Source organism: Cylindrospermum stagnale PCC 7417, assembly GCF_000317535.1.
Taxonomy (GTDB): Bacteria; Cyanobacteriota; Cyanobacteriia; order Cyanobacteriales; family Nostocaceae; genus Cylindrospermum; species Cylindrospermum stagnale.
In genome coordinates this window covers 400343-631028 of the sequence record NC_019757.1, presented here as the reverse complement: position 1 = coordinate 631028, position 230686 = coordinate 400343, and the positions used below count along the sequence as shown (strand labels likewise).

172 protein-coding genes, 2 tRNA genes, 1 other RNA gene and 6 pseudogenes (1 of these 181 only partly in view) are annotated in these 230686 nt (G+C 42.8%); 92 read left to right on the top strand and 89 right to left on the bottom strand.

The window, feature by feature from the left end; all coding sequences use genetic code 11:
• Together nifH and CYLST_RS02660 are read right to left on the bottom strand one after the other, a co-directional pair.
• Positions 1-29 carry the 5' portion of a nitrogenase iron protein gene (gene nifH / locus CYLST_RS02665; protein ID WP_015206159.1) on the bottom strand. The gene continues 862 nt to the left of window position 1, outside the view, so 29 of the gene's 891 nt are visible here — the first part of the coding sequence; its start codon is at positions 27-29; its stop codon lies off the left edge, out of view.
• 2356 nt (positions 30-2385) lie between these two features.
• Positions 2386-4152 (bottom strand): iron uptake porin, encoded by a 1767-nt coding sequence (locus CYLST_RS02660; RefSeq protein ID WP_015206158.1) that lies wholly within the window; start codon positions 4150-4152, stop codon positions 2386-2388.
• A 202-nt stretch (positions 4153-4354) separates the two neighbouring features.
• Here CYLST_RS02660 and CYLST_RS02655 point away from each other — a divergent pair, with 202 nt between their 5' ends.
• Positions 4355-6715, top strand: a complete 2361-nt coding sequence (locus CYLST_RS02655; protein ID WP_015206157.1) for a hypothetical protein — start codon at positions 4355-4357, stop codon at positions 6713-6715.
• Positions 6716-6777: 62 nt separating this feature from the next.
• On the opposite strand, the gene CYLST_RS02650 is transcribed toward CYLST_RS02655, so the two are convergent.
• Complete coding sequence (locus tag CYLST_RS02650) at positions 6778-6975, bottom strand: hypothetical protein (RefSeq protein ID WP_015206156.1); 198 nt, start codon at positions 6973-6975, stop codon at positions 6778-6780.
• Between the two features lie 685 nt (positions 6976-7660).
• Here CYLST_RS02650 and thrC point away from each other — a divergent pair.
• On the top strand, positions 7661-8752 hold the full coding sequence (gene thrC, locus CYLST_RS02645; protein ID WP_015206155.1) for a threonine synthase: 1092 nt from the start codon (positions 7661-7663) through the stop codon (positions 8750-8752).
• Between the two features lie 25 nt (positions 8753-8777).
• On the opposite strand, the gene CYLST_RS02640 is transcribed toward thrC, so the two are convergent.
• Complete coding sequence (locus CYLST_RS02640) at positions 8778-9269, bottom strand: hypothetical protein (protein WP_015206154.1); 492 nt, start codon at positions 9267-9269, stop codon at positions 8778-8780.
• Between the two features lie 503 nt (positions 9270-9772).
• Between CYLST_RS02640 and CYLST_RS02635 the strand changes: the two genes are divergently transcribed.
• Positions 9773-10675 carry a YihY/virulence factor BrkB family protein gene (locus tag CYLST_RS02635; protein ID WP_015206153.1) on the top strand — a complete coding sequence of 301 codons (903 nt, stop codon included), beginning with the start codon at positions 9773-9775 and terminating at the stop codon, positions 10673-10675.
• 7 nt (positions 10676-10682) lie between these two features.
• Here CYLST_RS02635 and CYLST_RS02630 read toward each other — a convergent pair whose 3' ends face one another.
• Positions 10683-12467, bottom strand: coding sequence for a ShlB/FhaC/HecB family hemolysin secretion/activation protein (locus CYLST_RS02630; protein ID WP_015206152.1), 1785 nt, complete (start codon positions 12465-12467; stop codon positions 10683-10685).
• A 497-nt stretch (positions 12468-12964) separates the two neighbouring features.
• On the opposite strand from CYLST_RS02630, the gene CYLST_RS02625 reads away from it, so the two are divergent.
• The 3 genes and pseudogenes from CYLST_RS02625 to CYLST_RS02620 all read left to right on the top strand — a co-directional run bounded on the left by CYLST_RS02625 (position 12965) and on the right by CYLST_RS02620 (position 14909).
• Positions 12965-13594 (top strand): HAD-IB family phosphatase, encoded by a 630-nt coding sequence (locus CYLST_RS02625; RefSeq protein WP_041233390.1) that lies wholly within the window; start codon positions 12965-12967, stop codon positions 13592-13594.
• Positions 13591-13719 (top strand): annotated as a pseudogene (locus CYLST_RS33040) (class II aldolase/adducin family protein); the annotation flags it as partial. The gene CYLST_RS02625 and the pseudogene CYLST_RS33040, both read left to right, overlap by 4 nt.
• 416 nt (positions 13720-14135) lie before the next feature.
• Positions 14136-14909 carry a class II glutamine amidotransferase gene (locus CYLST_RS02620; protein ID WP_015206150.1) on the top strand — a complete coding sequence of 258 codons (774 nt, stop codon included), beginning with the start codon at positions 14136-14138 and terminating at the stop codon, positions 14907-14909.
• A gap of 81 nt (positions 14910-14990) precedes the next feature.
• On the opposite strand, the gene CYLST_RS02615 is transcribed toward CYLST_RS02620, so the two are convergent.
• On the bottom strand, positions 14991-16211 hold the full coding sequence (locus CYLST_RS02615; protein WP_015206149.1) for a response regulator: 1221 nt from the start codon (positions 16209-16211) through the stop codon (positions 14991-14993).
• Positions 16212-16455: 244 nt separating this feature from the next.
• On the bottom strand, positions 16456-16674 hold the full coding sequence (locus CYLST_RS02610) for a hypothetical protein (RefSeq protein WP_041232927.1): 219 nt from the start codon (positions 16672-16674) through the stop codon (positions 16456-16458).
• A gap of 533 nt (positions 16675-17207) precedes the next feature.
• Here CYLST_RS02610 and CYLST_RS02605 point away from each other — a divergent pair.
• The 4 genes from CYLST_RS02605 to CYLST_RS02590 all read left to right on the top strand — a co-directional run bounded on the left by CYLST_RS02605 (position 17208) and on the right by CYLST_RS02590 (position 20454).
• Positions 17208-18353, top strand: coding sequence for a sulfate ABC transporter substrate-binding protein (locus tag CYLST_RS02605; RefSeq protein ID WP_015206147.1), 1146 nt, complete (start codon positions 17208-17210; stop codon positions 18351-18353).
• Positions 18354-18469: 116 nt separating this feature from the next.
• Positions 18470-19339: a sulfate ABC transporter permease subunit CysT gene (gene cysT / locus CYLST_RS02600; RefSeq protein WP_041233389.1), complete on the top strand. Its 870-nt coding sequence runs from the start codon at positions 18470-18472 to the stop codon at positions 19337-19339.
• A complete protein-coding gene (cysW, locus tag CYLST_RS02595) occupies positions 19326-20159 on the top strand; it encodes a sulfate ABC transporter permease subunit CysW (protein WP_015206145.1) in 834 nt (277 codons plus the stop codon). Before cysT ends, cysW begins: the two co-directional genes overlap by 14 nt.
• Positions 20160-20184: 25 nt before the next feature.
• Positions 20185-20454, top strand: a complete 270-nt coding sequence (locus tag CYLST_RS02590; protein ID WP_041233388.1) for an NIL domain-containing protein — start codon at positions 20185-20187, stop codon at positions 20452-20454.
• A 223-nt stretch (positions 20455-20677) separates the two neighbouring features.
• On the opposite strand, the gene CYLST_RS02585 is transcribed toward CYLST_RS02590, so the two are convergent.
• Both CYLST_RS02585 and purE read right to left on the bottom strand, forming a co-directional pair.
• A complete protein-coding gene (locus tag CYLST_RS02585) occupies positions 20678-22150 on the bottom strand; it encodes an ammonium transporter (RefSeq protein WP_015206143.1) in 1473 nt (490 codons plus the stop codon).
• 560 nt (positions 22151-22710) lie between these two features.
• Positions 22711-23229, bottom strand: coding sequence for a 5-(carboxyamino)imidazole ribonucleotide mutase (gene purE / locus CYLST_RS02580; protein ID WP_015206142.1), 519 nt, complete (start codon positions 23227-23229; stop codon positions 22711-22713).
• Between the two features lie 79 nt (positions 23230-23308).
• Here purE and nagA point away from each other — a divergent pair, with 79 nt between their 5' ends.
• Both nagA and bchM read left to right on the top strand, forming a co-directional pair.
• Positions 23309-24463, top strand: coding sequence for an N-acetylglucosamine-6-phosphate deacetylase (gene nagA, locus CYLST_RS02575; RefSeq protein WP_015206141.1), 1155 nt, complete (start codon positions 23309-23311; stop codon positions 24461-24463).
• An 86-nt stretch (positions 24464-24549) separates the two neighbouring features.
• Positions 24550-25236, top strand: a complete 687-nt coding sequence (gene bchM, locus CYLST_RS02570; RefSeq protein WP_015206140.1) for a magnesium protoporphyrin IX methyltransferase — start codon at positions 24550-24552, stop codon at positions 25234-25236.
• A gap of 101 nt (positions 25237-25337) precedes the next feature.
• Here the strand turns inward: bchM and CYLST_RS02565 are convergent, their stop codons facing one another.
• Positions 25338-26609, bottom strand: coding sequence for an RNA-guided endonuclease InsQ/TnpB family protein (locus CYLST_RS02565; protein WP_015206139.1), 1272 nt, complete (start codon positions 26607-26609; stop codon positions 25338-25340).
• A gap of 268 nt (positions 26610-26877) precedes the next feature.
• On the opposite strand from CYLST_RS02565, the gene CYLST_RS02560 reads away from it, so the two are divergent.
• On the top strand, positions 26878-27357 hold the full coding sequence (locus tag CYLST_RS02560) for a hypothetical protein (protein WP_015206138.1): 480 nt from the start codon (positions 26878-26880) through the stop codon (positions 27355-27357).
• Positions 27358-27424: 67 nt separating this feature from the next.
• Complete coding sequence (locus CYLST_RS02555; protein WP_015206137.1) at positions 27425-27805, top strand: DUF423 domain-containing protein; 381 nt, start codon at positions 27425-27427, stop codon at positions 27803-27805.
• A 160-nt stretch (positions 27806-27965) separates the two neighbouring features.
• Here CYLST_RS02555 and CYLST_RS02550 read toward each other — a convergent pair whose 3' ends face one another.
• The 5 genes from CYLST_RS02550 to CYLST_RS02530 form a co-directional block, all read right to left on the bottom strand.
• Positions 27966-29168 (bottom strand): FtsW/RodA/SpoVE family cell cycle protein, encoded by a 1203-nt coding sequence (locus CYLST_RS02550; protein WP_015206136.1) that lies wholly within the window; start codon positions 29166-29168, stop codon positions 27966-27968.
• A gap of 195 nt (positions 29169-29363) precedes the next feature.
• Complete coding sequence (locus CYLST_RS02545) at positions 29364-29567, bottom strand: phycobilisome linker polypeptide (protein ID WP_015206135.1); 204 nt, start codon at positions 29565-29567, stop codon at positions 29364-29366.
• Positions 29568-29780: 213 nt separating this feature from the next.
• Positions 29781-30269: an allophycocyanin subunit beta gene (gene apcB / locus CYLST_RS02540; RefSeq protein WP_015206134.1), complete on the bottom strand. Its 489-nt coding sequence runs from the start codon at positions 30267-30269 to the stop codon at positions 29781-29783.
• Positions 30270-30312: 43 nt separating this feature from the next.
• Positions 30313-30798, bottom strand: a complete 486-nt coding sequence (gene apcA, locus CYLST_RS02535; RefSeq protein WP_015206133.1) for an allophycocyanin subunit alpha — start codon at positions 30796-30798, stop codon at positions 30313-30315.
• Between the two features lie 391 nt (positions 30799-31189).
• A complete protein-coding gene (locus CYLST_RS02530) occupies positions 31190-34588 on the bottom strand; it encodes a phycobilisome rod-core linker polypeptide (protein ID WP_015206132.1) in 3399 nt (1132 codons plus the stop codon).
• Between the two features lie 405 nt (positions 34589-34993).
• On the opposite strand from CYLST_RS02530, the gene CYLST_RS02525 reads away from it, so the two are divergent.
• The gene (locus CYLST_RS02525) at positions 34994-35524 is read left to right on the top strand and encodes a hypothetical protein (protein ID WP_015206131.1); all 531 of its coding nucleotides are present in this window, start codon (positions 34994-34996) and stop codon (positions 35522-35524) included.
• Here the strand turns inward: CYLST_RS02525 and CYLST_RS02520 are convergent.
• A complete protein-coding gene (locus CYLST_RS02520) occupies positions 35509-36231 on the bottom strand; it encodes a 2-phosphosulfolactate phosphatase (protein WP_015206130.1) in 723 nt (240 codons plus the stop codon). The genes CYLST_RS02525 and CYLST_RS02520 overlap by 16 nt on opposite strands.
• A 121-nt stretch (positions 36232-36352) precedes the next feature.
• On the opposite strand from CYLST_RS02520, the gene CYLST_RS02515 reads away from it, so the two are divergent.
• On the top strand, positions 36353-37534 hold the full coding sequence (locus CYLST_RS02515) for a class I SAM-dependent methyltransferase (protein WP_015206129.1): 1182 nt from the start codon (positions 36353-36355) through the stop codon (positions 37532-37534).
• A 95-nt stretch (positions 37535-37629) separates the two neighbouring features.
• On the opposite strand, the gene CYLST_RS34100 is transcribed toward CYLST_RS02515, so the two are convergent.
• Positions 37630-37776, bottom strand: a complete 147-nt coding sequence (locus CYLST_RS34100) for a hypothetical protein (protein WP_157162517.1) — start codon at positions 37774-37776, stop codon at positions 37630-37632.
• Positions 37777-38008: 232 nt separating this feature from the next.
• Between CYLST_RS34100 and CYLST_RS02510 the strand changes: the two genes are divergently transcribed.
• The 9 genes from CYLST_RS02510 (at position 38009) to ssrA (ending at position 44848) form a co-directional block, all read left to right on the top strand.
• Positions 38009-38470 (top strand): ATP synthase subunit I, encoded by a 462-nt coding sequence (locus tag CYLST_RS02510; RefSeq protein ID WP_015206128.1) that lies wholly within the window; start codon positions 38009-38011, stop codon positions 38468-38470.
• 96 nt (positions 38471-38566) lie between these two features.
• Positions 38567-39322 (top strand): F0F1 ATP synthase subunit A, encoded by a 756-nt coding sequence (gene atpB, locus CYLST_RS02505; RefSeq protein WP_015206127.1) that lies wholly within the window; start codon positions 38567-38569, stop codon positions 39320-39322.
• Positions 39323-39483: 161 nt separating this feature from the next.
• A complete protein-coding gene (gene atpE, locus CYLST_RS02500) occupies positions 39484-39729 on the top strand; it encodes an ATP synthase F0 subunit C (RefSeq protein ID WP_015206126.1) in 246 nt (81 codons plus the stop codon).
• A gap of 115 nt (positions 39730-39844) precedes the next feature.
• Entirely contained in the window at positions 39845-40336 is a 492-nt protein-coding gene (locus CYLST_RS02495; RefSeq protein WP_015206125.1) for a F0F1 ATP synthase subunit B', read from the top strand.
• 117 nt (positions 40337-40453) lie between these two features.
• On the top strand, positions 40454-41017 hold the full coding sequence (locus CYLST_RS02490; protein ID WP_015206124.1) for a F0F1 ATP synthase subunit B: 564 nt from the start codon (positions 40454-40456) through the stop codon (positions 41015-41017).
• The gene (gene atpH / locus CYLST_RS02485) at positions 41014-41568 is read left to right on the top strand and encodes an ATP synthase F1 subunit delta (RefSeq protein ID WP_015206123.1); all 555 of its coding nucleotides are present in this window, start codon (positions 41014-41016) and stop codon (positions 41566-41568) included. Before CYLST_RS02490 ends, atpH begins: the two co-directional genes overlap by 4 nt.
• 160 nt (positions 41569-41728) lie before the next feature.
• Positions 41729-43246 carry a F0F1 ATP synthase subunit alpha gene (gene atpA / locus CYLST_RS02480; protein ID WP_015206122.1) on the top strand — a complete coding sequence of 506 codons (1518 nt, stop codon included), beginning with the start codon at positions 41729-41731 and terminating at the stop codon, positions 43244-43246.
• Positions 43247-43347: 101 nt separating this feature from the next.
• Positions 43348-44295 (top strand): F0F1 ATP synthase subunit gamma, encoded by a 948-nt coding sequence (locus CYLST_RS02475; protein ID WP_015206121.1) that lies wholly within the window; start codon positions 43348-43350, stop codon positions 44293-44295.
• Positions 44296-44457: 162 nt separating this feature from the next.
• Positions 44458-44848, top strand: a transfer-messenger RNA (tmRNA) gene (gene ssrA, locus CYLST_RS32710).
• 79 nt (positions 44849-44927) lie between these two features.
• On the opposite strand, the gene CYLST_RS02470 is transcribed toward ssrA, so the two are convergent.
• Positions 44928-45368: a hypothetical protein gene (locus CYLST_RS02470; protein ID WP_051056090.1), complete on the bottom strand. Its 441-nt coding sequence runs from the start codon at positions 45366-45368 to the stop codon at positions 44928-44930.
• Positions 45369-45822: 454 nt separating this feature from the next.
• Between CYLST_RS02470 and CYLST_RS02465 the strand changes: the two genes are divergently transcribed.
• Complete coding sequence (locus CYLST_RS02465) at positions 45823-47049, top strand: RNA-guided endonuclease InsQ/TnpB family protein (protein WP_015206120.1); 1227 nt, start codon at positions 45823-45825, stop codon at positions 47047-47049.
• A 424-nt stretch (positions 47050-47473) separates the two neighbouring features.
• On the opposite strand, the gene CYLST_RS34095 is transcribed toward CYLST_RS02465, so the two are convergent.
• Complete coding sequence (locus tag CYLST_RS34095) at positions 47474-47917, bottom strand: helix-turn-helix domain-containing protein (protein WP_157162516.1); 444 nt, start codon at positions 47915-47917, stop codon at positions 47474-47476.
• Positions 47918-49072: 1155 nt separating this feature from the next.
• Here CYLST_RS34095 and CYLST_RS02455 point away from each other — a divergent pair.
• Both CYLST_RS02455 and CYLST_RS02450 read left to right on the top strand, forming a co-directional pair.
• Entirely contained in the window at positions 49073-50791 is a 1719-nt protein-coding gene (locus CYLST_RS02455) for a diflavin flavoprotein (protein WP_015206118.1), read from the top strand.
• Between the two features lie 173 nt (positions 50792-50964).
• Positions 50965-52677: a diflavin flavoprotein gene (locus CYLST_RS02450; protein ID WP_041233386.1), complete on the top strand. Its 1713-nt coding sequence runs from the start codon at positions 50965-50967 to the stop codon at positions 52675-52677.
• A gap of 796 nt (positions 52678-53473) precedes the next feature.
• Here CYLST_RS02450 and CYLST_RS02445 read toward each other — a convergent pair.
• Positions 53474-54766: a dicarboxylate/amino acid:cation symporter gene (locus CYLST_RS02445; protein WP_015206115.1), complete on the bottom strand. Its 1293-nt coding sequence runs from the start codon at positions 54764-54766 to the stop codon at positions 53474-53476.
• 189 nt (positions 54767-54955) lie between these two features.
• On the opposite strand from CYLST_RS02445, the gene CYLST_RS02440 reads away from it, so the two are divergent.
• Complete coding sequence (locus tag CYLST_RS02440; protein WP_015206114.1) at positions 54956-57586, top strand: trans-splicing intein-formed DNA polymerase III subunit alpha N-terminal partner DnaE-N; 2631 nt, start codon at positions 54956-54958, stop codon at positions 57584-57586.
• Between the two features lie 332 nt (positions 57587-57918).
• Here CYLST_RS02440 and CYLST_RS02435 read toward each other — a convergent pair whose 3' ends face one another.
• A complete protein-coding gene (locus tag CYLST_RS02435; protein WP_015206113.1) occupies positions 57919-60528 on the bottom strand; it encodes a HEAT repeat domain-containing protein in 2610 nt (869 codons plus the stop codon).
• 136 nt (positions 60529-60664) lie between these two features.
• Here CYLST_RS02435 and CYLST_RS02430 point away from each other — a divergent pair, with 136 nt between their 5' ends.
• From CYLST_RS02430 to CYLST_RS02410, 5 genes are all read left to right on the top strand, one after another.
• Positions 60665-61180, top strand: a complete 516-nt coding sequence (locus CYLST_RS02430; RefSeq protein ID WP_015206112.1) for a transposase — start codon at positions 60665-60667, stop codon at positions 61178-61180.
• A 138-nt stretch (positions 61181-61318) separates the two neighbouring features.
• Positions 61319-62173 (top strand): sulfurtransferase, encoded by an 855-nt coding sequence (locus CYLST_RS02425; RefSeq protein ID WP_041233384.1) that lies wholly within the window; start codon positions 61319-61321, stop codon positions 62171-62173.
• 128 nt (positions 62174-62301) lie between these two features.
• The gene (locus CYLST_RS02420; protein ID WP_015206110.1) at positions 62302-63045 is read left to right on the top strand and encodes a DsbA family protein; all 744 of its coding nucleotides are present in this window, start codon (positions 62302-62304) and stop codon (positions 63043-63045) included.
• Between the two features lie 660 nt (positions 63046-63705).
• Positions 63706-64410 carry a CAP domain-containing protein gene (locus tag CYLST_RS02415; protein ID WP_015206109.1) on the top strand — a complete coding sequence of 235 codons (705 nt, stop codon included), beginning with the start codon at positions 63706-63708 and terminating at the stop codon, positions 64408-64410.
• Between the two features lie 41 nt (positions 64411-64451).
• The gene (locus CYLST_RS02410) at positions 64452-65306 is read left to right on the top strand and encodes an alpha/beta fold hydrolase (RefSeq protein WP_015206108.1); all 855 of its coding nucleotides are present in this window, start codon (positions 64452-64454) and stop codon (positions 65304-65306) included.
• A gap of 81 nt (positions 65307-65387) precedes the next feature.
• Here the strand turns inward: CYLST_RS02410 and CYLST_RS02405 are convergent, their stop codons facing one another.
• The 5 genes from CYLST_RS02405 to carA all read right to left on the bottom strand — a co-directional run bounded on the left by CYLST_RS02405 (position 65388) and on the right by carA (position 69557).
• A complete protein-coding gene (locus CYLST_RS02405) occupies positions 65388-65690 on the bottom strand; it encodes a DUF1816 domain-containing protein (protein WP_015206107.1) in 303 nt (100 codons plus the stop codon).
• Positions 65691-65772: 82 nt separating this feature from the next.
• Positions 65773-66951, bottom strand: coding sequence for a 23S rRNA (guanosine(2251)-2'-O)-methyltransferase RlmB (gene rlmB, locus CYLST_RS02400; protein WP_015206106.1), 1179 nt, complete (start codon positions 66949-66951; stop codon positions 65773-65775).
• 102 nt (positions 66952-67053) lie between these two features.
• Entirely contained in the window at positions 67054-67545 is a 492-nt protein-coding gene (locus CYLST_RS02395) for a Mini-ribonuclease 3 (protein ID WP_015206105.1), read from the bottom strand.
• 320 nt (positions 67546-67865) lie between these two features.
• A complete protein-coding gene (locus CYLST_RS02390) occupies positions 67866-68237 on the bottom strand; it encodes an STAS domain-containing protein (protein ID WP_085960568.1) in 372 nt (123 codons plus the stop codon).
• Positions 68238-68390: 153 nt separating this feature from the next.
• Positions 68391-69557 (bottom strand): glutamine-hydrolyzing carbamoyl-phosphate synthase small subunit, encoded by a 1167-nt coding sequence (gene carA, locus CYLST_RS02385; RefSeq protein ID WP_015206103.1) that lies wholly within the window; start codon positions 69555-69557, stop codon positions 68391-68393.
• A 199-nt stretch (positions 69558-69756) separates the two neighbouring features.
• Between carA and CYLST_RS02380 the strand changes: the two genes are divergently transcribed.
• Positions 69757-70803, top strand: coding sequence for a retropepsin-like aspartic protease family protein (locus tag CYLST_RS02380; RefSeq protein WP_015206102.1), 1047 nt, complete (start codon positions 69757-69759; stop codon positions 70801-70803).
• Here CYLST_RS02380 and trpD read toward each other — a convergent pair.
• Both trpD and CYLST_RS02370 read right to left on the bottom strand, forming a co-directional pair.
• A complete protein-coding gene (gene trpD / locus CYLST_RS02375) occupies positions 70733-71788 on the bottom strand; it encodes an anthranilate phosphoribosyltransferase (RefSeq protein ID WP_015206101.1) in 1056 nt (351 codons plus the stop codon). The genes CYLST_RS02380 and trpD overlap by 71 nt on opposite strands.
• Before the next feature lie 210 nt (positions 71789-71998).
• Entirely contained in the window at positions 71999-72868 is an 870-nt protein-coding gene (locus tag CYLST_RS02370; RefSeq protein WP_015206100.1) for a DNA adenine methylase, read from the bottom strand.
• Between the two features lie 310 nt (positions 72869-73178).
• On the opposite strand from CYLST_RS02370, the gene CYLST_RS02365 reads away from it, so the two are divergent.
• Both CYLST_RS02365 and CYLST_RS02360 read left to right on the top strand, forming a co-directional pair.
• The gene (locus tag CYLST_RS02365; RefSeq protein ID WP_015206099.1) at positions 73179-73898 is read left to right on the top strand and encodes a cytochrome b/b6 domain-containing protein; all 720 of its coding nucleotides are present in this window, start codon (positions 73179-73181) and stop codon (positions 73896-73898) included.
• 576 nt (positions 73899-74474) lie between these two features.
• Positions 74475-75167 (top strand): PEP-CTERM sorting domain-containing protein, encoded by a 693-nt coding sequence (locus tag CYLST_RS02360; protein ID WP_015206098.1) that lies wholly within the window; start codon positions 74475-74477, stop codon positions 75165-75167.
• A gap of 87 nt (positions 75168-75254) precedes the next feature.
• Here CYLST_RS02360 and CYLST_RS02355 read toward each other — a convergent pair whose 3' ends face one another.
• From CYLST_RS02355 to CYLST_RS02345, 3 genes are all read right to left on the bottom strand, one after another.
• Entirely contained in the window at positions 75255-76349 is a 1095-nt protein-coding gene (locus tag CYLST_RS02355; RefSeq protein WP_015206097.1) for a hypothetical protein, read from the bottom strand.
• Positions 76350-76581: 232 nt separating this feature from the next.
• Positions 76582-80229 carry an acetate and sugar kinases/Hsc70/actin family protein gene (locus tag CYLST_RS02350; protein ID WP_015206095.1) on the bottom strand — a complete coding sequence of 1216 codons (3648 nt, stop codon included), beginning with the start codon at positions 80227-80229 and terminating at the stop codon, positions 76582-76584.
• A gap of 305 nt (positions 80230-80534) precedes the next feature.
• The gene (locus CYLST_RS02345; RefSeq protein ID WP_015206094.1) at positions 80535-83081 is read right to left on the bottom strand and encodes a P-loop NTPase family protein; all 2547 of its coding nucleotides are present in this window, start codon (positions 83079-83081) and stop codon (positions 80535-80537) included.
• Positions 83082-84034: 953 nt separating this feature from the next.
• On the opposite strand from CYLST_RS02345, the gene CYLST_RS02340 reads away from it, so the two are divergent.
• Positions 84035-86797: a PAS domain-containing protein gene (locus CYLST_RS02340; protein WP_015206093.1), complete on the top strand. Its 2763-nt coding sequence runs from the start codon at positions 84035-84037 to the stop codon at positions 86795-86797.
• A 43-nt stretch (positions 86798-86840) separates the two neighbouring features.
• On the opposite strand, the gene CYLST_RS02335 is transcribed toward CYLST_RS02340, so the two are convergent.
• A complete protein-coding gene (locus tag CYLST_RS02335; protein WP_015206092.1) occupies positions 86841-87938 on the bottom strand; it encodes a 3-oxoacyl-ACP synthase III family protein in 1098 nt (365 codons plus the stop codon).
• A 235-nt stretch (positions 87939-88173) separates the two neighbouring features.
• Between CYLST_RS02335 and CYLST_RS02330 the strand changes: the two genes are divergently transcribed.
• Positions 88174-89955: a thiamine pyrophosphate-dependent enzyme gene (locus CYLST_RS02330; protein ID WP_015206091.1), complete on the top strand. Its 1782-nt coding sequence runs from the start codon at positions 88174-88176 to the stop codon at positions 89953-89955.
• Here the strand turns inward: CYLST_RS02330 and CYLST_RS34080 are convergent.
• Positions 89946-90347, bottom strand: coding sequence for a hypothetical protein (locus CYLST_RS34080; protein ID WP_157162515.1), 402 nt, complete (start codon positions 90345-90347; stop codon positions 89946-89948). The genes CYLST_RS02330 and CYLST_RS34080 overlap by 10 nt on opposite strands.
• An 833-nt stretch (positions 90348-91180) precedes the next feature.
• Here CYLST_RS34080 and CYLST_RS02325 point away from each other — a divergent pair.
• A complete protein-coding gene (locus tag CYLST_RS02325; RefSeq protein WP_041233381.1) occupies positions 91181-96634 on the top strand; it encodes a trifunctional serine/threonine-protein kinase/ATP-binding protein/sensor histidine kinase in 5454 nt (1817 codons plus the stop codon).
• A gap of 118 nt (positions 96635-96752) precedes the next feature.
• On the opposite strand, the gene CYLST_RS02320 is transcribed toward CYLST_RS02325, so the two are convergent.
• Positions 96753-97355: an MBL fold metallo-hydrolase gene (locus CYLST_RS02320; protein ID WP_015206089.1), complete on the bottom strand. Its 603-nt coding sequence runs from the start codon at positions 97353-97355 to the stop codon at positions 96753-96755.
• A gap of 371 nt (positions 97356-97726) precedes the next feature.
• Here CYLST_RS02320 and CYLST_RS02310 point away from each other — a divergent pair, with 371 nt between their 5' ends.
• From CYLST_RS02310 to CYLST_RS02275, 7 genes are all read left to right on the top strand, one after another.
• Positions 97727-99100 (top strand): cystathionine beta-synthase, encoded by a 1374-nt coding sequence (locus CYLST_RS02310; RefSeq protein ID WP_015206088.1) that lies wholly within the window; start codon positions 97727-97729, stop codon positions 99098-99100.
• Entirely contained in the window at positions 99090-100226 is a 1137-nt protein-coding gene (locus CYLST_RS02305) for a cystathionine gamma-synthase (protein WP_015206087.1), read from the top strand. The genes CYLST_RS02310 and CYLST_RS02305 overlap by 11 nt, the downstream gene beginning before the upstream one ends.
• A gap of 1080 nt (positions 100227-101306) precedes the next feature.
• Entirely contained in the window at positions 101307-101669 is a 363-nt protein-coding gene (locus CYLST_RS02295; RefSeq protein ID WP_041233380.1) for a four-helix bundle copper-binding protein, read from the top strand.
• Positions 101670-101954: 285 nt separating this feature from the next.
• Positions 101955-102752 (top strand): hypothetical protein, encoded by a 798-nt coding sequence (locus CYLST_RS02290; RefSeq protein WP_015206084.1) that lies wholly within the window; start codon positions 101955-101957, stop codon positions 102750-102752.
• Between the two features lie 114 nt (positions 102753-102866).
• Positions 102867-103616 (top strand): prolipoprotein diacylglyceryl transferase, encoded by a 750-nt coding sequence (locus CYLST_RS02285; protein WP_015206083.1) that lies wholly within the window; start codon positions 102867-102869, stop codon positions 103614-103616.
• A gap of 5 nt (positions 103617-103621) precedes the next feature.
• A complete protein-coding gene (locus CYLST_RS02280) occupies positions 103622-105040 on the top strand; it encodes a radical SAM protein (RefSeq protein ID WP_015206082.1) in 1419 nt (472 codons plus the stop codon).
• A gap of 36 nt (positions 105041-105076) precedes the next feature.
• Positions 105077-105388 (top strand): hypothetical protein, encoded by a 312-nt coding sequence (locus tag CYLST_RS02275; protein WP_015206081.1) that lies wholly within the window; start codon positions 105077-105079, stop codon positions 105386-105388.
• 100 nt (positions 105389-105488) lie between these two features.
• On the opposite strand, the gene CYLST_RS02270 is transcribed toward CYLST_RS02275, so the two are convergent.
• Positions 105489-106043, bottom strand: a complete 555-nt coding sequence (locus tag CYLST_RS02270) for a 1,2-dihydroxy-3-keto-5-methylthiopentene dioxygenase (protein ID WP_015206080.1) — start codon at positions 106041-106043, stop codon at positions 105489-105491.
• A 114-nt stretch (positions 106044-106157) separates the two neighbouring features.
• Positions 106158-106388 carry a hypothetical protein gene (locus tag CYLST_RS34075; protein ID WP_157162514.1) on the bottom strand — a complete coding sequence of 77 codons (231 nt, stop codon included), beginning with the start codon at positions 106386-106388 and terminating at the stop codon, positions 106158-106160.
• 553 nt (positions 106389-106941) lie between these two features.
• Here CYLST_RS34075 and CYLST_RS33020 point away from each other — a divergent pair.
• From CYLST_RS33020 to CYLST_RS02255, 3 genes are all read left to right on the top strand, one after another.
• A complete protein-coding gene (locus CYLST_RS33020; RefSeq protein WP_245587458.1) occupies positions 106942-107091 on the top strand; it encodes a helix-turn-helix domain-containing protein in 150 nt (49 codons plus the stop codon).
• Between the two features lie 379 nt (positions 107092-107470).
• On the top strand, positions 107471-109570 hold the full coding sequence (locus tag CYLST_RS02260; protein ID WP_015206079.1) for a TIGR03032 family protein: 2100 nt from the start codon (positions 107471-107473) through the stop codon (positions 109568-109570).
• A gap of 1 nt (position 109571) precedes the next feature.
• Entirely contained in the window at positions 109572-114650 is a 5079-nt protein-coding gene (locus CYLST_RS02255; RefSeq protein ID WP_015206078.1) for a beta strand repeat-containing protein, read from the top strand.
• 13 nt (positions 114651-114663) lie between these two features.
• Here the strand turns inward: CYLST_RS02255 and CYLST_RS34070 are convergent, their stop codons facing one another.
• A complete protein-coding gene (locus tag CYLST_RS34070; protein WP_157162513.1) occupies positions 114664-114840 on the bottom strand; it encodes a hypothetical protein in 177 nt (58 codons plus the stop codon).
• 104 nt (positions 114841-114944) lie between these two features.
• Here CYLST_RS34070 and CYLST_RS02250 point away from each other — a divergent pair, with 104 nt between their 5' ends.
• Positions 114945-116387, top strand: coding sequence for an FAD-binding domain-containing protein (locus tag CYLST_RS02250; RefSeq protein WP_015206077.1), 1443 nt, complete (start codon positions 114945-114947; stop codon positions 116385-116387).
• A 314-nt stretch (positions 116388-116701) separates the two neighbouring features.
• Here CYLST_RS02250 and CYLST_RS34065 read toward each other — a convergent pair.
• Positions 116702-116878 (bottom strand): annotated as a pseudogene (locus CYLST_RS34065) (ISNCY family transposase); the annotation flags it as partial.
• A 36-nt stretch (positions 116879-116914) separates the two neighbouring features.
• On the opposite strand from CYLST_RS34065, the gene CYLST_RS35060 reads away from it, so the two are divergent.
• On the top strand, positions 116915-117079 hold the full coding sequence (locus CYLST_RS35060; protein WP_172642147.1) for a hypothetical protein: 165 nt from the start codon (positions 116915-116917) through the stop codon (positions 117077-117079).
• Positions 117080-117252: 173 nt separating this feature from the next.
• Complete coding sequence (locus CYLST_RS02245) at positions 117253-122490, top strand: thioester reductase domain-containing protein (RefSeq protein ID WP_015206076.1); 5238 nt, start codon at positions 117253-117255, stop codon at positions 122488-122490.
• A 554-nt stretch (positions 122491-123044) separates the two neighbouring features.
• Here the strand turns inward: CYLST_RS02245 and CYLST_RS02240 are convergent.
• The 6 genes from CYLST_RS02240 to CYLST_RS02215 form a co-directional block, all read right to left on the bottom strand.
• Entirely contained in the window at positions 123045-123773 is a 729-nt protein-coding gene (locus tag CYLST_RS02240; protein ID WP_157162512.1) for a PEP-CTERM sorting domain-containing protein, read from the bottom strand.
• 56 nt (positions 123774-123829) lie between these two features.
• On the bottom strand, positions 123830-125362 hold the full coding sequence (locus CYLST_RS02235; RefSeq protein ID WP_015206074.1) for a nickel/cobalt transporter: 1533 nt from the start codon (positions 125360-125362) through the stop codon (positions 123830-123832).
• On the bottom strand, positions 125359-126792 hold the full coding sequence (locus tag CYLST_RS02230; RefSeq protein ID WP_015206073.1) for a tetratricopeptide repeat protein: 1434 nt from the start codon (positions 126790-126792) through the stop codon (positions 125359-125361). Before CYLST_RS02230 ends, CYLST_RS02235 begins: the two co-directional genes overlap by 4 nt.
• A 5-nt stretch (positions 126793-126797) precedes the next feature.
• Positions 126798-127991, bottom strand: coding sequence for a DUF4331 domain-containing protein (locus CYLST_RS02225; RefSeq protein ID WP_015206072.1), 1194 nt, complete (start codon positions 127989-127991; stop codon positions 126798-126800).
• A 265-nt stretch (positions 127992-128256) separates the two neighbouring features.
• Positions 128257-128661, bottom strand: a complete 405-nt coding sequence (locus CYLST_RS02220) for a hypothetical protein (RefSeq protein WP_015206071.1) — start codon at positions 128659-128661, stop codon at positions 128257-128259.
• Positions 128662-128872: 211 nt separating this feature from the next.
• Entirely contained in the window at positions 128873-129529 is a 657-nt protein-coding gene (locus CYLST_RS02215) for a ferritin-like domain-containing protein (RefSeq protein ID WP_015206070.1), read from the bottom strand.
• A 226-nt stretch (positions 129530-129755) separates the two neighbouring features.
• On the opposite strand from CYLST_RS02215, the gene CYLST_RS02210 reads away from it, so the two are divergent.
• Both CYLST_RS02210 and CYLST_RS02205 read left to right on the top strand, forming a co-directional pair.
• Positions 129756-130343, top strand: coding sequence for a sigma-70 family RNA polymerase sigma factor (locus CYLST_RS02210; RefSeq protein WP_015206069.1), 588 nt, complete (start codon positions 129756-129758; stop codon positions 130341-130343).
• A 14-nt stretch (positions 130344-130357) separates the two neighbouring features.
• Positions 130358-131101 (top strand): anti-sigma factor, encoded by a 744-nt coding sequence (locus CYLST_RS02205; RefSeq protein ID WP_015206068.1) that lies wholly within the window; start codon positions 130358-130360, stop codon positions 131099-131101.
• A gap of 165 nt (positions 131102-131266) precedes the next feature.
• Here the strand turns inward: CYLST_RS02205 and CYLST_RS02200 are convergent, their stop codons facing one another.
• Entirely contained in the window at positions 131267-132547 is a 1281-nt protein-coding gene (locus tag CYLST_RS02200) for a phthiocerol/phthiodiolone dimycocerosyl transferase family protein (RefSeq protein WP_015206067.1), read from the bottom strand.
• Between the two features lie 255 nt (positions 132548-132802).
• On the opposite strand from CYLST_RS02200, the gene CYLST_RS02195 reads away from it, so the two are divergent.
• On the top strand, positions 132803-136747 hold the full coding sequence (locus CYLST_RS02195) for a hypothetical protein (protein WP_015206066.1): 3945 nt from the start codon (positions 132803-132805) through the stop codon (positions 136745-136747).
• Positions 136748-136845: 98 nt separating this feature from the next.
• On the opposite strand, the gene CYLST_RS02190 is transcribed toward CYLST_RS02195, so the two are convergent.
• The 4 genes from CYLST_RS02190 to CYLST_RS02175 form a co-directional block, all read right to left on the bottom strand.
• Positions 136846-138141, bottom strand: a complete 1296-nt coding sequence (locus CYLST_RS02190) for a sensor histidine kinase (protein ID WP_015206065.1) — start codon at positions 138139-138141, stop codon at positions 136846-136848.
• Positions 138142-138337: 196 nt separating this feature from the next.
• Positions 138338-140017, bottom strand: a complete 1680-nt coding sequence (locus CYLST_RS02185; protein WP_015206064.1) for an ATP-binding protein — start codon at positions 140015-140017, stop codon at positions 138338-138340.
• Positions 140018-140022: 5 nt separating this feature from the next.
• Complete coding sequence (locus CYLST_RS02180; protein ID WP_015206063.1) at positions 140023-141171, bottom strand: FIST signal transduction protein; 1149 nt, start codon at positions 141169-141171, stop codon at positions 140023-140025.
• A gap of 114 nt (positions 141172-141285) precedes the next feature.
• A complete protein-coding gene (locus tag CYLST_RS02175) occupies positions 141286-142230 on the bottom strand; it encodes an NAD-dependent epimerase/dehydratase family protein (protein ID WP_015206062.1) in 945 nt (314 codons plus the stop codon).
• Positions 142231-142740: 510 nt separating this feature from the next.
• On the opposite strand from CYLST_RS02175, the gene purD reads away from it, so the two are divergent.
• On the top strand, positions 142741-144027 hold the full coding sequence (gene purD / locus CYLST_RS02170; protein WP_015206061.1) for a phosphoribosylamine--glycine ligase: 1287 nt from the start codon (positions 142741-142743) through the stop codon (positions 144025-144027).
• Positions 144028-144204: 177 nt separating this feature from the next.
• Positions 144205-146178, top strand: coding sequence for a two-component system sensor histidine kinase NblS (gene nblS / locus CYLST_RS02165; protein WP_015206060.1), 1974 nt, complete (start codon positions 144205-144207; stop codon positions 146176-146178).
• 180 nt (positions 146179-146358) lie between these two features.
• Here the strand turns inward: nblS and CYLST_RS02160 are convergent, their stop codons facing one another.
• On the bottom strand, positions 146359-146730 hold the full coding sequence (locus tag CYLST_RS02160; RefSeq protein ID WP_015206059.1) for a zinc ribbon domain-containing protein: 372 nt from the start codon (positions 146728-146730) through the stop codon (positions 146359-146361).
• 537 nt (positions 146731-147267) lie between these two features.
• On the opposite strand from CYLST_RS02160, the gene CYLST_RS02155 reads away from it, so the two are divergent.
• A complete protein-coding gene (locus CYLST_RS02155) occupies positions 147268-148107 on the top strand; it encodes a hypothetical protein (protein ID WP_015206058.1) in 840 nt (279 codons plus the stop codon).
• Positions 148108-148898: 791 nt separating this feature from the next.
• Here the strand turns inward: CYLST_RS02155 and CYLST_RS02150 are convergent.
• Together CYLST_RS02150 and CYLST_RS02145 are read right to left on the bottom strand one after the other, a co-directional pair.
• Positions 148899-151898: pseudogene (locus CYLST_RS02150) on the bottom strand (NACHT domain-containing protein).
• A 232-nt stretch (positions 151899-152130) separates the two neighbouring features.
• On the bottom strand, positions 152131-152652 hold the full coding sequence (locus tag CYLST_RS02145; protein WP_157162511.1) for a dihydrofolate reductase: 522 nt from the start codon (positions 152650-152652) through the stop codon (positions 152131-152133).
• A gap of 289 nt (positions 152653-152941) precedes the next feature.
• Here CYLST_RS02145 and CYLST_RS02140 point away from each other — a divergent pair, with 289 nt between their 5' ends.
• Positions 152942-153265, top strand: coding sequence for a phasin family protein (locus tag CYLST_RS02140; protein WP_015206056.1), 324 nt, complete (start codon positions 152942-152944; stop codon positions 153263-153265).
• 79 nt (positions 153266-153344) lie between these two features.
• Positions 153345-153866, top strand: coding sequence for an FKBP-type peptidyl-prolyl cis-trans isomerase (locus CYLST_RS02135; RefSeq protein ID WP_015206055.1), 522 nt, complete (start codon positions 153345-153347; stop codon positions 153864-153866).
• Between the two features lie 129 nt (positions 153867-153995).
• Here CYLST_RS02135 and CYLST_RS02130 read toward each other — a convergent pair whose 3' ends face one another.
• The 3 genes from CYLST_RS02130 to gloB all read right to left on the bottom strand — a co-directional run bounded on the left by CYLST_RS02130 (position 153996) and on the right by gloB (position 158213).
• Positions 153996-156638, bottom strand: a complete 2643-nt coding sequence (locus tag CYLST_RS02130; protein WP_015206054.1) for a replicative DNA helicase — start codon at positions 156636-156638, stop codon at positions 153996-153998.
• A gap of 177 nt (positions 156639-156815) precedes the next feature.
• Positions 156816-157274 carry a 50S ribosomal protein L9 gene (gene rplI, locus CYLST_RS02125; RefSeq protein ID WP_015206053.1) on the bottom strand — a complete coding sequence of 153 codons (459 nt, stop codon included), beginning with the start codon at positions 157272-157274 and terminating at the stop codon, positions 156816-156818.
• A gap of 165 nt (positions 157275-157439) precedes the next feature.
• Positions 157440-158213 (bottom strand): hydroxyacylglutathione hydrolase, encoded by a 774-nt coding sequence (gene gloB, locus CYLST_RS02120; RefSeq protein ID WP_015206052.1) that lies wholly within the window; start codon positions 158211-158213, stop codon positions 157440-157442.
• Between the two features lie 447 nt (positions 158214-158660).
• On the opposite strand from gloB, the gene CYLST_RS02115 reads away from it, so the two are divergent.
• The 8 genes from CYLST_RS02115 to CYLST_RS02085 all read left to right on the top strand — a co-directional run bounded on the left by CYLST_RS02115 (position 158661) and on the right by CYLST_RS02085 (position 167492).
• Positions 158661-159704: a glycosyltransferase family 2 protein gene (locus tag CYLST_RS02115; protein WP_015206051.1), complete on the top strand. Its 1044-nt coding sequence runs from the start codon at positions 158661-158663 to the stop codon at positions 159702-159704.
• A 12-nt stretch (positions 159705-159716) separates the two neighbouring features.
• Positions 159717-160874 carry a glycosyltransferase family 4 protein gene (locus CYLST_RS02110; RefSeq protein WP_015206050.1) on the top strand — a complete coding sequence of 386 codons (1158 nt, stop codon included), beginning with the start codon at positions 159717-159719 and terminating at the stop codon, positions 160872-160874.
• Positions 160875-161084: 210 nt separating this feature from the next.
• Entirely contained in the window at positions 161085-163331 is a 2247-nt protein-coding gene (locus CYLST_RS02105; RefSeq protein ID WP_015206049.1) for an ATP-binding cassette domain-containing protein, read from the top strand.
• A 59-nt stretch (positions 163332-163390) separates the two neighbouring features.
• Positions 163391-163555: a hypothetical protein gene (locus tag CYLST_RS34060; RefSeq protein WP_157162510.1), complete on the top strand. Its 165-nt coding sequence runs from the start codon at positions 163391-163393 to the stop codon at positions 163553-163555.
• 57 nt (positions 163556-163612) lie between these two features.
• A complete protein-coding gene (locus CYLST_RS02100) occupies positions 163613-164572 on the top strand; it encodes a glycosyltransferase family 10 domain-containing protein (protein WP_015206048.1) in 960 nt (319 codons plus the stop codon).
• A 3-nt stretch (positions 164573-164575) separates the two neighbouring features.
• Positions 164576-165550, top strand: a complete 975-nt coding sequence (locus CYLST_RS02095) for an Npun_R2821/Npun_R2822 family protein (RefSeq protein WP_015206047.1) — start codon at positions 164576-164578, stop codon at positions 165548-165550.
• A gap of 9 nt (positions 165551-165559) precedes the next feature.
• Positions 165560-166450, top strand: coding sequence for an Npun_R2821/Npun_R2822 family protein (locus CYLST_RS02090; RefSeq protein WP_015206046.1), 891 nt, complete (start codon positions 165560-165562; stop codon positions 166448-166450).
• Between the two features lie 16 nt (positions 166451-166466).
• The gene (locus tag CYLST_RS02085) at positions 166467-167492 is read left to right on the top strand and encodes an Npun_R2821/Npun_R2822 family protein (RefSeq protein WP_015206045.1); all 1026 of its coding nucleotides are present in this window, start codon (positions 166467-166469) and stop codon (positions 167490-167492) included.
• A gap of 237 nt (positions 167493-167729) precedes the next feature.
• Here the strand turns inward: CYLST_RS02085 and CYLST_RS02080 are convergent, their stop codons facing one another.
• The 13 genes from CYLST_RS02080 to CYLST_RS02020 all read right to left on the bottom strand — a co-directional run bounded on the left by CYLST_RS02080 (position 167730) and on the right by CYLST_RS02020 (position 184685).
• Complete coding sequence (locus CYLST_RS02080) at positions 167730-168104, bottom strand: hypothetical protein (RefSeq protein WP_015206044.1); 375 nt, start codon at positions 168102-168104, stop codon at positions 167730-167732.
• A gap of 46 nt (positions 168105-168150) precedes the next feature.
• The gene (locus CYLST_RS02075; protein WP_041233376.1) at positions 168151-169899 is read right to left on the bottom strand and encodes an ABC1 kinase family protein; all 1749 of its coding nucleotides are present in this window, start codon (positions 169897-169899) and stop codon (positions 168151-168153) included.
• A gap of 386 nt (positions 169900-170285) precedes the next feature.
• Positions 170286-171851 (bottom strand): lipopolysaccharide biosynthesis protein, encoded by a 1566-nt coding sequence (locus CYLST_RS02070; protein WP_015206042.1) that lies wholly within the window; start codon positions 171849-171851, stop codon positions 170286-170288.
• Positions 171852-172014: 163 nt separating this feature from the next.
• Complete coding sequence (locus CYLST_RS02065) at positions 172015-173190, bottom strand: glycosyltransferase family 4 protein (RefSeq protein WP_015206041.1); 1176 nt, start codon at positions 173188-173190, stop codon at positions 172015-172017.
• A gap of 41 nt (positions 173191-173231) precedes the next feature.
• Positions 173232-174188: a glycosyltransferase family 2 protein gene (locus CYLST_RS02060; RefSeq protein WP_015206040.1), complete on the bottom strand. Its 957-nt coding sequence runs from the start codon at positions 174186-174188 to the stop codon at positions 173232-173234.
• 54 nt (positions 174189-174242) lie between these two features.
• Positions 174243-175172, bottom strand: coding sequence for a beta-1,6-N-acetylglucosaminyltransferase (locus tag CYLST_RS02055; protein WP_015206039.1), 930 nt, complete (start codon positions 175170-175172; stop codon positions 174243-174245).
• A 562-nt stretch (positions 175173-175734) separates the two neighbouring features.
• Entirely contained in the window at positions 175735-176709 is a 975-nt protein-coding gene (locus CYLST_RS02050) for a glycosyltransferase family 2 protein (protein ID WP_015206037.1), read from the bottom strand.
• Positions 176710-176773: 64 nt separating this feature from the next.
• Complete coding sequence (locus tag CYLST_RS02045) at positions 176774-177481, bottom strand: class I SAM-dependent methyltransferase (protein WP_015206036.1); 708 nt, start codon at positions 177479-177481, stop codon at positions 176774-176776.
• An 18-nt stretch (positions 177482-177499) separates the two neighbouring features.
• The gene (locus CYLST_RS02040) at positions 177500-178672 is read right to left on the bottom strand and encodes an acyltransferase (protein WP_015206035.1); all 1173 of its coding nucleotides are present in this window, start codon (positions 178670-178672) and stop codon (positions 177500-177502) included.
• 23 nt (positions 178673-178695) lie between these two features.
• The gene (locus CYLST_RS02035) at positions 178696-180090 is read right to left on the bottom strand and encodes an O-antigen ligase family protein (protein ID WP_015206034.1); all 1395 of its coding nucleotides are present in this window, start codon (positions 180088-180090) and stop codon (positions 178696-178698) included.
• Positions 180091-180092: 2 nt separating this feature from the next.
• On the bottom strand, positions 180093-182231 hold the full coding sequence (locus CYLST_RS02030) for a GumC family protein (RefSeq protein ID WP_015206033.1): 2139 nt from the start codon (positions 182229-182231) through the stop codon (positions 180093-180095).
• Between the two features lie 19 nt (positions 182232-182250).
• Complete coding sequence (locus tag CYLST_RS02025; RefSeq protein ID WP_015206032.1) at positions 182251-183402, bottom strand: glycosyltransferase family 4 protein; 1152 nt, start codon at positions 183400-183402, stop codon at positions 182251-182253.
• 80 nt (positions 183403-183482) lie between these two features.
• On the bottom strand, positions 183483-184685 hold the full coding sequence (locus tag CYLST_RS02020; RefSeq protein ID WP_015206031.1) for a glycosyltransferase family 4 protein: 1203 nt from the start codon (positions 184683-184685) through the stop codon (positions 183483-183485).
• A gap of 740 nt (positions 184686-185425) precedes the next feature.
• Between CYLST_RS02020 and CYLST_RS35435 the strand changes: the two genes are divergently transcribed.
• The gene (locus CYLST_RS35435) at positions 185426-190732 is read left to right on the top strand and encodes a DUF4347 domain-containing protein (protein ID WP_015206030.1); all 5307 of its coding nucleotides are present in this window, start codon (positions 185426-185428) and stop codon (positions 190730-190732) included.
• Between the two features lie 63 nt (positions 190733-190795).
• Complete coding sequence (locus CYLST_RS02005) at positions 190796-191404, top strand: PEP-CTERM sorting domain-containing protein (protein ID WP_015206029.1); 609 nt, start codon at positions 190796-190798, stop codon at positions 191402-191404.
• A 429-nt stretch (positions 191405-191833) separates the two neighbouring features.
• On the opposite strand, the gene CYLST_RS02000 is transcribed toward CYLST_RS02005, so the two are convergent.
• Positions 191834-194425 carry a M1 family metallopeptidase gene (locus CYLST_RS02000; RefSeq protein ID WP_015206028.1) on the bottom strand — a complete coding sequence of 864 codons (2592 nt, stop codon included), beginning with the start codon at positions 194423-194425 and terminating at the stop codon, positions 191834-191836.
• 511 nt (positions 194426-194936) lie between these two features.
• On the opposite strand from CYLST_RS02000, the gene CYLST_RS01990 reads away from it, so the two are divergent.
• From CYLST_RS01990 to CYLST_RS01980, 3 genes are all read left to right on the top strand, one after another.
• Positions 194937-196628: a DUF3352 domain-containing protein gene (locus CYLST_RS01990; RefSeq protein WP_015206027.1), complete on the top strand. Its 1692-nt coding sequence runs from the start codon at positions 194937-194939 to the stop codon at positions 196626-196628.
• A 146-nt stretch (positions 196629-196774) separates the two neighbouring features.
• Complete coding sequence (locus CYLST_RS01985) at positions 196775-197695, top strand: class I SAM-dependent methyltransferase (protein ID WP_015206026.1); 921 nt, start codon at positions 196775-196777, stop codon at positions 197693-197695.
• Positions 197688-198635, top strand: coding sequence for a PrsW family intramembrane metalloprotease (locus tag CYLST_RS01980; RefSeq protein ID WP_015206025.1), 948 nt, complete (start codon positions 197688-197690; stop codon positions 198633-198635). The genes CYLST_RS01985 and CYLST_RS01980 overlap by 8 nt, the downstream gene beginning before the upstream one ends.
• A gap of 99 nt (positions 198636-198734) precedes the next feature.
• Here the strand turns inward: CYLST_RS01980 and CYLST_RS01975 are convergent, their stop codons facing one another.
• Positions 198735-199607, bottom strand: coding sequence for a 6-carboxytetrahydropterin synthase (locus CYLST_RS01975; protein ID WP_015206024.1), 873 nt, complete (start codon positions 199605-199607; stop codon positions 198735-198737).
• 232 nt (positions 199608-199839) lie between these two features.
• Here CYLST_RS01975 and CYLST_RS01970 point away from each other — a divergent pair, with 232 nt between their 5' ends.
• From CYLST_RS01970 to CYLST_RS01960, 3 genes are all read left to right on the top strand, one after another.
• The gene (locus CYLST_RS01970) at positions 199840-200208 is read left to right on the top strand and encodes an SMEK domain-containing protein (RefSeq protein WP_041232919.1); all 369 of its coding nucleotides are present in this window, start codon (positions 199840-199842) and stop codon (positions 200206-200208) included.
• Between the two features lie 303 nt (positions 200209-200511).
• On the top strand, positions 200512-200835 hold the full coding sequence (locus CYLST_RS01965; protein ID WP_041232918.1) for a hypothetical protein: 324 nt from the start codon (positions 200512-200514) through the stop codon (positions 200833-200835).
• A gap of 241 nt (positions 200836-201076) precedes the next feature.
• Entirely contained in the window at positions 201077-201358 is a 282-nt protein-coding gene (locus CYLST_RS01960; protein WP_015206023.1) for a hypothetical protein, read from the top strand.
• On the opposite strand, the gene CYLST_RS01955 is transcribed toward CYLST_RS01960, so the two are convergent.
• The 6 genes from CYLST_RS01955 to psbD form a co-directional block, all read right to left on the bottom strand.
• Positions 201348-202040: a J domain-containing protein gene (locus CYLST_RS01955; protein ID WP_015206022.1), complete on the bottom strand. Its 693-nt coding sequence runs from the start codon at positions 202038-202040 to the stop codon at positions 201348-201350. The two genes, CYLST_RS01960 and CYLST_RS01955, sit on opposite strands and share 11 nt — an antisense overlap.
• A gap of 10 nt (positions 202041-202050) precedes the next feature.
• Entirely contained in the window at positions 202051-203019 is a 969-nt protein-coding gene (gene cysK / locus CYLST_RS01950) for a cysteine synthase A (protein ID WP_015206021.1), read from the bottom strand.
• Positions 203020-203068: 49 nt separating this feature from the next.
• A complete protein-coding gene (locus tag CYLST_RS01945; RefSeq protein WP_015206020.1) occupies positions 203069-203506 on the bottom strand; it encodes an RrF2 family transcriptional regulator in 438 nt (145 codons plus the stop codon).
• 437 nt (positions 203507-203943) lie between these two features.
• Positions 203944-205668 (bottom strand): iron uptake porin, encoded by a 1725-nt coding sequence (locus CYLST_RS01940; protein ID WP_015206019.1) that lies wholly within the window; start codon positions 205666-205668, stop codon positions 203944-203946.
• Positions 205669-206075: 407 nt separating this feature from the next.
• Positions 206076-206357: a 4a-hydroxytetrahydrobiopterin dehydratase gene (locus CYLST_RS01935; protein ID WP_015206018.1), complete on the bottom strand. Its 282-nt coding sequence runs from the start codon at positions 206355-206357 to the stop codon at positions 206076-206078.
• 539 nt (positions 206358-206896) lie between these two features.
• Positions 206897-207955 (bottom strand): photosystem II D2 protein (photosystem q(a) protein), encoded by a 1059-nt coding sequence (gene psbD, locus CYLST_RS01930; RefSeq protein ID WP_015206017.1) that lies wholly within the window; start codon positions 207953-207955, stop codon positions 206897-206899.
• Between the two features lie 403 nt (positions 207956-208358).
• Between psbD and CYLST_RS01925 the strand changes: the two genes are divergently transcribed.
• The 8 genes and pseudogenes from CYLST_RS01925 to CYLST_RS01890 all read left to right on the top strand — a co-directional run bounded on the left by CYLST_RS01925 (position 208359) and on the right by CYLST_RS01890 (position 214136).
• Entirely contained in the window at positions 208359-208631 is a 273-nt protein-coding gene (locus tag CYLST_RS01925) for a UPF0367 protein family (protein WP_015206016.1), read from the top strand.
• A 13-nt stretch (positions 208632-208644) separates the two neighbouring features.
• A complete protein-coding gene (locus CYLST_RS01920; protein ID WP_015206015.1) occupies positions 208645-209316 on the top strand; it encodes an ABC transporter ATP-binding protein in 672 nt (223 codons plus the stop codon).
• A 472-nt stretch (positions 209317-209788) separates the two neighbouring features.
• On the top strand, positions 209789-210340 hold the full coding sequence (locus tag CYLST_RS01915; RefSeq protein WP_015206014.1) for an NYN domain-containing protein: 552 nt from the start codon (positions 209789-209791) through the stop codon (positions 210338-210340).
• A 155-nt stretch (positions 210341-210495) separates the two neighbouring features.
• A tRNA-Asn gene (locus CYLST_RS01910) sits at positions 210496-210567 on the top strand.
• 100 nt (positions 210568-210667) lie between these two features.
• A pseudogene (locus CYLST_RS01905) lies at positions 210668-211476 on the top strand (aminotransferase class V-fold PLP-dependent enzyme).
• A gap of 218 nt (positions 211477-211694) precedes the next feature.
• Positions 211695-212033 carry a hypothetical protein gene (locus tag CYLST_RS01900; protein WP_015206013.1) on the top strand — a complete coding sequence of 113 codons (339 nt, stop codon included), beginning with the start codon at positions 211695-211697 and terminating at the stop codon, positions 212031-212033.
• A gap of 585 nt (positions 212034-212618) precedes the next feature.
• A complete protein-coding gene (locus CYLST_RS01895) occupies positions 212619-213689 on the top strand; it encodes an ATP-binding protein (RefSeq protein WP_015206011.1) in 1071 nt (356 codons plus the stop codon).
• A 210-nt stretch (positions 213690-213899) separates the two neighbouring features.
• Complete coding sequence (locus CYLST_RS01890; RefSeq protein WP_015206010.1) at positions 213900-214136, top strand: hypothetical protein; 237 nt, start codon at positions 213900-213902, stop codon at positions 214134-214136.
• Positions 214137-214254: 118 nt separating this feature from the next.
• Here CYLST_RS01890 and CYLST_RS01885 read toward each other — a convergent pair whose 3' ends face one another.
• A complete protein-coding gene (locus CYLST_RS01885; RefSeq protein WP_015206009.1) occupies positions 214255-215097 on the bottom strand; it encodes a M56 family metallopeptidase in 843 nt (280 codons plus the stop codon).
• Positions 215097-215516, bottom strand: coding sequence for a BlaI/MecI/CopY family transcriptional regulator (locus CYLST_RS01880; RefSeq protein ID WP_015206008.1), 420 nt, complete (start codon positions 215514-215516; stop codon positions 215097-215099). The genes CYLST_RS01885 and CYLST_RS01880 overlap by 1 nt, the downstream gene beginning before the upstream one ends.
• 291 nt (positions 215517-215807) lie before the next feature.
• Here CYLST_RS01880 and CYLST_RS01875 point away from each other — a divergent pair, with 291 nt between their 5' ends.
• A complete protein-coding gene (locus CYLST_RS01875; RefSeq protein ID WP_015206007.1) occupies positions 215808-216548 on the top strand; it encodes a 2-phosphosulfolactate phosphatase family protein in 741 nt (246 codons plus the stop codon).
• 90 nt (positions 216549-216638) lie between these two features.
• Here the strand turns inward: CYLST_RS01875 and CYLST_RS01870 are convergent, their stop codons facing one another.
• The 7 genes and pseudogenes from CYLST_RS01870 to CYLST_RS01835 form a co-directional block, all read right to left on the bottom strand.
• Positions 216639-218423 (bottom strand): M61 family metallopeptidase, encoded by a 1785-nt coding sequence (locus CYLST_RS01870; protein WP_015206006.1) that lies wholly within the window; start codon positions 218421-218423, stop codon positions 216639-216641.
• A 116-nt stretch (positions 218424-218539) separates the two neighbouring features.
• Positions 218540-219223 carry a Crp/Fnr family transcriptional regulator gene (locus CYLST_RS01865; protein WP_015206005.1) on the bottom strand — a complete coding sequence of 228 codons (684 nt, stop codon included), beginning with the start codon at positions 219221-219223 and terminating at the stop codon, positions 218540-218542.
• Positions 219224-219426: 203 nt separating this feature from the next.
• A pseudogene (locus CYLST_RS36645) lies at positions 219427-219972 on the bottom strand (pilus assembly protein PilB); the annotation flags it as partial.
• A 1000-nt stretch (positions 219973-220972) separates the two neighbouring features.
• The gene (locus CYLST_RS01855; RefSeq protein WP_041232917.1) at positions 220973-222148 is read right to left on the bottom strand and encodes a HetZ-related protein 2; all 1176 of its coding nucleotides are present in this window, start codon (positions 222146-222148) and stop codon (positions 220973-220975) included.
• 490 nt (positions 222149-222638) lie between these two features.
• Positions 222639-222989, bottom strand: a complete 351-nt coding sequence (locus tag CYLST_RS01845; RefSeq protein WP_015206002.1) for a carbon dioxide-concentrating mechanism protein CcmK — start codon at positions 222987-222989, stop codon at positions 222639-222641.
• A 92-nt stretch (positions 222990-223081) separates the two neighbouring features.
• Positions 223082-223393, bottom strand: coding sequence for a carbon dioxide-concentrating mechanism protein CcmK (locus CYLST_RS01840; RefSeq protein ID WP_015206001.1), 312 nt, complete (start codon positions 223391-223393; stop codon positions 223082-223084).
• 202 nt (positions 223394-223595) lie between these two features.
• Positions 223596-223799: a hypothetical protein gene (locus CYLST_RS01835; RefSeq protein ID WP_015206000.1), complete on the bottom strand. Its 204-nt coding sequence runs from the start codon at positions 223797-223799 to the stop codon at positions 223596-223598.
• A gap of 35 nt (positions 223800-223834) precedes the next feature.
• Between CYLST_RS01835 and CYLST_RS01830 the strand changes: the two genes are divergently transcribed.
• Positions 223835-224722 (top strand): alpha/beta fold hydrolase, encoded by an 888-nt coding sequence (locus CYLST_RS01830; RefSeq protein ID WP_015205999.1) that lies wholly within the window; start codon positions 223835-223837, stop codon positions 224720-224722.
• A gap of 3 nt (positions 224723-224725) precedes the next feature.
• Here the strand turns inward: CYLST_RS01830 and CYLST_RS01825 are convergent, their stop codons facing one another.
• Positions 224726-225280, bottom strand: a complete 555-nt coding sequence (locus tag CYLST_RS01825) for a hypothetical protein (protein WP_015205998.1) — start codon at positions 225278-225280, stop codon at positions 224726-224728.
• 350 nt (positions 225281-225630) lie between these two features.
• On the opposite strand from CYLST_RS01825, the gene CYLST_RS36640 reads away from it, so the two are divergent.
• Positions 225631-225930: a hypothetical protein gene (locus tag CYLST_RS36640; protein WP_425389065.1), complete on the top strand. Its 300-nt coding sequence runs from the start codon at positions 225631-225633 to the stop codon at positions 225928-225930.
• Positions 225909-226439, top strand: a pseudogene (locus CYLST_RS01820) (cytochrome P450); the annotation flags it as partial. The gene CYLST_RS36640 and the pseudogene CYLST_RS01820, both read left to right, overlap by 22 nt.
• A 45-nt stretch (positions 226440-226484) precedes the next feature.
• Here CYLST_RS01820 and CYLST_RS01815 read toward each other — a convergent pair.
• Positions 226485-227630, bottom strand: a complete 1146-nt coding sequence (locus CYLST_RS01815; RefSeq protein WP_015205997.1) for a SpoIID/LytB domain-containing protein — start codon at positions 227628-227630, stop codon at positions 226485-226487.
• A gap of 548 nt (positions 227631-228178) precedes the next feature.
• On the opposite strand from CYLST_RS01815, the gene CYLST_RS01810 reads away from it, so the two are divergent.
• From CYLST_RS01810 to CYLST_RS34050, 3 genes are all read left to right on the top strand, one after another.
• Positions 228179-229060: a hypothetical protein gene (locus CYLST_RS01810; protein ID WP_015205996.1), complete on the top strand. Its 882-nt coding sequence runs from the start codon at positions 228179-228181 to the stop codon at positions 229058-229060.
• 178 nt (positions 229061-229238) lie between these two features.
• Positions 229239-229679 carry an IS200/IS605 family transposase gene (gene tnpA, locus CYLST_RS01805; protein WP_015205995.1) on the top strand — a complete coding sequence of 147 codons (441 nt, stop codon included), beginning with the start codon at positions 229239-229241 and terminating at the stop codon, positions 229677-229679.
• 8 nt (positions 229680-229687) lie between these two features.
• On the top strand, positions 229688-229906 hold the full coding sequence (locus tag CYLST_RS34050) for a hypothetical protein (RefSeq protein WP_157162509.1): 219 nt from the start codon (positions 229688-229690) through the stop codon (positions 229904-229906).
• A gap of 307 nt (positions 229907-230213) precedes the next feature.
• On the opposite strand, the gene CYLST_RS01800 is transcribed toward CYLST_RS34050, so the two are convergent.
• Positions 230214-230285, bottom strand: a tRNA-Gln gene (locus tag CYLST_RS01800).
• 193 nt (positions 230286-230478) lie between these two features.
• The gene (locus CYLST_RS01795) at positions 230479-230685 is read right to left on the bottom strand and encodes a hypothetical protein (RefSeq protein WP_015205994.1); all 207 of its coding nucleotides are present in this window, start codon (positions 230683-230685) and stop codon (positions 230479-230481) included.
• Between the last annotated feature and the right edge of the window lies 1 nt (position 230686).

The following is a 230686-nucleotide window of genomic DNA, read 5'->3' as shown; positions in this document are numbered from 1 at the left end:
GCTATTTGTCTAATCTTGTCGTCAGTCATGGTTCGTGTTTTCCTAAAATTCTTGTGTTGGTGGGACTGAGTGTATATGTGAGGCGTTCACCCTTGGTGGAAGTGCCACCGGAGGTGCTCGCATCGCCCCAAAAATCGCTAAAATCCAGAACATATTCAAGTGTTAGTTAGGGTTCATTCATCATTGGTCATTAGTTATTAGCCAGTACAAATAACTGATAACTATTAACCAATAGCTCAATTAATTCGATTGCCAAGTTATAGCTATTGCCAGTTAAAACAATAAAAATCTAATCTTTTCTCAAATATTGAGAATGGTTGTCGCTAGAATTCTCATTTATGCAGAATTATTTATGCACAAGTTTTTGCCACACAACCATCCAACATGGCAATCCACTTTCACTCGTTCTACTTTCCAGTTTTGCTGGCATTATAGCCACTGAGAAAATATTACTGTAGGTGAAACTACCAATGTCTCAAATTATTGAGCAAATGTCGTACTAATAATTCTTCCAAGAATTTATGAGTATCACTAAGTCGGATATTGACTGATGTAGGGGAATAAATTCCAGCCCAAAGATAGCAGATACAGATGCCTTGCTAATACTGCATCAATAACACCTGATTCTATAGCTTGGGCAACATCTTAGTGACTTTTGACAATATGGTTAAATTCCAAGACATTGTGGAACAGCACCTGCTGTGCTTGAAGTTTTCGTTCCCAATGTAAGCGCTTGCCATAACCTAGTTCGCGGTTGAAGATGGTTGCTACCGCTCACACTAAGTTAGTAACTGTTCTAATTCCTATCGGGTTGCCAAATTTCACTAAGAGTCTTTCTTCCCAGACCCCAAGGATAATTACATCTGGCAGTTAATGCTAGTTAGTTTAGCCAATTATTACTGGCTCATACCCAGACAAGATCTAATTGACTTCAAGTTGTTAAGAAGCTGAATATCCTGCTTCCTGTGGCTTTGTATTTTCGCTGCAAAGAGTTATAGCGAACTGAAGTGGATTTACCAGAGCACAAGAAATATATTGAGCTTGCTTCAATTTATTCTTGAAGTTTTTTTGTTGTACTTTGTTTTTTTTGATTCCTATCAGAAGCATAACATAGATATTGCTAATTTATTTGCCCTTAGCTAATTATTTGCCAATCAGTAAAACTAGCTTAGAACTGGCTGATCAATAATTAATTAAATATGAATTAGTACTTTAGTAGCCTTGATTGCTAAATTGCTGTTTTCAGTAAAATTCTAGATGTATTGCTATCTAAAAACCTATACCATTGTTCAAAACTACCATCTATTATAATCAGGGGGTTGTATCTAGTTCATCCAAAAAGTCTAGCTCGCAACCCATCTCCACCTCACTCTTGAGCCTCATTCGCACACTGTATATATGTATAAGGATAAAAATCGGCGATGAGATTGTATCTTTATGTTTTAATTTGCTAACGAGGTTGTTATAGTATCAATTAATTTTATAAATTGTTATTTTATATACCTTTAGTTTATTAAGTTTTCGTCAAATAAAGATATTTATTTAATATGTGGTAGTTTGGCATTTTTGCAACTAGCTACCACAGTAGCTTGATTTATTGCAGAAATTACCAAGATGTTTTTACTTATTATACCGAAGACGGATATGAACCTGTCTTTTTTGCTCCTCAGCATTTGGCATTTTGGCAAAACATGACAAACTATCTATGATATATTGATTAAAATTGCAAGGATTGATGATAAGTAAAACATTTAGCACGGGTTAAAATACCGCTCTTGTTGTTGACTTGATTTGTCATTCCTACAACCTATTGAATTTTATTTGTGATATTTTTTCAGAGTCCAAGGTGTATTGCCACTTTCAAGCTATTAGGACGGGATCAACTCCCGTCCTTTCCTTTTAAGATTTGGGGATAGTGGGTACTATATCTATCTTAAAAATAGGCAACTATGCTGAAGGCAGTAAAGATTTTTTATCCGGCATGATGAACTAGAGTTTATAAACATCTCTTGCAAAAGTCCTATTGCCACTCTTGTTAGGTAGCAGGTAAAGGCGAAGGGAAAAAGGGAAATTTTATCCCTCTTCACTTCGCCTTTCCTTATTTTCTGTCAGCAGGTTAATTTCATATCAGATTTCAGGAGATTTGCACACATCCCATAGGAAGATGCTCTATTAAAAAAAGAATGAGTAAATTGGTTTGGGATGTTGTTATGCACTGGATTTATATCAAGGTTTGGCTCACTACCAAACCTTTTTCTATATCTATCTCGTCTAGCGGAGAATTGCTTGACTAAATAGAGCGAGGACTATTGATTGCTCTAGAGACAAACACAGTTTTGATGTGATGTCAACGCTTATATATTAAAGATATAGCTAAGAGCAAAGTTAAAACAGAAAAGTACTCCGCAGGATGCCGATAGTCACTGGGTCACTGTCCGGTGTATGACCAGGGTCTATGATATGAATTATCCCAGGTGTGATGTGGATGTTATCTGTGAGCCGGAAACGATAAAATGCTTCAATGTGAGTCGTTGTTCCTGGTTGTCCCCCAGCTAGTCCACCATTACCATTTATCAGTCCAGGGACATTGTTTCCGACAGGTAGGTCGCTACTAATGATCTTAGGAGGTTGTCCGACATAAATTCCGCCGAAGTTTCCCTTGGCAAATAAATCAGGGAAATTCAGATATACCATGTAATTTGTCGTCTCTACAGTTCCTGAAAGCCCCGGAATCTGAGAATTAGTATAACCACCCCAACCGCCCAAATTAATACCGCGTGTAATTTGCCAATTTACAGAAGCACCAACAGCATTTGTTTGTAGGGGTTGTCCAGTTTGTAAATTGCCTTCGGGGTCTTTGGAGCCAGTTAAGCAGTCATCGCCCACAAAAGTGAACATACAACCATTTGAGCCGTAATTGTTAACGTAATACAAAGAGAAATCAAGAGATTTAGTTGGTGCTACCTGCAATTGCACACCGGTGGTAGTGTTACCGTCAAATAAACCGCTTTCATTACCGGGATTGCCTGGGTTATTGCTAGAATAAACTGCCTGCAAACTGGCATTTTTGGCAAATTGCCAATCAAGAGCGACACCAGCGCGACCAAACCCCGTAAATAAAAGCGGGTTTCTTTGTCCAAATCGAGATAATGCACCGAGATCAGGGCCTAGTGTTCGGTTGAGACGGCGAAAATTAGTTACCAGATCCATGCCGGCTGCTCCTACTCTGAGGACTAAATTATCAGTAGCCTGCCAGTTAAAAAACAAGTCACTGATCAGCGGTTCAGGAGCAAGGTATTCATTGCCAAGTACAACATCACCATTAAAATTATTAAAAGCGTCAACACTAGTAAATCTAGGGGATGTCGCACCCTTAACATTGGTAATACTTGTCCATAAGAAAGTGCCGGGGGAGAATTGACTAACTAAATCCAGCCGTGTGTAGCTGATGACGTTAGCATTAGTGCCAATGTCATCAGTATCTTTTACTCCATCTCTAGGATTAACATCACCACGATTACTAGTCCGCCCTTGAACGTCAACTACAACTGTTCCATAAAGTTTTGTTGTGGGTGAGAATTGGTTGGCAGCAATTTCGGCGGTGCGGGCTTCTAACTTATCGACTCGACCCCGCAAAGTGGCTAATTCGGGGGCAAATTCAGTTTGTAATTTTTGTAAAGTTGCTAGATCTTCGCGGCTGCTTAAATCACTGCTGGCTGTAGCGATTAATTCATTGACTCTATCTAAGCAAGCATTGACACCTGCGGCAAATTCATATCGAGTTAAGGCGCGATTTCCGCGATAGGTGCTATCTGGATAACCCGCTATGCAGCCATAGCGTTCTACTAAAGACTGTAATGCTTGAAATGCCCAATCTGTAGCTTGTACGTCCTTGAGTTGAGACACCGATGTAACTTGTGCCATCGGATCGTCTGTGGGTTCTGAAGACTGATCCTCAGGGGAGATAGGGTTCAGGGGAAAATTTAAATTTATACTCTCGTCTGTCCCTGCACTCTCTTGTGCCTGAAGAAGTTCTGTATCTTTATACTCTTGGGCGATCGCTTTTTGTGTAACTCCGTTCACTGCCCCAACTATTAGCCATGCGAGTATCCAGGCTTTGCGATCGCTGCGGTCACTCAGTTTAACTTTCAATTTTTTACACCCTATTCATACTTGACTCAAGAGTGTATTCTTAATCCTCTGGCACTTACAAGAGGAAATGTGTGGATTTTGGATAAAATTAGACTTTTTTGTGCAAAGTTAGACTTAATAGTTATGGGCAAGTTTTAAAAGCGCAAGTATAAAAGAAAAACATCTTGCCTGAAAATATCCTCTGGAATGACTGAGAACTAATATGGCAAACCGCTGGCGTAAGCTGAAGCCAAGAGCTAATAAACTCAATCCGCCGCATAAAAGCGCAACTAAACGTGTTGCCGATAAACCTCAAAAAAAGTCGCCACGGGGAGGTTGGCTGTCGACAACTCTAGCGCTGGTGTTTTTGTTGGCCAGTGGCGGTTTAATTATGGCTTTTACCTGGATTAGTATTCTCTATATTTTCAATCCAGATCAGCTAGGCTGGCTGAATAAAATTTTACCAGCATGGGCACAAATCCCTCTTGGTAACCGCGAACGCCCCAAAACCCTCAAAGAAATTCAAGTCGGACTGAGTACACAAAAACAAATAGCTGGGGAAACTCTGTTTTTAGATGAAGCGGCACAAAACTCGTTTTTACTGCCTGTTTTTCAACAGCGTGCCAATTGTCAGTCTGATTGCCAAGAAATTGTGGAATTAAGGGTTTATCAGCGTTCAGACGACTTGGAATTCCAATCACAGCCAGAAACTTACTACTATCTAGCAACTCAACTACCGATAACTGAGGCTGAAGAATCCTTCGTAGACTCCCCCTGGCTCAAGGCTGCATCAGAAACCCAGGATGCTAAAGTTTCTTTACCTTTAACAGACGTGAAACGCTTTGAAGACCAGACACCATCATCAGGGGCTTGGTTTTCTTTGCGGGGGCAGCGTCAACAAGGAGCTAATGCGATCGCCTATGGTTATATTGTCTATTACAATCCTGAACGCACCAACCTATACCAAATGTTATCTTGGTCAAGTCTTAGTGGGCAACCGCCCAAATGGCAGCAGGTGACTGGTGGTGGTGTAAAAGAGTTAGTCTTAGATCAAACAGTAGGTTTAGAACCGCACTTGCAAGTTTACCAAGTCGAACCTGTCAAGTTATTCCTCAAACCGATTCAACTGGAGGAAATTACCCTCAAACCACCAGCCTTAGATGATTCTGCCTACAAAAATGCTCTATTACTTGCTCGTAGTGGTCTGTGGACACCAGCTTTTGAGTGGTTAAAATTTATTCAGAAACAGCGCCAAGGTGCTCTACCAGCGGCGGCACAAGCGCAAATGGATTTGATTCGCTTGCACTCCCAACTGACTAAAACCCAAGCTGATAAAAATTGGGCCAGTCCTAGTCAACAGGTTCTGGCAGACTTGATGGATGGTCGCTGGACAAAAGCTTTACAGGTGTTTGAGGCTTCGCCGAATAATGTCCAAGAAATTGGTAGCTTGCTCAAAACCCATAGAGAAAGGTTGTGGAATCGCGCAGCAGCGGCGTTGCAGGTAAACCCCAATAAACCAGAGGTGCAAGCTTGGGTGTCCCTAATGATCGCAATTCGCCAGGGAGAATCATCTGCTAATTCCTGGTTGCAGTCCCAGCCAAAAATCACCCCGAAAACTCTGGCCTACATCCAAGGTTTGTTAGCAAAGCTCAATGGTGAGGTGACAAAGTCGCAATTTCCCTCTCCGCATCCTAGCCAAATTGTCGGTTCGGTGCGAAAAATTATGCAAGTTAATCAAGGCGAGTGGCTAAAACCAGAACCCACAGCCGAATTGAAACTCACAGATAACCAAGTTTGGTATCAGGTGCAGGTGAGTGCATTTCATAACGGTCAAAGTTGGTTAAATGCACCTTTTGGGAATTTGCGTTTACCTAAAAATTCCCCAGGCAGATTTCTCTGGGAAAGTTTGGGGCTTAGTTCTGACTCAGCAATTAAAATAGTTGTCTGGCTACCAAATGGAGAACAGCAAATAACCACCGCCACTATTAAAGCGGTGCAATTGCGAGGTGGGGTTTTGCGCCTCTTAGCTGCTGGAGAATTAATTACCCAGATTCAAAACAATGCTCTCCAATCTAAGCCTCTAGCTTTGACGGATGCCGCACTGGAATGGGTGCAACCATCTCCCATCACTTTCCAAGAACTGTATCAACAGAATCCCCAAAGGGTAAAGGCAATGCTACCGACGGTGTGGCGTTCTTTACAGCAATCCGGTGATTTTCTGCCTGGTGCTATTCCTACCTTCCAGCAGATGCAGGAAAAATTGGGTGATTGGCCTGTGCAGGTAATTGATTTAACTAATAATGGCTCGCCTGAAGTAGTTCTGACTATTTCTCAGGCAGCCATAGCGTCTTTGAATCAGCAAGTATCTGGAAAATTGGCAGTAGTTAAAAATCAAGCCCATCCCCGTACCCTGATTGTGTCGGATAGTGGTAAGGTAATTTATACTGATTTTCGGATAAATTCCCCTCAAAAATTAATAGCGATCGCCAACCTTGGAGATGGGCAATCCCTTGCTTTGTTAGTAGAAAACCCTGATAGCTATAGTCTCAAGCGCTGGTCAGAGACTAATCAGCGCTTTGAATAATAGCTTTATTGACTAAAATTCAGACTAGAGCAGCATAGACAAATGTTGTCCAAAAAACTGAATTATTCCTCTTGGCTAGTAGCGTCTAGCCGTTGGCACTTCAGGTTTTGCAACTGCTCAAGCAGAGACTCTACCTCGGCTTGCAAATGCATAAATTTGGTTTGTTGATCGTCTTGATAATAAGCCTTGGTTAATTTGCTGGCACAGTTGCTCTGGGTGGAGTAATCGGCAACTCTAGATGAACAAGTAGACGTAGTCATAGCTAATTATTAAATTCACAACTCAACTCACACCATTAGAGATATTATAATAATGTAATTATAAACTTTATTACATTATTGTATAGTTTTGATCACATACTCTAATGGTTTTCTGGTTTAGTGATCAGTGACTGTGATCATGATACCTGTGTTACATAGAAAACATTTCCCCCGTGTGAAAAGTTTCCTTCCACTCGATGATACTTAGCTACACTTGGATGATAGGCGAATAATTGCGCTTGTATTACTTATCGCCCTATTATTAACGACTTATGCAAAAAACTACATAAAATACATTTATTTTTTGACCCCCCTTGGTTCTTCCTCACGGGTGTAAATTGGTTACAACAACACCATCCAGGGGACAAGAAGAACAAGGGAGATAAATCCTATCCCTGCTTTCTTTCTTAGATCCCTCACTCATCTTTTGATGAAAACCTACACCTGTAAGCTTTCATTTTTTGGCGAATTTGTTCAATCGGGGGTTCTTCTGACGGTTATGATAAATTGATATCCTATATAAAATAAAATTGGCAAGTGGGGCTTCTGCACCACAAAAAATCATATTTTTGGGGAATTAAGGTACTGGAATCTGGAAGCAAAGAAAAATTCTCTTTCTTTTGTTTCTTAATCCGCACTCCCCCATCTCAAATATCCAATCCCTAGTTAAAAAGTTTTAAATCCCGTGACTTTGAGCCTGTCTACTGCAAAATCTTATCGCCAACCCTGGCCCGGTCTGATAGAAGCCTATCGTGAATATTTGCCTGTCAGTGAACACACCCCTGTTGTCACTCTATTGGAGGGTAATACTCCCCTGATACCGGCGCCGGCGATCGCAGAACGCATTGGCCGACAAGTAAGGGTGTTTGTCAAATATGACGGTCTTAACCCCACTGGAAGCTTTAAAGACCGGGGAATGACAATGGCAATTTCTAAGGCTAAGGAAGCAGGCGCGAAGGCGGTAATTTGTGCCAGTACGGGCAATACCTCTGCCGCTGCCGCTGCTTATGCTAGGCGTGGAGGTATGAATGCCTTTGTGCTGATTCCCGATGGTTATGTGGCCCTGGGTAAATTAGCCCAGGCTCTACTTTATGGGGCAGAGGTGCTGGCTATTAAAGGAAATTTTGACCAAGCGCTGGAAATTGTCCGCGAAATGGCCGAAAGTTATCCGATCACTTTGGTCAATTCGGTGAATCCCTACCGCTTAGAAGGGCAGAAAACCGGAGCATTTGAAATTGTGGATGCTTTGGGTGACGCCCCAGATTGGCTGTGCATCCCCGTAGGTAATGCGGGTAATATCACAGCATATTGGATGGGTTTTTGTCAATATCATCAAGCAGGAAAGTGCGATCGCTTACCCCGGATGATGGGTTTCCAAGCAGCCGGTGCAGCCCCGTTAGTACATGGTCAGCCAGTGGCCCATCCAGAAACTTTAGCTACAGCGATTCGCATTGGCAATCCGGCTAGCTGGGAAAAAGCGATCGCCGCTCAATCAGCTAGTCAAGGAAGCTTCAAGGCTGTGACTGATGAAGAAATTCTCGATGCTTATCGACTTTTGGCATCATCAGAAGGGATTTTTTGTGAACCTGCCAGTGCTGCTTCTGTCGCAGGGCTATTGCAGGTTAAAGACCAAGTTCCGACTGGTGCAACAGTGGTTTGTATTCTCACCGGCAATGGTCTCAAAGACCCGGATACAGCGATTAAACATAGTCATAGTCAATTTAAACAGGGTATCCCCGCAGAACTCAAAGCAGTAGCTGAGGCAATGGGATTTTAACAATTCAAAATTCTTTCATTCAAAATTAAGGAGTTTCCTTTGTTTCTTTGAAAGCAGCACCCCGCTCTCGTGCCAAGCTGTCGATGGCATCACCCAAGGCGGTGGTGAGGCTTTTACGGGTTTGGGCGTGGTTGTCTTGTTCAAGTTTCAACGCTTGCAACAGGCGATCGCGTTCTTTCACAAGGGCGATGAATTTAGTTTTCAATTCCTCGACAGATTTTATTTGCGCTATTTCTTGTTGAATGGCGATCGCTGTTGCGGCGTCGGGGAGTGTTTTGGCGTCAATCCCCTGGAATTTATGTAGTTCTGCTTTCAGAGATGCGATCGCCTGTTGGGACATTTGGGCATCTGTGCGCCGTTGCTCTGCTTCTGTGTTAAAGAGTTTACGCCATTTTTGCGAACTTTCCCAAGCCTGATCACGCTCACCCTGAAGCTGCACCATCTGCTGTTTAAGAGCGTTAATTTCCGCTAGCCACTGTTGTGTTAAATGTGTAGATTTATCAATATTGTCCGTCATTATTTTGGTTAATTGTAGTAAATAGGTATTAAATAACACAGTCTAACCGAAAGTGGCGCTCCTCAATCAAAAAGCTTTTTCAGCTATCAAATCTTGGCTTAGGTAAAAATTTTAGCCCTTTCCTCTCGCTTGTAACCCAGTGTATGGGGTTAGCTCATATACTTAGTATAAGTTTACAAATAATCATTTGTGGAAAATGACGCCTTGGAAGTTCTTTTTCATTAAATTTATGATTCTCTCCTGGAAGTTCTATCTTGAGAATCATGTCTACTATTGGTTGAAAGGATTTTTCAAAAAAATTAACAAAAGTTTCCTGAAACTCCAGCGTTCTTACTCCCAAACTGCCATGATCTCAGATAAATTTACTTAATCTTGTACATTGTAAATATCTTCAGAAGATTGTTTATAATTTTTTTCTACACTTCCCATTTTTCTATTAATAGATGCAAATGCCACGTAATATCTGGCACAGTTAAGGTAACTAATCAGCTATAACTAAAATCATGGCTCACCGCCGCTTTATCAGCTTCTTTCGCCACCTCAATTGGCGCACCCTCAAAAAAACTTTTACCAAGACAATGGAAAGACGACTTTTGGGGCTGGCCTCAGAAATTGCCTTTAATGCCATATTGTCGCTGTTTCCAGCAATTCTTGCCCTGCTCACAGCTATTGGCTTATTGGCAGAATCCTTGCAAGACACCTTTAGAAAAATGGCAGTGCAACTGAGTCAAATCGCTCCAGAAGAAGTTCTGCGTCTGATTAGTGATTTTGCAACCACAGAAATTACTAATTCCAAAAATAGTGGTTTGTTTTCTCTCAGTTTTGTACTTGCCATTTGGACAGCTTCAGGGGCTATCAGTACGGCGATGACTGCATTTGATCAAATTCATCAAATTTCCCCCCAACATACGCGCCCATTTTGGAAAGCAAAACTCATCTCCCTCGGATTAACAATTGGTACCATCTTGCTGCTAATGCTGGCTTCTTTCTTAGTATTTATCAGCGACCTACTATTAGGAATGGTGGTGCAGAAAAATGCTTCTTTGGTCTTTTTATTGCATCTTTGGCAGCTGTTGCTTTGGCCTTTAGCTTTAGGTATGGTGGCTGCTGCCTTTGGCTTCATCTATCGCTATGGACCCAGCGTCTGGAACCCAGGTAGGCCGATGATGCCAGGAGCCGTTTTAGCAGCTATTTTCTGGGCGATTCTTTCGGCTCTATTTCGGCTGTACGTCTCAAATTTCGGCAACTATAACAAAGTCTATGGTGCCGTGGGGACTGTGATAGTTTTAATGCTGTGGCTGTGGATGAGTGCCTTTGTTCTCCTTGTAGGCGATCAATTAAATGTGACTGTCGGTGAAGATATCCACTCCCAGGCGTCAACTCGCGTTGGGGGAATTAAAAATTAAAAATAGTTTATAAAGGATTGTATTGTAAAGAAAAATGTAGCCCATTTTCTTGCCATGTGTTGTTCTGGGATTCCACAGGTAATAAAGGAATTCCCCAGTCAAGACGAGCTGTAAAGCGATCGCCTTGTGTCCAGCGCAAACCCAGACCAACAGCAGCTAGAGTACTAGGGTCAGGATCATCTCTACCAGTATTCCAGGCGATGCCAAAATCAGCAAAGGGGAGCACGTGTAATATACCTTCCTTTTTCGGTAAGCGGAAAATCGGCACTTGCACTTCAGCAGAAGCAAATGCGCCATTATCTGACAACAAATAATCTTGACGGTAGCCGCGAACATTCTCCTGACCACCTAAGCCAAACTGCTCTATAGGCACAAGTGTTCTGGATGTTAATTGTGTATTTGCACGTAGTAACAGCAAGGTTTCAGGAGCCAACAAGCGTGCCCACTGCCCTTGTCCCCGCCAAGCAAAAAAGCGTCCATCAGGAGCATCTTCATGATAGGTCGCATTAAACGCACCAGTGCCTAAGTTAAATTGCGATCGCAAGGCGAGCACTTCACGGCTGTTGCGAGCAGTCCATTCTTGAAAAAATCGCAACACAGATAACTTTGTGCGTCCTTCGTTATCCGCTCCCAGAGAAGGAAAAGGCAGTCGTTCTCCTTTGATATAAGTAGCTTCAGTTTCAGTTCTCGAAGCCGTCAAACCAAGGGCAAATTCTTGCTTGGGAGTTTGAAATAGAGGCTGGCGAAATGTCAGCTCGTAGTAATTAGAACTTGATTGAATATCTAAGTCGTCAAAAGGGCTTTCAATCACATTGCTGGATGCAGTGCCAAAGTTAAAAGTCAGCGTCCCGTTATGTGGATTAACTGGTATTGTGTAATTTGCTTCAAAGGCGTTGCTACCATCAGTATTGGTGTACCCTACACTCAAACCATCTCCCAATCCCAGTAAGTTGGCTTCAGACACATTTAATCGGCGTCGCAAACTACCAACGCTAGGCGATCGCCCATTATCCAAAACTACTTGGGTATTGAAAGTTTTTGCTTCCCTGATCTTGACTTGTAGCACACTCGCACCGGGACGCGACCCAGCTGAGAGTTCAGCAGACACATTTTGAATCAAAGGATTGAGTTGCAGTAATTGCAGCGCTTCTAGCAGCCGCTCCCGATTTAGAGGTGCCGTGGTGGCGATCGCTAGGCGACTGCGTACATAATTGGGGTTGAGTCGCCGAGTACTATCTTTCAGATAACCTACCTGGATATCTTCTAATTTACCTTCGACCACTTGAATTTTCACCACACCAGACTGGATGGTTTGAGGTGGAAGATAAGCACCAGAAGTAATGTAACCACGCTTAATATATAGCTCGGTGATTTTAGAACGAGCCTGAAATACTTCAGCCACAGAGATTGGTTTTTTGATCAAGTCTTTAGTTGCTTCAGCCAACTCTTCAGGACTAAAGACTGTACTGCCAACAACTTCAAAACGTTCAACAATGATAGTTGCGGTCGTATTAGCAGGAAAATTTTCATTAGGTGCGGCAGTTGGCTCAGAGGATGGAAGTAATTCTGCTGGTGGCGGAAGTAATTGGGGTGTAGGAAATGAAGGAGGTGAGGATGGTTGTACATCCTGCGATGGTGGGAGTTGTTGAGAAAGCACAGCATTGTCGTTTGCTAGTTGTCCAGTCTCTATAGTCTGCGCTTTCAGAGGTCTAGAAGTAATACTGCTAAACAATACAAATATACTCAGCTGCATCCAGGACAATGCCAGCTTCTTAGGGGATTTGTTAATCATTACACTTGGGGGAGTTTTGCTAGGAACTATGGAGTAATAAGGCTAATGCTTCAGAGATGAAGATGACTTAGTCATTGGCAGCGATTAACCACCCCTGAGCTTCTAGTGCATCATCTAGTGGTATATTTTATAGCCAATATAAATCTTATTTGACCTTAATTCCGATGCTATTACTCAAAAAAAGCCCAAATTATTAATTTACCTGCTAGATATACTCAGGACTACTGAAGCACCCCCACCATACCCTGATGAGGATGCGATCGCCACTGCCCAAAAAGCTTATGCCCGAATGGACTCAGAAGGACAACGCCGCGTGACTCAACTACACAAAGGCAATCGCCTCCAATTTAGTTACTGTAGGTGGTAAATCAATAAAATTACCTACTATTAGATGGGGCTCCCGTTGAAGTAAGAAGTAAATGTCTAGACTTGTCTAGGATTTATATAGCAGATTCGCACTCGTCAGGCTGTGACCTAATATGATATCTATATCGGATGTGAAGCGGATTGTTTTTTGCGACTTTGATGGCACAATCACAGTTGAAGAAAGCTTTGTGGCAGTTTTGAAAAAGTTTGCCCCGGAACTGTCTGCACAATTACTTCCCCAAATGTATACGCGACAGATGACACTACGAGAGGGTGTCAGAAAAATTCTGGAATCAATCCCCTCTTCACGCTATCCCGAAATTTTGGATTTTACTCAACCCCAACCAATCCGTCCTGGATTTGTAGAACTGCTAGATTTTCTAGATTCTCAAAAAGTACCCTTGGTGATTGTTTCTGGGGGTTTGCGGGGGATGGTGGAAGTGGTCTTGGGTCAGCTAATGCAGCGGGTTCATGCTATCCATGCAGCCGATGTAGATACCAGTGGAACGCATTTAAAAGTGCTGTCTGATTATGAGGGTGATACAGAACTAATTGCCAAGGTGCAGGTAATGGCAGAATATGCTGCTGAACAGACGATCGCGATTGGTGACTCGATCACCGACTTAAATATGGCAATTCATGCTTCTATTGTCTTTGCACGCGATCGCTTGGCCAAGCATCTAGATGAACATCAAAAACCCTACATTCTCTGGAATAATTTTGAGGAAGTACGCGATCATTTAGCGAAATCGTGGAGATGACTCACCAAAGTTTAAGCGATCGCCGTTTAGAATTAATCACTACTGCCCGTCACTTTTATCACCAAGGTTGGATGGTGGGAACTGCGGGAAATCTCTCAGTTCGTTTACCCGTAACGTCATTGTACTGAGATTTAGGAAAAACAAAACGTTAAATTTAAGAACATCGGAACGCAGAGTCAATAAGCTACGCTTATATTCTGTTCAACAAAAAGATGCCACGATGACTCGGATTATTGAAGATTTTATAAACTCCCTTAAAAAAAGAAAATGGTGATTCCTCATCGACCCCCTGCCTTCTCAATCCTGCGGATTGAATTGGTTAGAGGTCAATTCCTCATCACCCAAAAATTCATCTCATCACCTCCCTTCTCTGCGAGACGCTACGCGAACGGGTAGGTGAGAGGCTTCTTTTTGTTTCAGCTAAATTTTGAAGATTGCAGCGATGCCTGTGACGGGCTACACTTACGCACCAAAATAGATGTGGCATTCTGAAGTATCCTGATTTTCAGGCATTAATTTAAAATTCAGAGATGCAACATCGATGTGCCAACTGCTGGGAATGAATTGCAATGTACCCACGGATATTTGCTTTTCCTTTGAAGGGTTTTCTGCACGGGGAGGAAAAACCGATGATCATCGCGATGGTTGGGGTATTGCTTTCTTTGAAGGTAAAGGGTGTCGGATTTTTATAGATGCCAAACCCTCCATAGCTTCTCCCGTGGCCGAGTTAGTGCGGAGCTATCCCATCCACTCTACCCATGTGATTGCTCATATCCGCAAAGCTACCCAAGGAGAAATTACCCTACAAAACTGTCATCCTTTCCGTAGAGAACTGTGGGGACATTATTGGGTATTTGCTCACAACGGAAACTTGCCAAATTTTCATCCAGAAAACAAGGGCTTTTTTCGAGCCGTGGGTAACACCGATAGTGAGAAAGCATTTTGCTTGATGCTAGAAACCTTAAGACAACGCTTTCCTGAAGGTAAGCCTCCTCTAGAGGAACTATACCCGGTGCTACTTAAAGTCACAGAAAATCTGGCATCAATAGGCGTCTTTAACTACTTGCTGTCGGATGGGGAACACTTTTTTGCCCATTGCTCAACCAAACTCAGCTACATTGTGCGTCAAGCCCCCTTTGCTGCTGCTCACTTGATTGACCAAGATATGACTGTAGATTTTCGGGAATTGACTTCACAAAGCGATCGCGTCGCCGTGATCGCTACCACCCCCCTCACGGATAACGAAGTTTGGACGCCAATCCAACCAGGAGAACTACTAGTATTTCAAGATGGTTGGCCCCTGAAATTTGGGTAAAACAGGTTTGTAGGTACACAAGAAAAACTCTACTTTACCTGGGTGAGAACAAATGTATTTTTGTTGATGCTGACAAGTTTCTTAATAAGAAAGTGCCAGATTATATGTGTGATTGACTGTTGAGTCAGTCTGTAAATACTTATTCACTATCCCCATTACCTTATCGGTTTCTACTGGTTTGGTGATAAAGTCCGTAGCACCATATACCTTAGACCGAACTCGATCAAAAAGGCCATCACTGCCTGTTAAAATAACCAGCGGTGTATTGACAAAAACAGAACTCCGTCGTAACTGAGCGCAGAGTTCGTATCCGTTGACGACTGGCATCATTAAATCCAAAAAAATCAAGTCTGGCTTACTCTGAATGAGTATTGGTAGAGCTTGCACAGGATCTTGAATATTGATAAACCTTAGCCCCTTTGAGCCAATAATCCTCTCTAGCATTTTACAAACTTGGGGGCTATCATCCACACAAGCTATTAGTGGAGCATTCCTTGTCCTTAGTTGTGTATGTTGATAGTTGTTTTTGAGTTTAGTGACTGGTAAAGGCAAGTCGGATACTTCTACAAATTCCGTGATTCCTTTGTGGTTATAGGGCAGCAATGAACGAGTGACAGGCAATACACTCTGCTTCATTTTCACAGCTAAATCTCTGAGGCTATGTTTACCGTTAATGAACTTCTCAAAGTTTTTGTAGACAGCCGGGCTTACCTGCCGCTGGAGTTGCTCTGGTTTCCGCAGGACTACTGCTAAGTCAGGAGAAATACTTGCTAACCCAGATTCTGACCATTTATGCCAGGAGTCTTGCATTTGCTTGAGAGCCACACTTACACACACGGAACTGATTGGTGCTTCTAACCTTACTTCTTGTTGGTGTTCGCGAACAGCGGGGCATAGCCCATCGCAACTCAAAGAGGTAGAATTTGCCTGTTGAGCTAGATCAAATAAAAGTTCAGCTATTGTATTTTCCACAATAGCCTTAATCTGTTCCCGTTGAATTTGCTGTTTTTTATATAATTTTGCCAGGAGTTGATAATCCCAGTGATCTATTAATATATTTTCGGCGGTTAACTGTACCTGATCAATATCAATTTGAGGACAATTTTGAGCTAAATTTCTACGCCAACGCCGATTAGGATGAGTCCCTCCTGTTGCCCAAACTATCTGTCCCAGTTGATAGTAGAAAGTCCATTTATTTCCCTGGGAATTTTTGATATTTAATTCACCATTATATTGCTGTTGTGAACACTTTTTGAATTCACTAAATAGTTTATCCGATTCTATAAGTATTTGCTCAGTCATATTCTCGACCTTTTATCACTAAGTAAGCTATTGGGATATTTGGGCTTGCAGAATGAAAACACATCTAAGATACAATATCTTAAGTTTTATTAAAAAAAGTAAATACCGTATAAATACTGTTATTTATTTTACTGATATTTAGCTTGAGGAATATGTTCATTCCATCCTAAGAGGAAGAAGTAAGCCAAGATATGATGGTTACCCTGAGACTATGTGATCTTCATCACAGGCTAAAGTAAGGTTACTATCCAGCCTTGTCTGAATTAATAGAAGTGGGACTATCAGTACGAGTATCAAGCCATCTACTATGGGCTGTTTGTAAAGTAAAGCTTGAGGCGATGGGCAATCGGCCCACGTCCTGATGAGCGCAGACTTCTGAGAATTTGCTTGAGTCTGGCATTTCTACACCGTACAAAATCACCATAATTTGCGATCTGAGTTTTGATTTTTCAGAAACTTTCACACAGCCCTGACTTGCTGTCTGGGATGATCTAAGGCTAATTCAACATTAAGGAATATAAAGGATAGGTAAGACTACAAGTATCTACCTTCAGACTAATAAAACATCCCCTTTTATATCTCTTTAGATAGATGTTTTTTAAAGAACATATCAATTATGGGGTTTTACGTCTCCAGAACCCTTAAAGTTTTGATGATCCTGCCCATTGACAAAATTAACGAGAGAATCAAGGGTACAAATTTTCTCTGACGAAAGTTAAATCAGCTCTTCATAAATGCGATCGCATTCGTGAAGATCTTCTGGAGGTAGATGTTCTTGAAGGAGCAAAACCCACTGGCTGATTGTGATGATAAGTTGACAGTTAGAACTCAGATCAATTTAAATTCGCCATCAAACTGCTACAATCCCCATATTCCCTATCGAAAATGTGAGGTTTTTGCCGACATTGGCGATCGGATACTTGCAATCATCCATTACCATGAACTATATATACTGTATTCCCAGCGATGAACTGTAGATTTAGAGGAGAAGAGAGAATGAGTTTGTGGCAGCGCCAACTGAAACGATTGCAACTTATTGCCGAACAGAGAACCAATCGGTTCAGGCTAAATTCGCTCAATGGCTTTGTATCACTCTTTTTGGTAGGGACGGTCTTGAGTGTGGCACTTGCCGCCTGTTCTGGGGGAAACGTAAGTAATTCTACCAGCGAAACCCCTGCGGCTAATCCTGTTGCCAACAATAAACAGAATGTGGAATTAACCCTCGTGTCCTTTGCCGTCACCAAGGCAGCGCATGAAGCGATCATTCCTAAATTTGTGGCACAGTGGAAGAAAGACCATAACCAAACTGTCACCTTCAAGCAAAGCTATGGAGGGTCTGGTTCCCAAACTCGCGCCGTGATCGATGGTTTGGAAGCAGATGTTGTCCACTTGGCACTGGCGGGAGACACAGCAAAGATTGAAAAAGCTGGATTGATTCAGCCAGGATGGGAAAAGGAAGTTCCCAACAATGGCATTGTCTCCAGATCTGTGGCAGCACTAATCACTCGCCCAGGTAACCCCAAAGGTATCAAGGCCTGGGCCGATTTGGAGAAAGACGGAGTAAAACTAATTACCGCTGATCCCAAAACATCAGGTATTGCTAAGTGGAATTTCTTAGCGCTGTGGAATTCCGTGATTAAAACTGGGGGAGATGAGGCGAAAGCGACTGCATTTGTGACCAAGGTTTACAATAATGTACCAATTCTAACAAAAGATGCTCGCGAAGCCACGGATACATTTGCCAAGCAAGGTCAAGGGGATGCCCTAATCAACTACGAAAACGAAATTATCCTGGCACAACAAAAAGGCGAGAAGGTTGATTATGTAGTTCCTGATGTCAATATCTCCATCGATAATCCCATCGCCGTGGTGGATAAAAACGTCGATAAACACGGTAACCGTGAAGTAGCTGAAGGTTTTATCAAATTTCTCTATACTCCAGAGGCACAGCAGGAGTTTGTCAAATTGGGATTCAGACCTGCGGATCAGACTTTAGCCCAAACGAAGGAAGTTGCAGATAAATTTCCTAAAGTGAAAACTCTGGGTACGGTTCAGGACTTTGGCGGTTGGGAGGCTGTGGATAAGCAGTTCTTCGCAGACGGTGCTCTTTTTGACAAGATTCAAGCCCAAAAGAAACGGTAATTAGTTAATGCTCACTGGTCAGTTGTCAGTTGTCAGTGAAAAAAGAAGCAACTGATAACTTTATGGGCGGGGATACCCTGCCCCTAGCGGCAACTTACGTAAATTTTGAATTGTTTATGAGTCTATCTCCTTCTATACAAGTTAACGGTAAAACTCCAGTCTGGAAAACGTTCTTAGATCAATTGATTCGGCTTCCCTGGACTTGGAGGATTACCCTGGCATATCTGACAGTGATGTTATTTGTTCCCATCGCTGCCATGTTTCTGAAAGCGAGTACAGTACCTCCCACTAAATTTTGGGAAATCGCTACCAGTGAGATCGCACTAGCAACCTACAACGTCACTTTTGTTACCTCAATTTGTGCGGCTTTGCTCAATGGCGTTTTTGGGACTCTGATAGCTTGGGTTTTAGTCCGCTACAACTTTCCGTTCAAACGGATAATTGATGCCACAGTGGATTTACCCTTTGCCTTGCCAACGTCGGTCGCTGGATTAACACTGGCAACGGTTTACAGCGATAACGGCTGGATTGGTTCACTGCTGGCACCACTGGGAATTAAGGTATCCTTTACCCGTTTGGGTGTAGCAGTGGCGATGATATTTATCTCGCTGCCTTTTGTGGTGCGGACTGTACAACCTGTACTTCAGGAAATGGAACATGAGATTGAAGAAGCTGCCTGGTGTTTGGGTGCTTCTCAATGGCAAACTTTTTGGAAAGTGATTTTACCGCCTTTATTTCCGACAATTTTGACGGGAATGGCCTTGGGTTTTTCCCGTGCTGTTGGGGAGTATGGTTCGACGGTAATTATCTCTTCTAATACCCCTTTCCAAGATTTGATCGCACCTGTGCTGATTTTCCAACGCTTAGAGCAGTATGACTATTCTGGTGCAACTGTAATCGGTATAGTTCTATTAGCAATTTCCTTGGTGCTGCTACTGGCAATTAATTTCTTACAAGCGTGGGCAAGAAGATATGACCAGAGATAGAGCGAAACAGCAGCAGAGTTGGGTACCGACGGTTTTGATTGGAATTGCGATCGCCTATTTAGCCCTAGTTCAATATATCCCTGCTATCAACGTTTTTATCCAAGCTTTCCACAAGGGAGTAGGCCCATTTTTTGCCAACTTAACGCGACCTGAATTTATTCACGCAGCTTGGCTAACGCTGATACTGGCTGTGATTGCAGTGCCGATAAATACTGTGTTTGGATTATGTGCAGCTTGGGCCATCGCCCGCCATAAGTTCCCCGGACGCGCTATAGTTTTGAGCATTATTGACCTGCCTTTTTCCATCTCGCCAGTTGTTGCCGGATTAATGATTGTGCTACTTTATGGGCGGCAGGGGTGGTTTGGCCCTTGGCTCCAGGAGCATAATATCCAGATTGTCTTTGCCTTTCCTGGCATGATCTTGGCTACAGCATTCGTGAGTATGCCATTTGTTGCCAGGGAAGTAATTCCGGTGTTAGAAGAATTTGGCAGCGACCAAGAAGAAGCTGCTAAAACCTTAGGTGCAAACGATTGGCAAATATTTTGGCGCGTTACCCTGCCAAGTATCCGTTGGGGCTTACTCTACGGAATAATCTTGACCAATGCCAGAGCAATGGGTGAATTTGGGGCGGTTTCCGTGGTATCTGGCAACATTGCTAATACAACCCAGAGTTTACCACTATTTGTTGAGGACGCTTATAAACAGTATGAAACAGAAGCTGCCTTCTCTGCCGCTGTGTTGTTGGGATTGCTAGCAGTCGTAACTTTGGTGCTGAAGGAAATTCTCGAACGCAAAACCAGCATTAAAGATGTTGAATAGCACAACCAAGGGGTTAATTTTTGATATGGCCAGTGATCACAATACGCTGATCCGCAAACGGATTCAGGTCAGAGTTCCTAACGACTATCATCAGGAACCTGTCATTTCTCGCCTGGTGTCTAACTACGGACTGACTGTGAATATTACGGCGGCGCTTTTGGCTGCCAATGCTGTTGGTGATGGTTGGTTTAACCTGGAGTTACAAGGAACAGAAACCCAAATTCAAAATGGGTTGACTTATCTCCACGATTTGGAGTTGGAAGTTTGGGATGAGACTAAGGCGGGTGATTGGTAATACCAATTAAAAATTAAAAATTAAAACTTAAAAATCAAGAAATTCAGATTTCATCTGAGTCTCCAGGTTTGCATCTGTCTTATCCAATACCACAGATCCCCGACTTCTTAAAGAAGTCGGGGATCTTGTTTTTTTAGCCAAAAAATCCGGTAGAAGGTGGGAAACAAGCTATGCAACACACTTTAACTACCGTGGATTTTTTAATATTCAAAGCATTCCTGATTTATTCACTATCAAAGGTACCGACTCCAGGTTTCTGAGAGCGATGTTTTTCTTCTTCTTCGACAAATTGCTCAACTGCATAGACATCTGGCCAAACTGTCGCGCCGTGTTCATAAGCATCGATACCGACGCGATCAGCTTCGGGATCTACACGCAGGTGGCCGATTGCTTTGAGTCCACCGAACATCAAAAAGGCAAAGGCAATAGTGAAAAGGCAGATCGCCACTATACCTAAAAGTTGAATGCCTAGCAAATCAAAGCCACCGCCTAAAAATAGCCCAGCTTTTTTGTTCAGAGTTAGTTCTGACTGACCAAATAAGCCGATGGCGATCGTACCCATCATGCCATTAATGCCGTGAACGGCGAAGGCTCCCACTGGGTCATCAATGTGGAGTGATTCCACAAAATCAATTCCCCAGACTACCAAAATCCCACCAGTGAGTCCAATTACCACTGAAGCCCAAGGTGCGATAAAAGCGCAACCAGCAGTAATCCCTACTAATCCCGCTAGAGAACCGTTCAGACAATAAACTAAATCCCACTTACCTGAACGGAAGTATTGATAAAGTATCGCCGCAATAGCACCAGCACCAGCCCCAATGGTGGTATTAATGGTAACTAAACCAATTAAGCCTGGATTACCAGTACCAAGGGTAGAACCTGGGTTGAACCCGTACCAGCCAAACCAAAGAATCATCGTTCCCAAGGTCGCTAAACCCAAATTATGCGCTGGTGGGATTATTCCCCAAGCTGGACGACCAGGACGCGGGCCAAGTAAATAAGCACCAACTAGCGCTGTCCAACCACCGACGCTGTGAACGACAGAACTACCTGCAAAGTCATGGAAACTCATTTTGGCTAACCAGCCGTTAGCATTCCAAACCCAATGGACGATGATTGGGTAACTGATGCCACCCATAACGGCGCTGTAGATTAAATCACCAACAAAGTCCGTTCTTCCAGCCATAGAACCAGTTGTGATCGTACTGGCAGTTGCAGCGAAGGCAAACTGGAAGAAAAACAAGGTATAGGCGTTTAGCTGTGAGGGAATGCCTGGTACAGTCCCCATCGGAAATACACCGTCTACTGGTAGCTGGCTGAGGAAAAAGGTATCTGTACCAAAAAATCCGCCAGCACTTGTACCAAAAGCGATACCAAAGCCGACACCCCACCACACCAAAATGGTGACAGCAGCATCAATGAAGTTTTCCAATAAGGCATTAACTACACCTCTTTGGCGGAGCAAACCTGCTTCTAACATCGAAAAGCCGGTTTGCATGAAGAATACTAAAAATCCGGTTAGTAGTACCCAGGTAGTATCAATGGAAATTTGTAACTTTGTTGTTGTTTCTGCTAAAGAGTTGAGGGTTGGAGGATCTGCCGCCTGGACAACTGTCGGGGCACAAACTGCAAACACCATTGAACCTATCGCTAGCGCCAGTAGGCGGTGCCAGGGTCTAATACGCTTATTCATTGCTGATTTTTCCTGCTAGAAAAGCTGTAATTGATGTTCGTAAAATGCTTACCAAAACAAATTAATTTAATTAGGGTAATTAAACAAGGTTTAAACAAAACTTTTGGAAAATATTTGTCTCATGGTCTTTGTCAGTTGTTTAGTTTTTCTGAAATTTACAGGTTTTTTAAGGCTTATCAATAAGCCTGGTTGAGCGAAAAATAAATTAACCTTTTACGCTTATGCATAAACAGATTAATTTGACTGATTTTCTATTTACTAAAATAAAAAAATCTGTAGCCAAAAATACATTATTTTAAATGTAGTCACAATTAATACTCTGAGAGCATCAGAAAATCGACTTATATTCCTTACACCATCGGGATTTGCTGTGTTCAGAATATAAGAGCAAATTTTTATTAACTTTCTCTAAAAAATTAATTACTTTACTTTTGCTCACCATTAAAGGACAGCAAATACCGAAGTAATTGCTGAAAAATAGTCAACAAAGTTACTCTAAAAGAATGCTCATTTGCATCTCTGCGGAGGCTGTTATAATTAGAAAGTTCTATGTGTAATTCCTAGAACATCTGTTTTAAATATTGCTCATAACCGAGTTGTTCGAGTTTGGCTTGTTTTACTATTACCGATTCGGATAGGGTTTGGCGATATTCTTGGACTCTTTGCATTAATTCTGGTTGCTGGGTAGCCAAAATTTGCACTGCTAAAAGTCCGGCATTTTTAGCATTACCGATCGCCACTGTGGCTACGGGGATACCATCTGGCATTTGGACAATTGAATACAATGAATCAACGCCTTGCAAGTTACGGGTGGCTACGGGTACGCCAATTACGGGTAATGGCGTTAAAGATGCTACCATACCGGGGAGATGAGCTGCACCGCCCGCGCCAGCGATAATTACTTTAAGTCCGCGTTGGTGTGCAAGTTGTGCATATTCCACCATCCGTTGAGGGGTACGGTGGGCAGAAACGATCGCCACTTCGTACTCAACGGCAAATTCTGCACAAACTGCGATCGCTTCTTTCATCGTAGGCAAATCAGAATCGCTGCCCATAATAATACCGATTTGGGGACTCATAATAATTCAAAATTCAAAATTCAAAATTAAACTCTATCTTGATAAATATCACTGTTTAGACAGTATAAAGTCAGATTGTATGATCACAGCGACACAAAACCTCATCCCGACAAACCTAGATATTATCAACGCACGAGTACCAGGTTATCAAGATTTGCAGATGCTCTCGATTAACCAATTCGGGATAATTGAGCAGATTCTGCCAATGGGCACAGTTCCAGCCAAAGACTCGCAAGTGTTGGATGTCGCTGGTGACTGGATTTCCTTGGGTGGCGTTGATTTGCAAATTAACGGCGCTTTGGGTTTAGCATTTCCCGACTTATCAGCTGAAAATGCTCACATTATCCCAGAAATTTCCCAATTTTTGTGGGATGTCGGCGTAGATGGATATTTGCCAACCCTGGTGACAACTTCTGTAGAAAATATTCAGCGATCGCTAGCCGTCATTGCTAATCTTACAGCGGGTTCAGGTGCCCAGATTCTCGGAGTCCATCTAGAAGGTCCATTTTTAAACTACGGTAAGCGTGGCGCACATCCAGCAGAGTACCTGTTACCCCTCACCATGAATGAAGTGAAGCGGGTTTTAGGTGATTATGCCCATGTTGTCAAAGTCATTACCTTAGCACCAGAGTTAGACAGGACTGGCGAAGTAATTCCATATTTGCGTTCTTTAGGAATTACCGTCAGTTTAGGACATTCTCAAGCAACAGCAGAGCAAGCCCAACAAGCCTTTGCCCTAGGTGCCACAATGGTAACTCATGCTTTCAACGCCATGCCACCATTGCATCACCGTGAACCAGGGTTATTAGGCGCAGCAATTACCCATCCTGATGTCATGTGTAGCTTGATTGCTGATGGTCAGCACGTTTCGCCGATCATGTTGCAAATTCTCCTCGGTGCCAGTAAAGGGTTATTCCTCGTTAGCGACGCCCTCTCTCCTTTAGGATTACCCGATGGGGTGTATCCTTGGGATAGTCGGCAAATTGAAATTATCAACGGTACCGCCAGATTAGCCGATGGCACTTTATCGGGGACGACTTTACCCTTATTAGTAGGGGTGCAAAATTTAGTCAAGTGGGGGATAAGTGATGTTGAGAATGCTATATTCCTAGCTACAGATGCCCCCCGCTTGGCAATTAGTTTACCGGGAATTTCCCCAAATCAACCCGCTAATTTATTGCGCTGGCATGACGATGAAGCTACAAAAGAACTAACTTGGCAAAGATTAAGCTAAACTTTGCATCTTTGCACGATTGGGTGAGACATCATCCTGAAAAATCTATAATTTGAAAGATTGGGAACCATTCAAGATTAAGCTTCATGAACGCAGCCGACGATAAAACGATAGTTCGCGAGTATTTCAATTCCACAGGGTTTGACCGCTGGAAACGCATCTACGGTGATGGCGAAGTTAACAAAGTCCAGCTAGATATCCGCACTGGACACCAGCAAACTGTGGATACAGTCATCGGCTGGCTGAAAGCTGATAACAATTTAGCAGCGTTATCAATCTGTGATGCTGGCTGTGGTGTGGGTAGTCTCAGTATTCCCTTAGCAACAGATGGCGCCAAGATATATGCCAGTGATATATCCGAAAAAATGGTGACAGAAGCCAAAGAAAGAGGTTTAGCCACTTTGGGAACCGCCGAAAATCCCACTTTTGCTGTGCAGGATTTGGAATCTTTGAGTGGTAGTTATCACACCGTGATTTGTCTCGATGTTCTCATCCACTACCCCCAAGAAAAAGCAGATGAGATGATTTCTCACCTTTGTTCTTTGGCGCAATCGCGGATTATTCTCAGTTTTGCACCAAAAACCTGTGCCCTGACTATACTCAAGAAAATTGGCAGTTTCTTTCCAGGGCCGAGTAAAGCAACTCGTGCCTATTTGCACCGGGAGGCTGACGTTGTGAAAATACTGGAAAGTAACGGTTTTTCCATCCAACGACAGTCGATGACTAAAACTCGCTTCTACTTTTCTCGCTTGCTGGAAGCAACACGTAAGTAAGAGAAAAATCGCGGCAAAATAAATACTATATTTTTGCTGCGATTTGAGTAATACCACGGCATTTGGAATCTTACCGGAAGCTTGGAGGAAGTGAGGGTGAACTACTCAGACTTGCCTAGGGCTGAAGTCTGAGCTTCTGTGATCACAGGGGAGTGCCTAAGCTTAGACTTCCGCCCAAGCTTAGGACTTATCTGCCCTCCTACAGCAGAGACGGCTGAACCTTCCGCCTTGAGCATTCTGATGCCTTCTGCTCTAATATTTATCGCTGCGTTCCCGTCTCGGTCGTGATGAGTACCACAATGAGGACAAGTCCATTCACGGACAGCCAATGGCATCTCGCCAACTGAAGTGAAACAATGAGAACAGAGTCTAGAACTGGGAAACCATCTATCGATCTCAACCAACTTTCCGCCGTTACGTTCCAGTTTGTAAGCTAAAAAATTGGTGAATGTTGCCCAGCCTGCATCAGATATTGACTTGGCCAAATTATGATTGCGTACCATGCCTTTGACATGAAGGTTCTCTACTATGACAGCTTGGCTATCGCTGACCAACTTATAACTAAGTTTATGTAGAAAATCTTGTCGTGAGTTACTAACTCGCTCGTACACTTTGGCAACAACTTTTCTATATTTGGATCTTGAATTACTCCCTTGGAGCTTACGTGCTAACTTTTGTTGCTTGCGTTTAAGGTTTTTCTCATGCTTGGCAAGGTGTTTAGGGTTATCGTATTTAGACACTTTTTCGCCATCAGTGACAACTGCAAAGTGTTTCAACCCTAAGTCAATGCCATAGATTTTACACGCCACTTGCTTTATGCCGGGAACCCCTAGTCGAGCAGTGGCTGCTTCAGATGTTGTGGGGAAATCGCCCTCTATCTCCGTCAGGATAGATGCAAAATATTTACCTGATGGTGTTTTGCTTACGGTAACAGTCTTGATTTTTCCCTCAATCGGTCTATGTATTTTGGCTTTGACTATCCCAACGTTGCCGGGGAGTTTGACATTGCCATCTACAATTTTGACGTATTGAGGGTACTGAATTGACTGTTTACGATGTTTAGATTTGAAAAGAGGGAAACCTGCACGTTTCTCAAAAAAGTTTTTGTACGCAGTGGTCAGATTCAGTGTTGTAGCCTGCAAAACCTGGCTATAACAATCGGCTAACCATACTGTATCTTCAGCTTTCTTGAGTGAAGGAAGAAGTGCGTTGAGTGCCACGCGGCTAAGTCCTTTGCCCGTTTCTTTATAAGTCTCGATAGATTTATTTAGTGCATAATTCCACCACCAACGCGCACAACCAAAAGCCTGTGCTAATTGTTGTACTTGTTCTGTTGTTGGGTATAAACGGACTAAAACAGCCTTGTGTCGCACTTCCACATCACCTCCTGATTATCGGTATTTTAGCACAAATATATATTGTGTTAAACTAATTAAAGAAAATAATTGGTGAGCCAGCGCGTTGGGTATCCCGTCAGGGTGATTCGTCATCCATCCAGAATTTGTTTTTACTTTGTAAAAAATCAATTCCAGATGTAATCCTCATCACCCGCTCACAATCCCCATCTTAGGAGTACCTTGAAGATGGGGACTTCCGCGAACTGTTAAAATCGCAAGCAAGGTTTAATTCTGTTGTGGAAATATGAAGACTGCTGAAAAATTGGCCGCTGGTTGGTTACTCACACTCGGATTCATGTTTTTGACGCTATCAGTCTCAGCGGCACTTGAGGAAGCTAATACCCAGAAGGGAATTAAAATACCTATAGACGATTATGATTTTTATGCACCAAATTCCACTAATGAGAATGATAATAGGGCCGTTAGTGGTTTAATTTTTGGTGTCCCTAACTTTATTTTGGGGGGATGGTTAGCGTTGGGGTTGTACCGCGAAAGCCGAAGAAATAAAAAAGCGATTAATCAACAGGAGTGCGATCGCTTGCAATCGCAATTTTATCAAATGCTGCAACAAAATCATGGACGCGTCACTGTGTTAGGTTTTGCGATGCAGTCGCAACTACCAGCAGCAGCTGCTAGACAATATTTAGATGAGAAAGCTAAAGAATTCAATGCCAATTTTAAAGTGAATGAAGAAGGGGCGGTATCATATCATTTTGATGTCTAATTGAATTCCCCGGAAGGAATTCTTAGCTCTACCCCGTTAACTCTACACCAATTTACGGCTAAGTCTTATGACGCAGATTTTTGTCACCATAGCTGCCATTTTCGGCGGTTTGTCTGTTGCCGGTGGTGCTTTTGCTTCCCATGCCTTGCGGGAAAAACTCACTGAGCGATCGCTAGAAATTTTTGAAGTTGGCGCTCGCTACCAAATGTACCACGCTTTAGCACTGTTGTTAGTCGCCCTACTCATTAGCCGCACCCCAGCGCCACCAACTGCTTTAATAGCTAGTGGGTGGCTATTTATTATTGGTGTGACGATTTTCTCAGGTAGCTTGTACGCCTTGAGTTTAAGTGGTGTAAAATCCTTGGGAGCGATCGCACCACTGGGGGGAGTAGCATTGATGTCTGGGTGGGGTGCTTTAGCTTTGGCCGCTGGGAGTCTGAAGTTTTAAGATCTCTTAAGAGAAGCAGAAAGCAAATCCCGAAATTCCCAATGAACCAGATAAACATCGATAAACACGTCCTGAATTATCTGTGTTTATCTGTGGTTAAAAATAATCAACCAGGATTTTTGACTCGAAGTCTATTACTGCCTGGAATCTCTGCGAGATATTAGACTTTATTTTTAGGAAACATCCGCCGTCTACGCCCATTTTCAGACTCGTTACTCCGCAAAGGTACCACTTCTGCTTCACTACTTTCGCGTGCTACTCTAATCAGCAACCCAGCGGCTACCAAACTAGCAATCATGGAATTACCACCATAACTAAACATGGGCAAGGGTAAGCCAGTAGTTGGTAAGGAACCTGTAGCAACGCCAATATGCAGCAATGATTGTCCTACCATGACCGTTGTCACACCAATCGCCACTAGTCGATGTACTGGATTTTTTGCCTTCAGTGCCACAATTAATCCTAAAGTGGCAAATAATCCTAAGAGGATCAACAGCAGCGTACTACCAACAAAGCCAAACTCCTCGGCGAACACTGCAAAAATAAAATCGGTGTCCTGAATTGGTAAATAAAATAGCTTTTGTTGGGAAAGTCCAAATCCAGCACCCCAAGTTCTACCAGAACCTACGGCTAGCAAACTTTGTACCAACTGGTAACCATCCCCTGTAGCATCAGCCCAAGGATTGAGGAAGGACATCACCCGCTTCCGCTGATATTCTTTGATGCTAATACTGAGTAATGCTAAAAGGACTCCACCGACGGCTGTTCCGCCTAGGTACTTGTAAGGCAACCCAGCCGCTAGGGCAATGAGCCAAATTGTCATACCGCAGAGTGCTGTTGTACTCAGGTTAGGCTGGGCGAGAATTCCTAAAAGTACAAGACCGAAAACACCAAGCCAAGCCAAGCGAACTCCCCAACTCAGTCGTTCCCACTGACCAAAAAGCCGCGCACTTTGCAGGACTAAAAAGGGTTTAATCAATTCTGAAGGTTGAATGGGTATTGGCCCGATGGCTATCCACCGCGCTGCGTCAAAAGCTTTTTTTCCTAATCCTGGTATCAGGGTGACGAAAATTAAAATTAAAAATACCATCAAAAACCAATGAGATATCCCCAAAATTTTCCGTAAGGGGAGATTAACAATGATATTGAATAAGATGAAGGAAGCTAAGACCCAAAGAATTTGACGTTTAAAGTAGTACAACCCATCATGATGACGCGCATCAGCGATGGCATAGGATGCTGAAAATAGGACGATTAAGCCGGCAAACAGCCAAATCAATGTTAACCAACGCAATAACCGCGCCTCTAAAGCCCAGCTGGCTACGGAATCATCAAAAAATGGTATTAGGCGGCGTAGTTTCACAATTAGTTCAGGGGGATAAATTTTAGATTGAGAATTTCTGCTTGCTATCGGGTTTTTTCAATCTGATGCACCGCTTGGGTTGCGCCATTAATATAAGATGGCACAGATGGTAGTTTTAACAATGCTTCAAAAAAAAAGAGGTCGTAAAAGACCCCTTAAAAATTCACTAAAATAAACTTTGGTTTATAGCAATTACTACAGCCCAGCATTAGTACCTTGCTTACCGATTGCTAATTCTACCTTAACGATTTTGCCACCTGCTTTTTGAATGCGTTGTTGTTCGCGGAACCAGTTCTCATAGGGAACTAGCTTGGTGAAGTAGGTATTTTGCAGTTCCCGTTGGGTGCGAATTCTGGTTTGGCTAGGAATGCAAGCAGTGATTTTAAATAAACGGGACATGTTCTCTGAATCTCCTGAAGTGGCTATGGAAACTTTTTTTATCTCAAAATCTTGAGTGCAAATCTTTAATTAATCACTCCAAGGCTGGAAATCATGCGTAAATACTAGACCGCTAACACTCACAATCAATAAGCAATAGAACGTTCTAGCACTCACGATTGATTTCCAGACCTTAATAAAGCCGCACCTAAATTATTAAGTGCAAACTAGCTCTTAGCTCAAGCCAGAGGAGATATAGTCTAAGTAAACGCCCATTTCTTTACCAGCGTCAGAACCGACTAAGCTAGCGGTTACTTCTTTGATTGCTTGGATAGCTTGCACGGTAGCACCGATGGGTACACCCAAGGAGTTGTAGGTTTCCTTCAAGCCATTCAATACACGCTCTTCCAAAATGGAAGTGTCGCCAGCTAACATAGCGTAGGTAGCGTAGCGGAGGTAGTAATCCAAGTCGCGGATGCAAGCAGCATAGCGACGGGTGGTGTACATGTTACCACCGGGACGGGTGATGTCAGAGTACAGCAAAGATTTTGCTACAGCTTCTTTAACGATCGCAGCTGCGTTAGCGCTGATGGTGCCAGCAGCACGGACGCGCAGTTCGCCAGTTGAAAAGTAGCCTTTTAGCTTCTCCAGAGCAGCGGTGTCAAGGTATTTACCTTGAACGTCTGCGGAGTTAATTACAGAGGTAATTGCATCTTGAGCCATTTTGTTAATTCCTTATTTCCAAGAGTAGAGAAACAGTTTTACCCTACGCTAGGGCGCCAACTACGTAGTCAAAGTAGGAACCAGCTTCAGCAGCGTCTTCAACAGACAGCAGACCAGTAGCTACATTCTTAATTGCACGAACACCTTCAGCAACGGCTTCGATAGGAGTGCCTAGTGATCTGTACATTTCGCGAACACCAACGATACCAATTTCTTCGATGGGGGTGACATCACCAGCAACGATTCCGTAGGTAACGAGGCGGAGGTAGTAGTCCAAGTCACGCAGGCAGGTAGCAGTCAATTCTTGACCGTAAGCGTTACCACCAGGAGATACAACATCAGGGCGCTTTTGGAACAGTTGGTCGCCAGCTTGCTTAACTAAACGCTCGCGATTGTCTGTCAAAACTTGAGCAATGCGGAGGCGGCGTTCACCACTGCCAACAAAGCTCTTAATCCGATCTAACTCGCCAGGGCTGAGATAGCGGGCTTCTGCATCAGCATTCACGATAGCTTTCGTGACGATACTCATTAATGGATTCCTCCAAAACTAATAAAACCAGAATTTGATTAAACTGGTGCGACTATAAAATTGGTTTAGAGTAGCTTTGTTTGCTCGTTTTTTAGATACAGGAGTTGACAAACTGCCATAGCTAGTAAATTTCGCGATCGCTTGCGTAAATATCAACTACACAAGCGCTAAAACTCAACTACCTTCCGCCAAACATTTTCCGGCATTATGTTGAGCATTTATGACTGCTCTTAACACTTTGTAACATTGCTTTTCAGATTCACTGTGATTCGGGATATCTGAAAGCATTGTTACGAAAGGTTTCTCAGGGGTATTGGGTGGGTAATAGGTAATGAGTAAGAGATTTTTAAGAGTCCCCAGTCCCCAGTCCCCAATTCCCCTGAGTAGCGTTTTAGCGATCGCCTGCTCGTCCCGTTAAGACAGCGGGAGACAAACTAGACCAGGATTGTTTCACCAAGTCAGCTGCCGCCTGTACACTGCCGAGGTAGTTACCTGCTGGCAGCGATGGGAAGCGTGGGTAAGGCACCACATCTTCACCAAAGTAACGGGCGTACTCTGGGCTATCGATGATCGCCTCTACAGCCGCTCTCAAACCGCTATCAGCCAGCAACTTGTTATACTGGCGAATTTCGCCCTGAGTGGCGGGTGCGCGTCCCAATAGGTGACGGAATAGGAACTCAATCACTTTGGTGTTGGGATAAGGCGTATAGAAACGTTTGCGATAGATTTCTGAACTAGCTAGTTCACGGACAAACTCACGGACGGTAATTTCCCCGTTACGCAGTTTGCTGTCTAGTTCAGTCCGGCGGTAATAATCGGGAATCTGACCGCTAAATACATCCAACACTTGAACGTAAATGGCGTTGATTACCTGTTGCCTTTCTGGTTGATTTGTGCCATCGGTGAGGCGGTAAATCCTTACTGGTTTGCGGCGGCTCGTACCTACACCCACTTCTACCGACTGTCCACGACCATCGTTGTAAGAACGACCCAATTCAATGAACAAGGGCTTAGTCTTGTCCACTTGCTTCGCGGATGCTGCCAAGTCTGCGATCGCCTGCGCCAAAATCGGCGTATTTTCAGATTTGATACGAGACTTCACTGTCTTAAAGCTAGGTACAACCACATCATCATTCTGCTTAGTTAGCTGGTTGTAAAGCTTTTCAGTATTCGGGAAGTTAGCCGCAGGTAGGGTTGGGAAGCGACGGTAAGGCACTGTATCTTCACCAAACACCTCGCGATACTCCGCACTGTTCACCAGAGCACCAATAAAGGCACGAATACCTTGAGTAGCCAAAATCTGGTTGTATTTACGGATTTCCGCCTGGTCGATGGGTGCTCGTCCCAAGAAGTGCTTAGTTCCCAACTCAATTACCTTGGTGTTGGGGTAAGGTGTGTAGAATTCTTTCAGGTAGAGGTTCGAGTAACCCAAACCTTCGATAAATTCCTTAACGGAAATTTCACCGTTCCCCAGCTTGCTAACTAAGGCAGTGAATTCGTTCTGAGCAATGTAAGGTGCCACATCACGTTCAAAAATCTGGCGATAAGCAGCACTGATCAAAGTTTGTACGGCAACTTTGTCGCCAGTAGCCGCCACCAACTTAAAGACTTTCGTCTGTTCGCGCACCTTTGTCACACCTTGATTGATGCGGAACTCAATATCCGGTTCTGTCCGCGCTTCTGTGACTGTACCCAGTTCCACAAAGCGTGGCGTTTCTTGTTTCTCAAGTTTGCCGCCGACATCTTCGCGAATACTGCCAACCCGTAAGCGTCGTAGAGCCTCACCACTAGGAGTCAGATACCGTTCAAAAGGAACCGTATCTTCACCAAATGCCTCACTGTACTCTGGGGTATCTAGGATGGCGTCTACTACGGCGTAAAAGCCCTTCTTAGAGGCAATGTCAAAGTACTTATTGTTTTCTTGACGGCCGTAAGTCGGACGACCCAACAAGCGGCGGTGGATGTACTCGATTGCCTTACAAACATACAGCGGTGTCCAGTACAAGCTGCGGAATAAATCCGACTTAGCCAGAGCACGCACAAACTCCCGCAGCGAAATTTCGCCGTTTTCCAGCTTAATTTCTTGCACTTTCAGGCGCTGACCTTCATAGACATCGCGACCGAAAACTTGCAGGTAAGTAGCTTTAATTATCGCCTGCGTGGAGCTTTCAGAGAATTTGACACTCGCGCCCTTAGCAGCCTTTTTGCCAATAGTGCCAGGAAGTTGATCTAACTTGAACACCTTGGGACCAAAAGAACCAGGAGCCACACCCCGCGCTTGGGGATTGCTATTTTGGTTATTAATACCAGGCCCTTGGTGAATCAGGATGCGTTTGGTATCCTTACCAAAAGGAGCCGGGCTGGTGCTGGGGTTACGAGTTTCTTTCGGGAAAATCGCCCCAAATTGAATTTCCAAGGGGTCATTACCAGAACCGTAGGGATGTTGATCTGGTAATGGGCGATCGTAAGCAGCGAATGTGGTAATAAACTGAGGTACCTTGCGGAAAGGCGCACTGTAGTTAAACAGGTCTTGCTGTTGTCCCCAGTTGCGGCATTCTTGTGCTTCTTGTCCCAAACCCCGGATGTAGGGTACTGTCTCTTCGCCAAAGTAGTCTGAGTATTCTTCAGAATCCACCAAAGCATCTACTAAGGCTGCTAGACCACCTTGGGAAATAATCGCGAAATACTTTTGTACTTCTTCGCGGCTACTTGGCCCCCGTCCCAGAATATGACGGAAAGCCAATTCGATAACTCGGCTGTTAATAAAAGGCTGGTAAAACTGTTTTTGGTAAAGGGGAGATTTTGCGAGACGACGGACAAACTCTTTGAGCGAGATGTCGCCATTTTTCACCTTAGATTCGAGGTCGGATACCGACAAGCTGTAAGCACGGGTAATGTCGCGCTCAAAGATTTGCCGATAGGCTGCTTTGACCACCTCATTTTTTTCGCTAGATGACAACCCAGGCTTCATCACATACTTGGGACGCCGTTCTGCCGCACTAAAATAAATCTGCGGCAGTTGCAACCCTTGTTGGTCACCGGAGGGACGTTGGCGTAGTTTGGTTGAAGGTGTGGGTGCTTTGAATTCTGTCAGCAAAACATCCATGTACTGAGACACAATCTCTGTTGCCTCAGCATCTTTACGGAAAAAGGAAAGCGCCGCTGCTTTAATTTCCTGCAAAGCCACCAGGGTTGCTTCACCAGAGCAGGCATTTTCAATAATTTCCCGCAAACCTCGTGTATTCACCACGATGATATTGGGGTCGCCAGCAACGATCGCATAAGTAGCATAGCGCAAGAACCACGACAAGTCCCGTAAGCTCTTCGCCATATTGCTTGGACCATAACGGGCAATGTTAATTGGTCTAAAGCCTGGAGGTGTCGGTCCGCCAGATGAGGTGTTAAAGATGGAGCGCAAATTTTCCAGGAACCCACCACGACTTTCAACGTAGGTTACAGTTCCCAGCTTCATGCCCTCTTGAACATCACCACCGCCAGCAGTAGCCATTGCTAACTCTCGTTCTCTGGGCTTTTCTAAAAAAGCCATTGGCGAACCACCGACAAAAATCCGGTTGGCAGCCCGAGATACAATAATCTCCGAATTTTCCGTTAGCGTCTGGGCAATATCTAGACGCTTTGCACCTGATGCAAAATAACTTGCTAATTCATTCAGTTCGCCATTTCCCAAAAAGCGGTCTTGTTGTTCCGCTTGGGAAATTGTCGCCACAGCTAGGGTTTGATATAGTTGCGGACGCGCAACTGAGCTTCCACCACTTGCCTTAACACTCATTGGATTTGTAAAACTCCCATCATTATTATTTATGTGTTAAGTCTGGGTTGTTTTGAAGCTTGACACATCACCGTGGATATGCCTTATGTCTTTAGAGTACCGCCTTCAAAACTGCCAGTAAATTAACCCAGTTAGTTTTTAGATTAGAACGTTTTGCGTTTTACCTGGTGATTTATTAAGAAGTGTGTAGAACTTGTAGCCCGAATACGTCAGGTTGAGAATGTAGATACTTCAGCTTGGTCGAGATCAAACCTAAGTTTTGTATCTAAAACAGTTAAGTTTTCTCATCCCCAGTAGACATAAATTAATTTATACCTTGTATTTTGGTTCACTGATTTCTAACGCCACAAGTATTTTAGCGAGTTAATCTTGTAGCTATCAGGATGGAGATTCTCCGTAAAATAGATGTTTAAAAGTAATAAATTTAAATTAGTTTACCGTACTACTGTGTCTGCTCTGGCTGTGGCGTTAGCTATCACTCCCGCTTATGCACTACCAGGACAAAATATTAATACCGTCATCAAGTGGGCAAAAACCAAACCCCAACTACCAACCCTGAAATATAACAGCGACGCACATGGTTATGACGGCACGAAGGGAAATTTGTATTTTTATGCTGATGTCCCTGCTGAGAATGGGACGGTAGCTAAAGAGGGCATAACCGTCAGTGGTGACTCTAGCTTAAAATTCACCACGAAAAACGCTAAGGCAGTAAAACTGTTGCAAAATATCTATAATTCCAATATTGCCACTGATTTTCGCGAGTCTCGATACATCACAAAAGTTGGTCGAGACCAGTTTGCTCGTGGCAAAAAGTATGGTTACATTACTGCTGAGGTGCAGGGCGGAACTAATTTACAGATCATTCCCCTGAATAAATTGCAGGGAGAAATAGACAGCGCCAAATATTGCCAAACTCATCAATGTGACCTTTGAACATAGGCTTTATTAACAAATAAAGGCACGCAGTTACTAACATTGCAAGCGGCTGCCAGTTCAACGTCTGACTCAAACCCCTTTGCAATCAACTCTTTACCAGAACTAGATTTTTTCAAGTACCCCAGCAAATCATGCTGGAAAGTCTGAAATGTTGCCACAGCCATTGCTGCTTCTGGCGATAAACTGCCATGCAAGTAACTGAGAATTGCCCCAGCACCAATTAAGTCTTCAAATGCAGGTCGTAGGCTACCATCTTCTTTCCATCTCTCACCAGCAGGAATCACGGCAATTTTACTACCATACCTTTGGGCAAACTGTGCCACAGCTTCACAATTTCGCAAGCATCCAGCCAAGGTTGGTGTATTCCCAGTCAGCAAGGTGAGGGTAGAACCATTGAGTGAGGGCAAAACCAGTCGAGTTCCCGCAGGAACCTGCATCAGCGATGTGGGTGAGAGAGTATATCTACTTGTAGACAACCGATGACTTGCCAACTCTGCCTGCACTGACTGGGCATAATCTACGACTGTTTCATCTCTCATGCCATAGGGAAAAATTATCGCCCCATTGTTGGTGGCAATTTCCACACTGGTGGAAAAAGAAAGCACATCAACTATCACAACCACATCACTGATGGGAGCAAGTTGAGCAATTCCTTGTGCACCCCACTCGCAGCGCAAATCAAACTCTGATTGGTCGTAAATCATCGTATTTGCTGTTGTGTTGCTTTTTGTAGGATGAGCGTCTCACTCGTCCAAAGGTAATTCTTTGTGTATCTTAGTGTCCAGCATTCGATACACTCAGAATTGCTGCGATGTTTCTCCAAAAATGTCAGATTCCCAAACCGTTAGTGCTGCTGTTGCCAAACTCTACGATACCTATCCGTTTCCACCAGAACCGCTACTAGATGAACCACCACCTGGTTATAACTGGCGTTGGAATTGGTTAGCTGCTTACAGCTTTTGCACTGGACAGAAGCCGCAAAAACAAGATATTCGGATTTTAGATGCTGGATGTGGTTCTGGGGTAAGTACTGAATACTTAGTGCATCTCAACCCCCAAGCCCAGGTAGTCGGCATTGACTTAAGTGCAGGTACGTTAGAAGTGGCAAAGGAACGCTGTAAACGTTCTGGTGCTGACCGTGTGGAGTTTCATCACCTCAGCTTGTACGATGTGGAACAGTTACCGGGTGAGTTTGATTTAATTAACTGCGTTGGCGTTTTGCACCACTTACCTGACCCGATTCGCGGTATTCAAGCTTTGGCGAAGAAGTTAGCCCCTGGCGGTTTGATGCATATTTTTGTTTATGGGGAGTTGGGACGCTGGGAAATCCAACTGATGCAAAAAGCGATCGCACTTCTCCAAGGTAACAAACAGGGCGACTACCGCGATGGTGTCCAAGTCGGGCGACAAATATTTGCTTCATTACCAGAAAAAAACCGAATCGTCAAGCGAGAAAAAGAACGCTGGTCAATGGAAAACCAAAGGGATGAATGCTTCGCCGACATGTATGTTCATCCTCAAGAGATCGACTACAACATTGAAACCCTGTTTGAATTAATAGATGCTTCCGGACTGGAGTTTGTTGGCTTCTCAAATCCTGGTTTCTGGCAGTTGGAGAGGCTGTTGAGTAAAGCACCAGAGTTGATTGAACGGGCTACAGAATTAAGCGATCGCCAGCGTTACCGCCTGATAGAATTACTAGATCCAGAAGTCAGCCATTACGAGTTTTTCCTCTCTCGTCCTCCTCTGAGCAAAGCTGACTGGTCAGAGGATCATGCCCTATTGACGGCAATTCCCGAACTGAATCCTTGTATTGATGGCTTTCCTAGTCGATGTCTATTTAATTCCGATTACCAGATTGTTAACTTGTCAGAAGCAGAATTTGAATTTCTGCAAGGGTGTAATGCTTCCTTAACAGTGGCAGAGATTTTGGCAAGGGTGCAACTTGGTTTAGATGGGGTAAGAACACTGCTTAATCAACAGTTGATTTTATTGACGCCGATCTAAAAGTCCTGCTCTATTTTGGCAACTCTTTGTAATGGTTAAAAGTGGGCGAGTAGCACCCCAATAGCTGTAGAAATTGAGCAGTAGACGTTTTGATCTTAGCGAGAAGTGCGATCGCTCTCCATGCCTTTGGCGCGGCGTAGCTCATCGCTTCTCAGGCTGACTAAGTAGTAACTAATGTGATTGATAACAACTTCATCCCACCACCCAGGCGTCAATGATACCAAGATTAGAGAAACAGGCATCCACTAGAAATAAGGTAAAATGGCAATTTTGCAGTTTTAATTAGGTATTTACTCCTTTTATCTGCCTCATTCCCCCTCTTTCTCTTTCTCCACACCACTCTCTTGGCTTGTGACTGTTTGTTGGCAAGAAGTTAATTGTTTTTTTCTAAAGTATTGTTACTGGATCGTGATATGATTCAGCTGACTGAATGTGCAGTCACCATCATAGTTAACTGTACTGGTTTCAAGTCTCGTGAGCTTGTCAGACGAATCAATTACACCCACTCCGACAACAGAACAAGATGCTCAACCTGGTTTTGAGGGCACAGAACCAGTAGACTCTTCTATGCAGGAGTTCTATCAGCTCTATCAGGAGTTGTTAGTAACCACACTTGCCTTGACAGGGATTGTTTTTGTCTCTGTGTGGATTTTCTACTCCCTAAACATCGCCCTAAATTATCTCTTAGGGGCGTGTGCAGGTGTGCTTTACTTGAGGATGTTGGCAAAAGATGTTGAGGGTTTGGGCCGAGAGAAACAATCGCTGAGTAAAACTCGGTTAGCCTTATTAGTAGCTCTGCTTCTACTGGCATCGCGGTGGAACCAGCTGCAAATACTGCCCATATTCTTGGGATTTCTCACCTATAAAGCCACACTCATCATCTACGTAGTTAGGGTGGCGTTTGACTCTGACTCATCAAAGCTCCGGCAACCTTAAAAGGCTCACGCAATATTTGCGCGAGGGATATCCACACCGCAAAATTGCTCCTCTTCTCCAGGTAATATTGGAGAAACGCATTGAAATGGAAAGAAAATGTTGAATTTTCTGAACTTCTACTCAGTTCCACTTGCCGAATTGGAAGTGGGAAAACATCTGTACTGGCAAATAGGTAACTTGAAGCTACATGGCCAGGTGTTTCTCACCTCTTGGTTTGTTATTGGCTCTCTCGTGCTAGTTTCCGTCTTGGCAAGCAGTAACATCAAAAGAATTCCTAGTGGCCTACAGAATTTAATGGAATTCGCCCTAGAATTCATTCGGGATTTGGCTAAAAACCAAATTGGCGAGAAAGAATATCGCCCTTGGGTGCCGTTTGTTGGCACTTTGTTTTTGTTCATTTTTGTGTCAAATTGGTCAGGGGCACTAGTTCCGTTTAAGCTAATTAAGCTACCAGAAGGTGAACTAACAGCGCCCACAAGCGACATCAATACAACTGTTGCCTTGGCACTGTTGACATCATTAGCGTATTTTTACGCTGGATTCAGCAAAAAGGGTTTAGGGTACTTTGGCAACTACGTCCAACCAGTATCGTTCATGTTGCCTTTCAAGATTATTGAAGACTTCACTAAGCCCCTTTCCCTAAGCTTCCGTTTATTCGGTAACATCTTAGCTGATGAACTGGTAGTGGGAGTGCTGGTACTGCTAGTGCCCTTGTTCGTGCCTTTGCCAGTAATGGCTTTGGGACTATTTACCAGCGCCATTCAGGCACTAATTTTTGCCACCTTAGCTGCTGCTTACATCGGCGAAGCGATGGAAGATCATCATGGTGGCGAGGAGCATGAGGGGCATTAAAACACCCTCAGATGATAACTCACTTTTCAGTGACCTCAGTGCAACCGGAGTGGAAAATTCCCAATCCCTGAGTTCAGCACATTGGTAGGCGCTGAAAAAGGGGTGAATGTAAACTACAACTTCAAGACCCGTTCGATTCAGTAAAGTAAGGAAAGAATATCATGGATCCATTGGTTTCTGCTGCTTCCGTCATCGCTGCTGCTCTAGCTGTTGGTTTGGCTGCAATCGGCCCCGGTATTGGTCAAGGTAATGCAGCCGGACAAGCTGTAGAAGGTATTGCTCGTCAGCCAGAAGCTGAAGGCAAAATTCGCGGTACATTGCTGTTAAGCTTGGCATTCATGGAAGCGCTAACCATCTACGGTCTAGTAGTTGCTCTAGTGCTATTGTTTGCTAACCCCTTCGCATAATCAGTGCTGAGTTCTGGGTAATGAGTGCTGAGTAGAAAAGTTAGGGGTCTGACTCCTAACTCCTAACTCAGGAATCATTACTCAGGACTAAAATAGTAGATAGGAATAAGCAACCATGACACACTGGATCACCTTATTGGCTGTAGAAAAGGTTGCCAAAGAAGGGGGACTTTTTGATTTAGATGCTACCCTGCCTTTGATGGCAATCCAGTTTCTACTTCTAGCCCTTGTATTGAACGCAACTCTTTACAAACCACTGGGCAATGCTATTGATGGACGGAATGAATACATCCGCAAAAATCAATTAGACGCTCAGGAACGCTTGTCAAAAACGGAAAAATTGGCGCAGCAATATGAGCAAGACCTAGCAGGAGCTAGACGTCAAGCGCAAGCAATTATTGCCACAGCTCAAGCCGAAGCCCAAAAAATCGCTGCTCAGAAAATCGCAGCAGCGCAACAAGAAGCCCAAGCAAAAAGAGAACAAGCATCTGGTGAAATTGAACAGCAAAAACAACAAGCTCTGGCTTCGTTAGAGCAACAAGTAGATGCCCTCAGTCGCCAAATGTTAGTCAAGCTTTTAGGAGCCGATCTGGTAAACCAGCGCTAACTCACAAAAACTTAGATTGGAAACGTTAAGAGACATTGTCAAAAATGACTTGCCAAACATCAGTTGGCAGCGTCAGATAATGTTAGGCAATGGCAGCGCAGTTGTGGATGAAAAATCATGGGGACTTTTTTACTGTTGATGGCCGAAGCTAGCGCCGTCGGAGGTGAATTGGCAGGCAGGGAGGCAGAAGGTGGGTTTAGTCTAAACACAAATATTTTTGACGCCAACCTGATTAACCTAGCCATTATTATTACTGTGCTGTTTGTGTTCGGGCGCAAAGTTCTGGGTAACACCCTGAAAACTCGCCGCGAAACTATTGAAACAGCAATTAAGGGTGCAGAGCAGCGAGCAACGGATGCAGCAAAGCGACTGAAAGAGGCGCAGCAAAACCTGGAGCGAGCTACAGCAGAAGCTGAAAGAATCAGAAAAGCAGCCGATGAGAACGCTCAAGCTGCTAAAGAAGCAATTCTAGCACAAGCTGCTGTAGATATTGAACGCTTGCAGGAAGCAGGGGCAGCTGACTTAAGTGCAGAACTAGATAAAGCGATCGCTCAACTGCGGCAGAGGGTAGTTGCTTTGGCATTGCAAAAAGTCGAGACGCAACTCAAAGGCGGAATTGCTGACGATGCTCAACAAATTTTAATTGACCGCAGCATCGCACAACTGGGAGGCGAAGGATGATCAGTAACATAGCAATAGCCAAAGTAGCCCAGTCTTACGCACAAGCCCTGTTGTCGATAGCGCAATCGAAAAACTTGACAGAAGAGATCGGGGGAGATGCGCGTACTCTCCAGAGCCTGCTATCGGGCAACAAAGATCTACAGAATTTTTTCAGCAACCCGTTTATTCAGTCTGAGAACAAAAAGGCCCTGCTCAGACAAATACTCGGTGAAAGTACTAGCTCCTACTTACGCAATTTTTTACTGCTGTTGGTAGACAAACGCCGGATTGCCTTTCTGGATCAGATTTTACAGCAGTATTTGGTACTGTTGCGGCAGCTGAATCAAACCGTATTAGCTGAAGTCACTTCTGCTGTTTCCCTAACAGAGGCACAACAGCAGACAATCCAAGAAAAGGTGATTGCCCTAACCAAGGCTCGTCAGGTGGAACTAGTAACCAAGATAGACGGCGACTTAATTGGTGGTGTAATTATCAAAGTAGGCTCTCAGGTAATTGACGCCAGTTTACGGGGTCAGCTGCGCCGCCTTTCATTGCGCTTAAGCGGAAGCTAGAAAGTTAGGGGTGTAAAGTTAGGAAGTATAAAACTTAAAGTTACTTCTAACAGATTACTCTGATCTTAACTCCGCTTACTGATCAAGACGCGATCTGAATCGCGTCTGAAATTATCGCTGTTAACTTCTTCCGTCTCGAAAGAAAACAAAGCATAGACACATGAGCATTTCAATTAGACCTGACGAAATCAGCAGCATTATCCTGCAACAAATCGAGCAATACGACGAAGATGTCAAAGTTGCTAACGTCGGTACTGTCCTGCAAGTCGGTGACGGTATTGCCCGGATTTATGGTCTGGAAAAGGCTATGGCTGGGGAACTTCTAGAATTTGAAGATGGCACAATTGGCATCGCCCAGAACTTGGAAGAAGACAACGTGGGCGCGGTGCTCATGGGTGAAGGTCTGGAAATTCAAGAAGGTAGCTCTGTAACCGCCACCGGCAGAATTGCTCAGGTAGGCGTGGGAGAAGCCTTGATTGGAAGAGTTGTGGATGCTTTGGGTCGTCCAATTGATGGTAAGGGAGAGATCAAGGCTTCCGAAAACCGTTTGATTGAATCTCCAGCACCTGGGATTATTGCCCGTCGGTCTGTACACGAACCGATGCAAACGGGGATCACAGCTATTGACTCGATGATTCCCGTCGGTCGTGGTCAGCGGGAGTTGATTATTGGTGACCGCCAAACTGGTAAAACAGCGATCGCAATAGACACAATCATCAACCAAAAAAGCGAAGATGTAGTTTGTGTCTACGTTGCTATTGGTCAAAAGGCTTCCACCGTTGCTAACGTGGTACAAACATTGCAAGAAAAAGGCGCAATGGACTATACCGTCGTTGTTGCCGCTAACGCCAGTGACCCTGCCACATTACAATTCCTAGCTCCCTACACTGGGGCAACTATTGCTGAGTACTTCATGTACAAAGGCAAAGCTACCCTAGTAATTTATGATGACCTTTCCAAGCAAGCTCAAGCCTATCGGCAGATGTCCTTGCTGCTGCGTCGTCCACCAGGACGGGAAGCTTATCCTGGAGATGTATTCTACATACACTCTCGCTTGTTAGAACGTGCCGCGAAACTGAGTGACGAATTGGGCAAAGGCAGCATGACCGCCCTACCAATTATCGAAACCCAAGCAGGTGACGTTTCAGCATACATCCCCACCAACGTAATTTCTATTACCGACGGTCAGATCTTCCTCTCTTCTGACTTGTTTAACGCTGGTATCCGTCCCGCTGTGAACCCCGGTATTTCTGTATCCCGCGTGGGTTCTGCCGCTCAAACCAAGGCAATGAAAAAAGTTGCCGGTAAGATTAAGCTAGAACTAGCGCAGTTTGACGACCTGCAAGCCTTCGCGCAATTTGCTTCTGACTTAGATAAAGCCACTCAAGACCAGTTAGCACGCGGTGTACGCTTGCGGGAACTCCTGAAGCAGCCACAGAACTCCCCACTCGCGGTATACGAGCAAGTGGCGATTCTTTATGCTGGGATCAATGGATATTTGGATGACATTGCTGTAGACAAAGTGACAAGCTTCACCAAAGGTCTACGAGAGTACTTGAAGACTGGCAAACCTGCGTACAGTCAAGCAGTACAAACCAAGAAAGCAATGGGTGATGAAGAAGAAACTGCCTTGAAGGAAGCCCTAGCCGAATACAAGAAAATCTTCCAAGCAGCGTAGGTAATGGGTGATGGGTAATGGGTAATAGGTAATAGCAATCACTTTTACCCAATTACCGATTACCTTTTTCCCGATTACCAATTACCAATGACCTAAAGATTATGGCCAATCTCAAAGCAATACGCGATCGCATTCAGTCGGTCAAAAACACCAAAAAAATTACAGAAGCCATGCGTCTGGTAGCAGCGGCTAGGGTACGTCGTGCCCAAGAGCAGGTAATTGCTACCCGTCCCTTTGCTGACCGCTTGGCACAAGTACTGTACGGCTTACAAACCCGTCTCAAGTTTGAAGACGTAGACTTACCACTACTCAAAAAACGGGAAGTTAAGACAGTAGGACTGTTGGTCATTTCTGGTGACCGGGGTCTGTGTGGCGGCTACAACTCTAACGTCATCCGTCGTGCAGAAAATCGCGCCAAGGAAATCAAGGCTGAAGGTTTAGACTACAGATTTGTGTTGGTGGGACGCAAAGCCATCCAATACTTCCAACGCCGCGATCAGCCGATTGATGCTACCTACACCGGCTTAGAGCAAATTCCCACCGCGGCAGAAGCCACAAATGTCGCCGACGAATTGCTTTCCTTGTTCCTCTCAGAAAAAGTAGACCGGATTGAGTTAATCTATACCAGATTTGTCTCACTGGTTAGCTCTCGTCCCGTGGTGCAAACTCTGCTGCCCCTTGACCCACAAGGTTTAGAAGCAGCGGATGACGAAATTTTCCGCTTGACAACCCGTGGTGGTCAATTTCAAGTAGAACGGGAAAAAGTCACAACCCAAGTCCGCGCTTTACCCCGCGACATGATTTTTGAGCAAGACCCCGTGCAGATTCTCGATTCCTTGTTACCCCTGTATCTGAGTAACCAGCTATTACGGGCATTACAAGAATCAGCAGCTAGTGAACTAGCAGCGCGGATGACAGCGATGAACAACGCCAGCGATAACGCCGGTGAATTGATTAAAACCCTGTCATTGTCTTACAACAAAGCCCGCCAAGCTGCAATTACCCAAGAACTCCTAGAGGTTGTGGGTGGTGCTGAAGCATTAACGTAGGAAGTGCTCATAGTTAATCATAAATAGCTGATTGCTAATTGTTTGGAAATTAGCAGTTGGCTATTTTTGGTATTTGGCGTCGTTTCGCAGCTGCGTCAAAAGCTTTTGCTCGATACCCAACACAATTCAAAAACAGCGCACTATAATGTAGATATCAGGCATGGGTCCGTCACGGTTTCGACAGGTTGGCGAACGCTACTCTGTGATTCAGGTCGAGAGCGAGTCATCTCTCGGAAATCAAAGGCTCGAAAAAAAAGTAAATGCGAACAATATCGTAAAATTTGCTCGTCGGGAAGCTCTAGTAGCTGCCTAAACGCCTCTTATAGGTTCGAGCGTCTTCAGTTTGACTCCGTTAAGGACTAAAGACACAACCCCCAACGGATGCTCTAGTAAGCGTTCTCTGGTTGGCTTGCTAGCTAAGATTAAATCAGAGCATCCTACGTTCGGGATAATGAACGATTCCCGCCTTGAGGGTCAGAAAGGCTAAACCTGTGAATGAGCGGGGGGTCAATACCCAATTTGGACAGCAGTTCGACTCTGCTCGGATCCACTGAGAATGATTAACAAGTCCACTTGACACTTAATTGTGTAAGTGGACTTTGTTTTTTGGGGTAAATCAACAGTCGAAATCGCTACTGCACCACTAATTTTCTTTGTGTCCTAGCTGGCTTGATAATATTATCGTTACTCGTAAATATCTGAATATCTGGGACAACAGCATAGTCAATATCATCTGTGATGATTTTAATTTGTCCTACGCCTGCTCTGCTAATAGATTCTAGAAGCAGAAGGTCGTAGCCATCAACAGCTTGAGTTTGAAATCGGTTTAGTGCGGCATCAGTTGTTGCTTCATTTACTGTCAAATCCACAGAGAGAGCAAAATCCTTAATCAGAATCCAAGATAACTGAACTTCAGCAACATTTGCCCGTTCTGTGGGGTAATTATGGCGAAAATCCTTGAGACGAAAATCCTGGGGTAACTGATGTTGATCAGACTGAACATAAATTTTAAATTCAGTTTTCTCAATCACATGAGCAAGCTCTGCCAAAATTAGCCCAGAATAGGTTAACATAGCTCCATTTGAACGAGCTTGCTTGATATATTTGGGATAATGTTTGAGTTGGTAAGGTTTAGCTTAATCAAAAAGAAGCCCCACATCTGACCCGAAGGGCAGTGTGGGATGAATTTTTGGGCGATGACGAATTGACCCACAACCAAATCAATCCGTAGGATTGACAGGACAGTGGGTCGATGAGGAATCGCCATTTTTGACGTTAAGCGAATCGATAAAATCCTAAATTACATTGGTCAAGTCGCTTCGCTCCAATTAAAAATTCAAAATAGAGCCGTATGCTCTATGAGTGCATTTTGAATTCAAAAAAGGTCATAGTTTTATCATGTTGAGCCGAATATAAACGCAGTTTATTTAATCTACCCTCGGATATTCTCAGATTCAATGATTTGTTTTTCATAAATACTTGTACGTTTATGCTATCGTTTGTATAGGTCGAAAGCCAGGACAAAAAGTGAAAATCTCATACCAGTACAAAATTAAACCAACTAAAGAACAGGCGGAAAAAATTAATAAAACACTGGAAAAGTTGCGTTGTCAATATAACTACTTGTTGGCTCAAAGATTTGACTGGTATGAGATGAATCGTAGTCCTATTGATAGATGTCCATTAATTTGTCATCTGCCCGAATTAACAGAACAGCCTAACTATTACAATCAAAAAGCATCTCTAGTTCAACTCAAATTAGATAGACCTTGGTACAAAGATATTCACTCTCAGGTACTTCAAGAAGTTCCTAAGAAAGTTGAATTAGCTTTTGATAGATGGTTAAAAGGTGACGTTAATGGCAAGAAATCAGGTAGACCTAGATTCAAAGGGAAAGGACAATACAAAACTTTTACTTATACCCAATTTAAAAGACATCATTTTGTTAACAACAAAATCACGCTATCAAAAATTGGAGATGTCAAGGTAATTGTTCATCGCCCAATACCCGTTGGCGAAGCCTGCCCGAAGGGCTTAGGATTTGAGATCAAAACTGTATCTGTCACCAAAAAAGCGGATGGTTACTACATCACTCTCAGCCTTGATGACAAATCAGTTCCTATCGTTAAGCCTGACTTTAATCCTGACAATATTGTTGGCATTGATCTTGGCTTAATTGATTTCTATGTAGCTTCTGATGATTCTAGAATCAAAGCACCTAAATATCTACGCAAAGCTGAACGCTTGCTTAAATCATTGCAGCGTCTGGTATCAAGGCGGAAAAAAGGTTCCAACAGACGCAAAAAAGCTCTGAAAAAATTGGGTAAACAGCATAAAAAAGTGGCTGATACTCGTAAAGATTTCCACTTTAAAACAGCTAAATTACTACTTGATAAGTATGATGTTATAGCTGTGGAAAAATTGAATATCAAAGGACTCGTTAAAACTAAATTGGCTAAAAGTATTAATGATGCTGGTTGGAGTCGGTTTTTAACCATACTTTCAAACAAAGCCGCGAATGCTGGTTTAAAAGTAATCGCTGTAAATCCGAACGGTACTAGCCTTGAATGCTCTAATTGTGGTTCCAAGGTAATAAAGCCGCTATCCCAAAGAATGCACAATTGTCCAGTTTGTCATACAAGTTTGTGCAGGGATCTAAATGCGGCTATCAATATCAAGAACCGTGGGACGCACGGTCTTAAAGCTCAATCAATGTCCGGATTAGGAGTCGTTGAGAAGCCCACACTCACCTGAAAGGGAGTGTGTGGAGTACGTCACAGTTGGTGCGATTTAACAAACGTAAAGTTTGCTGTTGCTGAAGTAGGGGACGAGTTGGCCTCGTCCCCCAGATGAATCAAGCTTGCTCTCAAATACTACTTCTGTAAAGAAGTGTAAATTTGTTGGTGAACTTGCATAAATTCCTAAATTAACTCCGATCGTTCGATAGAAGACTTCTTACAGAAGTTGGGGGGGGGTGAGATTCCCTACAGTTTTGTAAAGAAGTGTAAATTTGTTGTCGAACTTGCATAAATTCCTAAATTAACTCCGATAGCTCGATAGAAGACTTATTGCAGAAGTTGGGGAGGTGAGATTCCCTGACGAAGCCGGATTCAGGGGAAAGCAATCGATGTTTCCCTTTCCCCTCAAACCTTTTCCAAAAAAAATTATTCCTTGGTAATTAGCTAATGTCATGCATATTGGGTTTTGTGCATGGGCTTCCCAGTCTGCCTCTTTTTTTGAGTACCCGTCGTAGTCGGTCGGGACTCAAGTAAACTTGCCGCTCAGAGGCCAGTTTTGTGGCTAGCTGTTTAGAGTTATAAGCCTGTGGCTCTTGAGATAGGCAATTTTCTAGATAAAGCAAGTCAGATTCTGCATAACGGGGCTTTCCTCCTCGACCAGGAGCATCCCACAGTCCTGCTAAACCCATTTTTTCCCAGCGATGAAGGGTTTGACGTACTGTTGAAACTGCCCAGTTCAAGCCTTGAGCAATTTGCTCGTTTTTTAAGCCACGAGCATTCAACAGTAAAACCTGAGCGCGATCTCTAGTACGTTGAGGAACATCTTTGGCTCTCCTCAACTCCTCCAGAGTCTGCTTTTCTTCTTCAGTTAAAACAATCCTCAATCGACATCCCATAGGTGATCGTCTTTTACAGAGTTGTTGGCACAGCTATGTCTATTCACGCCTATATACTTACACGTAAGCGTATAAAAAACACACTATATTTAACTTAATCACAAGAATTAAAGATGCCAAACCTAGCCGGAGGTCTGCTACGCAAAAAGTATTAGCTTGAAAAACATTTACATATCAAGGGGCAATTCATCAGTCGTCTAGCAAACGTCTACTAAAACAACTTTGCCGAAATGTTGTGATAGACGTGACTGCACCAGCAGCTGACGTAGCAGCAATTTTGGTGGAGATGTTTTTCATTCTCTGAACTCCAGTAGATGCAATTGTGTTCATTTTGACGGGTATCTTGTTCTCTGTGTTCCTTTAAACACTGAAATATCCTTCCAAGAGATGGAACCTAAAAGTAGGTTATTAGGTAACATTAAGCACAAAAAAATCGCAATTTCAGCGTATATAAGCTGGTGCATAGCGAATAAGCAAGCGCTTATGCTTTTGGCTCTTATGACTATAGGTTATCAGCTTTTCCCTGATTAATACCTAAAGGAGGCATGGAAAGGCTGTGGGATTTCATTGTAACTAATTAATTGTTTTTTAACTGGTATTTCTGAGGATTTAACCGGATCTTTAAAAATTATTTTTTATTAATTTATACTTCGGTTTTGACTTAATCACTGCTTTTACCTTCTTCAGCCATTACCTATAGCGTAAATAGCTGTCAACGCTTGTACGCGCTTTTATTTATCCTCATTTAAATTTACCCGGGGAGTTGTTAAACATTACCCATAAATATTCAACAGTTTCCGTTCACTATATGAATGTAACAAGGGAGCGCTCAAATCAACAATAGATACAACATTAGCAAAAACTATGCTTTTCGTTACGAAATAGTTGTCCAAAAAGAGATGATATGTATGATGTTTTTAGGGATTTTAAATTAGGCCAAGAAATATCAATATTTAAGTCGTATTACTTTTAACAAATTTTATGTTTAGTAGATTTTTTGAGTCAAAAAATATGCTGAAAAAGAGCAATATTTGATACATCTTGATTTTCGCAAAATATATTCTTCATTACAACTTTAAAAATAATTTATTGGGAGAATGGGAGCAGAAAAAAATACTGTTTATTTGCGTTCGGAGACGAATAATGGTAGCGGTCGTAGAGAACGTTCAGCATCGGTTAACTATACAAACTGTAGAAATTGCTCCTAACACAACAGCGATTCGTTCTCTTGATTGGGATCGCGATCGCTTCGATATCGAATTCGGGCTGCAAAATGGCACGACCTACAATTCATATTTAATTAGGGGCGAGCTGACAGTTTTGATTGATACTTCTCACCAGAAGTTTCGTCAGCTGTATTTAGACACTCTCAAGGGTCTTGTGAACCCCAAGACAATTGATTACATAATCGTCAGTCACACAGAGCCAGACCATAGCGGCTTAGTGGAAGATGTTCTCCAGTTAGCGCCGAGAGCTACTGTTTTAGCTTCAAAAATTGCCCTTCAGTTTTTGGAAGGTTTGGTACACGATCCTTTTTCCAAGCGGATTGTCAAAAGTGGCGATCGCATTGATATTGGTAAAGGACACGAACTCGAATTCGTAAGTGCGCCTAACCTGCACTGGCCGGACACGATTTTCAGCTTTGACCGCAAAACCCAAACTCTCTTCACCTGCGATGCCTTTGGGATGCACTTCTGTGACGATCGCACTTTCGACGAAGATTTAGAAGCGATTGAAGCTGACTTTAGATTTTACTACGATTGCTTAATGGGCCCCAACGCTCGCTCGCTATTGAATGCGATGAAGCGAATGGGTGAACTCGGCAAAATTAAAATTATTGCCAACGGACACGGGCCGCTACTGTATCACAATCTAGACGTTCTCACTGAGTGCTATCAAAGTTGGAGCCAAAGACAAGCCAAATCAGAAACCACAGCCGCCTTGTTTTATGTCTCAGAATATGGACATAGCGATCGCCTCGTCCATGCAATTGGTGAAGGCATCCAAAAAACTGGCGTTGCGATCGAAATGATGGATCTTGGTTCAGCGGGAATCCAAGAAATTCAAGAACTAGCAGGTAGAGCAGCGGGTATTATTATCGGCATGCCCCCAACTACAGCCGTTGCGGCTCAAGCTGGTATCAGTTCCCTGCTAGCTGTCACCAAAGACAAGCAAGTGGTGGGTTTATTTGAATCTTACGGTGGGGATGATGAACCCATTGACACCCTGCGGCGCAAATTTATCGACTTGGGTGTGAAAGAAGCTTTCCCAGCGATTCGGATTAAAGATGTTCCCAGTGCGTCTACCTTCCAGCTTTGTGAAGAAGCGGGTACAGACTTGGGACAACTGCTGGTGCGCGATCGCAACATTAAGCAGATCAAAGCCCTCGACGTCAACATGGAAAAAGCGTTGGGTCGGATTAGCAACGGACTGTATATTATCACCGCTAAAAAAGGTGATGTTAGCAGTGCAATGTTGGCTTCTTGGGTAACACAAGCGAGTTTACAACCCTTAGGATTCACAATTGCCGTTGCTAAAGACCGCGCTATTGATTCCTTAGTCAGAGTAGGCGATCAGTTTGTCCTCAACGTTCTGGGAGAAGGAAACTTCCAAGAACTCAAGAAACACTTCCTCAAGCGCTTGGCTCCCGGTGGTGACAGATTTGCTGGAGTGAAAACCCAAACCGCGAAAAACGGTTCGCCAATTCTCACCGACGCACTGGCATATATGGAATGTGAAGTCACCAGCAGCATGGAATGTAGCGACCACTGGATTTTATACTGCACCGTGCAAGATGGACGTGTTTCCAATCCCGATGGACTAACAGCAGTTCGCCATCGGAAAGTTGGCAATTATTACTAAAACTGGGTAACGGGTAATGGGTAACGGGTAATAGTTTTTTTTCTTCCCCCATGACCAATTACCAATTACCAATTACCTATTACCTATTACCTATTACCATGACACCCCCAGATTCCCTGTCCAGCTTCCTTGAACGCGCTAAAAACTGGTTTTCCTCACTCCAACCAAAATCTATGACCGAATCTTTGCCACGCGACGTCCAAGTTCTTCCCATTGCGACAAATACTAAGATTCTCAGAGCACGTAGTAAGTCACGTCTGCGGTTTGAAATTGAATACGCTCTAGAAAGAGGTACCACCGCCAATTGCTATTTAATTGAAGCTGATAAAACCGCACTAATTGACCCAGCGCCGGAAAACTTCACCGAAATTTATCTAGAGGCATTGCAAAAGACCTTAGATTTAAGACGATTGGATTATGTGATCCTTGGTCATTTTAATCCCACCCGCGTGGCAACTTTAAAGGCGATTCTAGAACTAGCGCCGCAAATAACTTTTGTCTGTTCTCTTCCTAGTGCGGCCAATGTACGTGCTGCTTTTGCAGATCAAGATATCAAAATTTTGACAATGCGGGGGAAAGAAACTCTAGATTTAGGCAAGGGTCATGTTTTGAAATTCTTGCCTATCCCTAGTCCCCGTTGGCCAGAAGGACTTTGTACCTATGACCAGCAAACCCAAGTTCTTTACACAGATAAGTTATTTGGAGCGCATATCTGTGGTGATGAAGTGTTTGATGAAAACTGGGAAGCGTTTAAGGAAGACCAGCGCTACTATTTTAATTGCTTGATGGCTCCCCATGCGCCTCACGTCGAAGCAGCTTTGGAGAAAATCTCCGATTTGCAAGTGAGGATGTATGCTGTTGGTCACGGGCCTTTGGTGCGCTCCAGCTTAATCGAACTGACCAAATGTTATGGTGAATGGAGTCGTTCCCAAAGCGATCGCGAAATATCCGTAGCGCTATTGTACGCCTCAGCTTATGGTAATACAGCAATTCTCGCCCAAGCGATCGCACTCGGACTGACCAAAGGTGGAGTTGCAGTCAACACCATCAACTGCGAATTTGCCACACCTGAAGAAATTCGTACTGGACTAGAACAATCCGATGGCTTTCTCATCGGTTCTCCCACCATCGGTGGTCATGCACCCACCCCAATTCATACCGCTTTGGGTATCGTTCTCACCATCGGTGACAACAGCAAACTCGCTGGAGTATTTGGTTCCTACGGCTGGAGTGGTGAAGCCGTTGAATTAATTGAAGGTAAACTTCGGGATGCTGGATTTAAATTTGGCTTTGATACCTTGAAGGTCAAATTTAAACCCGATGAAGTCACTCTCAAGTTGTGTGAAGAAATCGGGACAGATTTTGCCCAATCTTTGAGAAAAGCCAAGAAAGTGCGCGTACCTCAACAAGCCGCAACCGCTGTAGAACAAGCCGTTGGGCGGATTGTCGGTTCCGTTTGCGTAATTAGTGCCAAACAAGGGGAAGTGTCAACAGGGATGCTCGGTGCTTGGGTTTCTCAAGCCACCTTTAACCCTCCTGGATTGACAATTGCGATCGCTAAAGAACGAGCAATTGAATCCCTCATGTATCCAGGCGGTAAATTTGCCCTTAATATCTTGCCTGAAGGCACTCATATAGACTACATGAAGCATTTCCGTAAGCCTTTTGCCCCAGGAGAAGACAGATTTGCTAATTTCCCCACAGGATTTGCAGATAACGGTTGTACAGTCCTCACCGACGCCCTAGCCTATTTGGAATGCTCAGTGAGCCAACGCCTGGAATGTGGCGATCATTGGGTTGTGTATGCAACCGTTGACAACGGTAAATTAATCAAACCTGATGCTGTGACTGCCATCAACCATCGCAAAGCAGGCACACATTATTAAATATTTATAGCAGTTCTCATTCTGCTATAGCAATCCTATTTGATTTGTGAAAATCAAAGTGACTTTCAGGTTCCCGACTTCTTAAAGAAGTTGGGAATCTTTTTGTGATCAAGACATAACTTAAATTGAAATTGGGTATTCTCAACAGATGTACCAAATCTCTTGAATGCAGAACCCAGGAGAGAAAAAGCGCTGAATGTTCCCACCTATGACAACAGCGTCCTGTCTTGTAGTGAGAAAAAAACGGGTTATATTCTAATAGACAATTGGTAATAATTAGGATCAATTTTTCCGGCACATCAAAACTTTCTCCCAAGGATTCAATTTCCCCAGTATTCCTTGCAGAATTAGTTTCCGGATTTGTTCACACTTCTTTAAAACTTGCGAAATTAATCTTTACTTAAATTCCGTAATTTTAACCAAGACGAACACAAAAATATTGTGCAATATGTAACTATATATTCAATAGTTAGCAAGTTTCACTTAAATTGCCAACTAGTAACACAACACTTTTATAGTACTTTGTTGCTCCTATGACACCAAAATACACAAAAATTAAGTTTCCTCTTTGGCAGTATTTAAAACAGCCCGTATTTAGTCACGATTCTAAATTAGTATGGAATCCCCATCGCTTCGCATCTATTTGGCGAATTCGACTTTTAGAACGGTGCTGGACTAAAGAATGTGACGCTAAAGGCTCTCAACAGCATTAATTGCTATATAAACAGCCCAAAACAGTCAAAAGTTAACGAATTGAAATTAATTTGTCGGACAGGCTTCTTGCCTGTCCTAACAACTAAGCCTCTTCCACAGAATGAGGCTTTTTGCCATCAAGTAAGGCACTAACAGTCATATCTCCCATAACATTGATTGCCGTGCGGCAACGATCTAAAAACCAGTCTACAGTTACTAGCAAAGCTATATACTGAGTGGGTAAGCCAACAGAACTAAATACTAAAGTCATCGTCACTAATCCAGCATTAGGAATACCCGCAGCGCCCACTGATGCAAAAATAGATGTCAGAACAACAACTAACTGCTGTCCTAAACTCAGATTTTGCCCAATCACCTGGGAAATATATAACGCAGACATTGCCTCATAGAGAGCAGTACCATCATTGTTGAAATTCGCGCCGACTAACGCTCCCAAAGATGCAGAAGATTCTCTTAAACCGATTTTTGTTTGCAAAACTTCAAAGGTGATAGGCATGGCCACCGTTGAAGAAGAAGTTGAGAAAGCTGTCAAAAAGGCATCAGCACCGCCCGCAAGGAACTTAAGTGGATCTACCCAAGAACCAAATTTCACTCTGGTGAGGTAATAGCAAGCTTGCAAAAACAGCGCCAGCAGCACCGAGATGATGAAAGCTGCTAAAGATTGAAAGGGAGCAAAACCTCTTTCAGCAATGATTTTCGCCACAATCCCAAAGACAGCTAAGGGCACTAAAGCAATTACCCAGTTGAGGACGCGGATTACCGCCTCAAACAAAGTCCCGATCACATCCTCAATAGGCTGGTATCCTCTCTTACCTTGGGCGATTTGTTCCGATTTTAATCCCCGCAGAACGATACCAAAACTCAGAGCAATCACGATTAGCTGGATGACATTATTATCAACCAGCGGTTTGAGGACGGATTCTGGTACAGCGTCCTTGAACAATCCCCAAGGGTCAAAATTTTGAGTAGGGATTTCTGTAGTTCCTGGGGATACCAAATTCCCCCAAGTCCCCGGACGGAGGACGTTAGCTACTAAAAGTCCGACAACTATAGCTACTGTAGTGTTGGTTAAAAGTAGCCCTGCTAGCCGCCTTCCAGCCGTACCGGGGATATTGGTAGTCATGAAGGTATGCAGTACCGCCACCAAAATCAGCGGCGTTGCCAGAGCGCGGAGAGCCTTCAACACCAACTCAGAAGGAATTGCTAAATTAGTGATGAGGGTGGCGTTGCTAGGGCTAGGATTACCCGCTCCCAAAGCTAGACCGACACTGATGGCAAATACTAGGGCGATGATAATCTGTAAGGTGAGAGGGATACGCTGCCACCAAGGGCTAGCTTTGGTTTCAGGCGAATTATTGCTCTCGGTTTGGCTCATTATATATGCTGTAAGTTGTTGTATTTATTAAAACACCACTTGTGGCAGTAAAAATTCCGGAATCGGTACACCTTGAATTTTGAGTAAAAACTGTTAGTCTAAGATGCCGTTGCTTTGCATCCTACTGGCAAGGGTAAGCCATCAGGATGCCCTCTAGAGATGTTTTAGGCTTTTTTTTTGGAGAGGCTTATGTCGTTTGTCCCTTTGCATATTCACAGTGACTATAGCTTGCTGGATGGAGCAAGTCAGCTACCAGAATTGGTAGATCAGGCGATCGCACTGGGGATGAAAGCGATCGCACTTACAGATCATGGTGTCATGTATGGAGCCGTTGAACTAATCAAAATCTGCCGTAGTAAAAATATTAAGCCAATTATTGGCAACGAAATGTATATCATTAACGGCGATATCGAAAAACAAGAACGCCGCCCCAAATATCACCAAGTAGTCCTAGCTAAAAATACCAAAGGCTATAAAAACTTAGTCAAAATAACCACAATTTCTCACCTCCAGGGTGTTCAAGGAAAAGGAATTTTCTCTCGTCCTTGCATCAATAAAGATTTATTAAAACAATATCACGAAGGCTTGATTGTCACTAGCGCTTGTTTGGGTGGAGAAATTCCCCAAGCAATCCTCAGTAATAGACCAGATGCAGCTCGGAAAGTTGCCCAATGGTATAAAGATGTATTTGGTGAAGATTATTATTTAGAAATTCAAGACCACGGCTCCCAGGAAGATCGAATTGTCAATGTTGAAATCGTCAAAATTGCGCGGGAATTAGGGATTAAAATTATTGCCACCAACGATTCCCATTATATTTCTTGTTTTGACGTAGAAGCACACGACGCCTTGCTGTGTATTCAAACTGGCAAGCTAATTATTGAAGATAAAAGAATGCGTTATAGCGGCACAGAATATCTTAAATCTGCCGACGAAATGAAAGCGCTATTTCGTGACCATTTGCCTGATGATATCATTGCTGAAGCTATAGCAACTACAGAGGAAGTAGCCGATAAAGTCGAGCCTTACCATATTATGGGTGAGCCTCAGATTCCTACACCCCCTATTCCCTCTGGTCACACTGCTGACACTTACGCCGAAGAAGTTGCTTGGCTAGGACTTTTAGATAGGTTAAATCGCAAATCTCGCAACGAAGTCGATTCCACCTACAAAGAAAGGTTGGAATACGAACTAAAAATGATTCAGCAGATGGGTTTCTCTAAATACTTTTTAGTCGTGTGGGACTACATCAAATTTGCGAGAGATAATAATATTCCTGTGGGACCAGGTCGGGGTTCGGCGGCTGGTTCTTTGGTTGCCTATGCCATGAAAATTACCAACATTGACCCAGTGCATCATGGCTTACTATTTGAGCGCTTTTTGAATCCCGAACGGAAATCAATGCCTGATATCGATACAGATTTCTGCATTGAACAACGGGATAAAGTGATTGATTATGTAACTGATAAATATGGTGCAGATAGAGTTGCCCAAATTATAACTTTTAACCGCCTCACTTCTAAAGCAGTCTTAAAAGATGTCGCCAGAGTGTTAGATATTCCCTATGGGGAAGCTGACAAAATGGCGAAAATGATTCCTGTAGTGCGGGGTAAACCCACTAAACTCAAGGTGATGATTTCTGATGCAACACCAGAACAAGAGTTTAAAAACAAATATGATAATGACCCGAAAGTTCGCCATTGGCTTGATATGGCAATGCGAATTGAAGGGACTAACAAAACTTTTGGTGTTCATGCAGCCGGTGTGGTGATTTCTGCTGACCCACTTGATGAAATTGTCCCACTACAACGTAATAATGACGGTTCTGTAATTACCCAATATTTCATGGAAGATTTGGAATCGCTGGGTTTGTTAAAAATGGACTTTTTGGGTCTGCGGAACCTGACGCTGATTCAAAAGACCATTGATTTGATTCAAGAAACCAAAGGATTTCGGATTGACCCTGATGAAATCACAGGACAGGAAAGAAAAGCTCAGAAGATATTAGCTAAAGGTGAACATAGCACATTACCCAAAGATGTAGAAAAAGCTTATGCACTATTAGAAGCAGGTAAATTAGAAGGGATATTTCAATTAGAATCTTCGGGAATGCTTCAGGTAGTGCGAGATTTGAAGCCTTCTAACATTGAAGATATTTCTTCAATTTTGGCACTTTACCGACCGGGTCCATTAGATGCGGGATTAATTCCTAAATTTATTAACCGCAAACATGGACGAGAGAAGATTGAATATGAAGATAAAGTTCTAGAACCAATATTAAATGAAACCTATGGAATTATGGTCTATCAAGAGCAAATCATGAAAATTGCTCAAGATTTGGCTGGTTATTCTCTAGGACAAGCTGACTTGCTGCGTCGCGCAATGGGTAAAAAGAAAGTTTCCGAGATGCAAAAGCAGCGAGAAAAATTCGTTGACGGTGCGGCGAAGAATGGGGTGTTGAAAAAGGTAGCTGATGATTTATTTGAGCAAATGTTGAAGTTTGCCGAATATTGCTTAAGCTATGACACAGAAATTTTAACAGTTGAATATGGCTTTATTCCCATTGGGGAGATTGTGGAAAAGAGAATTGAGTGTAGTGTTTACAGTGTTGATAATCATGGGAATGTTTATACTCAACCGATAGCGCAGTGGCATAATAGAGGGTTACAGGAAGTTTTTGAATATTGTTTAGAAGATGGTTCAACTATTCGCGCAACAAAAGACCATAAGTTTATGACAACTGATAAGGAAATGTTGCCAATTGATGAAATATTTGAACGAGGGTTAGATTTGTTAAGGGTTGAGGGTTTGCCGATTTAAGAACCCCACCCCAACCCCTCCCCGCAAGCGAGGAGGGGCTTTTTTCTCTCATTATTTTCTCGTTCCTACGCTCTGCGTGGGAATGCATTCTGGAGGCTCTGCCTCCTTACAGATGTATTTTGGCGGGGGATAATTCTATTTTCTAGGTTATATCGGAAAATAGCCCTGGCGAATATAATTCGCGCGCCACATGCTTCAAGTCGGCGGAGCCGCCCAACGCAGTGGCTTGGCTACACAAACAAAGTCCGCCTGCGCGGACTAAATAGAATTGAAACCCACGGAGGTGGGTTTTGTCTGTGTAGGCGCGGTTTCTAACCGCCTGCTAATTAAATTTATTCAGCTTCGATAAATCCTTTAATTGTTTCTACGGAGATGCTGACAAGTGGGTTTTTAAATATTGCATCTAATGCCTGTTTTAATGCTTCTGTTCCGCCAGATTTTAGAGCATTTACTAATCTTGCTTTAATTGTAGGATTGCGCTTAATTTCTTGATGAATTGCTGTCACTACAATATCTTTATTTTGAGATTCGACTATTGTTGGATTTGTTTTAGCTAGTTGTTCTAAAAGTTGTTGAATTTCTTTTGCTGCTTCTGCCAGATTTTGTTTTTGTTCTGGGGTTTGAATGTGTTGAATAGCTTGCTGGCGTCCACCTGATTGGACAGTATCAGCAAAATTGCCGATGTTAGGATTATGAAAAACATATTTAGGAGTTTCTGACATTGTTTTTTCAAGTTTGTTTAGAGTATTGAGCAAAGGATTAGATTGATTCTCCTCTTCAGGTGGGGGAGAAGTTGCGATTATATGGTTAAAGTAACCGCGCTTTTCTTGAATCTTTGATATTTTAGTCAGTATACCATCAATTAAATCCTTTGTATCTTTCGAGATAGTGACTAAATACTTAGATACTAAATTTAGCAACTCAGGTTGAATAATTTTTATTAATGATTCATATGCAGATTTATATACTGTAGAACTTTTATCTTCTAGAGAATTACATAAATCAGGAATTACTGCCTTGTTACCTATAAATCCTAGAACTGAAGCAGCTTGACTACGCATATCACTACTTTCATCTTCTTTTAAAGCTCTTAGTAGCAAAGATAGTGCTATTTCAATACCGATCTGATTTATTATATTGCTATCTATATAATACCAAAAGCAACCTCTAACTGATACTGCTTCTTGTTGATGAAACAAATTAAAAGCAATAGATTTTTTTATGTTTTCCTCAGATTCAATAAATTTCATAAACCACCTAGAGTCTTGTTCCTCTATAGCTTCTAGCTGGTAATTATTGGAACTTTGATTTGAATGTATCGATTTTTTAAATAACTGTACAATATTTATATCTGGTGGAAGAATCTTGGCAGTAATCTTACTACCAATTTTATATAAATTTAGAAGTAAAATAATGTTCCCAGAGCTTTCTCCTTTTGCGTTTAAGTACATCTCACGTAAATACGTTTTGTTATCCATATCTTTCAATATTTGGCATAAGTGTTTATAAGTTATATTGGATCTGGTTATACACAATAGTCTAATTTTTAGTTCTTGATCAAGTTCTAATTTAGCAACTAAACCAACTGTTTTTTCTTGGAACTCTCGCTTCACCTCTCCTGCTAACCTTGCTCCTAACCTAAAATCCACATCTAGAGCTAACTTTACTACTCGCTCCGCCTGTTTGTCTTTTATTTCAGGCAGTGCCAACATTAGTGATAAAGGTTCTGTCCACTTCAAATAATTCAGATAATAATATTTCAGGTTGTCATCAATAATTTGGTCAAGCCGTTGCAGTAAAGATTCTGCGGCGTAGTATTCTTGAAGGAGTTGGTGACAAAATTCAATCTCGCCATTTTGAGGGTTGCGTTGAATCAAGTGGTGCTTTAGCAAATCTTTGAAACAAATATTCGCTAAACGTTCTGGATACTCCTCCCTACCTTGTAGAAATTCTGTAAAATTTTTCTCTGCGTCTCTTTCGGAAATACTCAACCGAAAATCTGTAGGTTTATCAGCTTGCATCATTTCAAAAGCTAGATGTTCCAATAAACCAGACCACCAGTCACGGGACTCCTTGGTAACTGGGACATCATCTTTAGAACTACGTTCATACAACTGAGTAAACTTACGCAATGCCTCCCCGCTACTTAAAGGCACATCTCGCGTTTTCTGAAATATGAAATAGAGCATCCACATTACTAGCGGCGTTTGTCCCAATTCTCGCAAGCGATCGCGTAATTGTTGTAAAATTTCCTTAGTCTGCCCTGGCATACAGTCATCGATAAACCGCTGTACCTCAACATCTGACAGGGGTTGCATTTCTAATTTCTTTTCAATCCCCAAATCATCACCACCATCTCTTGTGGTGAATATCATGGGTATATCAGCGTTATCCCGACGGAAAAGTTTGATTTTTGTTCGAGCATCGTTGTCAGGTAATTCGTTGATGCCATCCATTAACAGCAAAAATCGCCCCTCATTTAACAAGTCTTCTAATGTAGAAATATCCAAACGCAACTTGTGCCGTTTCAGAAAAGCTTTCACTAAATCCAGCACTGAAGTATCGTAATAATCTTTGTAATATCGCAACTCCACCAACACCGGAATCTGGTTTTGCTGATTTTGGAGTGCTTCTTTGGCTGCTTCCACCAACAGCCGCGCTAAAGTTGTGGATTTTCCTGCACCTGGACGCCCTATCAACAGCACCGACTCCGTAGGGGCATAATTACGCAATTCTTTCAAAACTGAGATACGTTCTGTTTTTTCAGCTTGCTGTTGTCTTCGCTCAATTATCTGCGCCATCAAGCCAAAATCAAACAGTGAGGATAATTTTTCCCCATCTGCTTGTTGCCAACCTACGGTATCTTTGAGCTTATCCAGGCTCCACCAATGTTGATATTTAGTGCAAATAGATTCTAGGTATCTTTGAAAATCAATGCCCATACATCGACGAGATAAAGGTAGGCGCTGTTTTCTATGCTACTTGATAAAATATATGTTGAGTAAGAGTAAGAGGGCGGGGAGACCCCGCCCCTACGGGGTTTCTGCAATTTAACAAATACCTAACCTACTAGCTACTGTGAAATATAATCCTGATATTCGCCATCGCCGATCAATTCGCTTGCGGGGATACGATTATTCACAACCAGGTGCATATTTTGTCACCATTTGCACGCAACACCACGAATGTTTTTTAGGCGAGTTGGTGAATGGGGATATGAAGTTTATAGTCAGGGGTGGAATCGCATATCAGTTTTGGTTACACATCCCCAATCATTTTCCTAATGTTGAATTAGATGAATTCGTCTTTATGCCTAATCACATTCATGGAATTATCGTGATTACTGATAAATTTACGCTGAAAAAACCGACATTGGGGCAAATTGTCGCGTATTACAAATACCAAACAACGAAAATAATTAATCAAATTGATGACACCCCTGGACTTCGGATATGGCAGCGTAATTATTACGATCGCATCATCCGCAATCAAAACACATTACACATCGCACAGCAATACATTCTGGCAAATCCCCTACGTTGGCCAAAAGATCCACACAACCCCCGTAGGGGCGGGGTCTCCCCGCCCTCTTAACCCATATCTCTTTAACCCCGTTCTCTATAAAAGTTCTTCCCAAACATTCAACAATTAATCCTCTGTAATTTTTACTTCAAAGTGCCAATCTCCAGGGCGGGATAATGCCCAATGGCACTATTACAGAAGAATTCCAACGTGGACACAAAACTCCTCATTTCCCCTAAAGAACTATCTTCTTTATTAGCAGAAAAATCTTCACAAACTGTCGTTATAGATACGCGAAGTCCTGAAGAATATGCTGTTTCTCACCTTCCTGAATCTATTAATATTCGGGCATTTTTCACTTATCTTTTGGATAAGTCTTCTCCAGAAGGATTAAAGAAATTGCAAGAGTATTTTGCTGAAATTATGAGTGAGGTAGGAATATCTGGTGCGGAACGGTTAATTGTCTATGAGGATACTTTAAATAAGGGCTACGGACAATCTTGTCGAGCGGCTTTTCTACTTAAATATTTGGGTTGTGCTGAGGTATCTGTGCTGCATGGGGGATATCAAGGATGGCTGGCTGCTGGTTTACCCACCACTGATGATGCACCTGAAAGTGAAAGCAGCATATTTAGATTACATCCCGATGCTTCGATTATGGTTTCTACCGCCGAGATGTTGCAGGCGCTTGATGATCCGGCGATTATTAAATTAGATGTGCGCGATCGCATAGAATGGCAAGGACTGAGTTCTTCTCCCTATGCTCCAGATTATTGTCCTCGCAAGGGTAGAATCCCTAAGGCCGTATGGCTAGAATGGCATCTGCTGATGAATTCTGACTCTCAAATCCCCATGTTTCGCTCAAAAGCCGAAATTTTGGCAATTTGTCGGTCTGTGGGTATTACCGCAGATTCCATTGTCTACGTTTACTGCTTTAAGGGTTCCAGGGCGGCTAATACATTGATTGCTCTGGAAGAAGCTGGAATTAAGGCTAAAAATTATTTTGGTTCTTGGAATGAATGGTCGCGCGATTCGTCTCTCCCCATTGATAGCCGCGTCATCTAAGTAAGTGTTGGGACGGTGGGAATCTCAGATTCTGTTTTCCATGCTACTAATAAAATATGCTGAGACTGATTCGCTCTTCTCCATCTCAAGGAATACTAGGATAGAGTTGATTTCTCTAGTATTTTGATATGCGTCAATTTTTTCTGCATCTACGTAATTGGGCGGTTTTCAGCTTACTCTGTCTACTTTTAACCTGGTCATTCCCCGCACAAGCGGCTAGTCCGATTGATTCCCAATTAGAACAGCAAGTATTACAAATCCTCCGGGAAAACCCAGAGGTAATTATTGAATCTGTTCAGGCATACCAGCAAGCACAGCAACAGAAAGTACAGCAAACACGGCAGGCTTTTTTACAGGATTTAAAAACCAATACCAAAGCGGTGATTGGTGACTCTCCCATTAAGGGAAGTGCATTAAAAACAGTGCTGATAGAATTCTCTGATTTTGAATGTCCTTACTGTGCTGAAGCCAATAAAACCCTGAAACAGTTATTAGCAAAGTATCCAAATGAGTTGACATTGGTTTACAAACATTTTCCTTTAAGTCAAATTCATGCTGAAGCAGTACCTGCTGCTAAAGCCGCTTGGGCAGCAAATCAACAGGGCAAATTCTGGGAATATAATGATGCTCTGTTTACTAATCAAAAGCAACTTGGTGAAGCACTGTATTTAGATATTGCCAAAAATCTAAATTTAGATTTAGCAAAGTTTAAAAGTGACCGCATTCTTGCCGATGCCGCAATTCAAAAAGACCTCCAACTAGCTCAAAAGTTGGGGCTTTCTGGCACGCCTTCCTTTGTAATTAATAGTAAAAACTTTTCTGGTGCAGTGCAGTTATCGGAAATCGAGAGTATATTGGAGCGTATCCGGTAATATTTGATAACTGCACAATATTTGTATAGGCAAACACCTTACTATTTAACGCTCATTGTGCATCTTTAGCTAGAGGTTTAATACCCAGTTAAACTGCTGTACTTGAAGCACGTGTAAGGAGTAGGTAACGAGGAGTGAAGAAGCACAAAGTTTATCACTCCTTTTATTTTTTAACAGATTGCGACTTAAATGTCTACTGGCTTCTTACTAACAAAATTATTCAGCTTACAGCGAAAAAGGATTTGAATAAACCACATTGTAGAGATAATCGATGAATCGTCTCCACAGAGGTTTGAATTGCCAGTACATAGTCCATTCAACTGAAAACTGCTGTAAGCCGACACCAAGTAGACTGTATCTGTTATGTTCGATTTAAATTGGCAACTCAGAATTTTGTCACTATTTATTATGTAAAAATTACATTACTCTTTACGTTTATTGTGGCTAAGGTTACAACGAATATTGAGTAACTATTTTGCTGTGTAAAAAGTTAAATCAGATATTTGCAGAGTTAACTAGAATGCCTCTGGGCTAATCTGGGCTAAAGTCTGGCAAATTCTGCTTTTTGTCTATTTATGGAGATAAAATGGCAACTTTACCAAGCTCAGATACATCTATATAACTAAAGTAAACCGGAAAGATAAAATTTTGAGGTAATAAATGCGTCACATTAGGTTTTGGATATTGTTCCCGATTACTTTGGTAGCTAGTTTTTCTCAACTACTGCTGCAATCCAGACAATCTGTAGCAGAATTTAAGCCAAATCTAGTTGAGAATGCTAACCCGATTTTGTTGGCAAAAGCCAGTTACCTCTCATTGTTGGAACAACAGGTGATTGATGAAACGAACAAAATTCGGACAAACCCCCAGGCATACATCCCTATCTTAGAAAACTATAAAAAGCGTTTCCAGGGCAATCGCATCAAAATCTCTAATAATACCTATTTGGTGACTCAGGAAGGGGTGAAACCAGTTAATGAGGCGATCGCATTTCTCAAGTCAGTTCGTCCTGTAGGTGCGTTGAGTGCTTCTAAGGGGATGTCTTTAGGCGCTAAGGATCATGTCAAAGACCAAGGCAAAAAAGGCGCGACAGGTCATAATGGTAGCGATCGCAGTGATCCCTTTATTCGCATCAACCGTTATGGTAAATGGCAAACCACCGCAGCCGAAAATATCAGTTATGGCCCCAGCACAGCCCAAGATATCGTGATGCAGTTGGTGATTGATGATGGTGTACCATCACGCGGTCATCGGACAAATATCTTTAACCCTGCTTTTAAAGTCACAGGCGTCGCTTTTGGCACTCACACTAAATACAGGCAGATGTGCGTGATTACCTACGCTGGCGGATATCGAGAAAAATAATGTCAAAATTAAAAGAACAATAGACAGGAGAACGGGAGTTAATGGGCGATCGCCATCATCATACCCCTGCTGGTGCTACAGATCTTAACGTCTACGTCCAAGGTAAAGGCTTCCCCATACTGGGCTTACACGGTCATCCTGGGACTGGTCATAATCTTTCTGTCTTTACCAATCATTTATCAAAACGTTACCAAACTTTTGCTCCCGATTTGCGCGGATATGGCAAAAGTCGCTTTAATGGCAATTTTGCCATGAGTGACCATTTGACCGATTTAGAAGCGCTGCTAGACCGCTTTGAGATTGAAAAGTGTCTAGTATTGGGCTGGTCACTTGGTGGGATTTTAGCGATGGAATTAGCACTGCGGCTACCACAGCGGGTTACTGGGCTGATTTTGGTGGCGACAGCAGCTAGACCCCGTGGGAATCATCCCCCTATCTCTTGGCAGGATAATGTCTATACTGGCGTTGCGGCGCTACTGAACGCGATTAAACCGAGTTGGCAGTGGAATATTGAGACTTTTGGCAAGCGATCGCTATTTCGCTACTTAATCCAACAACATACGCCCACAGCCTACGGCTATATCGCCAGAGAAGCCGTACAAGCATATTTACAAACTTCCACTGGTGCTACTCGTGCCCTCTATAGCGCGATTCAATCTGGCTACAATCGACTTCCCGACCTCCAGCAAATTGAATGCCCCAGTTTAGTACTTGCTGGTTCTCAAGACCGGCACATCACGGCTGATTCCAGCTTAGAAACAGCTCAACACCTGAAAAATTCTCAGTGGCATTGTTATCCCAATACCGCCCACCTTTTCCCTTGGGAAATTCCCCAGCAATTACTGAGGGATATTGAAGAGTGGCTGGAACAACACCCAGAGATCATCAAATTTTAGATTTTATGAGATTTGAGATTTTGCATTGTTGCCATCGTTCCCAGACTTAGCCTCGGAACGATGATTGCCTATGGAATTGTATTAAACTTGACCGCTAAAGGCAGGCTTTACTTTACGGTCAATCCTTTCCCCCAAGTCTTCAGCAATTGTTAAAGCGTTAGGTTTACATTGCTTAACATTCACAACGATTCCCTGCGCTCCTTCAATTTCTAAATCTTCTACGTAGCCTTTGCTGGCCCATGTTGCATCAAACGAACTCAGGAATGGCCCGAAGTAGTAAGTGCAACGGGGGTTCTGGGTCAAAATTTCTACCCACCAAGCCCGTCCGAAGTTGTTGAGTATATTAATCAACCCTTCCTTGAAGGTATGCCAAATGGTTTTCATGGTTTTCACCAATTTATAAACGTAGTACAGAGTGCCGAACGATATGTTGCTTTTATTCTGTTTTACATTTCTTTATACTCTTTTACTCTGCTTTTTTCAAAGAGATTTTTTGCAATTTATCAAGATACAGCGTATTTAAAGACCGTTGGCGATAAACTTCATAAAGCGCCATACCCGCTGCCACTGAGGCATTCAGGCTGGGAGTCTTGCCTTGTAGGGGAATCGACACCAACATATCACAGGAGCGTTGTGTCAACATACTGAGACCTTCGCCTTCCGCGCCAACTACCAAAACGATCGGCCCTCGGAAATTCACTGTATGCAGAGGTTCGCTGCCGGCGGCAGCGGTGCCGTAAATCCAAAAACCAGCTTCTTTCAATTCTTCTAAAGCGCGGCTGAGGTTGACTACTCTAGATACGGGGAAGTTTTCTAAAGCACCTGCTGCCACTTTAACTACGGTGGAAGTGATCCCAGATGCTCTTCTTTGGGGGATCACCAATCCCTGGGCGCCGATAGCTTCGGCAGTGCGAATAATTGCTCCCAAGTTATGGGGGTCAGTAATGCTGTCAGCAACTACAATTACGGGATCAATAACAGATTTTGTCTGTTCAATCAGGTCTGGTAATTCGATGTAGGCGTAGGGGGCGATTTGCGCTGCTATGCCTTGGTGATTAGCCCCTTCAGTGATGTGGTCTAAGCGCTTGGGTTCTACTTCATCAATGACCGCACCATTGTCTTTAGCTTGGAGAATTAGATGGTGAAAGCGCGAATCGTAGCGCAGGCGGGCGGTTATCCAAATGCGGTTTAGATTTCGCCCATTTTCTAAAGCACTCAATACTGGATGGCGACCGTAGATCAGGTCGTTATCTTCCGTTTCTTTGATCGCTGGGGCTGAGACGGTGATCTGGCGAATTTGGCGTGGTCTGCGGTCGACGATGGCGTTACCTTCCCCATTGCCGGCTGGGCGTGGTCTACTAGAGATGATGGGGCTAACTTCTTGCCCATTGCCGGCTGGGCGTGGTCTACTAGAGATGATGGGGCTAACTTCTTGCCCATTGCCGGCTGGGCGTGGTCTGCGGTCGATGATGGGGCTACTTTCCCCATTGCCGGCTGGGCGTGGTCTGGAGATGATGGGCTTACTTTCCCCATTGCCTTGATTACGGTTTGGGTTAGCCAGGATGCGCTTGCCCTTAATTTTGATGGGTTGCCCACGATTAGGTTCGCCAGAAGTCTTGATTTTTCTAGGTTTATTGCTGGTCATACGAGTATTTTGTTGTGGAATTGCGTATTTGTGGGCGTACCAGTTACCCGAATTTACTGAACTTAAGCGACAGATTTTCCTATCGGGAGATGGAATTTTCCGCTATTTCTCTAGATGGATTTTTTGTAACAGTTCGGTTAAGCGCTGGTAATCGGTGAGATAAAGGTAGCCAATTAAAGTTTCTAGACTAGTTGCCTGTTGATAAATTCCGGGATCAACTCGCTTAGGATGTCTTGCAGCAGCGTTACGACCGCGCCGGACAATTTCTAATTCGTTACTCCTCAGGTGCGGCGTCAGCGATCGCAAATGTAGCGCTTGTGTTTCCGCTCTTACCTGCGCCACTACCAGACGATGGTAAGTTTCTGACCGCTGCTGTGGCACCAGATAAAACATCCTAACATGTAATTCATAAATTGCATCTCCCAAGTATGCCAATGCCGAGGGAGAAATTTGTTGCACTTGTGCTGGGGATATTGGTAGGGGTAATTGTGCGGTGATTGCTAAGAGCGCTGGTGTCCAAGTTGAATTCTGCACGTCGTCGCCGTCGGCGGCTTCATCTTGTCCATCTAATAGCTCTTCCTCCTTTGAGTTCACAAGTGAAAAATTCCTCGGCAGACTAAATTTGGGTGAGTGGCTTCATCAAGATTTATTCCTTCCGAAGCACGCTATGCTGCTGTACTTAGCATATTCAATACTAGCAAAAAATTCTGGCTAATTTGATCTTTTTGATTGAGATGCCATCTTCAGGATAAAGTATGAAGTAGAAAATTTTTACTGGCTAGGCTTGTGACATAGAACTTAGATGGCTTTTTTGCCTCTCCCACAAGGAGAGAGGTCTTGTTGCCAGAAATTTTAAGAATTAAGCTATCCAGATTCTGCATCGGATAGCTAAATTTATCTTTCTGGTCAAGCAATCAAAGCGGCTTAATATTTTCTAGAGCCGCATCAACTGTCGTTTGCAGAGAGAGAAACTTCTCTAAGCGAACAAGCTTGACCGTTTGAGTTACGCGGGCATTTGTGACGATTTGCAAGGTGCCATCGGCGGTTTGAGCCTGCTTGGCTAGCTGCACCAGCGCACCCAAGCCGGAGCTGTCAACAAAGTCGATTTGTGAGAGATCCAGAATTATGTGCTTTGGACCCTCTTCAATCTTGTTGCCAAGTACCTTGCGGAATGTCGGCTCAGAAAAGGCGTCTAACAAACCTGTGAGGCGGAATAGCTGGCAGTTATCCCGGGCTTCACGAGTGCCCCTCAGGCTTACGGTTAGGTTCAATGGCTCAGCAATAATTCCCTCCTCATCCTCATAAGTTAAAGTGAACGCTCAAGTATAGATGTTTTTTGAGCAAATTGTCTACAATCTGCTGGGATAGGGGGGTATTGGAATTCAAAATTCAAAATTCAAAATTCAAAATTCAATTCCCCAGTTCCCCATCTACCATTTTTACTCAACTTTGGCGATCGCGGCTTGACGTGCTGTTCGCATTGACTGTACAAACTGCTCAAACAAGTAATCAGCATCATGGGGGCCAGGACTGGCTTCTGGGTGATACTGAACCGAAAAAATCGGCAGGGACTTGTGACGTACTCCAGCCACAGTGCGATCGTTTAAGTTCAGGTGACTGACTTCCACAACCGCCGTAGGCAGAGAATCTGGGTCAATGGCAAAACTGTGGTTTTGGCTGGTAATTTCTACCCGTTGCTGTAAACCCGCAGGCTGATTTAAACCACGATGACCAAATTTGAGTTTAAAGGTTTCCGCTCCCAAGGCATGACCTAAAATTTGGTGTCCCATACAAATCCCAAAGATCGGTTTGTCACTCAACAGCAGCGCTTTGGCTGTTTCAATACCTTCGGTGACAGCAGATGGATCTCCGGGGCCATTGGAAAGAAAGATCCCATCAGGATTGTGGTTGAGAATTGCTTCTGGTGGCGTATCAGCCGGAACGACGATCACCCGACAACCGTAACTTGCCAAACGACGCAAAATATTCCGCTTTACACCAAAGTCAAGGGCAACAACGGTGAAGGATTCCCCAATATTCACTCCAGCCTCTTGGTTGAATTCCCAAGCTGGGATTGTGGGATTTGACCATTCGTAAGCCGTTGATGTGGTAACTTCACGCACCAGATTTAATCCGGCCATGTTGGGAGCTGCCTGCACCTGTTCTAGTAACTCAGCTTCATCGAGAATGGCTGTGGAAATGCCACCGTTCATCGCTCCGGATGTGCGAATTTTGCGGGTGAGGTTTCGGGTATCGATGCCGTATATCCCTGGTATGTGTTGCTGTTTAAGGTAATCAGGCAAGGATTGTGTCGATCGCCAATTACTTGGGCGGTGACAAATATTCCGGGCGATCGCACCCCGCACTTGGGGATGAGATGATTCTTCATCTTCGGGATTGACGCCAGTGTTGCCCAATTCAGGATAGGTAAAAATCACAATTTGACCGCGATAACTAGGGTCGGTCAGCACTTCTTGATATCCGGTCATGCCAGTGTTAAACACCACTTCTCCAATCGCGGTTCCCAGAGCACCGAAAGACCAACCGCGATAAGTGGTGCCATCTGCCAAGACAAGTAGAGCAGGTATTGCGTCAGACAAGGGCATAGGTAATGGGTAATGGGTAATGGGTAATGGGTGATGGGTAATGGGTAATTATCCCCAATTTCCAGTCCTGCGATCGCTAATTATCTCATGAGTTCATAACTTGCGATTTTTCCGAGTAATTTATTCAAAATATTTAAAGGGGAATTTGCGGGTGGGATGTAGATTGGAAAGAGCCAGGGCAGTTAAAATTGAGTCAACTATGCTTCAGCCCTTTTTATCCCACACAGCCCTAATTTGTCTCTCCACCACTCTAGCGGTTTTGAGTGTTGGCTGTAGTCAAGACAAACAGACGACTGCTGGTAGTCAACAGCAAAAATTGCCCATTGGCAATCTGGCGGCGGTGCAGCCGAACGCCAAACCAACACCACTACCAGCACCAGCTAGCCCAAAACCAGAACCCAAATATCAGCCAAGTCCTTTGGAACTGGCGCTGGATAAAGCTACTGGGGCGCTGAATATCAGCAAATCTGCTCAATCTCCAGATGATTGGAATTTGGTGGCGAGTCAATTTGAAGATGCGATCGCGCTGATGAAACAAGTGCAGCGACAAAGTCCCAACTTTCCCTTTGCCCAAACACAAATCTCAGAATACCAGCGCCAAATTAAGTATGCCCAACAGAGAGCCAATCCTCCTCAAGCGCCTGAGCCAACTGCTGAACCCAAGAGCATCGTCGTCGTCGTTCCTCAACCAGCAAGAACACCTCCTTTAACCCGTCCCCTGTCCCCTGCTGTCAAAACCAAACCGCTACCACCAAAGCCTGTTTTTACCTCAACAGAAATCTTTACCCAAGATTTAGAGGTATTTACAGCCCCAATTAAACGGCGAGTTAGTGGAACGCCAATTGTCGAAGTTACCTTCAATGGCCAGCAACGATTCGAGATGATTGTGGATACAGGCGCTAGTGGTACTGTGATTACTCAACAAATGGCGATCGCATTGGGCGTGGTGCCAGTGGGGAAAGCTAAGGCCAATACCGCTAGTTCTAGAGCAGTGGAATTTCCCGTGGGCTATGTTAACTCTATGGAAGTTGGCGGGGTGATGGCGAATAAAGTACCAGTGGCAATCGCCGGCGCCGAACTAGAAACTGGACTGTTAGGACATGACTTTTTTGGCAACTATGATGTCACCATCAAACGCAATCTCGTGGAATTTCGCCCACAATCCCGCTCAGATGTCAATCCCGCAGAAATTCAACTAACTGTACCAATTTTGCCCAAGGACTCCCGCTTTGTAGGATCTCCTTAGCCAGACTCACACCTTTGGCGTGGTTCAGCCACGGAATTGCCCCCCCCACTTGCAGCGCCAACGACGCATTTAACGCCACTACATCCTGTTGCGCTTGAGTTCCCTTACCTTGCAGCACTGAAGAGAGAATCAACCCATTCTCTTGCACATCCCCACCCCGCAGTGCTGCTAAGGGAGCAGGCGTTAGATCCAACTCTAGGGGATTCACGGTAGTTTGCTGCACCACGCCATCAGATAACACCGCTAAATCTGTTAAATCGCCTAAACCCGCTTCATCTAGTCTTTCTCGTCCGTGTAATGCGATCGCTTTAGACTTGCCCAACTGGTGTAACGCTTGGGCAATTGTTGTCAACAAATTGGGATCAAAAACCCCCATTACCTGCCCAGTGGGGCGTAAGGGATTAACTAAGGGACCTAATAAATTAAACACCGTCCTCACTTTTAGCGATCGCCGCAACGGTGCCACCGCTTTGAGTGCTGGATGCCAACCAGCGGCAAATAAGAAAGTAATACCCACCTCTTGGAGTGCCGCTTGCACCTTCTCGCTGGAAGCGTTCAAGTTTACTCCCAAAGCTTCCAAAACATCTGCACTCCCCGTAAGACTTGAGGCTGAACGACTACCATGTTTAGCCACAGGTACACCATAAGCAGCCGCCACAAAGGCCACCGCTGTAGAAATATTAAAGGTTGATGCCCCATCACCGCCAGTACCACAGGTATCAATAGCAGATATTGAGGATTGGGAAGAAATTGATTGCGATCGCAAAACTTCAGCCATCCCCACCAACTCGTCAGCAGAAACACCTTTAAAATGTAACGCCGTTAAAATCGCCCCCGATAACTCTGGGGGAATCGTTTCACTTAACCATCCTTGCATCAAAGCCGTAGCTTGAGCGCGGGACAAAGATTGGCGATCTAATAATTGTTGCAGTAGGAGATGCCAGCTAGCAGAGGATTCTTGAGCAGGAATTGAGGAATTAGTCATAACCAGCTTTCTCAGTATCTTGTCTTGTATGTAGTTCAGTTTAAGGGACTTGCAAATAATAAAATATCCCAAATTTTCTTGTGGGGTGGGCTTCTAGCCCAGAATATGGGACGGGCTTTCCTGCCCATCCCACAAGATTGGGTAATTTATTTCTTGGAAATCCCTAAGTATCTGCTAGTTATCCTACCGAAAAATTAGCAGCCATCAAAGTTAGGTGGAAACATCAAGACTCGACTGCATCGGCTGGGTAAGATGCTTGTTTGTGATTTTAAATTCATAGTTGCTAATAAATAACTCTTTGCCCTTAGCAGCACCACTCTGCTTATAATTATTCATCCCATACTGTAATTCCCACTCGGAAATATTCGCCCATTTAAAATTTTCTCGAATTTGCGGACAGTCATCATAAGTAATTAACCAGCGATGATGACATTGTTTTAAAACTTCAGCAAATCTCCGATGCTCAAAGGACGTATGCAAGTCACCATCTTTACCATACAGCTTTGATTTAGTAGCGCTAAAATAGGGCGGATCTAAGAATAAAAATACATCTTTACCTTCTGCATTTATCAGGTGGCTATAATCTAAATTAGTAATTTTGATATTTTCCTCAAAGATATCTCCTAATTTACTTAAACGTTCTATTGAAGAATCAGTAAACCGTTTATGGAAAGCTTCCTGAGAAAAACCACCTGATTCTACAGTCCCCGAAAAAGTAATTCTATTGAGAACAAAAAAACGCACTGCTCTTTCAAGCTCAGATATTTTATTTACATCAACATTAGCTAACTCTGTAAATAGTAATTTACCATTTTTACAGTTATTTTTAATCTGGTAAATTTGTTTCACCAAATTACATATATCAGACTGAGCAAACTTCCAAAATAAATATAGTTCAGGGTTTAAATCATTAATCCAAATTTTTAAATCAGGAAAAGTTTGCTTTAAGTAAATAAATACAGAACCACCACCCACAAAAGGTTCTCTAAATTCAGAAAAGCTCTTTGGTAAGTATTTAACTATTTGATTGATTGCTTTTGATTTACCACCAGGATAACGGAGCGGGCTTTTGATAATCATGCCAAAAATCGTTAAATCATTTTAAATTGTATCTTGTACTATGTACCTCACGCGGCAGTAATTATATTGAGCCTACTGTCGCACTAATAGAGATTTCCAAGAAATAAATTACCCAATCTTGTGGGATGGGCTTCTAGCCCGTCCCATATTCTGGGCTAGAAGCCCACCCCACAAGAAAATTTAGGATATTTTATTATTTGGAAGTCCCTTATAATTGTTTCTGAGGATATCTAGCGCGATTTTGTTAGCTCATCAAAAGCTAGCATGACCTCAAAAATATTTATCAACTAAGCTATCGAGGATGATTAATATGTCCCGTTCTGCACCATATCAACCTTTGTTGTTGCGAATTCTTCATGGCGCAAGTGGAATTTTAGTTATTGGGGCAATCATTACTGGCTTTTTGGTTTACAATACCTTTGATGGACGATTTGGTGAGATCCCACTGCCGAAAATTGAGCCAATTCAAGATATTCACGGAACCTTGGGGCTATTTTTCTTGATTTTGCTGCCAGTTTTTGCCCTTTACAGCTTTCATGCTGGACAAAAGCGCCTTATTCAACCTGATTTTTTATCGCAACTTACCCAAGTTAATAGGTCGATTTGGTGGGTTAGCCTGCAACGATTTACTAACACATTCATGCTCATCGCTGCTGTTTTTGCAGTCATTTCTGGCAGGATGATGAAGGAAGAATGGCTTCCCACAGGAGAACTTTACCACATTTGGTACTCGCTTCACCTGACTGCATGGATGATGATGGTTTGCTGTCTGGCAATTCATCTTTTGTTCTCTACCAAGGTAGGTGGTGCAACTTTGTTACTCTCGATGTATTCGTGGAAATTCCGCCCAGAAGATCACCCTAATCGATGGTATAGTCGTTGCCGGACTTGGTTGATTAGTTTACGAGCCAATGTTGGTGTAAGTATAGATAATTGGATACAGAATAATCTCTCACTGAGAATTATTGAGGTGATTGTGCTGGGTGGAGTTATTGCCGCCTTTTTATTGCCTCTATTCTTCTCTAGCTAAGTTCCTGATATTTTTATTTTGCTTTTTTTCATGCTCACGCTTTAACTACAAGAATAAAAATATCCCTTTTCTAAGAAACAGAAATGTTTCTTTACATCCATTGGGAATGTGATCGCTTTCCTCAGACGCTTTTGTCAATTTGGGCTAATGCAATAGCTGAAAGGTTTACGTGGCTTTAATTTTCACATTTTGGCTATAAATTTGATTTTTTCAGAGAAAATCAAATTCCCAACTTTGATTAAATCAGAGTTGCAAAATCTGGCTTGGATTATTGTTTTCCGGGAGTGACAAAAAGGGATATGGGATTCCTGTTTGATTTTTGAAAAAACGCCTATCTCAGTGAATAGAATAGTGCGTCAGCTAAAAGAACACCTTTACTTGTCTGCTTGCCTGAGTGCCTATTGCCTACTACCCATCTTTGCTGCTTCAGTTCATGGATCAAATAAGACTGCTATATCTACTTTAAAACTTTGGTAAATATACCACTTTTTCCTTGTGAAAATTTTACATAGTCAACGGAAATCCTTATGTTATACTTAGTGAGTAAATTTCTTGTCAGTAAGCAGTTTGAATCCTATGAAACGTAGCTTGATTACACTACACATGTTGTTAATACCAGCACTTGTTGGTTCATTTAACCAACAAGCCCATGGTGTTGTGCTTAACACTGTTAATTGGAATGCTGATAACACAGTGAACGGTACCGGTACTGGAATATTAGACGGCGTTACTGTTAGTTACACTACAGCTATCACTTCAAACGCAGGAACCACCATAAATAATAACAATTGGAATACATCATTTGCTACAGATAGTGTAGGTGCAAGTATTCTTAGCGGCGGTGCTCTGGGTATCAATACAAGTACCAGCTCAACACAAACGCAGACGATCAACTTCAGTGGTAACATAGTAAACCCTGTACTGTTATTCAACTATCTAGATGGTTCAACTTCGTTTAGTTTCTCAGGTCTAACGGTAGCTTTATTAGATAGCTTCAACGCCTCATTGAGCGGTAGCACTGTTTCTCCCGTTGGTGCTAACAACGGTTTTAATGATGGGTTTGCGTTGAAAATTTTCGGGAATTTTGGATCTGCCAATCCGCTTGTGTTCCAGACTAATGCTCTCGCCAACGCAGGTCCTCAAACTGTAGCATTCACAGTTGGGACAGAAGTGCCTGAACCTGCTTCTATGATCGGTCTTCTGATGGGATTGAGTCCATTTGGAGTGGGTTTCTTCCACAAGCGCAAACAGGCGCAAAAATCCGCTTAAACTTCTTATTCGACAAGCGTCTGATATTCTTGGGTAATATGCATATTATTCAGGAAGACGGCAATGCAAAATTATCGTCTTCCTTTTTCACCGTAGAGATCGAAATATTACCCTTCCCGGACAGTCTTCCTGATTAATTCGGGCATAAACCCGGAGACAAGTTAATACTTCCCCTGGATTACCACCACAATCTAGTTGCAAGTCATCTTTAGACAAGGCACAAATATCGGCATAAAGTCCTGATAATTGGCGAATCCTCACTTCATTACCTGCATTAGTTGCCTTATCAGCAAGTTTTTTTAGAATGCGTCGTGATTCCTGTTGTAGCTTACCCCACCATGAATAGCGTTCGGCTGGGGGAACGAATAATAGGGAATGTATGGCTTCGTCTATGTCAATCCAAGCAAGTAGATTTAAAACTGGATCAGGATTTTCTGCGGTTTTTTGGATGCGCCCAAAGCGATCGCTTAAACTATCAATATATTGATGTCGCTGTTCTGGTTTGGTGTGCAAGGAAACGACATCAAAGCTAAAAACGCTCTTTAAGGCATGATGTAAATCTGGTTCTATCTCGATAAATTTGATATATAAATAAAGAAACCCTGCGAGTAAATGCAGATCCCCAGATGAGTAACTTTGAGGGAATTCGGTCTTTAACAGTGCTTTTTGCGATAAACACAACCCTTTAGCCTTGACACTGCCACTAAGACCAGGGTAGATCACTTCATCTCGGATGAAGGGAAGTTTGTAGAGATGTATATTATCTGCGATCGCACCAGCTTCTTCAGCTAATTCTAAAGCACGCTGTCGCCAAGATGTCGCCAAATCCTCTGGTACCCGCAGTAATCTGCGCTGAATTTCGTTCCACAAATCGGCGTCTTTTTGGCTTTGCAGTGGGGAATTACCCAGATATAAACTCAATTCAGGGTCAGAATTGAAAGCTTCTCGCAGACGAATCAGTTTTAACTCGGTTCCAGAGTCTAGCTGTGGAGATGGGATAATTTCTCTTTGTAGCAGGCTGTGGAGTTCTTGCAGCACCTCGTCGCATACTTTTGCACCGGGATCTAGCGGTAATTCTGCCTGAGCTTTTTTCAGAGAAGCCTCTAGTCCGTACAAGCTAAACCGCAGTAACTGGGCTAACTCTGAGTTTTCTATCTCTAATAGCTTTTTGAGGTGCTGCATGAATGTTGTCTCTTGTAATCTGGATGCGCCCTGTGTTGTCTAAGAATTTGGTGCGTTATGCGCGATCGCTTTTGCTGATAATTAGAACTTACTCATTGACAAAAAATGCTAAATATGGGTATTGGTTTTATTCATTGAAAATCTTAATTGGTGCGTTAGGGAACGCACCCTACAGGTAGGATGCGTAAAAAACGCATCGAAACATTTGAATTGAATATGGATTTATTATCTGTTAATGGATGCCACAAAAGGGGTCACGTTCTTTATCGACTTCGTTGGGTTGCAGTTCTAGTTCAGCGCGAAAAATGCATCCTTCTTGTTTGAGACATTCTTGATTTGTCGATGTCCAGTAAGGGACTTCGCCGGCGTGCATCCGCAGTATACCTTTATCGTCGAGAGATACACGATATTGGCAGGGGTAATCTGTGGTGACGTCTGGTTTACTGAGTGCGCCAATTCTGATCCATTTTTTGCTGTTGGTTTCAGTGTCTGTTTGATAAACATAAAAGGTGTGCTGGCCTGCTTGGGGAAATGGAGGTAAGGGATTACTAATTAACCCGCTTCCTGGTTGGGTGACGCCATCGAGCAAATAGTGAAAGATTTTTAGCGATTTACTCTCCTCTTTGCCGGCTTCAAATACTAGATGATAGGCATCTGGTTGATCTACTGTGGCTGACTCTAGAACATTGATGGCAATATCACCATCATTCAATACTTTATGAGAGCCTTCTACGGCGATATTCCACGGCAACTTACCATCAGCAAACAGGTCTGATTTATCTGCTGTGTCCGCAGATGAAGATATTACTGAATTTAGATCAATGCCAGAAACATCAATTAAATAATGGGGATTTCCCTGACACAGCAGGACGCTAAATTGTAGGGTTTGGTCAATTTCAAATTGAACTTTGATTTTTGTGAGAAACTCTTTTTCTTCCATCTGTAGTTTATCCATCAGGCTTTTGCCATCAAAGCTGCCCCACAGGCGTAAATCTCCATCTTCGTAGTCTTGCCGATAGATGATGTTAGTTAATTGTATGCCTTTCCATTGAGTACGTACTTTGGCGACATTTTCCCAAGCGGAGAGTTGATAGAGTTCTTGTCCAGCATTGAATATTGGCAGCAGGTCGTTGCTTTGGGTTTTGCGTTTGAAGTTACAGGGCAAATAATAAAATAGGTTTTTGACATCTATTTCTAGCTGGTTGGCTCCCTTACGCAGCAATTCTTTAGACTCTTCTGGGTCAAATCTCAGCCTCCGCAATTTCTCGGCGTAACAGGCACCGGCGGAGGTGGCGAGCTTGGTAAATTCCAGCACAAAGGTAATCCGCTCTGGATTCCAGACGAAATATGGAGACTTGCTAAATTCCTGGTAAATTTGCTGCTGTACAAGGTCGAGATTACAAGTTTTGCCTGAGAGGATTAACCAATCAACTTTATGAGTGTTGGCAGAATCTTTGGTGAGATCTTTTGGATGTAAGCGGCTCTCCATCAGTCCTTGGGCAATACCGATCGCTTCTTTGATTGGGGAAATGGCAGCTCGTTCAAACTGCTGGCACTCTAGGGTGAGGCCAATGCTATTTGGATCTCTGATTTGGAATTTCACGCCACTTTGGGTGAGTAGTTCGCCAATTTGCTGTTCAGAAAGGGTGAAAGTCAGCAGGGAGGCGTCGGTTGGTGGTTTTTGACCCAATTTGAGTTTGGCTGTTTCGCTATGTTCCCAGAGGGTGTAAAAGGTTTGCAGGCGTTGGGGGGCTTGTTGCCAGCGGGTGGGTAATACTTTCTCGGCTGTATCTAGGGCGTCTTTTGAGGCGACATCACCTTCAGGATTTTCTTTGTCTAGACATCTTAATAGACTGCCGCTTTTGAATTGCCCTTGTGCTAAAAAGCGCTCGTTTAACTCGGAGTTAATTAAATCTTCGAGTTTTTCGCTTTCTAAATCACCTTTGGTGACGGCTGTTAACAGAAAATCGGCGATCGCAACTTTCAACAATCTAAAAATTCGCAAGGTGATTAACTCACCGCCTAACTGTAGATGACCAGAGGAACCGAGCAATTTTGGCGTCAATTTATAGTAACGTCCCCCTAAACCCCGGTCTTCATGATCGGCAAAGGAGGGGGTTTTATCTTCTAAAGTGAGTTCAATTAAAGCTAAGTCTGTGGTACCACCGCCGATATCCAAGACGAGGACATTTTGTGACCACTTATTCCCTACTTGGCGACAACGGGTTTTGAATGACTCAATGCCGATGTTGAGATTACCGCCAAATTCGCGCCACAGAAAGAAGATCGCCACGGCTACAGCTTCATCGTAAGCCGTTTGCACATCGTCAAAACCCAACTGCTCTACCAGTTCTTTAACTTCTTTGCGAACTACTGGGGGGGCGACTGTGGGGTAGGTAACAACTGCTGTTAAGAAATCGCCTTCAGAAAATCTGCGTCTGGCTCGTTGGCGGTAATCTTCGGTTAATTCGATCAGATTTCCCCAAGCTGCTTGAATGAGTTGATTAACGTTGATTGTTGCTTCTTGTCCATCCAAGATGACTGGAAAAGACCGCTCTTGACCAAAGTAGCGTTTGGGTGAGTGGTGAAACCGGCTGATAATTTCCTTGAGAGAAGTACTTGTTCCTTGGGCGATCGCTTTTTTGCGGTTGTCGCTAGCTTCTCTACCCATCCGCAGTTGTAACGGCATCAATTGGGAAACTTCCAACTCACTCTTAATTTCGGTCTCGCGGCGGTCGATATCCAGCACTACCGGGATCAGGTTTTGCGACTCTAGGGTGGGGACGCGGAAGACTTCGTGATATATCTGGTAAAGCTTTTTGCTCACAGCCCGCCGAAAGCGATCGCTATTTCCCAAACACAACTCGATTTGGCGAATCGCTTCTAAAAATTGCTCTTTGCGATCGCTCTCAAAAACTTCGCTCAAGCGGTGCGGTTCAATCTCCAGGTTTTTGCTAATATCCGCAATAAATTTCTCCCATTCACTCGCACTCACATCTGGTAAAGCCACAGCAGCAGGGGAACTCAGCCATTGGGCCAAGCGATCGCGTAACCGTAGTTCTTGCTCTCTGGGTAAAATTTCGGCGATCGGCACTTCAATCGGATCAAAAAGTGTGACCGTAGAGTTAGACGTTCCGAAATCTAAAGCGAACCAGCCAGGAAATCTTTTTTGTTGTTTCTCGCTCGGTTGTTGTTCACTAGAATTATTGAGATTGAGTTGAAAAGGGTTCATTGCAGTATCCATTTCTGTTGTTTGCTCAATTGGCAACTGCTGAAAATCTGGCTGACTTTCCACGATATCTAGAAAACCTTTCTCCACCTCTCCAAACCTCTCCTGAAAGGAGAGAGGCTTTGAATTATCCCCATTCCAGCTAACAAAAGTTTTTCCGCTTCCCTCTTCTAGAAGGAAAGGTTTAGAGAGAGCTAGGGAATAGGGCTGGGGAGTTAGGTTTTGCGTTGGTTGTTCCACATAGCGTGAAATTTCAGGAAAATCTGGTAGACACCACAGATAACACTCAGCCCCGATATGTTTTTGCACAGACAGTAGGGGATTTCCCGCAGCGTCAGCATCAAAATACTCAACAATCACCTGTAAAGTGCAGTTGACTGGTTCTGTTATAGGTTGCTCTAGTTTACAAGGGTATTGTCCTAGTTGACCCAGGTTAGAAATTTTAGTTGGTGTGGCAGAGTTGAATTGTTTGTAGGCTTTTTGAATTTGGACTGCTATTTCTATTGGTGTTCCTCTAACAGTGCAGAGAATGCGAGAAATATGTGGGATATTGCTGCCAAAAGCGAAAATTTGAATGGCAGGAATGTCCAAATTATTATGTTCTTTAACCCGCAGTTGATAGCGAGGTGGAAGCCGTATTTCCACAGGCATTTTAGATTTTCCTTGAGCGCGAAATTCATATCAAACTTGTCATTTTTTCCAATCACCACTGACAACTAATACCATTTTAGATTTTAGATTTTGGATGGGAAACCGCTTGGTGTATCTGGTTTCCTCTGTCCATCTGTCGCCATCATTTTTCTTTCTTGGTATAACAATGAGACACCTTGCCAAAACCCTAGTTAATTATTTATGACCACAAATAAACACCCCTAAATTATCTATATTTATCTGTGTAAATCTCGTAGTTTATCTGTGGTTACATTTCCCTAAGATTAGCTTTTGCAAAAACGCTGTTAAATATCCAGATAAGAAATTGCCGAAATTTCCGAGACAATCTGTAACCAAGCAGGAATTGCTAACTCAGTTGGTGAGTCTCCAGCAGCAATATATCTGAGCAAAGCCTCTTTTTTCGAGAGGTTTTGCAGACCGGGAATAATTTGATCTAAAATACCTTCTAGTTCAGAATTAACTTGCCGATTAACTTCGCTAACATATTGCACAAGATGGAGACTGACGCTAGCAGTAATTTCATCTCGCAGTCGCAACACGAAAAGTTGGTGATTAGCGGATCTGGGTAAGTTTTGACTTCTTTCAGGTGCCCAATCAAAGATTTGACCAATGTTGTGTTTTTCGTCTTGACGCGCCAAAGGAAACATAATTCCCGGAGAAATGCCTTGATCTTGGCTACTAATTTCTGAGATAATTGCCCCGTGCCATTGCTGAGGATCACATCCTAACAGCAGTTTATAAAATAGGTCGGCTTCTTCCAGACCAAATTTTGATTCAATATCTTGTTCCAAATCTGGGTTGATAATAGCCTGCAAATGTGTACGTTCTAGGGATACTTGACTTGATAATTTACTCAAACAGTCAGCAACTGCCTGACGAATAAGATCGCGGGCAAAACTTTCTAGTTCCTGAACAGTTTTTTCAAATGCTGGATAAAAATCATCACTCTTTGTTGGTAGGGAATTATTAACTCGGTTTCCTCGGTCAAATAGCTTCCCTGCTGCACCTTTAGATTCTGCTAAAGCAATTGTGCCATTGTTGGCTTTATTGAAGAGCAAAGTCCATTGATTCCAGTTAAGTATTCTAAATGTTAGTTCGTCTTTTACCAGATCACTAACCACAACTCCCCGTCGGTCTTTAAGTGGTTCTTTGCCTAAATCTTTTTGGAAATTCCGGTAATTTTTGTCCAAGCTTTCAATTACCAAGCGCAATTCGCTTAAAGCTGGACTGTCTGCTGTTGGTATCCCTTGCTCGTGAATTTCCTCTAAGATATACTTCAGGCGATCTTGTTGTTGACGCACTGCATCAGCAGCCCTGCGAGTATCTTCATGCAATTGCTTCAGACCGTGATTAGCTACATGAGTTTGAATCAATTCCCGCAATTTGTTAATACCTCCATCTTGGGCAAAGTAACTTAGTTGTCTGCCAAGATAGTTACGAGGGTCGGATGCTTGCAACAGTTCGCTTAATCGTCCCCATTTCTGTTGCAGTCGTTTAGACTGTTCCAGGTAATTAGGATAATCTAGGTTAGCTAAAAACTCTGGTGAACCAGCTTTGACTGTACTCGAACGTTTTGCCAACTCAGCCAATCCTAACAGCGGCGATAGTAAAACAATCCGGTCTTTTTGGCTGGTAAAGGCTTCAGCGCCATCAATAATAGTTTGCAGCACTTTGAGTTTTTGGAAAACAGTTTTCCCATCCATTGCATTGGGGACAAGACTATCCTCAATCAGATAATCGAGTTCTCTTTCACCGCCTTCATTTTCTAGGGGTAGTTGATCAAACCGACCGACACCGACGAGAATTAGATCCTTGAGATCTTGTCCTGGTCGCTGCTGCTGCATCATGGTAAAAATTTTATTTGCGCGATCGCTTCCCGGAGATTTACCATTGAGCAATACGAGAATTGTCTGTACTTCTGCTAATTCCCGCAGTGACAAAAATGTATCCCGTGCGCCAGAGTTCGCCGCCCCCAATCCGGGAAAGTCTAGCAGCAAAAACTCGGAAACACCCGCCAAATCCCAAATTTCCCGTGAGATTTTTACCTCAATATCAACTCGGCGGATAAGTAAAAAACTATTCTGCAATAACTTAGTTGGTAACCGCTGGGGTGGACTCGGTAATCGGATATGCGCTGGTGGTAAATCTTCAAAATTGAGAGTTTGAATGGCTATGGGCATTTCGACTAGCTGTAGCCCTTCACGAGCAGTAGTAGCATCAATTTCATAGCTGTTACCACACATCGCTTCACCATAAGCCTGATAAGCTCGCAGGAACAATACCAACTCCCGCAGTAGATAACGTAGCTCTAAATTATTACTGGCAATCCATGCTTCTTCACACCAGTTAAGAATATCTTGCCCAGTCTTGATTAACGCCTGTGGTAGGGCTGGGAGTCTGGCTGCTATTGCTCGTCTGTTTGCTTCCTCTAACATGAAGTTGAGGCAATCCTTCACTTCTTCATGAGACAGATAATCTACCGTGTAATTATCTACTTGGGTTGTTGCAAAGCCGTCTTGCAGTCGGAGATGAATGGCGGTGACGTTACCTGTAGTCGGATTTTCACTCACTGGTAAAGCATCTGCATAACCAATCAAGCTCCCCAAAAGCAAAGTTTTACCGCTACTGAATTCCCCCATGACGCCGATTTTAACTGGTGAAGTGGCAAGTTCTACAGTTTTTTCGGCGGTTTCTCGGAGGCGAACCAGACAGTTATCAAGGCTAGCAGGAACCCAATCTTCTTGTTGAGAGGGGTGTTGGGGCACCGAGTCTATTTTCCGGAGAATGAATTCGCCGTACTCTTGAAAACGGCCCAGTTTTCCTGGTTCCATAGAGTAGTTTTTCACCTCAGATAATTTTCTGTGAGTTTTATAACATAAAAAACGCGAACGACAACTATTCATGCAACAGGCTGATAGCTCATTTCCCATTGCTATGGGTCTATTTGCAACTTTGGGCTGAGTGCTTTTTATTAGCTGACAACATCCTTAAAAAAATAATTTCAGTGGCAAAGGTCAAAAATCCGTCAATATTTATGGGTTAGCTGTTCCCGATTTGATTTGCACACAATCATCAGCAGCCAGGATTCTTGCCAGTCATGGTTTTTATCATTTTGAGGGCAGGAGTGCTTACCCACGGCTAATGCCTACATGTAGCGTGCCTGCGGCCCTTTCTGGAATTTTCAATTACTTAGGAATCTCTCTGGAATTTTGTATCGCCTTTACATACTTTGCCAGGAAGATAATTTATCCATAAAGCGCCGGGAAGATTCAGAACCAGCACAACCGCAGAATGAGGATGAACGTCTTAGAAATTTATTGTTTATATTTTGTTCAGCCAAATTTTATTTCATTTATATATTTTTTGCTTCATTAAAATTTTACATTTTTGCGGAAACTTTGTCATAAATTAACAATACTCGAACTTAATTATGTTGCGCTACTGATCTAAATTGTATATTAGTTAACTAAGCAAAGCCTATAACTTTTGGCTTAGAGATAGTTATAACCTTTCTCCCCTGTGATATCACTATCAGTCTAGATCTGCATCTATCTAAAGTAGGTTAAAAGATAACTCCGGTGTCTGGATATTTGAGGACTTATAAGTAATTATAACTTCAGTAATTTTACTATTACTCACGATAGGAAACCGACATAATCTAGTTGTAAATATGTAATATAATTCTTTACTTAATGATAATTCAGTCAAGAATTTAGCTCTATATATTTTTTTAGATAAGTATTTAAACTTCCATTAAAAACTTCTGCAAAACAGGCAGGTAAAAGTGTTTCCGGAAATAGTATCAGACTTGATCGACCAAATCATAGTTGTAGGGGCAGAAATACAACGGTCGGAGCAACTACTTTCCCAGCAGGCAGATACAGAACCTCTGATGATTTGGATGGCTGGAAGTGATGGAGTTTACCACTACTTCAATGCAGTTTGGGGGGAATTTACGGGACAATGTCTGGACACAGACCGCTTTGTATCGGCGCTAGCAGAAGATAACAGCAACATTTGGGCTTGTTGCGTACACCCAGAAGATAGGCAGCGGTGTGAAGATAGATATCACACAGCATTTGCGGTGCATGATTCGTTCCAGAGACAATATCGCCTGCGTCATCAGTCGGGCGAATACCGCTGGATTTTAGATACAGCAGTGCCACGGTTTGCAGCAGATGGTAGTTTTCTCGGTTATGTCGGTTATCTTGTGGATTTTACAGATGTAGAAATCAAAGAAATACCAACTCAAGAAAGTGAAGTTAGGTTACGGCTAGCGCTGAATAGGGCGCAGATGGGAGTGTGGGATTGGCAAATTACCACGGGGAAATTTAATTTGTCCCAGGGTACAGATGCTTTGTTTGGCATGAACCCCGGAGATTTTGCTGGTACTTATGAGGCGTTTCTCAACTGCATCCATCATGAGGATCGGCACTCGGTAACGGAGGCGATGCATAACTCTGTTGTCGATGGCTCTAACTGCGATATTGACTTTCGGATTGTCTTAGGCGATTGCACTGTGCATTGGTTGCAGATTCAAGGTAATGTTTTGCGGAACAAAAACGGGAAATCAGTATTGATGATGGGTGCAGTCATGTCGATTACTAAGCGTAAATTGACAGAAGCTGCACTAGAAGCGGCCAATCAAAACCTTAAAGCTACTGTCGAAAAACAGGCAATAGAGTTAGAAACAGCACTGAAGCAACTGCAAAGCGAAATCAAACAACGCTGCCAAGCTGAAGCACAGTTATGCCAAAAAAATTCTCAACTTGCAGCTATTTTACAATCGCTTCCCGATTTATACTTTCGTCTTGATGCTGATGGCAATGTCCTAGATTATCAGGTGGGAAAGACACAGAATTTATCTAGCGAATCAGGAGTTTTTCAAGTCCAGCAGATACTGGAGTTTTTCCCACCTGCTGTGAGAGTTCGCTTTCAAGAAGCAATAACTCAAGTACTGGCGACTAAATCTTCAGTCAGTTTTGACTATACTTTACCACCGCCATTCGCCAAGGGTCATATTCAAGCGAGTTTATCACCATTGCCAGAACAACAAATCATTGTTCTTGTGCGTGATCACAGCGAAAGTACACAAGCATCGGCAGCTAATTTTCAAGCGATCGCTCAACGGGAAGCCCTGATCAATCAGATAGCCAACCAAATCCGAGCTTCTTTGGAACTCAATTCGATTTTAGAAACTGCTGTCCAGGAAATCCACAAAATATTCCAAATTGATCGTTGCGCCTTTGTCTGGTATCGACAAAACACAGATCTACCCTACTGGGAGGTTGTCTCTGAGGCTAAATATCCCCACCTCAAGACTCTGCTAGGTTTCAAACCGACTAATGCAGAAATTGGGCCAATAGCCACAAAAGTCTTGAATAAAGAAATCATTCAAATTGATCATGTGGCAACTGAGCTTGATCCGATAGCACGGCAGTTTTTTAGTGATCTTGGCTTCACTGCCTTTATGTCATTGCCTATACATACTCAATGTGGTGAAATTGGTGCGTTTACCTGTAGTTACTGTAGTGGCTTCCGACCTTGGCAAGAAAGTGAAGTGGAATTATTACAAGCAGTTTCAGTCCAATTAGCGATCGCCATTGACCAAGCTAAACTCTATCAACAAAGTCGTACGGCTGCCATAACTGCCGAACAGAAAGCACAGCAACTAGAAGTAGCTTTAGTGGAACTCTCTTCTACCCAAGCTCAACTCATTCAAACTGAAAAAATGTCTAGTTTGGGACATTTGGTGGCGGGTGTTGCTCACGAAATCAATAATCCAGTCAATTTCATCTACGGTAATATCAGCCACGCCAGCGAATATATTAGCGATTTATTGCACTTAATAGAACTTTATCAACAGCACTATGTAGCAGTACCAGAAATTCAACAGGAAATCGAAGCGATTGATTTAGATTTTCTCAGCGAAGATTTACCTAAAATTCTGGATTCGATGAATATGGGAGCCGAACGCATTCGGCAGATTGTTCTATCTTTACGCAACTTCTCGCGCTTGGATGAAGCTGGGATGAAACCAGTTGATATCCATGAAGGCATCGATAATACTTTACTGCTGTTGCAAAATCGCCTCAAAGCTAAACTAGGATGTCCGGAAATTAAGGTGAGCAAAGAGTACGGCAATTTACCAGAGGTGAATTGTTACGCGGCACAGTTGAATCAGGTATTTATGAATCTGTTGGTAAATGCGATCGATGCCTTGGAAGAGTCATCAGTCAAGGGCGAAATGACTGAAAAACCCAAAATCCGCATTCGCACTTTGATTCAAAAAGGCGATTGCGCGGAGCGCAGCGCCGGAGGCGATCGCCTAATAATCAGCATCGCTGACAATGGCCCTGGCATGAGCGCCGAAGTAAAAAACCGCCTATTTGACCCCTTCTTCACTACAAAACCTGTGGGTAAAGGCACTGGTATTGGCTTATCAATTAGCTACCAAATTGTTGTAGAAAAACATCTTGGGAAATTGGAGTGTATTTCGGCGCCAGGAGAGGGTGCTCAGTTTGTAGTCACAATTCCCCTCAAGTAATGTTTGCCTTTGACACCATTGATTGAACCAGTCCAAATGTTTTTCAAAGTCGTTCTCCCTTCGGAGGGGCAGTACCTAGTGCCACATCACCCCAACGCATCACTGTTGCACAAGCACTGCTGGCTGCACCGAAGCCATAGATCAGAACCAAGTCATTTTCACGAATCTTACCCAACTGTATGGCGTGGTAGAGATTGGCTAAGGCCAGCACGGCCCCAATGTTAGCGTAAAGAGGAAAAATGTCAATTGTCCGCTCTGGATCAATACCCAATACACGGATACAGAAGCTTGCAAACCAAGCAGTGGGTGTATTAAAAATGAAAAAGTCAATTTGATCTAAGGTTACACCAGCAGCGGCGGCAGCACCTTGACAACACGTACGTAAAAATTCCGTAGCTGTTTCCCCCATAATCTTGTTTATGTTCTTTGATACTTGAAAACGCAGATGTGGCTTGCCCTGTTTATCTTGTGCAATTTTACCTCTTAATTGATCACACAAGGCACTGGTGTTAACTGTCTTTGTGCCCAGAATACCCTGGTTGACTTCCAGTGGACTGACTACAAAAGCTCCAGCACCATCACTAAAAAACCATGAGAGAGTATCATCTTCATCTAAGAAACGAGAGTATGTACAAGAAATAGCTACCAGTACATTGCGGTAAGTGCCTGTTTTTACCATGGCACAGGCGGTTTCCAGTGCAACTGGGGTACTACCACAGGTTGCATCAAGATTCCATGCACCACATTTCAATCCCAATTGACGGGCAATGAAGGCGGCATTGCCATATCCAATGTATTCAGGTGAGACAGAGGAGACGATCAGCAGATCAACCTGATCGGCAGAAAGTTGCGCCGCATCAAGAGCATCTTTTGCTGCCCGATATTCCAGTGTCAGCGAAGACTCACCCGGACTTAGTACTCGTCGCTCAATGGTGCCACGAAATGGATCTGACATATGTGGCATCATCTCTAATTCAAACTCATTGCTGGGAGTGGATTTAGCAGGCGAAAATAGCTTTGCCAAGCCTTGTTGTTCAGCCTGAGCAACCAACTTAGGATAATTTTCTTTGTAGTAATCGTTGGTACGAATTATGCTGGGAAAGCTGACAGAGAGTGAGCGAATACCTACTGGATTGTGCATCCTGAAAAATCTCCTTTAAGTTTTGCAAAGTCACATCATATACCAAATTTATAATTTTACTGGAATTGATCGCACACCAAGGGTTAACTGACCAAAATCTCAGTAAGCGCAATTTTTAGGAGTAACCATATCTTCATAAAAGAATACTCCACTTCACAGTAAATTTTCAAATTTATTATGTATTTACACTTATCGTTGAATTGATTAAGGTGTATCTCTTCTCAGGCAATCTACGATGTTACTTGAAACTAAATTTCTTCTTCAGGAAAGCTTAAGCAAGCTAGTTTCTGGAAATTTTGCGTTGCTCGAAATTCTTAAGCAATGGGGAATCAAGCATTATGCTGGTGTTAATGGCGGTGGCGTAATTAAGATAGCGCAACATTTATTGCCACTCACTCATCTTCACCAACTGCGTGATGGAATACCACGAATGCTGACGATGAATGAATATATTACTGGTTTTATTCCCCTCGGTTATTATTTAGCAACAGGTAAGTTTGCGGGAACAATTTTGACAACTGGGGCAGCAACAAAATTGGGTCTCTGTGGTTTAACTGAGGCAAAACTACATAATATACCAGCAGTATATCTTGTAGCCTTAAACTCAACCCAAGTGCATGACAAAGCTCCCTTACAGGACGTTTCCGAAAATGGAATGAACTTGATTCCTCAATTGCAAGCAGAATTGGGTGATGGCTGCGTGGTTATTGATGATCTGAGTGTGATTGAAGACAAACTATTAATGGTTCAAAAGATTTTGTCCCAGTCACGACCAGTAGTAATTGCATTTCATCCAGATATCCTTTCCCAAGATATTGATCTAAATCAGCTATCTTTCCCCCCTACACATAGCAACAGCGAAATCAACTATTCAGATATCGATGCATTAGCCAGCCAACTTGCCCAAATCCAACCAACCCAGCGGATTATTCTGTATGTTGGTGAGGAAGCGGCAAGATATGAGCAAATCAGCAGCCTCATCGACGATTTATCGTATCGACTCAAATCACCTATCATCTGGTCTGTCAATGGTGCTAATGCCGTTAGTGAAACCAATCCCTACGGATATGGACATATTATGTTTGGTGGTAACGACCGAGCAATGAAACTTTGGCAGAGTATAAATTCTGATGATGTGTTGATTATGATCGGGCTTGACCCTTATGAGTATGTTCTCAATAACGAACAAATCCGGGCAGGTAATGTATGGCACTTAACTCATTTTCTGTGCCCTTACGGTCATAAAGACGGAAATTTTCAACATCGCGCGGCTTTTGAGTACCAAAAAGTTTATGGTGACATTGTCCTCGTGCTTCAAGAATTACTGAACCGACTACCACAAAACAAGGATTTATCCGGCGTTAATCCGCCACTTGTAAGCCTAAATACCCGGATCATTTCTCGGACAGTGCGCCCAGATACTGTAGATTTATTATCCTTCTACGAACAAATTGGGCAGTTGTGGCAACCTAATACTATTGGTTTTGACGATGTTTGCATGGCCTACAAAGATCGCCCCTACCTCATGCAACGCCGTCACCCTAATATTAGGTTCCACTCTATGTATCATGGTTCGGCAATGGGTGGTGCTTTCGGACTTGGTTGTGGCGCAAAGCTTGGTAATCCATTACTACACACTTTCATCTTTTCTGGTGATGGCTGTTGGCGCTTATATGGAGGTGCGATCGCCGACGCTAGTCATCTGGGATTATGTTTGTTTATCATCAATAACCACAGCTACGGCATAATTGAACAGGGTGCACCGTCAATTCTCCCAGGAGTTGATAGCACACGCTATCATGCTCACCTCCAAAATATTGATTTTGTCGCAGCCGCAAAAGCCCACGCTTGGGATGGATATCGGTTAAAGCCTGACTTGAGCAATTTGCTCGAAATTATGGATGTCTGCTATAACTCCAATAGTCAGTCCATTTTAGTTGAAGTACCAGTAGACTCAACACAGGTCATCGGACTTAACCCACGTGTTTTGAATCTTCGAGGTGATTGTCATTTATAGTTAAATGAATCTGAAGATGCTGGGTGAAATGAGCCATTCGATCCGTGACCGTAGGTGTTACCAACACTTAACTGAATATCTCTAGATAAATCCGTCATAATATACCAAGTCGTATTTTCTGGAACAGTCACTTTATCTGTGGTAATTTGCCAGAATCTAACCCAATACGGTTCAGTTAAGGAGAATCGTCGGTTGGGTTGTAGCTTGCTTCTGCGGAGCAGTAAGAAATGAAACCCAACAAACCGCGAAAAACGTTGGGTTTCGTTCCTCAAACGCCACTTAGAGGAAACGGGGAGAAAATACGCACGTTTTGTGGCTCCCCAACTTAGGCAGATTAAGGTTTTTAGCTCTAACTGAACCGTATTGGAATCTAACCGTTCGACGCTTGCCAAAAACTATTTCTCTAACAAATCTTTCCTCAAACTTACCATTAGGTTGATTAATCCTTAGCAGCCTTCAAGGCGATAGCTAGGCTAAATTCTTGGGTTTTACCAAAATATATTTGATACGGCTGGGCACTTTATTTTTTGGATCTCCCCAAGGTCTGCTAACACCCTCAATACTATTTGAGTCTCAGGAGAGTGACAGAAAAGGGTGATTGTGAAACTTTTTTAAAATGGATTTAAAACTTGATTAATTATTAAAAATGTTAATGGTATTACCATGAAAATCTAGGTTATCTTGATAGATCATCTGATTTAGCGTGATCAAAACGCGGCAATAAATATCAAGAATAGAGCCGACGGACACGCGGTTATTAAAGCTCAACTCCTCCTCAGCAATAACCGGATTAGTTGAGAAGCCCACACTGTACTCAGTACTCCTCCTTCTGTGTGTGGAGTGTGTCACGTAAAGATCTGAGGATATTTTTGAAAATCTCGGAAAATGAATTTACGAGTATGTTGCAATTTATACATTTATATACTTATTTCAAAAAAGCCTACTATATTTTGGGCTAATTTTTAGCATATTTATTAAAATTCAATACTTCTGCCTTTAAACCAAATTCTGAGGTTGTGACTCGAAACTTGTTTTTTCAGACGTAAGTTGGGAATAATATGTCTACGAGCAATGAGGAATACAAATTTCTAATTCTGCCTGCGGATAATACTTAGAAATTTAAGTATCAAATCATGCTAGTATTATGCATATCCCTGATGAGGGACGCCCCTTTTTGCTAGTCAAATTCAGTAACTCTAACAAATCACCAAAGAATAGTGTAGAGATGATTAAACTATCTGGTTATAAATTTTTTGAGCAAATCTATTCCGGTAACAAAACTTTAGTATATCGAGGTATTAAAGAATCAAATGAGTCGCCGGTTGTCATTAAACTTCTGCGATACGAATATCCAACCTTCAGTGAACTTGTTCAGTTTCGTAACCAATATACTATTGCTAAAAATCTCGACCTTCCTGGTGTTATTGCAACCTATAGTTTGGAACCTTATCAAAATAGCTATGCGCTAGTGATGGAAGATTTTGGGGGGATTTCGTTGAAAAACTGGGAAGCGGATAACAAATCCAATTTCTTGAGTGAGTTTTTTCATATTGCTCTACAAATCGTTACTACCCTGGACGGACTGTACCGCAACCGGGTAATTCATAAAGATATTAAACCAGCCAACATTCTAATTAACCCAATTACAAAACAAGTAAAACTCATTGACTTTAGTATTGCCTCTCTACTTCCCAGAGAAACACAAACCCTAAAATCGCCTAATGAGTTAGAAGGCACCCTCCCTTACCTCTCTCCTGAACAAACTGGACGCATGAACCGAGGTATCGACTGGCGCAGTGACTTTTACTCGTTAGGTGTTACCTTCTTTGAACTCCTTACCGGAAAGCTACCCTTTACAAGTGATGATCCCATGGAATTTGTGTACTTTCATCTAGTAAAGCAGCCTCCTTTAGCCCACAGTATTAATTCTGACGTTCCTCCCATTATTTCTGAGATTACCGCCAAACTAATGGCGAAAAATGCTGAAGATCGCTATCAAAGCGCGTTGGGTCTCAAATATGACTTAGAAAGTTGCTTACACACCTTCCAAGAAACTGGGAAATTTGAAATTTTTGAGTTAGGAACTAGAGATATATCCAATCACTTTACCATTCCTGAAAAACTCTATGGTCGTGAGGACGAAGTTGAGACTCTTCTTGCTGCCTTTGACCGTGTTGCAGTGGGAAATCGGGAAATAATGTTAGTGAGTGGTTTCTCCGGAATTGGTAAAACTGCCGTTGTCAACGAAGTACAAAAACCAATTGTGCGACAACGAGGTTATTTTATCAAAGGTAAATATGACCAATTCCAACGTAATATACCCCTTTCGGGATTTGTACAAGCCTTCCGCGATTTGGTGGAACAATTACTAAGTGAAAGCGATGCCCAATTTCAGCAATGGAAAAGTCAAATTTTGGCAGCACTTGGCGAACAAAGTCAGGTAATCATCGAAGTTGTTCCTGAACTTGAAAAAATCATCGGTGAACAACCCCCTGTAACTGAACTTTTTGGCAATGCAGCGATGAATCGCTTCAACTTACTATTTCAGAAATTTATCCAAGTTTTCGCTGCAAAAGAACATCCTTTAGTTATATTCCTCGATGACTTGCAATGGGCAGATTCAGCATCTTTAAAATTGATACAGTTACTGTTATGTCAAAGTAACACCCAACATCTATTCCTAATTGGAGCTTATCGAGATAATGAAGTATCACTGGCTCATCCATTGATGCTGACATTGAGTGAAATCACCAAGAATCAAGAAATAATTAATACGATCTCGCTTGATTCTCTATTTATAAATGACCTAAATCATCTAGTTGCAGATACCTTGAATTGCCCTTCAGCTATCGCTTTGCCGCTTACAGAGTTGATTTACAAAAAAACCAAGGGGAATCCTTTTTTTAGTCATCAATTTATCAAATCACTATACGAAGATGGAGCAATTTCGTTCAACTCTAACCAGCAATATTGGCAGTGCGAAATTTCGCAAATTAAAGAATCAGTCCTCTCGGATAATGTGGTTGAGTTTATAGCGACTCAGTTACAAAAATTACCACTAGCTACGCAGGAAGTTTTGCAGTTAGCTGCCTGTATTGGTAATCAATTTGATTTAGCAACCCTTGCTATTGTTAGTGGTAAATCTCAAGCAGAGACTGCTGCTAATTTGTGGAAAGCATTAGAAGAAGGACTAATAATTCCCATAAATGAAGTTTATAAATTTTTTCAAGATCAATCGCCCAATTACTCTGCTAATTATCATAGGTTACTAGCAAATGGCGATCCAAAATTAGAAATCATTTATAAATTTCTTCATGACCGTGTACAGCAAGCAGCTTATTTCCTTATTCCTGATCAGCAGAAAAAGTCAAGACACTTAAACATTGGTCAACTGTTGCTGAAAAATACATCCAAAGAAAAACAGGAAGAGAGGATTTTTGATATTGTTAATCAATTGAATTACGGAGTGGCGTTAATTAACAATCAGGAAGAACTGGATGAACTAGCACAGTTAAATTTAATTGCTGGACAGAAAGCAAAAACCTCTACTGCTTATGAAGCGGCCATTAAATATTTTACTTTAGCACTTGAAATTCTGGCAGAAGATTGTTGGCAGAGTCAGTACTCTCTCACTTTAGCTTTACATGAAGAAGCTTGTGATGCTGCCTATCTCTGCGGTGAATTTGAGCAGATGGAAGAATTTGCGGAAAAAGTTATTAACTTAGGGATAGTCCTTCAAGATAAAGTCAGAGTCTATGAAATTAAAATCCAAGCTTATGTTATACAAAACAAACTCATAGAAGCCTTAAAAATGGCTTTCAATGTTCTAAAAATTATCGGTATCGAGTTTCCAGAAGCACCGACTCATTCTGATATTCAACAGGCATTTCAAGCAACAGCAGCAAAATTAATTGATCAAAAAATTCCAGATTTAATTAATTTGCCAGAAATTACCGAACCCAATATTTTGATTGCTATGCGTATTTTAGCAAGCATGTTTTCTGCTGCCTTTCTTGGATGTCCCGAGTTTGTGCCTTTGATTACTTTGAAGATGGTTGACTCATCAATTGAACATGGTAATACAGAACTGTCGGCGATTGGTTATTGTGGCTACGGTTTTCTTCTATGCAGTGTAGTAGGCAATATCGATATCGGTTATGAATTTGCACAACTTTCTCTAAACATATTGTCCAAAACCAATGCCACATCAGCGCAAGCGCAAACTTTACTTCTTTACAATAGCTTGGTCGGACATTGGAAAAATCATGCCCAAAACTTTTTAAGTCCATTACAAGAAGTTTATAAAATTGGATTACAAACTGGCGATTTAGAATTTGCATCTTATGCATTACATAATTACTCTTTTGGCTCATATTTAACAGGTCAAGAATTAACAGCGCTTGAGTGTGAAATGACAATATTTTGTGAGGCTCTCAAGCGTCTCAAACAAAAGACCTGTCTTGGGTATGTCCAAATTTGGCAACAGACTGTTTTAAATTTGATGAACCAAAACCAAGAAATATGTAGCCTGATTGGTAACACTTATGATGAACAGATTATGTTGCCTCTGCATCATCAAATGAATGATATAACAGCAATATGTATGGTTTATTTCAATAAATCTACACTTAATTATTTGTTTGGTCATTTCTCGTTAGCTTTTGAATATTCAGTAGAAGCCGAAAAATATCTAAGTGGATTGACGGGGTTACTAATTTTTCCCGCTTTTCATTTTTATGATTCCCTTGTGAGGTTGGCAGTATATGTTGATGTGACACCACTAGAACAAAATAAAATTTTAGAAAAGGTAAATGATAATCAACAAAAAATGCAGCATTGGGCAAATCATGCACCAATGAATTTTTTGCATAAATACTATCTTGTTGAGGCGGAACGGCATCGATTTCTAGGTGAAAAATTAGTAGCAATGAACTATTACGACCAAGCTATTGCTCTTGCTAAACAAAACGAATACCTTCAAGAAGAAGCACTCGCGAACGAACTTGCTACCAGATTTTACCTTGAATGGGATAAAAATACTATTGCCCAAACTTACTTAATTAATGCCTATTACTGCTATGCCAGATGGGGAGCATTAGCCAAAGTAGATGATTTAGAAAACCATTATCCTGAATTACTTAATTCCATCCGACAACGGGAAGAAGTTCACTTTAATTCTCTAGAAGTGACACTTATTAGGAATAGCACCAGCAAAGCTGGTGTGGGTAGCAGTCGAAAAACTTCTGAGCTACTAGATTTTGGAAGTTTTATTAAAGCTTCCCAAACCATTAGCAGCGAAATCCAAATTGATAAATTACTCACCTGTTTAATGCAAGTTTTAGTTGAGAATGCTGGGGCATCTAAAGCTGTTCTCATCTTGCCAAAATCCAATCAATTAGTGATTGAAGCTATTAATTTAGCCGCCGACACAGTAACAACAGTATTGCAATCAATTCCGATTGAAGAAAGTGAAGATGTGCCAATTAGTTTAATTAACTATGTCTGGCGCACACAAGAACATTTTATTTCCAATGACGCTGCTGAAGAAATCAAAAAACAGAAGTCAAAATTCCAATATCTCAATGATCCCTACATCATTCAACAAAAACCGAAGAGTTTGTTGTGTAGCCCAATTCTTAATCAAGGAAAGCTGATTGCTATCTTATATTTGGAAAATAATCTCACTATTGCAGCATTTACCAAGGACAGACTGCAAGTCCTCAACTTACTTTGCTCTCAAGCTGCTATTTCTCTAGAAAATGCCCGCCTCTACCAACAAGCTCAAGACTATACCCAACAGTTAGAAAACTCCATTGAATATCTTCAACAGGCACAATTGCAACTCATACAAAGTGAAAAAATGTCGACTTTAGGAAATCTAGTAGCAGGTGTAGCACATGAGATTAACAATCCTGTTGGTTTTATCAGTGGCAATCTCCGCCATGCCACTGAATACGTCCAAGACTTACTCAATCACTTAAAGCTCTACCAAGAGTGCTATCCTAACACCGTACCTGAAATTGTTGAGGATGCAGAGACTATTGATCTAGAGTTTTTGATTACAGACTTACCACAGGTAATTAACTCGATGAAACTGGGTGCAGAACGCATCCGCAATATCAGCACTTCTCTGCGAACTTTTTCTCGGGCAGACACTGAACAAAAAGTTGCCTTTAATATTCATGATGGATTAGACAGTACGGTGTTGCTTCTCAAGCACCGTTTGAAAGCTAACGAACAACATCCAGGAATTGAAATCATCAATGATTACGGAGAATTACCCCTAGTTCAGTGTTTTCCTGGTCAGCTGAACCAAGTGTTTATGAACCTGCTGGCTAATGCTATTGATGCTTTGGAGCAATCAAATGTTGGCCGCAGTTTTGATGAACTCAAGATTAACCCTAATCGCATAACAATAAGCACCTCTCTGGATGAGCACCAAAAACAAATTGTGATTAGTATTAAGGATAACGGAGTGGGGATGACTGAAGAAGTCAAATCCCGAATTTTTGACCACCTATTTACTACTAAAGCTGTCAATAAGGGAACAGGGTTGGGACTCGCAATTGCCCGTCAAATTGTGGTAGAAAAACACGGTGGAACAATCGAGGTAAAATCTGACTTAGGGCAAGGTGCTTCCTTTGTGATATCTATTCCTTTTGATACTAATTCGCCATAAAGTCGTTTTCTATTGAATAGAGAGCACTGAAATCCGGGCTAGAGGTATGACACAGCCCAAAATTCCTAATACTACAGTCACCTTTATGGATAATTATGGTTCATTGAAATCACTTAAATCATTCCAACGTGGCCACAAGTTCCTTTAAGCGATCGCATCCGTCACGAAAAACAGACCAACCATCACCCACCAGCACCGCCTCCACCTTCTCCAACTCCGCCAATCTGCGAACAGATGCGATCGCTTCTTCTCGATTCAACAGCTTTTCATCCGGCAAAATCGTCAAGTTACCCGCTTGATATGCCCGCACCAAATCTCCGACAATCAAAGTCGTCTCTTCCAGCAGCAGCGCCAGTTCACCCGGAGTTTTTGAGCCTTTGAGTTCAATAGTTTTCAGTCCTGGCACCAACTCATCACCATCAGCCAACCAGCGATCGCAAAATAAAGGGAAACATTCCTTTTCTTTTGCCGGTGCCGCGATCTTCGCATAAGTTTGATCAGCAATCTCCTTAGCCGCTCGCAGATGATCAGAGTTAGTCAACACAATCCAAACCACACCACCGAGAGATTTCAGATGATTCCAATCATGATTTGATAAAGCTACTGGGTCAATCAAGATATTGCCATCTGGACGAATCCAGGCAACCCCATTGAAATCAATATTTCTTGCAGGATTGAAAGTAGACCAGCCATATAGGTCAGGACGGTGCAGAGATTTCATAATGATTCTGGGTCAGTACCTTCAACTATTCTGTATCAATAGCAATAATTCTACATCGAATCAATTGTGGAAATTACAGTAGATTTATGCCTTTGAACATACTACGGTATATTGATAAACATTATGTACTTTATCAAGAGTTCCAAAATCCCTAGATAAAGGAAAAAAGATCAACACAGGCTCAACAGTAATTTCTTCTCTTCCCTCTTGCCTCTTCCCTTCGCGCTATGCAGCGTCCTTTGCGGTAGCCTGCGGCACACCGCTCCGCATCTACGTTACTCTTCTCTTCTCCTCTCCTCTCTTCTCTTCTCCTCAACATCCCAAATGAAAAACCCACAAAACCTAATTCCCATCCCTGACAAGGCGGAATCATGGCAACCTACGACAACATTTTGCAAACAATCGGCAGAACACCATTAGTCAGACTCAACCGCACAACCGAAAACATCCCCTCTAGCATCTATGTCAAAGTAGAATATCTCAACCCTGGCGGCAGCACCAAAGATAGAATCGCCCTCGCCATGATAAAAGCCGCAGAAAAAGCAGGACAACTGCAACCCGGTGGCACCATCATCGAAGCCACCGCAGGCAATACAGGAGTCGGACTAGCACTAATTGCCGCGGTCAAAAAATATCGGTGTATCTTCGTCATGCCCGATAAAATGAGCCAAGATAAAATCAACCTGCTCAAAGCTTATGGCGCAGAAGTAGTCGTTACCCCCACATCAGTCCCACCAGACTCACCAGAAAGTTATAACGGCGTAGCCGAAAGACTAGCCAAAGAAATTCCCGGCGCTTACAGACCAAATCAATTTGAAAACCCAAACAATCCCTTAGCTCATTACCTCACCACAGGCCCAGAAATTTGGTCAGATAGTAACGGAAAAATAGATGTATTTGTAGCAGGTATGGGCACAGGTGGCACCATCTCCGGAGTTGCCAAATATCTCAAAGAGCGAAATCAGAATATAATCATTGTCGGTGCAGACCCAGAGGGTTCAATTCTTTCCGGAGATAGTCCCAAATCTTACAAAGTTGAAGGCATTGGTGAAGACTTTATCCCCAAAACTTTTAATCGCCAATTAGTCGATGAAATGGTTCGCGTCAGTGATAAAGAATCTTTCAATATGGCTCGGCGTCTTGCACGAGAAGAAGGCTTATTAGTGGGAGGTTCCTGTGGTACAGCAGTAGCCGCAGCCCTCAAGTATGCAGCCAGATTATCCCAGCCTCAATATATTGTTGTACTGTTACCAGATACAGGCAGAAATTACATCAATAAAATCTACTCCGATGTCTGGATGCAAGAAAATGGTTTTTGGGAAGGGACAACAGTCAGACCAATAAAAATTGGTGAAATCCTGGTACAGAAAACAGATTTCCCCTCTCTAATTGCAGTGAGTCCTCGTGATACCTTAAGCAAAGCCACAAACTTACTACAAAAGTTAAATATCTCCCAGTTACCAGTAATTGATCATAACCATGTAGTCGGCAGCCTCAATGAAGCATCTTTGATGAAATACCTCCATGACGGAATCAACTTTTCTAATCAGGAAGTTTCGGCAGTCATGGGTAAACCGTTACCGAGTCTTGATGAAGAAGTCGATATATCCGAAGCTTATCGAGTGCTATTATCAGGCACAACAGGGATTATTATTACACAGCAAAAAGTCCCCATAGGCTTAATCACCAGAGCCGATTTAATCAGATATTGGATTAGTCAAAACCAGGAATCAAATGGAATTTGAAACTAGAGCAATTCATGAAGGCCAGCAACCAGACCCCCAAACAGGTGCTGTAATTGTGCCGATTTATTTAACATCCACATACCAGCAAGAAGCAATAGGGCAACATAAAGGTTATGAATATTCTCGCACAGGGAACCCTACCCGCAATGCCCTAGAAGAATCTTTAGCCTCTATTGAAAACGGTAAATTTGGTTTAGCATTTGCCTCTGGTTTAGCTGCCACAACTACTGTATTAAGTTTGCTCAAAACTGGCGACCATATCGTTGCTGGCGACGATTTATATGGTGGGACATATCGCTTACTAGAACGGGTGGTTAAAAACTGGGGTGTGACGACTACCTATGTAGATATAGACAATATCGCTGAATTTGAAACTGCAATTCAACCCAATACCAAGCTGATTTGGATTGAAACTCCTACAAATCCACTGTTGAAAATTATTGATATTGTCTCCCTAGCAAATTTTGCCCGGAAAAACAATATTGTTCTGGTGGTTGATAATACCTTTGCTAGCCCTTACTTTCAAAGGCCATTAGAATTAGGTGCTGATATTGTGGTTCACAGCACAACCAAATATCTAGGGGGACATAGCGATGTTATTGGCGGCGCAGTTGTCACCTCTAATGAACAACTATACACAGAACTGAAGTTTTATCAAAATGCCATTGGAGCGGTTCCCAGTCCTTTCGATAGTTGGTTAGTTCTCAGAGGCATTAAAACCTTAGCTGTGAGAATGCGCGAACATGAAAAAAATGCTTTGTTTTTGGCGGAATTTTTAGCCAAGCATCCCAAAGTCGAGCGAATTTATTATCCAGGTTTGCCTAGTCATGAACAACATCAACTAGCAAAAGAGCAAATGTCTGGCTTTGGGGGGATGATTAGTTTGGAATTAAAAGGTGGTTTCGCCGAAGTGGAACGTTTTGCATCCCGTCTCCAGTTATTTTTACTAGCAGAGAGTTTGGGAGGAGTAGAATCGCTGCTTTGCTATCCCGCAAAAATGACTCACGGTTCTCTACCAGAAACAGAAAGACTAAAACGGGGAATTAAGGATAATTTAGTCCGTCTTTCTGTAGGAATAGAGCACTCTCTAGATTTGCAAGCTGATTTAGAAAATGCTCTGTTTTAAAACTGCTAAGTCTTGTACGGTGCGTTACGCTGAGGCTAACGCACCGCAAGCACTACAGTTATTTACCTAAGTTGCCGTCATATCTGTTTGGATCTTTTTTATCCTTTTTATCCTTGGCGTCTTTTTTGGGTTTTTTAGTTTCTCTATTACCTTTTTGTTCCTTCGACATGATCATTCTCCAACTAGGTTATTCAGTCAAAGCTTCCACATTCTGCCGGCAGGAACTCAGGTCGTAGCTTACCCGATATTCTTTGTAAGGCAAAAAGCAAAGCATCAAACACTTTTGTTAACATGATGCTCTTTACCTTGCTGTTAGTGGTGTAGTTCAGCAAGTTAAGCTTGTGGCATCAATGTGCATAAACCTGAGCTATTCCATCAAAGACTGGATGGAACAAAGGTCAAGTTCTACTACTAACTACCATGATAGAAGGTTATTTGATTTTCTGAAGGGTTGACTAACTAAGACACAAAACGCAGGAAAGACTGTTTCTGCAACAAACCTGTTTGATATTTGTTTAGCAAACAGGCAAATTTGGGTGCTAGACGGATAACTTATCTCAAAACTTTAGTTTGGGGTTAACTAAACCGATAATCTCTCCAAAAGCCGGAATTATCCCCAAAAATCAGCATATAATCAAAAGCCATCAACGAGCCTATGGCGTCTACGCATCGTTAGAGATGACAGATCAATTTATTTTGTTGAGCAATTTGATATAACTTAACAAATGATGTCTTAATATAAATTCATAAATATTATTTATTAGACGTTTGTCAGCAAAGCATAACATTGTTTTTCACCAAATATCTGCCTGGGTTTTAGTCTTTAATTTCAAAACTTACGAGTGGGAGAAATCCCCACCTTCCTAGGGGAGATTCTAGCCCTTAATTGGCAATAATTTCTAGAAAAATAGCACTTAATTATGTGTAATTGTTCTCAATTCCCGGTAATTCTATCGGAATTGTTGGCTTATAATATCCGCAAAAAAAATGCCATTGACTCCTTAAAAAGATATGATTACTGTTATAAGTAGTCCTGCAAAGGGCACCATCTACACATCAGAAAATCAAGAGGTAATTCCTATGATGATGATGATGACTGAAACCATGACCACCGAAATGCAAACTTGCATGAATGCTTGCATGGAGTGTCAAAAGATGTGCATGGAAACCATGACTTACTGCATGAGCAAAGGCGGTAGGTATATGGACATGAGCATGATGAGCATGATGCGCGATTGCTCTGAAATGTGCATGATGTGCATGAGCATGATGATGGGCGGTTCTGAGTTCATGGGACGCACTTGTATGCTTTGTGCAGAAATGTGCGAACGTTGTGCAATGGCCTGCGAAATGATGAGTGATGACGCCAAAATGATGGAGTGCGCTGCCGCCTGCCGCAAATGTGCAGAATCTTGTAGATCTATGCAAATGATGCCTGCTTAATTTCATTAACCAGCAGAAGTTTCTCTGCAACCTAATATTCAAGCGCTCAGGCTCAAAAGGTCTGGGCGCTTGAAGTTTTGCAATCAATGGACATTTAGTGGGAAAGAATGTAGAGACTTGCCATACTTAGTCTCTACAAGGGTTCTGCATAATGTATATTTAATTTTCACTGCGATGTTTAATTGATCAAGTATTAATTTTCTTTTACAAGTACAAAGCTTGCACAGTTACAAAGCGGGCTTCTATGAAATACTAATTCTGCTGATATGTTATATCTATAGGCAGATGAAACAGCTAAAATCCCGTTCTCAAGACTTGCGGAGTTTATTTGAGAACAATATCACTATTGAATATGTGGCGGAACCCCTAAAAGCTGTGTCAGCTGACGCACAGGTGACAGATGTGCTGCATTGGATGCAGCTACAAGATTTTGATGTTGTTGGCGTAGAGACGGGAGATAGTATCAGCGGTTATGTGGAACGCGCTACTTTGATGCAAGGCAACTCTGGCAATTGTGGCGACTATCAACGGGTGTTCCATACTAAAGAACTCGTCGCCATTTCTACCCCACTAATTAAGTTGTTACCCATCTTGCAACAAACGCCACGATTGTTTGTGTTAGATTGTAATCAGGTGACAGGAATTATTACCTGTGGTGATTTGCAAAAAGCACCAGTGAGAATGCTGCTTTTTGGCTTGGTGACGTTGTTAGAAATGAATCTGTTGCGACTGGTACGAATTTATTATCCCCAAGATTCTTGGCAACAAGTCCTGAAACCGGAACGTTTAGAAGCTGCTCAAAAGTTATGGCGAGAGAGTCAAGAAAGAAATGAAGCCACTGATTTATTAGATTATTTACAATTTTGTGATAAGCGAGATTTAGTTTTAAATCAACCTGAACTTTTCCAGCAATTAGGACTGAAGTCAAAGCGGTTTGGTGAACGTTTCCTTAAGTCGGCGGAACATTTGCGAAACCGATTAGCGCACGCCCAAAGTTTAGTTAGTGGTTCTTCTTGGACAGAGTTGATTTCTTTGGCTGAGGCGATGGAAACTTTGTTAATCCACTGCGAGGAAGTGGAGTGATTTGATCTCGGCTGAATAGTTATGTTAAGGGTTTGAATTTTGCAGTTGAATTTTGAGTTAAACTCCTGATGTATTACTCACCAATTAACTCTCAAAACTGGAAATAAGTAAGTTGTGAATTTTCCCGTTTATTTTTGGTTGGGATCTTTACAGATTCATCCGCATATTTTATTTGAGTCTTTGGCTTATACCGTTGCCTTGCGTTTATTATTGCGTAATGTTGGTAAAAAAGATTTAATTGCACCCAGTCAACGCAGTTCTGTGATGGTTGGCGGTATGGTGGGCGCTTTAATTGGTGCTAAGGTATTGGTGGGGCTGCAACATCTCGATTTAATTTGGCAAAATCCCCAAGAATTTTTATTCATATTCCTGCAAGGGAAAACTGTAGTTGGGGCACTTTTGGGTGGTTTGATTGGTGTGGAAATCACCAAAAAAATCATTGGCGTTCGTCAGTCTACTGGTGATGCGTTTGTCTATCCGTTGATTGTGGGTACAGCGGTGGGCCGGATTGGTTGCTTTCTGACGGGGTTAAGCGATCGCACTTATGGAGTTGCCACTACATTGCCTTGGGGTGTCGATTTTGGCGATGGGATTAGTCGCCATCCTACACAATTATATGAAATTATGTTTCTCATATGTCTAATTGTGTTTTTACAATTTCGTCGTCGCTATCGCTATGAAAATGGTGATTTATTTAAATTTTATTTAGTTTTATATTTAAGCTTTCGATTCCTGATAGATTTTCTTAAGCCTGATTTTCACCCATTTTTAGGAATAAGCGCGATTCAATTTGCTGCTTTATTAGCTATTTTATATTATCATCGTAGTATTACCAAAATATTCCAAATAAAAAAAGTTTATTAGTTACCATGCCTACTCGCAACTACCTTTTTCATGCTTTGACGAATAGCGTTTGCTCTAAATGTCTCGTTAAGGTGGAAGCAAAAATAATTTTTAGAGATGATTGTGTTTACCTTGTTAAGCACTGTCCCACCCACGGGAGAGAAGAAATTTTGATTGCTGATGATATTGAGTATTATCAAAAATCTCTGGAATTTATCAAGCCAGGGGATATGCCTCTGAAGTTTAATACCCCAATTAAATATGGCTGTCCTTATGATTGCGGACTTTGCCCTGATCATGAACAGCATAGCTGTATAACTGTTGTTGAGGTGACAGATAAATGTAATCTTTCCTGTCCGATTTGCTATGCTGATTCTGGTGCTGAAGAAGTTTCTGATATATCGCAACAAACGCGTCGTCATCGCAGTTTAGAACACATCACCATGATGATTGATGCGGTGGTGGCGAATGAGGGAGAACCACAGATAGTGCAAATCAGTGGCGGTGAACCAACAATGCACCCAGAGTTTTTTCAAATTCTGGATATTGCTAAAAGCCGGCCAATTAAGCATTTAATGATTAATACCAATGGTTTGAGGATTGCTAAAGATAAATCATTTTGCGATCGCCTCAGCCAATATATGCCCGGAATTGAGGTATATCTGCAATTTGACAGCTTTGAAGCCGAAGCACTACAGGAATTACGCGGCGCAGATTTGCGGGGTGTGCGGGAAAAAGCTATTGCCCATCTCAACGAATATAACATTTCTACTACTTTAGTTGTCACCCTAAAAAAAGGTTTGAATGACCAAGAAATCGGCAAAATTATTGAATATGCTTTACAACAGAAATGTATTCGGGGTGTGACTTTTCAACCAATCCAAGCAGCGGGAAGGTTAGAGGGATTTGAAGAAAAGCGAGATAGGTACACTTTAACAGAAGTTCGCCGCTCAATTCTCCAACAAAGTCCCTATTTTAAACCTGAAGATATTCTCCCAGTTCCCTGCCATCCTGATTGTTTAGCAATGGCTTATGCGCTAAAAATTAATGGTCAAGTTATCCCTCTAACTGGCTTAATCAATCCCGATGTGTTTGTGAAGATGTTGCCAAACAGCGTACTTTATGAGCAAAATGAAGAACTGAAAAAACAAATTTTTGAATTATTTTCTACCAGTCATTCACCAAAATCCGCTGCAACTTCGTTAAAGCAGCTTTTGTGTTGTTTACCCTTGTTGGCTGTACCTGAAGGTATTACCTATGAGAATGTATTTCGGGTGATGATTGTCCAGTTTCTCGACCCTTATAACTTTGATGTTCGTTCGGTGAAGCGCTCCTGTATTCATATTGTCCACCCAGACGGGAGGATTATTCCCTTTGATACCTTCAATATGTTTTACCGCGAGGGTAGCGCTGGGTATCACTTAGTTAATAATCGTCCCGATTAAATGTGAGTTATCAACATTAAATATTGAGGTGAATTAATGTCGGAAAGAAATGAGACTCGCGAAATTTTCTTAGGCATATTGTTGTTATTGGGTATGCATCTTATAGCAATAGCAGCAATATTTGCTCTAGGCTTAATTGTCAATCAGATATACGGTAATTACTCTTTTTTTATGGTTTGGATTGTTGGGGGTTATGGTTTTTTATTCTGGCAACTTTTATATGTAATTCCAGTTTGCCTCAGGTTAAAAAGACAACAAAGACCAGGAATAATGAAAGGTGTGATTATTGGTGCAGTAATCACTGCTTTATTGAATGGTAGTTGTTTTTTACTGTTTTATCCTCGGTAAACAAGCAGCAAAAACTAATGCGAATCCATTCGCTTTAGAACACCGAAATAGAAAATTGGTAGATGCTTACAAAGTCGTTTTTAGCAGCAGGAATTAAGCTTTAGCGAGGTTTGTTGAGAGAATCACTCAACTGAGTTCCTGTGTAATGTGGCATCCAACCTTCTGCATTTGTGAAATAACGGATCGCTTTGAAATGCAAAGATGCCGAAGGACTACACCAATGCTCTACACCGGCTCTAATGTGGAGATAGTCTTGTGCCTGAAGCAAAAGCTGTACGTGACTACCATCTGGTCGCACGAAGCCATAGATCATCTCTCCTGCTAATACGTAGATTGGTTCGGCAGTGGTGTGAGTATGATACTGGCTATAAGTCGTGATCTGCGTTTGGAGATTTGGCGAACCTGGATGTACACTCTGCAAATCACACCAGAGATAACCGTTTTCTTGTTGCAGGAATTCAAAGACGCTGTTATGGAGTCCCAAAATATAACGCTTTTCAGACTCTGTGACAAGATCTTGATCTAGCAAGTTGGGGAACAGGAGAGATGTTCCGGGGTCGTAATGGCTTAGGTGGATGCCGAGGGGTTCAAGTTCACGAACTATCTCGCTTAACTCAGTCTCAATGGTGCCGTCGTCAAGTAATAAAGTCGCCATGACAAAAAGACTAATTATCTGTTAACAAGAGTATACTTAATTTTAAATCAAATAGCCACTATTTCCGATAGACAAACCGGAGTTTTATTACCTAGTTAAGTATGCGGCTTGAATTCACGTCTGAGACTGCCAGTTAATTGCGGATTTTAGCAAAAATGGCATCCTCCTGGAGTTTAGACTAGGCAACAAGAAAAGACTTTGAGTAGCTTCGCTCCATGTAGATGGTTCATTCAGAGCGCAGCGTAGTGAAGCATCTCTGGCTTTTTCTGGATCGAGCTTTGAAGTTTGGATGAACTCTGCTTCAGGGGTGGAGGCGATCGCCAGTGCTGAATTTAGCGTTGACACTGTTGGCGAATGTACTACAAATGCCTAAAAGCCTTGTGCTGTCGTTACTGTAAACCAACTTCAGAGGCTAAATATTCATTATTTTTGAATTCGCCAACGGTATCTTCGCTAGATCCACGCCTGTTTCCAAAGATTGATTGTGGGAATCTCTAATTTATTAATAGTACAAAATAACTACTGCAATCTTTTTTCAAGAGCTTGCATAAAGAGTTGGTTTAGCGCTGTAATTATACTGGTAACTCTAGCAATAGCAAGTTTTGTCCTCTGTTTCAGTGTTTAATGATTTTTCTTTTGAAAAAGATTAAACAGGTTGAGAGCAACGGTCAATTTTGTGCTGTCTATGGGTAATTTTTATTATTGAAAAGCAGTTATTTCTTTATCTAAAATTTATAATTATGCGGTATCTACTGAGGGTATTTACTGAATAAAAATCAAAATTCCTATAAAATTTAGTAACATATTTATTGCAATTGGTCGTTATTAGAACTATTGTTTTGTTGAGTGTGACATTACCGTTCACAAGAAATTCAAGATTATCTAGATTCATTAAATCGTGAATTGGAAAAAGAACATAAGTGTCACTTATCCCACAATTAACCGTTGGGAAAATGGGCATTTTCAGCCGTCACCCCTGGCTATGGAAAAGATTGAGCGTAAGCTTGATGAAATGGGAGAACAGCGGAAAAATTTAGCTAATAAATAAGTAGGCTTACAAAATAAAACAGAAATGTATTGCGTTTTGTAAAATGCCTGAAACTCAACCAGAATATTGCATTGAGGCATCTTTACATACTGTTACATGATTTGATTTTTTTCAGTCCACCTACTTATTTGTCTTTGAAAAAAGGCTGATAGGAAACTAAATTGAAACAACTTATTATTTAAAATCCTATTATTAACTCAGCTTTTTTAGAGCCTAAAAAACAATTTCCAGACAGTGCAGGAGACTATTTTACTGCGTTTTCTTAACCTAAATGCTAATTCTTTATTAAATAAAGTCGCATAATGTCGCGCATGTGGGAGCATTCAAGACTCCAGGGTAAAAAATCAAAGCTAATTAGTCTCTTTTAACCCAATAACCAATGCAAACCCCTGTTTCTGCCGCTAGTGGACTAGAAATCAACGCTTCTGAGCAATTCGGCGCTTGGCTATGCGAGCAAAATCTCAGCTTGGCATTCACAACCTACCAAACCAACCGCCTTTTTTTCGTTGGTAGCCAAGCGAACGGAAAGCTGAAGCTCAACGAAAGGCTATTCGACAAACCAATGGGGCTATATCTGAATGGCAAAAGCCTCTACATGACTACCCGCTACCAACTCTGGCATTTTGATAACTTCTTGGATAATGGCGAAAAGTACAAGGAATGCGATCGCCTTTATGTCCCCCGCACCGCTTACACCACAGGCGATGTCAACGCCCATGAAGTAGTCTTAGACGATTCTGAAAAAGTTATTTTTGTCAATACCGACTTTAGTTGTTTAGCCACCCTCAGCCCAGACTACAACTTTGTCCCCATTTGGCAACCGCCCTTCATCTCCAAACTCGTCGCTGAAGATCGTTGTCATCTGAATGGGCTAGCAATGGTAGAGGGCAAACCCGCTTATGTCACTGCCTGTAGTACCACAGATACAGCCGCCGGGTGGCGGAATCATCGCATTGATGGCGGAGTCGTCATCGACGTTGCCCAAAACGAAATCATCGCCACAGGCTTATCCATGCCCCATTCTCCCCGTTGGTATCAGGGGAAATTATGGTTACTCAATTCCGGCACAGGGGAATTAGGCTACATCCAAGATCATCAATTCCATCCCATCACCTTCTGCCCTGGATTTGTGCGTGGATTAGCCTTTTGGCAAAACTTCGCCTTTGTGGGACTATCTCAACTACGTTCCCAGAGTTTTACCGGATTAACCCTAGAAAACCGCTTAAATTCCCAAGGAAATCGCCCCCAGTGTGGCTTAATGGTAATTGACTTGCAGACAGGCACAGCCCTGCACTGGCTATATTTTCAGGGAGTAATTGAAGAACTATTTGATGTTGTAGTTCTACCTGGGGTGCTACAACCCCAAGCAATTGGTTTACAGTCAGACGAAATTCAGCGCCTAGTCACATTTCCCAACAGTGGCGGCATTGTCACCACCAAACCCACCGCCAAACGTCCCAGTTTAGGTGCAACCCCCCCCGTCGCTGGTTTACCCACACAACAAATTACCCCCTTAGAAAGGGGGGAAATCGGACAATCTAGTTCCCTCCCCTTGACAAGGGGAGAGTTAGGGAGGGGTAATCCCAAGACTAGTAGTGAGGCAGCCTTTTCAAGGGGGGATCAAATCCGTTACCAACGGGTGTATCACCTCAACAGCAGCAACGCCCTCGACTACAATCACCTCACCTATCCCAGCCTGCAAAAACGCTGGCAAACTCAACCGCCCCAAGGCGAATTAACTGGGCTTTCTGCTTCCCTAGACGGTGCAATAGTCGGCTTTGCCATCAGCGAACGTTTAAACCCCCAACAAGCCGAAATCATCTCCCTATTCGTATTACCCGAATACCGTTGTCAAGGAATTGGCACAAGGTTACTCGCCTATTTAGAACGAGAATTAGCCCAACAGGGATGTGTTGAAATCATCCTCAGCTATTCAACCAGTACACTTACCAATGTCGCTTTAGAACCGCTACTGCAAAAGCTACATTGGCAACCACCCCAAATTAACTTGGTGCTAGGCAAAACCGCTACAGAAAAAATTGCCCAAGCACCTTGGTTAAATAAGTATCCCCTACCTCCAGCCTTTGAGGTGTTTCCTTGGTTAGATGCCGGTTTATCCCTGCCGCCTAATGTCGAGGCACACCGCTTAGAACCCCTAAATAGCTTGGGATTGCGCTATCGGGGGGAGGTAATTGGTTGGGTGTTAACCCATCGGGTAGCACCTGACACAATTCGCTACACCACTATTTCAATTGCACAAGCATTTGAGAAGCGGGGGCGAGGGGTTTCGCTGTTAGCAGCAGCGATTCGTCGTCAAGTTAACAGTGGTGTTCCCTACCTCACGGGTTCGGTTTCTTACCGTTACCCGCGTTTGTTGCAGTTTGTCGAACGACACCTGACACCCTATTTAACTGGGGTAGGGGAAGTGCGACAAACGAGTAAGTTGATTAACCCTACACTTGAATCAAGAGAAAACTAACATGACTGAACCGAATTTTATTGCCCCAATTACCAACCCCTTCGGACTAGCGAATGTGGTTTTTTCTGCCGTGCCCACCTTTGCCGATATCGATGGCGATGGCGACTTGGATGCTTTTGTGGGTAATCAGCAGGGCAATACCCTGTTCTACCGCAACAGTGGAACTGCCACGGCTCCCGCCTTCACGCTGGAAGCCACCAATCCCTTTGGACTGACGAATGTGGGGTCGTATGCTACACCCACCTTTGCCGATATCGATGGCGATGGGGACTTGGATGCTTTTGTGGGTAATGTTGATGGCAATACCCTGTTCTACCGCAACAGTGGAACTGCCACGGCTCCCGCCTTCACGCTGGAAGCCACCAACCCCTTCGGACTGACAAATGTGGTGTATGTTGCTGTACCCACCTTAGCCGATATCGATGGCGATGGGGACTTGGATGCTTTTGTGGGGAATGGTTACGGCAATACCGTGTTCTACCGCAACACTGGAACTTCGGCTGCTCCCAGCTTCACCGTGGAAGCCACCAATCCCTTCGGACTGACGGATGTAGGGTTTTCTGCGAAACCCACCTTTGCCGATATCGATGCTGATGGAGACTTGGATGCTTTTGTGGGTAATTTTGACGGCAATACCCTGTTCTACCGCAACACCGGAAGTGCAACTGTTCCCACCTTCACCCTGGAAGCCACCAACCCCTTCGGACTGACTAATGTGGGTAATCTTGCTGCACCCACCTTTGCCGATATCGATGGCGATGGCGACTTAGATGCTTTTGTCGGTAATCTTGATGGCGATACCCTGTTCTTCGAGAATACATCCGCTAATACCCCAGTCAACAATCCTCCCATTGCCAATAACGACACTGCTACCATCGGCGAAGATACCTCTGTCACTGGTAACGTCTTAACCAATGACACCGACCCCGATGCGGGCGATATCTTGACAGTAGCGGCTGTAAATGGCGTTGCTGCTGATGTCGGCAATCAGATTACCTTAGCTTCCGGTGCTTTATTAACGCTCAACAGTGACGGCACATACAGTTACAACCCCAACGCTCAATTTGAATCCTTGGCTGCGGGTCAAACCGCTAGTGATAGCTTCACTTATACCGTCAGTGATGGTCAAGGCGGGACTAGCGATGCTACTGTCACCATTACAATTAACGGCGCTGACGAGATTTTAGGCACTGACCCGAATTTTATCACGCCAATTACCAACCCCTTCGGTCTGACTGATGTGGGGTTTTCTGCCACGCCCACCTTTGCCGATATCGATGCCGATGGCGACCTCGATGCTTTTGTGGGCAATGTTAACGGCAATACGTTGTTCTACCGCAACACGGGCAGTGCCAGCAATCCAGTCTTCGCCGCCCCCACTACCAACCCCTTCGGTCTGACTGATGTGGGGAATTATGCCGCGCCCACCTTTGCCGATATCGATGCCGATGGCGACCTCGATGCTTTTGTGGGGAATAATGCCGGCGATACGTTGTTCTACCGCAACACGGGCAGTGCCAGCAATCCAGCCTTCGCCGCCCCCACTACCAACGACTTCGGTCTGACTGATGTGGGGTTATATGCCAAGCCCACCTTAGCCGATATCGATGGCGATAGCGACCTCGATGCTTTTGTGGGCAATCTTAGCGGCAATACGTTGTTCTACCGCAACACGGGCAGCGCCAGCAATCCAGTCTTCGCCGCCCCCACTACCAACGACTTCGGTCTGACTGATGTGGGGAATGCCGCCAAGCCCACCTTAGCCGATATGGATGGCGATGGCGACCTCGATGCTTTTGTGGGCAATCGGGACGGCAATACGTTGTTCTACCGCAACACGGGCAGTGCCAGCAATCCAGCCTTCGCCGCCCCCACTACCAACCCCTTCGGTCTGACTGATGTGGGGTTCTATGCCGCGCCCACCTTTGCCGATATCGATGGCGATGGCGACCTCGATGCTTTTGTGGGGGAACGTTACGGCAATACCGTGTTCTTCGAGAATCAACCCGTTTCTACCCCTACTGTCAGCATCACCGCACAAACTGCCACAGCCAATGAAGGCGGCAGTAACGGTGTCTATCGCATCACTCGCACCGACACCACAGGGGATTTAACCATTAACCTCACCCTTGATGGCGGCAGCACAGCTGCAACTGCTGACTATAGCCTCAGTGGTGGTAGCGTCACGGTTTCTGGTAATACCTTAACCGTCACCATTGCTGCTGGACAAAGTTTTGTTGACGTTGACTTATCTGCTATTAATGATATCGCTGCTGAAGCAGACGAAACCCTCACCCTCAACTTAGATACTGGCACAGGTTACACGGTAGATGGTACCAACAATACCGCAACGGTTACTATCGCTGCCAACGATACCGTCGTCACCAACACCAACGATTCTGGTGAAGGTTCCTTGCGGCAAGCGATTCTCAACGCCAATGCCTTTGCAGGTGCAGATACAATTACCTTTGCGAGTAGTGTGTTCGCTGATGCCACCCCCGACACCATTACCTTAACTTCTGGGGAATTAGTTATTACTGATGCCTTGACCATCAATGGATTAGGGGCAAGTAACCTGATTATTAGTGGTAACAATGCCTCTACTGTCTTTAATGTCAATGATGGCAGTAGCAATCAAATTGCGGTAGCAATTAATGGACTAACGATTACGGCTGGAAGTAATAATACTGTCGGTGCTGGTATCTTTAACGTAGAAAACCTGACACTATCCGACGACATCATCTCTAACAATAGCAATAATGGAGGAGATGTGGGCGCTATTGAGAACAAAGGCTCCCTCAGCCTAATTAACAGCACTGTTTCTAACAATATTGGGTTTCTTGTAGGCGGCATCTACAATAATGGTACTTTTAGCCTAACTAACAGTACTGTCTCTAACAATGATGGGTTTGTGACAGGCGGTATTTTCAACGAAGGTCTTTTCAACGTCACGGGAAGCACCGTCTCTAACAATAGTGGGGCTGTTACAGGCGGCATCGAAAATAATGGTACTAGTACTCTTAGCCTAACTAACAGCATTGTCTCTGACAATACTGGAGGATCTAACGGTGGTATCAGTATATCGGGTACAGCAACCCTGCTCAACACTACTATCTCTGGCAATAGGTCATTTGGAGATGGCGGTGGTATCAGTATATCGGGTACAGCAACCCTGATCAACACTACTATTACCAATAACACTGCTGATTTCGATAACGATGGTTTTGGAGATGGTGGGGGTATCAGCTCTCAAGGCACCGTCACCGTCCAAAACACCATCATCGCCGGCAACTTTGATTCTGGTAACGAAGCCCCGGATATTGCGGGTGCAGTCACAGGCAATGGCAACAACCTCATCGGTAGCTTGACTGGCGCATCTGGCAGCATCGGCACTGGTAGCGATATCACCTTTGCCTCGGCTGGCATTACCAATATTAACCAAGTCATCGCCTCTCTCGCCGACAACGGCGGTGCCACTTTCACTCACGCTATAGTTTCCGGTTCGGCTGCCATCAACGCGGGAGACAATACCCTCATCCCCTCTGGTGTCACCACAGACCAACGGGGTATCACTCGCACCATTGGCGATACTGTGGATATTGGCGCTTATGAATCACCTTTCATCCCCCCTGTTGCCGCCAACGATACTGCCACCACTGATGAAAATACCCTCGTCAACATCAACGTCTTGGTAAATGACACCGATGCCAATGGCGACAGCCTGAGTGTGATTAAAGTTAATGGCAACAGCGTCACAGTAAGTACACCAATTACTCTAGCTTCTGGTGCGCTACTTACTCTCAACGCCAATGGCACTTTCGACTATAATCCCAACGGTCAATTTGAGTCTTTGGGTGTGGGTGCTACTGCCAGCGATAGTTTCACTTACACAGTCAGCGATAATGGTAATGGTGGCACTAGCACAGCAACGGTTAACCTGACTATCAACGGTGTTAACGATGCGCCAACAGGTTCACCCACTGCAACCTTAAGCAACACACCAGAAGATACAGCCATCAATATTACTGCGGCTGACTTATTAACAGGTTTCAGTGATGTGGATGCGGGTGATATCCTCTCAGTTACCAACTTAACTGCCACTAACGGTGCATTGGTGGACAACTTGAATGGGACTTATACCTTCACCCCAACTGCCGACTTTAATGGTGCAGTTAATCTGACTTACGATGTGACCGATGGCACAGCCACCCTAGCTGGACAAACCCGCAGTTTCTCTGTCACCCCCGTTAACGATGCGCCTGTTGCTGTTAATGACAGTGCTTCCACATTCTTTGGTACTTCTGTCAACATCGCAGTTAGTAGCCTACTAGCAAATGATACCGATATAGATAGCACCTCGTTGAGCATTACTGGTGTCAGCGGTGCTACTCACGGTACTGCCGTCCTGAATAATAACGGCACAGCCAACAACACCGCAGATGATTTCGTTTCCTTTACCCCAAATCTTCTGTTCTTTGGCAATGCCAGCTTTAATTACACCCTCAGTGATGGTAGCCTGACTGATACTGCTACGGTGACTGTGGCTGTTGGTCTGAACATTTTGGGCACTAATTTTGCTGATAACCTGTTTGGTACTAGCGGTAACGACATCATCGACGGCGGTAATGGCAACGATACCATCTACGGCGGCGCAGGTGACGACAGTCTCTACGGCGGTAATGGTAACGATGTCTTATATGGCGATGGACTGATGGATGGGGGCGCGGGTAACGATACCCTTAACGGTGGTAATGGCAACGATACCCTCTACGGGGGTGCTGGCAGCGATACCCTCTACGGGGGTGCTGGCAGCGATCTCCTCTATGGCGGTATTGGCAGCGATACCCTCACTGGTGGCAATGGTAACGATACATTTGCCTTTGCTGCTGGGGAAGGTACTGATACTATTACTGATTTCTCTGACGGTCAAGATTTAATCGGACTGTATAGTGGTTTGAGCTTTGGGCAACTGAGTTTCTCTGGTAGCAATATCCTGGTGACTTCCACGAATGAAATTTTGGCAACGCTGACTGGTATTAATACCACGACGTTCACCGCTGCTGATTTCGTAAACCTCTAGTCTTACAGCCCTTTTAGGTTCTTGGTGATGCGATGGTCGTTCGCGTAGCGTCTCGAAGAGAAGGCGGGTCTTCGACCATCGCACTTTGTCTTACTGTTTGCGATCGCATTTCTGCATCAGTGATTTGTGTCGTTGTGTAACCTGAGCCGTCATCGTCTATTTGGGTACTCCAAGGGTACTCCAATATCATATTGAGGCATTCAGCTAAAGTCAGATATAAATTTATCAGTGGAGTGATGCCCAAGGGTACCGTTAGACTTTAATCTAGTACAGGTGAACCATCATCAATAGAGAATGTCTGATTTAATTCTGTTTTGGCATCGCCGCGATTTACGCATTGCTGACAATACGGGACTAGCTGCGGCACAACGGCAGAGTCCAAAAGTGGTAGGTGTGTTTTGCCTTGATCCTGATATTCTGGAGCGGGATGATATCGCACCAGCGAGAGTAACTTATATGCTGGGGTGTTTGCAGGCGCTACAAGAGCGATATATTCAAGCTGGTAGTCAGTTGTTAATTCTGCATGGGCCGCCGGTGGTAGTGATTGCAGATTTAGCTGAGGCATTGAAAGCTAAGGCTGTGTTTTGGAATTGGGATGTGGAACCGTACTCGCAAAAACGCGATCGCACTATAATTAATTCTCTAACGGAAAAAGGCATTCAGTTTCTTAACCAAAATTGGGATCAGATCCTCCACTCTCCAGAAGAAATTTTTAGCGGTGCTAAAACTCCTTACACGGTTTATACTCCCTTCTGGAAAAATTGGAGCAGTAAACCGAAGGCAAAACCAGTAGAAACACTGGAAAATGCTGAGGGATTAACGGCAGATGAACAGGAAATTGCCAAGCTTGCAGGAGCAATTGAATTACCCTCCGCCAAAGATTTAGGATTTGTCTGGGAGGGAGAATTGGTGATTTCTCCTGGAGAGGCGGCGGCGCAAGCACGTTTAGAGGCTTTTACCAATAATGCCATTACTGAATACCAAGAACAGCGCAATTTTCCAGCAGTAGATGGCACATCACAACTGAGTGCAGCTTTAAAATTTGGCGTTATTGGCATTCGCACCGTTTGGCAAGCCACAATAGAGGCATTAGAAAACAGCCGCAGTGGAGAAACAGAAGCCAGTATCCGCACATGGCAACAGGAATTAGCTTGGCGGGAATTTTATCAACACGCAATGTATCACTTCCCGGAACTAGCTGAAGGTGCTTATCGGGAAACCTTTAAAAACTTCCCTTGGGAAAATAACCAAGAACATTTTCAAGCTTGGTGCGAAGGTAGAACCGGCTTTCCCATCGTTGATGCAGCCATGCGCCAGTTAAATGAAATCGGCTGGATGCATAATCGTTGTCGAATGATTGTCGCCAGTTTCCTCACCAAAGACTTGCAGATAAATCCCCAATGGGGAGAAAAATATTTTATGCAGAAGTTAATTGACGGTGATTTATCTGCTAATAATGGCGGCTGGCAATGGAGTGCTTCCAGTGGCATGGACCCCAAACCATTGCGAATTTTTAACCCAGCCAGTCAAGCGCAAAAGTTCGATCCAGATGGGGAATATATCCGCCAATGGGTCTCAGAACTGCGGTCTGTAGATACACAATATTTAGTAACTGGTAAAATTCCCCCTTTAGAACTTCATGCTGTTGGTTATCCTAAACCCATTGTGGATCATAAAACACAGCAAGCTTTGTTTAAGGAAATTTATCAACAGCAAAAGGGTGTAAATTTGCCCTGACGACTGGAAGTCGCAGCTATACAAACAAAGTCCGCCTGCGCGGACTAAGAACATAATTTAAATAATTTTCCTGAGAAATTTTCAAAAATTCGACTGCTGTTTTATATTCAAAGAAAGCAATTTATAACAATTATCAAACGACTGGAGTTTGGACTATTTAGCGGTGCGAACCTGCTGAACAAATCAGATATAAAACTTTGTTAATAATCAATAATTGTATGTGCCAAGTATATCATTATAGCCCAGATCATTTTAACTATTTTTCTCCCGCTATTTCTAATAGCATAATATCTTACATTCAAGTCTAATTAATATTAGAAATTTCCAATACAAGCGTGATAAATTATTCTCTCTTTGAGAGTCACTCGACTAATAATAGTTAAGCTATGAGCGATAATCCCCCAGCCAACCCAACGACAAAATCCTAACTCTCCCCTATATAAACAACGTTGTAAGCCAAAACATCGTTTCAAAAAACTGATACGTCCATACGTCCTTCTACTCCATCTAATGCGCGACCTCTGCGTATGGAAAAGATGAAGATGGCGGGGATAGTTGGGGAAAAACCTGCAAAAGAGTTTCTTGTGGAATGCTGGGAGGATGATCCTGCTTTGCGGATTGTAATTAAAAAACTGCTGGGGAGGTTTCCCAAGTGGGGTATTGCTTGTGTGGATGGGGAGTTGATTGATTAGAATGAGTCGCAACAAGTGAGTAATTGTATATTTAGCTACGATAGTACTTGTGTGGTTAAGTGGGAAAAGTGGGTTTAGTAGGATGTTTTGTACTAACCCTTGATTATCCTATTTATAAGCTTTAAATTGATGTTGAAAATACACAGTAGCTACATATTCAGTGTCCCCTTTTTATGCATGTGAATTCTCTTAGCTGGATTACCCTCAGTCATCTACTGCACTACAGGGCGCTACAGCAGCCAAATCGGCTGGCATATACTTATCTGGCTGATGGAAAAGAGGAAGAAGTTAGCCTTACGTATCAAGAATTAGACCAAAAGGCAAGAGCGATCGCAATTCTGCTACAGAACTTAAAAGCACCTGGAAAAAGGGTACTTTTACTTTATCCACCTGGGCTGGAATTTATTGCTGCTTTTTTTGGGTGTTTATATGCCGGAGTCATTGCTGTTCCTGTATATCCACCTCGCCGCAATCAGCGGATGACACGGTTACAAGCCATTGCAGTAGATGCACAGCCAGAGTTCGCACTCACCACTACATCCATCATTGGGTTTATCGAACAGAGCTTTGCAAAAGAACCAGAATTGGCCGTTTTGCGTTGCCTAGCTACTAATGATATTGCCTATAACCTGGCAGATGACTGGCAGTCTCTGAATGTCAAACGTGACACACTGGCTTTTTTGCAATACACTTCCGGCTCGACGGGAACGCCAAAGGGAGTGATGGTAAGCCACAAAAATTTACTACACAATTCTGAACTCATTAAGTCTGCCTTTGAAGTTACCCCAGACAGCATTAGCTTATCGTGGTTGCCCAGTTTTCATGATATGGGACTTCTAGGCGGAATTATCCAGCCTCTATACACAGGGTGTCGAGCTATCTTAATGTCGCCGACAGCCTTTGTTCAACGACCAATTCGATGGCTGCAAGCAATATCCCGATATCGAGCTACCCATAGCGGTGGTCCCAATTTCGGTTATGAGCTTTGCGTTCGTCAGACGACTCCATTAGAAAGAGAGGATCTCGATCTCAGTAGTTGGCGTAAGGCATATAGCGGGGCTGAACCAGTTCATAAAGATTCCTTAGAAAAGTTTGTTGCCACATTTAAACCCTATGGCTTCCAGGCTAGCTCCTTCTATCCCTGCTATGGTATGGCTGAAGCCACACTAATGATCTCCGGCGGTAAAGTAAAAGATGAACCAACTTACTGTACGGTTGACGCAGCAGCACTAGCACAAAATCGAATTATTGCAGCTACTGAGGATATGCCAAAAGTCAGGCATATGGTAGCAGTTGGGCATACATGCCTCGATACAAAGATAGTCATTGTCGATCCCCAATCGCTGATTGAGTGTGCCCCTGACCAAGTGGGGGAGATTTGGGTGTCGGGTACGAGTGTAGCTGACGGCTATTGGCAACAACCGGAGCAAACAGCAACAACTTTCCATGCAAGTCTTATAAATACTGGCGAAGGGCCTTTCTTACGCACTGGCGATTTAGGATTTTTGCGGGATGGTCAACTGTTCGTGACTGGGCGACTCAAAGATGTTGTCATTATTCGGGGTCGCAACTACTATCCCCAAGATATTGAATTGACAGTAGCAGATAGTCACCCAGCATTACACTTTGGAGGTGGAGCAGCATTTTCTATTGAAGTCGACAGGGAAGAGCGACTGGTAGTAGTGCAAGAAGTAGAGCGAACTTACTGGCGTCAATTGAATGTGGATGAAGTTGTCGGGGCTATCCGTCAAGCAGTGTCTGAGCAGCACGAACTTCAAGTCTATGAAATAGTATTGCTCAAGCCTGGTCGTATTCCCAAAACATCTAGTGGCAAAATTCAACGCCACGCCTGTAAAGCAGATTTTATCAATGGCAGCCTTCAGGAATCACAAGTTGAAGGCGGACAACAACAGCCTCCTCTGGCGATACCTTCGCTACACATAAGTATTGGTGAAGAAAAACAATCAGAAAAAGGTTTATCAGACATGACTAATACCACTTTGACATCCCAAGAAGTTAGCAAGAAGCGTGCAGATAATTTAATTGAGTGGGTACGGGAATATGCAAAAACGCGAATTAACTCTCGTTTAATTGATGAACGCTCCTGTCTTCCACCCCATATCACCCTAGATTTAGGCAATCACGGATTTATGGGTTTGCAGATTCCAGAGCAATACAAAGGTTTGGCTCTCACCAACGTTGACACTATGAGGGTAATGCAGCAAATCGCAGCCATTGACTCAACTATTGCCTCAATAGTGAGTTACAACAATACTCTTGGGGTTCGGCCAATCATGGGGTACGCAACGCAAACCATGAAGGACGAACTGCTACCTATTGTGGCTCAGGGTCGTGAGTTTCCTGCATTTTGTCTGACAGAGCCAAATTCAGGTACTGATATTGGTAATACTGTCTCTACAATAGCTGTGCCAAACGGTCATGGTGGTTGGCGAATTCGGGGGATGAAGCGGTGGAATACATCTGCCTACTCAGGAATAATTAATGTTTTCGTCAGGCTAGTGGATGACAACAATCAAACCAAGGGTCTGACCGGATTTGTCATGAAACAGGGGATGCCCGGTTTACGAGTTGGCCCAGAATCAGTGACGATGGGACTGCGTGCCATGGTTCAAAACTCTCTTTACTTCGATGATGTCTTAGTAGAACCAGTCAACTTGCTGGGTGAATTGGGGAATGGTATTAAGCCTGCTGATGAAGCATTATTTCACGCTCGGTTAGGAGTTGGCATAGGAAGTCTTGGCGGGATGAAACGATGTGCTCAGCTGATGCTCCGCTACGCCTCCCATCGTCATGTGACAACCGGGCGGTTATTGGATAGCCCTATTACTCTCACTATCTTGACTCACCTGACTGGAGCTATTACATCTCTAGAAACACTATTAAACCAGGTTGCAGTCATTTTAGATGCAGGACAAGCAGTGCCTAAAGAGGTAGCGGTAGTTGCTAAAATTGCTGGTTCCGAACTCTTATGGCAAGCAGCTGACAGCCTGGTTCAGGTGTTGGGCGGTCGAGGTTACATGGAAGCTAACATCGCTCCGCAAATTCTCCGCGATGCTAGAGCTATGCGTATTGCGGATGGAGCAAATGAAGGTATGCAGTTATTTCTAGGTAAAAGCGTAGCTCATGGCGAACAGCTGGATCGGTTCTTGCGTGAGTACCTGGGAGCAACAAAAATTGCGGACGAATTAAAGGAGGCTGCCGAACAAATTCAATCTCGCTGCCTGAAATTAAAGACTATTAATGCTGATGATTACTCCTCTGCCAGAGCCTGGGCTTATTTTCTGATTGGCGAAGTCACAATTTATGCCCTAATGTTAGCAGCTGTACGACGCACTCATACTGTTGCCCCCTCGCACCTCATGCAACAAGCAGTGGCATGGTCACAACTGAACTTTGAAAAAAGCCTCCAGAAGGCTGTCATCGGGATGCCAGAGGAATCAACCTTGACAGATGCCAAAACTGCGAGCGAGATAATATCGAGTTACACAGAAGTAATTGACGATATTGTGCAAACTCTTCCTGGAGAAGATGAGCAACTAGATAACCTATTGCTTGAGCAACCACAAAAAGCACATTATGAATTGTTTGACCTTGGAAAAGTAACCGATACACAAAATCAGTCTGACCGTCTAGTAGAGCAGGAGAAACAACATCAGCCAACAGCATCTTCTGCATCTAACTCTTCTTTAAGTGACAAAGCTACCGAAGAGTGGGTAATTAATTGGTTAGCCCAAAAATTCAACATTCAACAAGCAACTGATACGCAGAATCAGCTTAATGGCATTACTGCGCCGGAGAAACAATATCAGCCACATCCTGCAACAACAAACTCTACCCTAAGTCTCGAAGCCATCAATGAGCTTAATGGCATTACTGCGCCAAAAAAACAATCTCAGCCACATCCTGCAACAACAAATTCTACCCTGAGTCTCGAAGCCATCAATGAATGGATCATAAATTGGTTGGCTACAGAATTTAAGATAGCAGCTACCTCTATAACCCCAAGTCAATCCTTTACAAAATTTGGTTTAGATTCTTTCTCTGCTCTTCGCTTAGTTGCAGCACTAGAAAACTGGCTGCAAATTTCGTTAGAACCAACAATTATCTGGGACTTTCCAAGTATTACCGCTTTGGGAAGTAATTTAGCTGATAAACTTGCCGCTTCAAATTCAACTTCTCGTATTCTTTTGAATAAATCTCATTTAAATCTCAACGCTGACACTGTTCTTGATCCCACCATTTGTTTGCCAACTGCTAATGTCATTCCTGTTACCGAACCAGATTTTATCTTACTAACTGGTGCAACAGGATTTTTGGGAGCTTTCTTACTTGACGAACTACTGAAAAAAACTCAAGCGAAAATCTTCTGCTTGGTACGTGCTGATGATATCGAGTCAGGCTACAAGAAAATTCGGGAAAATCTGAAACGTTATTTGCTACAAGATGAAGAGTATAACGACAGAATCATCCCGTTCATCGGAAATTTATCTGAGCCATTACTAGGACTATCAGAGAATGAGTTTGAAATTTTAGCAAGCCAGATTGATGTTGTCTATCATTGTGGTGCCTTGGTTAATTTGGTTTATCCTTATGACAAATATAAGGCAACTAATGTTCTTGGTACTCAAGAAATCCTTCGTTTGGCTAGCCGAGTTAAGGTGAAACCGGTTCACCTTGTTTCTTCATACTCTATCTTCTTGTCTCAGTACTATTCCAATGATGAGATCATTGGTGAACAAGATCAATTGCGTGCGGGTGATGGCATTTATGTTGGCTATTCCCAAAGTAAGTGGGTTGCGGAAAAATTAGCTTTGAGCGCTCGCTCTCGGGGAATACCAGTTAGTATTTATAGATTAGGAGATTTAGGAGGACATAGTCAAACAGGTGCTTTTAGTCCCAGTAGCTTCACTGCTAGGTTCATGGCAACCTGTATCAAACTTGGCAGCGCACCCGAACAAAATCTCAAAAGAATTGATATTACCCCAGTTGACTACGTTAGCCAAGCTATTGTTCATCTGTCGATGCAGAAAGAATCTTTAGATAAAAACTTTCACTTAGTTAATCCTCAGCCGATCCAGTGGCGGCAGTTGTTTGATTTAATTCAGTTATTGGGCTACCCATTAGAGAGAATTCCTTATGGGCAATGGTATTCAAAATTACGCAAACATTTGAATGATTCTCCGTTACATATTATGTACCCTCTTTTACCTTTACTAGCAAATGAAACTACACAAAGACAGAAATCGATCTTCGAGTATATAGATGCACCAATGCTTGACTGTAAAAATGTTATGCATGGACTCACTGGTAGTTCTATTAGTTGTCCGCCAGTTGATGAAAAACTGCTTGCTACCTACTTTTCATATTTTATTCACAGTAATTTCTTGTAGGTGAGTTGCAACATTTTGGGGTGGGATCTGCGAACCTGTCGTTTACCTAGTAAATTTAACTTAGACAGGACTAGCCCTTCCAAGATGTTGTGTAATGGCTTGATTTGTAGTTTGCTCATGCATAGGTGAAAATCTGGAGTTTAGACTAACTACTAGTCTAAACTCCAGAAATTAATGAAGCACGAAAATCTGAACGAAGGAGTCAGAATTTAGAAGATATTATTGTTCTAAATCCTGGCTCCTGACTACCGAACGCAAGCGGATTACAGGCAATCCAGAACCGCTATAAATGCGGAACATCTGATCGATAAAATCTTCAACTTAAATTACAAGTGCTGAGTGCGAAATGATTTAGTCCAGGAAGATGTCAAAGGCTCAGATTGAGCCAAAAAAGTTTTTCAGCCTGTGACAAGCTAAATTCAAAATAGCCGATGATGGACAATGCAGTGACTAAAAAGATCAAGATAAATCGGTTCATGTTTTCCTCAAAATGTGATTTTTTTACCAACTCATCACAAACAGCGAGAAATGAATTAGATAGTCTGCAACTATGCTTAACTATCGCTAGACTTTAGCTTTTTCGGCTGATACTTTAGCTTTAGGCTGCCACCAAATATGGCAAGGGTTATTGTGCCTAGTATTGAAGCGGGTTCGGGGACATTTTCAGGACTGCTACCGAGTGTAATATTGCCAGGGCCTGAGATATCATTGGTAAAAGTACCAAAACTGTTAGCGCTATTGTCAAATCCAGTGGTGACTAAAAAGTATTGATTATTAGCAGTTAAGTTTAAGCCGTAAAAACTAGAGTTGCCCTCATCTGGAAAGGGATCATTCCCACTGAGTAAATTAACTAACGGAGTTGCTGGGTTAAAGCTTGTTTGGTATAAGAACTGGATGCCTAAAAAGTTTTGAGAACCAACAACGTCGTAGGAGCCAGTAGTATCAACAAAGAAAGGCTGGCTGTAATAAGGGACTGCTGTGCCATTGCTAGAAAGTGATGTGGGTGGGTTTGTACCACCTTCAAATCCTTCTGTTTCAGGACGGTTAAAAGTTGGTGCATTTGTTGTGTCACCTGAGTATGAAATTGTGACTGCTTGAGAAGGCAGTGCAAAACTTAGAGATAGAGCGATCGCACCAGATGCAATCGAGATTGAGCGCTTAAGCGATTTAATCGGCTGATAACACTGACTCAAACTCTTAATCTCGGCTTTTTGTGCAACCTTAGCAGAGCGAAGAGATAGATTGTTTTCTGAGACGATGGATTCTTTAATTGCTTGTGACATATCGTTGTTCAGGGTTGTTTTTACAAAACTGAGTGCTTTTATCTCAGTATTTTCATTTAGTTCCACGGTTGAACCAGTAAAGCTTGTGTAGTGATACCTAAGCCTATTAGGGTGATACATAAAGCGCTTGCTACTGGTAACATTCTGATCTTGGGGAGATTGAGTGGCAATTGCTCAAACCGATCCTTGGCGTAAACGAGCATTAATCCGATTCCAGTTAATACCGCTGCTAGACCTAAGCTAAAGGCAGTTACTAGCGCTAGTCCAAAGCCAATTCTTCCCAAGGCGATCGCACTCAACAACACCACCAAGGCTGAAGGACAAGGTAACAAGCCACCTGATATTCCCAACGCCAGTAGGCTAGACCATTTCATCGGAGATACATCAGCATGTGAATGCTCATGGTGTACATGGTGATGATGGTGATGGTGATGATGGTGGTGGCTGTGTTGATGACTATGTTCATGGTCATGTGAATGAAAGACCTCAGTACCTTGTAATCGACTGATAAATAAATTCAGCCCAATCACAGTTACCAGCACACCAGAGAGGACGCTTAACCAAGGGTATAATTGCTCTGTCAAGATAAACTGGGATGTGCCAAGTGTTACCAAACCCAGAGCAAATATGCCAGATGTATGGGTAATAGTCATAATCAGCCCCAGGAATAAGGCGTGTTGGGGCTGGCTGCGAGAACCCACTAAATAAGCACCGACTACGGTTTTTCCATGACCAGGGGAGAGGGCGTGTAAACCACCCCAGAAAAAGGCGATCGCTAAAGCTATGGGAATAGTCAGGAAATTCTGATTTTCCTGGGTAATCAAACCGGTGAAAACATCGTTGCTTCTTCCTGTCAAAGCATTATCTAAGCGGCTGGATGATTGAACAGACGGTGGAAGCGCTTGTTCATTCGATGTCAGAGAAGCATTGAGTTTAAAAGAGAGCCGACGCTGGTCAAGAGGACTGCTGAGTAAGTCAGTGGGATAATCTCTCAAGCGGTTGGTAATACTGTTCGAGGTGAAATTACCTTGAATGGGAACGTTATTTGCAGCCACTGTAATTTCACGCCAACCTAAGCGCTGCGGGTATAATTTATCTTCAAACTCAATTAACTGATTCGCGCCTACTAACTCTACTGACCCGTGAAAGTTACAACTCAGCCGCAGTGTAGATAATCCTCCGACACCTGGGGGAAATTCGACTGCTGACTTTACCAAAGAAAGCGATAAAGGCTGTTTATTGATCAGCAGTTCTAGGTGTGAGTTGACGAACTGGCATTTTTGGGATGGGTATTGAACTGTCTCTACAGGCTGAGTTTGGCGATGGGCTGCGCCCCGCTGTTCGCGATGGGCTGCGCCCCGCTGGAAGCGATCGCGATTTCTCTCTAACTGATTAATTTCTTGAAAAGCGGGAATCTCTGCCATGTCTAGAACATAATCAATCCCCACACCATCCGGCGTTACCTGCACTCCTGCATAGTGATTGATAGTGAAATTACCTAAGGGATGGGCATCCGCTCTCGGCATCCAAACCAAACATATGGCGATGATGGCAGTACTCCAAGCCAAGTGATGCAGCAGCTTTTTCATAAAGAACGCCCGATAGTGTTAAGACTATGAGAGGTTATTTTTAGAGAGACAGAAGGCGCTAGGTTAGCCAATACTTGACGAGCTTCATCGGCATAAGAGTGATGAAATTGAGGATTGAGACTAACAGCAGAAGTTAATCGCCTGATTGCTTCCTCACGGTTATCTAAGTGCAGCGCAATCATCCCAGCATGAAATTGCAGCAAGGCATCCTCTGTCCCAAAGCGAGTAGCCCGTTGTGCTGCCTGTTGCGCTTCTTGCCATTGCCCATTAGCCGCTGCTGCCCAAGCTAGCGTATCCTCTGCAAAGATATCGTCCCGCACGGCTACTTCACGACGGGCAATCTCTAGTGCCTCTGGTAAGTGGATTCCGTGTTCAGTGTAGTAGACCGCCAAAGCGCGATCATAGATTCCTTTAACCTTGCTCAGGTAAGCTACCACCCCAATTAAATCTTCAGTTTCAGCTGCACCTTCCTGGTCTCCCAGAGCTAGTTGAGCATCTGCCTTGTAAGAGAGGGTTTCTACCAAGGGCATCAGTTCTACACCTTGGTTTGCGGCATTCAGAGCATCTTGCCATCGATGCCCAGATGCATAGAGGCGAGCCAGTCCTGTAAATGCAGCTATATGCCGTGGAAATAGGTCAAGAGCTTCTTGGTATCGCTGCTCAGACAGGGCAAAATCCCCGACGGCAAAAGCAAGATCCCCAGCCCGCACATGAAACCAAGCACGGGTTTCTGCGCTTGTCGTGTAGAAAGAGTCCATTTCCTCCATAGCCTCATCTAGCAGTTGCCGCGCTGAGGCTAGATTGCCAGTTAACTCTAAGTAACGGGCTGCAACCGCGTTGTTACCAGAGTTTGATGCTTCGTCAGTCAGGGTCTGCAATAGTTGATAGGTTGCTTCATAGTTACCCAACTCCATCTGAATCGATGCTTTGAGCGAGACAATATTGGGATGGTCAAGAGATAAATTTTGAGCATCATTGATCACAGCCAAAGCTTCTCGAAACTGATGTTGAGATAGTAAAGCTGATGCTAGGAGCATAGAAGAAAGCTGATTATGGCGCGGTTGTAGTGCCAGGGATCTACGTGCCGCTTGTTCTGCTCGTAAGATATCTTCTACATCTCCCACTTCTCGAAAGCGCTTCAAATATTGATCAGCCAACAGACGCAAGAACATTGAGGAATTGGGAGATTGGGCAACTTTTTCCTCATAAACGCTGATAATATGCGATCGCTCTAAATAATCCGGGAAGACTAACTGTGACTGCTGAACTGGTAACATCTGCTTCGATTTAACAGTCAGCAGTTGCACAACAGAGGAGTATGTACCTACTAATCTATTGGTGTAGCCTAAACTTAGCGCTTGTGTATCAGAGGGTCTTAGTAAAACCAGTAGGCTAGTCAGAACTAACACCCATAGCGTTCGTAGATGCATATACCCTACAAAGGATTACCTAAATAAGGAAACACAGGAAGAAAGTTGGCATTATTCGGCCCGACATTATCGGTGGTTAGACCCGGATATGTATTTACAGCAATCCCTGTAACTGCATCACCAAAGACAACAGATGCTGTTACATCGATTACGTCATCTTGTAGTCTTCTACCGCCAAAGTTGCCGCCTAACTGAGTACCAAAATAACTACCTTTGGTTTGAAAAACATCAGCTTGGATAACATCAGGAATCGCCACCGAGATAACTGCATCGGCTATGCCTGAAGGTCTACCAATCGCAGTTACAAAAGCTTTAATGAATTGGGATTGGTTAGGAGCGTCTTTTATTGGTGTCTGAAGATTACTGTTATTATGAGCCTTGAAGTCCATAAAAAGTTCATTCAGAGCCGGAACCGCTAACCGCTCAATCTGAGCAAAGTTTCCGTTTGTGAGCCTAGGAGTTTTGACACTAGTTGTGATCCAAGCACCAATTTTGCCATTACCAAGCATGAACCTGGGTAGCTCGACAATAATTGAATGGACATTGAATGAAGCTAGGGTGTCTTGTGCTTCACCAGCAGGTCTAAAGGAAAGGACTTGGAAAGGAGCAGCGGGATTAGGCTGAAAGCTATAGTTGCGATCTGGTAGGATTTGGAAGAACCGTTCCAGATCGAAAAAGAACGGGTCTTTGCGTACGCCAACAAAGACATTCAAGCCATTAGTTGTGGTGAATGCTTGATTGAGTGCCCCTCCCCCAGTTACTGGAACCAAAGCAGATTCTGTTCCTACTTTGATAGGACTACTTGGGCCGCGCACTGTGACATTTTGCCCAGGGCCTGTGCCATTTACATTGAATTGAATTACTAAATCTTCAACATTGTCACCCGTGTTATCAATCTTGAACTGATAAAGAACATTTGGGTCGAACGGCCTAGTCTCACCAGAAACAATGAGCGGGTCAAAGTCCATCACTAAAACAATATTGTCGGATGTCGGACTCTCAAAAAAATACAAATCTGTCAGATCCGCAGCAGTGAGCTTAGTGGCCAGAAAAGTTGTGTCTTGGTGGTCTGAAGCCGTGGCTTGAGGGGTTGCAGAGATTAGTACTACGAGCAAAATAGCGACAAATGCCGCTATGGTACGAAAAAACCCATTTGCTCCAGTCCACTTAAGCGATGACTTGACGGGAAAAAATGCCATATTTGGAACCGATTTATTTATAGATATAGACAACTTGTTTTCAACTGATACAAAAGAGGTGATGCTTATCCTGACTTATCCTCATAGTTGCCTTTATTAAGGTGTTTTGTCCCTACTATTGAATGCGGAAATAGCCAGTTAATTTGTACCTCAGAAAATACTATAACTGCTACTAAAGCGCCTAAATTTCTAGTGCAACAAATTTTAATTCGCGATGTTCTAGGCAGTTAAGATAAGCTTAGTTGTCTTAACTAGATTTACTCCATCAAGCAGTAGAAATGCAGCCTAATAGCTGTTGCTCAAACTCGCCTGATTCACTCCAATATCCAGCTTTTGCCAAGCGTTCAAAAATATTCAAAGCTGTTTGCCTAAGTAGATCATTTAAATCATCAGAAATCAAATCAAAGCTGTTTTCACCGAATGCCAACAAATTGGCAGTGTCCGGGTCAATCCCGTGCTCCAAGAATTCACCGAATGCTACAGCATAAGGATGCTCGTCTATGGTGTCGTGTGTGGTTAAAAACTCCTCTCCCGTGAAGGGTGGATATTTTTTCTCCTCATCTTGATTCCATTGGGCAAGGTACTCTTCTATTGGAATATCGTTGACACTTCCAATCTCATTAAATTTGATATCCGCAAATAATTGGTCACAAAGATAAAGAGTTGACATGCTAGAAAACTTGTGAATTTTAGTTGTTTTAGTAACGGTAGTATCAGGCTTTGAAAATCTTGCAGGATGTTCGCCAACAGTCGTCGTGAACTAGGTAGGCTAACACGCTAGAAAATTTGTCTTACCTATGCCCTCTTTTCAATTCATGATCTTGACTACTTTTATTTCATTGATGTCAGATTTTTTTGATTGTTATTTTGTAGTTGATTAATCAACTACCAGCCTTTGGTAATGGTGGTGTAGGCTGCTTGTCAAGGAATGCATAGGGCACAAGCTTATCATCACCCGGTAGTCCCTTTTCTTTCAGCAGAACTAATAATACAGTGCGGAAAACCGCTGCATGTGAAGCCTCTACGGGCAGAATAGTTGCTGCCACATTGATGGCTTCATCAGTTGTTAACTTGCTTTGAATATTTTCTAGATAAGCTTTGGAAGCAATAACTTCCAAACTCAGAGCATACCTAAGCACTTCAGCTTCACCACCAGTGAGGACTTTCTTGGGAATCGGAAAAGTGCCTACATTTGAGGTATTTACAGGAGTCCCTCTGAGCACTGTCGCTACTATACTTTGTACTTTGGCATGATGTTGAGCGTGGTCGCCGGCAAACTGGAGAGCAACATCCAAAAATGCTTTTGTTGGGAGAAGATTGTTCTCAGCGGCTGCTTTGTAAGTGTTAATCGCTTTTTGTTCCAGTATGGCAATGCCGTTAAAAAGTTCGATATCAGTTTTGGTATTTCTCCGACCACGGGCATCAGCAGGACTGTTTGTAGCCAGGGCGAATACACCAGCCGCACTCGTCAGTACTCCTAGCTGGATCAATTTGCGTCTCTGCGGGGAAATGATTTTTGAATTTTCCGTATTGGACATAAATTTTTTCCTTGGCAAACACATAATTAGCTGTTCTCCTTACTTAAGTACGGATTAGGGGTTAATTTGGATTGCATAATGAGATAACATTGTCCCAAAACATCCAATTGACAATGTCAGCCGTATTCTTTAAGTGAAAATGAGTCAGACTTTGCCATTTGCCAAACGCCCAAAATGCTATGACACAAAAAATCAAGTTGCTTCTGCCCCTATCTGACTGAGCAAAATGCATCCTGACTCTCCTAACAACAAACCTGATTTAAAAGAATCAACTGATGCAGCGCTGTTTCAAGCTCTCACAGCCAGAGATGCCTCTGCTTTGGCAATGCTTTACGATCGCTATGCCAATTTGGTCTATGGGTTAGCTTTGAAGATATTGCGCGATCCTCAAGCGGCAGAAGACCTGACGCAAGAAGTCTTTCTGGCATTATGGCGGCATCCTAACTACAATCCTGCTCGTGGTTCTTTGAGTAGCTTTTTGGTAACTCTGACACGTTCGCGGGCGATCGATAAACTCCGTTCTCGTGGTGCTTCTCTAAAGTTTTTAGACCGCTGGTCTCAACAGATGTCTAATCAACCCCTTACCAATAACCCTTTTGAGCAAGTCTCGATAGAGGAACGTTCTCAGAAAGTCCGCAGCGCCTTGGCTCAACTACCAGAAAATCAGCGTCAAGTATTAGCTATGGCTTATTACGAAGGGCTAAGTCAAGTGGAGATTGCACAACGCTTAGAGGCACCTTTGGGAACTGTCAAAACGCGGGCTAGACTTGGCTTAATCAAGCTGAAAAGAATTTTGCAAGACTGGATTAATTAGCTGATGATGATGTCATGACTGATTCCTTTTCATCTGAACACCTAGAAGAATTAATTGCGGGTTATGCCCTTGGGGAACTCGAATCAGAAGAAGCTGAAGAGTTAGAAAGGCTGATTGCACAAAACCCGGAAATCGTTAAACAAATTGCTCAATTACAGGAAGTCATGGCACTCTTACCCTATGAAATTCCTGAAGTACAGCCTTCGCCTCAACTGCGCTCGAAAATTCTGGCAGCGGCTCAAGCCAATGAAATCCCTGTTGCCTCAAAAAAGCGCTTTTCTTTACCTTGGGGACAGATTATCGCCGCTCTAGTGGCTTTAGGTCTGGCGCTAGACGGCTATCGTTTGCGGCAAGAGTTGCAACTTACCCAAGCTCAACTTGCTCATCAAGCAGAAATTATTGCTCTATTACAGCAGCCTAATTCTCGACTGGTTGCTCTCAAAGGCGTGGATGCGAACACTGCTTCGGGAAGTATTATCCTCGCACCCAATAAACAGAAGTTCGTAATTGTGGCGGAAAATCTGTCTCGGCTACCTGAGAATGAAATTTATCGGCTTTGGGCAGTAGTGGATGACAAAAAAATTGCTTGTGGACAGTTTAATGCTAGTTTGACAAGAACAGTTTTTGACAGCTTTCCTATTCCTAGTAATGTTTGCAGCTTAGATAAAGCAACCCTAGTGGTGACAAAAGAACCAGTACCTTCTCCTCCTCAACCTGTTGGCACTCCTGTACTAATTGGTAAACCTCAGGATTCATGAATTACCTGGCGACTACAGGGGTTCTTTATTGAATCAAGTTAGCAAAAAAGACTTAACCTTGCTGAAACGCTGGGTAAAGGAGCGTGCAGTACTTGGTTGGTAACTATAGTGGGCGTTGAAAGCAGAGTACCAACCTTGTGCTGTTTTACCTTCAGTTGCTACTCCCTACCCAACCTCTACAAGGGCTGTAAGCAATTGTTCCATAACTGTATTCTTTATGTTGTAGGCGATCGCATCAGGTAGAAGAGATTGTTGATAACGATAAGTAAAACACATCTTGTCCTGAAGTGTTGCTACACCTATTAAAAGTGGTAGAGATTTTGGACCTGTAGGCATCAAATAAAGTTTCTGTAGCTGTAATTTTCCAAATTGCTGTTTAATATTTAATTTACCCAAATTAGTAATTGCAATATCCATTCCTCCTATATCTCTCGCATCTGGAGTTTCCCCACCTTTGTTAGATTTACTAGATAATAAAGCTCTTGCTTTCAGTACATCGTCAAATAATTTCCCATCTGCTATCACTTGATTGAGCTTATATTTAACTTCACGGGCTAAATCCCAAAAATCGGTTTTCTGACTTAATCGATGAGCGGTAACTGGTCGAGCAATGTATTCTCCAAGATTTTGTCCGACATGAATTGTCAAATAGTTGCGGATATTTACTGGTGTGTGGCATTTAAGAAGAATCTCGTTAGGAGATTTTATTTCAGTAGCAATCGCTAAAAGAAATGCAGCACATAAAGCACCGTGAACCGAAGCTCTCTCTTCTCGACAGCGAGCTACAAGTTTGGTGGTTTCCGCAGAAGATATTGTCCAATTAAATAGGCGAATTGGAAATTCTTCTGTAGTATTCGTTTCCTGATTATTTCGATAAGTTGCTGTTAATATAGACTCAGATTCTAGCGAATTATCTAAATTTTCATCAACCCAATTTTTTGTAATATCAGGGATAATTTCATCAACTGGAGGCAAGTCTGGTAAAAGCTCACGAGGGCTGTCTGGTTCACCAATATATTGCAAGATATCTTGGATGAGATAAGCTCCTGATAAACCATCGCCAATGCAATGATGGAAAGTAATCATTAGGTGACAAACTTCAGTTGATTGCAGCAACAATACACGTATCAGGGGTTCTTCATTCCCAGACATAGGGTGAAGTAATTCTTCTACCATCTCCCGACACCAGTGTTCTTCTCCTTGTCGCTCAATTACTCGCAGTGGAATATGCGGAACATTTTCTGAGCAAAAGTATGGTTGATTTTTATTGTCGGTGACAATTTTTAGTCTTAACCGAGAATGCCGAAGTTGCAGCCAAGCCAGAGCTTCGGTTAACAAATCAACGGTAAATGACCCGTTAATGGTAGCCGAAAAGGTAACATTTTCAGGGCTGTTCTTGTATGACAACCACATCAAATGTTCTGATGGTGTAAGAATGCGATTCATGGCAATTAAAATGATTTAAGTGTAATTTAAATAAATATAGCGATTTTTGCCAGAAAATCTTAAATTCTTACAGCATTGCGCGGTAGCGGCGGGTTGAGTCATTACCAAAACTTAAATAAAGTCAATTGTGCCAGATGAGTATTGATCATGTCGGCTAAAAATTAACATCAGCCAACCGAATAAGTGTCACAATTTGCGCCAAAATATACCTTAATCAAACGGATTATTTAAGTATCTACTTGTACTTTGCGGTTTATGTCATCACCCCTTGACCGTCCGCTAAAAATTGAAGTTAAGCTCCCATCCTCCCATCCTCAATTATTAGAAGGACTGGATATCTGGCTGGGCTTGGGTTTGATATCTGATGCCCAAGTTAGGCAAGTATGCCGTGAGTTTCTTGTCTGTAAAGTGGTGTTACAACCCCAAGTTGCACCTGAACCCCGGTCAATAGCCAATTTTGACCCTGTCGAGAGGTTGCCTGTAGCGCCTTTAGCATCACCTAGACGATCGCGAACAGCGGGGCGTAGCCCATCGCCAGTTACACCAGTAAAGCCAGGGTCACCCAATTTTGTAACGACGATGTTGCAGTCGTTGGTGGCGGAATTAAGTGTCCGCTGGCTGCTTTTTTTAGGTTTGTTTTTGGTGGTGCTTTCTTCTGGGGTGCTGGCTGCGAGTCAGTGGGAAAGGTTCCCCCCGGCTGGACAATATGGGGTTTTGCTGGCTTATTCTTTGAGTTTTTGGGGTTTCAGTTTTTGGGCGGATAGGCAAAATAATCTCAGGTTGACGGCGCAGACATTGTTGATTGTGGCGCTGTTGTTGGTGCCTATCAATTTTTGGGCGATGGATAGCTTCAGGTTGTGGCAAAATCCGGTGAATTGGCTTGTAATTGCGATCGCAACTTTTGTCCTCTCCTGGATGACAATTTCACTCTGCAACAACCCCACAGTCAGAAATAATGCCCCTGTTGGTAAATTGCCGCTGGTAAATATTTTAGGGCTGAGTTATCTGCATTGGGGTTGGAATTTATCAGGATTTCCCTTAATTGCTGTTTATTTGGCGATGATCTGTACAACCATCATCACTGTTTATCAAAATCAGAATTTACCCAACTCCCAGGAAAATGAAGGTACACAGCGGACTCGATTAAATATAAGTTTATCCGCTACTGTAATTATTTATGCTTTGTTAGTGCTGCTGGTACGGTCGATTTTTGTGGCGGGGGTAGATGTTACTCAGTTGGGGTTAGCTATTGGTATTTGTGGTTGGTTGGTGACTTGGTTAGCCCAGAAGAACCGCACACCCAACCCCTCTCCGCTTGCAGAGAGGGGGGTAAGAGAATCTTCATCTATCCCTGATTTACTCTGGCAAAGACTTGGCGAAATTCTGCTGTTTTTGGGTTGGATGGTTTCGGTGATCACTCAACCTTGGCAAGCAATTGTTGTGAGTGGGTTAGGTTTGTGGGTTTTCAGTCGTCGCTTACAGCGGGATAGTTTGCAAAATGATTTAGCGGCTATTTTCTTTATTGGCTTACAGACGATTTGGTTGGGTTGGCGGTTAGTACCTACTGAATTACAGCAAACGGCGATCGCCATTGGCACTAATCTCACCAATTCGCAAAATGCACCATGGGCGTTATTGAGTCTCGCTTTATTTCCCTACATAATTTTCATGGTGGCGCTAACAGATCGCCTACATCGCGCCCAAAAACGGGAATTAGCTATTTTTGGCGAACAGTTAACGCTGTTGTTGGGGGTTTGCTTAACAACGATTGCTTTCATAAATCCCACATTGCGATCGCTAAATCTGCTATTTTCTACGATCACTTTAGCGATCGTTACTCAACGCCGCCCCGCTTCACCTCCTCCTCTGGTATACCTGACTCACATCACAGGAGTATTAACGCTTTGTTCAATCATCAATTGGCTGTTACCAACCCTGAGTAGAGAACTTTGGGCGAGTATTTTGTTAGTCGTGATGTTGGCAGAATGGGGATTTAGCCTTGGGGAAGGATTATGGCGGCGTAGTGGCTGGTATATCGGTTTAGGACTTGCTACGGTTAGTTTTGCCCTCTTGGCGGGAAATCTAGAATTAGTCTGGAATAGCGTTATTTATTTCCAAGACTATTGGGGAATTATTTGGCTAATTACACCTTTAGCACTTACAGGTTTAGCCAGTCGCACCACAGCATCTAATCGCACTACGAATAGTTTTTTGAGCCTTTTGGCTGTGGGAGTTGCCCAGTTACTAACTTTACCCACAGCGCAAACTAGATTAATTGGTTTGGGTGCGGCTGTGGTGGTGATGTTCTTGAATACGCGCTATTTAAGGAACCAAATATCTGCGGCAATTACCATCGGTTACTCTTTGAGTTTTATCGGGGCGCTGCTGTGGGCGGTTGTGCCACAGTTAGGGTTAGGGGGTTGGTTTGTTGTTGGCGCTTTGGCAATTTTAAGTTTATGGTTAGGGCGTACCGCATTAATCCGACAAGGTAGTGAATTAGCCGTAATTTATGCAGAAGCAAGTGATAAATGGGCGATCGCATTTTGTGGCTTTGAGTTATTCACCCTGACACTGCACTCAGTCCTACTTTACCAAGGGTTTGCTACCACCGGAATTCTCTACTTAATCGCCACAGCCATCACCTTGGGGGCGATTATTTATCGCAGTTGGCGAGAAACAACAAACCGAGCATTTTACGCCATTGGTTGGTGTTTAGAGTTATTAGTTGTCCAAGGGTTAGGGTTTGGGGAATACTCAATTATCAGAATAGCGATCGCCAATATTGCCCTAGGTTTAGCAACGCAGTTTTTCGGAGAATGGTGGCAGCGGCGATACCAATTAGACAGATTGCCCAGTAGTCTCCACATTTTACCGCTAATTTATGCAGCCTTCAGTGTCTTGCTGCGGTTTAGCACCTTCACCGACTGGACAGGTTTTTCTACCTTAGGTGTAGCTTTAATTATCATTGGCGTAGGGCGACGCCGCGAAAGCTTCAAACCCATGCTTTACCTGGGAATCATTGGCGTCTCAATTTCTGCCTATGAACTTTTGTTTTATCAAATGTCCCAAGCCACGGGCGGCGCATTAGGTGATGGATTGATTGCCATGTCAGCCCTTGGTGCTAGCATCATGTATGCCTACCGCATCTTATCCCCTTGGCTAATCAGCTACCTTTGCCTAACTCCCCAAGAACTCAAAGGCATCGCCCATCTGCATTGGGGTTGGAGTAGTTGCTTATTCATCGCTGCCACTACAGTAGACATCCAAGCTAACCAATATGTGGGATTGGCAACAGGAGCATTTTTGATGTGTTATGCCTTATGGCAGGGTAGAAGAAATTCTTTAAATTCCCCAGAAGCAAGGGTGTGGGGACTGACAATCGATGAAATTTGGGTTTACCTGGGTTTGATAGAAGCAGGTGTCATCAGTATTTATTCGCAAGATTTGCCTGTACTACGTGTGTTAGCTCAACAGTTGCTTCCTTGGCAAGGTGTATTAGCCTGCATAGTCGCCTACTTCTTCTACATCCTACCTTGGGAACGTTTGGGTTGGTCAAAAACACCTTGGCAAAGAGCCGCATACATCTTGCCACTGATAATTTTATGGCAAACCAGACAGGAAATTTCTCCCATCACCTTAGTCATCACTGCTGGCTTTTACATCTTTCTCGCCAAGAGAACAGCACAATTCCGGTTTACTTATCTCAGCGTAGCCTCGATTGATTGGGCGTTATTTTCCTGGTTTGATAATTTTTTCCGCTTGACTGATCCTTTGTGGTACGTCACACCCATCGGCTTATCTCTGCTATATATTGCCCAAGTAGATCCCCAATTGACACCACGAGAATCTAAAGTAAGTCGCCATAACCTGCGAATGTTAGGCGGTGGCGTAATTTGTGGTTGGGCAATTTTATTTCATCAAGACACAGCCTTGATACCGGGAATTTTCAGCCTCATCGCCATATTTGCCGGATTAGCCTTGAGAGTGCGGGCTTTTCTCTACGTTGGCACAGCCACATTTTTGATCACCAGTATTTATCAAATGGTGCTTTTCAGCTTCCAATATTCCTTTCTAAAATGGATTGTTGGCTTGCTAGTCGGCATCCTACTAATTTACATCGCTGCCAATTTTGAAACCCGTCGTGCCCAAATAAGTATACTACTTCGCAACGCCAGTGAGGAATTTCAGCAATGGGAATAGTTAAACAGGAAGTGAATGTCAAAAAAAATATTTATCAATAAGTGAGAAAGCATTTGTGTGGCTAATTTATCTCAGACAGATGCCGATATTTATCCCGCTTAAATCGAACTCAGATTGATGATAAATTCGCTGCCCTGACCAGGTACAGACCTCACATCAAGTGCTCCGCCATGTTTTTCTACTACGATTTGCTGGGAAATTGCCAACCCTAAACCTGTTCCTTTGCCGACAGCTTTGGTGGTAAATAATTGCTCAAAAATGTGCTGCTTTACTTCCTCGGATATGCCAATGCCGTTGTCCTGAATCCGAATTACCACTTGCTGGCGGTCTGGGCTTAGTTCTGTTTGAATCTTAATCCAGTTGGGATGGGCTTTGATGTGATCAAAACTGCGTTCTACATTGCCTTCTTCTATGGCATCGATTGCATTTGCCAGGATATTCATGAATACTTGGTTTAACTGTCCGGGGAAACATTTGACTAGCGGTAATTGTCCGTATTCTCTGATGACTTTAATCGCCGGACGCCGTTCATTGGCGTTGAGACGATATTTGAGAATCTGGACTGTGCTATCGATGCCGTCATGGATATTGAAAGGAATTTTGCAGTCCTGATCACCACGGGAGAAGGTACGAAGAGACGTGCTAATGTTTTGAATGCGATCGCATCCTAGCTTCATCGATAAAATCATATGTGGTAAGTCTGCCAGCAAATATTCTAGGTCAATTTTTTCAGCATTGCGTTCAATAGCCTTTCCTGGATGGGGAAATGTTTCTTGATACAGACGCAGATGTCCCAGCAGATCTTTAAATGCCAGCTTTACCTGGTCGAGATTGCCGACAATATAACCTATAGGGTTATTAATCTCATGAGCGATTCCCGCTACCAACTGTCCCAGAGTAGACATTTTTTCCTGCTTCACCAATTGCACCTGTGCTTTTTGCAAATCTGCCGTGCGTTCTTGAACTAGTTGCTCTAGCGATTCATTTGTCTTTTGTAAGGCATGACTGAGAAACCGCAGTTGCAGATGCACTTTCACGCGGGCTAAAACTTCTTCTTGCTCAAAGGGTTTGGTGATGTAATCTGCCGCACCAGCTGATAAGCCTTTAACTTTGCTATTGGTATCGGTGAGAGCAGTCATAAAGATCACCGGAATGTCTTGAGTCAGCGAATTCGATTTGAGTTGGCGGCAGGTTTCAAAGCCATCTATCCCTGGCATCATCACATCTAGTAAGATCAGATCAGGTAGCTTGCGTTGCACCTGCTCTAAAGCTTCTTCTCCATCTGTGGCAATACGGACACTCAACCCAAGTTCTTTGAGTGCTTGTTTGAGCACCAACAGATTGGTGGGGTTATCATCGACTAGCAAGATTGATGCAGTAGAAACATCTAACATGATGAATGAAATTTTGGGTGCATAAGAAGCTGAATCTAGCAGTGTCAATCAATTTTAGATTGCCGATTTTAGATTGACCCCTTACCTGAAAGCAGGGGCTGGAAAATTGGGAATGCGCTAGCCCAAACCACTGCTCCAAAGCCTGATTTTTTGATTCCTCGTCTTCCTCTCGGTTGGGCAGACTGAAGATGAGAATTCAGGGGTTGCTAGTGCCTCCCTGGGTCAGTCCACATGGTAGATACTGAGATAGAGATTGCTTTAAGAAATCCTTAATCTGTTTAAGTTGGCAGCTTTCTGCCATTTGGATCACCTGTTGAGTAAAATCTGTATATTCAGGATGCGCTAATTTGAGTGTTGCCGCTTCAGTGAAAACAGCATCAATTTCTCCATCCTGAGCTAATTCGTATAAGCAATTCAAAATTTCTGGAGATGGTAGCAGCATTGAAGTTAGATGAGTATCAGGCGATCGCGTTGTATGAGAAATGGGCATCAACTCGGTTTGGTCATATATCCAGGTTAAATTCAGGTGTTTGCCAATCAGTTCCAACATCAGACTAGCCTGCACAGGTTTAGGTAAAAAAGCATCCGCTCCACCATCTAAGCACCTACTTTGATCAGCATCAAATACACTAGCAGAAGATGCGATCGCCACCACGTTTTGGAGTTGGGGCGACTGCCGCAAATGCTTCAGCAGATCCAAGCCATGCATCATCGGCATAGACAAATCTGTAATCACCAAATCAGGGAGTATTTCCAGAGCTTTTTCGAGTCCTGCTTGACCATCCTCGGCTTCCACCACTTCAAAGCCAATCGGTTCCAGTAAGTTGACAATCACCGAGCGGTTTTCCCATTTGTCATCCACCACAAGTATCTGGCGTTTCGTCCCTTGATAGCCAACGATTGTGCCTGGTTGAGCCGTTATGGATGCGATCGCCCAATTTTGAGCCACAGCAACCTCTAGGTCAAACCAAAAAGTACTGCCCAAATTCTCTGTACTTTGCACCATGATTTGGCTACCCATCATAGCTAAAATCTTCAGGCTAATCGCCAGCCCCAAGCCAGTTCCTTCGGTTTGCTTTTCGGCACTCCCGAATTGTTCAAAGGGCAAAAAGATTTTTTCTAACTCCTCAGGACTCATCCCAACACCCGTATCAATCACTTCAAAGCGTAGCTGCTGCCAAAATTCAGCCCCAGATGGCGACACCTGAGTTTTAACCCTAAACGTGACGCTGCCCCGATCAGTAAATTTGATCGCGTTGCTCAACAGGTTGATCAACACTTGTCTTAAGCGTTTTTCATCCGCCCGAATTCCTGTGGGTAATTGAGTATTAGCTTCATAAACAAAGGCAATTCCTTTCTCCTCGGCTCGCACCCGACAAATTTCCACCACCCCTTGCAAAAAGGAAGGCAAGTGAAACGTAGTTAAATCAAGTTCCAGCTTACGAGCTTCTATCTTAGACAAATCCAAGATATCGTTAATCAAAGTCAGCAGGTGAGAACCGCACTCATAGATGACGTTAACGCCAAATTTATCTTTCTCATTCAGCATTTTAGAACGTTGCAGAATCTGCACATATCCCAGAATGCCGTTGAGTGGCGTCCGTAATTCGTGGCTCATATTGGCTAAAAATTCACTTTTAGCCTCATTAGCTTTATCAGCCGCGATTTTTGCCGCTTCTAGCTGAATTTTATGCTCCTCCAGCTTGGACTGAGATTCCCGCAACTCCTGATTTGATTGCCTGAGCAGTGATTGTCGCTTGTCAATTGTTTCTTCTAAGCGAATGCGATCGGCAGCCGAGCGTTCTAACTTCTTCTTGAGAATCCGATTTTCTTTTTCTAGCTCTTTGAACTTATTCTCATAGTCAACTTCTGGCATATTCCCTACTTCACCCCTAACAACAACGTGACAAACGTCTCGTTGTGGAAATAAGTTTCACTCTGTGGTTCCAGTGGTGCTAGCTCACCATAAGAATAAAACCCGCAACAAGGTAAATTTTTGGCGAGACCTGCTTTAATTGTCTGGTATTCCCCTTGAGTGCGAGTGCCCAAAAGATGACGTCGCGCTGCACAAGAAATCAAAACAGCCGCCATCGGTTCCTTCCCTGGATAACTCTCTAAAGCTTTTCGGAATGAAGTTTCCGATGCTAACACCAGTTCTTCACGACTAGCTTCCAACATTTGAACATTGACAAGAGCGGGGATATCAGTGAAAAATCTAATACTGCCCGTATGTTCATCGTAACCATTAGGCGCTCTCATAAAATATCTTTGGCCACTTGGTTCATAGACAGCCAGTGGATACTCATCGGATGGGGGAGCACCTAGGTAATAAAGATAAAACTCCAAAGCAGGTTTACCATCAATTTCATAGAGAATATTCCGATCAACTTTAGTGGCAACTCCTACTTTGCCGATAGTTTTCCACCCCCCTGCCATACCAGATGAAAACAACAAGTCTCCAGCGAAAAGCAAAATCGGCACTGAATCACTCAAAACCTCACCATTGAAAAATTGGTACGTATGCTTCATCCGCTGTTGATCAGCAGTCGTGCCCCCAATGATCAGGGTGTTTTCACCTAGTGCTTGCTTTAAGCCATCTAAAATCCCCACACCGCTTGTGGTAAGGCTCTCTGGCACTGTCAAACATAGTTTGGTTTCTAATTTACTTTTACGCTGTGCGTCTTCAACAGCCTGTTGAGTGGCAGCAATCGGATCTGTTGATACTCCTCGTCCCAGTCCGGCATGAATTTTCACCTGATCCGAGCAGAATACCATCAAGGTGACAGAATCTTGCTGGTAATTTAGCACTGAAGACATTTCTCCATCCGTCGTCCCCCCAATCAACTCCATCCCGGAAAAGACATTCTGAATCCGTTCCAGAATCAGGGAATGATCAAAGTCAATCGCTGTGAAGAGAATACCTGCTTGCGGCACTTCACCTCCTAGAGATTGGCTGCATTGCTCGATAACTTCGTCAATGGCGGCTAATGCATCCGGATCAATGCTGTGACCTACGGCAACTTTTAACATAGCTTGTCAGTAATCCTGCGATATTGTCCATTACATAATCTCGCTCACAAACAGCCTCCCATATCCAATTCCCTACCCACATTTGGATGATTCAGCCAAGGAATGGTAAAAGCTTTACAACTTCTTAACCCATTGCCATTCCTGCGTCAAACCATCTCTCAAAGATACTTGCGGCTGATATCCGAGAATTTTTCTCGCCTTAGAGATATCAGCAGCGGTATGACGAGCATCTCCCATCGCCTTTTCTATGTAGTTTCTTTTGATGGGTTTGCCAACAATTTCTGCTATTGTGTCGAGAACTTCTGCTAAAACAACCCGGCTACCGCCACCAATGTTGAAGATTTGCCCCACTGCTGCGGGTGTGCTGGCAGCGGCTAAATTGGCAGCAATGAGATCACTGACAAATGTAAAGTCACGCGTTTGCTGTCCATCACCATAAATAGGAATCGCTTCATCTTCCAAAACGGCGCGAAAAAATTTATGAAACGCCATATCTGGGCGCTGTCGGGGTCCATAAACTGTGAAATAGCGTAATGACACACAGGGCACACCAAAGTTTTTGTGATATATTCCACACAAACGTTCAGCTGCTAGCTTTGTAACACCGTAAGGAGAAACTGGTAGGGGGATAATTTCCTCGTGGGTGGGTAATGTTTCCGCATCACCATATACACTAGATGAAGAGGCAAATACTAAACTTTTCAGGTGTTGAGCATCTTTTGCTGCTTCTAGCAAAACTTGTGTAGCGTTAATGTTCTGTTCGGTATAAGTACGAAATCCCTGACCCCAACTCGCCCTGACTCCAGCTTGTGCCGCCTGATGATAAACTACCTCAACATTTTTTAGCAGTGTCGGCAAATCTAATAATTGAATATTTCCTTCAATTAAGCTGAAGCCTGGTAAACAGTTTAAAGCTGCAATATTTTTTCGCTTGAATACAGGATCGTAGTAATCATTAAATTCATCAATGCCAATTACTTCTTCTCCCTGTAGCAATAGTTTTTCGACAAGGTGCGAGCCAATAAAACCTGCGGCTCCAGTAACGATAATTTTAGCCATGTTCCCGGTCTTTTTAAGATTTTCTGCTTTCCAATATTCACAGGCTAATACTAGCTACCAATAATCGCTATTACTTCATAGTTATTTTAAACTTAACTATTTTCAAGCTTAAAAAAACATAGCAAACACTGGAAGAATTGAATTAATTAGTGTGAATTTCAGTTGTTTTTCAGGATATTAGGGTCTAATACCCATTCGTCTGCACGTAGAAAAGTGATTCAGTCGGAGTTTACATCCCCTTATGTAACAGTCTTCTATTTTTAATTCTTAATTTTTAATTCTTAATTGTTTATTAATGCCAACCATAAATGTACCAAATTACCGGGATCAATGCTAAAAGCAAATTCAGCATAAAATATAGTAGCGAAAGCTGGCAGCTAGTGGGAGCAGCCGTGGTTAAACTTAGAAATAAGGTGACGGGGCTTGCATAAGCAGGAGGATTGATGAAAAAATTGATCCGCGAGTAGCCCTAAGGCATTCTCGTTTCGCAAGGGACGCACGAGGAAATAAGTGAAAGTTTTAGTTGTTGGTAACGGGGGGCGCGAACACGCTCTGGCATGGAAACTGCTGCAATCTCAGCAAATTGAGCAAGTTATCTGTGTGCCAGGAAATGGGGGTACGGCAAGCATGGAACGTTGCCAAAACTTGCCCCTAGCGGTAGATGACTTTGAGGGCATCAGCCAAGTTGCATTGGCACATGGCATCTCTCTGGTGGTAGTTGGGCCTGAGGTGCCGTTGGCAAAGGGAATTACAGACTATCTCCAAAGCCAAGGACTGATGGTATTTGGCCCAGTGAGGGCAGGAGCGCTCCTTGAGGCGAGTAAGGCTTGGGCTAAAGCCCTGATGCAGGAAGCGGGGATTCCGACGGCACGGGCGGCGGTATTTACGGAGGCAGCAGCAGCAAAGTCTTATGTGAAAGCTATGGGGGCGCCAATTGTTGTCAAGGCTGATGGCTTGGCTGCTGGTAAGGGTGTGACGGTTGCCGAAACCCTAGCACAGGCAGAGAGTGCGATTGATGCTATTTTTCAGGGGCAGTTTGGCAGTGCAGGAAATTTTGTCGTTATTGAAGAATGTTTGATTGGGCAAGAGGTTTCGGTTTTAGCCCTGACTGATGGGTTAACAATTCGACCTTTGTTGCCTGCTCAAGATCATAAACGGATTGGTGAGGGCGATACGGGAGAAAATACTGGTGGGATGGGAGTTTATGCCCCAGCGCCCATTGCGACACCTGAGTTGATGGCACGTGTGCAAACAGAAGTATTAGAAAGAGCGATCGCTACTTTAAGAACTAGGGGCATTGACTACAGAGGGGTATTGTATGCTGGGTTGATGATTGCACCCAATGGCGAATTTAAAGTTTTGGAATTTAACTGTCGTTTTGGCGATCCGGAAACGCAAGTGATTCTACCGCTATTGGCAACACCCCTAGAAGATTTAATTTTGGCCTGTGTTCAACAACGTTTAGGAGAAATGCCGCCGATTGCTTGGAAAGGGGGGGCTGCTGCCACTGTGGTTGCTGCTTCAGGCGGTTATCCTGGGGAATACGAGAAAGGTAAGGTGATTACTGGCATTAAAGAGGCAGAGGCCGCAGGCGCAACTGTATTTCATGCTGGCACGAAGTTAAACCAGCAACACCAAGCAGTGACAGATGGGGGCAGAGTTTTAAATGTCACGGGAACTGGCGAAAATTTTGAGCAAGCGATCGCACAAGCTTATGCTGGAATCAAATATATTCAGTTTGAGGGGATGTATTACCGTAGAGATATCGGTTACAGAGTCTTAAGTCTTAAGTCCTGAGTCCTGAGCGGGGGAGTATTGAGTGCTGCGTGGGGAGTGCTGAGTTAGCAGTTAGTAGTTATCCCATCTCCCAATCTCCCCATCTCTTGATCTCCCCCCTAACATATTTATCAAATTAACTGTTAATTTTTTAGTTGTTGGGGTTGACAAAAAAAACTACTAACAACTTTATTCAAGATGCTAGCTTTTTTAACAACAATCCGAGAAGCCTTCGCCAAAGGCGTGTCGAAAACACTCGCCAATTGGTGGTCGGAGTTTACCCTCCAAACCAAGCTTTTGGCTGTCGCCACTTTAGTAGTTTCGTTGGTGATGAGCGGTCTGACTTTCTGGGCGGTGAATACAATTCAGCAGGATGCACGTCTGAATGACACCCGCTTTGGTCGTGACCTGGGACTGCTGCTAGCTGCCAATGTGGCCCCGCTAATTGCTAACAACAATCTCAGCGAAGTGTCCCAATTTTCCCAACGTTTCTACAGCAGCACCTCAAGCGTGCGTTATATGCTCTACGCTGATCAAACAGGAAAAATATTTTTTGGAATTCCTTTTTGGGAAGCGGAAGTAGAAAATTCCCTAACTATTGAGCGGCGGATACAACTGCCAGAAGATTACCCCGGTGATGGGGAAAAGCCAATGGTACGGCAACACATGACCCCAGATGGGGTAGTTACCGATGTGTTTGTGCCCCTAATCGTCGATAAAAAATATTTAGGTGTGTTGGCGATCGGCATCAACCCCAACCAGACAGCAGTCATCTCCACCAATTTCACCCGTGATGTGACGATCGCCGTTTTCATCACGATTTGGGTAATGGTGATTTTGGCAGGAGTAATTAACGCTTTGACGATCACCAAACCGATTAAAGAACTACTGGTGGGAGTCAAACAAATTGCTGCCGGCAATTTCCAGCAGCGAATTGACTTACCCCTAGGGGGCGAACTAGGAGAGTTGATTTTAAGCTTTAATGACATGGCCCAGCGGTTGGAAAGTTATGACGAGCAAAATATTGAGGAAATTACCGCAGAAAAAGCCAAGTTAGAAACTTTAGTTTCCACCATCGCCGATGGTGCCGTACTGATCGACAATAATATGCAAGTGATTTTAGTCAACCCCACAGCGCGGCGAATTTTTGGCTGGGAAGGGGAGGACGTGGTGGGTAGCAATGTGTTGTATCACTTGCCCCCATCAGTGCAAATGGAAATCACCCGCCCATTATATGAGATGGCAGCAGGCGATCGCGAAAGCGCCGAGTTCCGCATCCCCATTAACCTACCAGCCAAGCGCACACTCCGCATTCTCTTGACTACAGTACTCAATCTCCAACGAGAAAGTATCAAAGGCATTGCCATCACCGTTCAAGATATAACCCGCGAGGTCGAACTAAACGAGGCAAAAAGCCAATTTATCAGCAACGTTTCTCACGAACTACGAACGCCATTATTTAACATCAAAACCTATATCGAAACCCTGCACGATTACGGCGAAGACTTGCGTGTAGAAGAACGGCAGGAATTTCTCCAAACCGTCAACCATGAAACTGACCGCCTAACCCGCTTAGTTAACGATGTTTTGGATTTATCAAAACTCGAATCTGGTCGCAACTACAGCTTCGATGGCGTGGATTTGTCCCAAGCAATCGAGCAAACACTACGAACTTACCAACTCAATGCTAAAGATAAAGGCATTGAACTTATTCAAGAACTTGCCCCTAACTTGCCCCTAGTCGTCGGTAATTATGATTTATTGGTGCAAGTATTCGGTAATCTGATTGGGAATTCTCTCAAATTCACCCAGGCAGGAGGCAAAGTAGCGATTCGCGCCTACCAGCTAGATCCCAAACCCAGCGAACACAATCAGTCATCAATTGTACGCATTGAAATCGCCGACACGGGAATTGGCATTGCTCCAGAAGACCAGCAGTCAATTTTTGACCGCTTCTTCCGCGTAGAAAATCGAGTTCACACCCTGGAAGGCACTGGTTTAGGTCTATCGATTGTCAGAAATATCATCGACAGACATCACAGTAAAGTTAATTTGGTGAGTGAAGTCGGCGTCGGCACCACTTTTTGGTTCGACTTAGACGTGTTTAACGAACAAGTAATCCCCAAGGTGGTTGAATCTACTCTAGAAACACCGGAAATCACCACAGTTTAACTATTTCGCTCGTTACTGGAGACTGGTAGCAGGGTGCAGGGAGACAAAAGAGACAAAGAGCGATCGTTAAAAAAGTCTCTTTCTCGTCTCCTCCAATTACCAATTACCAATTACCAATTACCAATTACCAATTACCAATTACCAATTACCAATTACCAATTACCAATTACCCAATCTTGGTCAAGATTTTGACAGAGCAATCAGCAAACAAACCAATAATAAACCTAGTAGCAGCAGTAAAGCCTGATGGCGTTTAATCCAGCTTTTTACAGTTGCACCAAAGCTGCTACTATGATGCTGCTGTTGCAACTCTAACTTGCTCTCTTCCAAATTTTGGTAGAGAGTACATTCTTTGGCATAAGGACGTTGGGGAAAGTTGCAGGTATCATCAACATGATAAGTACAACTGTCACACAGATACCCGCCCTTAGTAGCGCGATGCAAGGGAATGCCGGGATGTCCATAAGCTTTGAGAGTTATACGGCAATGAGGGCAAGTAATAGCCTGACTGTCAATGAGTTGATGGCAACGAGAACAAGATACAGTAGCCAAAACCTGAAGGCAATAGGTAAGTAATTCTTCTAATTCTAGCCATTTACAAGCAAAAAGGGATTCGCGGAATTCAAAATTTCCTGATTCAAAATTTCTGAACCCCTTTTTTTATCAGCTTTCCACCTCTTGTCAGCAAGTAAACAGATTTTCGGTGTTGAGCACTAAATAACTCCGTAGAAATCAGATTTTTGGGATCTGGTGCATAATTCTTGGACATCCAGGTGAAATATTTAACAGTATATTCGCAACTTAGTCGAAGACAGCGCTTGTTTGCTTGCTACTTGAGATTATTGAGCACTCTCAAGTAGACGTCTGCTGGGAAAGAATGTAGAGACTTTGCATGCAACGCCCCTACAAGGGTTCTGCATCAAGCAATACGATGGAGAGCATATTTTTTGAGCTAAATTACCAATTTAATATTATTTATTAGCAATAAGCTTGACATGCTACTAGTCCATTTCAGTCCTTAGCTGGATTACTTTTTAGAGGAACGAAGTTTAATTTAAAAATGGTTTTACAAATTAGGAAACTTTTTAAATGATTAAAAGCACAGCTAACGAAATAGTAGAGCAAATAAAAACTTTATTTCATAAAATAACCATAGGCATTATTTATGCTGAAGAGGTTTTAAAGAAAACCCAGCAAGTAAATTCAGCAGTAGAAGTCCAAATAGATAAGGCGGATCTAATTAAATTAGAGATTGCGGGGATTGCTGCTCATACTCAAGACATTGAGAGAGATATTCAGCAATGGCATCTTGAAATTCAAGACATTCATAATGATGCCCTCAGAAGATTATCTGAACTCACTAATCGAGAAAATTTAGATAATTTACAGCAAGAATTACATTCTGCTCGCGCCAAAATCAGTGATTTTAAAGAAAAACTAGCGGAAATTGATAAAAATTTACCACTGTTTCAAACGCAATTGAATCAAGATTTAAAATCAGTCCATCAATTAGCATCTCAAGTAGAAATAGACAAAAAAGAAGTAACTGAATTAGCTCAAAAGCTAGAAAGTAGAGTCAACCAAGTTATACAGTTACAATCAGATATAGAGCAACTGCTGAACACTGGATCTCGCCTAGAAACTATCAACTCAGAATTGTCTAATTTAACAATAGAAGTTAGAGCCGATAAAGAAGCGCTGCAAAAAATAAAAACAAATGTAGAGAGTATCAGTATTACAGCAGATAATTCCCTGTGGGAGCTACGCGGAGAAGTTGAGCGCCTGCGAGAACACATAGATCACAATTGCAGAGAGCTAGGACATAAGCTACAAATACAGCTAAAAAACCAACAACGCCTCGATAATTGGTTATTTAGCATTACATTTGGCGTCGCTTTTTTAGCTGTTACCTGGATACTGGGACGTTAGTTAGCTAAATTTGCTCATTCGTTGTAGCGCTGATGCTGAAGCATATTGTCACCGCTGCAATATCTGTCAGCATTTGAATCCCGTCAGCAAAATAATGAAATTAAAATAATAAGCTCGTAGTAAGGACTTTAGTCCTAAAAATGCCTGTAAAAACCGATAAATCGCTCACTGCAAACCAAATTTTTATTTGAAAATAAAAAAAAATACAGGTAGGATGCGTCCCCCGACGCATCAAATATATTTTCAAGCGAGAAAATTTTATTAAAATACGTTTTAAAACTTGTTGGTAATATATCAAAAAGCTTTAGATTCCCCCAACCCCCCTTAAAAAAGCTACGGTGTAAACACAAGTTTTCTAGAGTTTACCCACATCGTGTAGATCCCCCCAACCCCCCTTAAAAAGGGGGCAAGAAATTATGAAAGTCCACCTTGAAAATGGTGATTTAGGGGGATTTATATACGACTTGATATGTTAAAAAAGTCGTCTCAATCTTACTTATTTTTTCGTTATGTCATTATTTTTAGAGCCGTAAACTAAATCTTCTAAATGTTCTTTTGCTACTTTTTAAAATTGAGAAATGATGACAGGTTGGGGAATAGTGCCAGTAGCAATAAAATCAACTATTTCGTCATAAACTTTACTTGTCTTGACAGATGTAAGCTGAAAATTCTGTAATTTGCATACTATCATTTAATACAACTCTTGTGGGGGTGGGACGAAAAGCCCGCCATTGATGTGCTTTCTTAAAAGCGCAACAGCTTATTCCTCACAGTCTGCTTTTTCTCTAATTTTAACTGTCTAATTCTGCCAATTTCTTTTTAGCAAAATCGCGGACTTTCTCATCTGGGTCATTTTCTGCCCTGTCGCGCAACAGTTCTAGAGTTCGGGGATGCTTGGGATATTGCTTGATAATTATCTCAAGTGCAACTCGCCGAGGGTTGTTGCTCAAAAAACGATCACTACCCTCAAAGGGGTCATTGACAGCACAGTTGTAGAATAATTCAAACATTCCCGGCTCATCTTTGAAACCCCGCGCTAATTCTTGCACTGCTGCACTTCGCACATCGCTATCATCATCAGAGGTAGCGCGTTGTTTGAGGATGGGTAAAGTGTCAGCATCATCTTTAAAACCCCGCGCTAATTCTTCCACTGCTCTAAGTCGCACATACCAATTATCATCAGAGTTAGCGAGTTGTTTGAGGATGGGTAAAGTGTCAGCATCATTTTGGAAACCCCGCGCTAATTCTTCCACTGCTGCACTTCGCACAAACACATCATCATCAGAGTTAGCGAGTTGTTTGAGGAAGGGTAAAGTGTCAGCGTCATCTTTGAAACCCCGCGCTAATTCATGGACTGCTGTAATTCGCACATCGCTATCATCAGAGGTGGCCAGTTGTTTGAGGAAGGGTAAAGTGTCAGCGTCGTCTTGGAAACCCCGCGCTAATTCTTGGACTGCTGTAATTCGCACAAATTCATCATTAGAGGTAACGCGTTGTTTTAGCCAAGATTTTGTCTTGGGGTCATCTTTCCAAGTGGTTACAACTGCGGTAATTGCTTGAGTCCGAATTTCCTGAACCAGTTCAGTTTCTTCGTCATCTTCATAGGGTTCATAATAGTAATTGAGGTCGTATTTAGTTAAATCTTTTAGCTTCTCAAGTAATTTATCAGATGTTGACTTAATTGCTTGGCAATTTCTCACTTCTACAAGACACTCAGCCGCCAAAAATAAGTTGATGAATTTTTGCTCTTCTCCGTTTTGACCTATTAAATAATCTATAATCTCCCCGGCAAATCTTGGCTCAACCATTCCCGCAATCAAGCGCAAAACTTCATGCCAAGACTCATCTTGCCAATGTTTGCCAAAAACTTCTTGCTTAAGGTCAGCAATTGAAAGCGTTTGCGTTTCTTTAAACTGCCAAACAAACTCCCAACCACAGAAATATTCTAAAAATGTCCGATGAACAAAAGCATAGTAATTTGCACCAACAGAACACAAAATAAAGTTGCGAGTTCGTAATTGGTTAATCATTACCCTTGCAACTTCTCTGGGTTTATCAAATTCTAGGACTTTTAGAGAATTAATCAGAACCCTTTCTAAATCACTGTCACTAATTAAGTTACCAGATAACCCTTGATCATTTGCCTGCATGTGGTAGGCAACCTGACGCAGCATTGCTTGTTTATCTTTGTAATCAATAATTTTTGAATCTATTCTCGCATCTTCTACCAAAGTGCGTTCCACATCCCATTGATGCAGCAGTACCCGCGATGCTTGGTTATAAAGTTCTGGTCTATCTCTTGGTAATTCTTGGTGACGATTTAGAATCGCCATCATAGTTAGTAACAAGGGATTTCCCGCCAGTTCTCTAATAGATTTTGAGGTATCAATTGCCCTTTGCAATCGCTCGCGTTTCTTTATTTTATCTACTTCATCAGTAAAAGTTAAATTATGCCAGTTGGTGATAAAATCTTTAATTTGTTCTGTTTCTAAATCTTGCAGCATGAAGTGGCTAAACTCGGCATCTCGCAACCGTTGTGGTTTGTAGCCGATGATGCGAGAAGTCACAATTACCCGCACATTAGGATATTCATTAGTAAAGCGATGAATAGCTGTAATTACATCTTCTCGCTTCCCTGGATCAAAAACTTCGTCTAAGCCGTCAAACATCACCAAAGCGTTACCAATTTTTAGCTGTTCATGTAATTGATGTTGATTGAGATGATGAATTGCACCAGAACTATGATGGAAAAATTCCAGGAAGTTTTTACAATGTCCCTCTTCTCGATTTCGCATATAAGTGCGTAATTCGATTAATAAGGGTATTGGCTGAGAAATTACATTATTGAGAGGCGATTCTGCCCAATTCAAAGCTAGGAATTGCAACAAGGTAGATTTCCCTGAACCGGGATCTCCCAAAATTACTATATATTTATAACTTTGCTTCTAATTAACAATATCTAAAACTTGGCGGATTGGTTGTTCAGAATAAACTCGTTTGTGTCGTTCTAATTCTTCTAACTTAATTTCTGCTTCTAATTGGTCACTTTCTCGCAGGCGTTTTTGATGTTCTTTGGGTATTTCGTGGACTTGTGGTAATAATTCGCGGATTTCGCGCACATTTTGAGCGACGAAGATTCGCCATAATTTCAGTTCGTTATATGCAGCACCGCTTGTATCTAAACTATCTAATTTGATGTTGCTGTAGCACTCTTTAATTCCTTCTTGATATTTCTCTAAGTCAAAATTAGGTATTATTCCAGCAATTGCCTGAGTGTTTTGCTGAATTGCTTCTAAGTTTTGGGAATCTAGTATAGCGCGTAAACCATCTGATTCCCGGATAATCGCTTTAACTTTGCTGAGGTACGGCTTAGAAACTTGTTTCCAGTTAAAATCTTCTGGCAGTGGTAATAAGTTAAGCTGATTCCAGATAGTTGCTAATTTGCCATTATCTATATTTTGGCAGTCTTCTTTAAAGGCGCTTCCCAATACCTCTTGAACAGATTTATCTTTGAGAAATTGCTTTAAGGGTTTGGTGTAGTTTTTTAATTCTGCTTCGGGAATATCTGCAACTTCTAACTGCTGCTGTACTAGTTGCAAAAATTCTTTCAGTGCTTTACCCGCAGCAATTTCTATCGGTTCTTTTTTAGGTAGTAAAACATTGTTGAGTGAGCTTTTTAATAAATCTTTAGCCCAATCTTTAGCGGCATCTTTGGCTAAGTCTTCTAAAATGGGCTTAAAAACAAATCCAACAGCCTGAGTAACTCCCCAAACCAATAACCAGTCAAGCATAATACTCGCATCTGCTAATTTTGTAACTATGAGTATAACTAAGTACTTGCTTTAGTTGATTATTCTTCTTTCAGAGTTATTAAATAATCATGTAGGGCGGGCATCGTTCGACTGAGCGAAGCCGAAGTCTTGCCTGCCATAAAACTAAAACAGGCGAGACGCCTGTTCTACGGTTATATGTGGGGTATTTTTTCCTAATCAGGTATGGGGAAATTTTTGCTTGTCTGAGGTTCTAAATAATTCGTTTGTAAGTTTCAAATCTATAGCCTGGGTGAGGTTCTTGGTTTACCATTTCAAACTGATTACCAATCAGGAATTCATATTCAGGGAAGAAGGTATCACCTTCAAAATCTCCTTCTACTAAAGTGAGTTCCCAGGTATCTGCTAAATTCAATGCTTGGCTATAAATAAAAGCACCGCCTACAATAAAAGCCTGTTGATGATGGCTGACTTTCTGCAAGGCTTCTTGAATCGAAGTTACAAATAGTAAATTAGACGGGTATTGAAGCTGTAATTCGGCAATTTCATCTTCAGGTGTGGAGGCAGAAATAACTACATTGAAGCACTCCATTGCTGGGCGCTTTTCAAGGTCATATTCCCAAGTTTTTCGACCCATGATTATGGCGTGACCGATGATTAAATTCTGAAATCTCTGAGAATCGGCGGGAATGCTCCAAGGCAACTTGCCATTTTTGCCGATGACTCGATTTGACGCAGCTAGAGCAGCAATGATGATGATCTCAGGCTGGTTCATGCTCATTTTTTTCCTGATTGAAGGTTGGTAGCTATTTTACCCAGGAGTCCGGGAGGAGGAAGCCGGTGCTGTTGTCCAAATTTCTGCATCATTCTGGATAAACTTTTCCCGCTGTTCGGGGGCAATTTTAAATTTGAGTAGTTCAATTACCACGCAGTTTTATTCCTTGTGTTCCCAAATTTGCCAGAATAGATTTGTAGGCTAGAATAACCACGCTTCCAGCATAGCCTGATCGGGTAGATTGATGAGCAAAGGTCCGCTGGTTGGCAACAAGTAAGAGGAAGGGAGTATGGACAGCAACAACTGGTTGCAGCAGCTAATGATGCTGGGTATTGGCACAACGTCTTTGGTTGCAGACAAACTGCGCCAAGTGGGTGATGAATTGGTCAAGGATGGGAAGCTGAATCCTGAGCAAGCCAAGGCGGTAATGGATGACATTGCACAGCAGTTAAAGTCGGAGCAAGGAACTTGGGAAGAGCAAATGCAGCGGCAAATGCGGAATATGATGCAGGATTTGGGGGTTGCTCGCCAGTCTGAGGTGGATGAGCTGCGGGGGAGAATTGACCGTTTAGAGCGTCAAGTGCGCGATTTAGAAAACAAGCTTTGGCGTTGAAATGTCCTTTGTGATTTAAACTAAAATGTGTCCTGTTGGTAATAGTATTACCTTACTACCTAAGTAGAGAGGGCTGATTTTGAAATCAATTTTACTCAGCGTGGCGTTCATGCTGGTTTGTGTTGTGGCTTTGGTGGTGGCGCAAGTTGGCGGTAAACAGGATAGTGCTATTGCTGCTAAGTTGACCCAAACGCCACCAGCGGTCACTACTGTTAATGAAAACAATACCCTGATAGCGAGCAAGATTATGTCTGATGCGAATGTCGTCACTACCCCTTCTGGATTGAAGTATGTTGAGTTAGCAAAGGGGACGGGAGCGACTCCTCAAAAAGGACAAACGGTTGTGGTTCACTACGTTGGTACTCTAGAAGATGGTACTAAGTTTGATAGTTCACGCGATCGCGGCCAACCCTTCGAGTTTAAAATCGGTATCGGACAGGTGATCAAGGGCTGGGATGAAGGTCTGAGCACGATGAAAATTGGCGATCGCCGTCAGTTAATTATCCCCTCAGAGTTAGGTTATGGTGCTCGTGGTGCTGGTAATGTAATTCCACCCCACGCTACCCTGGTTTTTGATGTCGAATTGCTAAACATCAAATAAATTTCGGTAATGGGTAATCGGTAATGGGTAGTAGTTTTGTCTAATTACCAATTACCAATTACCAATTACCAATTACCAATTACCAATTACCCATTACCCATTACCAATTACCAATTACCCATTATTGCTTTAATAATGATTTGGTTTGGCTAAGTTTTTGAACTTTGTAAACTGTGGATCGAATAAAAGTTTAACTATTCCTGTCGGACCGTTACGGTGTTTAACCACATTTACTTCTGCAATTCCGCGTTCGGGTGTATCTGGTGTGTAATATTCATCGCGGTACAACATAATTACTAAGTCCGCATCTTGTTCTATTGAGTTATGGACTATGATGTTATTCGCAATAAAATTATGCAAGCTAGGAACTGTTAAATCGTAAACTTCTTCTTCACCATCAGGCTCGATTGAGATAATTTCATCCCAGTAAATATCGCTGTTAGATAAGATAGCCATATCATTTGATTGGACAGCTTCTGCTACTCTTAAAGCACGTTCTCGACTTAAGTTGCACTTATAAAGAGTTGTGCCACAATATGCTGTTCCAATAGCAGCTTGCATTTGTCGTGTTGTAATACCAGCTAACTGCATTGCGGGAATAGCGTACATCTTCCAAACCTCTGTTGGTATTACATCTCTATTAGTATTAGCAACACAAGTTTTAATATGCTCCACAATTTCTTGCATGGACTGGCACTTATAGCTTCCTATAGCACCAATTTGTTGGGCAAATAATTCGATATCAGATTTACCTGTTATGACTACGTGGTACTGATTTCGACCTTTTCCAGATTGTGGAACCATTTTTAACCGAGCGTTAATGCCAAGCCTTAACAGAAGCGATTGTACATCTGCTGCTAACTTCTCACTACTGCTGGCATAGTAGGCAATAGGACGTAACCTTTTACCTGAAACTAGCTTAATAGAACCATCCGTACTCCATAGATGGCGCAGGAAAAGAGCAATTGCTTCTTGGGGTTGTTCAAAAACTGGTACTGGGATAAATTTTTCGTAAGACCTCAAGCCAAATGCGTCCATAGAATCTAGCCATTGAGCAACTGGATTTCTAGTATTACGACCCAGAGGTAGACTGGAAGCAAGATAAACCTGATACCAGTTTCTTTCTTTGTTAACCCGTGGGGAGATAGCACCACCAAATACTTCAAGAGAAAGAGAGGTAACTATGTTAGCCAAATCCTCTTCTCTCGTTGTGTATTGGATGGCATGACGAGGTAAAGTACATCCATCTCCAATCAAATGTCCAAGAAGTGCTAATTGGGGATGAGTCATTGTTTGACAAGCAGAACTGCCAATATGCCGAGGAATTGCTAACCTGTTACCTTCTTTTAATTCATCTAGTCGCTTCCACCCTTTGATAGTTAAGAATTTGTGATTTCCAGTAGCTCTAATAGAGCGACCTAGACGAGTTTTAAGCTGAAAGACAGGTTTTTTACCAGTTGAAAAAGCATGATTTACAGTAGCAGTTTCAAGCTTTAATGTTTCTTCATTCAATGCCCAGACTTCAAAACCAGATTTACCTACCAACTCTTTAATTGGAACTCGTTTTCCACTACTTGCAATTGTTACTAAAGTATCGCCTGTTAAACAACCAGATTCGCGCAAATCAGATAAGATCGGGCGTTTATTGGTGCGTGCTTCCACTGCTCGACTCAACTGAGATAGGGCAATAATTGGTACAGATAATTCACGCGCTAAACCTTTGAGTTGACGCGTAATTTTTGATAATTCTTGAACGCGATTATCACCTGCTCCTTCCATTAATTGCAAGTAATCTATCACGATTAATCCTAATTGCATATTCTGTTCTGCTTGCAGTCGCCGCGCTTGACTACGCATTTGGTTAACTGTAATATTCGCTGTGTCATCAATATAAATTGGCATTTCTGAGAGCATACCAATAGCACGGCTTAACGGTTCCCACTGAGATTGGCTAAGTCGTCCACTCCGGAGATAACTACTTTCAATTTGCGCCTCGCTAGCTAATAAACGTTGCACCAATTGCTCTTTTGACATTTCTAAACTAAAAATAGCAACTGGTAATTTATAACCAGCAGCAATGTTATGAGCGATGTTCAAGCAGAAGGCCGTTTTCCCCATTGATGGCCTAGCAGCAACGATAATCAAATCAGAACGCTGAAAGCCGCCGGTATTGGCATCTAAATCATAAAAGCCGCAGGGAATACCCGGCAAGGCGATACCTTGATTTCGAGCTTCAATATCTTGGAAATTATTAATCAGGGTATCGGCAATGTGAACTAAGCCTGATTGGGGACGTTCTTGGGTGACTCCAAAAACTTTCTGTTCTGCTTGGTCGAGGACAATTGGCAATTCGGTTTCTGTTTCGTAACCGAGATGAACGATTTCACCGCCAGCTTTAATTAACTGCCGACGCAGGTATTTTTCCATGACTAACCCTGCTAAGGCGTCGATGTTAACGGCTGAAACGGTGCGGTCTACGAGAGTTGCTAATTTATTTCTGCCGCCAATGCGGGTAAGTTTATCGTTGTCAGCTAGCCAACTGGTGACTGCGAGTAAGTCTGTGGGTTTACCTTGGGCGTGAAGGCGTAGCGCTGCTTGATAGATTTCTTTGTGAGCGCTAATGTAAAAAGCTTCTGGAGTTAGGCGATCGCTAATTCGACCGATCGCTTCTGGATCTAGTAATATTCCCCCCAAAATCGCTTCTTCTGCCTCAATGTTTTGGGGTGGCAGGCGCTCGCTACCATCGCCTTTAAAACTCAGTTCTTCAGCCATAAGCGATTTTAAATTTGCGATTTTGGATTGGGGATTAGGGTTTCGCTATTACCCTTATAGTCCAAAATCGACTTGAAGATGCTACCAAGGCTATTTTGTTAACAAGAAATTTCCCTAAAAAGCAAATACCACAGATAAACACTAATGATTCATCTGTGGTAGCAAACTAAACAGTAGTTAGCTAGGGACGACTTCAATCTCGATTTCTGCTGCTACGTCAGAAAACAGCTTAATTTCGGCTTTGTATGTACCCAGGTGGTTGATATCGGGGATAGTAATGCCACGGCGATCAACTTCTTGACCGGTAGCTGCCTGAATTGCCTCGGCAATATCTTGGGTAGTGACTGTACCGAAAATAGCTTCATTTTCACCAACTTGCTTGGCAATTTTCAAGCTACCAACTTTTTCCAGAGCTACTTTTTGCGCTTCAGCTTGTTGTCTGAGTTCTAATTGCAGCTGACGTTCTTTCTCGCGCCGGCGTTCTACTTGCTTGAGAATGCCGGGGGTGGCATGAGTTGCCTTTTTTTGGGGAATCAGATAATTACGAGCATAGCCGGGAGCTACTTCTACTAAGTCGCCAGATTTGCCTAGCTTGCTGATATCCTGATTTAAAACTAACTGTACGCGTTTCACCATCTGTTTTCGTTTTTCCTGTAAAATCTCATTAATTTGGGCATCAGCAGGATAGCTTGCTTGGACTGCGACTATATCCCAAAGTTAAGATTTTAGCGAAAAGGTGGGGGCGATCGCAACTATTAGCGCCAGAAAAATCCCAGAATCATTGGTAATACTGACCTACGACTAAAATCTGTCTTTCATTCCCCGAATCCGAGCAAAGGTTTGTACTGAATCATGACTGTTGGCAGCTAATTGTAATGATGGTTGCTCCCACCTTAAAAAGGGATTCGTCCGCTTTTCCACACCCAACAGCGAGGGAACGGTAGCTTGTTGGCGATCGCGGCAAGCCTTGACTTGATCGTAGCGTTTTTGTAAATCTGCGTTCTCACCATCCACGGTGAGGGCAAATTGCAGATTCTTTAAAGTGTATTCGTGGGCGCACCAAACGCGGGTATTATCGGGAAGAGCGCGGAGTTTAGCGAGGGAGTCTAGCATTTGTGTTGGTGTCCCTTCAAACAAGCGACCGCAACCGCCAGCAAACAGAGTATCACCACAGAATAACTCCCCCGTCTCGCCGGCTGGTGCTGGGGGAAAGTAGTAAGCGATGTGAGCGCGGGTATGTCCGGGAACGAAGACGATTTCCGCGACGCGATCGCCAAAAGAAATGCGATCGCCTTGTTGCAAAAACACCTGCTGTCCGGGAATTCGCCCTCGATCCTCAACACCACCATAAACTGTCACTTGGGGAAAATGTTGAATTAGCTGCTGATTGCCACCCACATGATCGTGATGATGATGGGTGTTCAAAATTGCCACCAACTCAGCTTTTAGTTGTGCAAGTTGCTTTAAGACTGGTTCAGCCACCGCTGGATCGACAACAGCAGCGATATTTTCCTGTGCATCGTGCAGTAAAAATATATAGTTGTCTGAGAGTGCCTCAAGACGGATTACCTGCATCACCTTTGCCTTCCTTATAAGTATACATTTTGTATTAATAGATATATTTTCTACGTGGAATTTCGCTAGACGAACTTGCCAATATGGCGTTAACTTTATTTAGGCTTTTATTGCAGCTTTTGCTCTCAGGGTAAATAAAAATACCCGCTTTACCATATTTGATCACAAATTAAATCTTGATTCATCATTGGCATTTATTTGCAACTTTAAAAGTAAGAAACAACTTATGTTAAAACCATTTCGTAGTTGAGCAAGCATTAGTTACTTAATAATAACACCGACTAAGTTTTGTAAACAAGAGTCAGCCTTGATTTTTACCACCAAATATCCCAACATCTCAATTGAGATGCCGACTTAGCTTATTTTGTTTTCCTAGTACTTGATTTTCTCCTGCCTGAATTTTCAATTGCTTATCTGTACCTTCTCAACAAGAAGAGTGTTTAATCAATGACTCCACTTGTTACGATTATTGTTACCTGTTTTAATCAAGCTAGCTACCTAGAACGCTCAGTTAAAAGCGTACTATCACAAACGTTTACTGACCTTGAATGTATCATGGTAGATGATGGCTCTACTGATAACACTCAAGAAGTTGCAAAGCAATTAATGAATCTAGATTCAAGAGTAAGCTACTTCTATAAAGAAAATGGCGGAGTGTCTTCAAGTCGTAATTATGGCGTTAAACAGGCACAAGGCAAGTGGATTCAGTTTTTAGATGGAGACGATTGGATTCACGAAAATAAAATAAAATTTCAATTAGATCATCTAAGTGACTTGCATGACGAAGACAACACTGTTTTTTATACAGATTATGAACGGGTGTTCATAGACAGAGAACAACAAATTATCAACAGACAAGAAAATATAGTTAATTCTTTATCAAGAGACCAATTGATAGAGCGATTACTCATCCCTGATTTTTTAGCTGATTCACCATTTCCTTTACTTCAGCAATGTCTATTGATGAGTAGAGATATTCTCAATAAAAAGTTATTTGACGAGAGGCTGAAAGCTCTGCAAGATAGAGATTTTACATTAGACCTTTTACTTTTAGGGGCGAATTTTGTATACACCCCGTTAATTGGAGCATATTATACAAAACATCAGTCTAATAGAACTAATAACTGGCCTTACATGAAAGGTTATTATATTTTGTTCTACGAGACGGTGTGCACCAAGCATCAGGATTTGATTTCTTTATGCCAAGTAGGGATAGATTTTTTAATTAAAGAAGCAATTAGAGAAAAAGAATCTGAAAATTTTGCTCGGCTAATTAAAATATTTTCCCCTCCTTTGTACATGTTAAATAAAAAAATCAAGATTAATCATCGCTCTGTACTCAAGTTTATTTATCAAACTAGGCTAATTATTCCCAGTTTTGTACTGTATGAAAAATACCGAGGCCCGCGCTCTCAAAAAATCATATCTATTTTTTCCCACTTCAGCAACTTTTTCAAAAAACCAAATAACAGTTATATCAGCAGTGATTAAAGCAACTAATATATGAAAGGCAAAGTTTCGTTAGTTGTGAGTGACTTGTCTGGAGGAGGCTCAGTTCGAGCCTTTTTACTCGCTCAAGTCCTAAAAAAAATTGATTATGACGTAGAGGTTGTAGGCTTTTTATTTGGTCAGGAATTGTACGCTATTCCTCCTGTAGGCATACCAGTATCAGCTGTTGATGGCAAAAACTATCCTGAGTTTTTTACATCAGCTAAAAAGCTTTGGCAAAAACTAGATGGCGATATTATTTATGCCATCAAACCTAAGCCGACAAGTTTTGGTGTGTCTCTACTGCATAAATTAGCCAGCCGTCGTCCTTTACTTTTAGATATGGACGACTGGGAACTTAGCTGGCATGGAGGTTTTGAATGGAAGTATCGTCCCAGTCTGAAGCAGTTTGCCAGGGACATTATTAAGCAGGATGGTGTATTGAGATTTCCCGATCATCCACTTTATCTCCAGTGGATGGAAAATTTAGTATCTCGTGCCAATGGAATAACGATAGATACTCAGTTTCTTCAAGACCGCTTTGGCGGTGTTTATGTGCCTAATGGCAAAGATATTGCCATGTTTAACCCTGAGAAATATAACCCAGAGATCAGCAGAGAGCGTTATGGTCTAGCGAAGTATCGAATTCTCATGTTTCCTGGTGCACCAAGACCTCACAAGGGGGTTGAAGATGTTTTAATAGCGTTAGATCAGTTGAATCAGCAAGATTTAAGATTAGTAATTGTTGGTGGTAGTCCTTACGATGATTATGATGATCGGCTGATTGAAAAATGGGGACGTTGGATTATCAAATTACCAAAGTGTCCTGTGGAGGTTATGCCTGAGGTTGTAGCAGCTGCTCACGTCGTGGTTGTTCCCCAGCGAGATAATGTGATTGCTCGCGCCCAATTTCCTCTAAAGTTGACAGATGGAATGGCAATGGCTAAACCTGTGTTATCAACGCGAGTGGGAGACATTCCCGAAATTTTAGCAGAAACTGGTTATCTAGTTGATCCTGGTTGTCCCGAACAAATTGCCTCACAAATTCAACTGATATTTGCGGATTTAGAGCAAGCCGATAAGCGAGGCAGAATGGCTAGAGAAAGATGTGTAGAGAAATATAGCTTAGAGGCTATGGCATCTACCCTATCTGAGTTAATTTCCCGTTTGTGAGTCTTCATGATGTCTAATTTTAAATCTATTATTAATCTAGATTTAACTAAATTAAAAATGTCCTAATAGGCGTACTATGTCTATATGTGTATTTCTGTATTAACAGAGTAAAACTATCAGGATTATTCAGGGTCAACATTCTGATTGTCTCTTTTCACCATAAAATTATGAATAATGTTACCAATTAGTAAATTTTAATCTAAATCCCCAATGTCTAACAGCAAACTACTACTAAATTTTGCTAAACCTTATCCAGCTAGGATATTCTTCACAATCTTGTTTGGATTTTCCGGTGCTTTGTTTAATGGTGTAGGTACTACACTCGTTGTACCAGTTGTGCTCAACATTGTAGGTCAACCTATAGATTTAACAGGTGCACCACAGATTATTAAAGCAGTTATTTCTCCCTTTAATAGTGTTCCCGAAAATTACCGACTAGTGGTGATGGCTACATCAATTATATTCACAATTATTCTCAAGAATTTAGCTACCTATATCGGTACTTTGGTGTCGAGTTCCCTAACGCGGACGCTGATATCGGATATGCGAGAAGCAGGAGTGAAGTTATTGCTAGAAATCGATCTAGATTATTACACCAAAATGAAAGTTGGTGATCTAATCAACAGTCTTGGTGGAGAAATTGGTCGGGCTGCTAGTGCTATAGGTGGTGTAATTAGGTTAATTATTGTAGCGATTACAATTTTAGTTTTTATATTTTTACTACTATCCATATCCTGGCAGTTAACCATTGCTTCTACAGTTTTGCTGTCCTTTGTCACCTTAGTAAATCAATATTCCATCTCCCGTTCTCGATATTTTGGTACACAACTTTCAGAAATGTCTAAAGCTTATTCCATTTCTGTATTGGAAATGCTAAATGGGATTCGCCTAGTCAAGGCAACTGGCAATGAAGATAGAGAGTATCACAGGATTGAAAAGCTAATTAATGACCGGGAAAAAGCAGATTTTCAATCTCAGGTAAATTCTGAGGCTATTGCACCAATCAGTGAAGTAACGGGGATTATTGCCTTAATCTTAATTGTCTTACTGGGTCGAACCTTATTTGCAGACCAGATTACTTCAGTTTCAGCGGTTTTACTCACCTATTTATTGATCCTACTGCGACTGCTACCATTTATTTCTCAGTTAAATGCTCTTCGCAGTAGCTTTGCTAATTTGGGTTCGAGTATAGATATTGTTGCTGATTTTTTACGAAAAGATAATAAGCCGTTCATGGGAAGCGGTAGTATTCCCTATCATAAATTACAGCAGGGAGTGCACTTTAACCATCTTTATTTTTCCTACCCTAATCAGCAGAACATAGTACTTCAGGATATAGATTTATATTTACCACGGGGTACTACTCTGGCTTTGGTGGGTAGTTCTGGCGCTGGTAAATCAACAATGGCAGACCTCTTACCCAGATTTTATGACCCCACATCTGGCTGTATTACTTTAGATGGAAAAGATTTGCGGGAATTCGATCTGAAATCGGTGCGGAAGGCGATGGGAATTGTCAGTCAAGATACGTTTTTGTTTAATGACTCAGTGCGGAATAATATTGCCTACGGACGACTAGAGGCTACTGATGATGAAATTCTCGTAGCAGCAAAGCGAGCAAATGCCTACGAGTTTATTAGCAAATTGTCCCAGGGATTTGACACCGTGATTGGCGATCGCGGCGTGATGCTATCTGGTGGACAAAGGCAAAGATTAGCGATCGCCCGCGCACTAGTCCAAAATCCAGAAATTCTGATTTTAGATGAAGCCACCAGCGCTTTAGATACCGTTTCCGAACGCTTGGTGCAAGCTGCACTTGACGATCTGAGTCGCGATCGCACAACACTAGTCATTGCTCACCGCCTTTCCACAGTCCAAAAAGCTGATCAAATTGCCGTCTTAGATCAAGGGCGTGTCGTGGAAGTAGGAACCCACGAAGAACTTTTACAAAAGGGTGGTTATTACTCACGCCTATACTCAATGCAATTTAGCGATCAACCTGAAGTTTCCACTAGACGTAATCCCAGCTTTAACCGGATTTCTCACGAACTGCGGACAAGACTTAACTCGATGATTGGTTTCCTTGGACTGTTAGTTGATGATATAGTAGACAACGCCCAAGAGCGGCAAGAGCTAATTGAAGAATCATATAATTCAGCCTTAAGAGTTCTCAATACTATTGATGTTTTGGACGATGTGGTTAACCTGAGAATAAACTGGCAATTATCGTCAGATATAGACCAAAATCATAATGGGACTAGTCAGCATCAGAACTTTAGTCACATCTCCGATGAATTTCGGATGCAGCTCTATCCGCTCCTTAGCTCTCTGCGCTTGCTAGCCGATAAATTAGAATCTGGACTCCAAGAACAAAATCAATTAATTGCAGAATCTTATCACTCTGCTCTTCACCTTCTAGATACGTTAGAAATTTTTGAGAATAGAGTTAAATCCTAGTCAATGCAATTAACAAAAGTATTTTTACCTCAATCTTGGAAAAACTATCACTCAAAACCATGCTAAATAACCCGCCTAAACTTGCCCAATTTATTCAACATATTTTAGAAGCAGATCCCAGAAAAATAGATAATTATGCAGCTAGTATAGATTTTGCACAGCAATTGTCTTGGGAGAATAGAATTACCAAAATATTCAGCTACTTAGAAGATCAGCGTCCATGAATTATGGGGTAACGGTAAAAAAATTAAATGAAAACTAACTACGAATCAATAAAATTTATGACGATCAAAACTGTTGGCATGATTAGCAGCTATTCAGGTCTTGCTAAAAGCGCAGATTGGTTATGGCAACAAACCCCGCACTACTTTGGTGTTTGGAACAACATCCAAATGTTGAAAATGGCGGAAAAGCCAGACTTTATGTTGCTATATCAGTTGGATTTTCCCCAACCATCGCCACAACCATCTTGGTTAGATATTGTTCGTAAACGGCAACAAAAACCACAAATAAATATAGAATCTCGATTGTGTGGTGTGCCGAAAGAGCGGATTATTTATTTTCTCCGCGAACCGCCCTTAAATGAGATTGTTGAAATAAATAAGCGGAATTATCAGGAAGCACAAAAGTATTGTGGTCATGTTTCCGGACCCGATGACTTTGCTCCCAACCCCGATTATATGCCTGCTATTTGGTATCATGCCAAATCATTTGGGGATTTAAATGAAATGCCAATACCACCAAAGGTTGCCCCATGTAGCTGGATTACTTCGGGAATTAACCGTACAGCTAACCATCGCCAGCGTTTAGACTTTTTGAAATCCCTAAAATTTAGTGGAACTAAATTTGATTTGTATGGTCGCGATTTACCTGAATGGTCACAAACAAAGGGAGAACTTGGTCAAAAATGGCATGGAATGGCACCGTACTACTACAATCTGGCAATTGAAAACTATGCAGAAAATAGTTGGTATGTGAGCGAAAAATTATGGGATTCTTTGCTGGCCTGGTGTCTGCCAATTTATTATGGTGGGACTGCTGCTGATAAATTATTGCCACCTGGAAGTTTTTTGCGGTTGCCTAGTTTGGATGAAAAAGGTATTGCCTACATCCAAGAAGTCACTGCTACGCCTGATGCTTGGTATGCCGCCAAGGATGCGATTGCCGAAGCGAGGCAAATCATTTTACACAAACTAAATCTGCTGAACTGGCTGTCAAACTTTGCTGCTCAACACGCATAAATTATGAATGGTATTTGTACCCTAGGCAATGATTATGTTTTCGACCAACTGGTGGCTTTGCTCAACAGTATTGATGTTTTCTTAGGAACAGAAATTCCTGTTTGTATCTATCCTTTTGATCAACAGACACAGCGGATAGCTGAGGAAATAGCCAAGCGCCCGAATGTATTTCTTTACGATAATCAAGAATCAATCAACCGCTGGGATAAATTTATGCTAGAGGCTAGTCCTGCTAGCATGAACCGCAAAAAATATCGAATTTATGGTGGACATCGGCGATTTTGCGCCTTTGATGGACCCTTTGACAAGTTTGTTTATCTGGATGCAGACACTCTAGTGATGAATTCACTCTCATTAGAGTTTCAAAAATTAGAAGAACATGATTGTGTAGTTTACGATTTCCAGTTTAAATATCCAGATAAAGTCTATAACGTAAAATCAGCTAAATTACTCCAGGTTTTTACCGAAGAACGCCTCAAAAAAGAAATATTTTGTTCAGGATTTTATGCTTCAAAAAAAGGGCTGTTTCCTCAAGATAAACAAGAAGAATTATTATCTTATCTGAGAGCAGGTGAGAGGGAAATACTCTATACCACAGGTGATCAGCCAGTTCTTAACTATATGTTTATGAGGTCTGGTATCCCCGTTCATAACTTAGCCCATAACTTACCTAGCCATCAAATCACAGGCGGCACAGTCACTTCCAGCCATTTTGAAGAAAAAGACAATATTCTTTATGACAAGGGTAATCGCCTAACTTATCTCCATTATATTGGCATTCCTCCTAACATCAATCAAGCCGTGTGTGCTGGCGAAAACATTGAGTTTCCTTATCGGGATTTATTTCTCTACTATCGTTACCTGCATGAGCCAGATAAACGCCCAGTCTTCAAAAATCCTCCCCAGAGTTATGACGCTCCACCACCGACACCGAATTTACTCACAAGAGCTTTGCGAAAATTCAAGTTTATTAAATAAGGATAATTTATGGTTCGGGGAATTTATATTGTTGCCAATGATCGCGTCATCGAAAATGCTATTGCTTTGCTCAATAGTATTCGTTACTATGACCAAGAGGTTTTGGTTTATCTCATACCTTTTAACGAAAATTATAGTCAAGTAGCAGATAAACTGGCCACTTTACATAATGTGCAAATTTTTCCAGATTTAGAACTAATTGAGAAATTTACGAAACGCATAGGCGAAATTTTTGATCGAGATTTCCTCGCCTTACCCAACAAAATGCGTAAACTTGTGGCATGGTTTGGTCCTTTAGATGAATTTATTTATATTGACACTGATATTGTGGTTTTTGAAAAAATCGCCGACAACTTAGACAAACTTTCGGAAGTTGATTTTTTCTGTTGTGATTATCATTATGCCAATGACAAGCTAAGAAATATCTTTTCCCCACTGATAAAAGAGCAGAAAATTTTTACAGATTCCCAACTTGAAGATGTTTTTAACAGCGGCTTTTGGGCTTCAAGAAAGGGAGTTATTACTGCACAACAGATGGATCAAGCCTTGAGCGAATGTGCTACCCATCGTGAATATTTTGATTTTACTGAAGGAGTCACAGATCAACCTATTCTCAATTATCTCGTTCTCAAGTTAATTGCTAAACGTGGCAATCTCGTTAAAATTCCTGGGGGAGGCCCTGGTAGTTGGGCTGGTTCCCGCAATTTCCAACAGCAAGGGTACAATCTTTATGATCGAGGACAGCCACTAAAATATCTGCATTGGGCTGGGACAAAAATCAAAGCTGGTAGCCCCTATTGGCAATTATGGGAACACTATCGCTACCTCCATCAGGGTAAATTCGCCTTTATTGCAAAACTTACTCGCCGTTTATTTCCCTTTGTTGTAGCCCGCAGTTAATATCAGGAGTATCCCCATGATTGATGGTATTTACACCCTAGCTAATGATGTAGTCTATGACCAACTAGTTGCATTGCTCAACAGTATAGAAGCTAATGCTGGTAGAGAAATTCCTGTTTGTATAATTCCGTACAACGACAGTCTAGACAAGGTAAGAGCAGAAATTGCATCTAGAGATAATGTCACCTTATTTGAAGACGCTACTTCCATAGCTCGCTGGGAGGAGTTCGGGTCTCGTATCTGGAACGCTCACCCAAGAGCATTAAAACTGTGGCAAGAATATGGCTTACCAGCGAATTATCGTATAGAAAGGCATCGCAAACTTTGCTGTCTGGATGGACCCTTTGACAAGTTTATCTTCTTTGACGGAGATACACTATTGATGAAATCGCTAGATGATGTTTATCAGAAGTTGGAAAAATATGATTGGGTCACGAATGACTTTCAATATAAATCGGATTTGAATTATATTTTTGACTGGACAGAAGACAAACTAGGGGAAATTTTTACTAAAAAAAACATCAGCAATAGTATTTTTTGCTCTGGTTGGTTTGCTTCTAAAAAGCATATTTTCGATGATGCTACATTAGCAAACTTACTAGAAAAATTAGAAGCAGGTGAAGCTGATGTATTGGCGTGGGCAGACTCTGACCAAACGGTTATCAACTATTTGGTTTTACGAAGCGGAATTTCTTATTATAACTACGCCTATAACGGTGAATCGACTGGTTGCCATTGGGCTTCACAATTTGATGTTGTAGATAATATCCTTTACGACCAAGGGGAACCCATAACCTATATTCACTATATGAGTATATCTTCATCAGACTTTGCTCGCCTTTGTGGGGGTGAAGATGTTAATATTCCTTATCGTGACGTTTTTCTCTATTATCGCTACTTAAAATCCCCAGCAGACCGCCCTCAAAAGTTTACACGTCCAAGCCAGCTAACGCTGCTACAAAATTATACTAAACGTTTTTTTAACCAAAAAGTTAGTAATATTAAGCTGAAGTATCAGAAATTCAAGAATAGAGTTACTTAGATTATTTCTATCTCTAAGAGGATGTTTGAAAAGTATTGGGCGAATAGAATAGAGCCTCCGGCACGCTACGCGTTAGCGAAGCTCCTCTGAAAGAGGTTCATTGACAGCACGCTATTCTATGAACGACGTCCACCTACCTGGACTAATGAAAAATTAAGGGTTTTGTCTGTGTAGCCCTGACTTCCAGTCGCTTCCAGTCGCCAAGGCAAGTAATAAATTAGACTTTTCAAAGATCCTCTAAGACCAAGAATCTAAGTCTAGAGATTGCATTCCTTTCTGTTGGGCAAATTTCAGTAGACTTCCCAACTGCAACCAAATTAGTAAACAAGTCAGTAGACTCACTGGCAAACCAACTCCTAAAGCCAGGGGAGAGGGAAAGCCAAATATCTCTAATCCTGAGGAGAGAAATAGACAAGCACCGGCTGTTATACCGATAAATGGCACAAACAATTGTTTCAATGAGGAACTTGGTTTAATAATTTCTGATTGGTCGCTTGGCCATTTTTGGACAATTAATTTTAAAGTTCCAGATAAAGCCAAACCGGAAGTTAACGCTATGAGGAACCCAGCAAATAGTAGTAAAAATGGCGGTTGCTGCGGAAAATAATACATTAAAACTCCTGATTGTAATTAAAAGGTAAAAATTATCAACAATGCATCAATTTTTTGGCATTTGTTCTTTTAACTTTTGAGTTAGTGACTGTTTGCCATCAAAAGAAACAAGGGATGTAGCTTTTGGTAAGATAGCAGCTACGCCTTCTCTGGATAACTCTGTTAAGATGCCGATCGCCACATCTAGCAAGCGATTTGCTGGTAAGTCGTCTTTAACTAGGTTCCACAGGCGTTGCACCTCTTCAGTGTGGAGGCGGTCATCTTCGGTGAGAGCAAGCACTAACTGACGACGGAGAAACTTTCCTTCTTCTGACAACATAAATTGCAAACCCATCTTCGCTGTGGGTAATACATCAAAGTTGCCATCAGTGCGGGCGATCGCAATTAAATTCTCTAACCGCTGCCACTGGAACTTACCATCTTTGAACAATACATTCAGTAACCGCCGCCGTAATGCAGGAGATTCACCCGTCAGCAACCGTCGTGCGATGTATGGATAACCCACCTCAACAATTTTGAAATTTGGGTTGAGGCTGAGGGCAATACCTTCTTGTGTCACCAGTGAACGAATAATCAAAGCAAACTTTGCCGGCACCCGGAAAGGATATTCATACATCAGTTCCGAGAATTCATCGGTAATAGTTTTAAAGTTAAAATCCTTGACGTTTTTGCCGATGGCGTTGCCCAACACTGCTTCTAATGCGGGCACAATCGGACAAATATTCGTGTCTGGCGTCAAAAATCCGAGTTTGACAAAGTCTTCGGCTAAGTCGGTGTAGTCTTTATTCACCAAATGCACTAAGGCATCTACCAGCGCTTCTTTGGTGGTTTCTTCTAACTGATCCATCATCCCGAAGTCAATGTAAGCCATGCGACCATCTGCAATCGCAAATAAATTGCCGGGATGGGGGTCAGCATGAAAGAAACCATGTTCCAACAGTTGCTGCAAACCGGAGGTAACACCAATTTGGATGATCGCCTCTGGATCTAAACCAGCTTCGCGGATGCTTTTTGTATCCGTTAGCTTGAAGCCGTTAATCCATTCCAGGGTTAAAACGCGGGTATTAGTGTAACGCCAGTAAATAGCCGGAACTTTAACTTGCGGGTCATTGCGGAAGTTGCTAGCAAATTTTTCCGCGTTGCGACCTTCATTGATGTAATCAATTTCTTCAAATAACTTCGTGCCAAACTCGTCCACAATTAAAGTTAAGTCGTGGCCGAGATTGAGAGGTAACCACGGAGCAAGCCAACCCGCTGCCCAACGCATTAGATATAAGTCGCGTGTAATTACCGGGCGTAAGTTGGGGCGTTGCACCTTCACGGCTACTTCTTCGCCGCTCAACAAGCGACCACGATATACTTGACCCAAGCTAGCTGCTGCAACCGGTTTCGGTGACAGTTCGCTAAAACTTTCATGTATTGGGCGACCGAGTTCAGTTTCAATCAGCTGGTACGCCAAGTCATTATCGAAAGGTGGCAACTGGTCTTGTAACTTAATCAGTTCTTCTAGAAAATCTTTGCGGATCAAGTCAGGTCGGGTGGATAGGGCTTGACCAACTTTAATAAAAGTGGGGCCCAGGCGGGTAAGCATTTCTCGCAGATGGGTGGCTCGTTTCCCCTGGTTCTGCTCAACTTGATTTTGCCATTCGTCCCACTTAAGACTGAGTATAAATCCTGTAATAGACCAGATAATTCTCAGCATTCGCCCCCAAGCTTGCCAGGGACGGTAACGATAGTAACGAGCGATCGCGTCTGGATTGTACTGCTTTAGTTGAGCAGCTTGATACTGACCCACGCCTTTATTTGCCTCTACAACTGGGAAGTTTACACTTTTGTCTATCTCCTGACTCACAAGTTAGTTGCCAGTACAGGATAATGGTAGTTTTTTATTTAAAAGAATTAAACTTTGCTTATTTCTAGGCATTAATCAAAGCGAACTTAGCCGCCTTAACTGCCCAGATTTGTTTATCTTTTTCTTAATCATACTTTATAAAAGTACAAATTTTTATCGATAATCCCGACTTTTTTATATTTTCTTAACTATTCTTCATATAGCTACAATTATTTACCTTTGTAGAGGATTGTGAGCAGGAAGCCAGAAGCGAGCATTAATTAAACGTTTTATTAATTACAATACACTCAGTATATTTACAGTTTTTTAATTAATAGTCGATCAACGACTTAAAATTCCCACCGCCTGAGCCATCCTCCCAGCTTTGCTTGGACAATTTGGCGATGATGGTCTTCTAAAACATTCATCCAAGATGAAATTGAGAACACAGCAACACAAACTGTTGCGGTAGCACTAATTACAGCCCATGCGGAGTTGATCCCTAACAGTAGCAGACTTTTCTTGACTAGCCAGGACAAGCTCAAACAGCATACCAAGACAACAGCCCATAAACCAACTACCTGGCGCAAGTAGACCCTAAAATTGAGACGCAAACGCACCATTGGCCTGTAGACACCATACCAATTGCTTGTCAGCATCTGCGCCAACATTGTACCCATTGCTACCCCAAGCAGTCCTAAAGGCTTAATTAAAACCCACGTGATGACTACATTGAGAACACCTGCACTCAAAGCAAAGGGCGCATACTTTTCATCCTCAGTCGCTCGCGAACTAGTTACAAGAATCACATGTTGCGCTTCTAAAGTCAGCATCATGCAAAACACCAATAAAATATTCTGCCCAACAAAGTTCCCCTTACCCAACCATAATTCAATAAATTCCCTGCCTGCCATCATTAAAAAGGCAACTCCTGCTGCCATAATTGATAACCCTAATCGGGCATTACGTAAAGTCATCTGCTGAATTGTACTTATAGCGCCAGCTTGCCACGCCTGACTAATAAAAACTGCGGAAGAATAGGAAATAGCGATCGCTAATTGCGATAAGTTAAGTACCAAATTATAGGCGGCTTGATAGCTGGGAACATTTTGATATCCCTTGAATAAAGCAATAAAATAAGCATCTGTGCGAAGAACTAAAAATGCACCCAAATCAGTCAGCCACCAATACAAAGATGGCTTGACTAATGCCTTAGCATATTCAACATTCCAATTACCCTGAAAACTCAACAATTCAGGAAAGCGCCAACGTATCAGGACTAAAGCCATAGAAGCTTGAAATAAACTAGCAACTACAGAAATTACAGTTAGCGCTAATATTCTACCTCCCAATATGACGACAGCAATATTAATCAGAATCACCAAAAAGTATGTTGTCATCCCAATTAAACTTTCCCAACCTACATATCCCATTCCCGTTAGCAAGCAGCCAATATAAGATAGCCAAACTCCAACAGCATAGCCAGCACAAATCATTGTCCAAGCCCAGAAGACTTGGTCTTGAGATATTTCAGTTAATTTAATTTGATTAATTAAGCTATAACCAGAAACCAAACCAATCAAGAAAACCACCACCGCTAACCATCGTAAAATCAGCCTACCTGTGGCTAATAAATCTCCAATATTTTGCTGAGTTTCTCTTGTGAGTTCTACTCCAGGATCAGCGCCACTTTTTCCCTTGGCTAAAGCTATATGCCTCGTCAAAGTTGGCGTAATCCCTAATCCTAATAACATCAGAAAAGATTGACTATTAATTAATAAATACCATATACCTAGTTCTTCTTTTCTTAAATAACGAAACAGAATCGGAGTCAAAACCAAACCAGAAAGAACTACTGATAAGCGGCCAAACCAGGAAATACTAACTGCAAAAGCAATTCGTTGAGAAGTAGACATAAACAGCGCTACTATTTTGTTGAAGTAATATACAAACTATCTATATAGATGCTTTTTAGGCATCCATAAGCCGAGATTTAATTTACAGCCATAATTTTTTCCAATTTGTTAAAATTCTCCTCTAGAATTAGATTACTTCATTGAATATGAATCGATAACCAAATTATCGAGCATATCGATAATCTAGTACTTGCTCAACACCATTAATCATTTTTTCAACATTAAATTGAGATAAAATATGTTGGCGACATTGCTTACCAAGCTCAGGAAGATTATTTCTCCAGTTGATAATTTGATTGAGAGTATCTGACAAATTTCTCTCATTTCCCGGCTCAAAAAGACCATTTTGAAACTTTCCTGTGAGGATTTCAGTAATTCCTCCAATTCGGCTACCTACAACAGGAGTTCCACAAGCCATTGATTCTATAACTACCCGCCCGAAAGGCTCAGACCATAAACTTGGTAAGACTGTGACATCACTGACCTGATAAAGATTGGCAGTATTAGTGATATGACCAAGGAATTCTATATGGTTTTCTATGCCTAATTGAGTTGATAGCTGTTCTAAGGATTTTTGATAATCTATTCCTTGGTGTAAAGATTTACCAGCAATCAATAGTTTAGTTTTCGCCACATTTTTATTCAATAATGCAAAGGCTTTAATCAGTGTTTCTAAACCCTTTTCTTTATCTAGTCTTCCTACATAGGATATCACTCTGATATCTTGAGGAATATTCCATTGCTTTCTAATTAGGCAAAAATCAGTTGGTGGTTTATATACTTCTAAGTTAATTCCGTTATGCACAACATGAATTTTCTGTTCATGCAAGCCACAGTTTACCCAATCCCATTTAGTTTGATGGGAAACAGCAATAAACTGATTTACACCTTTCAACCCTATATTCCACTGCCATCTAATATATGAATCCCGAATAAACTGCTTTACACCTTTTAGTTCTAATATCTGGTCGGGTGGGGGTAAATGCAGATAACAAATATGGGGAATATTTTTGGATAAAGCTAAAGCACTAGCGAAATAAGCATCTTGATACTGATTACTTAGAACAATACTATTTTTAGTTGTAGGAATTTTCCTTTGAAGTTGCCAAATATCAGCTAAAAGATGGAAGTTATATTGAGGTGGATAAATTGTAAAGCGATTAACTTTGACAACATCTCTACAAAATTCCTGATACCGCTCAAGTAAATTTCCTACTTTAGTATATAGCAGACTGATAGTATGTCCACGTTGAGCTAGACCATAACAAACATCAAACAGACTTAACTCCTGTCCACCCCGAAAGGAAGTTGGCTCCAGTTCTAAAACAATAATATGCATAAACCAAATATCTCCAAAGCTGAAACATCAAAAATGTCTGTTTAGGTTTTTAGAAATAATGGGTGTCGCCGCACAGCACGGCTTACAGTTCGCAGTCCATCGTAGCCATCTCTTCCAAACCAACGGATCATCGCGATCGCTAAATTCAACCGCATACATCTTTCAGAAAAGCGCACTGGCTGATGGTGTAGCAAAGCTTGCTTACGAAAATCAATTGCCTTTTTGTAGTCTTTATCATCTATAGCCAGCCATGCTAAACCGAGGAACATACTCGCATAAGCTCGATTTCTTAAATACAACAAATTTAATGGCACAGACTGAAATGCTTTTTCAAATACCGTGCGAAGGCTTTGGAACATCCTCTGGCGGTTTTTGGACATACTGTTAGGATGCTGTCGATAGAGGGTTAAAAGTTCCTTAACTACAGCAAAAGGATAACTATCGGCGATCCGCAGCCACATATCTAAATCTTCGGCGGAATTGAGGTTGCAATCAAATACCCCCACGGTTTCAAAACAACAACGGCGAACCATAGCCGAACTTCCACTAGAAATCACATCATTTTCCAAAAGTTGCTGCCAAATATTACCTTCTGCATGGTTCGCAAAAATCCTACCAGTGGGTTTGTCCTGCTCATCAACTAATAGCGTCCAAGTGTATACCACACCTACTTTTGGTTGCTCATCCAGACAACGTACCTGTTTTTCTAGCTTTGTTGGTGCCCACAAATCGTCAGCATCTAGAAATGCGATATACTCTCCTTGAGCATGAGCAATCCCTGTATTGCGTGCTCCAGATAATCCTTGGTTTTTCTGCGAAATTAGCTTTACTCGCGAGTCTGTTATCTGAGAAATCCATTCCACAATTTGATCTGAACTACCATCATCAATGATTAATAATTCAAAATCATTGAACGTTTGCTTCAGAACACTATCTACAGTTTTGGGCAAGTAAGCCATCGCATTATAAGCAGGGATGACAACAGAAATTTTTGGCATTTTTCAAGTTTTTGAAGGTAAATAATTTTGTTATTGACACTGGCTATTTTTTTGTCAACCACCATCAAAAAGATAAGCATCGAGCATATCTAATATCTTGCTGTTATGCTCAAACTTTCTGGCGAAATGAAAGCCCCCATTGACGAGTGTTGAATAATCTTCAACCGTGAGTATCCGGGGGTGGGCACTGCCCTTATTAAATTCAAGATAGCGTTGATGATGATTGCAAAGATTAAAGCGTTTATTATTAACTAAAATAGTGGCTATCAGCGACTCATCAGGCTCAATAGTCCTTTTAAAGAAATTAATAATGCTAGGATGATCAATGATAAATTCAGCTATATATTCAACGCATTTTCGAGAAAGTGTATGCCAGCTAGAGGAACTGTAGCAAACAAAATTTTCATTAAATGGAGTTTTATCGGTCTTGAAACCTATTGCTATATCTTCCAGATACCAACAGTATATTGGCAAGGTATTATTTTGAGTTTTTACTAAAATTTTACAAGGGTATTTCAATATAGGTTCTGCCCATTTGGGCAACTTATAGTATTGATAAAGATAACGTTCTATCGGAGTATCAACCAGCAGATAACCCTGCTCAGAAAAAGCCTCAGCATAGGAAACAAAGCCATCATATTCTGTTTGCGAGAGAAAATCTTCAATTTTAGATAGTGGTTGAGTAGGATAGTCTTGACCAGATATATAAACTAACCAATCGAAGTCAAAGCTATTTTCAAGCAACCAGTTAATAGCGTCTAAATAAGGTTGTAATAAAGAATAATATCCCCAAACAACAGGGACAGTTCCCTTAATTAGATAGACTTCTGAAAAATCTTCAAGTGGGGTCATATCCAAATAGCATTTCGTGAAGTCATGACCAATCAGCACTTGACAATTAGGACTTAAAGTCTTAATTGTGCGTACCAGCCTATAAATTTGATTGGGGTTTTTATGGGTTTGAATAAAGTAACAGGTTTTCATAAAATTACGAACTTCCCTAAACAGATTATTTGTTTAACTAAATCTACTCCTGAAAAAATTAGCATTGACCATTAGAGGATGTTTTAAAAATTGTTGGTGATGTATCAAAAATCTTTAGACCCCTCCTATAGCAATCCTATTCGAGTTGTGTATCCCTTACGGGAGCCGGAGGCATTACAGCAGTATTTTTTTAACGTATCCCTTCGGGAGCCGGAGGCATTACCGCAGAGACGCAGAGAGCGCAGAGGAAGAGAAAAAGAGATGTTCACATCTAATTTAGGATCGCTATAGCCCCCCTTAGAGGATGTTTGTAAAGTATCAAAATTGATCGAGATCCCCCCAACCCACGCCACTTGCTTTAAGCCGGGAAACCCGTCCAACGCAGTGGCTCCCCTTTCCAAGGGGGGCAAAAACTCCTTAAAGTCCCCCTTGGAAAGGGAGATTTAGGGGGTATCTACGAGTGTTTGATTTATCCCTAACGGCTTTTAAAACATCCTCTTAGAAAGGGGGGGAATTAGAAAATATGGTTACTTTCATGTTGATAAAGGGATTCGCAAAAATATTATTGAGTCAAAGTTAACCAACCTAATGTGCGTCGGCGAAAATTGTGTAACAGCAATAGAAAGTTTTGGTAACCATCAGCACCAAACCACTGCATCAATTTAATCGCTAAACTTAACCGGAGATACTCTTTAGAAAAAACTAACTGAGGATAATGCATAACGGCTTGTTGACGATAATAAATTGCCATTGGCAAATCTTTTTCTAGACTTTGTAGAGGTTTCCAAGCTAGACAGAGATTGGCGAAAGCATAACTTTGACTTTTCAAATACTGCAACTCTTTTGGAGCGGAATTGAATGCTTTCTCAATAACTTGATGAAAGCCTTGCTCCATCGCTCCCCAAGTTTTGGAAACACTTGTTGGATACTGTCGATAATACACTAGAGGTTCTCTTATTACTTTAAAGGGATAGCGAGCGGCAATTCGCAACCACATATCCCAATCTTCAACGTAAGAATGTAAATTTTGATCAAAAACCCCAACATTTTCAAAGCAGCAGCAGCGAACCATTGCCACACTTCCACACTCAACTATATTGTGTTTAATGAGATTCTCCCAGACATAACTTTCTGCATCATTAGCAAATATTCTTCCTGTAGGGATACCTTGATGATTGATTAAAGCCGTCCAGGTGTACACTAAACCAGCTTCTGGATTTTCTTCAAGAATATGCACTTGTTTCTCTAGCTTAGTTGGCTGCCAAAGGTCATCAGCATCGAGGAATGCGATATAATCTCCGCTAGAATTGATGATGCCTGCATTTCTGGCTGCGGATGAGCCTTGATTGTTTTGGGAAATGAATTTAACGCGCGAATCTGTTAGTTGAGAAGCCCATTCTACAATATTATCTGAACTACCATCATCAATAATTAATACTTCAAAATTTGTGAATGTCTGCCTCAAAACACTCTCTAGAGTTTCTGGCAGATAAGTCATTGCATTATAAGCGGGTATAATGACTGAAACTTTTGGCATATTATTAAGCTCATCAATTTACTTACAAATTGGTTAACTTCAAAGAAACACAGTTTTGTTCTGTCTAATTACCACCTTCAAAAATTATTACAAAGTCGAGGACGAAAGACAGCAATCTATTTTTGATAATCTTGTATTCAGTAATTCCTGCTGCGTGCAGCCGCTTGTGCAAGTCCCGAAGGGATAATAAGTACATATAATCATCAGCCGCCCATCCTTTGCCAACAAAGTGCAAATAGCGGTCAAAAATAATTTTTGGTAAATAATGCAACAGCGGCGTGCGTGTATGCACCTCAATAGGAAAATATTTGTTTGGTGTTGTGATAAATGATTTTTTTGCTACTCTTTTAACCTCTTTTAAAAAGATAATTTGCTGCTCTTCATTACCGACGTGTTCCAAGACGGCATTTGACCAACAGACATCAAATTTTTGATCCGGGAATGGAAAAAATTTACCGTCATATCTGACTACTTCTATTTGCGGATATCGTACTGAAGCTTCCTTTCGTTTTTGCAAAATAGCTGATTCAGGTACTTGAAATTCAGGTTTTTTTCTGAGGTAAAGTAAGTCGTCTGGTGTATCAATTGTGAGAGCGGTTATTTTGTCCTGAGAAGGATAATGTTTTTCTAAATAATTATCCGTGTCGCTATATTCTTGTTCACTAAAACCAACATCTAAAATGGCTATTTCATCTGTCGGCTGAATTTGTTCCAGAAATAAATGCCATTTTCGTCGGCGATTCCAAGCAGATATTTTGTAAGCGATTGACATATTATTTACTCCTACATATTATATGCCGAACAAAAGCTTTGAAATTCGCTTTTTCCTTAGTAGTAAAGATGTTATTATCCAGCTTGTTATAAAACTAAGTGAGGCTAGGGTCAACATTGAGAGGGCAGGTATTAGCCCGATGAATTCAGTGGGTAGCCTAGCAGCTAACTTTGCATAAACTATTAATGCTAAATAGTGAATGAGATAAATCCCAAAAGAACATACTCCTAAATTTTCAACTAGACGATTTTCTTTTAATGTTGCTGATAGTGAAATAGCCCAAATTAACATAATACAAGCTATTCCGACTTCATATAAAGCCTGAGGAAAGTACAAGATATTAAATACATTGATTATTCCCAAGGCTGAGAGTATAAGTACTATTACCAGGAAAAGTATTGTATTAATTGGATTATTTTTTGATATATTTATTTTAATCAAAGGATAATGTAAAAGCATACCCATAAAGACATATGGTAAGCACTGGATTAGCCAAGATATTTCAACCAGCACTAGCCTCAGCAGTTGATTATTATTACCGTTAGGCAAGACCCATTTTATGATGTTTTGGAAGGAAACTGAGCAAGAAGTGCCATTTTCAAAGCAATATGTACCAAGTTGAAAATTGTTTCCAGAAACTTTCAGCAGTTCGTAGAGAATAATGCTGAAAACAAACAGAAAAACTAGCGTTTTGATTTTAATGGGTTTCTTTGCTAAGTATTCCGCAACTATGATTAAAAAACTTCCAGCAAATAAAAGGGGCAAAAAATAAAGATGGAATGATGCGCCGCCAAGGAAAATGAGCCGAACTGGATCTTGGAAGATTTTTTCCCATCCCTGAGATGTGCTGAGAGCTAGGATTACTCTTAAACCTATGTAAATTACGCTCCAACATAGATAGGGAACAAGCAGCCGTGTAAATTTTGATTTTAAGTTGGAAGTAATGGAGAAATGACTTTCGCTTGTATATAACTTACTGGTCATCAAGTAGAAAGATGCGGCTAAGAAAAACGGCACGGCGAATCTACTCAGTTGTGTAATTGCTGTCATCAATTTATCTGTAGGAAAACCAGAATAAAACATCACGGCATCAGCGTGAATGATGGCAACGGCAAAGGCAGCAGTACCTCTAAATAAGTCAATACCAATTAATCTTTGTTTACTTAGTCCTCTTGTTGGTTGGGGGTTCATTTTTTTAGTTAATAGATGAAGGTTTAGGCTGGCTGAATTGCCTGTGCTGGACGATTAAATCGTTCAGTTCCCCAACCAGCAACTGGAAAAACAGCCCAATAGTAGAACCAGAAATCACCGATATCTAAAACATTGTTGGAAAGCATGTTCACAAGTGTGGACAGCAAAATAGCTAGCAGAATCTGGCAAAGTTGGGATTCAGAACTGTGGCGCGGGGCACGTCGCAGTATCTGCAAAAGATATGCAAATTGAGCACCGATAAAAGCTAGATAAAGAACCAGACCTAAAATCCCCTGTTCTACAAGAAATCGGATGTAATCGTTGTGGGGGGTATAGAGAGTACCTTCTGGGTTCCGTAAGGGACTCAAGTAGCGACCTGTGCCGATGCCGTAACCAAAGATTGGGTATTGCTGCCATGACTGAAGCAGATAGTACCAGTGACTGATTCGCCAGTTAAAACTGTTACCGTCTCCAGCTGCGATGATCATTGTTCTGGATACGTCCATGTCTGCGTTAAATAGAGGTGTCTGAGTTAACTCTAGAAGGCGGGTTTGTCCTGCTTCGGTGCTGGCAAACAGGGCTATGACTACTAAGAGCAAAATTACTGCGCTGATGATCCTCAGCGGGTTTAGCTTGGAAGCATTTAAAACTAAGATGAGTACGCCGATTGTGGCTAGAGCTGCTAAGGAACGAGTACTCACATATACAACTGCTAGCAAACCCAACAAAAGTATCCAAGGCCAACGAGGCTGTGTCCAATTTAGCTTCCACCAAACTAAAGCCATCATTAGGGATAGGTAAGTAGCGAATGAGTTGGGATGCCCAATGGTGCTGTGGACTCGTTCTCCTCCAGGAATCATTATTAGCCCGACAATAACCGGTACTACCAGAGATAAAAGCATCAGGGAGATGAATTTTTGAGGATGGATTCGGTCTTTGAGCTGCATTACTAGCAAATAGATTATTAGCCAGGAAAAAATCCGCACCCATTCGCGGATGCTGTCTGGTAGAAACGAAGCATCTAACCCCAAACCTCCTAGAGGTAGGAGTATCACCCATAAACCCTGTAGCATTACCCAGCCTGCAAATATCCACCAGAACCAATCTGTGTGTACAGTCCGACCAGTTAGTAAGGTGAGTACCACATAAAGCAAAGTTAAGGCGTTAAGACCCATTGCAAAGGCAGCTGGTATTTGTTGTGCAGAGAAAGGATCGAGAGAGGTACGTAAGATCAATAGACCAATGACTGTTTGCTCAAATCGGGCAAAGAAGTAGAAAACTATTAGCACTGCACCCACAGCCAAGCTCAGGTAAAGAGGCTGTGCACCTGCGAGGAAACCGATAATGAGACCAATCGCCACAGATGCTAACCCTACCCAGAGGGTTATACGGGAACTTGAGCGTTGATTAGTCAACATTGTTATTTCGACCTCAAACCATTTGTCAAGTTGGCGGTATTTCTCACAGCGTTTTCATGCTTTATTGGCTGGGATAAATAGCGGTAACACTTGGATGTCTGATTTTTCATGCCATTGACAACTACTCCCAGAATTGGTATTCGATTACGGCTGAGTTCTGCGACTGCTTTTCGGAGAATTTCCTTGAGAGTGAAATGGGGACGGGTAATTAAGATGATGCCGTCGCTATATTGTGACAATGTGGCTGCATCAGAGCTAATGCCCAGAGGTGGAGTATCTATAATGACGAAATCATAATGTGCGATCGCATCTGCCAGCAATGACTTCATCGCCGTTGACTCTAGCAACTGTGATGGGCGACTATGGGTTTTGCCACAAGTCAATACTGAAAGGTTCTCCATCCCTCTAGTCTGTACTGCATCCAGCAGAGATAGATCGCCATTGAGTACATCGGTAATTCCGGGATAGGGAGCTGAGTTAAACAGATTATGCTGCATCGGGCGATACAAGTCAGCATCCACAATCAATGTCCGTCGAGATAACATCGCGGAAACAGCAGCTAGGTGCGAGACTACTATTGATTTACCTTCTCCGGGAATGGTGCTACTGATGACAATGCTCCGCAATTTCTGAGTATGGCGAAACTCCAGATTTTTGAGCAGCATTCGGTAAGGCTCAACTAAGGCTATGTCATCTAGGAATTTTGCTCCTGGCTCTAGTTTAAGGATCTTCCTAGGCAGAGACGGCAAGGTTCCCAGCAAGGGTATGTTCAGCAATTCCTCGGCTTCGGCAGCATTATGGATGGTGTTATCCATCATTTCTACTAGCAGCACTACCCCAATGACTAAAATTATTGCCAACACAGTAGCCAACAGCAGCACGAGAGAACGCTTAGGTGAAGTGGGTAAAGTGGGTGCTTTTGCGGCTTCGATAATGCGGATATTGCCTACGAGTTGGGCTTCGGCGATGCGTGCTTCTTCCAGTTTGGTTTGCAGCAACTTCAGGGAGGAGGCGGCGGCTTCCCGTTGGCGAGTTAATGCTGTCAGGGGTTGCTGTTGAATTGGTAGTTGTGCCAAGCGAGTTTGCAGATTGGCTTTGAGAGCCTGAACGCTTTGCAGCTTATTTTCTACTGCCAAGTGTTCAATCTGATTGGTGATTAGCTCCGAGGTGAGATTTTGACTGAGGGTATCAGATGCCACATTGTCAGGGGTAAAACTTGTGGGCGAGAGGCGAGCAAGTTGCTGATTGTACAAGTTACTGATAGCTTGCTGTTGTTGTCGTAGGGAGATCACAGTTGGATGGTAGTCAGTAAACCGCAAACGCGCATTAATCAGTTGTGTTTGCAAATCTGCCAATTTAGCCCGTAATGCTTTCAGTTGTTCATCTTGACCACCGCGCACAGAGGCGTAAGCATTGCTGAGATTGGTAGCGGCGGTAATTTGTCGTAAGGAGGCATCGCGCGATCGCGTTTCTTGGAGTTGGGACACCAATGTGCGTTCTTGGTCATCCATGGCGGCTAAACTATCAACTAAACTCTTGGCTTGGTCAGCAAAGGAAATAATTCCACTAGCTTGTCGATATTTGTTTTCTACCGCTTCCGCCTGTTGCAGATTTTTGTTGGCTACAGGTACTTGTTTCTCTAAAAACTTCCGCACACTAGCAGCTTCTTTACGGATTTGTTCAACACTTTCTGCAACCATTGTTTGCGCCACAGCATTCAACAATTTTGCCGCCCTAACTGGGTCTTGATCTTCATAGCTCAAAGCCAAAATATTTGTAGCCGGGACAATTTTTACCTGCAAATTTTTACTCATATCTCTAGTGGTCAACTGGCTTTGGTTCCGGGGAAAAACCTTCGCCAAAGCTCTTTCTAAAACAGGTTGTGACTTGACTAATTCTGCTTGATCAGCCAGGGGACTCGGCCCCCCTGGTGTACCCGCTGGTACTTGAGTGAGATCACGTCCCAAATCCGAAAGACTCACCCGTTTGTCATCCAACATCAGTCGCGCTGATGCTTGATATAAACGTGGGGTAAAGGTTAGGTAGGTAATTGATGCCCCAATCACAGCCGCAAATGTAGCCAAGGCTGGCAAACAACGCCGCTTTAAAACGGATGGTAATAAGAAAATACTTTTCTCCATTACATATATCCTGATTTCTTTAGTTAAATGACAAATAACAAATGACCAAAGACAAAACTGTTGTATAAAGTTTTAAAATTTCCGAAGCAACGCAATCCCAGCTATAGTTCAGATGCACGTAGTTTTGGGCATTTTTCGCCATTGTTGCTAGTTCAGTCGGATGACGAATCGCCCAGTTTAGGGAACGAATGCATGAATCTAGATCGCCAGATGTAAACAGCATTCCCCGCTCACTATTAATCAATTCCTGATGGGGTAGAATATCGCTAGCCAGGACTGGTATGCCTTCCCGCATCGCCTCTAACATTGCTAAAGGTAGCCCCTCCAAGTCAGAAGGCAAGACAAACAATCCCGAACCCCGAACAATCTCCCACAGACGACTTCCCCAGAGTTCCCCAGCAAAGACGATATCTCGATGATTGGCAACTGTGGTTAATAGCTTGGTGGTGAAGGATTTTGTATCACTAACACCTCCAGCTAGGACTAGTTTCCATCCAGGTGGTTTTAAGGCACAAAAAGCTTCAACGAGCAAATCAGGACGTTTTTCTGGTACAAGTCGGCCCAAAAACAAAATGTAGCGCCCTGGTGTCAAATTAAGAGCAGTGCCATAGGTGAAATGGGGATCTGATTCGCCATAGCCAGCAGGAGCATTGGGTATGTAGGATGTTTGGCGATCGTAGGTTTGGAGAAAGTAGGCTTTTAGGTCTTTTGATACCACAATTAGCCCATGAGCAAAGCGCACAGATGCTTTCTCACCTAAGAGTATGAGCCGACTTGAAAAATTGCCCCACTTAGCACGTTGCCAATCTAAGCCTTGACAGGTAACAACCACCTTTGCAGAAGTAGCTAGTCGGGAAACCCAGGTAAATAGAGCAGGGCCAAGGGCGTGAAAATGGATAATATCGTATTGTTGCCCACAAGATGCGATCGCACCCAGGGCTGAGGAGAAAAAGGCATCAAATCCCCGCAAATGCCACCCAGGTAAGGAAATAACTCGCACACCCTGAAAGTCATCTTCGTTAAACCAAGCACAGTCAGTATAAGTAGACCGGGCGAATAAATCCACACAATGTCCCTGTTTCACCATGCGGGGATATACTTCTGCACAATAATGTTCAATTCCTCCTTGTTTGGGAGGTAAACCTTTGGCACCAATGACGGCAATTTTCATATTAATTAGTTTTTTGAATATGGTTTATTCAGGCATTTGCCCCACCCGGTAATGGCTAATACTTCTGCTCCCAATCCCAGTTATTTGCAAAGCATCTGCCAACGACTGAGCATTTCGCCGTAAATCTTCCCCATCACATTACAGGCAGCATAAGGTCGTGCAGTCCCCACACAAGAAGCTGTGGGATAATCTTCTGGGTGCAGCAGTACCCGGCGTAAAGCATCTGCAATACACTCTGGCGTCCGTTGCTCACACACAATTCCACTGTCGCTAGCCAGCAACTTTGGGGTTTCACCACATCTAGTTGTAACTACTGGCGTCCCACAAGCGAGCGCCTCCAGAACCACTAAAGGTAGACCTTCGTAAGCACTGCACAGAACAAAAACATGAGTTATTTGATGTAACTTTGCCAGTTCTTCTTGGGTAAGTACCCCCAGCAGCGTCACCCTTTCCTCTAGCTCCCAGCGACCAATTTCTGCACGTACCGCCCCCGCTAACTCCCCATCACCCGCTATTAGTAGGTGAGTATTGGGTTGATTCAAGGCGGCAAAAGCACGTATTAACAACAAGGGATCTTTTTGTGGATGCAGGCGACCAGCGAAGAGGATAAAATTTGTGTCATCATTCAAACCTAGTTTGCGAGCTAGTTCCCGCCGTTTTCCTTGCCGTTGTGCCTGACTTAGGGGATAGAAAATTTCGTTATCAAAGAAATTTTTGATGTATGCAATGCGATCGCTCAAGCAGGGATAGCGCTGCTGATAAAATTGCGCTGCATCGGTATTACACGCCAATATTTGGCTAAATTGGGGAATTAATAACTTTTCTAGCGCAAAATAAGCTGCGGGAAATCTGCGCCATAAAATCGCCTTTTTATCACCTACAGTTTGCATCTGTGTGTGAATATCGTTATGAATAAACAGGGTTTTTTCTCCCTGCCAATTCCAGGCGGCTAAACTTGGCTCTAACCGATGAAAATGCATAAAATCTGAAGCTAATCGACGCCCTAAAAGTGCAGCAGTATACTTGACTGTTGTGGGAATTCGACTTCTGACATTATCATTTTCTAAGGTAAATAAGGGTAGAAAAGTAATTTCTTTCCCTGCAAATTCGGCAGCTTGCCACTTCAAAATCGGCTGAGATTTATCGGTTTCTGTGCCTACGAGTCGCACCACAAATTCACTGGGTGCATACTTGATAAAAACCTTGATTATTGTCTGAATTCCTCCAATACTAGGGTTCCACGGATTAAATTGATAAAATATCGTCAGAACAGGTTGACGCATGACGATCACCCCACACAATCGGTGTGCAAACGCTCAAAATAATTTAAATCAATAAAGACAGAGGTAATCTTTGTTTTATCTACACAGCAGTTTAATTACCTCTTCACTTCGTTGTATTTCTCCAGGGAGATGTCAGATAAAAATAAAATATTAATCTTCTAGTAACCAGTCTATTTTATGTATTCAGGCTGACGGTCATTTCTCTTATTTTTGAAACGCTACGCGTTGAGGGAGCCTGTGCTTTGCGCTAACGCTCCAATTCAAAATTCAAAAACAATTAAATATAGCACTTATCGTGGCGATAAAATACACTTAGTTCTAATAAGTAGAACAACGCAAATAATTAAAAGTTTGTAGTCAGGGCTTCATCCCTATTTTGAGGGCTAAAGCCCTCACTACGAGCTAATTTCAACATCTTTTACTTGACAAAACATAGTTTGATTTCTTTTCGCCTACTTACTTAATGCGTCCGATACCTGCTAGTAAGTGACCCATGTTTATCAATGCATTATTTTGTCAATGCGTAAGTCCTAGCTACAAAATAAGTAAGCGTAAATATTTGTCGTTGGGATTAGGCAAAAAGCAAGAAGCAAAAAGCAGAATGCAAAATGGTTTTAGACTATTTCCAATTTATTTACACAGCTATTTTTATTTATGCTTTTGTATTTTTATACTTGTGTTATCCTACGAAAAGATACAGACTAGAAAAGTTAAAAAGTAACTACGGAGTATAGTAGCCGATGTGCGCTAATTCTAGCCTTACTCAAACTGCTCCTACTGAAACGGCTACCCTTGTGCAGGATAGCGAACATAGAAGAAATTATCCTCAATCCCTGGTTTTCATTGATTCCTCAGTGTCGGACTATGAAACGCTACTAGCTGGTGTAGTGGAAGGAGTAGAGGCTCACGCAATTCACCCAAATCAAGACGGTATCCGACAAATCACAGAAATTTTACAACAGCGTCAGGCGATCGGCACAATACATATTGTTTCTCACGGTTCTCCTGGTTGTTTGTATCTAGGGAATACTCAACTTAATTTAAATAACATCAGCAAATATGCTGAATTGTTGCAGCATTGGCAAAGCAATTTGAGCATTTTACTTTATGGCTGTAACGTCGCTGCTGGGGATGCTGGAGAAGAATTTATTCGCAAGTTATATGAGATTACCAACGCAACTATCAGCGCATCGGCAACCAAAACGGGAAATGCAGCATTAGGGGGAAATTGGAATTTAGAGGTGAGTTTTCCCGAAAATCAGGAAACTTCTCTTGCTTTTTGTAAGGAAACTTTAGCAACTTATCAGGGATTGTTTACACCAACTTTAGTCGGAGAGTGGGATTATTTAAGCGATGCCCAAGCTGTGACAGTTGTGGGTAATTACGCCTACGCTGTGGGGGATGAATTGGAGATCATTGATATTAGCAACCCTGCCAATCCCATTTTTAAGGGAAGTTACAAAATTGATAGTGGTCGAGATGTGCAAGTAGTAGGCAACTACGCCTATGTAATTAATGATTTTTCAGGACTGAACATCATCGACATCAGTAATCCTGCTGCCCCCACCCTCAAGGGTAATTATAGTATTACTGGCTTTGTTTACAGTTTGCAAGTAGCAGGCAACTACGCTTATGTGGTTAATGATTCCTCCAAACTGCAAATCATCGACATCAGCAACCCCGCAGCCCCCACCTTCAAAGGTAATTATAGTAATAATGGCTTTATTAACGATGTGCAAGTAGTAGGCAACTACGCTTATATGGCTGCTGGTAGCAACGGATTGCAAATCATCGACATCAGCAACCCCACTAACCCCACCCTCAAGGGCAATTATACTGCCTATGGCAATAACTATGCTTTGGGTGTGCAAGTAGTAGGCGACTACGCCTATGTGGCTGATGCTTCTTCAGGACTGAAAATCATTAACATCAGCAATCCCGCTTATCCCAACCTCGTTTACCCCCTCAAGGGCAATTATCCTACTTATAACAATGGCTACCCGACTTTTTATGGCTATCCTAATGACGTGAAAGTAGTAGGCAACTACGCTTATCTAGCTAAGTCTTATTTAGATAGTAATGGACTGGAAATCGTCGACATCAGCAACCCCGCTAAACCCATCTTCAAGGGCTTTTATTACACTTCTAGCCTTATTTATGATGTGCAAATAGTAGGCAACTACGCTTATCTAGCTGATGGTTATTCCGGACTGGAAATCATCGACATCAGCAACCCCGCAGGCCCCACCCTCAAGAGCAATTATCATCCATCTGGCTCTGCTAATGATGTGCAAGTAGTAGGCAACTACGCTTATCTAGCGGATGGTGCTTCCGGACTGGAAATCATCGACATCAGCAACCCCGCAGCCCCCACCCTCAAGGGCAATTATGATACTTCAGGCTCGGCTAATGGTGTGCAAATAGTAGGCAACTACGCTTATGTAGCTGATGGTGCTTCCGGACTGGAAATCATCGACATCAGCAACCCCGCAGCCCCCACCCTCAAGGGCAATTATGATACTTCAGGCTCGGCTAATGATCTGCAAATAGTAGGCAACTACGCTTATGTAGCTGATGGTTATTCCGGACTGGAAATCATCGACATCAGCAACCCCGCAGCCCCCACCCTCAAGGGCAATTATGATACTTCAGGCTCGGCTAATGATGTGCAAGTAGTAGGCAATTACGCTTATTTAGCCGATTTTACTTCCGGACTGGAAATCATCGACATCAGCAACCCCGCAGCCCCCACCCTCAAGGGCAATTACACCACTTCTGGCTTGGCTAATGGGGTGCGAGTAGTAGGCAACTACGCTTATCTAGCTGATGGTGCTTCCGGACTGGAAATCATCGACATCAGCAACCCCGCAGCCCCCACCCTCAAGGGCAATTATGATACTTCTGGCTATGCTTCTAATGTGCAAGTAGTAGGCAACTACGCTTATGTAGCTGATGGTACAGGTGGTTTAAAGATTATTGTGAGTGAGTTTACTGCTAGCTCAACACCAAACGAACCTCCTACCACTCTCACCCTATCTAACAGCACCATTGCCGAAAATCAAGCCATTAATACATTTATTGGCAATTTCACCACCACAGACCCAGATATAGGTAATACATTCATCTATACCTTAGTTGCAGGTACAGGTGCAACAGATAACAATTTATTCACCATAGTTGGTAATCAAATCAAAACTAATGCAGTTTTCGACTACGAAACAAAGAATAGCTATAGTGTTCGCGTCCGAACTATCGACCAAGGTGGCTTATCTTATGAACAGCCCTTAACCATTAGCGTTACCAATGTTAACGATGCTCCTATTGTTACTCTTACCAGTGACACTTTAGCCAACGCCGAGAATGATACTACAGTAATTGACTCAGCAATTATCGTCAGTGATGTAGATTCAGCTAATTTGGTGAGTGCCACCGTCAGCATTACGAATGGCTTCACATTGGGGCAAGATTACCTTAACTTCACCAACCAAAATGGGATTACAGGCAGTTACAACAGCAATACTGGTGTATTGACTTTAACTGGAAGCGCCACCGTTGCAGATTACCAAACCGCTTTGCGTTCAATTACTTATACCAACAGCAGCGAGATCCCCAGCACTACACTCCGCACTATCAGCTTTCAGGTAAATGATGGCAGCTTAGACAGTAGCGTTGTAACTCGTAATGTCAACATCATTTCAGTTAACGATGTCCCGGTGTTGGTGAATCAGAACTTCACGGTCAACGAAGGTAGCACCATCATCGTTACCAACAGTATGCTACAGACAACGGATGTAGATAATACCGATGATCAACTCATCTATACCCTAAAAGAACTGCCTGTAAATGGCATATTGCAGTTAAATGGCATTAACTTAGCTATCAACAGCACATTTAGCCAGGATGACATCAACAACAGCCGCGTCACCTACATCCACAATGGCAGTGAAACCACCAACGATAGCTTTAACTTCGTTGTGTCTGATGGTTCTATCATCACCCGCATCTCCACAGCCTCAGATGGCACTCAGGGGAATGGTAATTCCGTCAGTCCATCCATCTCAGCGGATGGGCGCTATGTGGCGTTTGATTCTTATGCCTCCAACCTGGTGAGTGGCGACACTAACGGCAGCATAGATGTGTTCGTCAAAGACTTAACCACCAACAGCATCACCCGTATCTCCACAGCCTCAGATGGCACTCAGGGGAATAATTTCTCCTACAATTCAGCCATCTCAGCCGATGGGCGTTATGTGTTGTTTCAGTCTTCTGCCTCCAATCTGGTGAGTGGCGACACTAACGGTAGCGCAGATGTGTTCGTCAAAGACTTAACCACCAACAGCATCACCCGCATCTCCACAGCCTCAGACGGTACTCAGGGGAATGGTGGCTCCTTCTCTCCAGCCATCTCAGCGGATGGGCGTTATGCGTTGTTTCAGTCTTATGCCTCCAACCTGGTGAGTGGTGACACTAACGGCACACAAGATGTGTTCGTCAAAGACTTAACCACCAACAGCATCACCCGCATCTCCACAGCCTCAGACGGTACTCAGGGGAATGATATCTCCTACTATTCAGCCATCTCAGCCGATGGGCGTTATGTGTTGTTTCAGTCTTCTGCCTCCAACCTGGTGAGTGGCGACACTAACGGTAGCGCAGATGTGTTCGTCAAAGACTTAACCACCAACAGCATCGCCCGCATCTCCACAGCCTCAGACGGTACTCAGGGGAATAGTAGCTCCTACAATTCAGCCATCTCAGCCGATGGGCGTTATGTGGTATTTCTGTCTTCTGCCTCCAACCTGGTGAGTGGTGACACTAACGGCACAACAGATGTGTTCGTCAAAGACTTAGCCACCAACAGCATCACCCGCATCTCCACAGCCTCAGACGGTACTCAGGGGAATAGTATCTCCTACAATTCAGCCATCTCAGCCGATGGGCGTTATGTGGTGTTTAATTCTTATGCCTCCAACCTGGTGAGTGGTGACACTAACGACACACAAGATGTGTTCGTCAAAGACTTAGCCACCAACAGCATCACCCGCATCTCCACAGCCTCAGACGGTACTCAGGGAAATAGTAGCTCCTACGATTCATCCATCTCAACCGATGGGCGTTATGTGGTGTTTGATTCTTATGCCTCCAACCTGGTGAGTGGTGACACTAACGGCATAAGAGATGTGTTTATCTCCATTTTTGGGGTGATTAATGGTAGTGCCAGTATCACTGTCAACCCTATAAATGACGTGCCTGTTATTATTAATAACACTAGCACTGCCATATTTTACGTTGAGAATGATACTACAGCAATTGACTCAGCAATTATCGTCAGTGATGTAGATTCAGCTAATTTGGTGAGTGCCACCGTCAGCATTACGAATGGCTTCACATTGGGGCAAGATCACCTCAACTTCACCAACCAAAATGGGATTACAGGCAGTTACAACACCAATACTGGTGTATTAACTTTAACTGGAAGCGCCACCGTTGCAGATTACCAAACCGCTTTACGTTCAATTATTTATGCCAGCAGCAGCGACATCCCCAACAATATACTCCGCACTATCAGCTTTCAGGTAAATGATGGCAGCTTAGATAGTAGCGTTGTGACTCGTAACGTGACGATTATTCCCGAAGCTCCCATCACAGGTAATGGTTATAACCCCCTGATCGGTACTACTGGGAACGATGTCATTATTGGTGGACCCGGTGCTAAAACTCTCACAGGCAATGGTGGAAATGATGTATTTGTTTTCAACAGTCTCAAAGATGTAGGTCAACGCATCGCTGACTTTGGCGTTGGTGATGACAAAATCGACATCAGTCAACTACTTACTAACATTGGTTATGGCGGTACAGACCCTATTGCTGATGGCTATGTGAAGTTCGTACTAGGAAGTACAGCTAACAGTAGCGTTCTCCAGATAGACCGCGATGGTGTTCTTGGTTCGGCAATTTTCAAGAACTTCCTTCAGTTGGACAACGTTACCCCAACTCAAATGAACAACTCCAACAACTTCGTGTTCGGTAATAACATCTCGAACTAAAACTTTGTAGTGAGGACTCAAGTAAAAGCTATTCACCTTCATTCAAGTCACAATTAGGATTTCATGTTTACTAACATCAAACACTCATTTTTTACCGTCGGTACTGGCAGTTTATTAAGTCTCGGTACTTTGACTATTGCTAACCCAAGCTACGCCGTCACTCTTGACCTAACTACTTGGAACAAAATTGGTGATGCCACTCTTAATTCTCCAACTCAAGCAACTATCAATTCAGGTACTGAACCTACCGTGAATACTGGTGGTGGTTCAGGTTCTCTCGAAGAGTTTTTAAGTATTCCGAATAATGCGATAGTTGACGCAATCCCAAATGCAGTTTTTGGTTCTGCCATCCAGAAAACCTATGCTGTAAACAGTGGTGATGTTTTCAGTTTCAACTATACTTTTTCGCCCTCTGACTCTGATGTTGCTTTTGTGACGATTAACAACATCATCACTACTTTAACAGCAAGCTCTCCTTTCAGCTACAGCTTCACTAATGCGGGTAATTACAATATCGGCATTGGTGTTGTTGATGTGAATGATTCTATTGGCCCATCAACCTTGACAGTAACGAACGCCGATCTCCAATCAGTTCCCGAACCCACAACTATGCTGGGTTTACTTACGGGGCTGGGGTTTGGCGCAGCTATGAAGCGGCGCTTCCGTAAATAATTTTCTTTAAAGGATGTTTGTAAAGTCTCAAAATTGATCGAGATCCCCCTAAATCCCCCTTTCCAAGGGGGACTTTAAGACAGGACTTACGCAAGAACTCTCTCAAACCCTTCTTTCTTTGTGTCCTTTGCGTCCTTTGCGGTTTGTTTCTTCATGATGAAAGCGTAAGTCCTGTAAGAGTTTCTTGCCCCCCTTTCTAAGGTGGGTTGGGGGGATCAAAACGGTGTGAGGCAACTCTAGAAGACTTGTGTGTACACCGTAGGCTTGCGGGGAGGGGAGACAAAGCACAGAGTTCGGCTCTTTGGGGTTCTTTGCCTACGGCACGCTCCGCAAACGGGAATATAAAGTAATTTGCCGGACTTGATCTAATTGGTAATTTAAAAAAAGCTATTACCAATTACCAATTACCAATTACCAATTACCAATTACCTACTTTGATTTTGCCTCCAAATTTTCTAAGCGGCTTTTTAGTCCCTGATTTTGTTGTTTTAGTTGGTCGAGTTCTTCACGCAACTGACGGAGAGTTTTTTCTGGGCCAATATTCTTTTGCACTTTGGTAGTTTCTTCTTCAGCATAGCGACGCACACGCCCATCTGGTGTTTGAGCAGCTAAAGATTGCAAAATCCCCACCGCTTTGGGGGTTTCCATTTGTCCTAATGCTGTCACCACTGCTATTTGGGTTAAAAAGAAGGTTTCTTTGGCTAATTCTGTTAATCGTTCTAAAATCCGTTCTAAATTTACCGGAAGTTGCCCAACAGAAATTTTGCCTAAAGCGCGAATTGCCGCTAAACGTAATATTTGCGGAACGCCGAGTTTGGTATATTCAAGTAACAGATTTAAAGCTGCTTCTGAGGTTTTAAGTTCAGCTAAACCGCCAATGGACCCACTGCGTACTACTTCATTCCAACCCGCCCTTTCTTCTAAAACGGTTTTTAGCAACTTGAGGACTTTTTCTTCCTTGGGTTTTTCTTCTAAGTTAGCAGATGCGATCGCCCCAATTGCCCGACAAGCAGCAGCTTCTACATAATAGCTGGGATCACCATCTTGGACGAAGTTTTTCACGGCTTTATAGCTTTCATGGGTTTTGATTTGCGCGAGTACTTCCACCACAGATCGCCGCACAAGTGCATTTTCGTCTTTTAACCCAGGAATTAGGCTATCAAAGGCTTGATCTAATTTGATTTCTGCCAATTGTTTTGCTACTTCCACGCGCACACCCCAGAATGGATCATTTTGTAATGCCGCTGCTAGTGCTTTAGTTGCTTCTAAGCCGCCTTTTTTCCCTAAAGCTACTGCTGCATAGATGCGAGAAATCGGATTAGGGTCAAATTCTAACTGTGCTTTTAATTCCGGTAATGGGTATTCTAAGGTGACAGTTTTTAGGTAATTATTCCCAACATCAAAGCTGATGAAATCAGGCTTTTCTGCTAGGGGGAAGTAGAAGCTTTGTTCGCGTTCATTCACCCGCACACTAAAAGTGCTGAGTTCAGACTTTGAATTCTGTGGCTGATAACCAAAACCGATAGGAATTTTCAGGTCGAATAAATCCTTATTACCATTTTTTTCAGCACTTGCTTGGGTTTGAGTTACTGTCACTTTCGCTAAATTAGCATCCCCATCCCAAGAGTAAGCCACTTGAAAATCGGGATGGCCGCCACGATAAACATATTGGTCGAAGAGGAAGGTGAGATTACGCCCAGTTGCTTTTTCAATCGCCCGGAGTAGGTCTACTGTTTCGACGGTTTTGTGGGCGTTATCTTGGACAAATGTGTGGATTGCTGGCCAAAATAATTCGTCTCCTAATTCTGCCCGAATCATGTGATAAACACAAGATCCTTTTTCGTAGATGTGGCGATCGTAAAGTTCGATGGCTTCTCGGTAAATATGAGTTACCATCGGTCGGCGGTAGCGGTTACTATCTTCGTTAATGTAACTCCGGGCTTCTAATAACCGATAGTAAGCGGCTTCCTGTGCCCCATATTCCTGTTCTGTCCACATTACTTCAGAGTAAGAAGCCATGCCTTCTTTAATCCAAGCATGAGACCAATGCTTAATTACGACTAAATCGCCAAACCACTGATGCGCTAGTTCGTGAACAACTAAACTTTCGGTGCTGCGGTTATCTAATATTGCTCGTTCGTCAAGTAAACAGCGATCGCTTAACAGGGTGGTGGAGGTGTTTTCCATACCCCCAAAGATGAAGTCGTTGACGCAAACTTGGGCGTACTTGGGGTAAGGGTAGGCATAACCATACTTTTGACTCAGAAATTCGATCATCCTCGGAGTTTTGCCCATGCTGCGCTTGGCATCTTTTTCCCGTCCTTTTTCTACGTAGTAGGTAACGGGTAACCCAAGCCACTCATCCCGAATTTCGGCAAAGTCTCCTACCGCCAGAGTCATCAAGTAGGTAGGATGAATTTGCTGCTGTAACCAATGGTAAATTTGGCGATCGCCATCTTCTGCTGTGTCAATCAGTTCGCCGTTAGAAATAGCCACCAAGGGTTTGGGGACACTAACGCGAATTTCGGAAGTAGACAATTGTCCTGGGTAGTCAAAGCAGGGGAACCAGAAGCGAGAGTCTTCGTCTTCTCCTTGAGTCCAGACTTGGGTGGGCTTGTTGGGGTAGTGTTTGTCAGGTTGAATAAAGTAAAGACCGCGTTGCGGTTTTTCTACTGAATAAGCGATCGCTATTAACAACTGTTTACCAATCTGTGTTGGTTGCGAAAGTTGGATGGTTAGCTGTTCTCCGTCATAGTCAAACTTCTGCTGCACCTCGTCCACTTCCACAGACTGGATATTCAAGTTAACAGCATCCAAAATTAACCGTTCCAGACCATTGCGAATAGGCAATAGACGAATGCGGCAACTGCCGTGATAACTTTGGTTGGGAATATCTAAGCTGAGGTCAAGAAAAATATGCTCTACTTGTCCGGGGCGATCAGGGTTGTAGTGTGGTTTTGCCCCTGGTAACTCAAAAGGTTTGTGGCCGTTATTCTCTGTATCAAAATAAGACTGCGACATAGATCCTTAATGAACTTGTAATTCTGAAAAGTCTAGCTGGCTGTAGTTCAGAAAAATAGAGATTTTGGGTATATTTCCCAAAAAATATGGCAATTTGGCAGTATTCCCCTCTGGGGTTGGGAATTTGCATCAATTTCCCCATCTTGCTCCCACATCTGCTTCCCCTGAATGTCATCTGATAATCTGCACTCTTTTGTCATCGTGTCAAGAGTTTCTTGCGCCGCGATCGATGCCTTTTAAGTACAAATACTACCAACTATTCCTATAGCTTAGAATAGCTTGTCACTGTCAAGCAGACTATTTTTTCCAGAAGAAAAATATCTCATTTGCGGATTTGCCCCTGATGCCGTTGAAGTATTTTTTAGAGGAATTACGAATAGTGCCTGTGTAAAAATACTGGAATTTTCAGTAATTACCGATAAATTACTCGAGATTGTGATTAAATCAAAAAACTCTACAATGACCCTTGTATCTGCCTCGGTAACAATTTGCGGAAAAAAAGATAATAACAATGCCTGAAACTAAATCAAAGTTTTTAATTCCTGCTGTTGGCGCTGCTCTAGTTGTGGCAGGAAGTGTAGCTGCCTATATATATTTGAAAGGGGGGCCATCTGGAGATAGTTCCAGTGCTCTGAGCAGTGCTAAAGTAGTACCTTCCACAGCATTGATCGCCACTTACATTACTACTGACTCGCAACCCTGGGCGAAGTTACAGCAGTTTGGCACTCCAGAAGCGCAACAGTTAGTGGCAAAAGGTCTACAAGACTTCGATAAAAACCTATTGAAAGACAGTCAAATATCTTACGAAAAAGACATAAAACCTTGGGTTGGTGGGGTAATGATTGCTGTGTTGCCAGCAAATCCAACTCAACCCGCACAGTTGAAGACGCCTGCTGATCAACCAAATGCACCCATTAAGGTACAGCAGGAACCGAATATCTTGTTGGTAGTGGGAATTAAGGACAAACTCGGCGCGTTAAATTTTGGTAACAAATTAAAGGGACAAAAAGGCGTTAAAACCCAAGAGTCCGACTACAAAGGTCAAAAAGTTGTCGAAACTACAGGCAAGGGCAAACCAACATATACCGTAGTTTTGGATAATAGCCATTTGGTATTAGCTCCGTCCAAGCAAGCTGTTTATCAGGCAGTTGACACCTTTAAAGGGGAAGCTTCTTTTGCCAGCATTGAAGGTGCAAGCAGTATTCTCAGCAAAGGCGTGGACGTCAAAAATACGATCGCTCAAATCTACATACCTGACTATGGGAACATGGTCAAGCAATTGGCATCCCTGAATCCCCAGGCGTCGCCGTTACCCCCGCAAACCCTGACGCAACTGAAGCAGGTGAAATCGATGGTGGCGGGTATTGGTGTTGATGATGCCGGACTACGATTAAAAGCGATCGCCAATTTAGATCCGCAACTGAACAAATTTCAGTATCAAACCACTCCCGCTAAAATAGTCGGGCAGTTTCCCACTGAGACGATTGCTCTCATTAGCGGACAGGGTATCAGCCGTACCTGGCAAACCATCACAGAGCAGTCAAAAGATTATCCTGAATTTAAGCAGGGCATTGAACAGCTTCGCACACCACTAAAATCAGTCAATATTGACTTAGATAAAGATATTTTTAGCTGGATGAATGGAGAATTTGCCTTTGGTGCTGTGCAATCTAGTCAGGGTGTGTTGGCAAATGTTGGTTTTGGGGGAGCTTTAGTATTTGACACAAGCGATCGCAAAACAGCAGAAGCCACCTTCACTAAACTAGATGACCTAGCCAAAAAGCAATCCCTGAGCATCACCCAAAGAACTATTGGCGGTAAAAACATTACTGAATGGCAAATCCCCCAACAAGGAGCTTTATTAGCACATGGTTGGCTAGATCAAGATACCGTCTTTCTCGCCCTTGGTGGCCCCCTTGCTGAAGCTCTAGCAGACCGCAAGAGTCAATCTCTTGATAATAGCGACAACTTCAAAACCGTCACTGGTTCATTGCAACAGCCCAATGGAGGCTACTTCTACCTTGATATGGAGAAAGCCGTCACCTTGATTAATCGTTTTGCCGCGCAAACTCAACCCATAGCGCCACAAACCAGTGTGATCTTGGGTTCTATCCGGGGTTTTGGTGTTACCGCTGTTAGCCCCGATAAATCCACCACTCAAGTTGAGATGTTGCTAGCTCTCAAACCAAGTACCGCTAAGTAGGGTTAATTCCTAGGAATGGGGTATTGAGTAATTATCTCCACGCCCCATTCCCCATTGTTCCTGAAAGCTAGAAATCTTCACAGTTCTGGACTGACGTTCAGCAAATATGTCATAAGTGAAAAAGGCTGTTAAACGCAAATTGATTTATGACTGCTGCTGTAAAAACTTCTCCTGACTTAGTCTCCCGTTTAGTGAACGGTATCCTGGCAATTAAGCCTCTAGCCAGCCTCGCCAAGCACCAAGCCAGACAAATGATGATTAAACGCGCTGAAAGAATTGGTGTACCTTGGATACAAGAAGTAGAGAAGCTACAGGCGCGTGATTGGAAACCTGACCTAGCTAAAGTACAAAATCCTCAGATAACCTACCCAGAATACTATCTGCGAACATTTCACGCCTACGACGACGGCAATCTCGGCTGGAAAGCGGCTTTAGAATTAGAAGTTGCTGCTTGTACAGTCCATGCCGGAATTTGGCCCGATGCTGGGGCGCAAGGCGATCGCCAACTGCGTCAAAGTTACCATGATATCCTCAAAGAGCAAATTCCCCATCAACCGCAACACATCCTAGACTTAGCTTGCGGTGTGGGCTTAAGTACCTTTGCTCTACAAGCAGTTTATCCCGACGCCAACATTACAGGCTTAGACTTATCTCCCTATTTCTTAGCCGTTGCCGATTATCGCTCACAGCAACGTCAGGCTAAAATCAACTGGGTTCATGCTGCTGCTGAATCTACTGGCTTACCAGATGCCTCGTTTAATTTAGTTTCTATTTTCCTGATGTGCCACGAATTGCCCCAGTCAGCAACTAGGCAGATTTTTGCTGAGGCGCGGCGTCTACTGCGTCCGGGTGGATACTTGGCAATCATGGACATGAATCCCAAATCGGAGATTTACAAGAAAATGCCCCCTTACATTTTGACTCTGCTTAAAAGCACTGAACCTTATTTAGATGAATATTTCACCTTAGACATTGAGCAAGTCCTAGTTGAGGCGGGTTTCCAAACTCCGAATATCACTCGCAACAGTCCCCGTCACCGTACTGTAATTGCTCAGGTGAGTGGCTGATTTCTCTCTACTGCTATGGGCAGTCATCCCACCGCTGCTGTTTCTGTTGCTCTACTACCGTCGTATCCCTGCTGCCCCACCGCTGTCACATCTTCTATTGTTTTTTATCTTCGGGGCAATCTCTGGTTTCCTAGCCCTCCGACTAGAAGAATGGGTTGCACATTGGCAACAGATACCGCACTCATTCCTAGGTAAGGCTCTACGGCAGCTGCTGGAAGTAGGTCCAATTGAAGAAGGCTGCAAGTTAGCAGCAGTTGTGGCGCCAACCTACCATCTGCAACGCAGGTATCGATTACGTGCTACTACCGTTTTCCTGTTCACGATCGCCGTTTCCCTGGGATTCACCGCCGAAGAAAACTGGATTTACCTTTTTCACGGTACAGCATCAGCTGTTGAACGTAGTATTGGCACACCAGTTCATGCGATGTTTTCTGCCCCCTGGGGTTATGCCTGGGGAATATACATTTCCTCCAGCATGCGGTTAAATCGAGACAGGAATTTGATTTTTAGGGCTGGGCTAAATTCTGTGATCTGTCATGCCCTAGCAAATATCCTATCTAGCGCTTGGGGTTATCCACCACCGCTACGTTTTCTCAGTTCTGGTTTATTTCCCTTCCTAGTATGGATGTTTTGGCGGCTAGAACAACTACTGCGGAGAGTACAAGGCAAACGCCCTATTCCCTTGATATCAGGTTATACACTTCAGCGGCGTTACTGGCAGCGGGGTTTGGTGCTGTTTACCCTCATACTCAGTGGTAATGCTCTTTTTGGTCTATTTATCTTAATCAGAAAACTGCTTCCCTTAAGACCAGTACAGCTTTTATATCCAGATATTTCAATGTTTATACTTAGGCAGTTGTTGCTAAACCTCAGTTTCGGAGTTTTAGCTTGGATAATTTATCGCTATCTGCGACACTCAGCCCGTCGTCGGTATTTTTAAAATAAAATTAGGAAAATGCTAGGAAAATAAGTAAATTTTTCTCCGGGCAAAATCGGGACTGGGGCATGGGAGCATGATCAATGCCCAATGCCCAATGCCCTAAACTCTCGCCAAAACAGGCGCTGTTTTTACAGTACTAGCTGAGTTTAATTCAGACTCAGTGGTGTAAATTTCGCAGGAATTATTCGGACTTTCGATCAGTTTAACTTTGTAAAGCTTGGCTCCCAATTCCTGAATCGGCGATCGCAATACATTACTAATATAAAGTGCGATATTCTCCGCCGTCGGCACAACTTCAGCAAAGAACGCGATATCCTTGTTGAGAAAGGTGTGATCAAATGGTTCTACCACATAATCTGCGATCGCCTGATGCAAAGCACCTAAATCAGCAATCATCCCCGTGCGCGGGTCAATTTCCCCTTTCACAGTCACCTCTAAATGGTAATTATGTCCATGTCCATTAACACGGGCACACTTACCATAAATCTCTGTATTTTCCTCAAGACTGAGGTCAGGATGAGCCAGCCGATGGGCGGCACTAAAGTGCGTACTAATACTGAGGTAAGCTTCCATTCCGTTTCCCATATAATCAGCCCAAAGTTCAGGATGTTCAAACAACTGCACACGGACTAAAGGCAAGTGGGGTGCTAGCCGCTGCCAAACCACCCGTGCAATATTCTCAGTAGTGGGCAGAGTTTCTTGAAAATCTGCCCACACATCATTGAGATAAGAAAAGTCCAATTGGCTGGTAACTTCCCGCTTAATTACCTGTTTCACATCAGACAAATTCAGCACCATGCCATATTTATCCAATTCCCCAGCCAGGGAAATAAATAAGACATAGTTGTGTCCGTGTCCAGGAAATCTAGAGCAAGCACCAAATTTTTCAATATTCTCGGCTTCAGTTAGTTCTGGCAACCAATACCGATGACTTGCCGAAAACTGAGCACGGCGATTTACAATGCATTGCATGAGTACACTGGGAACAGAATTTAAAATTTCTTAATCTTTCACTGTTATCAGTATAAACTAATTTGTCCGTCAGTGATCATTGAAATAAGTAATTTTCATAAGCTTTACGTATAATAATCATCCATGTAGAACGTTACACCTTGTGGGAAACGGTACATTAAGGTTATCTGTTAGAGTTAAAAGAACCGTAAATTTATTTATTCACGTTGTAAAGAAGACTTAGGAGCAATACGTGATTACTAGAGGTTATTTTATAGGTGAAATAATAGACGAATTAGCAAACATTGCTAATCAAGTAGACAACAGATGTAAACTCGGATTAATAGACTTAAATAAATATCTTGAAGACTTCTTTAAAGAAATCTTGAATAAAATACTCGATATAAGCTTGGAAAATCTCAATAATGAAAGAAGCAATGCACCAGGATTAGATTTAGGTGATTCTTTAAAAGGGAAAGCATTTCAAATTACCTCAGAAAAAACATCGGATAAAATTAATCATACTCTGAAGACTATTGTAGACAATAACATAGATCAATACAAGGATATTTATGTTCTAATAATTGGCTACAAGCAAAAAAAATATACCCCAAATCAATAACTATGGGAAACAACAAAATTTCAAGAAGAAAATATTTGGGATATAAATACACTTTGCAAGAAATCGATCGAACTTCCGCTCGATACTTTACAATCTATTCATCAGTATATAAAAAGCGAAGTTGTCAGGGTTAAGATAGATTTAGAGATACCAAATGAAGAAGGTGAATTTTCTACGAGCATTAGAAATTATATTGAAGCAATACCAAAAGAGAAATTTAATGAAAATTTACTCACATCTTATTATGAATATCACATAACTAAATTTAAGAAGGAAAGAGGAAAACAAGAAGATTATTACTCAATGGATGAAGTAAGAGAGGCGTTTTACTTTCTAGTCAAGGAACTTGCCAAGCTGCCTCGCATAACACGAGAATTTTATGCTTTCCTTCTTGAAAGGAGGGATGAAAATTCCTTAGAAAATCCCTCTGGTAAAGTCTTCTGCCGTTTCAATGAAGATAGACTGAGAAGAATCTGTAGATATAGTGATATTGATGGAGAAATTAGATTGCTTACAAGGCATAAATTTATATCTTGGGATCAGCCTGTTCCTATTAATGAAGAGTATTATACAAGCTGGACTGAATCTTTCTATCGTATTCATGTGCCTGTTGATTCTATAGAATAGATTAACTTTTTGATTGCAGATTTTATAGATTTTGTAGAAAATAAAAACATCAGTTATCAAAAACCTATAGTACACCTCAATTTTAGTGATTTCTAATTTGTGGTATAGGTACGGTATAAAACAATTTGACTAATTGATTGCCTTTGGCTAGAAATGCAGCCTTCTAAAGTAATAATTAACTCTAGTCTCTGTCTTAGAATAATGACAGAAGTCTACTAACATTAACTTGTAAATTACCTGTATGTCTTATCCTAAAATCAGTGGTGAAGAAATTACCAAACGTGGCAAAGAACTCTATGAAAAGAGCATACGTCCTCAAGTGGAGACAGTAGAGAATATTGGCAAGATTATTTCAATTAATGTAGAAACAGGTGAATATGAAATCGGTGATGATTTAATAATTACAAGTAGCCGATTACAAGATAAAAAGGCTGATGCCCCAATTTGGGCAGGACGAATCGGCTTTAACGCGGTTTATGCTATTGGTGGTACATTAGAGCAGAATGTGAACTTTATTTACTAACCGAAACTTGTGCTTCTTGGTACAACCTGGTAGCTATACGGAATAGTTCTTGACCAGTGTGTAAATAACGCTCATCATAGCTCAACGGAAAGTAAGCCAACTCCTCAATTCCATCTCCAACTTGACTCAGACAGTAATAGAGATGAGCAGCAGTAGCTGCCAAACTAGGAGGATTCGGCAAAGAACGAAACTTAATTTGCGCTTCTTTAAGATCATCTCGACAGGATTCTAAATAATCCTGAAATTCGTCTAACAATTCATCATCAAAAGGATCAGCGGCTAATTCCTCAATTTGTTCCTCTAGAGAACTGAGAATGCCACAAAGCAAGCGATTAACTGGTTTATAAACTAAGCGCAGCCATTCTTCAACCAGTTCATCAGCATCCCTTCCGGTTGGCCTTGTTGTCTGGTGACGTTTTTGGGCGGATGCTGTACGCGGCTGGCGAGGGCTATTTAATTTTTGGGAGCTATTTTGCAGCTTTTGGTCATAATTTAAGCGGCTTTGTGTATCTCCCAAGACCTCATAAGCTGCATTGATGCGAATAATCTGCTCGTGATCCGCCGTTTCCTGTTGACTGTCAGGATGAAATAATTTTACCAAGCGGCGATAAGCTTGCTTAATCTCCGCCAGGCTGGCATTAGGATCAACTTTTAGGGTTTTATAGTGGTTAGAATCGACCATGAATCTAATTTTATTGTGAGCTAATACTAGCTGCTACCTTTGCCTCTAAATCTTGGAACAACGGTGTACTCAAATATCTTTCGCCAAAACTGGGCTGAATCATTACAATTAAGCGGCCCTCATTTTCTTGACGTTGAGCGACACGAATTGCCGCACATAAAGCTGCTCCACTAGAAATACCAGATAGTAGCCCTTCTTCTCTTGCCAAACGCCGACCGTAGTCAATCGCTTCTTCATCAGTGACGGTAATCACTTCATCAATCAATTTTAGTTGTAGCACTTGGGGAATAAACCCAGCACCAATTCCCTGGATTTTGTGTGGCCCTGGTCTACCCCCAGATAACACTGGACTATTGGCAGGTTCAACTGCGATCGCCTGAAAGCTCGGCTTGCGTGTTTTCAGAATCTCCGATACACCAGTAATCGTACCACCTGTTCCCACCCCCGCCACAATGATATCAACCTGTCCATCAGTGTCTTCCCAGATTTCCGCTGCTGTCGTTTCTTGATGTACTTTCGCATTCGCCGGATTGCGGAACTGTTGTAACATATAGGCATTTGGCGTCGTTTCTACTATCTCTTGCGCCCGTCTAATTGACCCACTCATGCCCTCAATTCCTGGTGTTAGTTCCAGTTCAGCTCCATAGCCCCGTAACATTGCCCGTCGCTCCCCACTCATGGTTTCCGGCATCGTTAAAATTAACCGATAACCCTTAGCTGCTGCTGCCATTGCTAGGGCAATTCCTGTATTTCCCGACGTAGGCTCAACCAATAATGTCTTGCCAGGAGCAATCAGCCCTTCCTTCTCGGCAGCATTAATCATACTCACCCCAATTCGGTCTTTGACTGATGCAGATGGGTTCATGCTTTCCAGTTTCACCACAATCTGAGCAACACACCCTGACTCTTGGGGGATACGGTTCAGTTGCACTAGGGGTGTACGACCAACCAGTTCTGTAATGTTACGAGCAATCCGCATAAATATTCCTTATTCCTTCGTCTTTATTCCTTAGTTATTGGGCCACTTATCAAATGTAGTACATGATATCTAACTGCCGCCGTGAATCTCTTTTTTCACAGAGATCCTGAAGCGAATGCTTTTGCAAGACTGAACTGGCTGCCTGACTTGCTTCTAGCCAGATTTCCTCAACAACAGAACTGTCTACGGTTTTGGGATTGATGTCTTCCTCATAGGTTCGCACGTCTAACCCTTCCAAGCACTCCAAAATCTCTAAAATGCTGATTTTCCAAGGTTCTCGCGTCAACAGATAGCCACCTTTTGAACCGCGTTGACTTTTGACTATACCCCCACGTCTCAAGGTAGCCAGCAACTGTTCTAGATAGCGATCAGGAATGTTTTGTTGTGCAGCAATTTGTCGAATTTGCATCGGTTCGCCACTGCTGTAATGAGTTGCCATCTCTAATAAGGCAAGAATTGCGTATTCAGATTTACAAGATAGTTCCACAGGCAGCAAAGTAAGTAGTGATTGGGTTTAGGAGGAAGTTAACAGCGATCTAACCCAATACGGTTCAGTTAAAGCCAAAAGTCCTAAACTGCGTAGATTGGGGAGCCACACACGTGCGTATTTTCCCCCCTTTCCTCTAAGTGGCATTTGAGGAACGTATCGGAGACAGCGAATGCGAACAGCTTGCCAGAGGCATAACTCAACATTAAATGTTAATTGTTGGGTTTCACTTCGTACTGCTCCGCAGAAGCAAGCTAAAACCCAACCTGCGATTTTTCTTAACTGAACCGTATTAGCTCATAACCTTTTCTAGTATACTCCGGTTCTCCACTGGGGTTTATTCAGTAACCCTACCGAAAATAAAAAACCCCACCTGATGGTGGGGAGCAATAGATTGCAAAAGATTTCTCAAAAATTATCGGCAGATTGTCAACAATCTAGAAAGTGAAGGTTGTTCTGAGAGTACCGATAAATGCATCGTCGTTATCGTTACTTTGACCAGGAGCGGTCAACCAGATAACACCAGGGGTAACAGAGATGTTATCCGACACGCGATATTTGTAGAAGCCTTCAATCTGATATGGGACTTTATTACCACCACCTCGGTTAAGAGCATAGGGTGATGCGCCGCCGAAAATACCCAATACGTTACCCTTCTTACCGAAGTCAGGTAAGGCTAACCCGGCTCCGTAGCTCCAAGCTTCGTAATCATCATTAGCACCGAAGCCTGTGACATCGTGGTAAGATACGAAGCCGCTAACCGATAATTTCTCGCTAGGTCTGAACGCAAGTGACAAACCGTAGGAATTGCTGGAAGACGCATCTGTGCCACTGAGCCTGTTGGCTTGTGAAGTACCTACAACAGGAGAAGTATCGCCTACCCCTAGTGTGCCGCCCCCATCGAATAAAGTCCCATCTGTGCCGTTATAACCATGGACATAGGTAGCGGCTACGCCTATGCGATCGCCAACACTAAAATTCAACTGTCCTAAAGCGGCATAATTGCCATTGAACACACCTTGACCGGCGGTAGGATTATTAGCTTCCGACGCTAAGTAACCTAAGGTTAGTGAACTTGATTTCAAGACACCGCCCGGTTTACCAAAGGGTACGTTAAGTGCTATACCTGCACCACCACCAATCCGATAGATGGGATTTTCCGAAGCGAAGGTAGACAGAGCACCATTACCGCCGTCGGTTTTGTCGAAGAAGTAAGGGTTGTTAACAGCAGCATAGTGACTATGTTGCCCTCCAGCCGCTGCTAAGTAAACTTGAGCAGGCCCAACAGGAGCTTCATAAGTCAAGCGGTCTATCCTAACACTGTTGTCAGTAGTGCTACCCACTTGATATGTTTGTGTGCCTTCTGCTGTATTGACACTTGCACCACCCTGACCCACTATATTAAAGGCTCGTGCATTACCAGCCGATAAACGGGTGGTTAACACATCTCTACCTGTGAAGCTGGTTTGCAAGCCTAAACGTACTCTGTCTTGGAATACGGTATTGTTGGCTTCCCCGGTTCTATCCCCAAAGGCATCACTGACTGCAAAAATCGCTTCACCAACCAGCTTGGTGGTGGTGGAGAACTGATTTGCTTCCAGTTCAGCAGTCCGCGCTTCTAAGGAATCTACACGACCGCGTAGGGTTGCTAGTTCAGCTGAAAATTCTTCTTGTAACCGCTGTAATGTTGCTAAATCCTGTTTTGTCACCAAATCAGCCGTTGCTGTGGCAATCAATTCGTTAACTCGATCCAAACAGGCATTTAAGCCAGCGGCAAATTCGTAACGGGTCAAAGCACGGTTACCGCGGTAAGTACCATTCGGGTAACCAGCAATACAACCATAGCGCTCAACCAAGGACTGCAACGCTTGGAATGCCCAGTCAGTGGGTTGGACATCGGAAAACTGAGAAACAGATGTTACTTGAGACTGACTAGTGTTGCCTTCGTTGCTGTAGCGTTTAACTTGATCCAAAACCTTGGCATCATTGGCTGTTTGCGCCAAGATTTCAGGCTGTTGGGTAACTTGAGTTGTGCCTTGATTTTCTACTGGCGATACTTCAGTGGCTGTATTTGGAGCCGCAATTGCTGTTGCCGAAACTAGCAGCGTTGCTCCTAAAACTGCTGGGCTAACCACCAGGGACTTCCACAAGAGATTAGACATTTTTCCTTTTCTCCTCACACCTTATATACATAATAGTGTTTGCTGCACCTAATTCTCAGAAATGCGACATCTTTGTTGGCACCTGTGGATGAGGTTTAGCTGCCACCACTACAATTTTAGTTTTTGCCAAGCTAATAACTGATTAACTAATCGTTAAAAATCTATGTAATTAACTTATGCAAAAACACACCTTCATAGCTTATCATTATAGCCCATCTAATTCAGATGATCAAGATAAAAGCGATAATTCTGCTTAACTCTCACATATATCTGCTTAACTCTCACATATATAAGCCAAATATATGATCAGCATAATCCGAGTACGGAGTAGGGCGTATATCCACTACTCCCTACTCACTTAAAGTCTTGAACGCCAATAGGCTAAGAAACTATTGACCAAAAGTCCCTTAGTTGATCTGAGAAATTACCTCTGCTAGATTAAAGTCATTCTGCGTCAACCCACCGGCATCATGTGTTGTCAGTGTAATTTTCACTTTGTTATAAGAAATCTCTATATCTGGATGATGTCCAACCGACTCAGAAGGTTCCACTAACTTATTGACAAACTCAATTGCTTGGACAAAATCTTTAAATTTACGGGTGGTCTGCAATTTTGACCCCTCAACTGTCCAACCTGACAGAAGGCTGGCTTTTGATTGAATTTCTGCTTGTGTAAGTGGTTGCGCCATCTCAAAAAATCCCTATTTATCAAAATTCACCAGGAAAACCCTTCCCTCAATCGTAGCGGAGCGGAGATAGGGCGGGGATGAAAGGTGGATCTCAATAAATCAAAAGTCACCTATAAAAAACTATCCGCTCTGATTCAGATCAGGTGATCTAAATTAGAGCGGTCTAGCGGGTCTTCAGGTTGTAACCAGACTGCCGGAAGGAACTCCGAGCTTGCCTAGCTACTTGAGCTAACTTAGTATCTCAGGATAACTAAGGCTAACTTTTAGAGAACAGCCCCGGCACACAGCCGGCTAACTACAACCTGATGACCCATGCATTTACTACTTTCTATCATGGGCATCACCTCCTTGTTGCCTAAGTGGTCTTAATTTCAAAAGGGCAGAGCGTTTTGCTCTGGGTTTGTAACCTTGAATTACTATAACACAAGAAATTAATTATAGAGATTAATCTAAATCTAAAAAAAGAAAAACCCCCACCAACAGGTGGAGGATGACTGAACAGAATGATGAATGCTAAATGGGGATTAATTTAGCGTGATTTAGAGAGCGTTACCGCGAGGTAATACTTCCTCAGGGAATACAAATTGTTCGTGGGGTTGATCTTGAGGAGCCATCCAAGCGCGGATACCCTCGTTCAGCAAAATGTTTTTGGTATAGAAAGTTTCAAACTCTGGGTCTTCGGCTGCCCGCAATTCTTGGGAGACGAAGTCATAAGCCCGCAGGTTGAGTGCCAAGCCGACGATACCGATGGCGCTCATCCACAAGCCTGTTACTGGCACAAACAACATGAAGAAGTGCAACCAGCGCTTGTTAGAGAAAGCAATGCCGAAAATCTGTGACCAGAAACGGTTTGCTGTCACCATTGAGTAGGTTTCTTCCGATTGGGTCGGATTGAAGGCGCGGAAGGTGTTAGAACCTTCACCATCTTCAAACAAGGTATTTTCGACTGTGGCTCCGTGAATGGCGCACAATAGCGCTCCACCCAGGATACCCGCTACTCCCATCATGTGGAAGGGGTTGAGGGTCCAGTTGTGGAAGCCTTGTAGGAATAGGAGGAAGCGGAAAATAGCAGCAACGCCAAAGCTGGGTGCGAAGAACCAGCTGGATTGTCCCAAGGGGTAAATCAAGAAGACGCTGACGAATACGGCGATGGGGCCAGAGAAGGCGAGGGCGTTGTAAGGACGAATCCCTACTAGGCGGGCGATTTCAAATTGCCGCAACATGAAGCCGATTAAACCGAAGGCTCCGTGGAGGGCGACGAATGGCCACAATCCACCTAATTGAATCCAACGGGTGAAGTCGCCTTGAGCTTCTGGTCCCCAGAGCAACAGTAGGGAGTGTCCCATGCTGTCGGCAGGGGTGGATACTGCTACTGTCAGGAAGTTAGCTCCTTCTAAGTAGGAGGAGGCTAATCCGTGGGTGTACCAAGAGGTAACGAAGGTTGTACCTGTTAGCCAACCGCCTAGTGCTAGGAAGGCGCAGGGGAACAGTAGTATCCCTGACCAACCTACGAATACGAAGCGATCGCGCTTTAACCAGTCGTCTAGAGCGTCAAACCACCCTCTAGAACTGGGGGCGCGTCCTACTGCAATGGTCATTAGAGGAATCTCCAAATGTTTATAAGTACAGATTTTATCTGTGTACAGATGGCTATGTAACAGCCGTCTATAAACAGAAAGTTAACCGGGTTATGAATCCAGTTTACAATTTTTTACCATCTTTAATCATATTAAGTGCAAATCTCTAATTTTTCTAGGGGAATTTTGATAAAAATTAATCTTTGATGTAGTGCAAATGCCTCCAGCAGTCCTCACGATGGCGCAAGAGTAGGGAAAAAGGGGAAAACAGACGCAAAATTCGACACTCATAATTCAAAATAACCGAGATGTAGGGATCAGCAATAATTTCCCAATCCCCAATCCCCAATCCCCAATCCCCAGTCCCAGGAATCAGTCAGCTAACGCTAGAATGAGTCCTACAGTGAAATGTGATTAATGCTAAATGTTTACCATCGACTTAAGCATCAAAAATACTGCTTTCCCGATATCAGTGCAACGTAAGACCGCTGAGGATGCCGAGGCTGTCTATCAGTTGCTTTTGGCAGCAATGCGCTCTGGCAACCCTGATATTGTAGAACTCAAGTGCGAGGGCAAGACAGAGAAAAAAATTGCTGTTCGTGCTAGTGAAATTTCGGGTGTACAGATTGTTCAGAAAGATGGTGTAACCGTTGGTGGTGGCAGACCACCAGGCTTTTTCGCCCTAGCTGCTGAATAAAGAAGGTACGCAAATGGCGGCAGTAGGTATCGAGGTTAAGGATTTAAACTTCATTTGGCCTAATGGAGAGCAAGTGATCAAATCTTGTTCTCTAGAAGTCCCCAAGGGTGAATTTTGGATGCTTTTGGGTACAAATGGCAGTGGTAAATCAACGTTACTGAGACTGCTGGCGGGGTTATTAGTTCCCGCATCCGGCGAAATTGGGGTTTTGCCTCCTGTTGGCTTTGTGTTTCAAAATCCTGATCATCAACTGGTGATGCCAACGGTTGGTGCTGATGTGGCTTTTGGATTGGTGGCAGAAAAATTGCCTCCAGCTGCGGTGAGAGCTAGGGTTGAGGAAGCCCTAGGGGCGGTAAATTTGCTGGCCTTGCAACGACGCCCTATTTATGCTCTCTCTGGGGGACAAAAACAGCGAGTAGCAATTGCTGGTGCGATCGCCCGTCACTGTGAAGTCTTATTATTAGATGAACCCACTGCTTTACTAGATCCAGATAGCCAACTGGACTTAGTATCTGGTGTCCGCAGCCTTGTCAAAAGTCGGCGAATTACAGCTTTGTGGGTGACTCATCGCCTAGACGAGTTAAATTACTGTGACGGCGCTTTTTTACTAGAAAAAGGCTCACTAGTGGATTCGGGTGAAGCCCAACGCCTCAAACAACGTCTGATGGAGGTTGAGAAACAGTAGCCAAAAAGCTAACTGGACACAAAAAAACCTCCTGATAGGGATTTTTGCCTCAGTTATCTGTCTCAAGCTAAATAATCAGGAACTATACACCAGATGCCAGAAACTTGCTTGTTTCATAGGCGTCTGGTGATTTAGTATGTAATTTTTGGTAGGGTTCGGGTTTCTTGGTGTCATGCCAATTTGGGATAGATAGTACTTTTTTATATTGAGCGAAACGTAGTATAGACAAGTATTTGGTGAGATTATTCCCTTGGCTGAGAATGACTTCTAAAAATTAATTACCCAATTACAAAGAACTACGGCGAGATTTTTTTAAAGGCTTGCTACAATTTGCTGCTTCTACCTTTGGGTCTACTTTTGCGCTCTATCCGCATATTTTGTCCTCTGTAACATAGAGTTACAGGCAATGCTTCAATTACTATAAAACTTATGAATGAATTTTGCTAACTCTAGATAATTGTGATTAAAAACCATGTCCCGTTCTTCACTCCAAGCCGTCCTGCTTGTGGACGGCTACAACATAATAGGCGCTTGGCCTTGCCTGAAAAAAACTCGTGATAGCGCTGGACTAGAGGCCGCACGTGGGGAATTGGTCGAAACGATGACGAGTTATAGCTCATTTCAAGGTTATGAAACTCAAATTGTTTTTGACGCCCAATATCAAAACTCCTCTAGTAACAAAGAAACTATCACAGATCTTTTATCAGTTTATTACACCGATTTCGGGCAGACCGCAGATACCTACATTGAAAAATCCTGTGCGTCTTTCCGCTATCAAGTAGCTCAATCTTTGATTTCTCGCGTGATTGTTGCCACATCAGATCGAGCACAGCAGCTGATGGTACAGGGTTATGGGGCTGAATGGTTATCGGCACAACAACTCTGTGGTGAAGTGGAAGCCACTGTTTGTCGAATGCGGCACAAGTATCAAACACGTAGAAAATCTCAAAGCAGATTTTTAGCCAATGCTATCGATGCTCAAGCGCGACAGCGTCTGGCCGAGTTGCGAATGGGATTAAAGTAAATTGCAGTATATGGAAATCTCTGCTTTAGCCTCTAGAGCGGGTTTTGGCTGGCGAACAGTTTAGTTTTAAGCCGCTACAAAAAATCAGGCAAAATTTTTGGCTAAGGTACTTGCCAAATTCTATTTTTAGCCCTATGATTGTGAAACGTGAGTAATCCTCAGTAGCTCAGTGGTAGAGCGATCGACTGTTAATCGATTGGTCGCTGGTTCGAATCCGGCCTGGGGAGTTTAAAAAAAGGCGGAAAATAAAGAATGAAGGATGAGAAAACAGATTTCACACTTCAAGCTTTAGATTTCTAGCAATTATGGTCACTTGACCCAGATGTGATGTTTCTCAATCACGGGTCATACGGTGCTTGCCCTAAAATAGTGCTGGCAGTTCAACAACGCCTGCGTTATCAGATGGAATCGGAACCCCTATGCTTTTTTGGCAGAGAGTGGGAACCATTGCTAGATGATGCTAGGCAAAAACTGGCGGCGTTTGTTGGCTGTAATATCCAGGAGTTGGTATTTGTTCCTAACGCGACGACTGGCGTTAATTCTGTGTTAAGGTCACTCAGATTTTCGCCAGAAGACGAAATTCTGACAACTAACCACGAGTACAATGCTTGTCGGAATGCCCTGGATTTTATCGCTAGTCGCACTGGTGCGCGGGTAGTGGGTGCAAACTCCCCACGCACTGATAAGAGTCGCTTTCAGTTGGAATTTGACTGGATGGGTACTAATGATCCTACCAATTATATATGTGTACCATTGGCGATCGCACGGAGTGCCCGCCAGAGGCGATCGCATTTTTGGGTTCATTATTACCTGGTGGGTGGACAGAATTGATGCAGCGCAATCATCAGCTAGCATTGGAGGGAAGACAGCTACTTTGTGCAGCGCTAGGAGTTTTGCCACCTTGTCCAGCAGAGATGATTGGTTCAATGGCGGTTGTGCCAATGCCTGAGGAGTTGGAAAATTATAATTTTATGTTTCTGCACGATGAATTATTTGATCGGTTTGGCATTCAAGTGCAGGTGATTCCCTGGCAAGAATCACCCCGGCTACTGGTGCGGATATCGGCACAAATTTATAATCAGCGCCAGCAGTATGAGTATTTGGCAAAGGCGCTGAAGGAATTGCAAAATTGCTGAGTTTGGCTTTTGCTGACTATTGAAATTTCAAGAAATGTATTGCATATAATATAGGTAGAAAAAATATCGACTTTTGGGAAAACATCTGCAAAGTCGGCGAAACAGTAATTAAGGCAATAGTCCCAAGAAGTCACAGTTAATGCTAGTAAATTTGGCTTTTTGAGCAGCAATTGTTTTTGATTAATAACAGGTGTTTGCCCTGTTCATAGAGGGTTAACATGAAAGTAAATTTAAATATTATCATCTCCGGCTTGGCTATAGCGACAACGGTCTTACTGTCGGTGTTGTTGATGAATACACCAGTTGCTGCTAATGAGATTCAGCAAGTAGTCAATGGCGGAATTTACCCAAGAGAGCCTAATTTTTTCAGTCGGGGAAGGGAACAGTTTGACAGAGAAATTCAACTTCTACTCGACAGAAATGATGCTGCTGCTGATACTCTGCTGAAAGTCAGTCCTGAAGTGCAGCGGTTACAAGAACGGCTAGCACCACGGGAAAAACCTGCTAATTCGCAGGAATTACTCAAACCAAGCCAGCATTCGGAACCCCACCGTTAGCACCTTCACGAAACAGCGGGGAGGGGGATTTCTTTTTGGGTGCAATATTACCTCTTTCCAAACCTCTCTGCGTGTCGGAGAGAGGCTTTGAATCTTGCTCCCCTTAAGAGTAATAAAAGCTTTTCCTTTCCCCTCCCCACCCCCCAAGTTCCCCCCTTTCAGGGGGGAGTCCATATGTTCCCTCCCCTTGCATGGGAGGGGTAGGGAGAGGTGGGGAGGGTTAGGGAGAGGTTGTTGGGGTTGGGGGTTAGGTCTGTATTAGACTCAAATGAGAACCGCTATATAGGACTTTTTCTTTGGGGTGCAATACACTTTGACCTCTCTCCAAACCTCTCTCCACCTCTCCAAACCTCTCCTTTCAGGAGAGGCTCAGTTGTTGTCCCCCCTGTAGGGGGGACTTTAGGGGGGGTGGAGAGAGGCTTTGAAAATTACTTCTATATTGCAAATGTTCTTTGCTAGAAATTATCTCTTTTAAAAGAAAAATCATATCAGTAACAACTGTCCAAGCTGGAGGTTGTCTAGGGAGTTTTTGGGTTTAGTATTGTAAGTGCTAATGCTTAAATTTATGTAATTATTTTTTAGATAATGACTAATGGTTCCCTTTCCTCTAACCCGTTTGTGGCTGGGGGGACGATTAAAGATTTCCGGCTGTTTGTAGGGCGTGAGGATGAACTACAAGCGATCGCATCTCGGATGATTGGTGTACAGCCGACAAGTATCAATATTGTTGGTGATCAGCGGATTGGTAAGTCTTCGTTGCTGTATCACTTTTGGCTAACTTGGCAACAGCGAGTGCAAGACTCTAGGCGTTTTGCGGTGATTTACCTGTCCCTACGGGATGGGGATTGTCAAACAGAGATGGGTTTCTATGAGGCGGTAGCGCAAGGTTTATCGAATTCTGTTTCTGGATGGCAAAACAGGCTGAATCATGCCTTGAAGGGTAAATCGCTGAATCGCCAAGGATTTTCAGATGCGATCAAGCAATGGAAACAGCAGGGAAAGCTACCTGTTCTTTGCTTGGATGATTTTGAAAGCCTTTTGAAACATCCCCAGGAATTTGATAATGGATTTTATGACAATTTGCGATCGCTAATGGATGATAACGCCTTAATGCTAGTGATAACTTCCCGCAAAAAGCTGGATGTTTACGGTAGTGAGCATCGTTTTGTCTCTGGGTTCTTCAACATTGGACACTCTATTGATTTGCAGGAACTCACTACAGATGAGGCTATCAAACTGGTGCGTTTGTCAAGTGGCTCAATTAATAGCCTACCTGTTTTGAGCATAGATGAGCAGAATCACGCCCAGCAGTGGGGAAAACGACATCCTTATCAGTTGCAATTGGCTGGCTTCTATTTAGTGGAAGCACGTCAACAAAACAAGTCTGTCAAATGGGCAAAAGAGCATTTTGACAAACAGCTTGCTAACTTTCAGTCTAATTCAAAAAAACAGCGATCGCGTTGGTTGCGTTGGGTAGTTAGGGATATGCCGGTGCGTTTGGGTAGTTTCACCAAATTTATTGGCGCAAGTGTGGGTGAAGTGACTAATTGGGTTATGGGAATCGGAATTTTGCTGTTGGTGATTTTAGTCTTTGCCGGTGTGCTGCACTGGAATGATGTTCGGGATTTTGTGATTGAAAAGCTGGGGATAAAGTAGCGACACAGAACCTCACCCTGGTTTTGCTACGCAAAATCTGTCCCTCTCCTTGTGAAGGAGAGGGATGTTATTTCTTTCCCTTAGCTTGCGAAAAAGAGGGATGTCATGTTTTTCCCTCTCCTTGTGAAGGAGAGGGATGTCCGTCAGGACAGGGTGAGGTTTTTCAAGACTTTTGGGTAATCGGATAACTTGTGTGTACACCCTAGGCTAGTGATTATTCCCCAAGTGCTGGAAAGGGGAGATCAATATTTTCGGGAGTTATGGAAAAGTTTAGCAGTGAGCGATCGCAATTTCCTAAAACGTTTAATTTACGGCGAAACTCCCACCCAGCAAGATAAAGGTGTTGTGAAAAGACTGGTGCGAAAGGAAATTTTAAATCCAGAAGCTAATGCTTTTCAAGTTCCTTTGGTGCAAAAGTTTGTAGAACTGTTGCTAGAAGAAGAATGATATAAAAAGACCTAACCCCCAACCCCCTTCCCTACAAGGGAATGGGGCTAATTACCCTCATCTCATAGGGGAGACTTTGGCTTCAGCCAAAGGCGGGGAGAGGTTCTTGTTGAATAATTTAAGCGTGGAAAATTACGGTTATTAAAGGGAGGAAGGCTAAAAGAAAGTTATGCCAGGAAAGCATTTGAGGTTCTGGGGTGGGTTCTGGTGGGGTTAATAAAGCTTCTATTCTCTGCTCTAAACGGTCGCCTATACTGGAAGAACCCAAAGCGGCACAGCAGACTTCTGATGATACAGGGCTGTTTGTGACTACCAATAGCAGCGATTCTGCTAGCACCAAGGGGTCTACTTGGGATGCAGCATAACTATCAGCCCGGAGTTCTCGCAAAGCTAAAAGTTCTTCCCACAAAGGCTCTGTATTTGGCAACCAGGCGGTGCAGGAACGCACACAACCCAGCCAAAAAAACCAGAATGTATCCCTGTAATGGTAATGCCCTTGCTCATGGGCTAAGACGCTTTCTAAATGGGTAGGTGAGAGAGTTTGCAGCAATCCCTGGCTAATGACTAATTCAGGTTGCCAAAAACCCATTTGTCCAGCGAACAAAGCCCCTGTTTGTAATAACCGGACTTGTTTACCAGCCAGATGCACTTGGGGACAGTCGCGGGCGGATTTTACAGATTTCCATCCCTGAAAACCCAGTTTGATACACAAAACGGCAGAAAATGCTAGACAAATTAAAGCTAATACATAGCTGAAGGAGTCTGTATACATCCCGCCCATTTTCCCTTGGGTGCCCATGCAGACTACGGCGTTGGCTGTCATGAAAATTAACAAGGGGGGGAAGAGAAATAAAAATAGCGATCGCCGCCATCGCAGATTCCAACTACCAAGATCTGCGTTCCCAGAAGTTCTCAACCACCAGGCAACTGTCACAGCAATTAAAATCATCATCAGATGCATCATTGTTCCTCCCTCGCTTGGCGTGCGGCTTGAATCCGTTTAGCGATCGCTTCTATTTGCTCACTGGCCGCTTCATCCAGACTATCAGCGAATGCTGCCACTACGTCAGGATTCCCCACCGCTAAAAATCGCTGCAACTGCTCGTGTGCTTTAATCATCTGTGCCTGTTGCTCTGTCAGTAATGGCCGCCAATAGAAAGCCTTTCCCTGTTTGTCGCAGGCTAGCCAACCTTTCTCGGTAAGCCGACGCAGAACGGTAGTAACAGAAGTATAAGCTAATTCGCGGTTGGGATCAGCCAAAATGCGATCGTGTACATCTTTGACTGTAGCTGAACCAAGTTCCCAAATAAGACTTAAAATTTCTGCTTCCAAAGGACCTACAGACAGTTGTTTTGGGCGGTAATCGGGTAAAGGTGCCATATTGATTTGAGATGTGGGATTGGAGATGAGTGCAATGTAGATGAAGATTTCGGTTTTTATTGGACAGGACTAGCCTCTGGGGGCGGAATTCTGCCAGAAAATCTATTCTCTGTTCTCAGGTTACAAGATAGAGCAGTACGTCTGAAAGTCTCTAATCTATGAAAGCAGGCTTTTTTAGGATTTCTTCATTTATCCGAAGTTATACCAATCATCAATAAATACGACTGTAGTTAGTGCCCCTAACTCGGTAAAATATTACGGCAGTAGTATTAGAGCAGGTGTATCCAGCGCGTGAAGCTATTTATATACCACACTCCGGAATTGACGCCAACTGATCAAGCACCAGAATGCGCGATCGCCGTCGATGTCTTGCGGGCCACTAGCACAATGGCAACGGTTTTAGCGGCTGGAGGCGAGGCTGTGCAAGTCTTCAGCGATTTAGATCAACTCGTCGAAGTGAGCGAAAAATGGCCCCCGGAAAAAAGATTACGAGCTGGAGAACGCGGCGGTGCGAAAGTTGCCGGCTTTGAGTTGGGTAATTCTCCCCTCGACTGCACACCAGAACTAGTGCAGGGGCGGCGCTTGTTTATCAGCACCACCAATGGCACCCGGGCCTTACAACGAATACAAGAGGCGCCCATTGTCCTAGCAGCAGCCTTGATTAACCGGGCAGCGGTGGTGAAATTTCTTTTAGAAAAACAACCAGAGACGGTGTGGATTGTCGGTTCTGGCTGGGAAGGCAGCTTTTCTCTAGAGGATACAGTTTGTGCTGGTGCGATCGCTCACAGTATCTGGAAAGAATCTCACGCCTCTTTAGAGGATTTGACTGGTAATGATGAAGTTGCGAGTGCGATCGCTCTTTATTCTCAGTGGCAAAATGACTTATTAGGATTATTTCACCAAGCTAGTCACGGTAAGCGATTGCTGCGCCTGGAATGTCTAGATGATCTCAAGTATTGTTCCCAAACCGATATTTTGGATATTTTGCCGATTCAGCACGAACCAGGTGTTTTAAAAAGTCAGAGTAAATAACCAAAAAATTCTGGTTTCTGGTTATACTTGCCCCCTTCTAGGCAGCAGTCTCGAAAGGGGTAAACTTTATAGAGTAAAAGATTTTACTCTTTACCTAAGACTTGCCAGCGGGACACCTAACCAGCCTGCAAAATTCTCCATCTGTTTGGGCGAAGGATTTTCAACAGGTTTTACCTGATACTTGGTGGGACGTGGTGCAGCAAGGGTGACAGAATAGGTATGCAGTTCGTCTTGGTGGAAGATTGTAACTTGGATCATGTCGTTTGGTTGGTAATCCTTCAAGCGTTCGCTCAATTGACTCGCCCCAACCTTAATCCCATCAATTGCTAACAACTCATCCCCAGCATCAATTCCCGCTGTTTGTGCAGGTGAATCCGTTTCCACAAACTTAATCATCTCCCGCCCATTTTCTGTATTTGTCTTCACACCCAAGTAAGGTTGTTCTTCCTCTTCCCCCACCAACTGCAATCCAAAAGGTTCTAGATACTGATCAAAGGGCAATTCTTCAGTACTGTCCAGGTAGCGGTTAAAGAAATCTGCTAAATCCCTTCCCGCAACAGATTCAATTACAGCCTGCAACTGTTCTGGAGTATAGCCAATTTCCCCTTGTCCAAATTGCTGCCACATTTTCAGCATCACATCATCAAGCGATCGCTGATTGCGATGATGAGACCGAATCAGTAAATCCAGCAACAATGACACCATTTCCCCCTTTAAATAGTAGGAGATTTGGGAATTACCGCTATTAGCATCTGGGCGATAAAGTTTAATCCAAGCGTCAAAACTCGACTCAGAGAGGGGTTGGACTTTGCGCCCTGGTGTCGTTTCATATCTAGTAATTTCCTTGCCCAAATGATGCAAATACGCCTTAGCATCATAAATTCCCGCACGCATTGGAATTAACAAGTCATAGTAACTCGTAGTTCCCTCACAGAACCACAGGGATGGTGTATAGTTTTCCTGGTCGTAATCAAAAACTTCTAGGGCGATTGGGCGGATTCGCTTCACATTCCACAAGTGAAAAAACTCGTGCGCTACTAACTGCAAAAAGCGATCGTACTTATCCTGAGTGCGAAACCCAAAACGCTGGTAAATTAACGAACAGCAGTTTTTATGCTCCAACCCGCCAAAAGCTTGGCTAAATAAATGTAGCAGAAACACATATCGTTGATATGGCAAACCGCCAAACATCTGCGCTTCCACTTCGATAATTTTCTGGAAATCCGCAATCATCCGCTGCGGTTGGAAATTTCCCTGTCCCCAGATTGCCAATTCATGGGGTTTGCCCAATACCTCAAAGTGATATAACTGGTGGCAACCAATCTCGAACGGACTATCCACAAGAGTATCAAAATCCGTAGCCAAGAAAGTATTAGCTTCCTCAGCAACTTGTGGTAAACCAGTAGTTACCTGCCATTCTGGGCGCGGTGGTGCAATAGTAACGCGAATTGGTAGCCCCTCCCAACCCGGTATTCTCACAAACAGTGCCGCACCATTAAAATAGCCGTGGGTAGCATCCAAGTGATTTGTACGTACCGAAAGCTCATTCGCAAAAATGCGATAACTTACGCTTAATTCTGAAACACCTATTTTCTCTATCTGCCAGTGATTTTTACTAAGTTTCCGCCAAGCCAAAGGTTTATCTCCCGCAAAAGCGGCAAAATCTTGTAAGTTCTTAGCGTATTCTCGCACTAGGTAAGAACCTGGTGTCCACACTGGCAGTTTCAAATCGAGAATCGGCAACGGGTAGTGAGCAAGGTGTAAAGTCACCTCAAACAGATGGGTTTCTGGTTGAGGCATTGTCACTAGGTAATGAATCGTCGGCTCAGTTTTCTGAACTTGGGTGTTGGAGCGAGGTGCTGTTACTTCAGTCATCTTAAGTTATGAGTCCTGATTTATTAGTCAATAGTTAATAGTCAATAGTCAATAGTCAATAGTCAATTGTTGAATAACTGTGGACTATTGACATAATACTCAGCACTCAACACTGATTAGACTTTGCCAGCTAGATGCATCAACTGTTTGAAATTGACTAGATAAATGATGTTGTTAGCACTGTTAATTTTGATCCATCCTTTTTCATGAAGCTTTTCCATGATTTTGGCGGTTTCTTCAATGCTGATTTCTGTCACTTCTGCTAAATCTTTGTAGGGAATATTAAAAATTTCCCTGCCTTCGGCTGATTCATGACCATAGCTGTCGCTCAAACTAACTAGGGTATGGGCGAGTTTGACCGCTGGTGGTGAAGACCGCATTTGCAAGCGCAGGTTAATTTGCCGCAATCGCCGCACCATCAGTTGGAGCATCCGGTGATGTAACTGAGGGTCTTTAAACAAGATTTGGATAAAACGCTCTCTGGAAACACTCAGCAATTTCACTGGTGAAAGGGCAATGACATCAGTTGAGCGGGGAGATTCATCCAAAACCGCCATTTCGCCAAAAAAATCTCCCTGACCTAAAATCGCCAGTGCAACAGAATCATCCCCGTTGGTACGCCGGACTTTCACCCAACCAGAAACTAAGAAGTAAACTGCATTACCCCAAGCATCTTCCATCACAACAGCTCGTCCAGACGGGTATTCGTGTTCAATTGCCACGTTGAGCAGCCATTCCAAAGTTTGTGGACTGGCTGTACTCATCAAAGGGAAAATATCACTAAAAACCTCAATTTGCATGAAATATTTGCAGGAAATGAATTCTAGAGCCGAAAACTAAGTTTACTAGTATAAGTTTTTTTAACCGTAATCTTTCGCTAAATTAGGTAGCAAAGTTTGCACGTATTTAACTGGAACCTTTAAAGTTGTTCAGTCCATGCTTCAATTACAACATAACAAATTATCTATTGGGATTGAAAACAGCAGTTTCACGGAGAGAACTGTTACTTGCTGTTTTCTGGTGACTGACTATGGGATGCGAGTATTTTGACCTGTTGGTCTAATTTTTCCACTAGTTGATTTAGGGTAGTTAAAGCTTCTAATTGCTGTGAGTTAAGGGGAGAATGAAGCAAAAGCCGCTCTTGCAGTTCATGCAACATGAAGCTCAGTTGCTTAGTAATTCCTAAGGTATCACGGCTCAGATGCATCAACTGTTGTTGTTGATAGAACTTTAATGCTGCTCCTCGCAACACTTGTAGTGTGGCCTCTTCGCCATACATTCCCGGCATCACTCGCAACCTTAATAACAAACGGTTTTGTTGATACAGGCACTCCTTTTCTACCTGTTTTGGTTCTGCCATTGTGGTAACAGGTAGGGACGTAAACCGCTTTAATTCATTCAGCACCCCTTGGAACACGGAGAGGGGCAGTTTGTCTAATACAGACTGCAAGACTCCATTGTCACTCCAGAGTATCCTGCCTTCGTAAGGTTGTCTTTCTAAATACAGCCGACCAATTCCCCCAGCCAAAACTCGTCCTAGTAATTCTTCCAGTAATTTTTTGGGTGGTAGTGTAGCCAGTAACTCGATCGGACTGAATAGTTCGGGAACTTGTACTGGCAAAATAGGTAAGTTTTGTTGCAGTGCTTCCTGGGAACTATTCTCTTGATCTGGGTTTAGGGGGGTCAAGAGGTTGTTAGTTTTAGACGCGCTATCTAGATCTGGGATCGGGGGCAAATCTACCCGCTGCCAAAGATTTTGACTACTTTCCGTTGGCAGATCAAGCTGTGTCGGTTGGTAATTAGGTTCAGAGTAGTCAGTTGTAGGGGCAATAGGGTTTTCGGCAATTCTGGCAGCACTTCTTTGTGAGAGCAACTCCTTTATTGGCTGATACTCTGGTTCGGCACCTGGTGGGAATGTATTTTTGTAGTTGAGGTAGGCTGATAATATGGTGCGGTGAGTGTCGGCTGTGATTGGCTCGGTTACCATTGTGAAATTGATATAAGACAAAATGCGACCAACGTATTCTAGGGCAGCGGTGTCTTGTGGATGAACTATACCTAACAACAGGTTGTTATCTTCTAATCCAAAGGGCAAAATTTGGTGATAGAGGCAAGCTTCAAAAGACAAGAGACTATCAATCAGCTGGAATATCTGCTCGTGATCACCCCCTTGCTGCCACTTAGTTTGGGTAGTGGTTAGCGTTTGCTGCCCAGTCGCTGCGGTATCAGTTTGTTTACCCTCTGAAGACAACATAGGTTTGATTTGTTAGTGTTTCTTTATATCACTATTTTGCCTCTAAGTTAGTGGGCGGCAAGTCAGGATACTTTGTTATGGTAATAAAAGTTTAATTATCTACAATAAATAGAAAATTAGTTTAGGATTGTAGATTGCGTGCCAATCCTAAATCTAAAATCAAACTAAAATTAAAAGCGGCCAGCTTGGCGACGATCACCCAAAGTTATTTTAGTTTACTACCAGCAGCGTCCTCAATGGAAAGCCCTTGCTAGACTGGGGAGTTATTTACTATCAGGGGAATATTTGATTTTAGTTAATCCTGAGTTCTTAAAGCTTGGGCTGCGAGATAGATTTTAGTCCATTCACCGAGCACCTGATGGGTTTTAAGTTTTAACTGTTGGGCTGTTGCTTCTATTGAGTTGCCTGCTCTCCGCAAATCTAGAATCTGCCGCTCCACAGGAGTCAATTGTTGATCAAGTTGCTGCCATTTGTTTTGTGTTAGCCCTAAGTTATGTTCTTGTAAGGAAATTGAGAGCCAGTTATCCACAAGTTTTGGTTTACTTTTGAGAGCAAAGACGCGCACCGCGTGGTAGCTAATTTTTTCTCGCAGCCGATATACTTCCTTAATGGGCTTATTTAGTTTCTTGGCAATCTCTTCCTGGGTTTTCCCTTGCAGATACAGTCGTAGCCACTCCACTGCCTCTTGCCCCAGATTTTGGCGTAAATAATTTGACAATTGCTGATGTACTGCCTGACGCAGGGCCTGTTGCTCTTCTAGTTGTCGTGCCTCTTGATATTCTGCGATCGCCTGACTATCGACTAAGTTAATCCTATTATCACTATCTTCTGTGAGAACTTCTTCGGAAACTAGCCTAATCAAATCACTGGCAGGCACTTGAGTTAAGCCACCACGCTGAGTGCGGCGCAGGTAGTTGACAAAGCGGTAAACCAGTAGGGGTTGATTGCGTACTGGCCGCAAACAATACTCTTCTATGCTGGCAAACAACATAGTATCTTGCAATCGTCTATCACTGGCAAATTCTGCAATACAAGCCATTTGTTGCTGCATATAGTGATCACTTTGCAGTAATTCTTGGAGTACTTCTTGCAGTACATCCATGACACTGCGCTGGCGATCGCGACTGAGAGAAACCCAAGTCTGAATTTTATTGCGTAATGTTACTAAACTCCCCAACCGAAGTATCAGGTTACGATAAGCGCGTTCTCGTCCTATTCCCAGATAGCGCTGGTGTAAAATCCGCCAGCGATATTCCATTGCTTGCTTGGCAATCTCCAGTTCTTTAGGATTGAGCAAATCAAACCGGTTTAAATCTACTCCCAAAAGCCAGAGAATAATACTTTCTCTGGCTGCCTCACTTTGTTCTGGACATTCCGCAGCCAGCCGAAGCCGCCAATGTTGCGCCAGGTTTGCCGCATGCTTTGCCATAGTGAGATTGCGCTCCTCGAAACTCTGTTTTAAAGTTGGCATCACAACCCCCGTTCCCGTCCCACTTAACTTATTAGCTGGCAGTTGTCCCTGATTTGACAATTTTCATCAAGACATTTCTGTGTTCCTTCTTTTATTACGTCTTGATTCACTAAACTTATGCAGAAATTGTGACTTTAATATTTTTACTTGCGTTCTCCAAGTACTGGAAATCGCACTCTATCAGGCATTTTCCTTGAATTAGAAGAATTTTAATTTTTATGAAGTTCTATTTAAAGATCTGAGAAAACCAATCTATCAAGATTAGATAAATATACACCCCAACTAGACAGGGGTTTGGCAAAGCTAACTTGAATGGGACAATTTCCCACCTCGCAAGAGCAAAGCTTATCGGGAGGGAAAATGCCTTCAGCATTAAACCGAGTGCAGCGAGTCTTTTTTGGTAAACCCTTGATGCGGTCATTTATGACTTTGAATCTTTTTTGCTCAAAGTCTTGGTCTAGTCTTGTAGTCGTGGCGACTCTTGATCACCCTATCTTCCATTTCCAGATCTGACGATGGGGTTTTCTACAGAATCTCGGTATTGTTGAACTTCTTCTGTGTAGGAAATTGGCAAAACGGCTTCGACGTTTTCATGGGGACGAGGAATAATTACCCATGATTCCAAAGTGCCACCATAAACCTTTTCTACAGCGTCGACACCAGCAGCCATAGCAGCCTTAACTTCAGATACATCCCCACGGATATTAATTGTAAAGCGGGCGCTACCTACTCTGATATAACCAACTAGGGTAACTCGACCGGCTTTAACCATAGCATCTGCTGCTGCTAGCACAGCAGGAAAACCTTTAGTTTCTAATGATCCAACAGCCTGTAGTGACATTAACAATCTCCTGTATGAATAAACCTAAGTACTAAATGCTACAAGTTATTTTTACGACGAAGCTTCGTTACAAATTTTGATGGCGAATTTGCCTAGAAGATTCGGAAAGGTTCTGATTTTGAGGTGAAGTGGATTGGTAGAATTGTTTCCACATTTTCCGGGGGATTGGGAACAATGTAGTGGGTGATTACCTGACCACCATGAACTTCTTCTCCAGCAGCGATGCCAGCTGTAACTGCTGTTTGGACTTCAGCAACCTGTCCCCTTACGGCGACTATTAGGCGAGCACCTTCGGCTATGCCGTAGTACACAATGGTAACGCTGGCAGACTTGACCATTGCATCTGCTGCGGCTAACACAGCAGGAAAACCTAAAGTTTCAATTACGCCAACCGCTATGGGCATGGCTTTATTCTCCCGATACAGAGATAAGTGATATTAATTGTACGAGGCTTTGGTTCCATTGTTGAAGCGTGGGAAAATTTTCTGTAACGCTGGATTCCTGCTCACATCCGATGGCGTAACCGCTCCTCGGAGGCGATATCGCCTCTCCTCTGCGTGAAAAAATTAAAATTACAGTAGTTTGTCACTTAGTGAGGTGCATAAATTACACCCCTACACCTCTGTTATCTGACAATAGCCAACTGAATATGCTACCAGTCAAAACGGCATAAATTGGCGAAAAACTAATTATAAATATGCCCAGACCGACTAATCCACCAATGTTGTATCCTTGGATAAACACAAACATGGCTGCCAAGAGCATAATCAAGGCATTTAAGGGAAAACTCAAGAACCGATTTGCTGCCATAAAAACTTCAATTTCTTATTTGTAAACTAAGACTTATGTTTCCAAGGTTTTTACCTGCCGCTGTTGGGCAATTAACAGAACCAGCCTCGGTTAGTTTAGCTCAGAGTATTGAAAGTCAAGCGATCGCTACTTCCCTAACTACTGAATCGATCACCACAACCTATATACACCAGGGAAGTGGCGTAACACCTATATTATTAATTCACGGTTTCGACAGTTCTGTTTTAGAATTTCGCAGGCTGATACCACTGCTGGGGGAAGATAATGAAACTTGGGCAGTGGATTTATTGGGTTTTGGCTTTACAGAAAGACTTCCAGGAATTGCCTATAGCTCAAATGCTATTAAAACCCATCTTTATTATTTTTGGAAAACCCTAATTAACCAACCAGTTATTTTGGTGGGTGCTTCAATGGGGGGTGCAACAGCGATTGATTTCACTCTCACTTACCCGTCCGTGGTGCAAAAGCTTGTGTTAATTGACAGTGCGGGTTTGAAGGGTGGTTCACCGTTAAGCAAATTAATGTTTCCGCCGTTGGATTCTTTCGCAACTGGAATTTTGCGTAATCCCAAAATTCGCGATCGTATTTCCCGCACCGCTTACAAAAATCCTAGCCTGGTTTCTCTCGATGCTTTATATTGCGGAGCATTACACCTACAAATGCCCAATTGGGGTCAAGCATTGATTGCTTTTACCAAAAGTGGTGGTTACGGTGCTTTTAGACTTGACCAACTCGCACGAATTAAGCAACCAACGTTAATTTTGTGGGGCGATGCCGATAAGATTTTGGGTACTGGGGATGCCCAGAAGTTTCAAAAGGCAATTCCCCAGAGTAAACTTATTTGGATTCAAGAATCTGGTCACGTTCCTCACCTAGAACAACCACAAATCACCGCCCAACATATTTTAGAATTTCGGAGTTAAATTCTAATCATACAACCAAGTATTGTCAGCGAAATTTTCATTACTTCCTGTGGGTCTCTCTTGTAGCCTTTCAGTTGATCTGTGGGATTTTCTGTAGCTAAGAGAATTGTAAGCTTCCTTAATCGGTTCCTTTACCAGTGCATTAACTGGTTCTTTTGCTTGTTTTAAATTATTAATTTCTTCAATCAACTGGGAATTAGCTTCCGCTAGTTGTAAAGCTGTTTTTTTAGTTTCGTCAAGCTCTTTTGCTAACCGTTCTCCTGATGATTCTTGTTCTGACAAAGCTGATTTTAAATTACTAATTTGCTGCTGGAAAGAAGCTTCTTTTTTCTGAGCTTGTGCCAAATTATCACGCAACTCTTCGACCGTTGCTTCTAAATCCATCTTAGTTGGGCTTGTGCGCTTTGTAGCAGTTGTATCTGCTGTTGGTTCTGAGGCATCTGGGGAAGCATTTTCTGCCACTACCTCAGCAGTAATTTCAATCGCAGATTCACCTTCGAGGGGTGTAAATTTTTGCATTTCTTTTTGTAGTAAGTCGGCGAGACGTTTTTTAATCATTATTTCCTCCGATCACACTGTTTTAGTTAGCAGTACCCGATGGGGAATGCCTACAGGGATAACGGCTTCCCTGACTGTCTCCAAGAAGACAGCTAAAAGTTGCGGATCGGTTTCTTGGGCTAGATCAAATTCTATTACTTGCTGATTGCGCCAAAACCACCAACTGGCAAAATCTGGAATATCTGCATCAATCAGAATTATTTTTTTCCCTCGTAAAGTTTACAGCCAGATTGACTGCGGTAGTCGTCTTACGAACGATGCTGCCATATTTATAAATATACAGCTTTGCGTGGCCCCCAAGTGCAGAAAAATCGCCACAATAAAGATTCACCAGCCATCAATTTCCATAAATGTCTATGACAGCGAGGAAAAGTTTACCGGATGGGCCAAAAATGCCGCGCTTTTTGCGGATGGTCAAGTTTATTGGTCAGCCAGTAAAATATGTGGAGGATTTCGCCAAAATATATGGTGATAGCTTCACTATCTGGGGTCGAGGGGATACCCATCTTGTGTACTTCAGCCAACCGGAAGCCCTAGAGCAGATTTTTACTGCTGATTCCAGCCATTTTGAGGCTGGTAGGGGAAATAGGGGCTTAAGATTTTTACTGGGCGATCGCTCTTTAATGGTGAAAAATTGCTCTGGGAACTAGAAACTTTAGGAGTCAATCCAGAGCCGAGTGACATTGCTAAATTGCCCTATTTAACAGCATTTTGCCAAGAGACCCTGCGAATATACCCAATTGCGATCGCTACTTTTGTGCGGATTGTCAAAACCCCAATTGAAATCATGGGTTACAAACTGCCAGAGAATACGGTAATCATCCCTAGTATTTATTTAGCCCACCATCGCGAAGAAGTCTACCCCCAATCTCAGCAATTTAAACCAGAACGCTTTTTAGAAAGGCAATTTTCTCCTTATGAATATTTACCTTTTGGTGGCGGTAGTCGTCGCTGTATTGGTATGGCTTTTGCACAGTATGAAATGAAAATTGCTTTCTTCACTATTCTGTCGCGGTTTCAATTATCGCTGGTAAACAAGCGTCCTGTGGTGCATCCTGTGCGCCGTGGTTTAACTCTCGCCGCACCAGCAGGAATGCAGATGGTTTCCACGCCATGCATACACGCAAGTACTGTGCGGACAGTTGCCAAAATGTTATAGGCAATTGACACTCCCCGGTTTAAAGACACGGGGGTGTTAGGCTGGCTACTTAGCCTGAATAGGTGTTAAAGCTACGCCTTGGTAATAATGCCCTAAAATTTGCAAATAGTTCGCTCCTCGTTTAGCCAAACTGTAAGCCCCCCACTGACTCATACCTACAGCATGACCATAGCCTGAACCTTGCAAGACAAAGCTACCATTTGCCCCTTTGCTGACGCTAAAACGTGTACTTTTAAGTCTGAGGGCAGTCCGCACTTCTTCGCCTTGTAACACTTTTGTGCCCCTGTCACCGATAATTTTTAACATTTTCACGCTGCGGAAAGGCGAGAAGGACTCTGGAGTCATACTTTTTACATTGCCTACACCAGAAATTCTGGCGCTAATTTCCCTAGGGGTGAAGGTTTTTACCCAATTGCACTCGCTGATATTTTGATCGTAGTCTTGCACAGCACGCAGGTAAGGCTCCTTGCTTGTCCAAACATCTTCAACGTTTTCGGTGTGTCCGCCAGAACAAGCATGAAAGACCGAGAGAATAATTTTGTTGTTATAAGTTAGTACCTTTCCTGCTGTGGCGTCCACGGGGTTATAAGTGTTACGAGATTCACTAATTACACCTTTGTAAATTTGCCAGCGATCCGGGCTATCGCCTACATCATAAACGGGATTATTGCGCTGTCTCTCCCGTTCGTAGAGGGCGTAGGTACGGGCGGCGATCGCTTGGGCTTTCAGGGCTTCTTGGGGCCAGCTAGTATTCATTTCGCCACCGATAACGCTGTAGAGATATTCTTCTAAATCAACCCAATTAACAGCGGTTAAGCCTTTTTCTGTGGGTACAACAAGAGTTCTACCCCGATACCAGCGATCGCCAATATAAACGAATCCCTTACCTGTCGGCTCAATCCAAAATAAACCAGACCGCCACCGATCCAAAGCTACTCCACCAGGAATCGCTTGGGCAGAAAACGCACTCATCGCCGGTAATTGTCCGAGAGTACGACCAGCACTATCTTTGACCATTGCAGTCGTGGAAGCGCCGATTTTTACCTGATTTACACCCCTCTCAATTGCCACACGCAGAATTACGGATGCTTGAGCAGGAGCAACCAAAGCCATCCAGAAAAAGATACCTATCCACCAATGACGTCCTTTAATCTGGGAAAGTAAAGCGCCTAAGAACAGTTGGAATTTCATGCTGATCGTCTAATCTCGTTACTATCTGATTTGACGCTCTGGATTATAGCGTCTACAACTCAAGTGAGACGGCTCTCCAACCCAGGAGGTTGCCACCTCCTACTAATTATGCATTTTGTTCGCCTTTAGGGCAGAAATTTGCTCATCTTCATAGAAATACGCGGTATGCGGGGAAAGGCAATCTGATTTCCGCCGCTGTTTATGGGAATACTCAGAAACAAGGGTGAATTTCTGCCCTTGTCCCTCGGTCACGCTTTCAGAATGCTGCAATGTCTTTGAGTGAAGCCAATACCAGAAAACACAGCCGTAATCCCCAGCAAGGTTTGGGGGGTGGTATAGCGGTTTTCTGAGTCGAATATTCGCAAGGCTTACAGGTTGAAGGTGGGCAGTTTGCCGGCGTTTCTGCGGTTTATTTTAGAGTTGGATGCGATTCCTGATTATGAGGAACAGGAATGCTGTTGATAGGTTTTTTCTGATGATGAGGTTGATGATTTGTTAGGGTTTGCAGAACAGTTGGCTGCTTAATTTATATTTAATCGGTGATTAAGATGAATCAATTACAAGAAATATTGAATCAACGTCAAGAAAAATTAGTTGAGAATATTCAAATTTTATCTCAGCAAAAAATTAAGACTTTAAAAGCAATACTGAAGTGTACATTTTTTGTAAACGATTCAATTAAGAGAACAGAATCTGACTTAAATAAATTGGATTTAGGTAACTCAACTTATCAGTCAAGAATAGATAACTCTAGCAAACTTCTCATTCAAGATAATGCAGATGAAGTAGCTTCCTTAATACCAGAAAATTTTGGAAAATTTGATAACTTTGAATATTACAAGATTGATTTTCCTGAAAATAAAAAGATGTTTGCTTTCATATATCATCAGTTATTTATTAGCATAATATCCACTTTAGATGATTATTTTTCGCAGATGTTATTATTAATTTTGCAAGCATATCCAGAAAAGCTTGGAAACAAAAAAATATTTCAAGTCAAATTTAATGATGTAAATCATCTCTTGGGAACCGGAAAAGACGAAACTATTATCAAATTAATGGATGAGCAAATAGTTTCTCATGTGAGGAATTTGATGGGACAAAAACCTTTTGATTATCTTACCGAACTTGTTACATATTTAGGAGATAAAAATTTAATTAGATTGGGAAAATTAACTTATTGTGAAATGTGTTTACGACGCAATGCTGGCGTACATTGTGGATGGTTTTGTAATCAAGAATACAATCTTAAAATCCTAGAACTTATGAAAGGGGATACAGGTAATGAATTAAATTTCTCATTGAATGAGACAAACTTTCTAGGATTTGATGATGAATATTTTGGTGAATCTTATAAGACTTCAACAAAAATCATAACTGAATTAAAGACATATTGCGAAACCAAATTTACAAAACAAGATTCTAATTAAAATTGTGCTAACCGAACTCGAATTAGGCTCAAAAGCCAGCGACATTTAGACATTTAGCCAGGGAATAAATTCCCTGTCTAATAGCTAAAGTTGGTTAAAACCGACTAATATGATCAGGAAACACTTTTGTTAGAAAAATGATATATTTTATTATGATAAATTTTTTTTAAAATCAATTATGGCTTTGTGGCGGTTGTATTATCATATTGTTTGGGCTACGAAAAAACGCGAGCCTTTGATCACTAATGATATAGAGGAAAAATTTTATGGTTATTTAATTGGGAAGGCCGATCATTTAGGGTGTATCATTCATGCTATTGGTGGAATTCAAGACCATATTCATTTCGTGGTGTCTATTCCTCCTAAATTATCTATTGCTGAATTTGTGAAAACTTTAAAAGGTAGTAGTTCCTATCATTATAATCATTCTTTAGGTAATCTAAAGCAACAATTTGCTTGGCAGGAGGGATATGGTGTATTTTCTATAGGCGGTAAGCAATTACAAGAAGCCATTGATTATGTGCATAATCAAAAAATACATCATTTGCAGGGAACGACAATTGCATTATTAGAACAAGAAACAGATTTAGATAAACCTCCTCAAACCCCAAAAAAATAACTTACCCATTGATAATAAACTACAGAACGCCAGAACGCCAGAACGCCAGAACACCAGAACGCCAGAACACCAGAACGCCAGAACACCAGAACGCCAGAACACCAGAACGCCAGAACACCAGAACGCCAGAACACCAGAACGCCAGAACACCAGAACGCCAGGAAATCAATTTCCTGTCTCAAAGCAAAAGTCCGTTAAAACGGACTAAAATTATCATAAAAAAATAGTCGGTTTAAACCGACTTCAGCTATTAGACAGGGAATTTATTCCCTGGCTCTGGGATAAACTCTGGACAGGTGGCTTATCCAACCCAATGGATGCTATCAAACAATTCTCTAGGACTTACGCACCGCAGAAATTTACTCTTTGTTTAGGCTTTTTTGATGCGTTAGGGAATGCACCCTACAGGTATGATGCGTTCCCTAACGCACGGTCTACGTTTTTGCGTTACTTGTGCGTAAGTCCTGAGGATGTCTGAAAATGTCGAAGATAAAAACATAAAAGGGCAGACTCAACAGCCTGCCCTTTTATTAACTGGGGCGCTAGGATTCGAACCTAGGGATGGCGGGACCAAAACCCGCTGCCTTACCACTTGGCTACGCCCCAATGAACCAACTCTAGATAATATAGCAGCTAGACTAGGGGTTATGTCAAGTACTTTTAGAAAATATTTGCCCTGCACTACAGCCAGATAGGGATTTTCCATAATTTTGTGTGCTTACATGGAAATTAATGCTATAAATACTACTTAAATTCGGTAACTGAATACTGTTAAGACGCGCCAGTTTGATTTGCATCCTCAGGGAAAAGCAAAAAATAGGGGGAAGATTAAAATTTCTTCCCCCTGTCTATTGTTGTTTTTATTGTGATCTGGGTTTTGGGTATTCTTAAGTTTTTGTCGCAGCATCTGCCTTTGCTTTTTGAGTTGTCGCTTTCTGGCAGAACCACCTCTACCTTTATCATTTCTGCCTTCTCGGCGGGGAGATTCCCATCTTTTGAGTTGCATA

Coding starts and splice junctions, on each gene's coding strand:
- CYLST_RS02655 (WP_015206157.1), top strand. CDS start 4,355: ATGGCAAACCGCTGGCGTAAGCTGAAGCCAAGAGCTAATAAACTCAAT.
- CYLST_RS02650 (WP_015206156.1), bottom strand. CDS start 6,975: ATGACTACGTCTACTTGTTCATCTAGAGTTGCCGATTACTCCACCCAG.
- CYLST_RS02640 (WP_015206154.1), bottom strand. CDS start 9,269: ATGACGGACAATATTGATAAATCTACACATTTAACACAACAGTGGCTA.
- CYLST_RS02635 (WP_015206153.1), top strand. CDS start 9,773: ATGGCTCACCGCCGCTTTATCAGCTTCTTTCGCCACCTCAATTGGCGC.
- CYLST_RS02630 (WP_015206152.1), bottom strand. CDS start 12,467: ATGATTAACAAATCCCCTAAGAAGCTGGCATTGTCCTGGATGCAGCTG.
- CYLST_RS02620 (WP_015206150.1), top strand. CDS start 14,136: ATGTGCCAACTGCTGGGAATGAATTGCAATGTACCCACGGATATTTGC.
- CYLST_RS02615 (WP_015206149.1), bottom strand. CDS start 16,211: ATGACTGAGCAAATACTTATAGAATCGGATAAACTATTTAGTGAATTC.
- CYLST_RS02605 (WP_015206147.1), top strand. CDS start 17,208: ATGAGTTTGTGGCAGCGCCAACTGAAACGATTGCAACTTATTGCCGAA.
- cysT (WP_041233389.1), top strand. CDS start 18,470: ATGAGTCTATCTCCTTCTATACAAGTTAACGGTAAAACTCCAGTCTGG.
- cysW (WP_015206145.1), top strand. CDS start 19,326: ATGACCAGAGATAGAGCGAAACAGCAGCAGAGTTGGGTACCGACGGTT.
- CYLST_RS02590 (WP_041233388.1), top strand. CDS start 20,185: ATGGCCAGTGATCACAATACGCTGATCCGCAAACGGATTCAGGTCAGA.
- CYLST_RS02585 (WP_015206143.1), bottom strand. CDS start 22,150: ATGAATAAGCGTATTAGACCCTGGCACCGCCTACTGGCGCTAGCGATA.
- purE (WP_015206142.1), bottom strand. CDS start 23,229: ATGAGTCCCCAAATCGGTATTATTATGGGCAGCGATTCTGATTTGCCT.
- nagA (WP_015206141.1), top strand. CDS start 23,309: ATGATCACAGCGACACAAAACCTCATCCCGACAAACCTAGATATTATC.
- bchM (WP_015206140.1), top strand. CDS start 24,550: ATGAACGCAGCCGACGATAAAACGATAGTTCGCGAGTATTTCAATTCC.
- CYLST_RS02560 (WP_015206138.1), top strand. CDS start 26,878: ATGAAGACTGCTGAAAAATTGGCCGCTGGTTGGTTACTCACACTCGGA.
- CYLST_RS02555 (WP_015206137.1), top strand. CDS start 27,425: ATGACGCAGATTTTTGTCACCATAGCTGCCATTTTCGGCGGTTTGTCT.
- CYLST_RS02545 (WP_015206135.1), bottom strand. CDS start 29,567: ATGTCCCGTTTATTTAAAATCACTGCTTGCATTCCTAGCCAAACCAGA.
- apcB (WP_015206134.1), bottom strand. CDS start 30,269: ATGGCTCAAGATGCAATTACCTCTGTAATTAACTCCGCAGACGTTCAA.
- apcA (WP_015206133.1), bottom strand. CDS start 30,798: ATGAGTATCGTCACGAAAGCTATCGTGAATGCTGATGCAGAAGCCCGC.
- CYLST_RS02530 (WP_015206132.1), bottom strand. CDS start 34,588: ATGAGTGTTAAGGCAAGTGGTGGAAGCTCAGTTGCGCGTCCGCAACTA.
- CYLST_RS02525 (WP_015206131.1), top strand. CDS start 34,994: ATGTTTAAAAGTAATAAATTTAAATTAGTTTACCGTACTACTGTGTCT.
- CYLST_RS02520 (WP_015206130.1), bottom strand. CDS start 36,231: ATGATTTACGACCAATCAGAGTTTGATTTGCGCTGCGAGTGGGGTGCA.
- CYLST_RS02515 (WP_015206129.1), top strand. CDS start 36,353: ATGTCAGATTCCCAAACCGTTAGTGCTGCTGTTGCCAAACTCTACGAT.
- CYLST_RS34100 (WP_157162517.1), bottom strand. CDS start 37,776: ATGCCTGTTTCTCTAATCTTGGTATCATTGACGCCTGGGTGGTGGGAT.
- atpB (WP_015206127.1), top strand. CDS start 38,567: ATGTTGAATTTTCTGAACTTCTACTCAGTTCCACTTGCCGAATTGGAA.
- atpE (WP_015206126.1), top strand. CDS start 39,484: ATGGATCCATTGGTTTCTGCTGCTTCCGTCATCGCTGCTGCTCTAGCT.
- CYLST_RS02495 (WP_015206125.1), top strand. CDS start 39,845: ATGACACACTGGATCACCTTATTGGCTGTAGAAAAGGTTGCCAAAGAA.
- CYLST_RS02490 (WP_015206124.1), top strand. CDS start 40,454: ATGGGGACTTTTTTACTGTTGATGGCCGAAGCTAGCGCCGTCGGAGGT.
- atpH (WP_015206123.1), top strand. CDS start 41,014: ATGATCAGTAACATAGCAATAGCCAAAGTAGCCCAGTCTTACGCACAA.
- atpA (WP_015206122.1), top strand. CDS start 41,729: ATGAGCATTTCAATTAGACCTGACGAAATCAGCAGCATTATCCTGCAA.
- CYLST_RS02475 (WP_015206121.1), top strand. CDS start 43,348: ATGGCCAATCTCAAAGCAATACGCGATCGCATTCAGTCGGTCAAAAAC.
- CYLST_RS02470 (WP_051056090.1), bottom strand. CDS start 45,368: ATGTTAACCTATTCTGGGCTAATTTTGGCAGAGCTTGCTCATGTGATT.
- CYLST_RS02455 (WP_015206118.1), top strand. CDS start 49,073: ATGGTAGCGGTCGTAGAGAACGTTCAGCATCGGTTAACTATACAAACT.
- CYLST_RS02450 (WP_041233386.1), top strand. CDS start 50,965: ATGACCGAATCTTTGCCACGCGACGTCCAAGTTCTTCCCATTGCGACA.
- CYLST_RS02445 (WP_015206115.1), bottom strand. CDS start 54,766: ATGAGCCAAACCGAGAGCAATAATTCGCCTGAAACCAAAGCTAGCCCT.
- CYLST_RS02440 (WP_015206114.1), top strand. CDS start 54,956: ATGTCGTTTGTCCCTTTGCATATTCACAGTGACTATAGCTTGCTGGAT.
- CYLST_RS02435 (WP_015206113.1), bottom strand. CDS start 60,528: ATGGGCATTGATTTTCAAAGATACCTAGAATCTATTTGCACTAAATAT.
- CYLST_RS02420 (WP_015206110.1), top strand. CDS start 62,302: ATGCGTCAATTTTTTCTGCATCTACGTAATTGGGCGGTTTTCAGCTTA.
- CYLST_RS02415 (WP_015206109.1), top strand. CDS start 63,706: ATGCGTCACATTAGGTTTTGGATATTGTTCCCGATTACTTTGGTAGCT.
- CYLST_RS02410 (WP_015206108.1), top strand. CDS start 64,452: ATGGGCGATCGCCATCATCATACCCCTGCTGGTGCTACAGATCTTAAC.
- CYLST_RS02405 (WP_015206107.1), bottom strand. CDS start 65,690: ATGAAAACCATTTGGCATACCTTCAAGGAAGGGTTGATTAATATACTC.
- rlmB (WP_015206106.1), bottom strand. CDS start 66,951: ATGACCAGCAATAAACCTAGAAAAATCAAGACTTCTGGCGAACCTAAT.
- carA (WP_015206103.1), bottom strand. CDS start 69,557: ATGCCCTTGTCTGACGCAATACCTGCTCTACTTGTCTTGGCAGATGGC.
- CYLST_RS02380 (WP_015206102.1), top strand. CDS start 69,757: ATGCTTCAGCCCTTTTTATCCCACACAGCCCTAATTTGTCTCTCCACC.
- trpD (WP_015206101.1), bottom strand. CDS start 71,788: ATGACTAATTCCTCAATTCCTGCTCAAGAATCCTCTGCTAGCTGGCAT.
- CYLST_RS02370 (WP_015206100.1), bottom strand. CDS start 72,868: ATGATTATCAAAAGCCCGCTCCGTTATCCTGGTGGTAAATCAAAAGCA.
- CYLST_RS02365 (WP_015206099.1), top strand. CDS start 73,179: ATGTCCCGTTCTGCACCATATCAACCTTTGTTGTTGCGAATTCTTCAT.
- CYLST_RS02360 (WP_015206098.1), top strand. CDS start 74,475: ATGAAACGTAGCTTGATTACACTACACATGTTGTTAATACCAGCACTT.
- CYLST_RS02355 (WP_015206097.1), bottom strand. CDS start 76,349: ATGCAGCACCTCAAAAAGCTATTAGAGATAGAAAACTCAGAGTTAGCC.
- CYLST_RS02350 (WP_015206095.1), bottom strand. CDS start 80,229: ATGCCTGTGGAAATACGGCTTCCACCTCGCTATCAACTGCGGGTTAAA.
- CYLST_RS02345 (WP_015206094.1), bottom strand. CDS start 83,081: ATGGAACCAGGAAAACTGGGCCGTTTTCAAGAGTACGGCGAATTCATT.
- CYLST_RS02335 (WP_015206092.1), bottom strand. CDS start 87,938: ATGCACAATCCAGTAGGTATTCGCTCACTCTCTGTCAGCTTTCCCAGC.
- CYLST_RS02330 (WP_015206091.1), top strand. CDS start 88,174: ATGTTACTTGAAACTAAATTTCTTCTTCAGGAAAGCTTAAGCAAGCTA.
- CYLST_RS02325 (WP_041233381.1), top strand. CDS start 91,181: ATGATTAAACTATCTGGTTATAAATTTTTTGAGCAAATCTATTCCGGT.
- CYLST_RS02320 (WP_015206089.1), bottom strand. CDS start 97,355: ATGAAATCTCTGCACCGTCCTGACCTATATGGCTGGTCTACTTTCAAT.
- CYLST_RS02310 (WP_015206088.1), top strand. CDS start 97,727: ATGGCAACCTACGACAACATTTTGCAAACAATCGGCAGAACACCATTA.
- CYLST_RS02305 (WP_015206087.1), top strand. CDS start 99,090: ATGGAATTTGAAACTAGAGCAATTCATGAAGGCCAGCAACCAGACCCC.
- CYLST_RS02295 (WP_041233380.1), top strand. CDS start 101,307: ATGATGATGATGATGACTGAAACCATGACCACCGAAATGCAAACTTGC.
- CYLST_RS02290 (WP_015206084.1), top strand. CDS start 101,955: ATGAAACAGCTAAAATCCCGTTCTCAAGACTTGCGGAGTTTATTTGAG.
- CYLST_RS02280 (WP_015206082.1), top strand. CDS start 103,622: ATGCCTACTCGCAACTACCTTTTTCATGCTTTGACGAATAGCGTTTGC.
- CYLST_RS02275 (WP_015206081.1), top strand. CDS start 105,077: ATGTCGGAAAGAAATGAGACTCGCGAAATTTTCTTAGGCATATTGTTG.
- CYLST_RS02270 (WP_015206080.1), bottom strand. CDS start 106,043: ATGGCGACTTTATTACTTGACGACGGCACCATTGAGACTGAGTTAAGC.
- CYLST_RS02260 (WP_015206079.1), top strand. CDS start 107,471: ATGCAAACCCCTGTTTCTGCCGCTAGTGGACTAGAAATCAACGCTTCT.
- CYLST_RS02255 (WP_015206078.1), top strand. CDS start 109,572: ATGACTGAACCGAATTTTATTGCCCCAATTACCAACCCCTTCGGACTA.
- CYLST_RS34070 (WP_157162513.1), bottom strand. CDS start 114,840: ATGATATTGGAGTACCCTTGGAGTACCCAAATAGACGATGACGGCTCA.
- CYLST_RS02250 (WP_015206077.1), top strand. CDS start 114,945: ATGTCTGATTTAATTCTGTTTTGGCATCGCCGCGATTTACGCATTGCT.
- CYLST_RS35060 (WP_172642147.1), top strand. CDS start 116,915: ATGGAAAAGATGAAGATGGCGGGGATAGTTGGGGAAAAACCTGCAAAA.
- CYLST_RS02245 (WP_015206076.1), top strand. CDS start 117,253: ATGCATGTGAATTCTCTTAGCTGGATTACCCTCAGTCATCTACTGCAC.
- CYLST_RS02240 (WP_157162512.1), bottom strand. CDS start 123,773: ATGTCACAAGCAATTAAAGAATCCATCGTCTCAGAAAACAATCTATCT.
- CYLST_RS02235 (WP_015206074.1), bottom strand. CDS start 125,362: ATGAAAAAGCTGCTGCATCACTTGGCTTGGAGTACTGCCATCATCGCC.
- CYLST_RS02230 (WP_015206073.1), bottom strand. CDS start 126,792: ATGCATCTACGAACGCTATGGGTGTTAGTTCTGACTAGCCTACTGGTT.
- CYLST_RS02225 (WP_015206072.1), bottom strand. CDS start 127,991: ATGGCATTTTTTCCCGTCAAGTCATCGCTTAAGTGGACTGGAGCAAAT.
- CYLST_RS02220 (WP_015206071.1), bottom strand. CDS start 128,661: ATGTCAACTCTTTATCTTTGTGACCAATTATTTGCGGATATCAAATTT.
- CYLST_RS02215 (WP_015206070.1), bottom strand. CDS start 129,529: ATGTCCAATACGGAAAATTCAAAAATCATTTCCCCGCAGAGACGCAAA.
- CYLST_RS02210 (WP_015206069.1), top strand. CDS start 129,756: ATGCATCCTGACTCTCCTAACAACAAACCTGATTTAAAAGAATCAACT.
- CYLST_RS02205 (WP_015206068.1), top strand. CDS start 130,358: ATGACTGATTCCTTTTCATCTGAACACCTAGAAGAATTAATTGCGGGT.
- CYLST_RS02200 (WP_015206067.1), bottom strand. CDS start 132,547: ATGAATCGCATTCTTACACCATCAGAACATTTGATGTGGTTGTCATAC.
- CYLST_RS02195 (WP_015206066.1), top strand. CDS start 132,803: ATGTCATCACCCCTTGACCGTCCGCTAAAAATTGAAGTTAAGCTCCCA.
- CYLST_RS02190 (WP_015206065.1), bottom strand. CDS start 138,141: ATGTTAGATGTTTCTACTGCATCAATCTTGCTAGTCGATGATAACCCC.
- CYLST_RS02185 (WP_015206064.1), bottom strand. CDS start 140,017: ATGCCAGAAGTTGACTATGAGAATAAGTTCAAAGAGCTAGAAAAAGAA.
- CYLST_RS02180 (WP_015206063.1), bottom strand. CDS start 141,171: ATGTTAAAAGTTGCCGTAGGTCACAGCATTGATCCGGATGCATTAGCC.
- CYLST_RS02175 (WP_015206062.1), bottom strand. CDS start 142,230: ATGGCTAAAATTATCGTTACTGGAGCCGCAGGTTTTATTGGCTCGCAC.
- nblS (WP_015206060.1), top strand. CDS start 144,205: ATGCTAGCTTTTTTAACAACAATCCGAGAAGCCTTCGCCAAAGGCGTG.
- CYLST_RS02155 (WP_015206058.1), top strand. CDS start 147,268: ATGATTAAAAGCACAGCTAACGAAATAGTAGAGCAAATAAAAACTTTA.
- CYLST_RS02145 (WP_157162511.1), bottom strand. CDS start 152,652: ATGAACCAGCCTGAGATCATCATCATTGCTGCTCTAGCTGCGTCAAAT.
- CYLST_RS02140 (WP_015206056.1), top strand. CDS start 152,942: ATGGACAGCAACAACTGGTTGCAGCAGCTAATGATGCTGGGTATTGGC.
- CYLST_RS02130 (WP_015206054.1), bottom strand. CDS start 156,638: ATGGCTGAAGAACTGAGTTTTAAAGGCGATGGTAGCGAGCGCCTGCCA.
- rplI (WP_015206053.1), bottom strand. CDS start 157,274: ATGGTGAAACGCGTACAGTTAGTTTTAAATCAGGATATCAGCAAGCTA.
- gloB (WP_015206052.1), bottom strand. CDS start 158,213: ATGCAGGTAATCCGTCTTGAGGCACTCTCAGACAACTATATATTTTTA.
- CYLST_RS02115 (WP_015206051.1), top strand. CDS start 158,661: ATGACTCCACTTGTTACGATTATTGTTACCTGTTTTAATCAAGCTAGC.
- CYLST_RS02110 (WP_015206050.1), top strand. CDS start 159,717: ATGAAAGGCAAAGTTTCGTTAGTTGTGAGTGACTTGTCTGGAGGAGGC.
- CYLST_RS02105 (WP_015206049.1), top strand. CDS start 161,085: ATGTCTAACAGCAAACTACTACTAAATTTTGCTAAACCTTATCCAGCT.
- CYLST_RS34060 (WP_157162510.1), top strand. CDS start 163,391: ATGCTAAATAACCCGCCTAAACTTGCCCAATTTATTCAACATATTTTA.
- CYLST_RS02100 (WP_015206048.1), top strand. CDS start 163,613: ATGACGATCAAAACTGTTGGCATGATTAGCAGCTATTCAGGTCTTGCT.
- CYLST_RS02095 (WP_015206047.1), top strand. CDS start 164,576: ATGAATGGTATTTGTACCCTAGGCAATGATTATGTTTTCGACCAACTG.
- CYLST_RS02090 (WP_015206046.1), top strand. CDS start 165,560: ATGGTTCGGGGAATTTATATTGTTGCCAATGATCGCGTCATCGAAAAT.
- CYLST_RS02085 (WP_015206045.1), top strand. CDS start 166,467: ATGATTGATGGTATTTACACCCTAGCTAATGATGTAGTCTATGACCAA.
- CYLST_RS02080 (WP_015206044.1), bottom strand. CDS start 168,104: ATGTATTATTTTCCGCAGCAACCGCCATTTTTACTACTATTTGCTGGG.
- CYLST_RS02070 (WP_015206042.1), bottom strand. CDS start 171,851: ATGTCTACTTCTCAACGAATTGCTTTTGCAGTTAGTATTTCCTGGTTT.
- CYLST_RS02065 (WP_015206041.1), bottom strand. CDS start 173,190: ATGCATATTATTGTTTTAGAACTGGAGCCAACTTCCTTTCGGGGTGGA.
- CYLST_RS02060 (WP_015206040.1), bottom strand. CDS start 174,188: ATGCCAAAAATTTCTGTTGTCATCCCTGCTTATAATGCGATGGCTTAC.
- CYLST_RS02055 (WP_015206039.1), bottom strand. CDS start 175,172: ATGAAAACCTGTTACTTTATTCAAACCCATAAAAACCCCAATCAAATT.
- CYLST_RS02050 (WP_015206037.1), bottom strand. CDS start 176,709: ATGCCAAAAGTTTCAGTCATTATACCCGCTTATAATGCAATGACTTAT.
- CYLST_RS02045 (WP_015206036.1), bottom strand. CDS start 177,481: ATGTCAATCGCTTACAAAATATCTGCTTGGAATCGCCGACGAAAATGG.
- CYLST_RS02040 (WP_015206035.1), bottom strand. CDS start 178,672: ATGAACCCCCAACCAACAAGAGGACTAAGTAAACAAAGATTAATTGGT.
- CYLST_RS02035 (WP_015206034.1), bottom strand. CDS start 180,090: ATGTTGACTAATCAACGCTCAAGTTCCCGTATAACCCTCTGGGTAGGG.
- CYLST_RS02030 (WP_015206033.1), bottom strand. CDS start 182,231: ATGGAGAAAAGTATTTTCTTATTACCATCCGTTTTAAAGCGGCGTTGT.
- CYLST_RS02025 (WP_015206032.1), bottom strand. CDS start 183,402: ATGAAAATTGCCGTCATTGGTGCCAAAGGTTTACCTCCCAAACAAGGA.
- CYLST_RS02020 (WP_015206031.1), bottom strand. CDS start 184,685: ATGCGTCAACCTGTTCTGACGATATTTTATCAATTTAATCCGTGGAAC.
- CYLST_RS35435 (WP_015206030.1), top strand. CDS start 185,426: ATGTGCGCTAATTCTAGCCTTACTCAAACTGCTCCTACTGAAACGGCT.
- CYLST_RS02005 (WP_015206029.1), top strand. CDS start 190,796: ATGTTTACTAACATCAAACACTCATTTTTTACCGTCGGTACTGGCAGT.
- CYLST_RS02000 (WP_015206028.1), bottom strand. CDS start 194,425: ATGTCGCAGTCTTATTTTGATACAGAGAATAACGGCCACAAACCTTTT.
- CYLST_RS01990 (WP_015206027.1), top strand. CDS start 194,937: ATGCCTGAAACTAAATCAAAGTTTTTAATTCCTGCTGTTGGCGCTGCT.
- CYLST_RS01985 (WP_015206026.1), top strand. CDS start 196,775: ATGACTGCTGCTGTAAAAACTTCTCCTGACTTAGTCTCCCGTTTAGTG.
- CYLST_RS01975 (WP_015206024.1), bottom strand. CDS start 199,607: ATGCAATGCATTGTAAATCGCCGTGCTCAGTTTTCGGCAAGTCATCGG.
- CYLST_RS01965 (WP_041232918.1), top strand. CDS start 200,512: ATGGATGAAGTAAGAGAGGCGTTTTACTTTCTAGTCAAGGAACTTGCC.
- CYLST_RS01960 (WP_015206023.1), top strand. CDS start 201,077: ATGTCTTATCCTAAAATCAGTGGTGAAGAAATTACCAAACGTGGCAAA.
- CYLST_RS01955 (WP_015206022.1), bottom strand. CDS start 202,040: ATGGTCGATTCTAACCACTATAAAACCCTAAAAGTTGATCCTAATGCC.
- cysK (WP_015206021.1), bottom strand. CDS start 203,019: ATGCGGATTGCTCGTAACATTACAGAACTGGTTGGTCGTACACCCCTA.
- CYLST_RS01940 (WP_015206019.1), bottom strand. CDS start 205,668: ATGTCTAATCTCTTGTGGAAGTCCCTGGTGGTTAGCCCAGCAGTTTTA.
- CYLST_RS01935 (WP_015206018.1), bottom strand. CDS start 206,357: ATGGCGCAACCACTTACACAAGCAGAAATTCAATCAAAAGCCAGCCTT.
- psbD (WP_015206017.1), bottom strand. CDS start 207,955: ATGACCATTGCAGTAGGACGCGCCCCCAGTTCTAGAGGGTGGTTTGAC.
- CYLST_RS01925 (WP_015206016.1), top strand. CDS start 208,359: ATGTTTACCATCGACTTAAGCATCAAAAATACTGCTTTCCCGATATCA.
- CYLST_RS01920 (WP_015206015.1), top strand. CDS start 208,645: ATGGCGGCAGTAGGTATCGAGGTTAAGGATTTAAACTTCATTTGGCCT.
- CYLST_RS01915 (WP_015206014.1), top strand. CDS start 209,789: ATGTCCCGTTCTTCACTCCAAGCCGTCCTGCTTGTGGACGGCTACAAC.
- CYLST_RS01900 (WP_015206013.1), top strand. CDS start 211,695: ATGAAAGTAAATTTAAATATTATCATCTCCGGCTTGGCTATAGCGACA.
- CYLST_RS01895 (WP_015206011.1), top strand. CDS start 212,619: ATGACTAATGGTTCCCTTTCCTCTAACCCGTTTGTGGCTGGGGGGACG.
- CYLST_RS01885 (WP_015206009.1), bottom strand. CDS start 215,097: ATGCATCTGATGATGATTTTAATTGCTGTGACAGTTGCCTGGTGGTTG.
- CYLST_RS01880 (WP_015206008.1), bottom strand. CDS start 215,516: ATGGCACCTTTACCCGATTACCGCCCAAAACAACTGTCTGTAGGTCCT.
- CYLST_RS01870 (WP_015206006.1), bottom strand. CDS start 218,423: ATGACTGAAGTAACAGCACCTCGCTCCAACACCCAAGTTCAGAAAACT.
- CYLST_RS01865 (WP_015206005.1), bottom strand. CDS start 219,223: ATGCAAATTGAGGTTTTTAGTGATATTTTCCCTTTGATGAGTACAGCC.
- CYLST_RS01855 (WP_041232917.1), bottom strand. CDS start 222,148: ATGCCAACTTTAAAACAGAGTTTCGAGGAGCGCAATCTCACTATGGCA.
- CYLST_RS01845 (WP_015206002.1), bottom strand. CDS start 222,989: ATGTCACTACAGGCTGTTGGATCATTAGAAACTAAAGGTTTTCCTGCT.
- CYLST_RS01840 (WP_015206001.1), bottom strand. CDS start 223,393: ATGCCCATAGCGGTTGGCGTAATTGAAACTTTAGGTTTTCCTGCTGTG.
- CYLST_RS01835 (WP_015206000.1), bottom strand. CDS start 223,799: ATGGCAGCAAATCGGTTCTTGAGTTTTCCCTTAAATGCCTTGATTATG.
- CYLST_RS01830 (WP_015205999.1), top strand. CDS start 223,835: ATGTTTCCAAGGTTTTTACCTGCCGCTGTTGGGCAATTAACAGAACCA.
- CYLST_RS01825 (WP_015205998.1), bottom strand. CDS start 225,280: ATGATTAAAAAACGTCTCGCCGACTTACTACAAAAAGAAATGCAAAAA.
- CYLST_RS36640 (WP_425389065.1), top strand. CDS start 225,631: ATGTCTATGACAGCGAGGAAAAGTTTACCGGATGGGCCAAAAATGCCG.
- CYLST_RS01815 (WP_015205997.1), bottom strand. CDS start 227,630: ATGAAATTCCAACTGTTCTTAGGCGCTTTACTTTCCCAGATTAAAGGA.
- CYLST_RS01810 (WP_015205996.1), top strand. CDS start 228,179: ATGAATCAATTACAAGAAATATTGAATCAACGTCAAGAAAAATTAGTT.
- tnpA (WP_015205995.1), top strand. CDS start 229,239: ATGGCTTTGTGGCGGTTGTATTATCATATTGTTTGGGCTACGAAAAAA.
- CYLST_RS01795 (WP_015205994.1), bottom strand. CDS start 230,685: ATGCAACTCAAAAGATGGGAATCTCCCCGCCGAGAAGGCAGAAATGAT.